This window comes from Pedobacter sp. SYP-B3415, from assembly GCF_004138205.1.
In the GTDB taxonomy this organism is placed as follows: domain Bacteria; phylum Bacteroidota; class Bacteroidia; order Sphingobacteriales; family Sphingobacteriaceae; genus Pedobacter.
On sequence record NZ_RXNQ01000002.1, the window covers coordinates 1 to 182,529 of the forward strand.

General features: G+C 46.6%; 160 protein-coding genes, 5 tRNA genes and 1 pseudogene. 76 read left to right on the plus strand and 90 right to left on the minus strand.

All coding sequences use genetic code 11. The annotated features are described in order from the left end of the window. Positions 1-166: 166 nt before the first annotated feature. The gene (locus EJV45_RS01000; protein ID WP_129713762.1) at positions 167-1,972 is read right to left on the minus strand and encodes a glycoside hydrolase family 15 protein; all 1,806 of its coding nucleotides are present in this window, start codon (positions 1,970-1,972) and stop codon (positions 167-169) included. 192 nt (positions 1,973-2,164) lie between these two features. Here EJV45_RS01000 and EJV45_RS01005 point away from each other — a divergent pair, with 192 nt between their 5' ends. From EJV45_RS01005 to EJV45_RS01020, 4 genes are all read left to right on the plus strand, one after another. Next, complete coding sequence (locus EJV45_RS01005; RefSeq protein ID WP_129713763.1) at positions 2,165-3,016, plus strand: NmrA family transcriptional regulator; 852 nt, start codon at positions 2,165-2,167, stop codon at positions 3,014-3,016. Positions 3,017-3,239: 223 nt separating this feature from the next. Beyond that, on the plus strand, positions 3,240-4,601 hold the full coding sequence (locus EJV45_RS01010; RefSeq protein WP_240755153.1) for a YihY/virulence factor BrkB family protein: 1,362 nt from the start codon (positions 3,240-3,242) through the stop codon (positions 4,599-4,601). 134 nt (positions 4,602-4,735) lie between these two features. Next, positions 4,736-5,962: a multidrug effflux MFS transporter gene (locus EJV45_RS01015; protein WP_129713764.1), complete on the plus strand. Its 1,227-nt coding sequence runs from the start codon at positions 4,736-4,738 to the stop codon at positions 5,960-5,962. 242 nt (positions 5,963-6,204) lie between these two features. Next, positions 6,205-7,008, plus strand: coding sequence for a helix-turn-helix domain-containing protein (locus EJV45_RS01020; RefSeq protein WP_129713765.1), 804 nt, complete (start codon positions 6,205-6,207; stop codon positions 7,006-7,008). Between the two features lie 3 nt (positions 7,009-7,011). Here EJV45_RS01020 and EJV45_RS01025 read toward each other — a convergent pair whose 3' ends face one another. From EJV45_RS01025 to EJV45_RS01035, 3 genes are all read right to left on the minus strand, one after another. Beyond that, complete coding sequence (locus EJV45_RS01025; RefSeq protein WP_129713766.1) at positions 7,012-7,713, minus strand: hypothetical protein; 702 nt, start codon at positions 7,711-7,713, stop codon at positions 7,012-7,014. Positions 7,714-7,913: 200 nt separating this feature from the next. Next, entirely contained in the window at positions 7,914-8,231 is a 318-nt protein-coding gene (locus EJV45_RS01030) for a hypothetical protein (RefSeq protein WP_129713767.1), read from the minus strand. Between the two features lie 63 nt (positions 8,232-8,294). After that, on the minus strand, positions 8,295-8,672 hold the full coding sequence (locus tag EJV45_RS01035) for a hypothetical protein (RefSeq protein ID WP_129713768.1): 378 nt from the start codon (positions 8,670-8,672) through the stop codon (positions 8,295-8,297). A 413-nt stretch (positions 8,673-9,085) separates the two neighbouring features. Between EJV45_RS01035 and EJV45_RS01040 the strand changes: the two genes are divergently transcribed. Continuing rightward, positions 9,086-11,779, plus strand: a complete 2,694-nt coding sequence (locus EJV45_RS01040) for a carboxypeptidase-like regulatory domain-containing protein (protein ID WP_129713769.1) — start codon at positions 9,086-9,088, stop codon at positions 11,777-11,779. A 272-nt stretch (positions 11,780-12,051) separates the two neighbouring features. Here EJV45_RS01040 and EJV45_RS01045 read toward each other — a convergent pair whose 3' ends face one another. Both EJV45_RS01045 and EJV45_RS01050 read right to left on the minus strand, forming a co-directional pair. After that, on the minus strand, positions 12,052-13,509 hold the full coding sequence (locus EJV45_RS01045) for a SusD/RagB family nutrient-binding outer membrane lipoprotein (protein ID WP_129713770.1): 1,458 nt from the start codon (positions 13,507-13,509) through the stop codon (positions 12,052-12,054). 10 nt (positions 13,510-13,519) lie between these two features. Further along, positions 13,520-16,756, minus strand: a complete 3,237-nt coding sequence (locus EJV45_RS01050) for a SusC/RagA family TonB-linked outer membrane protein (RefSeq protein WP_129713771.1) — start codon at positions 16,754-16,756, stop codon at positions 13,520-13,522. A gap of 346 nt (positions 16,757-17,102) precedes the next feature. On the opposite strand from EJV45_RS01050, the gene EJV45_RS01055 reads away from it, so the two are divergent. Then, positions 17,103-17,504 carry a LytTR family DNA-binding domain-containing protein gene (locus EJV45_RS01055; protein WP_165304952.1) on the plus strand — a complete coding sequence of 134 codons (402 nt, stop codon included), beginning with the start codon at positions 17,103-17,105 and terminating at the stop codon, positions 17,502-17,504. 1,098 nt (positions 17,505-18,602) lie between these two features. Here the strand turns inward: EJV45_RS01055 and EJV45_RS19385 are convergent. The 4 genes from EJV45_RS19385 to EJV45_RS01065 all read right to left on the minus strand — a co-directional run bounded on the left by EJV45_RS19385 (position 18,603) and on the right by EJV45_RS01065 (position 20,134). After that, a tRNA-Ile gene (locus EJV45_RS19385) sits at positions 18,603-18,675 on the minus strand. Between the two features lie 12 nt (positions 18,676-18,687). Further along, complete coding sequence (locus tag EJV45_RS19390; protein ID WP_165304953.1) at positions 18,688-18,861, minus strand: hypothetical protein; 174 nt, start codon at positions 18,859-18,861, stop codon at positions 18,688-18,690. 197 nt (positions 18,862-19,058) lie between these two features. Continuing rightward, positions 19,059-19,571 (minus strand): hypothetical protein, encoded by a 513-nt coding sequence (locus tag EJV45_RS01060; RefSeq protein WP_129713773.1) that lies wholly within the window; start codon positions 19,569-19,571, stop codon positions 19,059-19,061. Positions 19,572-19,681: 110 nt separating this feature from the next. Continuing rightward, entirely contained in the window at positions 19,682-20,134 is a 453-nt protein-coding gene (locus EJV45_RS01065; RefSeq protein ID WP_129713774.1) for a PA2169 family four-helix-bundle protein, read from the minus strand. Between the two features lie 120 nt (positions 20,135-20,254). Between EJV45_RS01065 and EJV45_RS01070 the strand changes: the two genes are divergently transcribed. The 4 genes from EJV45_RS01070 (at position 20,255) to EJV45_RS01085 (ending at position 22,151) form a co-directional block, all read left to right on the plus strand. Further along, positions 20,255-21,043, plus strand: coding sequence for a HipA family kinase (locus EJV45_RS01070; RefSeq protein WP_129713775.1), 789 nt, complete (start codon positions 20,255-20,257; stop codon positions 21,041-21,043). Further along, positions 21,021-21,404 carry a DUF3037 domain-containing protein gene (locus EJV45_RS01075; RefSeq protein WP_129713776.1) on the plus strand — a complete coding sequence of 128 codons (384 nt, stop codon included), beginning with the start codon at positions 21,021-21,023 and terminating at the stop codon, positions 21,402-21,404. Before EJV45_RS01070 ends, EJV45_RS01075 begins: the two co-directional genes overlap by 23 nt. Before the next feature lie 163 nt (positions 21,405-21,567). Beyond that, positions 21,568-21,777: a DUF3037 domain-containing protein gene (locus EJV45_RS01080; RefSeq protein WP_240755155.1), complete on the plus strand. Its 210-nt coding sequence runs from the start codon at positions 21,568-21,570 to the stop codon at positions 21,775-21,777. A 164-nt stretch (positions 21,778-21,941) separates the two neighbouring features. Beyond that, the gene (locus tag EJV45_RS01085; RefSeq protein WP_240755156.1) at positions 21,942-22,151 is read left to right on the plus strand and encodes a DUF3037 domain-containing protein; all 210 of its coding nucleotides are present in this window, start codon (positions 21,942-21,944) and stop codon (positions 22,149-22,151) included. A 224-nt stretch (positions 22,152-22,375) separates the two neighbouring features. Here the strand turns inward: EJV45_RS01085 and EJV45_RS01090 are convergent, their stop codons facing one another. Together EJV45_RS01090 and EJV45_RS01095 are read right to left on the minus strand one after the other, a co-directional pair. Beyond that, a complete protein-coding gene (locus EJV45_RS01090; protein ID WP_129713777.1) occupies positions 22,376-22,834 on the minus strand; it encodes an NUDIX domain-containing protein in 459 nt (152 codons plus the stop codon). 92 nt (positions 22,835-22,926) lie between these two features. Beyond that, positions 22,927-25,743, minus strand: a complete 2,817-nt coding sequence (locus EJV45_RS01095) for a S8/S53 family peptidase (protein WP_129713778.1) — start codon at positions 25,741-25,743, stop codon at positions 22,927-22,929. 383 nt (positions 25,744-26,126) lie between these two features. On the opposite strand from EJV45_RS01095, the gene EJV45_RS01100 reads away from it, so the two are divergent. Both EJV45_RS01100 and EJV45_RS01105 read left to right on the plus strand, forming a co-directional pair. Next, positions 26,127-28,865: an alpha-L-rhamnosidase gene (locus EJV45_RS01100; RefSeq protein ID WP_129713779.1), complete on the plus strand. Its 2,739-nt coding sequence runs from the start codon at positions 26,127-26,129 to the stop codon at positions 28,863-28,865. Then, positions 28,865-31,885, plus strand: coding sequence for a glycosyl hydrolase (locus EJV45_RS01105; protein WP_129713780.1), 3,021 nt, complete (start codon positions 28,865-28,867; stop codon positions 31,883-31,885). Before EJV45_RS01100 ends, EJV45_RS01105 begins: the two co-directional genes overlap by 1 nt. A gap of 43 nt (positions 31,886-31,928) precedes the next feature. On the opposite strand, the gene EJV45_RS01110 is transcribed toward EJV45_RS01105, so the two are convergent. Genes EJV45_RS01110 through EJV45_RS01120 form a run of 3 tightly spaced genes read right to left on the minus strand, consistent with a single transcriptional unit; the run spans position 31,929 to position 38,520 of the window. Beyond that, positions 31,929-33,926 (minus strand): OmpA family protein, encoded by a 1,998-nt coding sequence (locus EJV45_RS01110; protein WP_129713781.1) that lies wholly within the window; start codon positions 33,924-33,926, stop codon positions 31,929-31,931. A gap of 11 nt (positions 33,927-33,937) precedes the next feature. Then, positions 33,938-34,855: a type IX secretion system membrane protein PorP/SprF gene (locus EJV45_RS01115; RefSeq protein WP_129713782.1), complete on the minus strand. Its 918-nt coding sequence runs from the start codon at positions 34,853-34,855 to the stop codon at positions 33,938-33,940. 2 nt (positions 34,856-34,857) lie between these two features. Continuing rightward, positions 34,858-38,520: a gliding motility-associated C-terminal domain-containing protein gene (locus EJV45_RS01120; RefSeq protein ID WP_129713783.1), complete on the minus strand. Its 3,663-nt coding sequence runs from the start codon at positions 38,518-38,520 to the stop codon at positions 34,858-34,860. A gap of 699 nt (positions 38,521-39,219) precedes the next feature. Between EJV45_RS01120 and EJV45_RS01125 the strand changes: the two genes are divergently transcribed. The 6 genes from EJV45_RS01125 (at position 39,220) to EJV45_RS01150 (ending at position 47,525) form a co-directional block, all read left to right on the plus strand. Continuing rightward, positions 39,220-39,939, plus strand: a complete 720-nt coding sequence (locus EJV45_RS01125) for a TolC family protein (protein ID WP_129713784.1) — start codon at positions 39,220-39,222, stop codon at positions 39,937-39,939. Position 39,940: 1 nt separating this feature from the next. Beyond that, entirely contained in the window at positions 39,941-42,109 is a 2,169-nt protein-coding gene (locus EJV45_RS01130) for a lipopolysaccharide biosynthesis protein (protein WP_129713785.1), read from the plus strand. Between the two features lie 12 nt (positions 42,110-42,121). Next, positions 42,122-43,273 (plus strand): glycosyltransferase, encoded by a 1,152-nt coding sequence (locus EJV45_RS01135; protein WP_129713787.1) that lies wholly within the window; start codon positions 42,122-42,124, stop codon positions 43,271-43,273. 174 nt (positions 43,274-43,447) lie between these two features. Next, entirely contained in the window at positions 43,448-44,878 is a 1,431-nt protein-coding gene (locus EJV45_RS01140) for an O-antigen ligase (protein ID WP_129713789.1), read from the plus strand. Positions 44,879-44,888: 10 nt separating this feature from the next. Next, positions 44,889-46,100 carry a glycosyltransferase gene (locus EJV45_RS01145; protein WP_129713791.1) on the plus strand — a complete coding sequence of 404 codons (1,212 nt, stop codon included), beginning with the start codon at positions 44,889-44,891 and terminating at the stop codon, positions 46,098-46,100. A gap of 78 nt (positions 46,101-46,178) precedes the next feature. Further along, positions 46,179-47,525: a flippase gene (locus EJV45_RS01150; protein WP_129713792.1), complete on the plus strand. Its 1,347-nt coding sequence runs from the start codon at positions 46,179-46,181 to the stop codon at positions 47,523-47,525. Here EJV45_RS01150 and EJV45_RS01155 read toward each other — a convergent pair. The 13 genes from EJV45_RS01155 to EJV45_RS01215 all read right to left on the minus strand — a co-directional run bounded on the left by EJV45_RS01155 (position 47,522) and on the right by EJV45_RS01215 (position 59,554). Next, positions 47,522-48,442 (minus strand): glycosyltransferase family 8 protein, encoded by a 921-nt coding sequence (locus tag EJV45_RS01155; RefSeq protein ID WP_129713794.1) that lies wholly within the window; start codon positions 48,440-48,442, stop codon positions 47,522-47,524. The genes EJV45_RS01150 and EJV45_RS01155 overlap by 4 nt on opposite strands. Before the next feature lie 3 nt (positions 48,443-48,445). Beyond that, positions 48,446-49,288, minus strand: coding sequence for an alpha-1,2-fucosyltransferase (locus tag EJV45_RS01160; RefSeq protein ID WP_129713796.1), 843 nt, complete (start codon positions 49,286-49,288; stop codon positions 48,446-48,448). Positions 49,289-49,302: 14 nt separating this feature from the next. Beyond that, positions 49,303-50,247, minus strand: coding sequence for a hypothetical protein (locus EJV45_RS01165; RefSeq protein ID WP_129713797.1), 945 nt, complete (start codon positions 50,245-50,247; stop codon positions 49,303-49,305). A 1-nt stretch (position 50,248) separates the two neighbouring features. Next, on the minus strand, positions 50,249-51,121 hold the full coding sequence (locus EJV45_RS01170; RefSeq protein ID WP_129713799.1) for a glycosyltransferase family A protein: 873 nt from the start codon (positions 51,119-51,121) through the stop codon (positions 50,249-50,251). After that, positions 51,121-51,900: a glycosyltransferase gene (locus tag EJV45_RS01175; RefSeq protein ID WP_129713801.1), complete on the minus strand. Its 780-nt coding sequence runs from the start codon at positions 51,898-51,900 to the stop codon at positions 51,121-51,123. The genes EJV45_RS01170 and EJV45_RS01175 overlap by 1 nt, the downstream gene beginning before the upstream one ends. Before the next feature lie 63 nt (positions 51,901-51,963). Continuing rightward, the gene (locus EJV45_RS01180; protein WP_129713802.1) at positions 51,964-52,740 is read right to left on the minus strand and encodes a glycosyltransferase; all 777 of its coding nucleotides are present in this window, start codon (positions 52,738-52,740) and stop codon (positions 51,964-51,966) included. Positions 52,741-52,757: 17 nt separating this feature from the next. Further along, entirely contained in the window at positions 52,758-53,648 is an 891-nt protein-coding gene (locus EJV45_RS01185; RefSeq protein WP_129713803.1) for a glycosyltransferase family 8 protein, read from the minus strand. Between the two features lie 34 nt (positions 53,649-53,682). Continuing rightward, complete coding sequence (locus EJV45_RS01190; RefSeq protein WP_129713805.1) at positions 53,683-54,588, minus strand: glycosyltransferase family 8 protein; 906 nt, start codon at positions 54,586-54,588, stop codon at positions 53,683-53,685. Between the two features lie 152 nt (positions 54,589-54,740). Next, complete coding sequence (locus EJV45_RS01195) at positions 54,741-56,795, minus strand: LruC domain-containing protein (protein ID WP_129713806.1); 2,055 nt, start codon at positions 56,793-56,795, stop codon at positions 54,741-54,743. A gap of 232 nt (positions 56,796-57,027) precedes the next feature. Continuing rightward, positions 57,028-57,561, minus strand: a complete 534-nt coding sequence (locus EJV45_RS01200; protein ID WP_129713808.1) for a hypothetical protein — start codon at positions 57,559-57,561, stop codon at positions 57,028-57,030. Continuing rightward, on the minus strand, positions 57,561-57,896 hold the full coding sequence (locus EJV45_RS01205) for an STAS domain-containing protein (protein ID WP_129713810.1): 336 nt from the start codon (positions 57,894-57,896) through the stop codon (positions 57,561-57,563). The genes EJV45_RS01200 and EJV45_RS01205 overlap by 1 nt, the downstream gene beginning before the upstream one ends. Before the next feature lies 1 nt (position 57,897). Further along, positions 57,898-59,022 carry a fused response regulator/phosphatase gene (locus EJV45_RS01210; RefSeq protein WP_129713812.1) on the minus strand — a complete coding sequence of 375 codons (1,125 nt, stop codon included), beginning with the start codon at positions 59,020-59,022 and terminating at the stop codon, positions 57,898-57,900. Then, positions 59,015-59,554, minus strand: coding sequence for a hypothetical protein (locus EJV45_RS01215; protein ID WP_129713813.1), 540 nt, complete (start codon positions 59,552-59,554; stop codon positions 59,015-59,017). The genes EJV45_RS01210 and EJV45_RS01215 overlap by 8 nt, the downstream gene beginning before the upstream one ends. A gap of 39 nt (positions 59,555-59,593) precedes the next feature. On the opposite strand from EJV45_RS01215, the gene EJV45_RS01220 reads away from it, so the two are divergent. Together EJV45_RS01220 and EJV45_RS01225 are read left to right on the plus strand one after the other, a co-directional pair. Beyond that, positions 59,594-60,508: a glycosyltransferase family 2 protein gene (locus EJV45_RS01220; protein WP_129713815.1), complete on the plus strand. Its 915-nt coding sequence runs from the start codon at positions 59,594-59,596 to the stop codon at positions 60,506-60,508. A gap of 6 nt (positions 60,509-60,514) precedes the next feature. Next, a complete protein-coding gene (locus tag EJV45_RS01225) occupies positions 60,515-61,687 on the plus strand; it encodes a glycosyltransferase family 2 protein (protein WP_129713816.1) in 1,173 nt (390 codons plus the stop codon). A 35-nt stretch (positions 61,688-61,722) separates the two neighbouring features. Here EJV45_RS01225 and EJV45_RS01230 read toward each other — a convergent pair whose 3' ends face one another. Both EJV45_RS01230 and EJV45_RS01235 read right to left on the minus strand, forming a co-directional pair. Beyond that, positions 61,723-63,846, minus strand: coding sequence for an LruC domain-containing protein (locus EJV45_RS01230; protein WP_129713818.1), 2,124 nt, complete (start codon positions 63,844-63,846; stop codon positions 61,723-61,725). 184 nt (positions 63,847-64,030) lie between these two features. After that, positions 64,031-64,726, minus strand: a complete 696-nt coding sequence (locus EJV45_RS01235) for a 4'-phosphopantetheinyl transferase superfamily protein (protein WP_129713820.1) — start codon at positions 64,724-64,726, stop codon at positions 64,031-64,033. Between the two features lie 577 nt (positions 64,727-65,303). Between EJV45_RS01235 and EJV45_RS01240 the strand changes: the two genes are divergently transcribed. Together EJV45_RS01240 and EJV45_RS01245 are read left to right on the plus strand one after the other, a co-directional pair. Beyond that, on the plus strand, positions 65,304-66,221 hold the full coding sequence (locus EJV45_RS01240) for an SDR family NAD(P)-dependent oxidoreductase (RefSeq protein WP_129713822.1): 918 nt from the start codon (positions 65,304-65,306) through the stop codon (positions 66,219-66,221). Between the two features lie 29 nt (positions 66,222-66,250). Then, the gene (locus tag EJV45_RS01245; RefSeq protein ID WP_129713823.1) at positions 66,251-66,787 is read left to right on the plus strand and encodes an STM3941 family protein; all 537 of its coding nucleotides are present in this window, start codon (positions 66,251-66,253) and stop codon (positions 66,785-66,787) included. An 87-nt stretch (positions 66,788-66,874) separates the two neighbouring features. On the opposite strand, the gene EJV45_RS01250 is transcribed toward EJV45_RS01245, so the two are convergent. After that, positions 66,875-67,597, minus strand: a complete 723-nt coding sequence (locus EJV45_RS01250; protein WP_129713825.1) for a hypothetical protein — start codon at positions 67,595-67,597, stop codon at positions 66,875-66,877. A gap of 232 nt (positions 67,598-67,829) precedes the next feature. Between EJV45_RS01250 and EJV45_RS01255 the strand changes: the two genes are divergently transcribed. The 4 genes from EJV45_RS01255 to EJV45_RS01270 all read left to right on the plus strand — a co-directional run bounded on the left by EJV45_RS01255 (position 67,830) and on the right by EJV45_RS01270 (position 70,487). Beyond that, positions 67,830-68,612, plus strand: coding sequence for an SDR family oxidoreductase (locus EJV45_RS01255; RefSeq protein WP_129713827.1), 783 nt, complete (start codon positions 67,830-67,832; stop codon positions 68,610-68,612). A gap of 13 nt (positions 68,613-68,625) precedes the next feature. Beyond that, positions 68,626-69,060 carry a DUF2147 domain-containing protein gene (locus tag EJV45_RS01260; protein ID WP_129713829.1) on the plus strand — a complete coding sequence of 145 codons (435 nt, stop codon included), beginning with the start codon at positions 68,626-68,628 and terminating at the stop codon, positions 69,058-69,060. 153 nt (positions 69,061-69,213) lie between these two features. Beyond that, a complete protein-coding gene (locus EJV45_RS01265; protein ID WP_129713831.1) occupies positions 69,214-69,570 on the plus strand; it encodes a hypothetical protein in 357 nt (118 codons plus the stop codon). 8 nt (positions 69,571-69,578) lie between these two features. Next, positions 69,579-70,487, plus strand: a complete 909-nt coding sequence (locus tag EJV45_RS01270; RefSeq protein ID WP_129713832.1) for an AraC family transcriptional regulator — start codon at positions 69,579-69,581, stop codon at positions 70,485-70,487. 161 nt (positions 70,488-70,648) lie between these two features. Here EJV45_RS01270 and EJV45_RS01275 read toward each other — a convergent pair whose 3' ends face one another. From EJV45_RS01275 to EJV45_RS01325, 11 genes are all read right to left on the minus strand, one after another. Continuing rightward, positions 70,649-71,560, minus strand: coding sequence for an AraC family transcriptional regulator (locus EJV45_RS01275; RefSeq protein WP_240755157.1), 912 nt, complete (start codon positions 71,558-71,560; stop codon positions 70,649-70,651). A gap of 26 nt (positions 71,561-71,586) precedes the next feature. Beyond that, positions 71,587-72,327: an SDR family oxidoreductase gene (locus EJV45_RS01280; protein ID WP_129713833.1), complete on the minus strand. Its 741-nt coding sequence runs from the start codon at positions 72,325-72,327 to the stop codon at positions 71,587-71,589. Positions 72,328-72,637: 310 nt separating this feature from the next. Continuing rightward, positions 72,638-72,711 (minus strand) — tRNA-Arg (locus tag EJV45_RS01285). Positions 72,712-72,830: 119 nt separating this feature from the next. Continuing rightward, positions 72,831-73,283, minus strand: coding sequence for a Fur family transcriptional regulator (locus tag EJV45_RS01290; RefSeq protein ID WP_129713834.1), 453 nt, complete (start codon positions 73,281-73,283; stop codon positions 72,831-72,833). Between the two features lie 52 nt (positions 73,284-73,335). Beyond that, entirely contained in the window at positions 73,336-73,779 is a 444-nt protein-coding gene (locus EJV45_RS01295; RefSeq protein ID WP_129713835.1) for a hypothetical protein, read from the minus strand. A gap of 1 nt (position 73,780) precedes the next feature. Next, a complete protein-coding gene (locus EJV45_RS01300) occupies positions 73,781-75,001 on the minus strand; it encodes an ABC transporter permease (RefSeq protein WP_129713836.1) in 1,221 nt (406 codons plus the stop codon). Next, entirely contained in the window at positions 75,001-75,627 is a 627-nt protein-coding gene (locus EJV45_RS01305) for an ABC transporter ATP-binding protein (RefSeq protein WP_129713837.1), read from the minus strand. The genes EJV45_RS01300 and EJV45_RS01305 overlap by 1 nt, the downstream gene beginning before the upstream one ends. Before the next feature lie 58 nt (positions 75,628-75,685). Next, entirely contained in the window at positions 75,686-76,084 is a 399-nt protein-coding gene (locus EJV45_RS01310) for a MerC domain-containing protein (RefSeq protein WP_129713838.1), read from the minus strand. A gap of 109 nt (positions 76,085-76,193) precedes the next feature. Next, the gene (locus EJV45_RS01315) at positions 76,194-77,435 is read right to left on the minus strand and encodes a PepSY domain-containing protein (protein ID WP_129713839.1); all 1,242 of its coding nucleotides are present in this window, start codon (positions 77,433-77,435) and stop codon (positions 76,194-76,196) included. A gap of 2 nt (positions 77,436-77,437) precedes the next feature. Then, the gene (locus EJV45_RS01320; RefSeq protein WP_129713840.1) at positions 77,438-78,139 is read right to left on the minus strand and encodes a DUF4198 domain-containing protein; all 702 of its coding nucleotides are present in this window, start codon (positions 78,137-78,139) and stop codon (positions 77,438-77,440) included. A gap of 108 nt (positions 78,140-78,247) precedes the next feature. Further along, positions 78,248-78,649, minus strand: coding sequence for an OsmC family protein (locus tag EJV45_RS01325; protein WP_129713841.1), 402 nt, complete (start codon positions 78,647-78,649; stop codon positions 78,248-78,250). Positions 78,650-79,007: 358 nt separating this feature from the next. Between EJV45_RS01325 and EJV45_RS01330 the strand changes: the two genes are divergently transcribed. Continuing rightward, positions 79,008-79,199, plus strand: coding sequence for a hypothetical protein (locus EJV45_RS01330; RefSeq protein WP_129713842.1), 192 nt, complete (start codon positions 79,008-79,010; stop codon positions 79,197-79,199). Between the two features lie 215 nt (positions 79,200-79,414). Here the strand turns inward: EJV45_RS01330 and EJV45_RS01335 are convergent, their stop codons facing one another. From EJV45_RS01335 to trpS, 9 genes are all read right to left on the minus strand, one after another. After that, positions 79,415-80,686: a nucleoside recognition domain-containing protein gene (locus tag EJV45_RS01335; RefSeq protein WP_129713844.1), complete on the minus strand. Its 1,272-nt coding sequence runs from the start codon at positions 80,684-80,686 to the stop codon at positions 79,415-79,417. Positions 80,687-80,703: 17 nt separating this feature from the next. Continuing rightward, entirely contained in the window at positions 80,704-81,876 is a 1,173-nt protein-coding gene (locus tag EJV45_RS01340) for a M14 family zinc carboxypeptidase (RefSeq protein ID WP_129713846.1), read from the minus strand. A gap of 39 nt (positions 81,877-81,915) precedes the next feature. Next, positions 81,916-84,753 (minus strand): prolyl oligopeptidase family serine peptidase, encoded by a 2,838-nt coding sequence (locus tag EJV45_RS01345; protein WP_129713848.1) that lies wholly within the window; start codon positions 84,751-84,753, stop codon positions 81,916-81,918. Between the two features lie 141 nt (positions 84,754-84,894). Further along, positions 84,895-86,688: a membrane protein insertase YidC gene (gene yidC, locus EJV45_RS01350; RefSeq protein ID WP_129713850.1), complete on the minus strand. Its 1,794-nt coding sequence runs from the start codon at positions 86,686-86,688 to the stop codon at positions 84,895-84,897. Positions 86,689-86,707: 19 nt separating this feature from the next. Next, positions 86,708-88,324, minus strand: a complete 1,617-nt coding sequence (locus EJV45_RS01355) for a CTP synthase (protein ID WP_129713851.1) — start codon at positions 88,322-88,324, stop codon at positions 86,708-86,710. 483 nt (positions 88,325-88,807) lie between these two features. After that, entirely contained in the window at positions 88,808-89,359 is a 552-nt protein-coding gene (locus tag EJV45_RS01360; protein WP_129713853.1) for a hypothetical protein, read from the minus strand. Positions 89,360-89,394: 35 nt separating this feature from the next. Then, positions 89,395-90,132 (minus strand): 3-deoxy-manno-octulosonate cytidylyltransferase, encoded by a 738-nt coding sequence (gene kdsB / locus EJV45_RS01365; protein WP_129713855.1) that lies wholly within the window; start codon positions 90,130-90,132, stop codon positions 89,395-89,397. A 10-nt stretch (positions 90,133-90,142) separates the two neighbouring features. Further along, positions 90,143-90,757, minus strand: a complete 615-nt coding sequence (locus tag EJV45_RS01370; protein ID WP_129713857.1) for a deoxynucleoside kinase — start codon at positions 90,755-90,757, stop codon at positions 90,143-90,145. Positions 90,758-90,841: 84 nt separating this feature from the next. Continuing rightward, on the minus strand, positions 90,842-91,840 hold the full coding sequence (gene trpS, locus EJV45_RS01375) for a tryptophan--tRNA ligase (RefSeq protein WP_129713859.1): 999 nt from the start codon (positions 91,838-91,840) through the stop codon (positions 90,842-90,844). A gap of 94 nt (positions 91,841-91,934) precedes the next feature. Here trpS and EJV45_RS01380 point away from each other — a divergent pair, with 94 nt between their 5' ends. The 6 genes from EJV45_RS01380 to EJV45_RS01405 all read left to right on the plus strand — a co-directional run bounded on the left by EJV45_RS01380 (position 91,935) and on the right by EJV45_RS01405 (position 95,022). Further along, positions 91,935-92,663, plus strand: coding sequence for a 1-acyl-sn-glycerol-3-phosphate acyltransferase (locus tag EJV45_RS01380; protein ID WP_129713861.1), 729 nt, complete (start codon positions 91,935-91,937; stop codon positions 92,661-92,663). Continuing rightward, complete coding sequence (gene gatC, locus EJV45_RS01385; RefSeq protein ID WP_129713862.1) at positions 92,660-92,950, plus strand: Asp-tRNA(Asn)/Glu-tRNA(Gln) amidotransferase subunit GatC; 291 nt, start codon at positions 92,660-92,662, stop codon at positions 92,948-92,950. Before EJV45_RS01380 ends, gatC begins: the two co-directional genes overlap by 4 nt. Positions 92,951-93,001: 51 nt before the next feature. Next, positions 93,002-93,766: an ABC transporter ATP-binding protein gene (locus EJV45_RS01390; protein WP_129713863.1), complete on the plus strand. Its 765-nt coding sequence runs from the start codon at positions 93,002-93,004 to the stop codon at positions 93,764-93,766. Positions 93,767-93,826: 60 nt separating this feature from the next. Further along, positions 93,827-94,375: a cob(I)yrinic acid a,c-diamide adenosyltransferase gene (locus EJV45_RS01395; protein ID WP_129713864.1), complete on the plus strand. Its 549-nt coding sequence runs from the start codon at positions 93,827-93,829 to the stop codon at positions 94,373-94,375. Between the two features lie 89 nt (positions 94,376-94,464). Beyond that, entirely contained in the window at positions 94,465-94,686 is a 222-nt protein-coding gene (locus EJV45_RS01400; RefSeq protein ID WP_107215591.1) for a DUF2795 domain-containing protein, read from the plus strand. A gap of 177 nt (positions 94,687-94,863) precedes the next feature. After that, the gene (locus EJV45_RS01405) at positions 94,864-95,022 is read left to right on the plus strand and encodes a lmo0937 family membrane protein (RefSeq protein WP_107215590.1); all 159 of its coding nucleotides are present in this window, start codon (positions 94,864-94,866) and stop codon (positions 95,020-95,022) included. 46 nt (positions 95,023-95,068) lie between these two features. Here EJV45_RS01405 and EJV45_RS01410 read toward each other — a convergent pair whose 3' ends face one another. After that, positions 95,069-95,740: a 2-C-methyl-D-erythritol 4-phosphate cytidylyltransferase gene (locus tag EJV45_RS01410; RefSeq protein WP_129713865.1), complete on the minus strand. Its 672-nt coding sequence runs from the start codon at positions 95,738-95,740 to the stop codon at positions 95,069-95,071. Between the two features lie 16 nt (positions 95,741-95,756). Continuing rightward, the gene (gene queA, locus EJV45_RS01415; protein WP_129713866.1) at positions 95,757-96,806 is read right to left on the minus strand and encodes a tRNA preQ1(34) S-adenosylmethionine ribosyltransferase-isomerase QueA; all 1,050 of its coding nucleotides are present in this window, start codon (positions 96,804-96,806) and stop codon (positions 95,757-95,759) included. Positions 96,807-97,006: 200 nt separating this feature from the next. Here queA and EJV45_RS01420 point away from each other — a divergent pair, with 200 nt between their 5' ends. Further along, a complete protein-coding gene (locus EJV45_RS01420) occupies positions 97,007-98,251 on the plus strand; it encodes an ABC transporter permease (protein WP_129713867.1) in 1,245 nt (414 codons plus the stop codon). An 81-nt stretch (positions 98,252-98,332) separates the two neighbouring features. On the opposite strand, the gene EJV45_RS01425 is transcribed toward EJV45_RS01420, so the two are convergent. Continuing rightward, complete coding sequence (locus tag EJV45_RS01425) at positions 98,333-99,526, minus strand: pyridoxal phosphate-dependent aminotransferase (protein ID WP_205942305.1); 1,194 nt, start codon at positions 99,524-99,526, stop codon at positions 98,333-98,335. A 111-nt stretch (positions 99,527-99,637) separates the two neighbouring features. Here EJV45_RS01425 and EJV45_RS01430 point away from each other — a divergent pair, with 111 nt between their 5' ends. Genes EJV45_RS01430 through EJV45_RS01445 form a run of 4 tightly spaced genes read left to right on the plus strand, consistent with a single transcriptional unit; the run spans position 99,638 to position 102,946 of the window. After that, complete coding sequence (locus EJV45_RS01430; protein WP_129713868.1) at positions 99,638-100,624, plus strand: cation diffusion facilitator family transporter; 987 nt, start codon at positions 99,638-99,640, stop codon at positions 100,622-100,624. Beyond that, on the plus strand, positions 100,611-101,066 hold the full coding sequence (locus EJV45_RS01435) for an NUDIX domain-containing protein (protein ID WP_129713869.1): 456 nt from the start codon (positions 100,611-100,613) through the stop codon (positions 101,064-101,066). Before EJV45_RS01430 ends, EJV45_RS01435 begins: the two co-directional genes overlap by 14 nt. Then, positions 101,053-102,321 (plus strand): adenosylmethionine--8-amino-7-oxononanoate transaminase, encoded by a 1,269-nt coding sequence (gene bioA, locus EJV45_RS01440; protein ID WP_129713870.1) that lies wholly within the window; start codon positions 101,053-101,055, stop codon positions 102,319-102,321. Before EJV45_RS01435 ends, bioA begins: the two co-directional genes overlap by 14 nt. Before the next feature lies 1 nt (position 102,322). Beyond that, positions 102,323-102,946 (plus strand): hypothetical protein, encoded by a 624-nt coding sequence (locus EJV45_RS01445; RefSeq protein ID WP_129713871.1) that lies wholly within the window; start codon positions 102,323-102,325, stop codon positions 102,944-102,946. Here the strand turns inward: EJV45_RS01445 and pdeM are convergent. The 4 genes from pdeM to EJV45_RS01465 form a co-directional block, all read right to left on the minus strand. Further along, positions 102,943-103,581 carry a ligase-associated DNA damage response endonuclease PdeM gene (gene pdeM / locus EJV45_RS01450; RefSeq protein WP_129713872.1) on the minus strand — a complete coding sequence of 213 codons (639 nt, stop codon included), beginning with the start codon at positions 103,579-103,581 and terminating at the stop codon, positions 102,943-102,945. The two genes, EJV45_RS01445 and pdeM, sit on opposite strands and share 4 nt — an antisense overlap. Continuing rightward, entirely contained in the window at positions 103,572-106,055 is a 2,484-nt protein-coding gene (locus tag EJV45_RS01455; RefSeq protein ID WP_129713873.1) for a ligase-associated DNA damage response DEXH box helicase, read from the minus strand. The genes pdeM and EJV45_RS01455 overlap by 10 nt, the downstream gene beginning before the upstream one ends. A gap of 76 nt (positions 106,056-106,131) precedes the next feature. Further along, complete coding sequence (locus EJV45_RS01460) at positions 106,132-107,754, minus strand: ATP-dependent DNA ligase (RefSeq protein WP_129713874.1); 1,623 nt, start codon at positions 107,752-107,754, stop codon at positions 106,132-106,134. Then, positions 107,751-108,767 carry a ligase-associated DNA damage response exonuclease gene (locus EJV45_RS01465; protein ID WP_129713875.1) on the minus strand — a complete coding sequence of 339 codons (1,017 nt, stop codon included), beginning with the start codon at positions 108,765-108,767 and terminating at the stop codon, positions 107,751-107,753. The genes EJV45_RS01460 and EJV45_RS01465 overlap by 4 nt, the downstream gene beginning before the upstream one ends. Positions 108,768-108,959: 192 nt before the next feature. Here EJV45_RS01465 and EJV45_RS01470 point away from each other — a divergent pair, with 192 nt between their 5' ends. Together EJV45_RS01470 and EJV45_RS01475 are read left to right on the plus strand one after the other, a co-directional pair. Beyond that, on the plus strand, positions 108,960-109,583 hold the full coding sequence (locus EJV45_RS01470) for a transcriptional regulator (protein WP_129713876.1): 624 nt from the start codon (positions 108,960-108,962) through the stop codon (positions 109,581-109,583). Then, the gene (locus EJV45_RS01475) at positions 109,568-110,287 is read left to right on the plus strand and encodes a DUF3307 domain-containing protein (protein ID WP_129713877.1); all 720 of its coding nucleotides are present in this window, start codon (positions 109,568-109,570) and stop codon (positions 110,285-110,287) included. The genes EJV45_RS01470 and EJV45_RS01475 overlap by 16 nt, the downstream gene beginning before the upstream one ends. Before the next feature lie 42 nt (positions 110,288-110,329). Here EJV45_RS01475 and EJV45_RS01480 read toward each other — a convergent pair whose 3' ends face one another. From EJV45_RS01480 to EJV45_RS01510, 7 genes are all read right to left on the minus strand, one after another. Next, positions 110,330-112,492, minus strand: coding sequence for a DPP IV N-terminal domain-containing protein (locus EJV45_RS01480; protein WP_129713878.1), 2,163 nt, complete (start codon positions 112,490-112,492; stop codon positions 110,330-110,332). Between the two features lie 91 nt (positions 112,493-112,583). Then, on the minus strand, positions 112,584-113,261 hold the full coding sequence (locus tag EJV45_RS01485; RefSeq protein ID WP_129713879.1) for a DUF4412 domain-containing protein: 678 nt from the start codon (positions 113,259-113,261) through the stop codon (positions 112,584-112,586). Positions 113,262-113,279: 18 nt separating this feature from the next. Then, positions 113,280-114,056, minus strand: coding sequence for an enoyl-CoA hydratase/isomerase family protein (locus EJV45_RS01490; RefSeq protein ID WP_129713880.1), 777 nt, complete (start codon positions 114,054-114,056; stop codon positions 113,280-113,282). 23 nt (positions 114,057-114,079) lie between these two features. Beyond that, positions 114,080-116,155 carry a ComEC/Rec2 family competence protein gene (locus EJV45_RS01495; RefSeq protein ID WP_129713881.1) on the minus strand — a complete coding sequence of 692 codons (2,076 nt, stop codon included), beginning with the start codon at positions 116,153-116,155 and terminating at the stop codon, positions 114,080-114,082. A gap of 19 nt (positions 116,156-116,174) precedes the next feature. After that, entirely contained in the window at positions 116,175-118,172 is a 1,998-nt protein-coding gene (locus tag EJV45_RS01500; protein WP_129713882.1) for a helix-hairpin-helix domain-containing protein, read from the minus strand. Next, entirely contained in the window at positions 118,162-118,935 is a 774-nt protein-coding gene (locus tag EJV45_RS01505) for a hypothetical protein (RefSeq protein WP_129713883.1), read from the minus strand. The genes EJV45_RS01500 and EJV45_RS01505 overlap by 11 nt, the downstream gene beginning before the upstream one ends. Positions 118,936-118,991: 56 nt before the next feature. Next, complete coding sequence (locus EJV45_RS01510) at positions 118,992-119,327, minus strand: MerR family transcriptional regulator (RefSeq protein WP_129713884.1); 336 nt, start codon at positions 119,325-119,327, stop codon at positions 118,992-118,994. Positions 119,328-119,441: 114 nt separating this feature from the next. On the opposite strand from EJV45_RS01510, the gene alaS reads away from it, so the two are divergent. After that, on the plus strand, positions 119,442-122,057 hold the full coding sequence (alaS, locus tag EJV45_RS01515) for an alanine--tRNA ligase (protein WP_129713885.1): 2,616 nt from the start codon (positions 119,442-119,444) through the stop codon (positions 122,055-122,057). Positions 122,058-122,100: 43 nt separating this feature from the next. Here the strand turns inward: alaS and EJV45_RS01520 are convergent, their stop codons facing one another. Further along, complete coding sequence (locus tag EJV45_RS01520) at positions 122,101-122,592, minus strand: hypothetical protein (RefSeq protein ID WP_129713886.1); 492 nt, start codon at positions 122,590-122,592, stop codon at positions 122,101-122,103. Between the two features lie 142 nt (positions 122,593-122,734). Between EJV45_RS01520 and gatB the strand changes: the two genes are divergently transcribed. The 5 genes from gatB (at position 122,735) to EJV45_RS01545 (ending at position 128,788) form a co-directional block, all read left to right on the plus strand. Next, positions 122,735-124,192: an Asp-tRNA(Asn)/Glu-tRNA(Gln) amidotransferase subunit GatB gene (gene gatB, locus EJV45_RS01525; protein WP_129713887.1), complete on the plus strand. Its 1,458-nt coding sequence runs from the start codon at positions 122,735-122,737 to the stop codon at positions 124,190-124,192. A 6-nt stretch (positions 124,193-124,198) separates the two neighbouring features. Beyond that, positions 124,199-125,308: a TlpA disulfide reductase family protein gene (locus EJV45_RS01530; RefSeq protein ID WP_129713888.1), complete on the plus strand. Its 1,110-nt coding sequence runs from the start codon at positions 124,199-124,201 to the stop codon at positions 125,306-125,308. A gap of 102 nt (positions 125,309-125,410) precedes the next feature. Beyond that, positions 125,411-126,100: a response regulator transcription factor gene (locus EJV45_RS01535; RefSeq protein WP_129713889.1), complete on the plus strand. Its 690-nt coding sequence runs from the start codon at positions 125,411-125,413 to the stop codon at positions 126,098-126,100. Positions 126,101-126,196: 96 nt separating this feature from the next. Beyond that, positions 126,197-126,919 carry an RluA family pseudouridine synthase gene (locus tag EJV45_RS01540; protein ID WP_129713890.1) on the plus strand — a complete coding sequence of 241 codons (723 nt, stop codon included), beginning with the start codon at positions 126,197-126,199 and terminating at the stop codon, positions 126,917-126,919. Between the two features lie 75 nt (positions 126,920-126,994). Further along, positions 126,995-128,788 carry a chloride channel protein gene (locus tag EJV45_RS01545; protein ID WP_129713891.1) on the plus strand — a complete coding sequence of 598 codons (1,794 nt, stop codon included), beginning with the start codon at positions 126,995-126,997 and terminating at the stop codon, positions 128,786-128,788. Here the strand turns inward: EJV45_RS01545 and EJV45_RS01550 are convergent. From EJV45_RS01550 to EJV45_RS01565, 4 genes are all read right to left on the minus strand, one after another. Further along, on the minus strand, positions 128,785-129,966 hold the full coding sequence (locus EJV45_RS01550) for a class I SAM-dependent methyltransferase (protein WP_129713892.1): 1,182 nt from the start codon (positions 129,964-129,966) through the stop codon (positions 128,785-128,787). The genes EJV45_RS01545 and EJV45_RS01550 overlap by 4 nt on opposite strands. After that, positions 129,963-131,231: an aspartate kinase gene (locus tag EJV45_RS01555; protein ID WP_129713893.1), complete on the minus strand. Its 1,269-nt coding sequence runs from the start codon at positions 131,229-131,231 to the stop codon at positions 129,963-129,965. Before EJV45_RS01555 ends, EJV45_RS01550 begins: the two co-directional genes overlap by 4 nt. 75 nt (positions 131,232-131,306) lie before the next feature. After that, positions 131,307-131,786, minus strand: a complete 480-nt coding sequence (locus tag EJV45_RS01560; RefSeq protein ID WP_129713894.1) for a GNAT family N-acetyltransferase — start codon at positions 131,784-131,786, stop codon at positions 131,307-131,309. Further along, a complete protein-coding gene (locus EJV45_RS01565) occupies positions 131,786-132,487 on the minus strand; it encodes a YggS family pyridoxal phosphate-dependent enzyme (RefSeq protein WP_129713895.1) in 702 nt (233 codons plus the stop codon). Before EJV45_RS01565 ends, EJV45_RS01560 begins: the two co-directional genes overlap by 1 nt. A gap of 62 nt (positions 132,488-132,549) precedes the next feature. On the opposite strand from EJV45_RS01565, the gene EJV45_RS01570 reads away from it, so the two are divergent. From EJV45_RS01570 to EJV45_RS01595, 6 genes are all read left to right on the plus strand, one after another. Then, complete coding sequence (locus EJV45_RS01570; RefSeq protein WP_129713896.1) at positions 132,550-133,068, plus strand: DUF4296 domain-containing protein; 519 nt, start codon at positions 132,550-132,552, stop codon at positions 133,066-133,068. Beyond that, positions 133,052-135,421 (plus strand): endonuclease MutS2, encoded by a 2,370-nt coding sequence (locus EJV45_RS01575; protein WP_129713897.1) that lies wholly within the window; start codon positions 133,052-133,054, stop codon positions 135,419-135,421. Before EJV45_RS01570 ends, EJV45_RS01575 begins: the two co-directional genes overlap by 17 nt. A gap of 69 nt (positions 135,422-135,490) precedes the next feature. After that, the gene (locus tag EJV45_RS01580) at positions 135,491-136,573 is read left to right on the plus strand and encodes a sorbosone dehydrogenase family protein (protein WP_129713898.1); all 1,083 of its coding nucleotides are present in this window, start codon (positions 135,491-135,493) and stop codon (positions 136,571-136,573) included. Between the two features lie 284 nt (positions 136,574-136,857). Next, positions 136,858-137,565 carry a CoA transferase subunit A gene (locus tag EJV45_RS01585; protein WP_129713899.1) on the plus strand — a complete coding sequence of 236 codons (708 nt, stop codon included), beginning with the start codon at positions 136,858-136,860 and terminating at the stop codon, positions 137,563-137,565. Further along, a complete protein-coding gene (locus EJV45_RS01590; protein ID WP_129713900.1) occupies positions 137,562-137,918 on the plus strand; it encodes a DUF4260 domain-containing protein in 357 nt (118 codons plus the stop codon). The genes EJV45_RS01585 and EJV45_RS01590 overlap by 4 nt, the downstream gene beginning before the upstream one ends. Positions 137,919-137,920: 2 nt before the next feature. After that, positions 137,921-138,580: a CoA transferase subunit B gene (locus EJV45_RS01595; RefSeq protein WP_129713901.1), complete on the plus strand. Its 660-nt coding sequence runs from the start codon at positions 137,921-137,923 to the stop codon at positions 138,578-138,580. A 147-nt stretch (positions 138,581-138,727) separates the two neighbouring features. Here EJV45_RS01595 and EJV45_RS01600 read toward each other — a convergent pair whose 3' ends face one another. Then, positions 138,728-139,378: a uridine kinase gene (locus EJV45_RS01600; protein WP_129713902.1), complete on the minus strand. Its 651-nt coding sequence runs from the start codon at positions 139,376-139,378 to the stop codon at positions 138,728-138,730. Then, complete coding sequence (locus EJV45_RS01605) at positions 139,368-140,627, minus strand: LysM peptidoglycan-binding domain-containing protein (protein ID WP_129713903.1); 1,260 nt, start codon at positions 140,625-140,627, stop codon at positions 139,368-139,370. Before EJV45_RS01605 ends, EJV45_RS01600 begins: the two co-directional genes overlap by 11 nt. Positions 140,628-140,800: 173 nt before the next feature. On the opposite strand from EJV45_RS01605, the gene EJV45_RS01610 reads away from it, so the two are divergent. Both EJV45_RS01610 and EJV45_RS01615 read left to right on the plus strand, forming a co-directional pair. Further along, the gene (locus tag EJV45_RS01610) at positions 140,801-141,280 is read left to right on the plus strand and encodes a Dps family protein (RefSeq protein WP_129713904.1); all 480 of its coding nucleotides are present in this window, start codon (positions 140,801-140,803) and stop codon (positions 141,278-141,280) included. Positions 141,281-141,384: 104 nt separating this feature from the next. Further along, entirely contained in the window at positions 141,385-143,214 is a 1,830-nt protein-coding gene (locus EJV45_RS01615) for a UbiD family decarboxylase (RefSeq protein ID WP_129713905.1), read from the plus strand. Positions 143,215-143,333: 119 nt separating this feature from the next. Here the strand turns inward: EJV45_RS01615 and EJV45_RS01620 are convergent, their stop codons facing one another. Both EJV45_RS01620 and EJV45_RS01625 read right to left on the minus strand, forming a co-directional pair. After that, positions 143,334-144,854: an OmpP1/FadL family transporter gene (locus tag EJV45_RS01620; protein WP_129713906.1), complete on the minus strand. Its 1,521-nt coding sequence runs from the start codon at positions 144,852-144,854 to the stop codon at positions 143,334-143,336. Between the two features lie 23 nt (positions 144,855-144,877). Then, positions 144,878-145,831, minus strand: a complete 954-nt coding sequence (locus EJV45_RS01625; RefSeq protein WP_129713907.1) for a hypothetical protein — start codon at positions 145,829-145,831, stop codon at positions 144,878-144,880. A 103-nt stretch (positions 145,832-145,934) separates the two neighbouring features. On the opposite strand from EJV45_RS01625, the gene proS reads away from it, so the two are divergent. The 5 genes from proS to EJV45_RS01650 are packed head-to-tail and all read left to right on the plus strand — an operon-like array spanning position 145,935 to position 150,711. Further along, positions 145,935-147,407, plus strand: a complete 1,473-nt coding sequence (gene proS / locus EJV45_RS01630) for a proline--tRNA ligase (RefSeq protein ID WP_129713908.1) — start codon at positions 145,935-145,937, stop codon at positions 147,405-147,407. A gap of 32 nt (positions 147,408-147,439) precedes the next feature. Next, positions 147,440-148,141, plus strand: a complete 702-nt coding sequence (locus tag EJV45_RS01635) for a hypothetical protein (RefSeq protein ID WP_129713909.1) — start codon at positions 147,440-147,442, stop codon at positions 148,139-148,141. Beyond that, entirely contained in the window at positions 148,138-149,277 is a 1,140-nt protein-coding gene (locus EJV45_RS01640) for a cystathionine gamma-synthase (protein WP_129713910.1), read from the plus strand. Before EJV45_RS01635 ends, EJV45_RS01640 begins: the two co-directional genes overlap by 4 nt. Positions 149,278-149,285: 8 nt before the next feature. Further along, entirely contained in the window at positions 149,286-150,149 is an 864-nt protein-coding gene (locus EJV45_RS01645; protein WP_129713911.1) for a TIGR02757 family protein, read from the plus strand. Positions 150,150-150,171: 22 nt separating this feature from the next. After that, on the plus strand, positions 150,172-150,711 hold the full coding sequence (locus EJV45_RS01650; protein WP_240755158.1) for a YdeI/OmpD-associated family protein: 540 nt from the start codon (positions 150,172-150,174) through the stop codon (positions 150,709-150,711). Position 150,712: 1 nt separating this feature from the next. Here EJV45_RS01650 and EJV45_RS01655 read toward each other — a convergent pair whose 3' ends face one another. The 8 genes from EJV45_RS01655 to EJV45_RS19585 form a co-directional block, all read right to left on the minus strand. Continuing rightward, positions 150,713-151,498, minus strand: a complete 786-nt coding sequence (locus tag EJV45_RS01655; RefSeq protein ID WP_129713938.1) for a polyprenol monophosphomannose synthase — start codon at positions 151,496-151,498, stop codon at positions 150,713-150,715. 113 nt (positions 151,499-151,611) lie between these two features. After that, a complete protein-coding gene (locus EJV45_RS01660) occupies positions 151,612-153,156 on the minus strand; it encodes a peptide MFS transporter (protein ID WP_129713913.1) in 1,545 nt (514 codons plus the stop codon). Between the two features lie 28 nt (positions 153,157-153,184). Continuing rightward, positions 153,185-154,825 (minus strand): peptide MFS transporter, encoded by a 1,641-nt coding sequence (locus tag EJV45_RS01665; RefSeq protein ID WP_129713914.1) that lies wholly within the window; start codon positions 154,823-154,825, stop codon positions 153,185-153,187. Between the two features lie 96 nt (positions 154,826-154,921). Further along, on the minus strand, positions 154,922-156,094 hold the full coding sequence (locus tag EJV45_RS01670; protein WP_129713915.1) for an acetyl-CoA C-acyltransferase: 1,173 nt from the start codon (positions 156,092-156,094) through the stop codon (positions 154,922-154,924). A gap of 84 nt (positions 156,095-156,178) precedes the next feature. After that, positions 156,179-156,352, minus strand: coding sequence for an Arc family DNA binding domain-containing protein (locus tag EJV45_RS01675; protein ID WP_129713916.1), 174 nt, complete (start codon positions 156,350-156,352; stop codon positions 156,179-156,181). Further along, positions 156,342-156,893, minus strand: coding sequence for a hypothetical protein (locus tag EJV45_RS01680; protein ID WP_129713917.1), 552 nt, complete (start codon positions 156,891-156,893; stop codon positions 156,342-156,344). The genes EJV45_RS01675 and EJV45_RS01680 overlap by 11 nt, the downstream gene beginning before the upstream one ends. A gap of 2 nt (positions 156,894-156,895) precedes the next feature. Continuing rightward, on the minus strand, positions 156,896-157,567 hold the full coding sequence (locus tag EJV45_RS01685) for an SPFH domain-containing protein (RefSeq protein ID WP_240755159.1): 672 nt from the start codon (positions 157,565-157,567) through the stop codon (positions 156,896-156,898). Next, on the minus strand, positions 157,561-157,752 hold the full coding sequence (locus EJV45_RS19585; RefSeq protein WP_240755160.1) for a hypothetical protein: 192 nt from the start codon (positions 157,750-157,752) through the stop codon (positions 157,561-157,563). Before EJV45_RS19585 ends, EJV45_RS01685 begins: the two co-directional genes overlap by 7 nt. A gap of 193 nt (positions 157,753-157,945) precedes the next feature. Here EJV45_RS19585 and EJV45_RS01690 point away from each other — a divergent pair, with 193 nt between their 5' ends. The 3 genes from EJV45_RS01690 to EJV45_RS01700 all read left to right on the plus strand — a co-directional run bounded on the left by EJV45_RS01690 (position 157,946) and on the right by EJV45_RS01700 (position 160,205). Then, positions 157,946-159,952 (plus strand): HD family phosphohydrolase, encoded by a 2,007-nt coding sequence (locus tag EJV45_RS01690; RefSeq protein WP_129713939.1) that lies wholly within the window; start codon positions 157,946-157,948, stop codon positions 159,950-159,952. 76 nt (positions 159,953-160,028) lie between these two features. After that, positions 160,029-160,115: transfer RNA gene (locus EJV45_RS01695), tRNA-Ser, on the plus strand. A 16-nt stretch (positions 160,116-160,131) separates the two neighbouring features. Then, positions 160,132-160,205, plus strand: a tRNA-Pro gene (locus EJV45_RS01700). Positions 160,206-161,001: 796 nt separating this feature from the next. Here the strand turns inward: EJV45_RS01700 and EJV45_RS01705 are convergent. Then, complete coding sequence (locus EJV45_RS01705; protein WP_165304954.1) at positions 161,002-161,541, minus strand: TlpA disulfide reductase family protein; 540 nt, start codon at positions 161,539-161,541, stop codon at positions 161,002-161,004. A 1,090-nt stretch (positions 161,542-162,631) separates the two neighbouring features. On the opposite strand from EJV45_RS01705, the gene EJV45_RS01710 reads away from it, so the two are divergent. The 11 genes from EJV45_RS01710 (at position 162,632) to EJV45_RS01755 (ending at position 169,357) form a co-directional block, all read left to right on the plus strand. Then, positions 162,632-163,570 (plus strand): DUF4625 domain-containing protein, encoded by a 939-nt coding sequence (locus EJV45_RS01710; protein ID WP_129713919.1) that lies wholly within the window; start codon positions 162,632-162,634, stop codon positions 163,568-163,570. A gap of 59 nt (positions 163,571-163,629) precedes the next feature. Then, positions 163,630-164,319, plus strand: a complete 690-nt coding sequence (locus EJV45_RS01715) for a hypothetical protein (protein WP_129713920.1) — start codon at positions 163,630-163,632, stop codon at positions 164,317-164,319. Positions 164,320-164,328: 9 nt separating this feature from the next. Then, complete coding sequence (locus EJV45_RS01720) at positions 164,329-165,042, plus strand: DUF4625 domain-containing protein (RefSeq protein WP_129713921.1); 714 nt, start codon at positions 164,329-164,331, stop codon at positions 165,040-165,042. Between the two features lie 262 nt (positions 165,043-165,304). Further along, complete coding sequence (locus EJV45_RS01725; protein ID WP_129713922.1) at positions 165,305-165,616, plus strand: helix-turn-helix transcriptional regulator; 312 nt, start codon at positions 165,305-165,307, stop codon at positions 165,614-165,616. Between the two features lie 3 nt (positions 165,617-165,619). After that, on the plus strand, positions 165,620-165,865 hold the full coding sequence (locus EJV45_RS19590) for an SRPBCC domain-containing protein (protein ID WP_240755161.1): 246 nt from the start codon (positions 165,620-165,622) through the stop codon (positions 165,863-165,865). Then, on the plus strand, positions 165,855-166,112 hold the full coding sequence (locus tag EJV45_RS19595) for a hypothetical protein (RefSeq protein WP_240755162.1): 258 nt from the start codon (positions 165,855-165,857) through the stop codon (positions 166,110-166,112). Before EJV45_RS19590 ends, EJV45_RS19595 begins: the two co-directional genes overlap by 11 nt. Before the next feature lie 127 nt (positions 166,113-166,239). Beyond that, positions 166,240-167,031: a M48 family metalloprotease gene (locus tag EJV45_RS01735; RefSeq protein WP_129713923.1), complete on the plus strand. Its 792-nt coding sequence runs from the start codon at positions 166,240-166,242 to the stop codon at positions 167,029-167,031. A 220-nt stretch (positions 167,032-167,251) separates the two neighbouring features. Continuing rightward, positions 167,252-167,701: a GNAT family N-acetyltransferase gene (locus EJV45_RS01740; protein WP_129713924.1), complete on the plus strand. Its 450-nt coding sequence runs from the start codon at positions 167,252-167,254 to the stop codon at positions 167,699-167,701. Positions 167,702-167,802: 101 nt separating this feature from the next. After that, positions 167,803-168,345: a GNAT family N-acetyltransferase gene (locus EJV45_RS01745; RefSeq protein WP_129713925.1), complete on the plus strand. Its 543-nt coding sequence runs from the start codon at positions 167,803-167,805 to the stop codon at positions 168,343-168,345. Between the two features lie 16 nt (positions 168,346-168,361). Continuing rightward, positions 168,362-169,096 carry an SDR family NAD(P)-dependent oxidoreductase gene (locus tag EJV45_RS01750; RefSeq protein WP_129713926.1) on the plus strand — a complete coding sequence of 245 codons (735 nt, stop codon included), beginning with the start codon at positions 168,362-168,364 and terminating at the stop codon, positions 169,094-169,096. Between the two features lie 187 nt (positions 169,097-169,283). Beyond that, a tRNA-Pro gene (locus EJV45_RS01755) sits at positions 169,284-169,357 on the plus strand. Between the two features lie 2,205 nt (positions 169,358-171,562). On the opposite strand, the pseudogene EJV45_RS19715 reads toward EJV45_RS01755, so the two are convergent. From EJV45_RS19715 to EJV45_RS01775, 4 genes and pseudogenes are all read right to left on the minus strand, one after another. Beyond that, positions 171,563-171,700, minus strand: a pseudogene (locus EJV45_RS19715) (helix-turn-helix domain-containing protein); the annotation flags it as partial. 318 nt (positions 171,701-172,018) lie between these two features. After that, on the minus strand, positions 172,019-172,699 hold the full coding sequence (locus tag EJV45_RS01765; RefSeq protein WP_129713927.1) for a hypothetical protein: 681 nt from the start codon (positions 172,697-172,699) through the stop codon (positions 172,019-172,021). Positions 172,700-172,993: 294 nt separating this feature from the next. After that, on the minus strand, positions 172,994-173,614 hold the full coding sequence (locus EJV45_RS01770; protein ID WP_129713928.1) for a hypothetical protein: 621 nt from the start codon (positions 173,612-173,614) through the stop codon (positions 172,994-172,996). A gap of 632 nt (positions 173,615-174,246) precedes the next feature. Further along, the gene (locus EJV45_RS01775) at positions 174,247-174,930 is read right to left on the minus strand and encodes an RHS repeat-associated core domain-containing protein (protein ID WP_129713929.1); all 684 of its coding nucleotides are present in this window, start codon (positions 174,928-174,930) and stop codon (positions 174,247-174,249) included. Between the two features lie 923 nt (positions 174,931-175,853). Here EJV45_RS01775 and EJV45_RS01785 point away from each other — a divergent pair. Next, on the plus strand, positions 175,854-176,069 hold the full coding sequence (locus EJV45_RS01785; RefSeq protein WP_205942306.1) for a helix-turn-helix domain-containing protein: 216 nt from the start codon (positions 175,854-175,856) through the stop codon (positions 176,067-176,069). Positions 176,070-176,210: 141 nt separating this feature from the next. Here EJV45_RS01785 and EJV45_RS01790 read toward each other — a convergent pair whose 3' ends face one another. Both EJV45_RS01790 and EJV45_RS19720 read right to left on the minus strand, forming a co-directional pair. Beyond that, complete coding sequence (locus EJV45_RS01790) at positions 176,211-176,633, minus strand: hypothetical protein (RefSeq protein ID WP_129713930.1); 423 nt, start codon at positions 176,631-176,633, stop codon at positions 176,211-176,213. Between the two features lie 17 nt (positions 176,634-176,650). Beyond that, positions 176,651-177,745 (minus strand): RHS repeat-associated core domain-containing protein, encoded by a 1,095-nt coding sequence (locus tag EJV45_RS19720; RefSeq protein WP_129713931.1) that lies wholly within the window; start codon positions 177,743-177,745, stop codon positions 176,651-176,653. Between the two features lie 352 nt (positions 177,746-178,097). On the opposite strand from EJV45_RS19720, the gene EJV45_RS01800 reads away from it, so the two are divergent. Further along, positions 178,098-179,018, plus strand: coding sequence for an endonuclease/exonuclease/phosphatase family protein (locus EJV45_RS01800; RefSeq protein ID WP_205942307.1), 921 nt, complete (start codon positions 178,098-178,100; stop codon positions 179,016-179,018). 525 nt (positions 179,019-179,543) lie between these two features. On the opposite strand, the gene EJV45_RS01805 is transcribed toward EJV45_RS01800, so the two are convergent. Then, entirely contained in the window at positions 179,544-180,899 is a 1,356-nt protein-coding gene (locus EJV45_RS01805) for a recombinase family protein (RefSeq protein WP_240755163.1), read from the minus strand. Between the two features lie 479 nt (positions 180,900-181,378). Here EJV45_RS01805 and EJV45_RS01810 point away from each other — a divergent pair, with 479 nt between their 5' ends. Beyond that, a complete protein-coding gene (locus EJV45_RS01810; protein WP_129713932.1) occupies positions 181,379-181,897 on the plus strand; it encodes a hypothetical protein in 519 nt (172 codons plus the stop codon). Positions 181,898-182,529 lie beyond the last annotated feature (632 nt).

The following is a 182,529-nucleotide window of genomic DNA, read 5'->3' on the forward strand; positions in this document are numbered from 1 at the left end:
GCTCGATCTCTTTTACTACTTTCTGCTTGAAGCTAATACTGTACCGAATCACTTTACGATTACTTTTTGTCATGATAATCCTTGTTTTAAGTTGATTAATGTGTCAACCTATTTCAGGACAAGACACTTATAACTTACCACTTAAAACTTACCACTTAAAACTTTCTCACTCCCTGCTCAACTGCTTATTCAACTCATATGCAGCGCTGATCAGGGCCAGATGCGTAAAGGCCTGAGGAAAATTGCCAAGGTGCTCGCCACGTTTGCCTAATTCTTCAGCAAACAGTCCGAGGTGATTAGCATAACCGATCATTTTTTCGAAATTCTCAACCGCCCGTTCCAACTGCCCGCCCTTTGCAAGTGCTTCAATATACCAGAAAGAGCACATGTTAAACGTTCCTTCTTCGCCATCCAGACCATCCAGCTTGTCCATTCCGTTCCGGTAGCGGTATACCAATACATCCTGCAGCAGTTCGCGATCAATCGCTTCCATCGTTTTGATCCACCGGGGTTCCATTGGCGAGATAAAATGTGTAAGCGGCATCAGCAATGCGCTCGCATCGACATGACTCGCGCCCTTATACTGCACCCATGCCTGCACCTCCTCGTTCCAGAAATTCTCATAGATATCGGTATAGATTTCGCTTCGCACGGCGTGCCACTCATTTTCCGGATAAGGGAAGGAGCGGTGTTCTGCGATTTTGATAGCCCGGTCCATAGCTACCCAACACATTAGCCTGGTATGCAAAAATTCCTTTTCCGCGCTGCGGATCTCCCAGATTCCGTGATCCGGTTTTTTCCAGTTTTCAATGACACAGCGCACCTGTTTCTCAATCAGCTGCCAGAACTCAAAGGTGATCGGTTTGTAAGATTTATTGTATATATAAATGGTGTCTATCAGTTCACCATATATGTCGAGCTGGAGCTGGCTTGTAGCGCCATTTCCAACCCTTACAGGTCTGGAATTGCGGTAGCCGCCAAAATGTTCGAGTTCCTTTTCGTCAGGGCCTGGTTTCCCGTCAATCGTGTAAACGAGCTGCAGATCGGTGCTTTTACACAGGCTGAAGATCCAATCGATAAAAGCGGTTGCTTCGTCATAGAATCCAAGACGAAGAAAAGCGTACATAGTAAAGGCCGCGTCCCTGATCCAGGTAAACCGGTAGTCCCAGTTGCGCGTTCCGCCTACGATCTCTGGGAGACTGAATGTTGGTGCGGCCACAACGGAACCGAACTCTGCCGATGTAAGCAATTTCAAGGTTATGACCGAGCGATGGATCAACTCGCTGAAACGGCCTTCGTAACTGCTTTTATTCAACCACTGGCGCCAATAGTCGACCGTTTCACGATAGGCATCACCTTTATAGGTGTCGAATGGACAGTGCGGTCCGTCTTTCTCGGGCATTTCAAGTATGACGTATGCGGTTTCGGCCTCCGAAAGCGTAAACTGCGCATAACCGCTGCCGTTCCGGCGGGTAAGCGGAAAATCGGCCATGAGACGTAATTCCCGGCTTTCTTCGTTTGTACTGAAAACCAAAGCATCGCCGTCTTTTTCGCAACTGTGCTCATGTTCTGCATAACCGAAGCGTGGCACACAGCGCATCTTAAATGTGATCGAACCCCGGATGGTCGTAATTTTTCGCACAATTGCGGTCGGACGGCGTCCATGCCCATTTTCGACCGGCATATAATCCGTCAATTCGGCGATTCCTTCGTCAGAGAAAAACCTTGTAAGCAAAACCGCCGTTCCGGGTAAATATAGCTGGCGTGCGGAGTATTCATCCATTTCCGGCTCGATCGAAAAATAGCCGCCGCTTTCTGCATCAAGCATTGAAGCAAAGACTGTCGGCGAATCGAAACGCGGCAAACACATAAAATCGATCGAGCCCTGAAGGGATACCAAAGCCACGGTCCGCAGGTTGCCGATAATACCATAGTTTTCAATAGGCTGAAATGGTCGTGCTGTGTGTTTCATGTTCCTCTTTAAGGATTTGAAGGGCTGAATTGTTTGAGGCAGGCCGATGTTGTTAACAGGTATATTTCAGATGGTACCTTATTTTAAAGACAAATCCGCCCGGTCCGGCATCGATTGGCGGCTTTGTTCTATTCCGAGTATAAGGCGCGGGGTACTTTTGAACCGAAATCATTTAAAAGCAACATAATGAACATGGAAACGACAAAAGACATTAAAAAAGAAATTCTGGTAATCGGAGCTACGGGAAAAACGGGCTCTAGGATAACCGCAAGGTTACATGCCGCCGGCTACCCGGTACGCGAAGGCTCCAGGCGTGCGGCAATTCCTTTCGACTGGCAACAGAAAGGTGGATGGGAAGCTGCCCTGGGCGGGACCGCGTCGGCTTATATCAGCTATTATCCTGATCTGGCGGTGCCCGGTTCAGTAGACGACATCCGGCTGCTTGCGGATATGGCGGCTTCTCTCGGCCTGCAAAAACTTGTATTGCTTTCCGGAAGGGGAGAGGCGGCAGCACAGGCTGCCGAACAGGTGATAATAGGTTCAGGCATTGCATATACCATTATCCGGGCAAGCTGGTTTAACCAGAATTTTAACGAAAGTTATTTCCTGGAGCCGCTTCAGGATGGAGTGCTTGCTTTGCCTGCGGCGGATATTCCGGTCCCGTTTGTCGATGCCGACGACATTGCTGACATCGCCTTTGCTGCGTTGACTGAAACTGGGCACGATGAACAGATTTACGAAGTCTCAGGCCCGGAGGCGCTGACATTTGCTGAGGCAACCGCAATAATCGCCCGGGCGTCCGGACGCCAGATCAGCTTTTTACCGCTTAGCACCGAACAATACGCAAGGGCGCTGAGGGAGGCGGCCGTGCCGGAAGACGCAATCTCGCTGATCAATTACCTGTTCGAAGAGGTACTGACAGTTGAAAACGCCCTGATTACCCATGACGTCTATCGTGCACTGGGCAGGCCGGCCCGGAACTTCAGCACATATGCAGCCGAGGTCGCAGCTACAGGTGCCTGGGACGCGGCTCTGCGTGCCTGATCATCCAAATCCGGTGCCCGTATTTTCACGGGCTCCTCAGCCTCGAATTGTACATGCTGAGCAGGGACACTTGTTATAGGTAGTCGTTAGTGTACTTCACACTCAAATTCAGAGTACAGTTCTTATCTGCTTGTCTAATTGAGGTTTACGGCGGTACTGAAACAATTTTTGCACATTTCGGTTGTATCACAAGCCGGTTATTTATCAGCCGGCTGGCGGGAAAATGCAAACACACAAAGAGAAATCGTTTCGTCTGATCCTTGAAGAGTACCTCGGAAACTGGAACAGTTATCTCCGGCTTAAGGTCGTTGCACGCGTTTCTGCACTTGCAGCTGACCTGATAACAAATAGCGTGGCTGTAATCTGTTTCTCCATCTTCGCAGTGTTTGCTATGATAACGCTTGCTTTTTTTCTCGGTTGGACAACAAACAGTTATACAACCGGCTTCGGACTGGTCACCATCTTGCTGCTGATCACAGCAGGTCTGATAATCTGGAAAAGCAATAAGCTTGAAAACGCCATCGGCGGGATGGCAGCACGACGCTATTTCAGCAAACATCACGAAAACCGCCCTGATCACGATACGCAAACCACTAAGCAGCATACATCTAACATGAAAACAAACGCAGACACGGCTAAAAAGAAAAAGATCACATTTAAAGGAATATTTGAGGTTTTTAAATCGGCATTTGCCGGCTTTGGGGAGCATAAGGTTACAAAAATGAGTGGCTCCCTGGCTTATTACACGGTATTTTCTATGGCCCCTTTGCTGGTAGTTATTATTTCCCTTTGCGGTATATTTCTGGGGCAGGAAGCGGCAGAGGGGAAAATATATGCCCAGCTCGATGGTTTTATGGGTAAGGACACCGCACTGCAGCTGCAGGATATTGTACGGAAAGCCTCTTTAGGCGATAAGGGCACTGTTGCGTTCATCATCGGTATCGTAACCCTGCTTATCGGTTCGACGACAATTTTCGGCGACATTCAGGATTCGATCAATACCATCTGGGGACTTAAACCAAAACCAAAACGCGGCTGGCTTAAAATGCTGCAAAACAGGTTTCTTTCGTTCTCAGTTATCATCAGTCTTGGTTTTGTTCTGCTCGTTTCGTTGGCGGTAACAGCCGTGCTAGACGGCCTGAGCGAAGCCCTGCGCGCCAGGTACGAAGATGTATCTGTAGTCGTCTTTTATGTCTTAAACCAGATTCTGACACTGGTGATCATCTCATTGATATTTGGAGTTATTTTCAAAGTGCTGCCAGACGGTATAATCAAGTGGCGGGACGTCATACTTGGTTCGGTCGTAACGGCGCTGCTGTTCATGTTGGGTAAGTTCGCCATTTCTATTTACATCGGGCAGAGTGATGTCGGCAGTACCTATGGAGCGGCCGGGTCGCTTGTAATTGTTCTGTTATGGACATATTACTCGTCTATCATCCTTTATTTTGGCGCCGAGTTTACAAAGGCCTACGCCATTGCCTATGGTTCAGAAATACACCCTGCGCACTATGCAGTGACCACCAAGGAGGTCGAGATCGAGACCGAAGGACAGTCAGTGCAGGAAACAGAAGCCCAGAAAAAATAGGCGCTGAAGTAGCCGCATAATTTCGAAGCCTGAATGTGCATGGCACAGCAACTGATATTTGACATAAAGCAGACCGGTCATTCATGGCCGGTCTGATATTTTCTGGCCATCTTTGCGGCTCGCATAAATAACCCATGAAACGTCCCGGCCACTTTGTTCTGATTCTCATCCTCGGAAGCCTCGCTGCGCTAAGCCCATTTTCAATTGATATGTATTTGCCCGGCTTCGATGCAATTGCCGAAGACCTGCATACCAGCGTGCCATCGGTTTCCTTGTCGTTGTCCGGCTTTTTCATCGGTATTTCTGCCGGACAGTTATTGTACGGGCCGTTGCTTGATAAATTCGGACGGAAAAAGCCGCTCTATTTTGGCATGATCGTTTACATTCTTGCTTCGGTCGGGTGTCTGGCTGTTCATAATATTGATCAGTTGATCGTGCTTCGTTTTATCCAGGCTATCGGCAGTTGTGCGGCATCAGTTGCGGCCATGGCGATGGTTCGTGACTTGTATACCGTTGCAGAAAGTCCGAAGATATTTGCTTCGCTGATGCTTGTCATCGCGGTTTCGCCTATGCTGGCACCAACGGCCGGCGGTTACCTGATCGAAGCCTTTGGCTGGCAATGGGTTTTTGTTTTCCTGGCTGTTATGGCTGTACTTATTCTTTTTGCAGTCATCTTCCTCCTGCCTGAAAGTTATGAACCTGACCCTGTATACTCACTAAAGCCGCGCCCAATCTTACGCAGTATGTTTGCTGTAGCAACAGATGCACAGTTTTATACGTACGCGCTGGTAAATGCACTAACATTTGCAGGTCTTTTTGCATATGTGGCCGCTTCGCCCATCGTCTTTATGTCGTCATATGGTGTTACCAAAACCGGTTACGGGTGGATTTTTGCCCTGTTATCGGTTGCTTTTATAGGCTTAAGCCAGGTTAACAGTTTGTTATTATGCTGGTTTAGCAGTAAAACGCTGATTGGTTATGCACTCCCTGCGCAGGCGGTCGTTGGCGTTCTGTTCTTGGTTGCAGCTGTAGCCGGCTGGCTGAATCTGTACGTTACCATTGGCTTTATTGCACTATACCTGGGCTGTCTTGGACTCATCAATCCCAACTCGGCGGCACTTACGCTTGCACCATTTACGAAAAACGCCGGCAGCGCGTCTGCATTGATGGGTGCTTTGCAGATGGGATTGGGTGCGCTGGCTTCGGTAATTGTGAGCCTGTTTCCGGAACGGTCAACCTTGCCAATGCCACTTATTATGGCGGCTGTAGCTTTTCTGGCCTGGATCATCCTGCTTGTCGGCAGAACCTTTATTCGCCAGGAAGTTCGGGCCGAGGCAGGGAGCGTCGTAGCCGGTCACTAACAGGTTCTGAAGTGTACTCTTATTAATTTCTAATTTTTCAGATTGCATGTAGCGTTACCCCAACTATTTGCGTAATGCCCTCTGTAAGTCCGTTTCTGTTATCTGTCTACTAAATGTTTCATTGTCAGTTTAAACTCACAAGTGCAAACATTCAGAACTGTGCTGCCCGGGCTTAGTCTATATTTGATACCGGTACCGCTGACCCCGATACCAATCCTGAACAACCTGAACGATACCGATAAATGGGTAATGTAGAGATATTTGCGCCACCTGAAATTCTTCAGAAATATGTCCGTTATATCTGGGCGTTAAACATAAATGATGATGCCACGAACAAAAAAATTCTGCATATTTTCGCTGACAAATATCCGCGCCTGATTTTTCAGGACCTGGATACAAAAGAGGCAATCAAACAGATGGACGGTTCTGCACTGGCGCCAACATTCCTCGCGGGAATTGTAAATAAATATAAGAATTATATTATAGAGGGCTCTTACGCCCATGTGGGAGTCAGTTTTTTCCCAGGGGCTATAAAAAAGTTATTTGGTATAGATGCCTTTGAATTGGTAAATCTGGTGCCTGATATTCGCGATATCTATCGGTTTGAGCTAAACGAGCGTTTGACAGAATGTAAGAACAATGCAGAAAAGGTCAAACTGATTTCCGAATACCTGGTCAGCTGTTATCATCGTCAGTATGGAGATGACTTTATCGTCGCAGACTTTCTTCGGAATCACCAGCAACTTAGTTACAAGGAGGTCCTGAAAAAGTATTCCATCTCAGAAAGACAGTTCCAGCGCAGGTTTTACCAGTATGTAGGCATCAGCCCGATCATGTATAAACGTATTACCCGATTTGAAAACGCCCTCACCATGCTGCGAAGCAACGAACACCGCAACACCTCCGATATTGCTTATGAGCTTAATTATACAGACCACTCACATTTTATCAGAGAATTCAAGGAGTTTGCAGGCTTGACGCCCGGTAGTTTTTTAAAACATCCGAAAATTGTTGAAGAAAGCAGTTCGTTTCTCAGCCAGGTATAGTGGTCATTGATAAATCGTCCCGCTGATCTTAGTATAATACAGGGTTGTCGTCGCTTCAAATCCCGAATCTGTGCCTATGCAGATCCAGGCTTCCCCTTTACTGTTAGTTACTCCTGTAAAACTGCCATTCCGTTTTACAAGCCGGTACTCTTCCTTATCTATGCCATTAGCGATGTTTCCTATAGGCTGCATGTCTTTACCGCCGGTGCCCTGGTTTCCTTTGTCAATGTTCATTCTGTACATTCGGCCATCTGATTCAGCTGTCCGCGCAGGCTCGGTACTCATTAGACCGGCCTTCACAATGACAGCTTCAGCCGGCGGACCACCCACACCCGCCCGTTTGGCCGGCACACCTGATGCGAACGTAATTTCCAGATCCATCTTATAGCTTGACTGCGGTTTCAAGCCGCTTACCTTTTTCTTCAGGAACATGAAGAGATCGTCGCTATGGTTATTTCCAGATACGCGGATCCCTTTTTTATTGGTGTCTAATGGCGCCGGCAGCTTTTCATGTGTAATACTTAATTTGTATTTTGTCTCTTCGCCAACAGGATAATCGGCGAAATCACCGATCCAGTCTGACATGGACTCGTCGAAAATTTCGTTGAAGTCGAGCCTGGCGGCTCCGGATTGTTGCTTTTCTTTCTGGCAGGATAAAAATGCTTGCAGAAGTATGATCAGGGAGATAAAATAACGTTTGCGCATGGCTGGGATTTTTTAACGCATATACGCGGCGCAGGCCCGATTCGCGACAACCTGTCAAACTACAAGTTTTCAAGCCCATAAGAATACCTTTTGGCCTTTCCCGAGTCAGCAGGTTAGTTAGTTTCCTAATGAGACAGTACTGAAGCAAAAACCATAGTCTCCCCGTCACGGCGGAACGCCCAATACCCCTAAAACGAAATTTATTCAGCAGGATTGCTTGCCGGTTCGCTTCCGGTATGTCCGGTATTTCCTTTTTCAGAGTCGCTGCGGGCTTCTTCCGAACCATAATCCCCGCCCCAGAAGTCATCACCTGAGGTATCTGATTCGTTCGTAACCGTATTTTCAGATTCATTTTCGTTACTGTTGTACACAGGACGCTGGCGATCGGGCATATTTGATGTTTCAGCGTCTTGTTTCACTTCTTTTTTCTTGTCCGTTTGCATATCTATCTTTTCTAAATAAACACGACGTGTATCAATTGGTTTTGTTGAGGTAAGATTACAGTCCCAAATTGTCATTACCCGTTCCGAAAGGCATAAAAAAACCCGCCATGACAGCGGGTCTCCTTATTTCGGTATTGATTAGCGGTCGCAATCAGCCGTCCAGGTCTGGTTACCGCGTTTAACAAGCATGGTAAGCTTACTCTCATTGATCGTAATTCCGGTAACTCCGGAACCGACGCTCACGTAAGTATTATCACCACGTTTTTCAAAATTTACATCCGTTACATCTGGTATACCGTTTCCGAAGAAAAACTTATACGAGGTTGCGCCTACCTTTGTTACCGTAACTTTTCCGTCAGAACTGTTAATGGTCGTTGTGCCGTCGTTGTAACTAACAGTACCACGATAGGTTCCGACAAAAAAGTCGGTTGTTGAAGGATCTTTATCCTTTTTACATGATCCAAACCCTACCAGGGCGATCACCAGTAAACTAAGCAGTTGAATTGTCTTTTTCATATAGGTGTATTTAATTGTATCATTCCTGAGACAAAGCCGATGCCAAAAAAATTGATGAGACCGGTTGGAAGTGTCTGAAAATACTTAGTTATGTTGATGTATATCGGGATTAAATAATTGATATACAGTGTGATATGTTTGGCTTATTTTATATGCACGCCCTGCTTGTTCTTGGTGAGCGGTCGCAGTTACATATGGTTGCCAGGCTGTATAGCGAAGAATACGCTAAGAAATTTTAATATGGTGAAAAAGACTGGTATGCTCAACTACCTTATGGACAGTAAAACAGGTATTTGTGATGTAATTCCTTATGTTTGTGAACCATCGAATTTCGCGCTGCAATGACCAGATATTTTTTGATCACACTCTTCTTGCTGCTGTCAGGCTCTCCGAAATTGTTTTCGCAATCCGCTGTGAAACAGGAGGTCCAGCATTTGATTGACTCTGTGCAGCAGTATGGCAAACAACATGCTCCTGAACGACTGTATATTCATACAGACAGGTCTGAATACCTGGCGGCAGACACTATATGGTTTAAAGCTTATCTTGTAGATGCCGCTTCGCTATTCGCTACGGCAAAAAGTAACATCATGTACGTGGAGCTGATTTCTGACAGCAGCCAGCTTGTCTCGCGGGTCATGATACCGGTAATAAATGGTGTTACAGCAGGGACACTTGTATTGCCCGAGCGGATGATACCGGGCACCTACCTGCTTAGGGCGTATACCAGCTGGATGCGAAACTGGGGAACCACGCATTTTTTTGAAAGCCGGATTTCTATCGGTACACCGGCCAGCGGTGACTGGTTACTGCATTACAAACCAAAATTTACAAGGAAGGCAGGCAATGAACAGGTCGACTTGGATCTAAGCTTCAAACAGTTAGACGAGACCCTTGTCGGACTGAGAGAAATGCGTCTGGAGGTTAGTCAGGGCTCAAAGACATTGATGCGGAGCAGTACCGAGACCGGATTAGACGGCGCGGCCCGTCTCAGTTTTGAAACGACCGCTTCAGATAAGCCTGCCAGGCTCGTGTTATCTGTGCAGGACCGAAGAAAAAGCGGTACCCGCCAAACCATCCGCATCCCGCTTGTTTTTAACCGGCCTGAGCAGCGGGATCTGCAGTTTCTGCCTGAGGGCGGAAACCTTGTTGTCGGTTTAGCATCGACGGTCGCCTTCAAGGCCTTAAATGAAGACGGCAGCGGTGCAGCTGTAAGCGGCACCATCATAGATCAACATGGAGATACCGTTACATCTTTTCGTGCTGCACACCTCGGCATGGGCAGCTTTGTTCTTACTCCGCGCGAAGGGGCGGCATACCGGGCCAGGGTCGTGCTGCCGGCAGGCGGTTACAAGGACTATCCGCTGCCGGTAGCCAAGTCATCGGGCGTGGTACTATCGGTTGCAAATGACCTGAATTCGGACAGTTGCGTTGTACGGATGTTCGCATCAGGAGACTCTGCCCTTCGCAGCAGACGATTTTACCTGCTTGGACATACCCGCGGCAATGTCGCCTTTGCTGCTTCGGTTAATTTAAGCAGGGGGTACAGCATGATTAAGGTGAACAGGAAATTGTTTCCAACGGGGCTTGCCCGGCTTGTATTGTTAGATGCCACCAAACGCCGCGCGGCAGAACGCGTCATCTATATCGACCATCAGGACGGGCTTCAGCTTAGCGTCAGTGCGACAAACAATAGCTACGGATTAAGAGACTCGGTATGGCTGCAGCTAAACGTAAAAAATACTGAAGGAAAGCCGGTTAGAGGTACCTTCTCTGTGGCTGTGACCGATAACGGGCAGGTTAAAAGCGACAGTCTCGCTTCGCAGGATATTCCACTGAATATGAACCTGCATGCCGAATTAAAAGGGCATATCGAGGGACCGGGATACTATAAAGATGCAGCGCGCAGTCCAGATAAATGGCGGGCGCTGGATCTGTTGCTACTCACGCAGGGCTGGGTAGGTTTTGATATCGACTCGGCTTTTCATCCGGCGAAGCCGATTAAGTTTCCGGCCGAACAGGAATTTCTTGTAAAGGGAAAGATCACCAATGCATTTAACAAAATCATTCCCGGCAGTGCAGTCTCACTTTTTTCCAAAAGGCCGTTGGTCGTTATGGATACCGTTTCTGATTTAAACGGCCGTTTCACATTCAGGGGACTCGTTCCGGTAGATACAGCCGTTTATTTTATTCAGGCAAAAAACCGGAGAAACAAAAGCTCTAACGTGGGTCTTGAAGTGGATGAATTTGTTGCTCCGCCATTTCCGGTATCATCACACCGGCAGCTTCCATGGTTTGTAAATGTTGATACCACCGTTGCCATAAAGAACCGTCGGCAGATCGCACTAAAGAGGGAACAGGAAATTGCCACCGGGGGTATCAGGCTTAAAGAGGTGGTGATCAGGGGAAAAAAGTATGTAAAGGATTCAAAAAACATCAACGGGCCCGGTGCAGCCGATGTTATTTTTGATGAAGCAGATCTGATCAAGGCCGGACGCATGACCCTCGGCGACCTCCTTACAAAACAACTGAAAAACTTCGGTGTGCGTACCTCGAAATCCGGGGCGCGTTACCATGCCGTCAATTCGGTTGTTATGCACCTGATCATCGATGGTATGGATGTAGATTTTTTTCTGCCTTCAGGCATTTCACGATTTGACTATTTCACAGACCTGCTGAACTATTTTGGTGCTGAAGATATCAAAGGCATAGAAGTTATGTATTCAGGCAAATACCAGATGGGATATACCAGCAGGTACCTTCATCCGATGGCCGTTTTTTATGAGCATACCTTTATCGAAGTAACGACCAGGTCGGGACACGGGCCTATGATGCGAAAAAGCATCGGTACCCTGGTGTACAGACCAATGCCTTTCAGTTTGCCGCAGTCCTTTTATGTTCCAAAGTATCAGGCAGGCAGCAAGGCAGACGGCTCAGACATCCGCGCGACCATACACTGGGACCCGGCGGTCATTACCAACGCTGACGGTCGGGCAGAAGTACGCTTTTTCACTGCTGATAAACCCGGCATATACACGGTCATCGTGCAGGGAACGGATCTGCTAGGCGGCTTTGGATCATCAAGATCAACGCTGACCGTTCGCTGATGGGTAAAATTCTGAAGCCGGAACCACTCTTTATTGATTGTCTACGGAACGAAGAGAGCAGTATCTGTACGAATTGACCGGCGCTTATGAGCGCGGAGTAATCGTTCCGAATCGGATTGGATGTCTGTTGTTACCCGCCGCTGCAGCCACAGACAGCGTGAGAAACCAAAAAAAGCAAACAGCGGTCAGACTCGCTCTTTCCGCTGTTTCTATCATTAACTAACTTTCTACAAAGTAAGAAAGTGGGGTTGGCCGTGCAGCCCTTGGGAGCGCTAGTTTACGTCCCAGAATATCTTCGACGTAATCGCATCGCCCCCCATAGCCGCTGCTGCGGCTGCCCTGTTTGTACCATTCAGCGTCTGCTCATTGATCGGGTAGATAAAACGGACGGGAATGGTAAGCCCGGGGGCTACTTCCTGTCCGGGAGGCGCGTTGGACGGATTGGGTGGAATCAGCACTGGGTAGTCCAGACGCTTCCATTCAACCCATGAATCATAGCCGCGATTATATAAGGCGATCCATTTTTGTATACCTATTTTTTCTTTGTAATTGGCCGAAGCGGTAGCCCAGGCCACATCCGGCCTGGCCAGATAGCTGGCCGCCTGCGCGGCCGTTCCGCCCCAGTACAGGATCGATGCAGTAATACCGTTGTTGTAATGGGTTTCTGCCGATCCCGGAATGTTGAATCCTCGGGCAGCGGCCTCCGCCAGCGCAAGTTCCACCTCGGGATAATCCAGCAGCAGGGCTTCAAAATCATATGCAGACATCCTCGGTGTCAGGGTAGAGTAGTTGCTGTATGAATTCGTAAAGCCGTAATAGCCGCCGATAAAAATTCCGCCAACTGTCGTGAAGAAGCCCGGTCTGCGCGGATCTTGCAGACTATTCAGCTTATCGATAAAGGGTTTGGCACCTACAAAGTCTTTTCTTGATGTGAGACCCGGATTAGTAGCTGTTGAGATCGGATTATTGTTTGGCGTCGTTTTCAGGTACTTAAACACAAAATTGTCAGCTGCGCTGGTCATGACATTGGGAGCCGCAGCTTCAATGATTGCCCGTGCCTTCGCAGGATCCTTGTCAGCCAGGATCAACCCCAGGCGAAGTTTTAGTGAATTGCCGAATCTGCGCCATTTCGTAATGTCGCCGTTATAGAAGACATCGGCAGAGCCAAAACCTGTAGCACCGCTGTTTAAGCTCAGCAGCGCCGCATCAAGCCTGGTCAGCAGGTCTGCATAAACCGTAGCGGCATCGTCATACCGGGGCTGTGTTTTCGTAATATCAAGCGCTTCAGAATACGGCACATTACCAAAGGTGTTTACCAGCGTCGACCAGGCCATCACCTCCATAATTTCTGTCTGTGCGAGCTGGCTCGCCTTTGTTGGTGCTGCGAGAAATTGATCTGCAGTGATAAGTTTACGGGCTTCGCGCAGGTCCATCAGTACATCGCGGTAGAGTGCCTGCCAGAACGCCTGCGGAATGGGGCGGGCAAGCAAGTTGTACCGTGGTTCATCCAGGTATTCTGTCATAGTCCACTGCTGTACATAGAACCTGAAAGGGTTATTGTTTACACTTGGGGAGGTGATGATATCGGAAAAACTTTTAGAAGCCGCCGTAAAGAGTGGGCCCGCGGTAGCTTCCTGTGGGTTCTTAACATCAATGTTATAATCGGTTTTGTCTTTAGCGCAGGCACTGAACAGCACTGTCGCAACAAATAAATAGGCTATCTTTTTCATGTCTGCTGGTCTAGAGTTTAAATTTCACATTAAAGCCGATCGTGCGCACGGCAGGATAGGAGCCGCTCTGATATCCTGAGAGGTTACCGGAACTGAGCGCGTCTTCAGGGTCGGCGTAGGGTAGATTCTTATGAATGATCCAAAGGTTGCGCCCAATCAGCGAGGCTTCCACGCTTTTGAATGGCTTTATCTTTTCCACAATGCTCGCGGGCAAAGCGTAGGTCAGCGAAAGTTCCCGCAGTTTGATATAACTGCCGTCGTAGACCCGCATAGCCCGCGGGGGATTTCGTGAATAGCCATAAGGCGTATTGCTCGACGTTGAGGCGTCGACCCGGATATTATTCGGTGTGCCATCTTCCTTTACGCCGGGTAAAATAACTCCACCACCGTTCGCCAGCGTGTTTCGGAGTGGATTCCCAAGGTCATTCAGTCCTGCTGTTCCGGGATACAAACCCGTGCCGTTGCCGTACCACTGGTCAAGCGAGAACACATCACCGCCCTGACGCATATCGACAAGAAAGGTAAGCGCCAGATTTTTGTATTTAAAACCATTTTGAACGCCGGCAAGGAAGTCCGGATTTGGATTCCCGATGATATGATTTGACTCCGTCGTTACTTTATAATAGCCGGTAGGAAGCACTACAGGCTGCCCGTTCAGGTACACGAAATTTGTGCCGCGGATTACACCGTAGGGATGGCCTTCAGCGGCGTTGAGGGTAACACCGCCTTGTAACGAGGCAAGTTCAATGTTGCCACCCGCATCAGGATCCAGCTTAAGCACCATATTCCGGTTTCGCGTAAAATTCACGTTGATGTTCCACGAAAAGTTCTGCGATTTTACAGGTGTGCCGTACAGGCTTAGTTCGATGCCCTTATTTTCCACCTCCCCGGCATTTACATACCGAAACGAATAGCCAGTCGAGGAACTGACGGATACCGGCGTGATCTGGTCTACAGATAGCGTGCGGTAGATAGTCAGGTCAAATCCCAGCCGGCTGGAAAAGAACGATGCTTCCAGGCCTGCTTCAACACTCCGTGTCCGCTCCGGACGAAGCGCTGGGTTGTTTTTTGTATTTGATACGGAGAATAGCGGAAGCACATCGTATGATGTCGGTTTGGTATACACGTCATAGACGCTTAACGGCGGCGCATCGTTGCCTACCTGCGCATAGTTGACCCGCAATTTGCCGTAAGACAACCAGCTTTGGCTTTTTAGCAATTCAGAAAACGTAAATCCTGCTGCAACTGATGGATACCAAAATACATTGTTGGTTGTAGGCAGCGTAGATGATACATCTCTTCTGATTGTGGCATCAAGCACCAGAAAGTTCCGGTAACCGAAAGTCGTACTGGCGAAATGGCCATCGACCGCGCGGCGCTGTACAAGTTCAACAGGTGCCTCGATGGGGCTGACTGAATTCAAAAGGGAATACAGATCGGGTGCCACAAGCCCGCCGTTCGTTTGGGCGCGAATCGAATTGACATTGTCCCTGCGCAGGTTGGCGCCAAGTAATCCGCGGAAAGTGAAGGCCTCCGAGAAATCATGTTTAAAGTTTAAAAGGAGATCGTAATTGGTTTCGCTTGCATTGCGGTTTGTGCGGGCATAAGATGAAACGGCATAACTGCCTACGGCCACACGCTCCTCCTGTAGATCACCGGTGCCATCGTAGGTAACCCGGGCAAGCACATCAAACCATTCAGCAAATTTATAGGTGGCATTGATATTACCGAAAAAGTGGTTACGCGAATCATTGACAAAGTTTTTGTAACGTGTAAAGTATGGGTTGTCTGCATATATCGGCCGGGTACCCGTCTGATCTGCCCAGTTCCATGTAACGTTCCTGCGGTTTCTGAAAAACGCCTCCTTCAATTCAACCAGGTCAACATTTGTCTGGTACCACTGCCTGAAATTCTGATTTGGATTCAGGTTGGCATACCCCGTTCCATAACGCCCAAGTCCCTCGATACGCGAATAGTTTGCAGACGCTTCGACACGCAGGTTTTTTGCAAGCTCGCGCGATGCCCCAAAGTTGAACAGGTTTTTGACGATCTTACTGTTCGGCAATACGCCGTTCTCATCATTTCGCGTGTAGCCCAGTTTGTACGTGGTGTTTTCTCCGCCACCGTCAATGGCAATGCTCTGATTTGATACGAGCGCAGTCTCATAAAATTCAGCTGGTCCGTTTGCTGCAGCTACCCAGGCTGTCTTTTGTTTGTACGTAGGTGAAAACGGGTCTAAGGCAGCCCACTGGTAGATAAACAGTTTTGAATCAAACCGTGGACCATATGAGGCATCGGCGCTGAATTGCGGCGTCATTTCCCTGCCGGTTCCAAATACATCCCTGTACCAGAAACCGGGTACAGGCACGGGATTTCCTGCGCCGTCTGTTGCTGGCGTCGTGTAACCCGCGCCGTATTCTTTCTGATATTCCGGAAAAGTTTTTTTGTCAATGTTACCCCATGTCAATCCGCTGTTGACGCTGAAGTTTGTGCTGCCTTTGCGGCCCTTTTTTGTCGTGATGATAATCACGCCGTTTGCTGCACGCGATCCGTACAGGGCGGTTGCAGCTGCGCCTTTCAGGACATTCATGCTCTCTACATCATCCGGGTTGATGTCTGCGGCAGCATTTCCGTAATCAAACCCTGAACGTCCTGTCTGCTGGTTGGTCGTGTTTGTGTTGGCATTGCTTACCGGTACACCATCGATCACAAACAGGGCCTGATTATTTCCGCTGATCGATTTGAAGCCGCGGATCACCACATTTGTGGAGCCACCCATCGCGTTGTTCCGCCTGATATCGAGGCCGGCAACCTTGCCGCCTAAAGAATTAACCAGGTTATTGTCGCGAGTGCGGGTAATATCTTCAGCTTTGACTTCCTGGGCTGCATAAGCCAGTTCGTTCTTTCGTCTTGTTATGCCCAGGGCCGTAACCACCACCTCGCTCAGCTCTTTTGAATCTGAAATAAGTTCAACGTTCATCGTGGCGCTTGTACCCACCTGCTTGGTTACAGGCGTATAGCCTACCGAACTGAAGGTGAGCGAAACGCCGGCAGCGACCTGGATGGTGAAAAAGCCATCTGCATTTGTGGACGTACCCGACTGGCTGCCACTTACCCGGACACTGACACCGGGAATTGGTTGTCCGTCTGCCTGGTCACGGACGGTTCCGCTTACAGTTTTTTGCTGTGCAAGAGCATTCCAGGCAAGCACCAGAATACTCAGCATGCTAAGTAAAGTTTTTTTCATATGAATATTAGGTTTGTTGATTATGTGAATTACCGGGATCGTTTTCATATTGGGCGATCACGCCTGTCCACGAATTCAGCTGAGCAAATTAGCGGTGTTTGCCTAAGGACTTGATTAACTGAGTGACCAAAATGGACGACTCAGAAGCCGATTTGTCCGTTCTGCCTGTCAGCGGTTAAACCTGACGGCATGGCGCCCGAATCATATGGGGAAAACGCTTTGTTGGCCGGAACAGAAGATCGTGGCAGCACGTCGGTTTTATACTATTATTAAGCAACCGGCCCCGCGATATTTGTTATAAATACTACCTATTGTTATGCGAGAATTAAAATTTTACCAAAGTCAAATGAATTTGCAGGATATTGACCCGAAAGAGGGGGGAGATATTCCGGGACCAAAATTCAAACGCCGTTTCCTGGTTACGTACCGCGAAAAGCTGATCCCGCTTGTTGAATCAGAAATTGGCGCCTTTTGTATCGAAGATAAAGCTGTATACATTCACACGATGGCCAACCGGCAATATGTCATTTCTTACACTTTAGAACAGCTGGAAACCCTGCTTGACCCGGCTGTATTCTTCCGTGCCAACCGGCAAAGCCTGATCGCATACCATGCGATACGGGAACTTGAGTATTATGATGAGAGAAAGCTCAAGGTCATTCTAAAATGCAAAGGGCCGGGCGAGGTTGTTGTAAGTAAGGCGAAAGCACAGGAACTGATTGCCTGGCTTGAAAATCAATACAATTGAAATTGAACAATCAATGTTGTCCGGTAAAAATCAGCTGAGTGAAATAAGATTCTTCTAACCAGTCTCAAAACAGTATTTGCCTGAGTCTTCCGAATCAAGCCCCCCTGTATTTTATGTCTGCGGGTTTTACGTACAGGCGGTGGTTTTGATGAGGGTTTTGCCTGATTACTGCCACTGATAGGTGCGGACCAGCCTTGTATCTTCTCGCCGCAGAAAAGTATTAAAAGTCTTGCACTGTTTTAAGGAGGTTGGGAAGAACCAAGGAGGGGAACCAGCCCGGAACAGAATGTCGCATGGGTAATCCGGGCCTTTTCCCGCCGCCGTCGGACTTTTGATACTTTTATGCAAGAAGAGATACACAGCCGGAGCGGTTTGCTTCTTTTCCAAGAAAAAGAAGGAGCCCCCGCGGCGGTGAGCGGTTCGATACCATAGCCTCACATCTATTGTAAACCAAAAAACTATAGGCTTTCGCAAAACTTTCCCCGGATAACAGTGATTGAACAATCAGGAATCGCTGATGCGAGGCTCGGATAATAGAGGTAAATATCAATAGAGGACATCGTGAAGAATCACAGACGTCTACCTTTTAGAATAAGGAGAACGAGCCAGGAATCAGAACCAGGCACAGGGCCCCTTATAGCTTCGTTTGTATTCATTGTAGAGACTATTCGGGAGCATTCCCGTGGCCTTGCAGGTTAAATCTTTCCATTCAAGAAGAGCGACGCAAGCGCAGGGTTGTTTCCGGCTTCTCTACAGTTTGCGAGCCGGCGAATGGTTGTTCTTGCCCTAAATGTTCTTGTGCGCTGCGCCGTATGTCGCACTATTCGCTTCCGGATTCACGTCAGCTTGCTTATTTATCAGTAAAATGAAGGATCTTTGCAGTTGGGCAGCTTTCCAGATCACAGCGAAGCTTTGGTTATATGAAAGAAGAATAAAATCGCCTGATTCTTCGGGGAACAATCTATCAAAACAGCCTGCAGGACTATAAAATCAAAAGGCTGTCCCTCGCGGACAGCCTTCTGCAATTAACAAAACAAATATATGACGAGCAATCATATGTAAAACACGCCTCATGGAAAGAGACGCCGGAAATAAGGGCGGTTTGGGGATGGATTCGAACCATCGTAAAAGGCGTATCAAGCCTCCACCTGTGCCACTCGGTCACCCAACCTTTATAGATTGTTCAGAACACCATGCCAATCATCGTGCTGCCAGTCAGTTCTATGTTAACTACCGCAATTTCGGCCAAAAGAAGCTGCCCGTCATGGTCTTCAATGGATGACTCTTTGCTTACCTCGTCTTCTGCAGGAAAAAGCTGAAAGTCTGTAATGCGCGGATACTCAAAATATACTGACATACGGCGTTGTATTAGTTTTGATCTGCAGGGGAGAGGGTGGATGGTCCCTCTCCCTGGTCTGCTGATGATTTAAAGAACAATTGCAGAGCAAATATAAATATTAAAACTATTTATCCTATAGAATTAGTAGTTTTTATTGAAAAAAATATTTCCGCTTTTGTTAATGCCCCGCCGGGTTACCAGGCGGGGCATGGTTATTACTTGATTTTTTGAAGCTGAGCCTGTTGAAAAGCAGACAGATTATTGTAATCGAGAATTTGCAGGGTCGCGGTCTGAGCCTGTTTTGGCTGCAGGGTTTGATTGATATTTCTTTCCGGCAGCGTGTACATAGCGCCGCTTGCCGGGTCGATGATCAGCATTCCTACAATTCCGCCGATAAGCAGGTTTCCGAAATACCAACCATTCAATTTGCATGTTAATGGGATGACCTGCTCCTCGAAACCGTCTTTGTTGAATTTAAGTTGGTACTCTGCTTTTGAGAAGTAACCTGCGCTCGATTTTAGTTTGAGTGTCGCAGGCGTAACACCGCGATAAATTTCCTTGCCTTTTTTGTCGGTAATGGACAAATTAGACCCAACAGGGTTACTGGATATAGTGACGTCGTAATTTGAACGTCCAAAAATTGTTGCACAGCCAGAACTCGTTAATACTGCTGCACCAAGAAGAGCCGCTGCCAGCGGCTTTGTGAAGAGAGGTAATCTAAATTTCATAAAAGTTTGTTTGCTGATAAAGATAAAAATTAATCGTTTGTTTCGGGTTAACCTACAAAAAAAGCCGGCACCAGGTCTGGTGTCGGCTATCTCCTTACAGGCTTGCTGTATTATTCGCTGTCGCGCAAGGCTTTAATCTTGTCGTGCGCCATTTTCAGGCCAGCCTTCTGTTCAGTGATCATTTCACGCAGGGCAACGGGTAACTCAGTATCTTCGAGTGCCATTTTATAAGCTTTCTGGGCTGCGTCTTCTCCGAATTCGCAGTTTTCAAGAACCGTCTTTCTGTCATGCCCGGTAAAGATCGCTTTGAAGTCCATCCATGCCCGGTAAATTTTGCCCGAGGTGGTCGTGTCACGTTCCATGTCTGCGCCTAAAACCTGCACTTCCTGGCCAAGCGACATCCTGTACTGGCGGCTCTGGTCGATCATCTCGAGAAATAGGGTACGGAGGTCTTCGTTTCCTTCCTTCAATTCTTCAAGCGCCCGTTCATAACCGACAATGCGGTCATTATTGATCTCTACAAGATCATTGAGCATTTCTGCACTTGTTGCTGCTGTTTTCATAGTGATTTAATTTTGTCTCTATCTGCAACATGGATGTAAGGGAAAGGTTTGTCATAAGTTCGAAACGGCAGCCGTGATTGGGGTGCCATTGATTCTGGCTCTTTGATTATATTTGTCGGAATGGATCCCATGAAACTAAGAAGGGTTAAGGTTACCCGGTATGTAACGCCGCTGCGCGAAGGCGGTTCCATGCCGGCCATTGCAGAAGCTGACGACGGTTTTTTATACGTCCTTAAGTTCCGCGGTGCCGGGCAGGGTGAAAATGCACTGATCTCAGAGCTGATCGGCGGCGAGATCGCCAGGAAGATCGGTCTGCGTGTTCCTGAACTGGTATTCGCCGATTTAGACGAAGCCTTTGGCCGTACCGAACCCGATGAAGAGATACAAGACCTGCTTAAGTTCAGTACCGGACTCAATCTGGCACTGCATTACCTGTCTGGCTCCATCACATATGATCCTGCCGTATCAGTTGTTGATGAGGAAACGGCATCAAAAATCGTCTGGATGGACTGTTTATTAACCAATATGGACCGCACCGCACGTAACACCAATATGCTCTGGTGGCACAAGGAACTGTGGTTGATAGACCACGGTGCTTCGTTATATTTTCACCACTCCTGGCAGAACTGGGAAGAGCAGGCAGTGAAACCCTTCTTTTTGGTCAAAGACCACGTACTGCTGAAACGTGCAGCCATGCTTGAGGAAACAGATGCCAGACTGAAACCGCTGCTAGATGCAAGGACCATCACGGATATTGTATCTCTGTTGCCTGACGAATGGCTGCGGGGCGACGTATTTGGCTCACCGCAGGAATACCGGGATGCTTATGTTCAGTTTTTAACCACCAGGCTTGCGCATTCGGCGGCCTTTGTAAATGCTGCTATTGATGCAAGAAGAGCTATTGTTTGAGTATGCAGTAATTAGGTTAGTTCCACGGGTTGAGCGCGAGGAATTTATCAACGTTGGCGTAGTCCTGTACTGCGCCAAGGCGAAGTTCCTCCAAAGTAGAACCAGCCTTCGGGCAGACAAACTGCAAGTTTTGGCGCCTGGCATCGATGTCGCGGAGATCGAAGCGCACCTGGAAACATTTTGCAGGATCAGTCAGGGCATTCCTTGCGGGTCGCCTATCGCTACGCTCGATGCACCATCCCGGTTTCGCTGGCTTACTGCCACCCGGAGCACCATGCTGCAGTGTTCAAAAGTTCATCCAGGTTTTACGCCTTCGCCGGACGCAACATTGGTTAGGTTATTTGAGGAGTTGGTATTGTAATGAAATTTAAGTTTTACGTGCTAAGTTGTAAGTCTAGGCGGGTAATCCCTCGTTAAGATGAAAGAGAAAGGAAAAAGGATGAAAGACCTCGGCGCATACCCCTCGCGCCGCCATAAACGCCTGAGGGGTTTTGCACCCTGTCTAAATACGAACTACGAATACCTTGGAGATCGAAGCGCACCTGGAAACATTCTGCAGGATCAGTCAGGGCATTCCTTGCGGGTCGCCTATCGCTGCGCTCGATGCACCATCCCGGTTTCGTTGGCTTACGGCCGCCCGGAGTACCATGCTGCAGTGTTCAAAAGTTCATCCAGGCTTCACGGCTTCGCCGGATGCAACACAAGTTAGATTGTTTAAGGAGTTGGTATTGTAATGAAAATTATAAGTTTTACGTGCTAAGTTGTAAGCCTGGGCGGGTAATCCCTCGTTAAGATGAAAGAGAAAGAAAAAGGATGAAAGACCTCGGCGCATACCCCTCGCTCCGCCATAAACGCCTGAGAAGTTTTGCACCCTGTCTAAATACAAACTACGAATACCTTGGAGATCGAAGCGCACCTGGAAACATTCTGCAGGATCAGTCAGGGCATTCCTTGCGGGTCGCCTATCGCTGCGCTCGATGCACCATCCCGGTTTCGTTGGCTTACGGCCACCCGGAGTACCATGCTGCAGTGTTCAAAAGTTCATCCAGGCTTCACGGCTTCGCCGGATGCAACACAAGTTAGATTGTTTAAGGAGTTGGTATTGTAATGAATTTATAAGTTCTACGTGCTAAGTTGCAAGTCTGGAGGGGAATCCCTCGTTATGATGAAAGAGAAAGGAAAAAGGATGAAAGACCTCGGCGCATACCCCTCGATCCGCCATAAACGCCTGAGGGGTTTTGCACTGTCTAAATACGAACTACGAATACCTCTATACTATTGAAGCCTAACCCTCGATACGCCAATAACGGCCGGGGGGATTGCAATGGCAACTTAAAACTTATAACTTACAACTTCCTCAATAAAACTCACCTGAGCGGCATTAATCTTCACAGAAGCTTCCGCAACACTGAACCACTCCACCTTGTCGATTTCTTCGAACTCCCGGAAACGTCCCGATCTTGGTGGCCACTCCATACTGAAGACATTACTTTTCATTTCAATGGGTTCAAAATCCCCGGCACAGGCCCAGCAGTGTACCTGCTTGCCGCCTTTCTGTCTGACGGGGCGGAGTTCAAGATAGGGACCGGATGGTGTCCAGCCGGTTTCTTCGGTAAATTCACGGATAGCTGCAGCGAGCAGGTCTTCACCCTCTCCGGGTTCGCCCTTCGGAATTGTCCACCAGCCCTCGTCGCGCCGTGCAAACAACGGACCACCGGGGTGGGCGAGCAGAAACTCGAGACCCGAAGCAGATTGCCGGTAAATCAATAAGCCGGCGCTGATTTTTGCCATAGAACATATTTTTATGCCAACAGCCACCGCTTCGGCTTGTTTGAACATCCGCCGGTTGAGCTTGCTGTTATCGTAATCTTTCGGCCGGTATTTTACGGTACAACGATCATCTTTGCGCTGCGTGAACCTGAGACCGTATTCAGGCGGTACACATAAATGCCCGCCGGCAGGTTTATGGGTTTAAAGTCAAACTGGTGCACACCCGCATCAAGCGTCGCGTCGGCAATAACTGCCACACGTTTACCCTGACTGTCGTAGACTGAGAGGTTAGCCGGACCGGTTTGAGGCAGGTTAAATTCAATCGTCGTAAGCGTGCTGACCGGATTGGGATAATTTTGCCTCAGCACAAGCTCGTTACCTGCTTCGGTATCGCCCGGAACGGGGTAAGCCTCCGCCACGGCGGCGGCGGTCCGGATGATATCTTCTGCATTATCGCCCGCGACAATGGCAAAACTAAAAATCTGTTTGCCGCCTGCCGGAATGGTTACCGGGCCATAACCAGACACAAAACATACATCAGCATTGCCGCTTACATTTTGTCCGATCCCTTCGCTGCTCACGCCCGAACTCAGTAGTTGAAGCTTTTCGGCTGCCGTGAAGCTCTGGTCACTCAGTGCATTGTTCTGCAAGGATGGAGAAAGTGGTGTGTACAGCGCACGAAGCCCTTTGTTAAGCAACTTAACGCCAATCTGAGGCCGGTTACCTGACTTTGCTTCAAAGAAAGCCGTCTTGGTTACCTTGTCATATCTGGTCATTTCGCCCGCGCCATCTCCAAAATCCCAGTCTGTAAAGAGTCCGAGCGACAAGGCTTCTATTGGCGCTGTACCCGGGTTACTCACCTCATAGTTTACAATCACAGCCTTTGACCGCGGTTCATCTTTGAATACAATATGGCGGTTTTCAACCAGGACGCCAGGTCGGTTGGCAGCGTCACGATCATCGAAAGCAGAAACTGCCTCAAATCGCTGTGCATCATTTGCATCAAGTTTTGCAGCCGCTCGTTTTACAAAGTCTTCATCGGCAACAAGATCAGTTGACCGGACATTGTTGGCGAGCTTACCTCCGGCTGTACCGATCATCAATGAAGCTTCAAACAACAGATTCTGATCTTTATACCTGAATCCGTTTCCGATATTTGATGTGTTCTCCCTGAAACCAATACGCCCGTTGCTGGTAATGCTTGTGCCGATCTGGTTAACCTGGTAATTCAGATAGTCAAGCGCAAAGCTGCGTTTAAAGTACTGGTAGTCCTGGTATTGACCGCCATTTGCACTGAAGCTTAACTTAAACTCTACCTCTTCATTGTCGCGAATACCAGGCAAAACCTCGATCCGGAAGGCATCTGTTGCGTTGTAGAATCCTCCTGTAGCCAGCGATCCAATTTGCAATTCAGGATTAAGGATTCGTACTGACGTATTTGGCGTACTCAATCTCACAACAAGGTTGTTTACCGGCGATAAATAGTTCTTGAGGTCTGCAAAAAGCCTGAGTGTTTCACCTGCGGCATAGTTACCGAAGCCGTCGCCCTCTCTTAATCCGGCAATCCGAACGGCAGACGGATTTTCGGTCATAGCGCGATAAACGTTCAATCGCCCATTACCAAGTTTTTCGGCGTAAATGCCGCTTCCCGGCATATTGTCAGAACTCACACGTAATAATTGTCCCACCTGCTGCATGTCCAGCTGCGGCCTGAAGCTTTTGACAAGTGCGGCCGCACTGGAAACGATCGGCGTGGCCATCGATGTGCCGGACAACAGGCCATAACTTTTATCGAACAATGTACTGTATATGGCTGTCCCAGGGGCGGATATACTCAAATAACGTCCATAATTCGAGGTGCCACTTTTCAGATCGGCATTGTTCACATCAGCTACCGCGAGAACGCCATCAAAGGCTGCGGGGTATTCAGGTGTTTCTGAATTATTGTTTCCGGCGGCAGCCACGATAAGACAGCCTTTGGCAAGCGCATAATTTATTACATCGCGCCCGAAGGAACCGCCTACCGGACCCGACCAGGAGCAGTTGATAATCTGGGCACCATGATCTGCAGCATATTTAATACCTTCATAACCTTTCGAGATCAATGTGGTATTGTCATCAGGCCCCGCTTTAACGATCATCAGTTTTGCTGCTCCGGCTATACTGGCTGTTCCCTGTGCATTGTCAGATACAGCCGAGGCAAGTCCGCTGACATGAATGCCATGTTGATTATTCCTGTTTTTTACATTAGGATCGTTATCTGCCACCGGATTATTGGTGGTTGAACCCGCAAAGTCCCAACCAAAATAGTTGTCAACGTAACCGTCGCCGTCATCGTCGCGGCCATTCACAGGGTCGTTCGTATTTAGATAGATATTGGCTGCCAGGTCGGGGTGTGACGTTTCACTACCTGAATCAACAATAGCAATGATGACTGAGCCAGATGCCTGTTTGAGCAGGTCCCAGGACCGGGGCGCCTGGACCTGACCGAGATATGGACTTTGCGCCAGACCTGGATCATTTGGCGTATAGCTTGTCCGGTATATATAACTTGGTTCCGCGTAGACCACATTCGGGTCGGTCAGCAGTTGGTTGATCGAAGCGATCAGGTCAGGTTGACCGGCAAGCTTTAATTCGTAGATTTTATCCAAAGCAGTCTGTTGAAAGGTTGCCGCACCGGAAACTTTTTGCGTGGATGGAAATGCCTGTCTGGCTGACATGACTCTGCCTTTGCCAAGAGAAATATTTCCCTGGACAACTGATACGCCATTCAGCTGCGGCTCGCTGTTGAACCTGACAATAATCGTGTTTGGTAGGTAGTCTTTCGAGGTGACACCTTGCGGAAGACTAAAGCGGCGTTTTTGCGGCGTTCCAATTTGTGCAAAGCTTTGGAAGCTGAAGCACAAAAGTATAAACAGGATTCTTTTCATAAGATGGTCAGGTAGCAGTCACCGGCTAAGGGAGTACCGCATGAAAAATAGCTAAAATCTCCGGATTGAAAAACGTCTTTTTTTCCGGGGAGTCGGGGATATGAAATGGCAGGCCCTGACCTTTAGTTTTGAGTCTTTGCGGCCTTTAAGTCTGGACGTGGCGCCCTTCGTCCGGTACTTTTCACGAAAAATGAGCGGTTTTAGTGCAGAGATTGCTTGGATGGTTATTTCGAATTATTTTGCCAATATATGTTTAGCTTATTATTTTGATGTTTAATTTAACCTATTGAAATGTTTTTAAATGCTTTTGTCATGACAGTACAGGACGGTCATAAAGCGATATTTTAGCAGTTTTATGAAAACCAAATATAATATTGCCTCATATGAAGGATTATCTGTCGAAATTTCTGCGCCAGTATCACTTTTGTTTGCTTTCGTTAGTATTCATAGCAGGCAGCGCCCATGCCCAGCTTCGTATCACTGACTTGCGAACGAATTATCAAAAGAATCCGATCGGTACAGATGTTTTGCACCCTGCCTTCAGCTGGAAGCAACAAAGCGAGGTTCGTAGCAGTATGCAACGGGCCTATGAGCTTCGTGTTACCGAAGACCTGTCAGGAAAGGTAATCTGGAACACTGGTCGGATCAGCTCCGAGCAGAGTGTAAACGTTCGTTACAATGGGCCAGCGCTTTTATCAGGCAGACGGTATTTCTGGCAGGTGCGCACCTGGGATCAAAACGAAAAGTTATCTAAGTGGTCAGAGCGGGCTTTTTGGGAAATGGGGCTGCTCCAGGCTTCAGACTGGAAAGCAAAGTGGATAAGCAGCGAGCAGCAGACAAATGGCGCGGCAGCCCCGGCAGTGGATTTCAGAAAATCATTTCGTGTTAAATCGCACGTGAGGTCTGCCAGGTTATATACCACCGCCCTTGGTCTTTATGAAACCATGCTGAACGGACAAAAGGTGAGCGACCATTACTTTGCACCCGGCTGGACATCCTACAATCACCGCATTCAATATCAGACCTACGATGTGACGAGCCTGCTGAAGACAGGTGAAAACGCAGCGCTGACAACCGTAGGCGACGGCTGGTATCGCGGTAACCTGGGCTATAAGAAAAGCCGGGGTATCTATGGTAAGGAAGCGGGACTGTTGTATCAGCTGGTCATTACTTATCTAGATGGGACACAGGAACTCATCGTCTCTGATGAAAGCTGGAAAAGTTCTTTCGACGGACCCGTACGCGCTTCAGACATCTACAACGGCGAAATCTATGATGCCTCTCGTGCGCATGATGCGTCTTTACCGGGATTTAATATAACTGGCTGGAAAGGTGTGAGGGTCATCGCCTGGCCTGAAGCAAAACTTGTTGCGCAGTTTGGTCCGCCGGTACGGAGTCAGGAAACGCTTAACCCGAAAAAAATCACCAGGCTTGCGGCGGGAGATGTGCTCATAGACTTTGGTCAGAACCTGGTAGGCTGGGCTGTGCTGCGGTTAACGGGCCGGGCTGGCGATTCAGTACAGGTTCAGCATGCCGAGGTACTTGATAAAAATGGTAACTTCTACACAGAAAACCTGCGGGCAGCAGCCCAGCAGAACACCTACATGCTTGATGGTCAGGAGCGTTGGTATAGTCCGCTGTTCAGCTGGCAGGGCTTCAGATACATCCGCATTAAGGGCTATACAGGGCAGCTTGACAGCGTCACAGTGCATGCACGTGCTGTGTATTCTGACATGGACAGACAGGGCACGTTTGAGACTTCGAATGCACTGGTTAATCAGCTGCAGAAAAACATACAATGGGGACAAAAAGGTAATTTCATCGATGTGCCGACAGACTGTCCGCAAAGAGATGAACGGTTGGGATGGACGGGCGATGCGCAGGTGTTTTTCAATACAGCTGCCTTTAATATGGATGTCTCGGGTTTTTTTATCAAATGGCTGCAGGACCTTCGTGCCGATCAGCGGGCAGATGGTATGGTACCAGCGGTAATTCCGGATATCAAAGAGCAGGCAAACTCCGGATCGGCGGGTTGGGGCGATGTATCAACCATTATACCCTGGAACTTTTACCGCACGTATGGAGACCGTGCCTTGCTGGATACGCAGTATAACAGCATGAAAGCCTGGGTGGGTTACATCAAGGGGATCAGTAAGAACAATCTTTGGAACAGCGGCCGGCATTACGGCGACTGGTTATTCTACGAGATCGACGATGACCGCGATGGCAAGTCGGCCATTACCGACAAATATCTTATAGCGCAGGCATTCTGGGCTGCGTCAGTTCAAAACGTGATTAATGCGGCAAGAGTGCTTGGCAGGAAAGAGGATGAAGCCATGTACACCGCCATGCTGGCAGACATTAAACAGGCGTTTATGCGGGAATATGTCACACCATCCGGGCGCATGGTTTCGAGTTCGCAAACTGCTTATGTACTTGCCCTTCAGTTTGATATGTTGCCGGACAGTCTTCGCGCGCAGGCGGCTGAGCGGTTAGTTGACAATATAAAATCTTATAACTACCACCTGACCACCGGTTTCCTGGGCACACCCTATTTGTGCCATGTGCTGAGTCGTTTCGGTTACGCTGATATTGCATACCGGCTGCTGCTGCAGGAAACGTATCCTTCGTGGTTATACCCTGTTAAAAAAGGAGCGACCACAATCTGGGAGCGCTGGGATGGCATTAAGCCAAACGGCACATTCCAAACTCCGAACATGAACTCATTTAATCATTACGCCTACGGGGCGATCGGTGAATGGATGTATCGCAATATGGCAGGAATCGATCAGCAGGAGGGTTCTATCGCTTACCGGGAGTTGCTTATTTCGCCCCGTCCGGGTGGAAACTTTACCAACGTCAGAGCATCGCTTGAAACAGCTTATGGGCAGGTGTATTCCGGCTGGCATATCAACAGCGGACAGTTCAAGTTAGAAGTAAGGGTGCCGGTAAACAGCCGGGCCAGGATCGTTTTGCCTGGCGCTGCAGGGATGAAGGTGTTCGAAAGCGGCAAACCACTGAGCAGCGCTAAAGGTATAACCAATCCGGTCACACATGGAAATGATATCGAACTGGAAGCCGGAAGCGGACATTACATATTTACATATAACCAGACAAAATAATGCCGCTTAAAAGACGGGAGTTTATTAATCTCGGAATGTATGGTGCCGCCGTGCTTGCATTCCCTGGTGCCCTCTTAAAGGCGGCCGGCTCGCAGGCAGGCTCAGACCGCATAAGTTTTGAGTCACTAAAAAGCAGATTCCTGGACCCGCCTGACGAATCAAAATCGTCCTGTTACTGGTGGTGGTTTAATGGGCGGGTAGACAAAGAAGGGATTACGCGAGACCTTGAAGAATTCAAAAATAAGGGCATAGCCGAAGTTTTGCTTGTTAATACGGCCGGCGGACTGGGCGGCGTGCCATATCCCCAGGGGGCAAAGTTTTTATCTGAAGACTGGAAAGCCCTGTACCGGCATGCCATGGCTGAAGCGTTGCGTCTGCAGATCGGAGTGGGTATTAACATGAGCTCCGGCTGGTGTATGGGCGGACCCTGGATCGAGCCTGAGCAGGCAGGCAGGTGGTACCTTCAGGCAGAGATGGAGCTGACAGGTCCGCAGATATTTTCAGGCGCGCTCCCGCTTCCCGCGGCACGCGCCGGATACAAACATGTATTTAATCCGCCCGGTTATAAAGAATATATCGATCTGCCGCTTGAAAAACTCGATTACAGGGATACGGCGGTAGTCGCCATTCCGGTTCATGACCGAAGCCAGGTTCAAGGGAAACGTGCCGCTGTTTTGCCGGCTAAAGCTAACAGGCGTGACGCAAGCAACTGGGCGCGCGCAAGTGATGTATACGGACCGGCTTTGTACCAATGGGACAGGCTGCCTGACGATAACCCGGTACCGGTTGATAAAGTCATCGATCTGAGACAGTATGTGGACGAGAGGGGCCACCTGAATTGGAAAGTTCCGCCGGGACGCTGGAAAATAATCCGCACCGGGCACAGGATGACCGGTTCCCGTCTGATGATTGCACAGCCCGAAGCAGACGGCCTTTCCATCGGTTGGTTTGACAGGCGTGGCGTAGAGATTCAGTTCGAACACCTGGGCAAAATGTTTATTGCAGAGGCTGCAAAGGTTGGTAATAAGCCGCTTTATTTTTGCGATGATAGTTTTGAAGACGGGTTTCCGAACTGGACGCCCGCAATAATCGATAAATTCATCAGGTACCGGGGCTACGACCCGGTACCGTATCTGCCTGTCCTCTCGGGATATATCATCGGCGATGCGGAAATCTCAGACAGGTTTTTGCACGATTACAGGAAGACACTGGCCGATTGTATGGCCGATGAGCATTACGGGCGATTCGCAGCGCTTTGCCATGAGCACGGGATGCGGGTGCAGAACGAGTCGGCAGGGCCAAGCCGTTCAGGAACCATGTGCATGGACGGCATGAAAAATCTGGGCAGAAGTGATTTTCCGATGGGCGAGTTCTGGCTGGGAAATACCCATGAAGACGAATCAAGCCTGACGGCCGACCAGCCATACGGTGTATCGAGGTTAGACAGCGGCCAGAACAAGGTGACGAAGATGGTTGCCTCTGCTGCACATACTTACGGTAAACAAAGCGCCTCTGCCGAAGCCTTTACCAGCATGCGGCACTGGCTCGACTATCCGGGATCGTTAAAACAGTCGCTGGACAGGGCATTTTGCGAAGGCATAAACCGCATCGCTATTCATACAAGCACCGCCTCACGGCCTTCAGACGGGAAACCGGGTTATGAATACGGTGCAGGCACGCACTTCAATCCCAATGTTACCTGGTGGGAACTGTCCGCCCCCTTTTTTAGTTATGTCGCGCGTTCGCAGTACCTCTTAAGAGCCGGACGTTTCGTTGCTGATGTCTTATTTTATACCGGCGATTTCGCTCCCAACCTGGTACCGCAAAAACATGTCCCTCCCGGTCTGGGGATAGGTTATGATTACGACCACTGCAATGAAGAAGTGCTGCTGCAGCGCCTGGATACCAAGAATGGCAAGCTGTTGCTGCCCGATGGAATGACATACAGGCTATTGGTGTTGCCTGACTTAGCACGCATGTCGCTGGAAGCCTTGCAAAAAATTGTCTCGCTCATTGAACGCGGAGCAACAGTTATCGGTGCACCGCCCCGGCAGGTCTCCGGATTGAAAAATTATCCGCAGTGTGACCGCACTTTAAAAGCGCTGTCGGCGAAATTATGGGCCGGACTCGATGGCAAACAATACCGCAAAAAGAAATACGGAAAGGGTCGTCTGATCTGGGGAATGTCAATTCGCGACCTGCTCTTCGCTGACGGGATTTTGCCTGATTTTGATTACCCGGATCGGAAAAGCCATACACTTGACTTTATCCACCGGTCTCTGCCCGAGGCTGAGGTTTATTTTGTTTCAAACACCCGCGGCAAAGATGCTGCTGCCGTCTGTAGCTTTCGCGATGCGCCGGGAGCGGCAGAATTATGGGACCCGGTATCTGGTAAAACCCGACCTGTCAGCTGCCGCCGCCGGTCCGGACGGGCAGATATTTACCTCGAATTTGCTGCCTTCCAATCCTGGTTTGTGGTCTTCCGCAGAAGTAATACATCGACGATAGAGACCGAGAGCCCCACGGCTGTTTTCACACCCATGAGAAGTCAACTCGTCATCGACAAGTCCTGGACAGTGCAGTTTGAAAAGGAGTGGGGCGGCCCTGCTGATGCGGTTCTGTTTGACACGCTATCTGATTGGACCTTGCACAATGACGAGCGCATTCGCTTTTATTCAGGTAAAGCAATTTATCAAACCAGCTTTTCGCTGTCTGCCATACCGGCTTCTTCCGTGTTTTTAGATCTTGGAACCGTAAAGAATATAGCTTCAGTTCGTTTGAACGGGGAGAATATGGGAATTGTATGGACAGCTCCATGGCATTTGGATGTTAGTTCCGGGCTGCGTACCGGCGAAAACAGACTGGAGATTACTGTGATTAACCTTTGGCCAAACCGCCTCATTAAAGATGCTACGCTCCCTAAAGAACAGCGGCTTACAAACACCAATATTCAGCTGAAAAAGGATGCTAAACTCTTGCCATCCGGATTATTAGGTCCTGTAAGGTTGCGGTGGTCATAAAAAAAGCCCGGGATCGACCGGGCTTTTGATTACAGAAGAAGTTTTATTTGTCGCAATCCAACCGGCTCAGGTTTACCCCGTTTATCAGAATTTCGAATTCGGTTCTCCGGTTTCGCTGCTGCATGGCTTCTGAACATGGCTGATCATTACAATTATTCACCAGGCGGCTTTTGCCATAGTACTCAACACGAATCCGGCTTGCACTGATCCCTTTAGAAATGAGATAACTTTTTACTGAGTTGCCCCTGTTTAAAGACAACTTTTTGTTATAAGCTACCGAAGCACGCGTATCTGTGTGACTTGACGTGATCACAGACATTTCAGGATGCGCTTTCATCAAGGCCGCGAGCCTGTTCAGATCTGGCTGTGCATCGCTCCGGATGTTGTATTTATCCAGGTCATAATAAACAGGATTTGCCACAAAAACGCGCTTTAGTGAATCGCAATGATCCAGGACCCATTGCTGATCGGTGGCCGGTTTACGCAGTTCGATCACCACGTTCAGGTTCTGATCTGTTTTGATGCCGGTTGTTGTCAGGAACTTTCCATTATTCAGATAAGCAGCTTTCGAAGCAAGCAAATCATAATCCGTCTCTTTTTCGAGCTCAAGCGCAAATTTGCCGTCGCCATCGGTCTTCACAATTTTCGTTGCACCGTCGGCAGCTATCGCAACCGTACTGTTTGCAAGGCGCTCGCGGGTCAGAGCATCAATAACAAGACCGGTTAACGTTATTTTGAAAACTTTGTGTTCGAAGGCATAGATATCGTCATTCCCGGTGCGGTTGGAACTGAAGAAGCCTTTATCGCGTTCGTCGTTCGTAATAATGCCAAAATCATCCACAGGTGAATTGATCGGGCTGCCAAGGTTGACCGGCGGATAAAGTGGTTTCAGATCACGGAGCGTCGTTTCAAATATATCCAGGCCGCCCAATCCGGGATGACCGGTTGAGGAGAAATACAGTTTGTTGTCTTTGTCCCAATAAGGGAACATCTCATCTCCCTCAGTGTTAATTTTGGGACCCAGGTTAACTGGTTTACCCCAAAGACCTTCAGGGCCGGTTCTGACAGAATAGTAAAGGTCGGTACCACCATAGCCGCCTTTTTTATCGCATACAAAAATCAGCACGTCTCCTTTTGGACTAAGCGCCGGATGACCGACTGAATATTCATCATCATTATAAGGAAATTCTTCAATCTCGTTCCAATCTTTTCCCTTAGCAGTAAAAAGTTTCAGCTTGTTCACACCTGTACTGCTGGTACGGCTGCGGCCCGCATTATAGTTATTCCGGGTAAACATCAGAGATCCCTCAGGGAGTATAATCGCAGAGCCTTCATGATAACTGCTGTTGATGTGGCCGTTCAGCTTCCTGGCAGGCATGAGCGTTTTGTTTTTGAACTCTGCGGTATCAAGCTCCACGCGATCCAGCCTGTCAATATAATACAGGTCTGTGAAGGCCGAACGGTCCCATTGAAAAACATAGGCGCTATTCACCGTCCGGTTGCTGCTGAACATCAGCCCCTCTTTATAATAAATGGGCGAATATTCGGTTGCCGGACTATTGATATTTGTGTAAAAAACCCGCCAGTCGCCCGAATTTTTTGTAAACCTTCTCACATCAGTGCGGGCAAATGCCTGTGCACGTTTGTCAGATGGTACCAAAGTCAGGTACTTCCGGTACCATTGCTCAGACAATTCATATTGCTCACTACTGGCAAGGGCTTCAGCATAGTGGAGCGCCCACTCAGGCTTAACCTTTTCTTCTGTAACAAGCTGTCCGTACCAGTGCAGTGCCCGCTCATAGTTTTTCGTCTGCCGGTAACTGTCAGCAAGCATTTCGGTAGCAGGAACGTAATAAGGGTACTTCTTTTTAAATTCGAGCAGGGTATTGATGGCAACGGTATATTGAAAGGCCTCATACGCTTCGGTTGCTTTTCTCAGCAACTGATCATTTTCCTTTGGCCTTGGCGTACTGAAGTTTTGCGCCAGGGCGCCGAAGGCGACAGTGACCAGAACGCATATAACAAATAGTTTTTTTCTCATGTGCTCGTTAATCAGAAGAACCTTGGAGATAAGATTTTGTTCCTGTCAAAACTGAATTCATACCGGATCATGATCTCATGACTGCCTGAATTGAATCGTTTCAAGGCTGTTGTACTCGCATCGTAGGCATAGCCGAGATAGAACTGCGGACTGATCTGAATGCCCAGTAAGCCGGAAACATCAGCATTTGTACGGTAAAGTCCGCCTATCGAGATAAAGTCCTTGATCCAGAAGGTTGCCTGGATGTCGCCTTCAACAGGGGCACCTTTTACAGCTTTAACCAGGACAGATGGTTTGAATTTGAAATCTTCTCCGACCGGGAAAACGTAACCTGTAGTAAAGAAGAAATGTGGTACCTGGCTGGCGCTCAACTCAGAGTTTTCATTGAGTTTGTTCGGAATGAGATCGAGTGCAGAAATGCCGGCATAGAATTTTTCCGTATGGTAAAATGCACCTGCGCCGGCGTTTATAATTGTCTTGCTTACATTCTGGCTGAACGCCGGATCGAGACCTGAACCGCTGCCCAGGTCGACCGAACCATAATTTGCCTTATACTGCATGGCGCTTCCGTTCAGGCCGAAAGAAAGTTTGGCTTCGTTGTTCAGCGTGAGGTGGTAGGCATAGCTTGCAATGGCGCCTGTTGTACTGGTAATACCGAGGCGGTCATCAAAAACCTGAAGCCCGAGGCCCATCCGTTCGCCATTCAGCGGCGATTGAACACTCACATTTCCGGTTCGCGGTGCACCGTCAATACCCGACCACTGGCTGCGGTAGAACGCTGATGCGGAAATTGCATTCCGGTTTCCGGTATAAGCCGGATTGATGGCCATCATATTAAATACATATTGAGAATACATGGCATCCTGCTGGGCCTGTGCCGTGCTGATCAGTCCAAGTACAAAAAGGAAGATTTTAAAAAAACTGCGCATAATTATCTGTTAATCGTGATATAACCTACGTACTTTTCTGTGTCGTCAAGGATAACAACATAATAATAGGTGCCAGCCGGAACTTCGCTGCCAATGTGAAGGCCAACGTTGCACCTGCCGTCCCAGCTATTATCGTAGGTCGTGTTTTTGTAAACCCGGTTAGCCCACCGGTTAAATACTTCAAGGCTGACCTTGCGGTTACCGGCATTGTTCACAATGAATTTGTCATTGATCCCGTCGCCATTCGGCGAGAAGCCCCCCGATATAAACAGCGGCTGCCGTTTAAGATCTACGGGTGTCGTAGAAGGTTGGTTTGTCTGGCTTGGAGTCAGCGTATTTGATGAAAGTTTAAATGCAATATTCCCATTCAATACAGACGCTCCTTCTACAATTGCCGTGTTTTGGAAGGCTCCCTCACGTTCTGTTGGCAACACGTTCATTTTCAGCTGTATCTGATTCGTAACTCCTACGGCCAGCGTACTTGCCGGGTCAAGCATTTGTTTAACCGTTGTGCCGTTGAAGGCGCTGTTTACCCGCAAGGTTGCACCAGCCAGGGCTGTAAGTTCTGTTACGCGGAAGGTGGTGCCCCTGAATACATCGGCAAGATCATCGATGAGGCTGATTTTTTCGAGATTAACCACCCCGAAATTGGTCACTTTGAAAAGGAAGGTGATGTTATAACTACCATCTGGTGCCTTTACCACCTCGGTTGCTGCTTTTGTAAGCCCTATCTCCGGACGCGGCACAACCAGGTCGACCGGTGTAGCCGATGGCGGAAGGTCAGGCCCCGGACTGAGACTGTTTGCAGAATTGGCGGTGACCGGGGTGTTGTCTAAGGCCGATGCGCCCGTAGCAAATGCAGTATTAAGGAAAGTTCCTTCACGGCTTGTCGGGGTCACGTTCAGCTCGAGATTAATCTGGGCCGTTGCACCAATAGCCAGCGTACTTGCCGGATTTAACAGGTCTTTGCTGGCGTTTCCGTCAAAGTTATTATTAACGGTAAGCGTGCCGTTAGCGGTTTTTGATACAACTGTAAAGTTTGCACCACTGAAGACGGTGGCAAGGTCGTCTGTTACGCTGACATTTTTAAGCGGGGCCTGGCCATAGTTACCCACTGTAAACAGATAGCGAATGGTGTAGCTGCCGTTCAGATTTTTGACAGAGCTTGTCAGTGTTTTCGTGAGACCTATTTTCGCTGGCGGAGCGGGCAGGGGAACCGGGGTCGGCGATGCCGGAAGATCAGGTGCCGGGGTGGCACTGTTTGCTGAAGTTGCCGTCACGGGCGCAGATCCGGGTGCGCCGCGACCTGATGCGATAGCCGTATTCTGATAAGTCCGGTAAACCGATGGCGTGATCCTGAAATCAAGCGTAACTTGTCCGCTTGACCCGATAGCCAGGGTACTGGCCGTCCCGAGCAGCTCTGTGTCGGTCGTGCCGTTGTAAGCGTTATTGATGGTCAGGCCTGAACCCGCCATAACGGCCTTACCTGTAACCGTAAATGTGCTGCCTGCAAATGTTGCAGCCAGATCGTCGCGAAGACTGACCGTCTGCAGGGCAATATTGCCATAATTGGTAAGCGTAAATAAAAATCTGCCGGTGTAGCTGCCATCAGGGTTGTAGTTCAGCGTTTGCAGCACTTTGGTTACACCGATCTTTGGTGATGGTGCAACAAGCTGTACCGGCGTTGGCGAAGGGGTATTGTTCGGGCTTGGGGTCGCACTGTTTGTGGAACTTGCGCTAACCGGGGTGTTGTTGGTTGTCGAAATACCCGAGGCAATCGCTGTATTGTCATAATTCCCATACACGGTCGGGGTAATGCGGACTTCCATGGTAACGGTCCCCGATCCGTTCACCGCAAGCGTACTTTGTGCGCTTAAAAGTTCTGTATTTGTACTGCCATTGTAGGCATTATTTATAACCAGGTTTGTGTTGCTTGTTACCTGTTTGCTGGTCACGGTAAACGCATTTCCGGCAAACGTTGCCGCCAGATCGTCCCGCAGGCTCACATTACGAAGGGGAACATCGCCAAAGTTGTTTAGGGTGAACAGAAAACGTGCGGTGTAAGTTCCGTCTGAGTTAAGAGTAAGGTTTTGCAATACTTTTGTGATACCGATTTTCGGCGTCGATACCTCTGTAACGGTAAGTTTAACCTCATCTACGCCCTGACAGGCACCGCCCCCGGAAACCGTCCACCGGAACGTGTATTCGCCTGCAGACAGGTTTGAAACAGTCGTATTTGCCTGGTTCAGATTGGCAAATACAGGTGCCGTGGTCCCTGGCGGGGTAGACACAATGGTCCAGGTACCTGCCTGACCGGCTGCAGGAGCTACGGCTGCTAATTGTGCGGTTACGCCTGAGGAAGCCGGCTTAATGACATTTTGATCAGGACCCGCATCAGCAGTTAGCTGGTTTGAGATCGTAACCCGGATCTCTGCCGGATTCGAAGCCTTCCCAAGATTATCGCGCAGCGAGTACGAAGCGAAAATTGTTCCGGGAGCAGCTGCAGGATCGGGCGTAAAAATAATATCGCCTGTCTGCTGATTGCTCGTAAACGTTCCCTGGCCGGGTAGGGTAAGGGACGACTGTACACCCGGCAGGTATGGCTCAAAATCTATAGAGGCTGGATTAATTGTACCTGAAACGGTTGATGGTACGGCACTTTGCGTTGCATTGGTCGTTGCGGCAGACCCCTGGCAGGTAACCATGGCAATATCTGCTGCCGAGGCATAGGCTGTGTTATACTCTTCAATACGTACGTTGCGGATCTCATGGAAATTTGTCAGCATACCTGTTGATGCTGCAATACCGTATGCCAGATTTGCGGGTGCCGCCTCTGTATATTGATAGTTCTCTATAATAGTGCGCGTAACCGGGGTGGCGCCGCCTGTAATTACACGCACGGTGATTGAATAACCTACGTTAGCGGGAGCAAGTTCAATAATCACGCGCCTGTAATTGGGATCTGAAGGGTTATTATTCCGGGTATTGGTGTTGGGAATCAGCGCAAACGGCGGACTTGCTTCGTCGCCCGGTGTAAACCGTTTAAGAAATCTGTAGTTCGCCGGATTGTTAAAGTCCATACCATCACCTTTACCCCTTAGGGTTACGGAGCCAGGTCTGAAACCATCGCCGCCCTGCCGGCCCTCGCTGGCGTTTGAAAAGTTTCCGTATTCGTCAATACCGATACCCAGATAACCTTTGCTTACGCCACCTGAAGCGCCCTGGGGAATATTGATCTGTGAGTAACCAAGCGAGCCGCCGAATCCTCCGATTGAAAAATTTGAGGTTGCTGATGCATCAAACAGGAAAAAACAGATGCCGTCTGCGCCTGTACCACCATAGGTATAATACTCGACGTCAATCTTCAATCCATTGACGGATGGAAAAGAAGTAGTGTTATAGATATACCCCTTTTGGTATTCGAGGTTGCTGGTCAGTCGGAGATAGCCGTTTCCTTCCACGTCAGTAAATGTGGTGCCGTTCGGGCCCGCAATCGGGCCTTTTCCGGCGGTCAGGAATGCCGGAGCATCGCCGCCAAAAAACGTGTAAGGGGCAGTCGAGTTCCGAAAGCTGAAGACATACGGAAATGTTGCCTGCTGCGCAGCGAGGTATTGAATACCAACAAGAAAAAAGAGCAACAGAAAAGAGAGTAACTTTTTTACCATAATGATGATCTAGTAGTGTAACGCGGTAACCATACTATACCATCTTATAGTCAAAACCTGAGCCATTGCAATTGGTCTCGATAGAGAACCAACATGCCGCATAGGATAGGAGGGTATGATTACAATGTAAAAGTAGGTATTTCCCACAAAATTTTTAACGTTTAAAACGGTATCGGGGCACGGCGCGTGCCTCAATCCGGTTGGTGCGTTCATCCGGACCGCTTAGAGCAATTAATGTTTATTAAAATTCCGGACTGAAGTTTATAACATAAATGATTACATCATTTACTGATAGCTTGTATAAGCCAATCATATGTGGGGAAATTGTTGCACAATTAATTTCTCGGATGTGTGGAAATCAGGTTACAGGAAGGTATACAGATGTTGTTGGCGCGTATTCTTCTGTGATAGATCCGGCCTCCGGAATTACCTTTCAATATCGGCTGAGGTCCAGCCGCATGAACCACTGCGACTTCTTACAATCTTTTTATCAGTTAACGCCGGCGCCATTCGGCTCTTTTTCGTTACTTTGGCGCTCAGAAAACTGCCGAAAATTGTTATTAAGAGTCAATGCTTTATCCTGTGCATGCATGAACGGTGCCTTTGGCTTGAATGTTGCCTCGTCCCTTGAGTCGATACCCCATGTTTTTCTTTTCGGCGAAAGCTTTTATATTTATGACCGATAATATTCCTTATTGAATGAAATTTACTACCCGAAGCATTGTATTTTTTATGTTTCTTTCGGCATTCTGCCGGCCGGTACGGGCACAGGAAAGCATGATGAGCGAGGTCTCTCTGGTTTACCTGGAAAAGCTGATCGCAACAGCCAAGGAAAACTATCCGCGTATGCGCAATTTTAACGACCAGGTTGCCAGGGCAAAAGTTGACATTGGCAGGCAAAGCGTTTCCTGGTTCGACTTTTTCAATCTGTCTTATGTCAGACAACCGGAAAACAACGTTACCGTAACCAACCCGATAACCGGTGCACCTGAGACAGGAAGCTCGCTGAGCCCGGTACTGCTGAATGGCTTTCAGTTTGGCGTAGGCATTAATCTGGGAACGCTTTTTCAAAAACCGTACAATGTGAGGCAATCAAAGATCGACTACCGCATTGCCCAGACCAATCGCGAAGAGTATGTCCTGACTTTAGAAGCGGAAGTAAAAAGGCGCTATTACCTGTATGTTCAAACGCTGGAGGTACTGAAGCTTCAGACCAAAGGGCTGGTCGACATTCAAAACACATTCAGGGATCTCAGGGCTAAATATGAGAAAGGGGCTGTGACCTTTTCAGAATACAACACAGGGCTCACATCCGTCAGTGCGCAGACACAAAGTAAGATTACCGCAGAAGGAGCCTTCCTGACAGCCAAAGTCGCTTTGGAAGAAATGCTTGGAAAAAGACTGGAGGAAATCAAGTAACATGGAGCTTAAGAAATTTATACGGCTGCTGCTTAGGAACAGATATGTTCTGATTCTGGTACCCATTATTACGGTTGTAATTACCTATTTCCTGACCAGGAAAATGCCCGACATGTACACGTCGCAGGTTCAGATTGCAACCGGGATCGTAGATAATACACAAAGTGTTCCGAGTATTCTTGGCGCTGACGTGCTGCAGGAAAACCGCATTAATCAGGAGTTCAGCAACCTGATTGAAATGATGCGCCTGAAGAAGATCATCGATCTTGTTTCTTACCGTCTAATCCTGAATGACATGGAAGGTACCAGACCTTTCCGTTCAGCGAGTAATATGGTTCAGGGCCTGAGCCCGCAGGCAAAAAAAAGGGCAATCGCCGTATTCAAGGAAAAATATCGCTCCAAGCAGAGCCTGAACCTGACGAATACCGAACAGAAGAATCTGGATGAACTGCTGCATTCCATGCAATATCATGAGTCTGATCTGCGTAACAAACTGAACATATTCAGGCTTGGTTCCAGCGATTTTATTTATGTGCAGTATGAATCTGAAAACCCACAGCTTTCGGCCTATGTAATCAACACCCTTGCCGACGAATTCCTGGATTATTATTCACTCTTGCTTCGCGAAAACCACAACCGGTCGGTTGCTTACCTCGAAGACCTGCTCAAACAAAAGTTTAAGACCATGAACGATAAGATCCTGGCTTTGCAGGATTATAAAATCAAAAATGGCGTATTGAATATCAGCGAACAATCGTCGAGCATATATGGCCAGATGATGGCTTTTGAGGCAAAGAAAAAAGAGGCAGAAAAAGACGTAGCTTCGATAAGCGGTGCTATTCGGAGTATTGATGCTAAATTTGATCCGGATGCCAGGAGATATGTAGAGGCTACACTCATCAGGCCAAATCAGCAAATTACCGAGACACGCGAAAAATTAAGGAATCTCTACGACAAGTATGTGGAGAACGATTTTGATGAGTGGTACCAGCCGCGCATCGATTCTTTGAAAAACGTACTTTCGACCCAGATCAATGCCGTAAATGATAACTATGTAAGTAACCCGCTTACGACAGCACAGAGCCTGCGCACACAGAAAGTAAATCTGGAGATCCAGCTAGACCTGGCGAAGTACAGCGTTGCTTCCTTAAGCAAGTCGATTAACAGCCTGAACAACCAGTTTAGTTCACTTGTGCCAAATGAGGCTGTTGTTCAGTCTTACGACCGGGATATCGAGGTAGCCAGCAAGGAATATCTCGAGATCCTGAACAGATACAACCAGATCAAAATGGAATCAGGATTTTCAGGCAAACTGCGCATTGTGCAGGATGCCATGCCGGGTACACTGGTTCCTTCAAAGAAAATGCTGCTGGTTATTATCAGCGGTGTGATCGGTCTGATATTCTGCCTGGTTGTATTTTTCATTATTTATTATTTCGATAATTCAATCCGCAATTCGAAAGACCTGGCCAATCAAACCGGCCTGCCCGTTCTGAGCGAACTAAACAGAATTGATGTAAGCAGTTTGCAGATGAAGTCACTATGGGAAAGCCGTTCGCTTCCTGCAGACCTGCAGCGCTTCAAAGACCAGATCAGGTCAATCCGTCTGGAAATTGCCAAAGACGTAGGGCTTACGCCCGATGAAAGCAAGGTGCTGATGGTTAACAGCATCAATGACCGCGAAGGTAAATCTTTGCTTACGCTGGGACTTGCATATGCGTTTGCCGTTACCAACCGGCGGGTGCTGCTTATTGATGGTAATTTCCATAACCCAGGCCTTACGAAGATCATGAAACAACCGCTTATGCTCGAGAACTACCTCAATTCGGGTGAAATCGGGGAGGTTCCGGATGATCGTGCGAATGTCTTCGCACTGGGTAACCAGGGCGGGGATAAGTCTTTGCTGGAACTCATCGATGCGCAGACTGTAAGTGAGAGGCTTTCAGCATTAAAAAAACACTTTGATGTCATTCTGGTTGAGACTGCATCACTGGTACACATCGACAAGTCGAGAGAGTGGCTGGATTATGCAGACGGAGTGGTGTCGGTTTTTGAAACTGACCAGTCGCTAACGGACGACAAAAAGGCGCACGTTACATTCCTTGAATCCTTAAAGCCGAAATTCCTTGGCTGGGTACTGAATAAAGCCGGGGCAGATGCAAGCCGGTAAAAAAAACGATGTATGAAGATTTTGTGGATCATCATTCAGGCACTGATCGGGTTTCATCTCGTGTTCCCGCTCTTTTTATACGTTTTTTACGCGTTGAGAAAAACTTTGCAGGGAACGCGGTCATTTACCGCGGCTGCGCAGCCTGCAGACTACGCTGTCATTATTACAGCCTATGAGCAAACGCATCAGCTGCCGGCTGCGATCCGTTCCATGCTGGAACAACGTTATCAAAACTTCATTATCTATGTAGTACTTGATAATTGTGCCCCCGACAGTTTTTCGTTTGTTCATGAGCAGGTGGTGCTGCTTTGGCCTGAAAGCGTGCTGGCGGGCAATGTGCGGTCGCATTTTTATGCTATCAACCGCTTCGTCAGAGCGCATAACCGGATTACCATCATAGACAGCGACAATATTGCCGCCCCCGGATACCTCGATGAGCTGAATGTTTTCTTCGACAGGGGATATGAAGCCGTTCAGGGCGTACGTGAGCCCAAGAACCTGAACACCACACTTGCCTGCCTGGATGCTGCGCGCGATCTTTACTACCATTTCTATGATGGGAAATTACTGTATGGCGCAGGCTCTTCAGCTACGCTGGCCGGTTCGGGCATGGCCTTTACGACAAGGCTTTACAGGGACTGTCTGGAGAACTTCGATATGCAGGGGGCGGGCTTCGACAAAGTGCTGCAAAATAAAATTGTACAGAAAGATAAGCGGATTGCCTTTGCCCAGCAGGCCATTGTGTTCGACGAAAAAACGACCCAGGCATCGCAACTCGTTAACCAGCGTTCCAGATGGATCAATACCTGGTTTTCGTTTTTCTATTTTGGCTTTGGTCTGGCGGGCCGTGGCCTGATGCGTTTCAGTATCAATCAGTTTTTGTTTGGCCTGGTATTACTCAGACCGCCGCTTTTCATCTTCCTGCTATTATCTCTTTGCTGTATGACCGCTAACATTTTTATATCCGGTACAGCTGTACTGCTATGGTTAGCAGGTTTTATATGTTTTATAGCGGGCTTCTTTCTTGCGCTTTTGCAGGGCAGAACAGATCCCAGGATATTCAGAGCGCTGGCGCACGTTCCGAAATTTATCTGGCTGCAGGTACGCGCCCTGCTGTTCGCCGCAAAAGCGAACCAGCGTTCGGTTGCAACAAAACACGACTGAGAACATGAGAACGAACCCCGATAAAAAGCCGGAAAAGACGATCAGACTTGACCCTGTAAAAGAGCTATCTCGTAAGGCAGCTATCATTCTTGCCTTTATCAGTGTTTTTGCATTTTTTGTCAAAATTCTTTTCCTATAGCATCCGGCCTGAAGACCAACCAAAACACGTCGAGAATGAAAAGCGTTGTATCAGATAAAAAAACAGCCCTGTACCTGGTCCTTACGATCGGCGGCCTGCTTTTTTCAGCGCTGATCGGTATGCTGGGCATTGTTGGGGCGGGAGCCATTGGTGCCCTCGTAGCTGGCATCCCGCTGGTTTACCTCGTGGTAACCCGCCCGAAATTTGGGATCATGGTCCTGATACTGATGGCTTTTCTTGTCATGTGGGTTATTCGTATGGGGGTAATCAACTTTCCGCTTGGAACGCTTATGGACGGCATGGAGGCGCTGTTGATCCTCGGCTTCTTTATCAAACAGAAGCAGAGACCTGACTGGAGTTTCATGAACAAGCCCATATCAATCCTGGTATTGATCTGGGTCACCTATAATCTTGTGCAGGTAGCCAATCCGGTAGCTGAGTCGCGTATGGCCTGGTTATATACCATCAGAAGTGTGGCGGCTGTTATGCTCCTCTTTTTTGTGTTCTGTTACCAGTTTGATCGTGTCTGGTTTATCAGGTGGATATTAAAGATGTGGCTGACTTTAAGCTTTTTCGCCGCTCTCTATGCCATTAAACAGGAAGTATTCGGTTTTTCCCAGTTCGAATTGAACTCAATCAGCGATCCGCTCACGACCAATCTCTTATTTATCGACGGCCATTGGCGAAAATTCTCAATCTTCTCAGATCCGGTGGCCTTTTCATACAATATGGTTATCGGTACAATTATCTGTATCGTACTGATCTTCGGCAGGCTACAGATATGGAAAAAGGTCATTCTGGCTGCACTGGCTATCCTGTTTATGGTTGTCATGCTCTTTTCCGGAACGCGGGGCGCATACGTGTTGCTGCCTGCGGCCATGGTGCTGCTGGCGGTGATGAATTATAACCGCAGGGTATTGATCTTTGCCGTGATCGGCGGCATCTTCTTCCTGCTGCTTGTGAGGCTTCCAACATCTAACCCGGCCATCGCGCGCTTTCAATCGGCGTTTACCCCATCTGATGACGCGTCATTTAACCTCCGGAAGATGAACCAGAAACGCATACAGCCTTATATTCTCAGTCACCCGATAGGCGGTGGGCTGGGGGCGACAGGTGTTTGGGGTGTTCGTTTTGCGCCTTACTCATTCCTTGCCAACTTTCCTCCGGATAGTGGGTATGTACGCGTCGCCGTAGAGCTTGGATGGATCGGCCTCGGAATTTTTTGCACCCTGATGTTTGTCATCCTGCGAACAGGCATTAATAACTATTACCTGATACGCGACCCGGAACTTAAAACGTATACGCTTGCCATGGTCCTGGTTATCTTTGCCCTGGGTATAGGAAATTATCCTCAGGAAGCGCTGGTGCAGTTCCCGAACAACATACTTTTTTACTTATCTGCAGCGATGATCGTTGCATGCAAAAAACTTGATGACGAGCAAAACGCTACGTCAATTCTGCAGTAAAGTGCGAAACATGCTCAAAAACAAAACGATCTTTATTCTTAGCCTGATGAAATTCGACGGGCTCGCCTCAACGAATTATACCATCGCCCGCGAACTGGCTAAAAACAACACGGTGTATTATGTCGATAACCCATTTACCACGCGCGATTGCGCGAGACAGAAAGACAGCCTCGAATTTTTAATCCGGAAGCCGCACTTCAGTAGCGGTGCAGCGGGCGTCATGGAAACCGATCTGCCCGGACTTAAGATACTGATCTGTCCGCCGGTTCTAACCATCAACTTCCTGCCTGAAGGCTGGCTCTACCGCACTTTGCTTAAACGTAATGAGCGTCGGATCATTAAGCGTATTAAGAGCGTCATAAAACGAGAGGGAATCAAAGACTATATCTTTATCAATGCTTTCAATTTCCATTATCCCGGCGTTGGAAAGGCTTTAAACCCAGGGCTTAGCGTCTACCATGCGGTAGATCCGATCATTGTGCCATATGACAGGCGGCATGGTCTCCAATCTGAAAGAGAGCTTGTCAAATCCAGTGATCTTGTCATCTGCACAAGTAAAGCGTTGTATGATCAGCACATTGCCCTGAACCCCGAAACCTATTTTGTACCGAATGCAGCTGACTTTGAGCATAGCAGCCGTGCTTCCGAGCCGGGGCTTGCCGTACACGGCTCAGTTGCCGAAATAAAAGGGCCGGTTGTCGGCTATCTGGGTAACATTGAGCGTCGCATGAATTTCTCTTTGCTGCAGCAGGTTGCAAAAAATAATCCTGATCTTTCATTTGTATTTGCAGGGCCGGTTGCCGGCGGGCTTATTCCCGATGGGTTAAACAGCTTGCCTAATGTACATTTTACCGGTCCGGTGAGATATGAGGAGATGCCGGCCGTACTGAAGGGCTTTGACGTCTGCATTATCCCGTTCGCAAAAGATGAAGTAAGCGCAACTATTTTTCCGCTTAAGTTGTTTGAATATCTCGGAGCGGGAAAACCCGTTGTCATGACCGATTTTAATATGGATTTGCGTGCCTTTACAAAAGATACGGTTGCTTTTTGCAGAAACGCCGACGAGTTTGGAACAGCGATAAGAAAAGCCCTTACTGAACAGGGGCCTGTCCATACGGCTCAGAGGCAAGCCGTTGCGAAAGATAATACCTGGGAGCGACGGGGTGAGGAATTTGCGGAGATCCTGGCCTCGGGGCTAACGAAGAAAAACGCCAGTTTTTAACATTTATTATATATATTCGAAGCAGGCGTTTTTACAGGCGTCCCGAATCAGAAAGCGAGCAAAAAACCCTATTTATCAATGAGCAGTGATAAGGATAATTATTGGATCAGGTCCGGCCTGATCAATCTGATTCAAAACTTTTCGGGTACCATCCTGAGCCTGGCAACATTTTTTATCCTTGTTCGGCTTCTGAACAAACACGATTATGGCGTCTGGGGCCTGTATATGCAAACCATTACCATTCTGGAGTTTATACGGAATGGCCTCGTACAAAGCGCGCTGATTAAATTTATGTCAGGCAGTGATGCGAAAGAGCACAATCACATCTTTTCAGCTACACTGACCATCAGCGGTTCGCTGACAGTTGTTTGTATCGTGCTGAATCTGCTTTTTTCAGGCTACCTGGCCGATGCACTTAATGCGCCCGAATTAAAGCCGATGTTTCATCTTTATAACATCGTATTTATTTTTTCCGGCATCATTACACAGATCAACTGTGTAGAACAGGCAAATCTAAAATACGTTGGCGTTTTTGTGAGCAACACAGTAAGACAAATAATTTTGTGCTCGTTTCTGGCCGTAGTGTTTTTTGGCGATCTCCAGACAGATCTTACAACGCTGGTCTGGGTACAGATTTTTTGTTCAATTGTAGGGGTTGTCATCTCCTGGATATACACGCGGAAATTTATCCACTTCAAATACATGTTCGACAAAGGCTGGGCGCTGCGTATCTTCCATTACGGCAAATATGCTTTTGCTACATGGGTCAGTTCGATTCTTGCAGGTACAATTGATCAGTGGATGCTTGCGGGAATTATTTCGCCGGTTGCCTCGGGTGCGTTTAATATTGCAGTGAGGATTGGTAACCTGATCGATATACCCACGAATGCGGTTGCTACGATCGTGTTTCCGCAAAGTGCGAAGCGTATTGAGACAGAAGGTAAAGGCGCAGTGAAATACCTCTATGAGCGTTCTGTCGGTATTATCCTGGCCATGGTTATCCCGGCGGTGATCTTTATCTATATTTTTGACAGCTTTTTTCTGCGGGTGCTTGCAGGCGATCGTTATGCAGATGCCGTGCCTATTTTGAATATCACGTTGCTGTATTGTGTTTTCGGACCATTTGGCCGCCAGTTCGGCGTAATCATGGATTCGATAGGAAAAACTAGAGTTACTTCACTGGTCGTGATTCAAAATGCGGTTGTTGTTTTGGTACTCAATTATTTCCTGATACACCGATACGGCGTTATGGGGGCGGCATACTCCACATTGATCGCAAATGTTTTCGGTTTTATTGTTGCCCAGGTTATACTTCGAAAAGAACTGGGCGTAAATGCATTTAATGCCCTGATCTACGCCTACCGCTTTTATCCCGAATTCTGGAATCGCTATATCAGAAAAAAGATTCCGGAAGCCGGCACCTAAACAGCCTGATTTTTTGGGAATTTACGTAACCAGAACTTCTTAATTTTATTCATAACCTTTTTTACGATGCGTCTGGCCGGCCCACGCGACCTGAACCGGCGCATTTCAGTCTGGCGGAGATATGTAAAGAACAGTTTTCTGAACGACATATTTCCCTTATAATCCCAGTAAATAGGCTTTTTAAGAATGAAGTGAATCAGCTTCGGCAACTCATCGTATGCAAACGGGGCAAAACCATTCCACGAGGGGTCAATAGGCGTCCATTCGTTTGCAAGCGCGACGTTGAGTCCATATTGATCCGGAAATCCGGCGTACCTGCTGTTTTTTTGTATGAGGTTCAGGATCTCTTCGCCGAGATTACGTTTTTTCCACTTCAGCAGATCCAGCACAAGAACGCCGCTGTTGAAGTAAGGCGACTTGCCGGGCAGATCAAGTTCCCTGTAATTTGCTACAGCGAGCGGATGATCAAAAGTTTCAAAAGGATCCAGTACGGCGCCAGCGATTTTTCCCTGGAGATCGACGTTCCATAACTCGCTGATCTCGCCGTTTACCAGGATATCTACATCCAGATAGATCACGCGGTCCAGATCCGGAAGCGTTTCGGCGATGAAAAGTCTGGCATAAATATTTATGGGGTACATACTGAAATCAAGAGGCACTCTTGCCGCTGCCGGCAACGCGGCGTTGAGCGGGATCCAGTTGATTACGAATGCAGGTCCAGCGACAGACCGTTCAATGCGGTCCTTATTCAGATCGCTGATGCGGTCGTCGATGATGTGATATTCAATGGGCTCGCCGGTCCGGTGGTTTTGTTTTATAGACCATAGAAGCGCGCATAACATGACCGCATAATTGTTATCACATATGCTTACGAGCGTTATTTTCTCCGACATATTCATCTTCTCGCTGCTGGACATTGATTAGTTCTTGTTTTCAGGATGCGCATGGTCTTTAACATCCCGCCAGGTAAAACGTTTGGTCATGACCTGTTTGGGGTGTTCTTTCCCAATCCGGAAGCCCATCCAGTTTTTTGGTGCAATAACCTGGCTTTGTTTGCCTGAAAGGTATGCTCCCCACCAAGAGAAGCTGCTGTTTGATATGATTTTGATATCGGCGTTCAAAATGATTTGAAAGTCGATAATTTCATTATTATAAGAATATACGAAATTTGGTTTTTCACCAAAGTAAGCTTTCACGTAGGTAATGTCATCACTAACAAAATAGACCTTATACTGATCCAGATTATCAATAGTTTGGAGCTGCTCATCAAAATATGTGATCGGCAAGGAGATGTCCCGCTTTTTGTAGGTCAGGTAATCCGTTCGCCTGATGTGCACAACAACAGTTTTGTTGTTTTTAAAATCTTCGCCGAACATCCTGTCGAACTGCCTGGTATACTTCGGTTTGATTTTGAAGGCCGGCTTATATGGTTCAGGTGTGCGTTCGTAGTAAAAATCGGTTTGAAAAAAGCCGGTATACAGTGTCCGGTCTATAGGTTCGACCGGCTTTGGAACATAAATATTCTGAATGTAATTCCTTTTAAGCGGGATCATACGGCTTAACGTACGTGCCAAAACTGAATAGATTTTTGAATTTAGGGTCAGGTTATTATAGCCGCCAAGGTCAAAATATCTGCCCAGCGTTGCATGATGCGGATTGATAAAAAAAATGGTCTTGCGCGGTGCCTGCGACTTCAGGTAACAAAAAAATGCAAACTGAAAAAGCTGATTCCCGAGACGGCCGTTAAATTTTACACCAATCATTCGCTGTACATCATTTAGTAGTTACGGATATAGTTTTTCACTTCCTCATCGTTTTTCGCGTGTAGAATGGTGGCTCCTGAGAATTTCGGATAGAGCTTATGGTAACATCCGAAATGATGCTCAGGCCCCTGTTTGCTGAGAATGATGTTTGTTCCGCCGAAATAACTCGCCAATGTGGCCGTTCCGCCGTGAATCGAAAGAAACTTCGCGGCGTTTGCGTAAATCATCAGTTGCAGATGATTGAAATTTCTTGCATTCGCCCGGTTTTCTTTCCATAGGTCTTCAAGCAGAATGACTTCCGGATGGTTCTGTTCAAGCCAACTGTATTCGTCCATATCATAAATATCACTGTTGTCCATGGTGATGTTTTGCGGACGAGGCCTGTTGTAGATTATGGTGTAACGACCCTTTAGTTCAGATATAACATGATCAAGCAGTTCGATACTGAAATAACTGATCGGTGGCCCGTCCCATTCCATATTGTACCGGTTCGCAATGACAAGCACGGGTTTATCGAACCTATAGATTTCATTTGTGTACGTTTGTTTCAGCGGAACCTGTGCCCATTTATTCATATCATAATCATGACTGTATAAAATGCGCGGCATCTCAAAGTTGTAATTACCCTCAGGCCTGCGGCTTTCATATTTCTCCTCGTGGTCTGGTGAGAAGAAATAGAGTTCGCGGGTAAATTTTGAGGACTCCGTTTTCTTCAGGGTTCCGTTCTTGAAATGCCAGTAGGCAAAGGGAAGGGCAAACTGCAGTTCGGGCGCAAATTCGCCATCGAACGACGTAACCTTATACCGCGGTTTGAAGACGTAATCTTTCAGCAAATATTTTGCCTGCAGCCAGATGCAGTAATACGTATCGCGGTAGTAATAACGTAGACTCCAATGCATGTTTCCGTAGCGCAGGCGTACATACAGACTGAAAATCTTGTTTAGTGTGTTTCTAAGCATACTATCCCTTCAGGTATTCCTTTGCCCGGCCAAGGTGCAGTTTAAACCGGTTTTTAAACGATTGAATGATTCCGCCCTCAGCTTTCAGCCTGCGGGATGAGGTAAATGCGCGCGTTTTGTCGCCGGTAATCAGGTAAAGTTTTCCCTGAGTCTTCAGGTTAACTGCCATTTTTCCGTCTTCAGCTTCGTCAACGAAGTAGTCGCTGCCCAGCGCATTATCAAACTTCCGTACCTGGCTAACCTGAAAACCGGTGGTCCTCCTGGCTACCTCGGTTACAAAACCCATATTCAGGCCGAGAAAATTGATGTGTTCCCGGTTACGTTTTCTTAGCCGGATTAAAATTCCTGCAATTTTCTCGTAAACGTAATACGGCAGCCGGCTTTGTTCCGGCCCGGGTATAAAGCTGTAGCGACCGTAAACGCCAACAATCTCCTGGCTGGACTCCATTGGCCTGACCATATATTCCATCCAGGTTGGCGGATAAAATGTATCTGAATCGGCGCACAGGTGATACTTGCCCCGTGCAACGTGCAGACCGAGCTGTCTTGCATGCGGTGTTCCTTGTTCAGGCTGCAGCACATTTTTTACGCCGAGGCGGTCCAGCAGTTCCTGCGTTTTATCTGTCGAGTTATTGTTGATGACCACAATTTCAACAGCACGGCCCGTTGTGTTAGCAGCCAGCGATGAAAGCGTACGGAAAATGTTGTTCTGTTCATTCCAGGCCGGTATCATGACAGATATCTCAGGCTCATCAGATTGAAAACCCTTCAACCTGTCGCGCAGGGTGCTAATGTCTGCCTCGGTAAGGCTTTCATACGTCTTTCCTGTATAAAGGTGTGGTCTGATCCAGACCGGCAGTTTGAAAATAGCCATCAGTTCAAAAAATAGTTATAGTTAAACCTCAGGTGCCTGTACAGATGCCGGACGATCCGGATCGGTATATTCGTTGGGTGGCGGCGCCAGTCGCGCTCAAAGGTGCTGGGCTCATCACTCGAATTTTTTTGCTCGAACAGGTCCTCAAACCGTTCATAAAACAGCCCTTTCCCTTTTTTCTGCAGAAAAGACATCATCATGCTGTATTCAGCTTTTTCCACATTCACGCCTTCCTTATAGGTGCCGAATTTTTCGAAGAAATTGCTGCGCCTCAGGTGTGGATGATCGCTGTACATATAAAATTTCTTGTAACTGCCCAGTATATTCAAGGCATTGAATTTCATAACAGAAAAGCCATCTTTAAACGTTTCAAGGTAAGGGAAGCGCTGGTACGCATAATACCGTACCATATCCAGACCCGGGTCAGCCTGCATAAATGCGAGCGATGAAACGAGTTTTTCAGGAAAAGGCGCCAGGGGAACAAAATCTTCCTGCACGTAAAGCGTATAGGGTTTTGACACAGCCCGTTGTCCCTTGTTGATGTTGTTGCCAAGACCTTTGTTAACCGGCGTGGTAACCAGGATAAAACCAAAGCTTTCGGCAAGTTCCTGCACCGCTTTCAGGTTGTCCGGTTTACTGCCGTCATCTGAAACTACAACTTCGCCAAAGCTGCAGGCTAAGGCAGCCCACGTACGAAGCTGACGCTCGAGTGATGCGGGGCGGTTGTAGTGCGTAATCAGCAGGCTGATGTCGGGGAAATGATTTTTTTCTTTCTTCATACCTGAAGTAGGGATTGTTGTTGCCCTTGGCCGGTGACAAGGTGACGTGTAAAACCGGATTGTCTAAAAATAAAGGTCCTTATAACATTTTGCAACTTTATACTGCAGGAATAATTTCCTCAGGCCACGCACAAAGATGTTATTTTTTGTTCGCCAATCCGGTCGGTAAGATGCCGTACTCGGTTCGTCTGCGTTATTCATTTCATCGAACAGCGCATATACGTCATGAAACAGAACAGCTTTACCTTTCCGTTTCAAAAAATCGATAGTCATGGTATACTCCGTGATATTCACGTTTTCACCCTCCCGGTACCTGCCGAATTTTTCAAAGAAGTTGCTTCGGCGCAGGTGGGGGTGATCACTGTAATAATGGAATTTTGGATAACCGGGATAATACCATTTGAATATCAGTTCGTCAAAGCCCCGGCCATAAGGTTTTGTATAGGGGTAGGGGTAATAGGCAAACAGCCGCGCAATATCGATGGCCGGATCTGCTTCCAGAATCGCAACTGCGTCAGAAAAGTGTTCGGCAAAGGCGGGCTTCGGCACAAAGTCTTCCTGGACGTACAAGGTGTAGGGTTTTGTTACGGCATCCTGACCTTTGTTAATATTATTGCCAAGGCCCCTGTTCTGCGGCGTGGTGATGAGCCGGAAATTGAATCGTTCCTGCAAAGCTTTCACCCGGTCAAGGTGTTTCTGCTGACTCCCGTCGTCAGAGACCACGATCTCACCGAAGCTGATGTCAAGCGCTTTCCATGCGTTCAGCTGTCGCTCAAGTGATGCTGACCGGTTGTATATGGTAACAAGGAGCGAGATGTCCGGATAGTGCTGCGCAGGCATAAATAGATTCTGGGATGTTAATCGATGAGTTTTTTTGCTTTTTTCCAGAGCTTCAATTTAACCTTTTCAAGGAAAGCGCGCAAACGTGTACGCGGGGTAAAACCTTTCCATGGCGTTTTATTTAAATAAGCGAAAAACTCTGCTGCATACTTCTTACTGAAATAATAATGCTGATAAATCGGCTTGACCATAATGAAGTGGATCAGCCAGGGGTCATCAATTTCTTCGGTTGCATAAACGTTCCAGCGCGGATCAAGCTTGAACCAGTTGTTTACGAAGACAATATTTAACCCATACTGGTCAGCGTAACTGATGTGTGCAAGGTTTTTCCTCACAATGTCTAACACCTGGTTACGCACATTAATCTCGCGCCAGTAATCAATTTCCATGATAAGCAGGCCACTGTTGAAATAGGGTGTCTCGTGGGCATAACCAAGTTCCTTGTAATTTTTTACTGCCGGCCAGTGCTTGCCGCCAAAGCTTTCCATCGGATCCTGCACGGCCGCACATTTTTTACCCTGAAGGTCTGTATACCATAACTCAGAAACATCTTTCCTGATGATCATATCGACATCGAAATACAGAACACGTTTAACATGTGCCGGCATGAAATCGGGAATAAACAAGCGGGTAAATACCGTTACAGGGTAGATGGTATTGTCGAGCGGAAATTTGAAACCTCTCGGTACGATATCGCTGTTCTGATGCCAGATAATGGTAACTTTTTCCCGGTCAACAGACTGTTCCAACCGGGCAATATTCTTTTTGCTTATTCCGGTGCTGACAATGTGGTAATCTATATGTTCACCGCTATGGTGGTTGTCACTGATTGATCTCAGTAATGCAGCGAGCATAACCGCCAGCTTATTGTCTGATACCGATACGATGGTAATGTTTTCCTGTTTCATGTGCAACTGCTGGTTGGCCCGCTATGTCAGCCCGCTAGGTATGCGTCTTGTTTAATAGTTTGCTGGTTGTTTTGATGAGTTTATAGTAGATTTTTCGCCACAACCGTACATAATTGCTTTTTGGGCTATAGTTGGCCCAGGGGGTCATATTCAGATACTTATAAAAAGTGTCCTGATAAAATTTACTGCCGTTATATGATTTGTAAATCGGCTTGATGTCTATAAAATGCATGATGTAGGGATCGTTGATGTCCAGGATCGCTTTGCAATTCCAGCGCGGGTCAAGTTCAAACCACTTATTTGCAAAGACTACATTAAGCGGGTACTGATCTGCCAGGCTGAGGTATTCTTTATTCTCTTCGCTGCAGCGGATGATCTGTTCAGGGATATTAGCCGCCCGCCAGGCCTTCGCATTAATGTGAAGCAGCCCGCTGTTAAAATACTTCGTATCAGGCGAGAGCCCGAGCTGTGCATAATTTCTGATTCCGGCCCATTCGCAGCTTACAACCGCAGAATGGTCCTGCACACAGCCAACCATGTAATCGCCGATATCCGTATGCCAGAGTTTCGATATATCCGTAACAACGATCATGTCTACGTCCAGGTACAACACTTTTTCGGCTTCCGCCGGAATTATGTACGGAGCAAACATCCGCATATAGGCCACGAAAGGAAGGGCAGATCCGTCAACCGGCAACACCATGTCTTTTGGCAGCACTTTTTTCATATCGCAGAAATGCAAACCATAGGCAGCCGGATCAAGGATAGTTTTAAGCTTCCCGATGTTTTCGGGCGTAATGCCGTTGTCTATAATATAAAACTCGATTCGCTCACCCGACTTGTGGTTTTGCTCTATAGATTTCAATAAAGCCGCCAGAAGGATGGCATAGTGGTTGTCAGTTGCGATGACAATGTATATGGTATCTTGCTGCGTTGACATGCGTGTGGGCTAAGTTACAGATTTACGTTGATTTTTTGACCTCAGATCTTTCAAATTCCCGGTGTTTGCGTTGTAACCCTCTCAGGAGTGAATAGGGGAAAGAAAAAGCGGAACATTTGTTCCGCTTTTGTATTATAGAGGTTAATAAAGGATTATCTCGAATAAATATTTGCATTGTTGCGGTAGCCGCCTACGGTGTTGATATACCAGTCAGCGTACGTGCTTCCGCCAGACTTCGCCCAGGCATCAAAGTGCAGATAAGCTGACGAAATCGATTTCGTTTCAACCGGGTACAAAAACGAACCAAAAATGTCTATTGCAAACGGGCGGTTGTCTGCTGTGATATAAAACCTGCCGGTTGCAGGCACCGATGAGTCACCTTCAGTACCCAGGAAAGAGCCTTTAGCCAGCGCAGTTGGTTTATGATTAACAAGGTGTACCTCACGACCGCGGTCAAGCTCACTGATCATAAATGGATTAAACGGAGCAGAAGCAGTAAACTCGTCATTTAGTCCGGCGCTGAACAAGAATTTAAGTGTTACCGGTGTGCCGGCAATTTTCTGTCCGTCAGGGTTGGTATTAATCATACTGCTGCCTGCGCCGAACAGATTACGGTAATTATCGAATGCAATGGCTACAGCTTCGTTATGCCCTGCTTCAAGACCATTCGCATTTGTGCGGATATATGTTCCTGACGAGAGGCTGCTTCCTGTTACCGAAGTTACCTGTGCGGGCGCAAGTCCGCTAATTGCTATGCCAAAGCCGTTCTGGAAACTTGCACCGGCAGCCAGCGGTTTATACTCAGCCGTCAGATCCTTTACTTTATTCGCGGCGCTGATAGCAAACTTATAGCGGTAGCTGACAACCAGGTCATTCATGTCATAATCGGCAACCTTTGGCCACTGATCCTCAAAAGCTAGCGTTCCCCATACAGACTCGCTTGGGTAAAAGCGGTTGTATGCGCGCTCAGGATCGGTTGGGTAAGCATCGCTTTCATCAGGAATACCATCACCGTCTGTGTCGACGATCTGAGTATCAAGGAAAGGAATACCTTCAGGTGAAATGGCTTCAACCGGATTTGATTGAGCGTAAAACATCAGGTCATTAAAGTCCTGATCGCTTCCGTGTCCGGCGGTACGGTTAATATCTTCAAACCCTACAATAAAGGTTTTTTGATTGTTGTTATTCAGTAAGACGTTATGGCGTTTCAAGTTGCCGCTTTCCGGATTCAGATTCTCGTTTGTATAGAATTTCTGAGCATTGAAATCTACCGAACCGTCATTTCTGTACGCGTTCTGCAGCAACACAAAGCCGATGGATGTACCTGCGCCAAAACGGCCGATCTTAACCTTGTCGCCCTGTATCATACTGCCCTCGCCGCGGCCACCTTTAAGTGAAGCATTCGGAAACACCAGACGGATGGTACCAATCTGATCTGCTGTCTGTGGCTTTTGACCAGTCGGATAGGTGTAGTAACCGAGCGAGTTGCGGTAGTCGGCACCTTCATGAACAAAGGTTACCCATACATCTGCCAGCTTGGTAATCGTCAGATCTGTTGGCGCCTCAGTAGCAATGTATTTGCTTTTCACTACCTGCGATTCAGGAAGGGTGTGGTTAATTTCCTGTAACAGGGCGCTGAAATCGATGTTGTCTACTGCCTCACGCACCAGTGGTCTGCCAAGTGCGTCGAAAGCCGATTTGTCATATATAAAACTTGTTGCCGCTGTCGAGGCGAGGGGAGAAACCAGACTCTCCTTTACAGCGCTCGTTTTTTGAGACACAACGTCGCCTGAGTAACCGTCAGGTCCACCGATTACAGCATTGATTGTCTGGTTGCGGGTAATCTGTACCTGAACAAATCTTGCCAGGCCGATATATACGGGATCTACTACCAGCTGGGTTTCAGACGCAGGGACGTTCAAAGTTGTTTTGATATACCCGTCCTGGTCACTCATAACTTTGGTAAGTTCAGTGCCCTTTTCCTGGGTAGCAGTACCAAATACGGATACAAGGACATGACTGATTGGCTGATTGGTTCTGGTGAGGAGGCGTACGTTGATGCTTACTTTTCTGGTAGTGTTATAGGCAAAACCATCGGGAGCTGCTTTTTCGCTGCCTGGAATTTCCTGATTTGTGCCGGTTTCTTTCTTGCAGGATGAAATTGCAAGAACTGCGAGTACGGGAAGGATCGGTAATAATTTTTTCATTTTAGGGTGCTTGGAACATATTATTCTACACGCACCTGAAAGAAAGAATGATGCCCCGTTCGTGAATATACCAGTTACATTTTATAAGTATCTGACTACCAGTTGCTTGTGTAAATACACCCCATTTTTAAGTCGTAAAGCTGGGGAATTTAATCCCCAATAGCAAATACAGAATTACACGTTTGGGGAATATTTACATCAGACCGGAAGGTTGCCTTCCTGCGCAGTTACCTTAGTCAGAGCTACGCATAACCGCAAGGAATTCGTTTTTCATCTGCCCTGGTTCGTAACTGTAACTAAAACGGTCTGCAGCCAGGGTAATGATAGTGAGGCCATAATTCTCTGCCAGCAAATCGATGTCTGGTCCGGCCTCTACCGGGTGGAGAAAGGTAAAACGATACTGCCCGTCTATGCGAATCTTATGGTCATTATTTTTGCCGAAACTGATACGCATCTCGGCGCCGATGTTATTAAAAGGGAAACAGGCTTCATCACACGTGAATTTGATCGGACTACCGGTATACGTTTTACAGATAATCAACTGACCCGGCTCTATTGTCACAAGCATTGATGCGTTTGCATCAGTTACATGTTTTAGAAAATTCGTCGCCATCTCGATCAAAACCAGCCGCACATTCTTCAGAAACTTTTCGTTACCTACCTTGTGGTTTCGAAGCTTCTGAATCACATTGCTGCTCAGTTCGTATAACTTGTCTGCACTTTCGGGAACACCGAGCGGAATGTAAATAGGGAAGTGTTCACTCATTAAAATTCGGTCATGGCGTTTTCAGAAGAGTTCCTGATCATAAAAACCTTGTCAAGGCGTGTCAGTTCGAAGAGGTTCTGAATGTCGTCGTTCAGGTCTGTAAGCACCAGCTGGCCTTTCAGCGGCAGCAGATTTTTCAAAATGGCGACCAGCGCGCCGAGGAAACTGCTGTCAAGATAGGTTACGTTTTTGAATGAAATGATCAAACGTGTTTCGCCCCCATGTATCTCCTGAAAGACTTCTTCTTTAAATCCCTCGGCTTTAGACAGGTTTGCCTCCCTGTCTTGGATGGTGATTAACAGGACTTCGTTTATTTTTTCTTTTTTTAGGTTCATCTTATTTTCGTTTGATAATGATAATGCTGCAATCGTCTACCTGCGCCTGGTTTTTGTTGAATAGTTGGTCTTTTATCTTTTCGGCAGATGTACCACTGGTTTTCAGGTCGAGCAACTTTTGTTTAAACAGCTCGAGGTCAGATCTCTTATGGCCATCCATTTCGAAATCGATCATCCCGTCTGAGATCAGATAGAGCTCTTCATCGGGCTCAAGACGGATCTGCGTTTCGTCAAATGGAAACTGCTCTGTGAAACCAAGCAGGATACCTGAAGACTGAAAGCTCTGCAGCACCTGTTCATTTTTCTGAAATTTCAGCAGCGGCAGGTCACCGGCTCCGGCGTACGTTACCCGCCCCTCCTCATCATCTAAAAGTACGATGCTGACCGTTGAAAAAATGTCTTCCAGCAACTCATCGGCAAACAATACTTTGTTAAGTTTAGACAGGATATCTGCCAGTCCGTAGGTTTCGTTATAAACGCATAACCGGATGGCAGAACGGATATAACTCAAAAAGCTGAATGAGAAGAACCATGCGCCCCAGCGCTTTCCCATCACATCGCCGAGAATAACGAAGGTATACCGGTCGTTCACGCGGACAAAATCTATAAAATCGCCTCCCGGCTGGTCCTGATAAAACTTGCTGTAGTAATTGATGCTGAAATTACGAAGTTCGGGCGCTCTTCTCGGTATGTTCCTGAGATTCAACTTTTCAGCGATCTCCTTCAGCTCGCTCAACGATCGTTCATAGTGTTCACGAACGGCAAGCATTAGGTTATTGATCTTTGAAAGAATTCGCGCCGGCGGAATGTCTTTGGCCATGTAATCGATCGCTTTCAGGTCGAGCCCCTGCTGGATAAAATGCTCGTCATTGACTGAGGTCAGAAACAGGAAGGGTACATTTCTTAATTGTTTGTTCTGCAACAACCGTTTTCTGAAATCGAAACCGTTTTTGTCTGGCATCTCATAATCTGAAATGATCAGGTCAGGAATCCGGTCAGCAAGAATTTTTTCGGCCTCGTCTACAGACAGGGCTGTCGTACAACTATAGCCATGGTTGGTCAGCAGCCGCTCATACAGCTTGAGCTGAATAATATCGTCGTCTACCAGGAGGATATTCTTATCCATTTGATTTGGTGTTTATCAGTGACTTGATCATTATAAATATACCTGTGGCAACGATTACGAGGCTGATCAGGTCCATCAGCGTAAAACCATCGTCCGCAGTGAAATAAAAAATTGTAAACATCTCGAAATAGGGAGGGGCCGGCATGATGATCATGGCAAAACCCAGCGTGATCAGCAGGATACCGACGAGAAGCCTGAAAACGTTCAGCACCCGGGTATTGATTTTGATCTTTTTTGCCTCACGGGAGTCAAGATGGTGGCTCGTCAATAAAAACTCGAGCTGGTCAAGGTTATCAAGGTTGTCTCCGCCGAGTGCCGATATCTTCTGTATCTCCTTAACAAGATTCTTATTGTTTAATTTGGTTTCAAGGGCCTCATCCAACCTCGTTTTCAGTCTTTTTATATTGTCTGAATCGAGTTCGCTTTTTTCCAGCAGATGGATAAACTCATCCAGTTTACGGTTAACCGCCTGGTCGGCATCCTCCAGCTGCCGGAGTTTGTTTAAATCGTCTGAAAGTTTGTTTTTGTTCACCAAAATGTGCTAATTTCAGGTTTTTATCCGTTGCGTCTCATGCCGCTTTTATCCATCATTACCGTAAATTACAATCAACCCGAAGCTACACTTCAACTGCTGGATTCGATTGCCGCTTACCCGCCCGCCTGCAGTTATGAGGTGATCCTGGTAGATAACGGCAGCCGCCCGGAGAGTGCTGAACAATTTAAGTACTTAAACAAAGATATTCTTTTTATCCAATCAGAGAAGAATCTGGGCTTCGCAGGTGGTAATAATTTGGGAATCGCGCGGGCTTCCGGAGAATACCTGTTCCTGGTTAATAACGATACGGAATTTACGCCGCGGCTCGCCGATACGTTGATCGAAACACTCAGAAGACATCCCCGGGCAGGAATGGTGTCGCCAAAGATACTTTACCATGACGACAAGCATATGCTTCAATACGCCGGCTTCACGCCGATGAACTATTTTACCTGCCGAAATGCCTGTATCGGGCAGTTTGAGCGGGACATGGGGCAGTTTGATAGCATAGAAGCAGCAACAGGCTTTGTGCACGGCGCGGCAATGATGGTTACCCGTCAGGCAATAGAAGTGGCTGGCGTGATGGCAGAAAATTATTTTTTGTACTACGAGGAAATGGACTGGTGTGACCGCATCAGACGGGCGGGTTTTGACATCATGGTAAACACAAACGCCGTAATTTTTCATAAGGAATCTCTGGCCGTTGGTCGTAACAGTGCCCTGAAAGAATATTTTATGAACCGCAACCGGCTGCTTTTTATTCGGAGAAACGCAGACTGGTATCATCGCATCGTTTTCTGGACCTATTTTCTGACTTTTGTGGCTGCCAGGAACATGCTTACTTACATCAAAAATAAAAACCCTTCCTTTATAGGTGTTTTCTGGCGGGCCGTCTGGTGGAATTTTACAAACAAGCCCGACAGTTCCCGTCTCGGATTTTCTCTGAAATAACCTGATATGCAAATACTATTCTGGATCTCCCTGTTTTTAATTGTCTATACGTTTGTAGGTTATGGCTTGCTTCTTTACGTTTTGCTAAAGATAAAGCGCGCGGTATCCGGCCACAAGAAAGTTCCCGATGTGCCGTTCGGCGACTTGCCTGCCTGCACGCTCGTAGTTGCCGCGTACAATGAAGCACCGCTTCTTGAAGAAAAAATAGCCAATACGCTTCAGCTTCATTACCCGCCCGGAAAGCTCCGGTTTATTTTTGTTACAGACGGCTCGACAGATGGCAGTAATGAGGTTGTGAGCGCTTACCCCCAGATCAGACTCCTGCATCAATCTGCAAGAGCGGGTAAAATTGCTGCTGTTCATCGCGCCATGAAAGAAGTTGATACGGAGATTGTAGCCTTTACCGATGCCAATACCTTTTTGAATGCAGATGCGCTTGTCAATATCTGCCGTCACTATGCAGACAGGACGGTGGGGGCGGTGGCCGGGGAGAAGCGTGTAATGATGGAAGCAGAAGACGATGCCAGTGCAGCAGGTGAAGGTTTTTACTGGAAATACGAATCAAAATTGAAAGCCTGGGATTCTGAGTTGTACTCGGTCGTCGGAGCGGCCGGAGAATTATTCAGTGTTCGCCGGGAACTCTACGAGCCCGTTCCTCCCGACACCATACTTGACGACTTCATGATCTCGATGAACATCGCCGGCCAGGGCTACCGGATCATTTACGAGCCGGAAGCCTATGCTATGGAAAGAGCATCTGCAGACGTGGGTGAAGAACTGAAGCGCAAGATCAGAATTGCTGCGGGCGGCATCCAGTCTGTAGTCAGACTTAGCCGGCTTTTGCTGCCCTTCCGCTTCCCTGTATTAACTTTTCAGTACATCAGTCACCGGGTACTGCGCTGGACACTAACGCCCATACTTCTGCTGCTCGTCTTTGTCTTAAACACGGTGTTCATGATTCAAAGGACCGGCCTCCTTTACGATATAATCTTTGCCGGTCAGTTATTCTTTTATGGGCTTGCGCTTATGGGTTTTGTGCTTGAGCGGCGGCAGCTGAAGATAAAGATCGCATTTATTCCTTATTATTTTTGCATGATGAATTATGCCGTGCTGGCAGGTACCCTTCGTTACCTAAAAGGTAATCAAGCCGCAGCCTGGGAAAAGGCTAAACGGAAATAAAAAAGCGCGCCAACCGGCGCGCTCTTTAGCGGTTTTTATCTGTATATATTCCCGGTATTTCTATACCCGGCGCCGGCATTTACATACCAGTCGAGATAGGTTGTACCCCCCGATTTTGCCCAGTCGAGAAATCGAAGATAGGTGTCACTTATTGACTTCGTCTCTGCCGGATAACTAAATGCGTCAGCGAAGTTCAGGGCCCATGGCGAATTGTTTTTGTCCAGGTAGTACCTGCCGCTGGTTACAGAACTGTTGTCTGCCCCGGTCGTAAACAGGGCTTTGTCTGCTTTGTCTGTCGGTACATTGTTCGGCAGGTGAATTTCATATGCCCGTCTGCGGTTGCTGATCAAAAACGGGTTATATGGTGCGGTGCCAAGGGCCGTACTTGCTATTGGCGAGGCAAACCGCACGACCACACTGGCTATACTGCCCGTTGCTTTTGTTTTTGACGGGTCGGTGTTGACCTGCGGACTTCCGTCTGCATTCTTTAACAGGTTTTCATGGCTGTCAAACGGAATAATCACAGCACGCGCCTGTCCGGCTTCAACACCGTTCGCTGCTTGTGTAATATATCCGTTTTGCAGGCTTTGACCGGAAACACTGCTTACAGCATTGGCAGCAACCGGTAGCTGAACGCCAAAGCCATTTTTAAAGTCAGCACCTGCTGCTATGGGCTGAAAGTCACCGGTCATCTCCACAACATTGTTGCTTGCATTACTTACATATTTGTAACGATAGTTAACGACCAGGTCATTCACATCGTAATCTCCCTGATTAGGCCAGTTATCCTCAAAGGCAAGCGTTCCCCATGTATTTGCAGACGGATAGTAACTGGTGTATGCCCTCGATGCATCGTTCGGGAATTCGTCTAACGTGTCTTCTACACCATCGCCATCGCTGTCTACGCGTGTATCGATAAGTGATACGTTCGTGGTCGAAATTCCGGCAGTTGGTGTAGCCGATGCATAGACGACAAGGTCATTAAAATCGTTATCAGAGCTTGAGGTGCGGTTAGTATCTTCGAATCCGAACAAAAAGAGGCTGTGTTGATTATCGTACAACATAACCGAATGTTTGCGCAGCGCAGTTGTACTCTCAGGATTGAAGCGGCTGTCTGAATAGAATTTGGTATTCGTATATGAAACACCATTGCTGTTCGTCCAGGCATCCTGAATCAGGACAAGTGCGATTGTCGTTCCGGCGCTGAATTTGCCGAGACTGACTTTATTTCCTGTTCTTAGACCGCCGGACGAACCATAGGCCGAAGCATTTGGAAAGACATACGTAACCTTATCTATGGCGCCGGTAAGCGAAGACCCTGATGCGGCGGTAGGCGGGTTATTGGTAGGGTAACTATACCACGCCAGTGAATTTCTGTAGCTGGCACCTTCTGATACGAAAGTGATAAAGACCTCGGTATCATTCTGGGTAATGACAATGTTTGACTGAGCCGTGCTGGTCAGGTATTCCGGGTGTGTTTGTGTAAGCGGCAAACCTTCGGGCAGCGATGCATTGATGTAAGAAAGTAAGTTCGCATTTACAACATCTGAGGCGGCTGTCAGGTATTTCGGCCGTCCAAGACTAAAAGGATATTCTGATGTATTGACAATTGCATCGCCGGCGGTATTATAGGGTGAGGGATAAACGTAATCTGTACCGAAGATGCCCTGTGTACTCGGTCCGTTGCCTATTTTCTGCAAACCGGCGCGGGGCGATGCTGATGCGCTTAGCACGACATCTCCACTTAATCCGTTCGCACCGCCGACAACGATGTTCACCGACGACTTTCCCTTAACGACGGATCTCACTTCATCCAAAAGCCCGGTATATTTCGGAAGCACTGCGATTGTGTCCAGGTAAGAGGGTACATTGATAATGCCTTTTATAAAACCCGCACCATCACTGACGCCTTTGAGGAATGTTTTTTCAGGGCTTCCTGCTGCTACAACGGTAACAACTGCGCCAGCAATTGGCTGATTATTGTTACTCAGCAGCTGAATGCTGACATTGACCTGGTTTGTAGTAAGATAACTAAAAGAGGCAGGAATTCCGTTCCCTGTTTCTTCGGGTTCAGCTTCCGGTCCGCTGTCTTTTTTACAAGCGGAAACAAGGGCGAAAAATGCCAGAAGTAATCCGGGTAAAATTTTGAAGTTTTTCATAATACTGGTTGGTGGTGAGTGATTAAGGTAACATGGATTGATAAGCCGCAGGTGTTATCCTGAATCAATTACAGGGGCAGATAAATAGAAGTGGATCATGTTACAGCGAAGCAGATTTGGTGACTTCTGAATACGCAACATACCTTTGCGGCCTTTGTTTATGTGCAGATGTCACATAAACGTGTTACGATATTTTCCAGAACACCGGTGCTTCAGACGGTGTAAAGGCAAGGCTTGCCATGTAATTACGGCTGATCTTAAAGCTTTGGAGGGCATAGGTACCCTCCGGCATGGTGACCGTGCCCGGCAAACTGCAGATCCGGTTCATGTTTTCAATGATCCGCTGTCCCGAGGCTTTTAGGAGGGCTTCCTTACGTGTCCAGATTTCGTAAAAACGCAGTACCTTATCTCTGTGCCCGTTCATATAGATAAGCTCTGCGGGTGAAAAGCTATGTGACGAAATGCTTTCAAAATCAAATGAATGATTGATGAATTCAAGGTCTATGCCGACGCCGCTGCTGCCCAGGGCAATAAGAATCTGGTCTTCCGTATGGCTGATGCTAAACTTTACCTTATTCAATACCGCCCGCTTTCTGAGCGCTGAAGGCTCGAGGTTATATGACCGCAGTACCTCAGACAAAAGTGTGTTCAGATAATATTTGCTGACTATGTAGCGATCGCGCTCTTTCCTGTTAAATAGCCTGCTCACCTTTCCCAACTCGCGCTCAGACAAATAATCAGCGTAATTTCTTTTTATGTCCTTAAAATGAGCGCTTGATTTAATTGAAAAGATATTGATCTTATCTCTTGACAGATCCTGATCTGGCAGATACGGCTTCCATTTTATATCAAATGTATGTATCTCTTCAGAATTGTCCATTTTTATGTCTCTATTTGGGGATATTTGCTGTTAAAAATATGATTTTACCTGATTTATTCGGTATTATAAAAGCTGTTTTTGTCAAATACCGTGTTATTTTACGTGTTTACCGGCTTTAAGTGTCTAAAATGCCTGCTTGGTTGTTTCCTTATTCTGTTAATCACCGCCTCAAATGACTCGACGGGAGTTAATTCAGAATTTCCTTTAATAGTTATTTCAGATTTGTGTAAGCTGATTGAAATGTTCTGAATCAGGAAAAGAAGAATTCTTTGCGTAGCTTTATAATAAACGTTAACCAGGTGTATCATCTCCCTATTGTATTATTTATCTGGGTCAATATCCAATTGCCTGAATGGTGTGTTGTCCGGGTTTCTGCTTTCGACATGTTGGCATTGGTATGGCACATCTGCGGTTTACCGGCCGGAACCGGTTATTGCGCCTTAAGCATAGTCCGCAATTTTAAAATGAGCCCTCCAAATGCAAATACAATCTGTTATCTTGCAAATCAACACCATACTTTTCTGCGTCAGACGGACCTGCTAATTTTTCCGTGGGACTGCAGATTGAAACCTGCTGCATGAAAAGGATCCTCTCTACATACACAGCCGCTACACGTGCAGAAGAAATTGTTCAGGATATGGACCTGAGCGGTAAACGCTGCGTAGTTACGGGTGCCAGCTCCGGAATCGGCATTGAAACTGCCCGGGTGCTGGCTGCAGCCGGCGCCTCGGTTACACTGGCGGTACGTAATATCAGGGCAGGAAATACGGTGGCAGAGAGTATACGTATGCAGACGCGAAATCGTTCTGTACACGCGGCAGAAGTGGATCTGACCAGCCGGAAGTCTGTTCAGGGCTTTTGTAAGAAATGGAAAGGTCCGTTGCACATTTTGATAAATAATGCCGGTATCATGGCATTGCCACACCTGACACTTAGTCCCGAAGGTTGGGAAATGCAATTTGCAACCAATTATCTCGGTCACTTTGCACTTGCCTGGGGTCTACAGGAAGCCTTGGCCGATGCCGGGGCCGCGAGAATCGTAACAGTCAGCTCCAGTGCCAACCTTCTTTCGCCCGTGGTTTTCGATGACCTGCATTTTGCTTTCCGGCCGTATGATCCCTGGCTGGCCTATGCGCAATCGAAAACGGCTAACATCTTGTTTGCTGTGGCTTCATCGATCTGGTGGGAGGGGCTGGGCATCACCTCGAATGCATTGAACCCGGGAGCCATTGCAACCGGGCTGCAGAGACACGTGGGCGGGCAACTGAACACCCCGCCCGAACTCCAGAAGACGGTAGAGCAGGGGGCGGCTACATCCGTATTCCTTTCGGTGTCGCCACTTGTCGAAGGCATTGGCGGGCGGTATTTCGAAAATTGTAACGAGGCGATAACGGTAGCTCAACGGCCTGATAACTATATTGGTGTTGCCCCATATGCGCTCGATCAGCAGAACGCAATGCGACTGTGGGATGAAACACTTTACCTGCTAAAATAGTTATATGGTAAGACCAATGTAACTCTGCCATGCAAACCGCTCAAGAAAAAACTGTATCGTTTTCCAAATTTAGGCTGATTATCCTGCTTTTCATCGCACTTTTTATTGCCTCAACGGCCGCAATTCTTTTAACTGTTATATCTGACGCTGATCAGACACTGCGGCGGGATCCGGTTTTGCTGCGTACGGTCGCGGTGATTTTAATCATTGTATCGGGCATCGCGGCACTTATGATTTTCAGCAAACTTGTTGCGGGCCGGCCCGCACTTGTTATTACGCCCGAAGGCTTTTACAATTCTACGGGGGGGTTGCACTCAGGCTTTATCCATTGGAATACGGTTGAAAAAATTGAGCAGGTACGGTTGGCCGGGCAGGAATTCGTTGTCGTTTTCTTAACCGAACCGCTGGCTTACCTGACCCAGCAAACCACATCCTGGAAACGCCGCGTGCTGGGCTTAAAAAGTGCCGCTTTAGGATCTCCGGTCGTGCTGAGCGCGCAGGGTTTAGATTGTAGTCCGGCCCAGCTCAGGGAGCTCCTTCAAAATTATCACGCGGAGCGAACATAGAAGCTGTTTTCTTTTTTGCATTGTGCAACGAATTCCCGCAGGCAGGCCTTTTAGTACGCCGCATCATCGGTGTGTTTCCACGGTTGGCTATTGCTGAAATGGATTGTGATCCCAAATGTCGAACCGGTTTTCAAAACGGTAAAAGACAACTTTAAAGTAAGGCTCCGGATATTCCGGTGCAGACAGGCCGATTTCATAGGTGTCCTGTTCATTTGCCTCAGTTTTACGGGCACTGAATGACAGCGGCCGAACGCGTGCATCATCAACCACCTTCCGCACCAGGGGGTCCTTGATATTAGCAAGGTAGTATAACAGAGCCTCGCGCATTTGCTCAATCCCGGTATCTGATAAAGTGCTGTCGCCACCGTCAAACCCCAGCTTTAACGGCTTTTCTTTCATGAGCCTGCTTAGCCTACCGGCTGATACCACCCTGAGCGAAGCTACGAAAGGTTTTACTGAGACAGCTTCCGGATCGCCGGCCGGGACAAACCTTTTATCGTTCCACTGAACTGAGATTTTATCTCCCCGGTACAGTTGCGGCAGATCAACCTGGTTACAGATCATATCTAGCGTGTCGCGGCCGCGGATCAGAAACAGGAGGTCATCGTCGCCATTCTGGTCCAATGCCAAAAAGGTAAACTCATCCTGCTCAATTGCGCTCGCAATCTCAGGCTGAAGCGGTACTTCAGCCGGCGTATCGGGTTTTGCAGCAGCGCCATCATCATGCTTACCTGCTTGCCGGTGGCATGCCAGGCAGGTCAGCACACATATACAAAAGAGGAGAGCAGGGCGTTTATGTCGGAAAATCATTCAGGCTTAATTTGAGATCCAAAGATACGGAACTAATGATGTACTGAGCTTCCAGGTTTGATAGATTGCTCATCTTCTAAACAAAGCCGCTCAATCAACTTTAAAGCTTTTGATTTGCATGTCACTGAAAAGCTAAAGTCCTGCGTCTCTTTTTTCACTACAAACTTGCGACATTTGGATACACTCCGTCGGTGCCGTAACAAGACCTTTGGTATATCAAAATATCATTGTTATGGATCTTAAAAACAGTACAATACTCCTTACAGGTGGAACCAGCGGTATCGGTCTGGAATTGGTAAAACAATTAACCGCGCAGGGTGCCACCCTGATCGTTACGGGGCGCAGAGCAGATGCGCTTAACGATACAAAAAAAATGTTCCCTGAGATTCACATTTTTCAAAGTGATGTGAGTAAACCGGATGATATCAAACAACTTTACGAAAGGGTTACCCGGCAATTCCCGGATCTGAATATCCTGATCAATAACGCCGGCGAAATGCGACTGATCGATATGCGGGATAACGCCAATACCCTTGAGGATATCACTCGCGAGATCAATGTTAACCTATCCGGCACCATTCAAATGGTTCAGCAGTTCCTTCAGCATCTTTCGAAAAAGCGTTCTGCCGCTATAGTTAATGTGTCTTCGGCTATTGCCTTTATGGCTTATTCTTCAGCGCCGGTATACAGCGCATCAAAAGCCGGAGCGCACGCTTTTACAAAAGCTTTACGTCTGCAATTAAAGGATACCAGCGTTAAAGTATTGGAACTTATTCCGCCTGGCGTTAAAACGAATCTGCAAAACGATTGGATACTGCAGCCCAACCCCAGACAGATGATGGATGTAGACAAGCTAGTGAAAGTCGCGATTGAAGGATTGAAGGCCGATACAGCGGAGATCCAACCTGCGCTTGTGAAGGTCATTAAAGTACTGAGCCGCCTGATTCCAAATATTCTGATGAATTTCGGCCATAAAGAATTCGAAAAATTCAAGCAACTGAACAATAACAAATAAATTTTATAAGATAATGAGAAAGACAATATTAACAGCCGTGCTAATGGTGTTATCTGCGAGCGCGTTTGCACAAAAATTCCCGACAGACCAGATCGTTGGCATTTGGCAATGCCCTGACTACAAGATAGAATTTTTCAAAACTGGCGCAAAATATTCAGCCAAACTCCTATGGTCAAAAGACATGTTAGAGGCTGATGGTAGAACATCAAAAAAGGACAGCAGGAATCCGGATGAACGTCTGAGAAACCGACCGGTTCGGGGCCTGGTTTACATAACGGCATTGATCTATAAAGATGGTGAATATCTGGACGGTAAACTCTACAGCGTGCAGGATGGCAACACTTATAGCCTGAAGGGCAAACTTAATGGCATTAATGATCTGGAAACACGAGGCTATAAGGGCATACCTATGATGGGCAAAACATTCAAGTGGAAACGCGTTCAGTAAAGTCAACAAATAGCAGTATAAAACATTCCTTTTAGTACAGGTTGTTAAGGTTTGCTTTGCACGCCATGTTATACAGCCGGCAGGACTTTTTCTTTAACGGTGTGCCCATCGCTGTAATGGGCAAATCATTTAAACGCACATTTTAGAACTACTATGTTAAAAAATATCATTGCTGCAATCTTACTGATTGTATCGGTAACCCTTCATTTCAAACATGCCTGGGAAACCGCTCATTACCAAACCAACCCTGCATCGCTTAGAATGATGGCCGATTTGGGGATCGTCCAGGAACTCATACCGTTTCTTGTTGGCATCGCAATAACAATCGGTGTTCTTTTGTTGATTCCCAATACTTTTTTCCTGGGAAATATGCTCAACGCCGTCACCATTGTCGTAATCATTGGATTTTCATTACGAGCCGGCAATTATCGGATGGCGTTGATCGAAATCCCATTCCTGGCCATGCCGTTGATCATGATCTGGTTAAAATACCCTTTCAAAAAAAACTAAATTGCACTATGGCAAATTATAAACCGTACCGGATCAGTTCTATCACGGAAATTCACCGTTTAATGGAACTATCCAGGCCGCAACACCCGCTCATCAGCCTTGTCGACCTGAAAGGCTTTAGGAATCACCATGATATTGACGTGGTAGTACTGGATCTTTACGTTATATCCATGAAAAGAGGTTGCGACAACCTAATCTATGGACAACAGAAATATGATTTTGATGAAGGTTTAATGGGGTTTACGTCGCCTGGGCAAGTCCTCAGAGGAGAGAAGAGCGGAGTTCCACTTCATTTGGAGGGTTGGATGCTGTTTATTCACCCCGACTTTCTCTGGAATACAACGCTGGCAACGAAGATAAAGAGATATGACTATTTCGGCTATGCAACAAACGAAGCACTGTTCCTGTCCGATAAGGAAGAACTGGTTATAGACGATATTGTCAGGAACATCCGGAATGAGTATCATTCCAACATTGATAAGTTCAGCCAAAATATCATCATTTCGCACCTTGAAACCTTGCTGAATTATGCAGAGCGCTTTTACCAGCGACAGTTTATAACCCGTAAGGTAACCAATCACCAGATATTTAGTAAAGCGGAAGAGATTTTAACAGATTACCTTAATAATGAAGCTTTGCTTTCCCAGGGCTTACCCTCTGTACAATACATGGCCGACCGCTTAAATGTCTCAACCAAATACCTGAGTAGTTTGTTGAAGCAACTGGTCGGCCAAACCACCCAGCAACTAATCCACGAAAAATTAATCGACAAGGCCAAAGAAAAGCTTTCTACCACAGAATTTTCAGTAAGCGAGATTGCTTACCAACTCGGCTTTGAGCATTCACAGTCTTTTAATAAATTTTTTAAACAAAAGACCAGGCAAAGCCCCCTGGAATTCCGGCACGCCTTCAACTAAGCGCAGGATTTATCTTCATAAAAAGGCTGAAATGTAATGGCATCATGGGCAAGTCCGCTATATGAAACGACTTATCACGTTGCCCGAAGGTTTGAAGCTCTTAAAAAAGAGATTTACAGCAAAATGATTGATATACCAGGGCCGGACAGAAAGTACCTTCATCAACACATATTCAAATGATAACGCCTGAATTGTAGCGGCGTAAAATGGGTTCGTTGCTTGAACAGCTTGCTGAAAGATTGCGGATGTTCGAAACCTAATTTATAAGCGATTTCTGCGGTGGTCAGATCTGTTTGGTTAAGGAGCGTCTTTGCTTTCTCGATTAGCGCCAGGTGAATGTGCTGTTGCGTGGTTTGACCGGTCAGCGTTCTGAGCATATCCGAGAGGTAACGCTGTGAAACGTTCAAATGACCGGCGATGTCCTGTGGTGATGGTAAGCCGCTGGACATCGCATTGCTATGATCAAAATAGGTATATAACCACTTATTCATCCGGGCGATCAGTTTATGATGCTGGTTTTTCCGCGTCAGAAATTGGCGGTTATAAAAGCGGTTGCTATGGTTCAGGAGCAGTTCGAGTTGTGAGACCAGTATCTGTTCACTGAACTGATCAATTTGGTGTTCCAACTCTGACGAAATTGCTTTGAATAATATTTCAATAGTCTGCTTTTCCTGAACAGAAAGGAACAAAGCTTCAGATACAGCGTAGTCAAAGAACCCATACTGATGGATGGTTTTCGCCAATGGATGCAGCGCCAGCAAAGCTGGGTGAAAGTAGAGGGCATAACCTTCGTGGTCTGCCGAAGCGGCGCTCATTTGTACCGATTGCCCCGGTGCCAGAAAAGCCATGCCACCTTCCTTAAAGTCGTAAGTGCCGGGACCGTATTTGACGCTTCCTTTATAGCCTTTTTTGAGAGTGATCTTGTAAAAATCAAGCGTATACCATTTGCCAGCATCACGCAGATCAATCTTTGCCTGATCATAATTGACCATGCAGATCAACGGATGAGAAGGTGGCTCTACATTCAGCCGTTTCAGCAAATCGGCAATGTTATCAAACTTTAATGTGCTCACAGTAACGATCTGCCAAATATACGGTATTAACGCTGAACAGCCGGACGGATCACAATATCCCCCACATCAACATTGTCCGGCTGCTCAATGGCATAAACAATAGCGTCTGCAATAGTATCCGGCGATATGGCCATATCATCAGCACTTTTCTGCAGGTTCGATCTTATGCCTTCATTTTTTATATGGCTTACGAATTCTGTAGCAACAAAACCTGGCGAGATGCCCGTTACCCGCCAGCGTCCCTCTGATTCCTGGCGCAGTGCTTCGCCAATGGTTCGAACCGCATTCTTTGTGCCAGCGTAAACACCCATAGTAGGCACTATTGAAATTCCAGCCGTAGAAATTACGTTGATAAAATGCCCTGACCCTTGTTTTTGAAAGATCGGCATGGCCGCTGCGATGCCATACAAAGTTCCTTTCAGATTCACATCGATCATCTGTTCCCAACCTTCTACATCCAGTTCCTCCATTTTGTGTAACTGGCTGATACCAGCGTTATTAATGATCACATCGAGCCTGCCAAACTGCTCAACAGCAAAGTCGGCCAGCCTTATAAGATCCTGACGGGAGGTTACGTCGATTTCAAGGAAGACGGCCTTATCGCCATTCTGTTGAATGGCGTCAACAATCGCTGCTAACCGCTCTGTTCTGCGTGCACCCAACACAACTTTTGCGCCCCGGGCTGCTAATCGTTCCGCGGTCGCCTGACCAATGCCGCTGCTGGCACCGGTGATGGCTACTACTTTAGCCTCAATTCTGTTTTTCATGAAGCGAAGTTCTGGCAATGAATCAATTACAGTGTAGCCAAAATGGTATGATATGTAGCCTTTTTGGAGTAAGCGATAACAATTGATTTCGATTCTGTCATCATGATTATTATCAAGCTTATTATCATGGGTCGGATTCTAGAAACACGTTTGTTCGATATCGCATTTAGAAAAAAGAGGAGGGCGCTTATGTCGGAAAGTGATTCAGGCTTAATTTGCGAGCAAAGATACGGAACTAATGTACTGAGCATCCCGGGGTGATAGATTGCTTATCTTCATCAACAACAAAGCCACTCTGTGAGTGGCTTTGTACCCCGGAAGGGATTCGAACCCCTGACCCACGGTTTAGAAAACCGTTGCTCTATCCAACTGAGCTACCGAGGCCTTTTTGCCGGTTGGAAGCGCCGGCTAAAATCGTGCTGCAAATATAGAATTTGACTGTGATTATGGCAAAACTATTTTTAAATCAATGTGATCTGTTTAACTGCCGGATTAACAGTAGATTAGCTCTGTTTTTGTTTTTCTGAACAGGCCGCACACAAGCCCGTTGCTATAAAACTGAGTTGCTGAAGGCTAAATCCCTTAGGCAAATTCAGCTTGAACTGTGGCAGATGTGCGTGTTCTATACAATAGACCTTCTGGCAGTTACTGCAGTTAAAATGAAGGTGTTCATCATGATGCGCATGCTCGCTGCAGTCTTCATGGCAAAAAGCATAATTTGCTGTTCCCTGATTATCAATAATCCGGTGAATAATCCCTTTTTCTTCGAATGTTTTAAGAATGCGATAGAGGGTAACGCGATCAATCTCTTTGCCAACAATATGTTCTATATCAGGTTGCGACGACGCGGCATCGCTGGCAGAAAGAATATCAAGGACACGCAGCCTTGCGCCTGTCTTTTTCAGTCCGTTCTTGACAAGAAGGGTTTCATGTCTTTCAAGCTGATTTGTACTCATTGCCTTGTAGTGAATTTATCATGCAAAGATAGCGCTTTTTCTGTCTGCCGTATTATAGAAGCTCGGCATCAGTCAGCGTAAATGCGGGCTGTCCGTTATCGCTCACGTTAATTAAGAGCCGCCCTCTTAATTTGATCGGATCTGAATCGAAAGGAATCGGTTTCTTCATTTTGACCATGACCATCTCCGGGATGTCGCCCGTACCGCAATAAGGACATTGCGCAATTGGGACGACTGAAAGCAAAAACTCTGAAAACTTCTGGCTTGCTTTGGTAGGATAAATATACCCCGGAAGTTCGATTGTTTTGTTTGATAACGCTTTTAATTCATCCGGAAATACGGAAACCCACTTCAGTTTTCCGACCTGTTTGTCGTGTTTCAAAGCCAGCTTTTTCCAGGTAGGCGTCATTAACTCGGTATGAATCTCCTGCCCGGTTGCAGCTTCAAAAGAAAAGGCAAACAGCATAAAGAGGAAGACTAGTTTTCGGATTTTCATATCAGCTTTTTGATAAGATTTTCGCTACATCTGCCCTGTAGGTTTGAATAGCGGGTAAAATAGAGGCGATCAGTCCGATGCCGATTCCTGCAACAAGCAGCCAGGCTTCACCTGTGCTGAAAAAGAAGGGATCAAGGCGGGCCTGTGATGATTCCTGGTAATGGCCAATCAGATATAACGCGCCATGACCTATAGCCAAACCGGCAACTGAGCCGATCAGCGTAACCAACAGACTTTCAAGGATAACCAGGAAAAATATTTTTGATCGGGAGGCACCCAGGCACCGCATGACTGCCAGGTCATACTTACGCTCTTTCATCGAATTATAAAGACTTATAAATACGCTGAGTGCAGCGATCACCATTATCAGGACGGCAAACCATTGCAGAGTTTCGACGCCTACGCCAATAAGCGAGAACAAACGCGCGCTTTCCATTGCAGGTGAGGCAGCCTGCAGGCTGGTGGACTGGTTAACCATGCGCGGAAACAGGACGACAGACATTGGCGACCTGTATTGAATTAATAGCGCTGTGATTTCTTTACCGGTCCCTTCAGCCTCGTGTGCGGCTTCATCGTGTTCTTCTTCGTGCCCCGCCGCCTCTTCATGCTCATCATGCATTTTATAAATGCTGCCGATGTTCGTGAGCACCAGATTATCCGTTACGTTCCCTGATCTTGCAAGCACGCCGGCAACCGTATAAGCATTGTGGCGATGCGTATCGCCCGCATCACTCAGGCCATGGGCACCATAAAACTTGTCCCCCGGTTTCAAGCCGGTCTCGGCGGCGACCTGGCTGCCGATTGTTGCTTCAAGATCTTCTTTCCAGTAGCGACCCTGCGCGATCTTAAGATTATACAGGCTAATGAATTTGGCGTTGGTACCAACAATCCGGTGACCTGCATAATTGTCGCCCAGCGCAAGAGGCACAGCGGTTTTCACCAGCGGATTATGCGCAAGGGCATCAGCTTCGGCAGCGGGGATATTTCCCGTAGGAAAATCGATATGATAGATGCTGCTTAAAATGAGCTGAAGCGGGCTTCCTTTTGCACCCACTACGAGGTCAATATCTTTTGAATTCTGCTCCAGCTTATCGCTGATCTGCGACGATGCGAGCAGCAGCACGGATAAAATACCAATACCGAACGCTACGAGCACAATGTTCAGGAAAGTATTTAATTTATTTCTTAGCAGGCTCTTGCCCGCAATTTGAACGATATTCATCAGATCTGGTATTCGTTATTCAGGTGATTGCGGACGCGTTTATCATGTGTAGCAATGATCAGTGTAGCTTCATTGGCGCTCGCCTGTTCCCTGAGCAGGGCGATAACTTTTTCGGCGTTTTCATCGTCAAGACTGGATGTAGGCTCATCAGCGATAAGCACCAGCGGTTTGTTCACAAGAGCACGGGCTACAGAAAGTCGCTGCAGCTGGCCCTGACTAAGTTCGTCGGGGTAGCTACCCGATTTTTCTGCCAGTCCGAGATCTGAAAGCAGCTGTCTGTTTCTCTGTCGATCTGCGGGCAACGCCGCCATTGCGCGGGCGAGATCAAGATTTTCGCTCACGGTGAGGCTGCGTACAAGGTGGGGCCGTTGAAAAACGATGCCGATATGTCGCCCTCTGAACCGGTCAAGTTCACGTGCAGTGAAATCATAAAGGGATGTTTGATCCATCATGACCTGTCCCGTTCGCGGACGTAACAAACCGCTTATGATATTGATCAGCGTACTTTTTCCGCTGCCGGAAGCACCGAGCAACAGCCATTGCTCTGCCTGTTGCATGTGCCAGTCAGGAAACCGCAATGCTGGTCCGTTCTTGTAGTGATATGTTAATTCCTTGATGGAAATCATGCTCGCTTTATGTTAGATGTTCAAATATACGCGTCATCTGGCGCGTAACCATGCAACATTATTGTTCAGAGATTAGCTCGCGCCGCATTTTGCAGGACCTGTTCATGCGTAGATTGATCAGGTGAGCGCAGGCAATCACTACGCCGCCCGAGGGAACCAAGATGCTTTCCAGCCATTCAATCTCAACCAGATGGCCTAACAGGATGAATAAAAAGCCGGCCGCCAGTAAAAATAAAGGTCCGAGCCGGCGGTGATGAAAACGATAGGAGTGACCAATGGAACCGAGACCCAGCATGAGGCTGATGATGATCATTGTGCCTTCAAATACCGGATGTGCCAGAAAAGCCAATCCCCAGAATGGAAGTGTACTGACAACAAACGGAAGAACTGCACAATGAATGGCGCAAAGGCCTGAAGCGGTAATGCCCAGCCTGTCGGGATGGAAGATCTTTGTCATAAATCAATGTATTAATACGCGAATATAAACGCAATTATGTTGCAATTGTTTGTTGTTGCTATTAATTGCAACATTATTGCACTTTCGTGATAATGACTGAGCGCGTGTACTAAGGACCCGCTCGTTTCTTCTTCCTTTTCCCCCACCAGATAATGAATCCTGTTATGGGTAGGGAGCCTGCTATGAAACTGGCAAAAAAAGCCAGGATTTTACCTGGAAGGCCCAGGATGGCACCGACATGGATATCATAATTCATAGCGATTAATTTTTCACCGCTATTTTTTTGGCTGTAATTGCGGCGGTCGAGCAGTTTCCCTGTAAACCGATCAAATTGAAGATCATCAGATTTGTAGTATGTTTCCAGTCCTTTGTAACCGTTCGCATAGATGACAGCTTCTTTGCCACCCGCCGCGGGCGATATGCCGATACGGTCGGCATCTGGCATTGCCTTCCGGGCAGCCATAAAAGCTATGTCAAAAGCATTTGTTGACGCAGCTTGCGTGCTGTCTGATGCAACAGCCCTTACCGCCGGCGGCGTAACGCTGCCCGAAGCTACCACATAAACCGCCTGCTGGAACCATTGAAATGCCCATACAAGCCCTGTTAGTGCCAATACCAGGCAAACCAGCATGGCATAAAAGCCCGGCACGTTATGCAGGTCGTAATTAAGCCGCTTGAATCCGGCCTTCCACTTTATTTTGAAACTCTTATCCCGGTTTGTTTTGCTCCATTTTTTCGGCCACCACATGATGAGTCCGGTGATCAGCAACACAACAAAAATCAGGGTAGCTACACCTACAATGATCTGCCCCGGATTGTTATTTAATAACAGGCTCCAGTGAATCATCTTGACGACATTGAAAAATTCGTATTTATAATCAGCTATGTAGGTTACCTTACCGGAATATGGATTGACAGACACAATGTCGTAGTAGTCGAGGGTTCCGAAGTACGTCCACGCATTAGGGTCTCCGGCTGCATAGGTTCCGAAGTGCCATGCGCGGTCTGCATCTCTGAACGTCGTGATAAAGCTGATTTTTTTCTTGCCGCCAAGCGCGGCCTCTGCGTTGCCGGTAAGCATGCTCAAAGGCAAAGGCTGCTGTCCGGAAGCAGGGGCCTCAACGAAAAAAGCCTCAGGGTGAAGCCATTCGTTTATTTCCTGTTGAAATACGAACAGGCATCCGGTCAGAGAAATAATAAAGACGATTATTCCCGATAACAGACCAAGCCACAGGTGCAGCCAGTCGGTAATTTGCCGAAACCTTGACTTTTTTGTTTTTTTCTTCCTGCGCAGCAGATTGCGAAGCGCAAAAACCGGCGATTTCCTTTTCGATTCTGTGGCTACAGACATTATCAGTTAACTTCTGTGAAAAGCGTAACCATGTGCCAGATTTTATTATAAGGTTTGCCAAGATGAGTGCCATCTTTTTTCTCCTCGCGCACCGCTTCAAAAAAATAAGGGCCGGCGGCGGTTGGTTTAAAGTCTGCAGAACCGTTAGCCCCAGTTTTCAACTCTGCAGGCCTAGCTCCGGGCGCTACGACTGTGATTGTCTGCTCAACTGCAGCCTTTTTGTTAAACTGAAGATTCATCGTGCTGACTTGCCCCTGTTTTGCACCGGTGGTGCCGCCGATATGAAAGTAGGTTTCAAACGGGCTCTTTGATCGCGATTTATTTGCTACGCTGACTTCCGCAAGCGCATAGTATTGTAATTTTCCGCCATCGTAAACCTCATCCACTTCATGCATCACGCTTAATAAGTACTGGCCATCTTTTTCAGGGGTAAATGAGGCGCTGAAAAACCCGCTTTCCTGTGTAACCGGCAAGATAACACGTTTCCCATCCGGTCCCGTTAACGCAAGCTGGAAACTGCGCATGTTGCTAAACCATTTGGCAGTTGAGTCCCGTTCGTTTTCGGCATATTCGCCAAAAAAAATTTTCACATCCTGCTTCTGACCTTTTACGCCCCGGCTTTGGGTTTCGATCCAAAGCGCATGCGCGAATGTTTGTACGGTTGTCGCTAGCAGAATAAACACTGCAAATAGTAATTTTTTCATATCCCTGTTCTGAATTAATCTTTATTTAGATTGATTAAAATTAAACAAATGTAATACAGGACCGAGATAAAAAGAAATCTAATTGGCAATTGTTATTTAAAGCATGGCTTAGCCGGCGTCTATATGGATTGGATTGCTGAGAATTTTATGAATCGGGCATTTGTCTGCGATTTGCGTCAGAAGCGTGCGCTGATCTTCACTAAGGTCCCCAAAAAACTCAATTGTACGCCTGATCCGGGTGCCTGCATCCATTTCATTTTCGGCGCATATCTCAAGCGAAAGTTTCATGCTTTCAAGCGGAATGCGCTTGCGGTCAGCATACATACGCACGGTGATGGCAGTGCAGCTGCCGAGGCTTGCCAGAAGGAGTGAGGCGGGGGCCATTCCCTGATCCGTACCGCCAAGCGCCTCCGGTTCGTCTGCATAGATAAGATGTCCGCCCGAAAAGATTTTTGTTTTGTATCTGTTTCTGTCGAGTTCGACGATTGCGGTTACCGGTTGATTGGCCATATGTAATTGTTTTTCTGTAAATATCTGTTAAATGAAACGAAGGCCAAAACAGATTTCCGTTTTACCCGGAGTAAGCAGCGTAGACGGCGCTGCTAATCGATAAATGACCGTTTGGCTATATGTGGTTTCTTCAGACGTATTTACGCGGGTCGTTGATCACACGGCCGGATGCAATGACAGTCTTCGTACAAGCTAATCACTGATTATCAGCTTAATAAAAAATTAATTATCCGGTAATGACAGCGAAACATTTAGCAGGCACTTTTGTTATTATTAAGACCAAATTTCCCTGGCGATGCTGAGCAATTATTTTACACTTCAATTTGACGTAAACGGCAAGCCTTTTAAAGGCTTTTGTATGAAAATTCAGGATGATTTTCATGAGACCTACGCTGTGATCCTGGAAGGATATCATTCTTTTTGTGTATGGATGGATGAAAAGGCTGAAAAGTGGAGATCGTCAAAGTCCATTGGTATTGAAGCAGAGGCAATTGATCAGATCATCGACATCCTGCATAATCCAGCAAACAATAAAAACATTTCCGCATAGGTTCCCGGTGCCTTTTCTGATAGGCACCTATCGGTTAATTCAGGTATTCATTTACAACCAGATGCGCCAGCCGTATTCGTGCACAGGTCATCTTGGAGCAATGCGCGTGATGGTAACATCCGCTATACCCGATCAGCGAAAATCAGCTCGGAACAGGATTCCCTGAAATAAATGATCCAGACGCACGCTGCGGAGGTTATTCAGCCGGCTTCGTGTTAGCCGAAGAAAAAGTAAGCAAGCAGGATACCGGCAATAATACCTACGAGATCGGCTAAGAGCATGGCACCAACAGAATACCTGGTATTGCGAATATTAATCGCACCGTAATAAACCGCGATGATATAAAACGTTGTATCGGTAGAACCCTGTAAGGTTGCTGACAGCCGGCCTGCAAACGAATCTACGCCATGCGTGGTCATCGTATCGATCATCATGCCTCGCGCGCCACTTCCGCTCAAAGGTTTGATGAGGGCTGTAGGTATACCATCTATAAAACGGGTGTCTGATCCAAGTGCTGTGAACACATACTTAAATCCGCTGATAATGATGTCAAACGTTCCACTTGTGCGAAGCAGGCTGATCGCGATAAGCATGCCTACCAGGTAAGGAATGATTTTAACCGAAGTCTCAAAGCCGCCCTTCGCGCCTTCAACAAAAGCTTCAAAAACGTTGATCCGCTTGTACAGCGCACCGAGAACGATCAGAAAAAAGATCAGCAGAATGATGCCGTTGCTCAGAATACCTGAAAAAGACTGAAGGCCGTCGGCTGTTAATGTTCTCAGATACAAAACCAGCAGGGTAATAATTCCCGAAATGCCGAGTACCCAGGCAAGAATGACAGGCTGAAATACCCTGATCTTTTGTTTGTACGAGACGATCAGCATCGCCGCCATCGTGGTAATAAAAGTCCCGATCATGCAGGGTATAAAGATATCTGTAGGGTTTGCTGCATTGAGTGAGGCCCGTACGGCAATAATGCTAACCGGAATAAGCGTAAGCCCCGAGGCATGCAGACACAGAAACATGATCTGTGCGTTTGATGCTGTGCTTTTGTCGCTATTCAGCTCCTGCAGGCTTTCCATAGCTTTCAGCCCGAAGGGGGTCGCAGCATTGTCAAGCCCTAGCAGGTTGGCTGAAAAATTCATCACCATATGACCCGTTGCCGGGTGGCCTTTTGGAATTTCGGGGAACAGTTTGGAAAAAAACGGACTAATAATGCGGGAAAGTAAACGGATTCCGCCTGCCTGCTCGGCGATACTCATAAAACCCATGAAAAGGGCCATAATGCCGATCAGCTTCAGACAGATATTCACAGCCGTCCAGCAGGTTTCAATTACACCGTCCATTTTGAGCGGGTTAGCAGCATCGTCAGCTTTTCCGACTACCATCCAGTTGAAAATGTCTGACTGACCAAAGAAAAAACATTTGATTCCCGCCACAATGATCGCCACAATGATGAATGCCGACCATATCCTGCTTAATGCCATAGAATGTTTGTTTAAAGCTATGAAAGTATGAAATTTTTGTTTCTCAGACCCTTTTGGAAAGACAAAATAATATTGCTGCCATCATACAGATTGAAGTCTGCAGGCGCTTCGAAAGCTACGGGGTTATCTATCGAAAGTTGCTCAGACCGGAACTCTTCATAAGCCTGGTAAACCGAAAGGTCACCAATATCCTTAATAAAATAGTATTCCGTAACGCCATCAGCCTGATCGTTAGGTCTTTCCTCGTAGACAAGTCCAATATCAGTCGTCAGCCCGTTTACCCGTACCTCTCTGATAATGATATGCAGCAATGTGCCTGAGTTTTTTGGTATCGCGAGGTAATCTTCCAGCCGGCCGGCATCAGCTGCGCCCAAAGCAATTGCCTTGAGGCCCGCAAGTATGGAGAGAAAAAAATATCTTCTCAAAACCTGTTTGTCCTTGTCATGCTCAAGGCCGCCGGCTTCGATCAGAATGGTAGAGGTACCGGCTTTTTGAAAATTATCACCAAAGGCCCGCGGTTCATGGCTATCATCAAATAGCCCGATCTGCCCGGGCAGCATCGGCGATACCTGATCGAAGATCTCCGCAATAATGTTCGCTGCCTTTGTGCGGACGGCGCCAAAGCTAAGATCAGCCTGATCGGCGGGGGCGAGATAAGAGAGGCTTGCAGGCTTTCCGAAATCAGCTACGCTCCATAGGGTTGACTGATCATGAAGATTGAATCCAAACGAGGGTTGGAACCTATCGCGAATGTAACGAAGCAGCGCTGCCTCGGGCGTAACTGTCTGCAAAAAATCACGGTTTATATCTATCGCCTGAGCCGATCGTCTTGTGAAACGTTCGGCGCCGTCGGGGTTAACCATTGGGAAGATTACCAGTTTACAGGTACGGCCAATAGCTTGCCATTCATTTTGGAACCGGGCAGACTGCAGGAATCGGAACAAGTCGAATAACACCATCGTGCCGGTTGGCTCATCTCCATGCATCTGGCTCCATAAGAACACGGTAAGAGGACCTGCTCCCCAGATCACGAGGCGCTGCGCGCGGCCTTCAGCCGATTGGCCGATCGTTTCCACCGAAAAGGTTTCGGGCAGGACATCAAGCAGGGGCTGCAGTGCGGAATGTTTGAAAAACCGGTCCTTTATTGCCGGTTCAGCAAACGTATGATAGGTATCGATAATATGTTGCATGGTGAACAAAAAACTCCGGCCTGAAGCCGGAGTTAAATCTTATGGTTTATCGTCGGTAAGTTCAAAACCCCAGCTTTTCCCTTTTTCTATTGCCGGAATCCCGCCGGTCATCCATAGCGGAGCCTTAGCCCCCTTAAGGTAATAGTCGAAAAACTGTTGCTCACGTATCTGTATGTCCTTGCGGTTCTGGCGTTCCACCAGGTTATGGGCTTCGCCATTATAGTTAAGCAGCCAGACCGGTTTGCCCAGTCGTTTCAAACCGGTGAACAGTTCGATACCCTGGTACCAGGGCACTGCGCCGTCGGCATCGTTTGCCATGATCGCAAGCGGGGTGTTCACCTTAGGCAGCATGAAGAGCGGCGAATTTTGAATATACAGCTCCGGTTTTTCCCACAGCGTTGCGCCAATGCGGCTTTGCGTCCGCTCATATTGAAACTGTCTGTTCATGCCGCTTTCCCAGCGAATTCCGCCGTAAGCGGAAGTCATATTGGCCACAGGTGCGCCGGCCCAGGCTGCAGCGTACATATCATTCTGCGTGATGAGGTAAGCAACCTGATAACCGCCCCAGCTTTGTCCCTGAATACCGATCCTGCTGCCGTCGACCCAGCTGTTCTTTTTCAGACTTTCTACTCCGGAGTTGATAAATTCGACAGCTGATGGTCCTGGCTGGCCGATTTCATAACTGATATCAGGCGCAAAGACCAGGTAACCGTTGCTGACAAAAAACGGGATATTCAGCCGCGAAGGCGTGGGCGCAGGCGCCTGATAACTATAAAGCGTTTCAGATAACTTCTCATAGAAATAAACGATCATCGGATATTTTTTCGATGGATCAAAGTTTTCCGGTTTGTACAGGATACCGTCAGACTTAAAGCCTTTCGGGGTGGTCCACCGCACGAGTTCAGCAGTTCCCCAATTGTAATTAGCTTGCTGCGGATTTGTACTACTCAGCTTTATTTCGTTTTTCAGGTCTGAACTGATATAGACATTCGGCGACTCCACGTAATTCCCTTTGTCGAAGACATAGGCTTCAGCGTTCTTTGCCTTCGTTAGCGTAGAATATTTAAACTTGCCCATTACAAGCGGTTCAGGGTTTGCGACGCTCGCGGTATTGATCCGGTAAAACCCGTTTTCCTTATTTGTTTCATTGAAAGCGCTTACAACAATATCCTGTTTAGTCTTTAGAAAGCGATCTTCATTATCGGATGCTCCGAAAGGTAAATTCAGACGGTTAAATCGGGTATTACGGTTTTCATAACGGAACGTTAGTTTGTTTGCCCGGCCATAACCATTCGTCAGGTTGCGTGGTTTACCTTTTCCATCTGGTGCGAACGACCAGATATCATATCTGTCATGGATGAGAATTGCCCTGTCATCCTCAAGCCATGACGCCATGCCATACGCCTGGGCGTCGTCAGGCACGTCATTTAATTCATCGGCAAATTTTTCCTGCATCCCCTGGTTAAGTTGAACAACCTGCCCGCTTTTCACGATGTAACTATACCAGTTCCCTTTTCGACGGTCAAAATATACCACATACTGGCCGTCAGGTGAAACCTCTACATTTCCGCTCAGGTCTTCAATGATTTTTTTCTTTGTCCCGTCTGTGGTACTGACCAGGAAGTAGTCCCGGCTGGTGCCGCCAAGCCATTGCTGCTGCGTGCGCCGGCCGAAATCAGTCGAACCAAGTACGAATGCGGCATTCCCGCGATCTATCAGCTGCACGTCTGGCATACGTTCGTCGGCAAGCCGTACAACTTTTGGATTGCTGTTGAATATATCGATCACGCTCAGGTAGCTTCTTTTACTTTCGCGATCTGCATTTTTCAATTGCATTGGCTGCAGATAATCATCTTTATAGCCCCATATATCCAGTTTGGCTACCTCAGATTCGATGATAGTTGTATCCTTCGGTTTTTTGTCGGGGGCGATACCGAAGAATAATTTCTTGCCATCATTACTGAAACCAATCCTGGCTTCTCCGCTAACCGACCATTTTTGGGGAATTCCCTGCATATCGCCATCAACAAGAACTTGCGCAGTATCTGCGGAAGGGAATGCGAAGTAAATTTTGAAGTCTTTGATTTCCTGTTTCTCAGGGTCAGTTTCCCCCACAAACGCCAGGTTTTCTCCGTCATCGTCAAAAACGAAATTATTAAAATTCCCTTTTCTGCTGACGAGTGCACGCGTCGTATTTTTCTCCAGATTATGCAGATAAACACCGGGTTTTACATCAGGTGTTTTAGCGGAAGACTGACTTGCGTAGACAAGTTGTTTGCCATCTTTGCTAAATGCAAAGACCGAGACATTTTTGATAGTTTTTAAGGCACCGCTTGCCAGGTTTCTTACTATGAGGTCACTAAACTCTCGTGCGTCTTTCTTCTTTGCCTCTTCGGGCGAGGGTTTTTTTGACGTATCTGCTGCGGCTTCGAGCTGGTAGGCAAGGTACGCACCTCCCTGTTCTGCAAACCGGAAGGTTTTTACGCGGGGCACTTTAACTACGGTATTGCTGCCCAATGTCAGAATGCCAAGACTGTCTTTAGGCATGTCAGCAGGTTTTTTCTTTTTGATTTTGGCCAGCCTGATATCTTTAGAGTGAGGCTTTATCAGGAAGGCGGCATACTTGCTGTCGGCACTGAAGTCAGCATCGCTACCGCGCGGAACAGTTAATCTGGAGGTGCCGCGGGCATTGCCAAGGTAGAGGGTCGCATCGCCCTGCTGGCGGTTGATGTTATAAAAATACCATTGCCCGTCACTGGTCAGTTTGCGGTCGCCGGGTGCTTCCCATGAATCGTAGACGGAATGGTCAAGTGGTTTTTTTTGCCCATAGGCAGTGCCAGCCAGGCAGCAGCAAAGCAGCAAAAATATTCTTCGCATTTTTATTTGTTTGGGTTATGAATAATCCTTAAAAATTGCAAATATTTATGGTAGGAGGAAGATCTTGCATTAAATTTTTACATAACGCAGCTTAAAATGGGCGTAAAAACAAAAAGAGGGCTGAAAAGCCCTCTTTTTGTTTTATTTTTTGCCCTTTTGCAAAGCCTGCTGTTGACGCATATAGTCGTCCAGACGCTGCTGGAATTTTGATTTCTTCTTTTTATCTTCTGGTTTGGCCTTGTTTTCCTGGATCATCGCATGAATTTTTTCATCGTCGATCATCCGGCGGATAACGAACTGCAGTGCAAAGGTCATCATGTTTGCCAGGAAGTAATAATAGTTCAGGCCTGAAGGATAGCTGTTCAGTACACCCAGGAAGATAATCGGCATCACATAACCAATGTATTTCATCTGGTTGTTTGCTGCACTGCCCGAGGTCAGGTTATTGTAGTAAGCCTGAAGCAGCTGCGAAGCGGTCATCAACAGACACATCAGACTCAGGTGGTCGCCGATAAAAGGAACGGTGAAACCGAATTTGATAAATTCATCGTAAGTAGAAAGATCTTTCATCCACAGAAAACTTTCGCCGCGTAGTTCGAAAAGGTTCGGGAAGAAAAAGAAGAATGCCATAACGATCGGTAACTGCAGCACCATAGGTAAACACCCACCTAATGGATTAACACCTGCCTTTTTATATAACTTCAGGTATTCCTGCTGAACCAGGGTCGGATTGTCATCGCCTACTTTTGCTTTGATCTCGTCCATCTCCGGCTTCAGTACGCGCATTTTCGCCATTGACAGATAAGATTTATAGGTAAGCGGCATCAGAACAAGCTTCAGGATCACAGTCAGTACCAGAATGATCAGCCCATAACCCCAGTTAAAGCTTTCCAGGAGATTAAATACCGGTAGCACGACAAACCTGTTGATGTATTTCAGTGGCCAGTAACCCATATTTACCTGCTTTTCAAGCTCGTAACCCTGCGCCTTTAAAGCAGAAAATTTATTTGTGCCGAAATAAAACTCCATCCGGTAAGCCTGGCTGGCCTGATGCGTATACGGCAGGTCCATATTTGCGCCGTACCATTTAACCTCACGGTTCCCGGTCGGGATGCGGACCTCAAGATTGCCTTTCTCAAAACCATCCTTGTTGATCAGTACTGCTGAGAAGAAGTGCTGCTTGAAAGAGAACCATTGAATCTTGTCTTCGGTCAGATCTTTTTTATCGTCTTTTGCCTCGCTCAGGTTATCAACACCTTCATTCAGATATTTGTAGTAGGGGGCAGAATAGCGGTGTTCACTTTCAATAGATTTCTCCTGCTGCAGCAAGGTCGACTCCCAGTTTAATGTGAGGCTATTTCCGCTGATGACCTGCTGCATGCCGACTAAATTGATATCAAAGTCAACTTTATTTGATCCCGGTTTCAGGGCGTAACGGTATTCAAGGTACTGACCCGAACCGTAAACCGCACGCATGGTCAGCTCATTGTTGTTTTTTTGCGGCGTAAAGTACAGGTCATTTGTATTGAACACCCGACCTGCAGCATTCAGCTTCAGCCCAAATTTGTTATTCGGGCCATTGAAGAGAATAAGCGGCTGACCGTCAAAAGTCTTAGCTCCCTTTACTTCAGCAGAAAAAATTCTCCCGCCTTTGTTGCTGAATGTCAGCTTCAGGTTTTCATTCTCAAGTACGGTAGTTTGCTCAGTACCGGCCAGGGCTGATCCGAAAGGTCCTCTCAGCGCCGCCGAATCTGGTGTACGGACGGCCGGGGTTGCCGGAGCACCGGCGGGTTTTGCCGCCGATTTGGCAGGAGCCTCCGTTTTTTGCCGCTCCCGTTCTTTCTGGATGTCGGCTTCGCTCGGTTTAAAAAAGTAAAAAGAACCTCCAAGAATGATCAGAATCAGGAAGAGGCCTGTAAATGTATTTCTATCCATTAGTATTGATATGCTGCTTTTAGTTGCTCACTTTTTTGGCGTGTTCTTTTGCAGCGGCGACAAATTTAACAAAAAGTGGGTGAGGATTTGCTACGGTAGATTTTAATTCGGGGTGAAATTGTCCGCCGACGAAAAAAGGATGATTTTTTAATTCAATAATCTCAACCAGTTTACTTTCCGGGTTAATTCCCGATGCAACCATACCTGCGTCTTCGTACTGCTGCAGATAGGCGCTGTTAAACTCATAACGGTGGCGGTGGCGTTCAGTGATGTGTGTGCGCCCATAGATTGCATAGGCTTTTGTTCCTTTTTTAAGATCGCAGGGGTAGGAGCCCAGGCGCATTGTTCCGCCCTTCTCTGTAACCTGTTTCTGTTCTTCCATCATATTGATGACAGGGTGTGCACAATTTTCTTCTATTTCGGTTGTGTGTGCACCCTCAAGTCCGATCACGTTCCGGCCATACTCAATCACGGCACACTGCATGCCCAGGCAGATCCCAAAGAAAGGCACATTATTTTCACGCACATACTTAATCGTGTCAATTTTCCCTTCAATACCCCGGCTGCCAAATCCCGGAGCTACAAGAACGCCGTCAAGGTGCCCGAGTTTTTCATGCGCATTATCTGGATAAATACCTTCAGAGTGAATGTACTCCACCTTAACCTTACACTCGTTCTTTGAACCTGCATGAACAAAACTTTCAATGATCGACTTGTAGGCATCGGGAAGTTCTACATATTTTCCGATCAGCCCGATCCGAACCTCTGAAGTAGGATTCTTTAAACGTCCCAGAAATTCTTTCCAGCTCTCCATATCGGGCTCGTTTTTCTGAGCAAGTTTCAGTTTGCTGAGCACCGTTTTGTCTAACTGCTCTTTCATCATGAGCAGGGGTACGTCATAAATTGTAGATGCATCCCGGGACTCGATTACGGCATTTACGTTTACGTTACAGAACAGCGCGATCTTCTTCCGGATGTCTTGCGAGATCGGGTGCTCTGTACGGCAGACCAGAATATCCGGCTGAATGCCATATTCCAACAGGGCTTTTACAGAGTGCTGTGTTGGTTTTGTTTTCAGCTCGCCTGCAGCTGCAAGAAAGGGGATCAGGGTCAGGTGGATCACGATCGCATTGTTTGCGCCTTCTTCCCACTTAAACTGACGAACGGCTTCGATAAACGGAAGCGATTCAATATCGCCAACTGTTCCGCCGAGTTCGGTAATGACAATATCAAAGTCACCACTGTTGCCCAGCATACGCATGTTGCGCTTAATTTCATCGGTAATATGTGGTACCACCTGAACAGTTTTACCAAGGTATGCGCCCTGGCGCTCTGCGTTGATCACGTTCTGGTAAATGCGCCCGGTGGTGATGTTGTTGGCTTGCGAGGTTGGAACATTTAAGAAACGTTCGTAGTGACCAAGATCAAGATCGGTTTCGGCACCGTCTTCAGTAACGAAGCATTCGCCATGCTCATAAGGGTTTAGCGTTCCCGGATCAATGTTGATATAAGGATCAAATTTTTGGATGGTTACCCGGTAACCCCTCGCTTGCAGGAGTTTGGCTAATGATGCGGAAATGATGCCTTTACCCAGAGAGGATGTGACACCGCCCGTAACAAAAATATACTTCGTCATGATTTGTGAGTTTATTCGGCCGTCCCTGAAAACAGGTCCGGTTTGCATTTTGTACGGGATACAAAGGTAGAAAAATTGCGGGTATTCGGGGTTATTGTTGATAAGATAATTTACAGCCTGACACAAAATAAAAAATGCCCGGGGGAGACCGGGCAGCTCATTATATTTGGTTTGTTAGATTGGGTTCAGGCTGATCTTCTATCTGGTGACATCAAAACAGATGTCTTGTTCTTTACACTAAGATAAAGTTAATTTAAAATTCCTAACCAGCCTTACATTCAGCCCAAAAAAAATAAAAAAACTTGCAAATGCCTGATAGTCAACTATATAAATTTATACAGACGAGATATTAGCCTCAATTCAGCATTATTCTGGTAAATATAACTTCTTAGTGTACTATTGACACTAAGTCTGATCAGAGTTCCGGGAACGTTACCGGAACGAGGCAAAAGCTCAGTAAACAATATTTTGCAGATCAGCCGATCAGCAGCATTTATAGTAAACCTGAACTTTTTGCAGTTGCTCAGACCAGGCGATGTAGAGATTACTTTCTTTACCCAGGCGGTACTTGAAACCGTTCAGCCCGGTTTTTTTCAGTTCATTATAGAAGGCTTTGTCAGGAACGTTAGCGTCTGGCTGCTCGCTTTCGGCAACGGCGGGTTCCAGAAAATTCTCTTCGGCAAAGAAATTTTCCGCTTCTTCATGGAGAAAGGTTACCTGATTCTTTTCTTTACTCAGATCCAATTCGGTGTCATAATTATCAAACAGCGCTTTAGCGGCAATCTGTGTCCGGTAAATTTCTTTACCCGCGGCATTCTTTATGGTGAAGAGGAGTTTGGTTTCCGCAGGTTTTTTGCCGATCAGTTCGAGTTTGAAATGATCTTTACTTAAACTGTCAGAGAAATTTGCCATTGTTTCCTTCACATGTGGCAGGCTGGTAGCGCCGGACTTATTATCTTTTTTTTCGGCAGATTGGCAGGCGAACAAAAAGAAAATGGCCAGCATGCCTGGCAGAAGTTTTTTCAGGTGATACATGATTGCCAAGATAGCTTTTTTTTCTGTCTGACCTTCTAAATCATCCCTGAAACCTTATTCAGATCATCGGGTGTGTCAATTGCAATTGCTTCCATGTTGGTCACCCTTGTTTGAATTTTCATCCCGTGCTCAAGCCAGCGGAGCTGCTCCAGGCTCTCGGCTGTTTCCAGCGGGGATGGGGGTAGCTGCATGATTTGCCGCAGGGCCGCTGCCCGGTAGCCATAAATTCCGATATGTTTGTAGTACTGGTGTTTTTCATGCCAGTTTTCAGCATCATCATTGCGAAAATAAGGGACCGGATGCCTGCTGAAATAAATAGCATCCTGGTATTGATCTATCACGACCTTTGGGATATTTGGATTAAAGAGTTCTTCGGAGCCGCTAACCGGTTTGATCAGCGTAGCGAGCGAGACACGCTCGTCATCAAAGCATCCTGCCAGTAAGCTGATCTGATCGGGGTTTATGAAGGGCTCGTCGCCCTGAATGTTGATCAGCACATCATATCCTGGCAGCACTTCCATGACTTCTGCGCAGCGGTCTGTACCGCTTTGATGCTGATTGCCGGTCATAACAAACCGTCCGCCAAAACTTTCAACTTCCTGCGCTATCCGCTGATCGTCGGTTGCGACAACAACGAGCGACAGTTCGGGACATTTGCAGGCCTGTTCATATACACGCCTGATCATTGTCTTACCGCCGATATCGGTAAGCGGTTTTCCCGGGAATCGCGATGAAGCGTAACGGGCGGGAATAACTCCAAGGATACGGGGCATAGCTGTTCGGTTAAAAAAGACCGTTTATTTCAGCTTCAACAGCCTGGATAACGGCGCTTAAATCTTCAACATTATTACTAAAATCCAGCCGGTCCTTATCAAGGATCAGCAGGCGGCCCAACTGATAATTCTGTATCCAGTTCTCATACTTCTCATTAAGCTTTGAAAGGTAATCGATCCGGATGCTCGCCTCATATTCCCGGCCGCGGCGCTGAATATTATTTACCAGCGTCGGGACCGAAGCCCGGAGATAGATCAGCAGGTCAGGGGGTTTAATAAATGAGGTGATGTTGTCAAAAATCGCCCGGTAATTTTGATAGTCGCGCGTGGTCATCAGACTCATCTCATGCAGGTTTTCCGCGAAAATATGTGCATCCTCATAAATCGTCCGGTCCTGGATAACATTTCGTGCGCTTTTTTCGATATCGACAATCTGCTGGAAGCGGCTGTTCAGAAAATAGATCTGCAGATTGAAACTCCAGCGTTTCATATCACTGTAAAAATCTTCCAGATACGGGTTGTTATCTACCGCTTCATAGAGCGCTTCCCAGCCATAGTTTTTAGCCAGTAAGCCTGTAAGCGTAGTTTTACCCGCGCCGATGTTCCCAACAATTGCAATGTGCATAAATATCGTGTTTCATTGTGCAGATGCGCCTCCGTTTTAATCATCTGTAGGATGTTCTACGGGTAAGCGTTACTGCATTTTTTCTTAAAAACTTTTTATTCCTACCAGTTCGCGAACGTCCCTGATGGTTTTTAATGCGCTTTCGCGTCCTTTTTCGCGCCCGATCCCTGCTACCTTGCTCAGGTAGGCCTCGTCGGCGGCAATAGCTTGAATCCGTTCGCGGATCGGTGCTGTTGCCATGATCATATCTTCGGCAAGCTGCTTTTTAAAATCGCCATACCGAATTGCGCACTGGTTATAAAGCCCTTCGAAATGCGCAAGTGTATCTGGTGCGGATACCACTTTCATAAGATCGAACAGGTTTTGAATGGCCTCGGGTTTTGGCTGATTTTCAACCGTTGGCCCGCCGTCGCTCACGGCACGCATCACTTTTTTCCTGATCACTTCCGGATCATCTGAAAGATTAATCACATTGCCTTCACCCTCAGACTTACCCATTTTTCCTTTACCATCAAGTCCTGGTACCTTCACAAGACTCGTAGCATAACTGAAGGCATAGGGCTCGGGAAAATAATCGTTGTTATAAAGTCTGTTAAAGCGGTTTCCAAACGTACGGGCCATTTCCAGATGCTGTTCCTGGTCTTTACCAACCGGTACCTTTGTTGCCTTATGTATCAGAATGTCGGCAGCCATCAATACCGGATACGTGAGGAGGCCGGCGTTGACGTTATCGGGATTTGCGCGAACCTTATCTTTAAAAGACGCGCTGCGTTCAAGTTCGCCCATGTAGGCGTTCATATTCAGGTACAGATAGAGCTCCGCAACTTCGGGAACGTCAGACTGAATATAGATGGTACTGAGCTCGGGATCTATACCGCAGGCAAGGTATTCTACAAGCACCTGCTTTACATTTCCATGCAGGTCGGAAGGCGTAGGGTGGGTGGTAAGTGAATGAAGATCTGCAATAAAGAAAAAGCAATTGTAGTCGTGCTGCATCTGCACAAAATTCTTCAGTGCACCGTAATAGTTACCAAGATGTAATTTTCCTGTAGAGCGGATGCCGCTCACTACCGTTTCTTTCATCCGGCGAAATTAAGAAAGAATTAAAACATTCAGCAGATCAATTATCAGATCGGCCGACAAATGGTGACATATTTTTCTAATTTTGAATGTATATATGAAAATTCTCAAGCAGCTTCACCGCGTCTGGTTTATGATCGTGGTATTTATCTTTTTTCTGCTGTTTCTTCCATTCTATTACATATGCTCAAGAAATGAGCGATACTACCCGGTTCTAAATTTTTTCCGCCATCTGCATAGCCTGTTTGCAAGCGGACTTGCGGGAATTTTCTATAAATTTGAATTCGAGCAACCGCTCAATGCAGACCAGACCTATGTGTATTGCGCCAACCACAGTTCGAATCTTGATATCATGGTTTTTTGCATCCTTGCCAGAGGCAGTTTTCACTTTATGGGGAAAGAAGAGCTTCTTACAAACCCTGTTCTCCGCATCTTTTTCAAGACGATAGACATCACCGTTAACCGTGAGAGCAAGATTTCTTCTTTCAGGGCTTTCAAAAAAGCGGGCGACAATCTGGATAAAGGGATGAGTCTTGTTATTTTCCCCGAAGGGAAGATAGATGATCATTTTCCGCCCAAACTTCATAGCTTTAAAAATGGCCCGTTCAGGCTCGCGATCGATAAAAAAATTCCGATAGTTCCGGTTTCAATTACCGATATTTGGAAGGTACTATGGGATGATGGAGGCGCACACGGATCAAGACCGGGCATTTGCCGGGTCTTTGTACACGCTCCCTTGTGCACTACAGAAATGTCGCTAAGCGATGATGAAGTACTTCGGGACCGCGTTTTTGAAAAAATTAAAAGCAAACTGATCAGCGAATGAACCTGGATAACGAAAGAATATATAAGATCGCCGACCTGGCCCGTATCCATATTGAAGATAAAGATGTCGACAGTCTCCGCGCGGATATGAACAAGATTCTTACTTTCATGGAAAAGCTGAATGAGCTCGATACCTCGCAGGTGGAGCCGCTGCGTTACATGAACGAGGCTAAGAATACCTGGCGCGAAGATGAAGCGAAGACTGAAATAAGCACCGAAGAAGGGCTGATGAACGCAGCCCTGCGCAATGAACGTTTTTTTCTTGTACCAAAGATTATTGAAAAATAGGCGTGGCTGTAACATTCATTTGTTAGCGGCTGTCTAAAAAATAAAAAACCGATGCAGAACAACACCCCATTGATCATTATAAAAGATATCGGCCGTAAATATGTTATCGGCACTGAGGTTATTCATGCCATTAAATCCGTTTCGCTCGAGATCAGGAAGGGTGAGTTTGTAGCACTTATGGGGCCATCTGGTTCAGGAAAGTCTACCCTGATGAATATTCTCGGCTGCCTGGATACACCGAGCAAAGGTGACTACATTTTGAACGGAACCAATGTTAGCCAGATGTCTGATGATGCACTTGCAGAGGTTAGAAATAAAGAAATCGGATTTGTCTTTCAGACATTCAATCTTTTGCCGCGCTCTACTTCACTCGATAATGTTGCCCTGCCCCTGATTTATGCCGGGGCAAACCGCAAAGAGAGAGAGGCGCGTGCAGCAAAGGCGCTTGAGAATGTCGGATTGGGCAACCGTATGGATCATAAGCCAAATGAACTCTCGGGCGGACAACGCCAACGTGTCGCTGTTGCCAGGGCGCTGATCAACGATCCTTCAATTATCCTCGCCGATGAACCTACCGGAAACCTTGATACAAAAACATCGATCGAGATTATGGGCTTGCTCGAGGAGATCCATAGCAAGGGCAATACGATCATTCTTGTTACCCACGAGGAAGACATTGCCCAGCATGCGCATAGAATTGTCAGGATGCGCGATGGTCTTGTCGAGAATGATTACCTGAATACAGACGTCAAGTCTGTTTCGCCGCGCCTGCAGGCGATCCGGGAGTCCGGCTCAGACTGGGAAAAGATGAATTAAGACTCATACAATACTGAAAGCCTTGTCCAAAGGCTTTTTTTTATAGCTATTTATAGTTGCATGAAGATTTACACAAAAACCGGAGATAAAGGTGAAACTTCGCTAATCGGGGGAACAAGAGTCCTTAAGTCGCATCTCAGGATTGAAACGTATGGTACCGTTGATGAGCTCAATTCCTATATCGGCGTTGTATCCAGCCAAACATCGACAGCAGCAGTTCAAACGGTGCTCAAGGAAATTCAGGATAGGTTGTTTACGGTTGGGTCCTTGCTGGCTGCAGATCCGGAGAAGTCGAGAATGAAGCTTCCCGATCTTCATGAAGCAGATGTTACGCTGCTTGAAGATGAAATTGATCGTATGAATGCTACCCTTCCTGATCTTAAACATTTTATTCTGCCAGGCGGGGGCGGCGCCGCCTCTTTCTGCCATGTTGCCCGGTCAGTTTGTCGTCGCGCCGAGCGGCTCGCTATTTCACTGTCAACAGAAAGTGCTGTAGACCAAATTGTTATCATGTACCTGAACAGGCTAAGCGATTACCTGTTTGTTCTGGCACGGAAACTGTGTATGGACGCGGGAAACGAAGAAAACAAATGGATTCCACGCATCTGAGATGGTGGAAAAAAATGTTTGGATATTAAATTAATTTTAATATACTTTTGCGATTAATTGAAATAACTAAAATTTAAACAACAGGGAATATGTATTGGACACTAGAATTGGCATCGCACCTGGAAGATGCTCCATGGCCTGCAACTAAAGACGAACTAATTGACTACGGTATCCGTTCCGGTGCACCTGTAGAGGTAATAGAAAACCTGCAGGCGCTTGAAGATGATGGTGAGCCCTACGAGAGCATAGAGGAAATCTGGCCGGACTATCCGACCAAAGAAGACTTTTTCTTTAATGAAGACGAATATTAATGTCAGTTTCAAGATACAAAGGCCGGATGTAAATCCGGCCTTTCTTTTTATGCGGATAACTCAAATTCCCCGCTGTTTTGCCTCTGATGTGGTTTTTATCACATGAACCGAAACAATCTCCGGCATCTTCATGTTTACTCTCACAAATAACATACTTAAAAACTAAATTAAGAACCTATGGGAAATTTATTGTATTTGGTTGCCGTTGTATTGGTAATACTTTGGGTAATCGGCTTTTTCTTTAATGGATTTGGTGATGTGGGTGGAATCATTCACGTCCTGCTCGTAATCGCAGTGATCGCTATCCTGCTGAAAGTGATAAACAGGGCGGCCTAAGTGTCGCAAACATAAGAATGAACCCGGTGCAGATGCCCGGGTTTTTTTATGTCTTATCGGCGATAAGCGCTTCTGCAAAAACAAGATCGGTCGGGTAGGTTATTTTAAAATTTCGCCGCTCGCCCGGTTCAAGATATATTTCGGATCCTGCCGCCTGCATAACGCTGGCATCGTCGGTAAAAAGCGGTTGAAATGGCTGGTTATATGCGTCCAGCAGCTCGCTGCTATAAAAAGTCTGGGGTGTCTGAATAATGAATACTTTGTTCCGGTCTATCGCCTGGCTGACGCCGTTTTCCTGTAACCTGATGCTGTCGGTAGCAGGCAGCGCAGCTACGGCATTGCCGTGCCGGAGCGTTCGCTCATAGCAGCGGTCAATAAGATCTGTAGAAATGAGGGGCCGGGCGGCGTCATGAACCGCCACCATTCCACCGGTTTCGACAAGTGTAAGCGCATTTTTAACCGAATGGTATCGTTCTGTTCCCGCGGATGCAATGTGGTGCGAAATGGTACACTTATAGGTTTGGCACAGATCTGCCCAACGTTCCCTTTCATCAGGATGAAGCACAAGAATGATCTCAGGCTTGAAGCGGCTTTGAGAAAAAGCCAGGAGCGAATGCATCAGCAGCGGTTTGCCGGCAAGCGGCAGGAATTGCTTGGGCAGTTCGTTACCCATTCTGTTTCCCCTGCCGCCTGCTACGACAATTGCGTAATGCGTCATGCGAACATCTGCGTTGTTAGATGATCAGCATGGCATCGCCATAACTGTAAAAGCGATATTTCTCTTTAACTGCAATTTCGTAGGCATTCATCACATTATCGTATCCGCCAAACGCTGCAATCATCATCAGCAGAGTTGATTCTGGCGTATGAAAATTGGTTATCATGCAATTCGCGATGCTGAAGTCGTAAGGAGGGAAGATAAACTTACTTGTCCAGTCGCTTGCTGCCTTGAGTGTATGGCTCGCTGAAACCGCAGATTCGATGGCCCGCATGCTCGTCGTTCCGACAGCGCAAATCTTGTTTTTATTTTCAAGGGCCTTATTCACAATGCGCGCATCGCGATCCTCGATAATGAATTGCTCAGAGTCCATCTTGTGTTTGGTGAGGTCTTCAACCTCGACCGGCCGGAATGTCCCAAGCCCAACATGCAGGGTTACTTCTGCAAACTCAATACCTTTAAGCTCGAGCCGTTTCATCAGCTCACGGCTAAAGTGCAGACCTGCGGTAGGGGCAGCAACAGCACCTTCGTGTTTTGCGAAAATAGTCTGATAACGTTCTTTATCCTGAGCAGTGGCTTTACGTTTGATGTATTTTGGTAGCGGCGTTTCGCCAAGGATTTCAACGTTTTTACGGAATTCTTCATCGGTACCGTCAAACAGAAAACGGATTGTGCGGCCGCGTGATGTTGTATTGTCTACTACCTCTGCAACGAGCAGATCATCGTCACCAAAATAAAGTTTATTGCCAACACGGATTTTGCGGGCGGGGTCTACCAGGACGTCCCACAACCTCAACTCTTTGTTAAGCTCGCGGAGCAAAAATACCTCGATAGTAGCGCCGGTTTTTTCCTTGTTCCCGTAAAGGCGCGCAGGAAAAACTTTCGTGTTGTTCAGGATCATGACATCTTTATCGTCAAAATAGTCCAGGACATCTTTGAATATCTTGTGCTCAATTTTTCCACTGTCTTTATGCAACACCATTAAACGGGCTTCGTCACGGTTTTCGGAAGGAGTACTTGCGATGAGCGACTCGGGTAAATTGAACTTGAACTGCGATAGTTTCATAATCTGGCTTGATATTTTAAGGGCGCAAATTTATAAAATTAATTTTGTTTTTGTTGCTTACGCAGACTGCGCCTGATAATTAACCATATAGCTGTTCAATTTGTTGTCAGAAACTCCATTTATCATACAACTTGTGTATCATTTTGAATATTGCGTCAGGCTTGTAACCTTTTTAGCTAATTTTGGTCTAAACGCTAATTATGATCGTTTTCAGACTTATCGGCGAAAGCCTGCGCTTTGCCTTCGATGCCATTCGTCAGAATAAGCTTCGAACCATTCTCTCTTTGCTGGGAATAACCATCGGTATCTTTACGATTATAGCGGTCTTCACCGCGGTTGATACCCTGCGGAACAAACTGCAGGAAAGCGTAGATAAACTCGGGTCGAAAACGATCTTTATCCAGAAATGGCCCTGGGGGGGGTTCGGCGATTATCCATGGTGGAAATATATGAACCGGCCCGAACCATCACCACGCGATTATGAGCAGCTACAGCGGCGCATGGAAAATGCACAGGGTATCACGTATGAGGCTGCCGCACAAAACCGGGTCATCAAATACCGCAGTTCTTCTGTCGAGGGTGCTACGATCTGGGCTGCCTCGTCAGATTTTGATAAAACCTGGAGCTTCGAACTGCAGGAAGGCCGTTACTTCACGGAAAACGAAAGTAAATCCGGTACACCCATCTGTATAATGGGTGCTGAAATAGCCGAAGGGCTTTTTGGCAATAGTCCGGCGGTTGGTAAACAGGTCAAAGTCATGGGGCGGCGCGTTACCGTGGTCGGCGTATTTAAAAAAGAAGGAGAGGACATGCTCGGCATGTCGCAGGATAAAAACGTGTTGATTCCTATCAACTTCGCAAAAGGGCTCTTTGATATTAGAAACGAGCGTTATGATCCCCAGATTACCGTAAGAGGGAATGATAATGTAAGTCTTGAAGAAATTGAAAGTGAGCTGCAGGGCCTTATGCGTTCTATACACCGGTTAAAGCCCGGCCAGGAGGATGATTTCGCGCTCAACAAAACGACTATTCTTTCCAATCAGCTGGATACGATGTTCAGCATGGTCAAGATTGCAGGCTGGGTTATCGGCGGTTTTTCCATTCTGGTTGGTGGTTTTGGTATTGCCAACATCATGTTCGTTTCGGTTAAAGAGCGGACCAATATTATAGGTATCCAAAAATCGCTCGGCGCAAAGAACTATTTCATTTTACTCCAATTCATGTTCGAAGCCATCATCCTTTGCCTGCTCGGCGGATTACTCGGACTGTTGTTTGTGTTTCTTTTCACGCAGGTGTTTACACATTTGCTTGATATCGAAATTATCCTTGATATTGCAAACATCGTTCTCGGAATCGGTATATCGGTAGTCATCGGAAGCCTTTCAGGCTTTTACCCGGCTTTTTCCGCCTCAAGGCTTGATCCGGTAGAAGCCATTCGCTCGTAATCTGCGAACACAAGATATTCGATAATGAAAAAAGCCCCATGCTGATTGCAGCATAGGGCTTTTTTCATTATAGTGACTGGTTTAGTTCAGCTTTGCAAGCGCTGCTTCAATTTGTTTAACAGCCTTTATAAGCTGATCTTCTGCTGCAGCATATGAGATTCTGATACAGTCTGCGTTTCCAAACGCTTCTCCTGTTACAGTAGAAACATGTGCTTCGTTCAGCAGGTAGAGGCTCAGGTCTTCAGCCGTTTCAATGGTCTGGCCGTTGTAGCTTTTTCCAAAGTAACTTTTTACTTCGGGAAAGAAATAAAACGCGCCTTCAGGCAGGTTTACATTTACACCAGGAATTTCTTTCAGAAGGCCATACACAAGGTCTCTCCGTTTCTTAAATTCCTTACGCATATCTTCCACACTATCTAAGCCGGCGTTGTAGGCAGCAAGTGCAGCACGCTGAGAAATCGATGAAGTTCCTGATGTGATCTGTCCCTGCAGCTTATCGCAGGCTTTGGCAATTTCCCGGGTGGATACAGAATAACCAACGCGCCACCCCGTCATCGCATAAGCCTTGGAGAAACCATTGATGATAATAACACGATCCTTCACGCTGTCAAAACTCGCGATAGACGTATGGCCCTCGCCGAAATTGATATGCTCGTAGATCTCATCTGAAATGATGAAGATATCCGGGTGCTTTTCAAACACGCTTACAAGACCGGCCAGTTCATCGCGGGTATATACAGAACCTGTCGGGTTGCAGGGCGAGGAGAACATAAAGAGTTTGGTTTTCGGCGTAATAGCTGCCTCAAGCTCTTCGGGAGTGATTTTAAAATTGTTTTCTACAATGGCGTTAATAAAGACCGATTCGCCTTCTGCCAGCTTGATCATCTCAGAATAAGATACCCAGTAAGGCGTAGGCACAATCACTTCGTCGCCCGGATTAACCAGGCACATGACGACATTTGCCAGACTTTGTTTTGCTCCGGTAGAGACCACAATGTCATCAACCTCATAATCAAGACCGTTCTCGTCTTTAAGCTTCTTTACAATAGCCTTGCGCAGATCAGGATAGCCCGACACAGGGGTATAATAAGAGAAGTTCTCATCGATTGCCTTCTTCGCAGCAGCTTTTACATCTTCAGGAGTGAAAAAATCAGGTTCACCGAAACTCAGGTTGATTACATCAATCCCCTTTGCCGACAGCTCACGGCCCAGTTTAGCCATTTTGATTGTTTGCGATTCAGACAGGTTGTTGATTCTTTTTGATAAATACGTCATGGTCAATTCGTTTGTGCGCAAATATATGAAGCAAATGGTATTGTGACTTAAAAAAGCAACAAATTTCGCAAGTAAGTTAGGTTATAACTGTATTTTTGGCAAAAAAAAGGCATGACGAAAAGGAAGAAGGCAATTGTGGTTTCTTTGGGCATCAGTCTCCTGCTCATGCTGGCAAAATTTACGGCCTACTTTATAACGCGTTCAAACGCAATTCTCACCGATGCGGCAGAAAGTATTGTAAACGTTATTGCGAGCAGCTTTGCTTTTTACAGCGTTTACCTTAGCACCCGTCCCCGCGATGAAAACCACCCATACGGGCATGGCAAGGTAGAATTCTTTTCAGCTTTTGTAGAGGGTACACTGATTCTCATTGCCGGAATCATGATCATCGGCAAATCTGTTTACAGTTTCATCTATCCCGAACCGCTTGAACAGTTGTTTACAGGCACACTGATCATTGCGGGGGCCGGCCTGGTAAATTTACTCACAGGGCTTTTTCTCATCCGCACCGGCAGGCAGGAAAACTCGCTTACCCTGGTTGCAGATGGAAAACACCTGCTGACAGATACCTATACCAGCGCTGCGCTGGTTATCGGGCTGGTTCTGATGCTGCTCACAAATCTTCATTGGTTAGATAGCGTGCTTTCTGTTGCTGCCGGTCTTTATATCGTATTTTCCGGCTATAAGCTTACACGCGAATCGGTCGGTGGCTTGATGGATGAGAGCGATGTTAAACTTGTAACGGCGGTAGTGGGCATCTTACAGGACAACCGCGCAGACCCATGGATCGATGTACACAATCTCAGAACACAGCAGTATGGTCCGGAACTCCATATCGATTGTCACGTTACACTTCCGTACTACTTTGATCTGAACAGGGTACACAAGGAGATATCAGATATAGACAAGCTGATCAATGCGAAAAAATTACGGGAGACCGAGCTTTTTATACATGCCGACCCCTGTTTACCGCAGTGCTGTCACTACTGCCGGATGAAGGACTGCCCCGTCAGGTTTGAGCCTCAGGCCAGGGACTTCGTATGGACACTGGAAAATACAACCCGGAACAAAAAACACTTCGAAAATGAGTTACTTTAACGTTCGCGTTTACGGCCTGCTGATTAATTCTGATTCTGAGGTTTTAGTTAGCGATGAGGAAGAATATGGTGTTCGCTTCAGCAAGTTTCCGGGGGGCGGCCTTGAACTGGGCGAGGGGCTGATCGACGGTTTGAAACGGGAGTTTATGGAAGAATGCGGTGCAGAAATTGATGTTCTGCAACACTTTTATACAACAGATTTCTACGAAAAATCATCGTTCAATGACAGTCAGGTTATCAGTATCTATTATCTTGTCAAAGAGCGGGCGCCGCTTCAACTCGCCTTCAAGAACCGCATTTTTGACTTCGATAATGAAGGCGAACTGAAGCAGGCCTTCAGGTGGGTGCTGATCAGCGATCTTGATGTTGAACAGATCACCTTCAGAACAGATAAAACTGTTGCTGCAATGCTTAAAAAATATATTTCACATGACACTAACTGAACGCGATAAGAAAGTTATCTGGCACCCGTATACCCAGGCAAAAAACGCGATGCCTGTGATCGGAATAACCAGTGCAAGCGGGCCGTACCTTTTCGCAGAAGACGGGAACCGCTATATCGATGCTGTTTCTTCCTGGTGGGTAAACATCCATGGGCATTCTCATCCGTACATAGCAGAAAAAGTGGCGGCTCAGCTTTCAAATCTTGAGCATGTAATTTTTGCGGGTTTTACGCACGAGCCTGCAGTTTTGCTGGCCGAAAGACTTCTGCCCGTTCTGCCCGGAACTCAGGACAAGGTATTTTATAGCGATAATGGTTCTACCGCGGTCGAGGTTGCACTTAAAATGTGCATTCAATTCTGGAGCAACAGTGGTGTTCCCGAAAGAAAAAGAGTTCTGGCGTTCAAAGACTCTTATCACGGTGATACCTTCGGAGCCATGTCTGTTAGTGCCCGGAGTATTTTTACTGATGCTTTTGCTTCCTACCTGTTCGAGGTAGAGTTCATCGATCTCCCGACGGATGAGAATATTGCCGACTTGCGGCAACTAATTGCGAGCCAGGCAGACAACCTGGCATGTTTTATATTCGAGCCGCTGGTATTGGGATCAGGCGGGATGCTCATGTACCGCGCCGAACTGCTAGATCAGCTATTGGAGCTTTGCAGGGACAAAGGAGTATTGTTGATCGCTGACGAGGTGATGACAGGTTTCGGCCGCACTGGTGTACCCTTTGCTACCGCAGGACTCCACAATAAACCTGATATATTTTGTTTAAGCAAGGGCCTGACCGGCGGCACGATGGCCCTGGGAATAACAACGTGCACAGATAAAATCTTCGAAGGATTTTATAGCGACGACAAATTAAAAACGCTTTACCACGGGCACTCATTTACGGCCAACCCCATTGCGTGCACGGCCGCTCTGGCCAGTCTCGATCTTTTCCTCGGCGAAGAAACACAGGCTAACCTTGACCGGATTACCAGGCGCCATGCGAACTTCTCAGCAAAAATATCCGGGCATCCCAGATTGAAAGATATACGCCAGACCGGCACTATTCTGGCGCTCGAGTGGGAAACGGGAACTGATACGTCATATCTGAGCGGTCTTCGGGATCGCATGTATAAGTGGTTCCTGGACCGGGGAATTCTCATGCGGCCGCTTGGCAATATCATTTATTTAATGCCGCCTTATGTGATCTCTGATGAGGACCTTGATTATATTTACAAACAAATAGAAATAGCTTTAGCTGAAATCTGATATGGAATTTAACGAAGTTTTAGGAAAGATAGTAATTGATAACGATTTGCATGCCAGATGGTTAAATACGCTGTCGTATATGGAAAATGCAGGGGCCAGAAAGATATCGGCGTCGGAAAGTAAGGACAAGGTAAATATCATTATTCTGAAGCATGCTGCGGAAGAACACCGGCATGCCTACTATCTTAAAAAACAGATAGGAAAAGTAGATGGGAGCCTGTGCAGGACTTACACAAATGCTGAGTTACTTAGCCCTAACTCAACCAAGTTTTACCTGCAGGCATTGGATATTGCTGTTTGCCGGTATCTGAAAGCACAGTTTAATCTTAAAGGTGAAGACTTAAAATTTGGCGCGTATCTGTTTGTTACGTATGCAATAGAAGTGAGGGCAGACGAGCTTTATCCTGTGTATCAGCAGGTGCTGGATGTGCACAGGAGCAAAGTAAATGTTAAGTCAATCATCCTGGAAGAAGAGGGGCATCTTGAAGAGATGATCGCGCAGCTGGAAACTTTTAGTGCTGACTGGAAGCAACACGCCGCGCATGTGGTAGAAATAGAAAAAGCGCTTTTTAACAGGTGGACAGCCGGACTGGCCAAAGAAGTACAGCCGCTGGAGGCCGTTTAGACCGCTACGACTTTTCCCGGGGTGATCGCATAAGCCCGGTCACCCGTATGTTGGCGGATGGAACTAAGACCGGTAAAAAGGCTGAAAGCAGGTAAGACAGCGAAGTCCGTTCCAAAATAATAACAGGGGAAACGAAGTTTCTGCTTCGCCCGGCCCTGCAGGGTTATACCCGGATGGATATGGCCGCTGATCGGATAGAGCTCTTCTTCTGTACATTTGGGGGCATCATGAATAAAGCAGAAAGGGCCAAGACAAAAGGAGGGAGAATGAACTTCTATATTCATCGCCTCATAGTCAGCCTCAGTAAGCAGGTCGTGGTTTCCTTTGACGAGGATTAACCGGAGTTCGTTATAGGTACGGCGCCAGCTGCTGAAATGGTCAATATCGCTGTTCAGGCTGTGATGAAACATATCTCCGGTAATAAGGAGTGCTTCGGGTTTATGCCGGGCTAACAGACCGCTCAGCCTTGCCAGATCATTCAGGCCTACAGTTGCAGGAACGGGAACACCTGCACGCCTGAAATGGGCCGACTTGCCGAGGTGGAGATCACTAAGCACCAGAAGATCGTGTTCAGGCAAAAATATGGCGCGTTCCTCATCTAAAATTATTCGTTCTCCCTTGCAATTTATCTCCATTGATCTTCCTTTTGCGCTTCGGCCGTCATTCTTGTTACGCGCTGTTCAAGCTCCTCTGAACTCATGTTTTCCCTCAAGCTGTCAACCTTGATCGGGAAAGACAGGGGCGTAAATGACTGCGGCTCGGTAATTATGATGCGGCTGTTCTGTATCCTGTGTAAGGCAGCGGCAAGCCGCGGCTCCTCCAGCTGATCATAAAACACCTCATCGTAAGCCTGTCGCAAAAGTAAGTTATGTTTGTCGTAGTCGCTAAAAACATTAAAAAATAATCCGGCAGAAGATTGTAAATGTTTGTTGGCAACGTGTTTCCCGGGATACCCCTGAAACACCAGTCCCGAAATGCAGGCAATGTCCCGGAACTTTCTTCTGGCCATTTCTGTAGAATTGATACTCTGCGTGATGTCTTCAGAGAGGTTTTTTGGCGAAAACACATCGTAGGCGATTCCTTCATCAAAAGGAATTTCCTGGTCGCTCAGTAATTCGAAGCCGTAATCGTTCATGGCGATCGAAAAACTGATGGGCAGCAGTCTGCTTAGCCTGAACGCAACGAGCGCAGCAAGGACTTCATGTACTAGCCGGCCTTCGAAAGGGTAAGCAAACAGGTGAAAACCTTCCTTATTGCTGATCATTTCTACAAGCAACTCATCATTTTTAGGTACATGCGATGTTCGCTGCTGTCGTAAGAATAGCGGGTATACAAACCGCAGTTCAGGATCCGGGTGATTTTCGTCTAACGCTTCATTATATTTTTTCCGAAGAACCGACCCGAGGTTTGATGACAGGGGAAGGCGGCCTCCGTTCCAACTCGGACTAATTGCTTTTTTCTTTTTGCTTTTACGGACCAGAACGGTCATGTCTTTCACTTGCACAAGTTCGAGAATGCGTCCGGCCAGGGTAAAATGATCGCCCGCATTCAGCTTCGCAATGAAATTCTCCTCGACCATGCCTATATAGCCTCCGCTGATAAACTTTACCTTCAGCATAACGTCGCTTACTATCGTTCCGATATGCAGGCGGTGTCTCATTGCCGTGAGCCTGCTGGTTACTTTCCAGCGGCCATCAGTATCCAGAATCACTTTTTTAAATTCGTCGTACGCGCCCAGGGTTTCACCTCCAGAGGTAATAAATTGCATGATCCAGCGCCATTCTTCGGGAAGAATATCTCTGAAAGCATGCGTACTCCTGACTTCCTCGAAGGTTTCTCGGTCAATAAAGCCATCGCCGACTGCCAGCGTTACCAGGTATTGTGTAAGGGTATCGAAGGCCAGAATCACCGGCTCACGTGGCTCTATATCCTGATTTTTTGCAGCTTCCTTTATCGCTGCCGCTTCAACCAGTTCCAGAGCGTGGGTCGGCATAAAATAAATTACGGATGTCTCAAAAGGAGAGTGCCCGCTGCGGCCCGCGCGTTGAAGAAATCTTGCTACACCTTTGGGCGAGCCAACCTGCACAACTGTGTCGACCGGCTTAAAGTCTACCCCCAGATCGAGCGACGAGGTGCAGATGACTGCCTTGAGGGCTCCCGAGTGCAGCGCATCCTCGATCCAGCCTCTGAGTTCGTTGTCTATTGACCCATGGTGAATGGCCAGCAGGCCGGCAAGGTCGGGATCAACCTGCAACATCCGCTGGTACCACATCTCAGCCTGACCGCGGGTATTTGTAAAAATAAGTGTGGTTCGACTTTTATTTATAATCGGTATTAATTTCTCAGCCATCTTGAGACCGAGATGTCCTGCCCAGGGTAATGTTTCCAGGTTATCAGGAAGAATGGAATGAATTTCAATTTTCTTTTCCAGCTCGGCGCGTACAATCGTTTTGGGCTTATTGACGTCGGGTACCAGAACCTCCAATGCCTGCTCAATGTTTCCAATTGTTGCCGAGATACCCCATACACGTGCTTCAGGCAACATTGCCTTTCGTTTCATGCCGTTTATCCGGCTGATCGCCAACTCGACAAGCACCCCGCGTTTAGAGCCAAGAAGCTCATGCCACTCGTCGGCTACAATACATTGTAGTCCCTCGAAGATTTCTGAACTGCCTTTCTGTGCGAGCAGAAGATGCATGCTTTCTGGCGTGATGATCAAAATTTCAGGCATAGACCTTTTCTGCCTGGCTTTTTCACTGCTCGTTGTGTCTCCATTTCTGATTCCAACTTCCCAGTCCATTTCCAGTTCCAGCAAACTTTCAATCATGGCTCTGCCAATGTCTTTCGCCAGGGCACGCAGAGGTGTGATCCATATCAGTTTAAGCCTGTTTTTGCTGCTGGGTTTTACCGGCTGCTCGTTGCCAAAGGATTCGATCAGTGGTGCCAGGAAAAGGGAAAAGGTCTTCCCAAAACCTGTAGGGGCATTGACAAGCCCATTGAAACCCTGTAAATATTTATCCCAGGCCTCTTCCTGAAAAGGGAAGGGCTTTCGCTTCGCCGAACGAAGCCAGGATTTTATTTTTTTATAACCAGGGTGGGTATTGAGCATGTATTTCTGCCGGTTGACAAGACTTGCAAATAACGTAAAAAATCAACAGAGGTTTTTATAACGTGTATATTTTGGGCTACGATGCTGCTGCAGGTGTTTCCGGCAAACTCAGACTGGCCTGAAGCAACTGCCTCAGATCGTCAAGCGTGTTAATTTCCGCTGCGGTTTTGTCTTTTCGCCAACGCAATATCCGTGGAAACCGCAGTGCCAGTCCTGCCTTATGTCTTTTGCTTTCAGCAATGCCTTCAAATGCGATTTCAAATACCAACTCCGGTTTTACAGTTCTTACAGGGCCAAATTTTTCGATAGAATTGCGTTTTACAAACGAATCTACCTGTCTGATCTCCTGATCTGTCAGTCCCGAATAAGCTTTTGCTACTGTAATCAGATTTTCGCCATCACGTACGGCGAATGTATAATCAGTAAAGAAGTTCGCACGTCTGCCGGCACCTTTCTGGGCATAAATCATCACCGTATCTACAGTATATGGATTTACTTTCCATTTCCACCAGTCGCCCCGCTTGCGGCCGCTGTGGTAGGGAGATGCGAGATTTTTCAGCATCACGCCTTCGCTGTTGTTCTCCCTGCTGCCTTCCCTGATCTGAGCCAGTTCCTTCCAATCGTTATATGTAATAACCGGCGACGCAACAATTCCGGATGATGGAGACAACCGGCTTAAAACATCCTCAAGCCGTCGTCTGCGCTCCTTTAATGGCTGGTCGCGGATATCAGTTCCTCCATGTTCGAGCAAATCGTATACGAAAAGGCCAACAGGAGCTTCCTCGAGCTGTTTTTTGCTAATGGTTTTTCGGTTTAAACGTTGCTGAAGTGTGCTGAAGGATAACACCCGGCCATCTCTTACAGCAAGAATTTCACCGTCGATGACAGTTCCGTTATCCAGTTCATCAGCAAGGATGTGTAGTTCCGGAAATTGATCGGTAACGAGTTCCTCACCCCGCGACCAGATAAAGAGTTCATTGTTGCGTTTAATGACCTGACCCCTGATACCATCCCATTTCCATTCTGCCTGCCAGTTGTCCGGCGATCCAAGTGCTGAGACTTCCTGCTCCATGGCATAGGCAAGGCAAAAAGGATAAGGCCAGGAATTGTCTGTATTTACATGGCTGCCACCAACCAGGTCATCGTAGGCAATTACATATGGGTCCCATTTACCCATAATACTATGCATAATTTTGTTGCTGTCTACCAGTTCTTTCTTGGCCAGTGCATTTACCAGCGTTTTGGCCGACACGCCAATCCGGAAATTCCCTGAAATAAGTTTGTTGAAAATGAACCGTTCTGCAGTTCCCAGATGTTGCCAGGCATTCAAAATAAAGTCTTTCTTTTCCTGTTCGGGAAGCTTTTCAATCGCCTGAAGCCTTGTGATCCATTCATGAAGAGGCAGGTCAAGCAATGCAGTTGCGGGCGGCAGAATAAGCGCAATGGTTTCACTCAGGTCTCCGACATTATGGTAACTCTCGTTAAAGAGCCATTCGGGTGTTTCGCTGAGTTCACATGCCCACGCTTTGAGCAGGCTGGAGTTTACCGGTCGTTTTGGTTTTTTACCTGTAAAAAGGGCTATTACCCACACGCGGTCCTGTTCCGCTGCAGAATCAAAATAGTGAACCAACGCATCGATTTTATCATTGGTCTTGTTGCTGGTTTCCAGCGCCTGTATAAGCTGTGCAAATCGTTTCATGCCGAAATTTCTGTAGCTGCCGGTTCTTCATCTTCTTCTGTGCCGTATTGGGTCTTAACCTCTTCTGAATAGATTCCTGCCTCATTGAGATACCGGCTGAATGCGGCAGTAAATCCGTGTGTTACATAAACCGTTTCGGCGCCGGTTTCTCCTATGGCCTCAATGAGCCCGGGCCAGTCAGCATGGTCGCTAAGGGCAAAACCGGCATCTGCACTCTGCCAGCGCCGGTGTGATCTGACCTGCATCCATCCTGAACATACGCCCGTTACCGGATTAATAAGTGTTTTTATCCACCGGCTTGTACGCATGGCAGGGGGTACGATCATGATGCCTTTTTGAAGTATATCTTTTCCTGTTTCAGGTGTGATTCTTATCGTAGCCGGAAGCGGTACCCCCGATTGCTCAATCGCTTCATTCAGATTAGCAATTGAGCTGTGTACGTATATAGGATATCTGCCTGCCAGAATATTGATCAATCTTTGTGCTTTGCCAAGGCTGTATGCAACCAAAACAGTGCTCTTGCCTTTCTGGATGTTATCCTCTGCCCAGCGTATGATTTCTGCAGCTACCATATCTTGTGGCTGCCATTTGTACACGGGCAGGCCGAAAGTACTTTCACTCACAAAACTATGGCATCTGACCGGCTCAAAAGGGGCGCTAATCCCGTCGTTCTCTGTTTTATAATCACCTGAAACCACGCAGATCTCGCCTTTATATTCTAAGCGTATCTGCGCTGACCCGATAATATGCCCTGCCGGGTGAAGGGAAATTTTTACGCCGTTTTTGGTTATACTTTTTCCGTAATCAAGCGTTTCTATTTTCAGATCTTCGCCGATTCGCCTGTGCAGAATTGGCTTGGTAAGCGTATGGCAAAGGTAATTGGCATTACCCGATTTTACATGGTCGCTGTGCCCATGTGTCGTGACGGCATAATCTACCGGGCGCCAGGGGTCGATATAAAAATCTCCCTGAGAACAATATATTCCCCTGTTGGTGAAGCTGATCAAACTCATTGTCAAGTAACAAACACTGTGTTTTTTAGTTTTACCTATGTAAATTATCGGCGAAAAAGCCGATAATCATCAATTATCGGCAAAAACCCCGATAATCATCAATTATCGGCAAAAACCCCGATAATTAGTAATTATCGGCAAAAACCCCGATAATTGTAATTATCGGCAAAAACCCCGATATTCATATCAGGCATGAAAGCAATCATTACCGGAGACGTCATCAACTCGCGCCAGCTTGAAAAATCCTGGCTAAATGTTTTAAAGTCAGCACTTCGAAATCAGGCAGCATCTGATAAATACTGGGAAATTTTCAGGGGTGATAGTTTTCAGCTGCAGGTAGACGTTGATGAAGCACTATATGCCGCATTCTATATTAAAGCGTCAATGCGCACTATAAAAAATGGTGATATACGAATGGGGATAGGCATAGGCAATGTGAGCAGGCAAACCGCTAAACTGACCGAGGCTATGGGAGAAGCATTTATCAATTCCGGTAAGGCCTTTGATCAGTTGGAAGAACAAAAAAACAGTCTCAGTTTTGTAAGCCCTGATACAGGTTTTGATAAACTTGTTAATCTGATGATTAGCCTCGTTTTAATCGCAGCTGATAACTGGAGCCCTGTGATGGCCGAAACCGTCAAAATCGCAATGGAAAACAAATCCCTTGTACAGGCCGAGTTGGCAACTAAGATGTCTAAATCACAATCTTCTGTAAGTGAAGCTTTAAAGCGCGCTTATTATCAGGAGGTTATGAATGTTGATTATTTTTACCGTGAAGAACTTAACAAAATGTTACCCATATGGAAATCATCCTGATCAAATTATCCATAGCACATCTGTTAGGCGATTTTTTTCTGCAACCTGATAAATGGGTAGAAGAAAAAGAACGCTTGAAACTCAGATCAAGCAAGCTATACATCCATGTTGCCGTACATATAGCACTTACATTGATTGTGCTTTATAGTCTTGATTCGTGGAAAGCAGCCTTATTAATCGGCGTGTTTCACCTTGCCATAGACGCTGCAAAACTTTGGTTTCAAAAACCCCGGACAAAAAGGCTGTGGTTTTTTATAGATCAGATCTTACATTTTCTGACAATTTTTGCTGTAGCCTGGATCTGCACAGGAATGCCAAACATAAGTATTCCGGTAGCAATTCAACCGAACGTCTGGCTGCTGATCTGTTTTGCGCTGTTTCTTACCATGCCTGCGGCGACCATGATCCGTGTAGTTATTGCCCGTTGGATCCCTGACTCATCATTGGGAGCCTCAGGCAGTCAAAAATCATTGCAGGATGCGGGAAAATTCATCGGGATCCTGGAAAGACTTTTGATTTATGTATTCGTGTTAACCAATCATTTTGAAGCGGTGGGATTCCTGCTTGCTGCTAAGTCTATTTTCAGGTTTGGAGATCTGAAAGAGGCTCATGACATAAAGCTCACAGAGTACGTATTGATTGGTACACTGCTAAGTTTTGGTATAGCAATAATTGTAGCACTGGGCACTACCTTTATTATATAAAAATGCCCCCGGAAAACTTCCGGAGGCAAATTTTACGGAGCATTATCTCGCACCCGGCGGACAGTGTTCCTTCAGGAATTTAGTGTACGTTAAACTAAGATGCGCACCGGTTCCTTCGCCCTCAGAGATACTGTGCGTACGGTTTGGATAAGACATCATTTGAAACGTTTTACCATGCTTGATCAGTTCGTTAACAAGCATCTCTGCATTCTGGTAATGTACGTTGTCGTCGCCGGTTCCATGAATATACAACAAGTTTCCCTTCAGATTTTTTGCATACGTTATTGGAGAACCTTTTACATAAGCTTCTGTAGTTTTTAATGGTGATCCCATATAACGTTCCTGATAAATGTTGTCATATGTCAGTTGGTTTCCAACCGCTGCTATAGCAATTCCGGTCTGATAAATTTCCGGATACTGGAAAAGCAGATTCAGCGTTGAAGATCCGCCGCCGCTCCAGCCCCAGACAGCTACGCGATCTGCATCGAGATATTTATGTGTGGAAAGAAGCTTTTTAGCGCCCATTGCCTGGTCGCGAATATTGAGCGTACCAATTTTCTGAAAGATGCTTTTTCGCCATTCCCGGCCTTTAGGGGCTGGCGCACCACGGTTTTCAAGCGAAACGTAAACATAGCCGTCAGCGCTCATATCGCCCGCATACAGAAAATTACGCCCGGCGCCCCATGTATCTGTTACGGTTTGAGAAGCCGGTTCGCCATATACGTAAAAGACAACAGGATATTTTTTTGAAGGATCGAAATTCGACGGTTTTTGCATCCAGCCATCCAGCGTTATCCCGTCTTCAGTTGTGACCTGGAAGAACTCTGCCTTATTTTTAGGCGGGGTCTTTTTTGCAAGCTGATTGGTAAGACTACCATCCATCGATAGCGGAGTTCCGGTACTCATATTCAGCCACTCCTGAATAGGCGATACAGTTGAACTGCTGAAGTTATGTCTGGCGTAGGTGCCTGCCGGTGATATGTCATAATTGTGCGTACCCGGAAAAACGCTTGGGGTTACCTGCTCAAGCTTTCCTTTTCCGTCCAACCTGGTTTTGTAAAGATATTTCTGAGTAGCATTGTTCGGAGAGGCCAAAAAGTATACGTAATTGTTTTTTTCATAGACTAGCTTCAAATCTATGACATCGTAATCACCCTTTGTAATCAGTGAAGATTTTTTTCCGTCACTACTCATCCTGTAGAGATGTTTCCAGCCGTCTTTTTCGCTTTGCCAGATAAACTCTTTGCCGTTATTTATCCAGTTCCATCCCGGTGCCGCGTCTATCCAGGCTTTATCCTTCTCAGAATAGATTTCCTTGGCGTTACCATTAGCAGCATCGCCAATAAATAATCTGCTTTCATTTTGTTCCCTGTTTAACTGTTGCAGAATGACTGTCGCAGTATTTGGAATCCACTCCATACGGGGAATGTAATGCTGTATCTTGTCACCCGGAACATTCAACCAGAGCGTTTTTGCACTTGCTACATTGACTATCCCGATTTTACAGGATGACGGATCCTGGCCAACCTTTGGGTATTCAACCGGAATGGTGTATGAATAGATTGAATCCACATTATCGATCATTAGAAAATTCTTGATCTTACTGGCATCTATCTGCCAGTAAGCGATAGATTTACCATCAGGGCTCCACCTGAAACCGTCTCGGCAATCAAATTCCTCTTCATAGGCCCAGTCGAAAGTGCCATTGATTAACCGACGGGTACCGTCAGTTGTTAATGCTCTGGTTGTTCCGGTCGTCAGATCATCGACATACAGGTTGTGCTCACTAACGTAAGCGACTTCAGCGCCGGACGGCGAGAACTTAGCAAACATCAAAGAAGAAGCAGGCCTGTCCCGGCCAACCTTGGTCAATTTTTGTGATCTTAGATCCAATACCCAATAATCTCCGCGGGTATCATAGCGCCATACGCGCTTGCTGTTAGTGTAAATAAGCGCCTTGGAACCATCAGAAGAAAATGCAAAGTCGCGGATGTTTATCTGCTGTCCGTTATGTTTAAGCTGCGCTGCATTGACAAGTATCTTGCGCTCGTTCTTCGGTAACGTAACAACAATCAGGTTTCCACGTTCAACGGTATAGTAACCGCTTCCATCCGTTGTCCAGCGAATCTGCTGCCCTGAAGCAGGAAGAATTGCGCAAATACAGATAAAGGCTGATAAAATCCACTTAGCCGTTTTTATAATCATAAATCTGTCTGTTAAAAATTGAATAAAAAAAAACTTCCCGACCGCCCTTTTAGCTCAGGAGGATCGGGAAGCTGGTTATCGATTTTTTAAATTATTCGCCGCCGCCCATTTTCATCAAGTCTTCCATCGTCGTTACTTCATAACCACCTGGAACCTCAATTGACAAGGCGCCCACTTTTTCTTCTTTAAGCGCTTTCAGAGTAGCAGTAATTCCCACACCATTCTGAACGATGCTGTATTTCACCGGAAATGCCTTGAGATCAGGGAAATAACTTGCTGCACCTACTTGTGGAAGCTCGACGTCTTTGGTAGCCCAAAGTTCATGAGTTCCGCCTTTGTCATCCTTGTATGTATACTTTTCGGAATTGTATCCGGCAATCGTCTGCTTCTCGCCGGTAGGTTTAAAGTCGCTATATTTTGTAGCGCCAAGTGCCTTTTCAATTTCTGCTTTACTTTGTTTAACAGCATACTGTTTCTGAGCTACAGGTACATCAACGAGCATGATACCGGTTTTTTGCGCGTTGTCTGTAATGATACTGATAAGTGCCGGACCCTGCTCCATATTGATCTTAGTCAGGTTACCATTGAACTTGATTTTTGTTTCATTAGGCAAAGGCATACCCTGCATCATTTGTTTTTGCTCATCGGTAAGCTTGTACTCTACGCCATAAGTAAGCGAACCCTCATTGATCTTTTTCTGAGCCTGAGCGTAGATGGCAGAACTTGCCAAGATAAGAGCAAGTACACCAGTTTTAATTGATTTGAACATATAAGTTTAATTAATATTTTACCAGGTAAGTTTGTTTTTTGATAGAAAGGATCTGATACCTTTTTTGAAATCGTCACTTTCCCTCACTTCTGCATTCAGTTCAACAGCATATTCCAGGTTATCATGTAATGGCCCGTCTGACGTTCTCGAAATTAGTTGTTTTGTAACGGCCAATGAATGTTCAGAGTTGTTGTTGCACAAATTTATAGCAAATTCATTTACCTTTTGATTAATTTCGCTCTTTTTTGTTACGAAATTGATCAGGCCGTAGTTAGCAGCCTCTTCAGCGCTGAACGTTCGCCCTGTAAGAAGTAATTCTCTGGCAATCCCAGGGGGGATTTTTTTAACCAGAAAACATGCAACTATAGCAGGAACAAAACCGATTCTTGTTTCGGTATATCCGAACATCGCATCAGGCACCGCAAAAATGATATCACATACTGCTGCCAGGCCGCATCCGCCAGCAATTGCATGGCCCTCAACCTGCGCGATCACGACCTTTTCCAGATTATAGATCAGCGAGAAAAGCTCCGCCAGATTTTGAGAATCTACCAAATTTTCATCGCGGCTGTTCCGGCTGATTTCTTCAAGATAAGCCAGATCGGCGCCGGCACTGAAACTTACGCCTGAGGCTTTTAAGATGATAACCTTAACGCCAGGATCGTCTGCCGCTTTCCGGAACGCCTCTTTCAATCCTGCAATAAGTGCGGGATTTAAGGCATTCCGTTTTTCAGGCCTGTTCAAAGTGATCGAGGCAATTCGCTGATCTACAGAGTAAAGAATGATTTGTTCCAATTAACGACTTTTTCCAAATATAATCATCGGCGGTAATTCTCTTCCGGCTCTTTTGAAATATCTATAACTAACGCCGGCTCCTGCCTCAAGGAAATAAATTTTATGTTTTTCGTGTTTATCATCTCAGACAAGGAACTGGTAACAGAATAACTGCAGGTTCCATCGGCGATAATGATTCCCTTAAATGTGTTTAATCTCTCCAGATTTTTCTGCGTTTTTATAGCATTCAGCCAGAGAATGCTGGCCGCAGGGGCGTTTAAATGAGTCATTGTTTGGTGGAAAAGCAGGATCTGTTTGTTTCGGAACCGAAGCGCCCGTGTACTGCCAGGTGACGACTGAGTTGTCTTGATCGAAACATCCCGGACCTGAAGACTATCCAGCGATGGTTTGATGTTATTCCTGTAAATTTTACTTTCCGTATCAAGGTCTGTGAATATGGTGGCTCGCCGGCCACTTATAAATGCAGTAGCATAATGATTTCTGATGCTGTAAAAGATAATAAGTTGTCGTTTCGAAATACTGATGTTCTTAAACGCCAGTTGTGTTTCCAGGCTAAGCCAGGCAGCAAGCGCAGCAATAAGCCAAGCGCCCTTTCGCGAATACGCAGCGGCGGTGAATAGTGTTATGGCAAGCACGAGGATTCCAGTTTGGAAAAACGAAAGCCAGATTTGGTCAACGATCGCTCCCGGAAGTTGAGCCATCCACTTAAGGCCGCCATTCATCAGAATAATTAAAAATTCGATTACCGGTCCAAGAAAGGTTAAGCGAAAAACCAATAATGCCATCCCAAGATACATCACCAGCGACACCGGCAGGGTTAAAAAAAGATTTGCAGGCAAAAAAAATGTCGGAAACTGATGAAAGTAATAAATGCTTAGCGGGTAGGTGCTGATTTGCGCAGATAAAGAGGTGGCGCACAATCTCCATGTCTGATCAGCGATGTAGTTGTTGAACGGCATAATTTTATAAATAGGATGTTGAAACGCCAGTAGCCCAAGCACCGACAAAAATGATAACTGGAAGCCAGCATCATTCAATAGAAACGGCTCAATATTCAATAACAGGAATGCAGAAAAGGCCAACGTATTGTATGCATTTGTATTTCGCCCGGATGCCTCTGCAATAATAAATACGCTGATCATAACGGCCGCCCGCAGCACAGAAGGTGAGAAGCCGGTCAATAGTGCGTACATCCAAATGATCATCGCTGAGATGACAGGCTTTAACCAACGGCTAAACCATTTCTTTCTTATTTGTTTTAGTATCTGCTGCAAGACAAGGTAAACAAGGGCCATATGCATACCGGAGACTGATAAGGCATGAATAGTTCCGGTTTGCGCATAGGCGTCCAATACGTCGCTGCTTAATTCGGTCCTCAATCCAAGCAGGAGGGTAGCTGCCACCGCGCGTGCTCCCGTGTCGGCTATAGATTCCGCCAGGATTTCTGCGCAATTTCGCCGCATCAGTAAGGCATATCTCTTCAACAAGTTGCCACCGGCGGAGTCGAGCTTTTTGAAATGACCTGGCGATATGAGGGTAGTATGATATATATTTTTAGTTGCCAACCACTTTTTATAATGGAACTGAGCAGGATTAAGCGGTGGTTTGGTTTCTGTAAAATCTCCTTTGATTAAAATGAGATCGCCGTAAGAGAGGTTTCCAGCCGGTTTTAAGATGTTTAATTGAATATGACCGGTGGCAAAATCTTTCTGGTCTTTCGATACCACTGATTCAACCGCGCCGGTAGCAGTAATTAATTTTCCGGTCGTCCTTGGGTCGTCGGCAATCATGACCTCAAGAAAGTCTGCACGCAACCGGCTGAAATGATTCCTGGCAACTCGTTCATCAGCGGTCTGGAAAGCCCAGAATCCGCCAAAGATAGCGGTGACCATACAAACAAGGCCGGGCAGCAGCTTGTGTCTGTTAAAATGAAGTTTCAAAAAGCAGGCAGTACCTATAGCGCTAAAACACACCATAAGCAGGGCAATTTCTCCTGCAACAGCAAGCTTGATACCGGATGCAGCAATGAGCATCCCCGCTATCCATGCAGAAAGTATCCGCACAAACACAACTTCAGCTGAAAAAACAGGCGCCTTCATAGATCCTTTGCAGCAACGCCTATTTGAACTGAAACCGGAGCTGAACCTTCAGGTCTGATGTTGTATTTGGCATTTCTGAGGATTCTTCACGGTTCTGAAACAGCCATGAAGTTCCCCAGCGAAAGTAAATGTCCGTACTCCCAAATAACTTATACCTGAAGTTCACATAACTTCTTACTCCCTTTCCGCTGAAAATTCCAAAACCGGATCCATATAATACGTCATTTTCATACGCATATATCCGGCTGTTGTATGAAGCCGTTTTAAACCAGGCTATACGCATATTGCCGCTGAGCCGCGCAAATGGCTTAGACCACTGCAGGTCCTGATAGATTAGGATGCCATATTCTGGCTTTGCTGTTTTTCTGTAGCGGGACACATCCACTCTATTGTGAATCCCGATGCTGCGGCCCAATTGCCAGCGGCTTTCAATGCGATAACTGCTGCGTTCGGTATCTTCGCCATAGGCTGTGAATATTGCATCCTGCTCATTTTGAAGCTTTGTCTCCGATTTGATGCGCAGACTTATCTTTGAGACTTTGTCGGGCTGCCAGCTCAGCTCTGCGAAATGTTCATATCCATCAGATGGCATATCAACCCGGTACCGCAGCCACGGAAACGTAAACCAGTCTGAATATGCTGAAACGCTCCATTTGCCAAGATGCAGTTGCAAGCCTGCATATAAGCCACGCTCGTTGACTGTTGATGAGCTTTCAGCAACACCCTGGGCAAAAAAATTCTGATACCTGGTTGCATAGTCGCGGTAGCTGATACCTATTGAAACCTGGCGGGTCAGGCTTACCAATGCGCCATGAATAAATGCTGTTCCACCGCTTTCGTCTGCAGATATCTCTCCCGATATAGAAGCATTCTTTAAGCTATATCCATAAGCAACGCCTCCGTTCAAAAGCCGCCGGCCGGTAAACCGGAACTGATCGTATGAGGATTCTCCCCGGGCGATTTCGCGGTTAAAGATGGTTACGAAACTCACAGCAGTGAGCTCAAAGCGCCCCCGCATGTATTGCAAGGCACCTCCATAGATCATTTGGTTAAGGCTATGGCGGGATTTGAGTTCCGAAGCTGTACGATGCAGGCCTGATTGTAAAATTGAGCCTATCGGTTCCCCCGGCTCATTCGCCCTCGTCGATGCATCCAACGCTCTGCGCGATCCGAATACCGTCAGATCTGCTCCCGGCAAGACCCTTACTTTTACAGCGAGCCCACGTAAGAAGGCATACTCATTTACTGAATAGTAGGGACGTAAACCAGATTCCTTTCTGGCAGTCGTTGTGATATCCGGACTTTTGCCAAAGCTGAAGCCGGTCCACATGGTTAAGCCCTGTCCGAACTGCAGACCGTAGTCGCCCAGCACAACTTGTCTTATCGTACCGCTTCCCCGATAGCTGACGGTCGCCGAAATGAAGTCGGGCAAAAAGCTGTTTTGACCGAAAATCCGCTCGCCGGGATCTTTCTCAACTGTGAAGCCGGCATTCCAGGCGCCGGTCCCCCCCAAGCGGTAACGCAGCAGCATTCGTTCCGGTGATCCCGCATATTTCGCCGCCCCGGCAACGCTATCCTTCAGATTTCTCCCGTAACGCAACAGGATATCGTGCCCGGCATCATGAAATTTAGTAATTGCAGCTCCGTTTCGTTCTACGACAGTCACGAAAGGGGAGATCATGCGTATTACCCGCTCATTGAATCCTGGCACCGTCTGCAATTCCAGAAGATCCAAGATCTTTCCATTTTGACGGATATGGTTAAGCAGGCTGCTTATCTGCAGTGGACTTAAAAAGACAAGTTGTTTTAAATCTTCCGCGGTCACCTTATTAATTTCGATGGGACGCCGCCGCAAATCTTCCAATATACTTGTAACCTCGGTCAGGTCGTAGTTTTCAGGTAAATATTCGGCCATACTTTCTATCATGTCGATAATTTCTTTTTCCTCAGTTGTCTGACGCGCAATCGATGTTTGAACCGCGAACAGAATCAGCAACGTAAGCAGGCTAGAACGCATAACCCAGCGAAAGTTGCGGTGAAAGCCCCAGAACGGGGTGATGGCTGCAGGCAAGATCAAATCGGAGATTGTTCTGGTAGAAGCCCAGGCCGGCAAACTGACTGAAAGGCTTCGACTGAATGCCAGTCCTTAAGGCAAAGACACTGATCAAAAGATATTCGATACCTGTAATAAACCCCAGGCCTGTTGCCGGATCACGAAAAAGTTCGCCTTGCAGCAAGAGCTTGTCTGAGGCGCGCCATCCCAGACCGCAGAAGACAGGTGGCCGGATCTTCGGGTTATTCATATTCAGATCGCGTATCGTAACACCCGCGATCAGCTCCGGGAGAATTGCGAATTGAATACCAGCAGATGTGGAGGGAACGTTAGTTGAGCCATAATTTACAATTCGCTGCTCAGCGTAAGAAAAAGAGACACCTGCAGATATCTTTCGGCCAAACCTTCGACTATAGCTGACTCTTGCGGATGTCAATGCGTATGAATCGAAACTATACCGTTCAAGCGCTGCGCCGAAAACCTGCCGGCCGATCGGTACAACAGCCACGATGCACGAGGTATGAAGATCTGCAGTAAGGAAATGCCGTGTGTGAGTAACGCCGAAATAGAGTCTTTCCTGGCCTGCAGTGCCAGCGGGATTGCCGTTAACCGACCACGGATCATGAAAAGCAGCAATGGATGCCCCCATGCCTGCCGCCCGCCCGCCGGCAGACATCTGGGCAGTAGCGTCAATCGGACTGAATAGAAAAAGGAGAAAAACAAACATAGATCAGGGATTACTTGTCCTAATCTATGAATTAAATTAACTTAAAAGAAAAATATTTAAATTTCGTCGTTTATTTTTAACAGAAATGATTTTATTCGCTCCAGCGAATCTATAATCTTTTGTGTTTCTTTGACATCGCCTTTATTGTTTTTGAGATGTTCTTTTGCACCTTTCAGGGTAAAACCCTTCTCATCTACAAGCGTGAAAATAATTTTCAGATTTTCTATATCCTCTGGGGTGAATAGCCTGTTACCCTTCTTGTTCTTTTTAGGCTGCAGAATGTCAAACTCCTTTTCATAAAACCTTATCTGAGATGCATTAACACCAAACATTTCGGTTACCTCACCCATTGTATAGTACATCTTATTGATTTCTCTTTCTTTGTATGGCATATTTTGATGTTGATTATGAGTGTGTTATGATGTTTAATTAAAGTATTCAAATGTAAACGGATTTTAACTCAAAACCGCAATAAAGTTTTAATTTTGTCGATCAATTCTATTCACATGACAGCAAAAGAGATCAGGCAGGCATTCCTTAATTTTTTCGAACATAAGCAGCACCGTATTGTCCCATCGGCTCCAATCGTTGTAAAAAACGACCCGACGCTTATGTTTACAAATGCGGGAATGAATCAGTTCAAGGAGATCTTTTTAGGTGAAAAGCCTGCACAATATAACCGCGCAGCCGACACGCAGCGGTGTCTGCGGGTGTCTGGGAAACATAATGATCTCGAAGAAGTCGGCATTGATACCTACCATCATACCATGTTCGAGATGTTGGGTAACTGGAGCTTTGGCGACTATTTTAAGAAAGACGCAATTTCATGGAGCTGGGAACTTCTGACAGAGGTTTATCAGATACCGAAAGACAGGCTGTATGTAACGGTTTTTCAGGGCGACGAAAAAGAAGGCCTCCCTCGCGACGAAGAGGCTTATCAGATATGGGCGGGGCTTATCTCTGCTGACCGCATACTGGAAGGCAATAAGAAGGACAATTTCTGGGAAATGGGCGAGACGGGACCTTGCGGGTCCTGCTCGGAGATTCACGTAGATTGCCGGAGCGACGAAGAGCGCGCGGCTGTGCCCGGATCATCACTCGTGAACAATGATCATCCACAGGTTATAGAGATCTGGAATAATGTATTTATGCAGTTTAACCGGTTGAAAGACGGTTCATTACAGGATCTGCCTGCTAAACATGTTGATACAGGCATGGGCTTTGAGAGGTTGGTAAGGGTTCTTCAGCAGAAGACGTCAAATTATGATACTGATGTGTTTCAGCCGCTGATCGGCTTCATCTCCGAACAGGCAGGAATAGCATATGGAGCGGAGGAAAAAACTGACATAGCCATGCGGGTCATGGCAGATCATATCCGCGCGATTTCATTTGTTATTGCAGATGGTCAGCTGCCCTCAAATAATAAGGCGGGATATGTGATCAGACGTATCCTTCGGCGGGCAGTACGGTATGCTTACACCTTTCTTGGTCTGAAAGATCCTTTTCTGAATCAGCTTGTCCCGATACTTGCCGAACAATTCCGGGGCATTTTTGATGAGCTTTACGCTCAGCGCGATTTTGTCCAAAAAGTAATTCTCGAAGAGGAGGTTTCATTTCTTAGAACTCTTGCCACAGGAATTCAGCGTTTTGAAAAGTATACCCCCGATAACGGCTTAATCACGGGAAGCTTCGCCTTCGAACTCTATGATACATTTGGTTTTCCAATTGACCTGACTGAACTCATGGCGCGCGAAAAAGGGCTCGTCGTCGATATGGAAGGGTTTCAGGCAGCGCTAAAGGAGCAAAAAGATCGGTCCCGCGCTGCAACTGCAATTGATGCCGGCGACTGGATCACGCTTTCTCCGCTTGAGGAAAGTACGTTTGTGGGTTATGATGAACTGGAGACGGAGACTGATATTGTCAAGTATCGCCGGGTAAACGCCAAAGGAAAAGATCAATATCATATTGTGCTTCGGGAGACACCTTTTTACGCAGAAAGCGGCGGGCAGGTAGGAGATACCGGAAGACTTGAAGATCATAGCCGGCTCTTCCATGTCGACATTCTCGACACCAGGAAAGAAAACGGCATTACCATACACATCACCGAGACCCTGCCAGAGACAGTGGACGGAAAATTCTGGGCCGTTGTAGACGAATCAAAACGCAGGCTTACAGAAAATAACCATTCGGCAACACATTTATTACACGCAGCGCTGCGGCAGGTCCTGGGGCATCATGTCAATCAGAAAGGATCGCTGGTGAATGCAGACTATCTTCGTTTTGACTTTTCGCATTTCGCTAAAGTTTCAGATGAAGAGCTAAGGCGTATTGAACAGATTGTCAATGAGAAAGTTCGCGAAAACATCGTGCTTTCCGAACAACGCCACATTCCTTATCAGCAAGCCATTGACAGCGGAGTGACTGCACTTTTTGGGGAGAAGTACGGCGATTTCGTTCGTGTTATTACTTTTGATGACCACTTTTCAAAGGAGTTATGCGGAGGTACCCATGTAAAGGCAACCGGTCAGATCGGATTTGTTAAGATCATTTCTGAAAGTGCCGTTGCAGCAGGCGTGCGGCGTATTGAAGCTATAACCGCAGATCGTGCCGAAGAGCTTATCACAAAACAGAGCGCCGAAATTAACAGTCTGAAAAATCTGTTGAAAGGATCGAAAGATCTTCCGGCGGCGGTTCAGACACTTCTTGATGATAACAACCGCTTACGTAAAGAGCTTGAAAAAAATACGCTTGAAAAGGCCGCAGCGATGAAAACCCAGGTAGCTGCAAACGCCCGCGAGGTAAATGGCCTCAATCTGATCGCCATGCAGGTAGACCTTCCGAATATGGATGCGATAAAAACGCTTGCCGCCGCCGTCAAAGACGTGGTTCCGGATCTTGTACTCGTATTAACGAGTCTTGTCGATGGTAAACCGGGAATTACTGTCAGCGTATCAGAAAACCTGGTCAGTTCACGCGGTCTGAATGCTTCTGTACTGGTCCGCGAACTGGCCCGGGAAATTCAGGGTGGCGGCGGTGGTCAGGCAATTTTTGCAACGGCCGGCGGAAAAAACCCTGAAGGCTTACCGGCGGTGCTGGCAAAAGCTGAGCATCTGATTCTTTAATACAAAAAATCCTTTCCAGCTTCCTGGAAAGGATTTTTTGCGTTTACCGGATTATTCTATCCATGTGAGGTCCGCGCTTATAGACCCTTCCATGATCACGTTTACCACCCTGGTAGTACCTTTTTGAACTTCTGTAGTGTTTTTGCGGGCCTCGACCATAATAATGTTTGCGGGCAACGTGGCCGCGTCCGGGATGGCTGTAAGTTTTGTATTTCACCTTATGAGAACGGTAGCTTGTGTACGGACTGCCGTGGAACACGACCTTGCGGCCGCGGTGAAAATTGTAACCGCGATGCCTTGCAGGTACATTATAAGAACGTACCCAGTGGCCACGGTTCATATATACATATTGACGTCTTGGTACATAATAATAAGTATCGATGTCAGGTAGGTAGTAATAATTTACCCGGTTATAACCTGAAGGGAGCCAGGCCGGTGCAGCTCCTATGTTGACATTTACGCTTACCTGAGCGTTTGACTCTTTGCTGAAAATGGATCCTAGTCCGATGAGCAGCACTACCAAAAGTTTTTTCATAATTCAGTGCATTTGTGTTTGTGTCGTATTCCCAAATTCATGCCAAACGGCTTAAATGCGTATATGTGCGGCCTGATCGATGAATTTGGTTATATTTGTAAAAACGGTAATCTGCTGTTTTTAATATAGACATTGCCTGTTAATGCACACAGATCACGAAATTGATACAACGGCGTTTGAACTGGTTTCCGGCCTGGAAATCCATGTTCAGCTCAATACCAACAGCAAGATATTTTGTTCAGACAGCGCTTCATTTGGCGCAGAGCCAAATAGCCACATTTCTCCCGTCTCTGTTGCCCTTCCGGGGGCGCTGCCGAAGCTAAACCGCGAGGTTGTCGGCAAAGCGGTCCGTATGGGGCTGGCGCTTAACTGTGAAATTAATCAGGAAAACTTTTTCGACCGCAAAAATTATTTTTATGCCGATCTTCCGAAAGGATACCAGATTACCCAGGATCGTGTTCCTGTTTGTGGAAAGGGTTATCTGGATGTTACGTTACAGGACGGCAGCATCAGCCGGATCGGAATTAACCGCATCCACCTGGAAGAGGACGCTGGAAAAAGCATTCATGACCAGGACGACAATTATTCATATATTGACTTGAACCGGGCCGGTGTTCCGCTTATCGAAATTGTAACAGAGCCAGACATCCGGTCTCCGGAAGAAGCAGCCGCGCTTTTTGCAGAAATCAGGAAACTTGTAAGGCACCTCGACGTTAGCGATGGCAACATGGAGGAAGGCAGCCTGCGTTGCGATGCAAATATTTCTGTAAGGCAAAAAGGGGATACAGCTTATGGCACCCGATGCGAGGTAAAAAACCTCAACTCCATACGGAATGTAAAAAGGGCGATCCACCATGAGTTTAAACGTCAGGTACAGCTGCTGCATAATGGCGGCGTCGTGGTGCAGAGTACACTGAATTTCGACGCTGAAGCGGGTACAACCTCACCGATGCGCGAAAAAGAGGAGGCAAACGACTACCGGTATTTCGCCGATCCGGATCTTCAGCCTGTTCATATATCTGATGAATGGCTATCGGAAATTAAAGCTGCTATGCCTGCTATGCCGCATGAACTGGCGGCTGAGCTTGAGAAATTATACGCACTGCCAAACTCAGATGCCCTGATTCTGGCCCGCGATATTGAGCAATTCAGGTTTTTTACCGAAGCTGTTGTGCTTGTCTCTAATCCGAAAACGCTGGCGAACTGGATTCTTGGTCCGCTTAGAAATCTCATGAACGAACGTGATTCAACTACGTTACCCATATCAGCACAATCGCTTGCAAGTGTGGTTAAGATGGTTGAGCAAAGGAAGGTTACGCAGAATATCGCTGTACAAAAACTGCTTCCTGCTTTATTCGAAGATCCCGCTGTTAATCCCGAAGACCTCGCCGCCTCGCTGAATGTGTTTATTGTTAATGACAACAATGAACTGGAAGCCTTCGTAACTGCCGTTCTTGAGAAATATCCGGCGCAGGCCGAAGCGTATAAAAAAGGTAAAAAAGGTGTCCTGGGTTTGTTTGTTGGTGAAGTTATGAAACTGGCAAAAGGCAAAGCCGATCCTAAGGCAGTGAACGAAATTATTCTATCAAAACTAAAGTAAGCACACGTGAAAAAAGTATGGTCCTGGCTATTAGCCGCCGCTACGATAACCGCCTGCGGTACATCAGACAGCTTTACCGTAACCGGTAAGTTTGTAAATCCCGGTGATAATAAAAAAGTGTTTTTATATGGCCTTAATGATGGACAGATGATTCCGATCGATTCGACCGTTCTGTCAGCAAGCGGCGAGTTCAAATTTACGCGCAGGGTCACGGGAGCAGATTTTTATCGCGTCGGGGCCGGAAACTCTGAATACATGTTTATCGCTAAAAACGGTGACGACGTCTCGCTTGATGCCGATCTTACCGATCCGCAGCAGAACTACAAAATTGAAGGAGGAGAGGACATTGACAAGCTAACCGAATTTAACAAGCTGCGTGGAGAGTTTGGCAAAAAGCTTGCGGCAATTCAGCAACGCTTCGAGGCTGAAGTCGAAGCAAACCCTGCGCAACGCTCTGTTATTTACCAACGGATACAACCGGAATACAGGTCAATTGAAGCTGCAATGCATGCTGCCGTGCTCAAGTTTGCAAATGATAACAAGGCCAGCCTGGCAGGCTTTTATGCGGCAAACACGCTGAGTCCAATAGAATATGAAAGCGAACTAATCAAGTTTTCGGATGCGATCAAAGGTAAATTTGCAGGGAATGCGGCCGTAGAAAAATTCAACAAACAGATGGATGGGCTGAAGACAGTATCTGTCGGACAGCCTGCACCTGCCTTCACCCTTCCGTCGATAGATAATAAGCCGGTTAGCCTGAGCGATTTTAAAGGAAAATATGTTCTGATTGACTTCTGGGCATCCTGGTGCCAGCCCTGCAGGCAGGAAAATCCAAATATCGTACGCATGTACAATAAGTTTAAAGGAAATAACTTTACCATTTTGGGGATATCACTCGATACCGATGCGGCAGCCTGGAAACAGGCCATTGCTGCTGATGATCTTACATGGACACACGCCGGCGAGTTGAAAGATTTCAATGGGCCTACAGTCGAAAAGTACCGTGTGCAAGCCATTCCAACATCATACCTTGTAGATCCTTCGGGTAAAATCATTGCGAAAAACCTTCGCGCCGAAGCGCTTGATACCTTCTTAACCAAAACGTTACCAAAATAGGTGTGCACTGTTAAGCAGCGATTTCCTCTTAACAATTTATTAACTTTACAGTAACGTTATAATGCAACTCACTGCATACTTTCGTAACAAAGTTTTATAGACATGAGTAATGCCAAGCAAAAGATCCTGGTGGTTGATGACGAACCGGATATTCTGGAGTTAATAGAATATAATTTGAAAAAAGAAGGCTATCAGGTCTTTCTTGCTCCGAACGGCCAGGAGGGAATTTCTGTTGCGAAAAAAGTGCATCCTGACCTCATCATTCTGGATATAATGATGCCCAAAATGGACGGCATCGAGGCGTGCAGGATTATGCGCGGAATTCCTGAATTCAAAAGTACCTTCATGGTTTTTCTTACTGCACGCAGCGAGGAATATTCTGAGATAGCAGGGTTCAATGTTGGCGCTGACGACTACATTGCAAAACCCATCAAGCCGCGCGCACTTGTAAGCCGCATTAATGCTATACTGCGACGCAATGCCAGCAGTGACGAGGTTTCAGAAAACAAGGTCGAGGTTGGAGACCTGGTCATAGACAGGGAATCATACCTGGTTTTCCAGGATAATAAAAAGGTTGTTCTGGCGAAAAAAGAATTTGAGCTTCTGTATCTGCTCGCTTCAAAGCCAGGTAAGGTATACACCCGCGAAGCAATTCTGAAAAATATCTGGGAAGATTCGGTTGTCGTAACAAACCGGACCATCGACGTTCATATCAGGAAACTCCGCGAAAAGCTGGGTGAAAATTATGTATCTACCGTTAAAGGAGTAGGTTACAAATTTGAGCTGAGCTAAAAATAGTTGTATCTGCGCAGGCCATGCATAAATATCCCTGTTTAAGCATGGCCTGTTGTTTTGAAATCGTATTTTTGTGCGTTTTTGAAATTAGCTGTGAAGATACCCGCCTTTAAATCGATGGTTTTGTTTGAGAATGATGATTATGTCGTTGTTAACAAACCGCCCTTTGTTTCCTCGCTCGATGAGCGTAATGCACCCGGCGAACTTAACATGTTACGCCTGGCCAAGCAATACCATCCGGATGCACAGGTTTGCCACCGTCTGGACAAAGAAACTTCGGGATGCCTGCTTATTGCGAAAACGCCCGAAGCATACCGTTCGGCTTCTATGCAATTTGAACGCAGAAAAGTGACTAAAAATTACCATGCTGTTGTGGATGGTCACGTCATCTTTACTGATTTACTTGTAGATCTTCCCATTTTGAATGCGGGCAATAAAAACGTATCAATTGACCGAAAGGATGGCAAACGTGCAGAAACGATTTTCAACTCGCTAACCTATTTCAAACACTATACGCTCGTAAACTGCCAGCCGATTACAGGCCGTATGCACCAGATCCGTATTCACCTGGCCACACAAAAGGCATCAATATGCGGGGATGATCTTTATAAAGGAAAGCCTGTTTTTCTGTCTTCGATCAAACGAGGATTCAGACTGGCGAAGGGTGAGGAAGAACAACCGATTATGAAACGGTTCGCCCTGCATGCGAGATCGCTCGTTTTCAAAGGCGTTGACGATATGGAGATCGCTGTGGAAGCTCCGTACCCTAAAGATTTTGCAGTATTACTTAATTTACTGGAGAAATACGACAGTTAGACCAAGGGGCCTGCGGTTATAATTTTATTTCCGGGGCATAAAGCCTACCTTTGAGCTGCACCAGATGTTGGCTTCATGTATGATAATCTCATCAGGGCGGTAGATAAGATCAATTCGTACCGCAAAACAAAAATTTCCAATCGCAATTTCCTGGTTGTCGCGGCGGTCATTGTGGGCGTTCTTTCCGGACTGGCAGCGGCATTGCTGAAATCATTGACACATCACATTGAAGACTTTTTGCAGACAGGGTTTCAGTGGCGTTATAAATATTATCTCTATTTGCTTTTTCCGCTTGTTGGGATTTTTCTTTCCGTGCTGTATGCGCGCAAGTTCATTGTGAAGGGAAAGTTTGAAACCGGCTTGACTCCGCTCCTTCGCACGATCTCAAAACGGTCCAGCCGTGTCGAGCTTCACAATATCTACTCTCAAATAATTACTGCAGCGGTTACGGTTGGTTTTGGCGGATCTACCGGACTGGAAGCGCCCGTGGTAACCAGCGGTTCATCGATCGGCTCTAACCTGGGCACATTCCTGGGGCTTTCATACCGCGAAGTCACCTTATTGCTTGCCTGTGGTGCCGCGGGGGCAATAGCAGGGGCATTTAATAGTCCCATTGCTGGAATTGTATTTGCCATAGAGATCCTGCTCCCTGAGTTTACCATTCCTGTCTTTATTCCGCTTTTTCTGGCTTCGGCAACCGGAGCAGTCGTAGCACGTTTTTTTTATAATGAGCAGCTTTTTTATATCGTAAGCCAGGGCTGGGAGACCAGGGCGCTCGGCTGGTATATTGTGCTGGCCGGACTAATTGGCTTGTTCGCTATTTATTTTATCAAAGCCAATTACGCGGTTAAATCTTTCTTTTACAAGATCAAGAGTCCGTACCGCAAGGTCCTGGTCGGGGGGCTTGCTCTAGGGGCGCTGGTGTTCCTGTTTCCGACACTGTATGGCGAGGGTTATATTACCATTCGAAAACTATTGCTCGGCGATTATAATTCGGTGATTAACAATAGCATCTTCTCAGGCTACAACGAGTTTCCTTCGGCAATGCTTGTTTTCACATTACTGACCGTCTTTGCAAAATCTGTTGCAACATTGGTTACCCTTGGTGCGGGCGGTAATGGCGGAACTTTTGCACCGAGTCTGATCATCGGCGGACTGATCGGGTTCTGTTTTGCCTACGCCATTAATCTGAGCGGTCTCGCCGAGGTCAATGTGGGTAATTTTATTGTAGCCGGAATGGCAGCTTCGCTGGGCTCAATCATGCATGCACCGCTGACCGGTATTTTTCTGATTGCGGAGATTACAGGCGGTTATATTTTAATGGTGCCATTGATGATTACCACGGCAGTTTCTTACCTGATCAGCCGTGGTTATCAAAAACATTCCATATATACAAAGCCCCTGGCTGACGCGGGAGAGCTTTTGTCTCATGAGGATAAAGACGCAACGGTACTGAATATGATGAAACTCAGGTACGTTATTGAGAAAGACTTTCTCGCGGTTAAAATCAATGATTCTGTGCGCGGACGTTTACATGAAATGCTTAAGTCAAGACATAACCTCTTCCCGGTTCTTGCTGATAACGGAGCATTTCTCGGTTTGCTTTATGCCGAAGATCTTTTTCAGCATGTATTGAACAAACCGGCAGCTGAAGATATCACGGTTAGCGAGCTGATGCAGCCGGCACCTAAAATCGTCAGCATCCATACAGATCTAAAACTGGTTCTTGAGGACATGGAACACGAAAATGTCTGGCTGCTGCCGGTTGTCAACGAAGAGGCGATGTACGTTGGCTTTGTTTCAAAAACCGCGATTTTTAATAAGTACAGAGCGTTGCTTACGCGGCAGGCAGCCTACCTCGATAGCTAATAATACTGAAGAATTTCTGCCGAAATAACGATTTGTTTACCGGTTAAGTTCGTAGTGAAGATCAGAAAATCGGTGTCGGCAGCACCGCGATTGTATTTTTTTGAAAGTTCGGCTGCTTTTAACGGAAAATTGCGCACAATCACGTTTCCAGCAGTTCCTTTTTGTTTTTTGAAGATGGGCCAGTCTGTAACTTCGCGTATAGTAAATACCCGTCCCGGAAATTCCGGTACATGCTGACTTCCGGTGTAGAGATGGCTTTGCGGTGCAATTTTTTTTAGTCCGAAGTCCTGCGCAACCTGATTGAAAGCACCTGACTTCATCACAGCCGCATCGGGCTCAAACAAAAAGCCGTCATGACCCATAGCAGCATATTCAGGTTCAACCATCTCTGCGCCGGGACGTACCCGGTAACATTTGTCTGACGAGTTGAGGCTCGCCGCGATTATTTCTGGTGTAGCCGATCGATTTTCATCAATAACCCATAGCAACTCGCGACATTCATTGCGCACACTTACAATATGTATTTCAGTCACACCGCCCAATTCGCGTATTCCGGCTGTGAGATCAATCAACGGCGAGCTTTTAATAATGAGCCTGCGGCAGTGCGCCATGAGAAAATCCAGGTGTTCAATAACATTTGGCTGGCAGTCTGCAAACAGAAAGACCTTTCCAGTGAGCCCCCGGCGTACCGGGTCAAGATAAATCGTGTCGAAACTCAGTTTTTCCGCGGCTAGCAGATCCAGCCCGTCAGCGTGGGCAAAACGAATGTTTTCCGAACCGAGCAGACGAGCGTTATGCGCTGCGACCTCCGCCAGCGGGCTATTCATTTCGCAATGCAGCACACGCTGGGCCCGGCGGGAGAAGTATAAGCTGTCTACCCCGAAACCACCGGTCAGGTCTGCTACAGATTTACCTGTTACAAGTCCTGCCTTATAGCGGGCCGTAGTTTCAGAAGATGCCTGCTCAATCGATAAAAGGGTAGGGAAGATGATGCCGGGTGTTGCATACCATGTTGGCAGCTTTTTCCGGCTGTTTCTCCTGGCTGTCAGCTGGGTAGCAAGCTCAGCAGCACTGATTTGTTGAAACGGGCTGGATGATAGCGCAATGCGATGCACATCAGCATCAGCATGGTCCCATAACCATTTCTGAACATCCGGCTGCAGCAAGGCATGATTCATTGTCCCTTGTTTTTCATCACCATCTGGCAGGTATGCCGGCTCTTTACCTCGAGAAGAATATCTTTATTTTCGGCCACCCGGTCTATTGTTTCCTGATTATAATACCTGATGGTAACAAGCTCCATATTGGTGTTATACTTCACCCGGAAATCCTTCATCAGACTTTCAAGCAAGGGGTTGAGCTTCCGTTCATCATAGTCGATGCTCACCGAAAAACTTAAGGCCGAATTCAGCATCGTATTTACCTTAACCCGGTGCTGATGAAAAATTCCGAATATGGTACTTAGATTTTCTTCAATAATGAATGAGTAGTCTTTAGGCAATACCGATATCAATACCTGGTTAACTTTGAAAATAAAAGATGGTACAGGCAGCGGATTTGGCTGATTATTTATTTCCGTATGTGCTCCTCCCGGTTGGATAAATGATCGGACGAACAAAGGAATGTTCTTGTTTTGTAGCGGCTTGATGGTTTTGGGATGGATGACCGTAGCCCCGTAGTAGGTCAGCTCAATAGCATCATGATAAGAGAGCTGCGGGATCTTCTCTGTTTTTTCAAACCATTTCGGATCGGCATTAAGCACCCCCGGCACGTCTTTCCAGATGGTGAGCGATGTTGCATCCATGACTGAGGCAAATATTGCTGCAGAATAGTCTGAACCTTCGCGGCCGAGCGTAGTTGTATAATTTTCGCTCGTCCCGCCGATAAATCCCTGAGTCACGACTACATAACCTTTCAATAAAGCAGGAAGGTGGCTCCTTGCCTCGCGTTCGGTTTCGGCCCAGTTTACCTGTCCTTCGCGATATGTATTATCAGTCTTTATGTAATTTCTGGCGTCAGCCCAAATGGCCGTGCAACCCCCGGCGTTCAGGGCGGCGTTCAGTATTTTGCTTGAAACGACTTCACCAATAGAGACGATCTGATCATATAAATAATCGGCATCGTCCTGCGCATCTTCTTCGAGAAGCCACTCGATTTCCACAAAAGTGTTCGCCACTTCATCATAGATCGGATGGCTGTTGTCAGGGAAAAGCTCGTGCAGCACATCAAAATGTGCTTTTTTGATGCCTTCAAAAAGTTGCTGGGAATCCGGTTGAGACGCCAGGAATGCATATGCCAGTTTCTCCAGTTTATCTGTTACCCCATTCAATGCCGAAACAACGACCAGCAATTCACCAGTTTTATGCGCACTGATTATGCTAACAACATTTTTTATTCCCGAGGCATCTTTAACCGATGCTCCGCCAAATTTGTAAACTTCCATTCTATATATATGTTTCTCCATTGCCAGCATGAAAGCGACGCGCTCAGCATGCGTGATTGGGACAGGTTAGCGTGATCAGGAACGGGAATACCCTTTTATGACTTCTTCGGAAAAGGATGCATTCAGCCAGCCAGACTCAATAGTGGCAGCGTATTTACGATAAAAATTCAGTGCGGGCTCATTCCAGTCCAAAACTTGCCAGGTCATACCGTTATAGTTCCGGTCAGCGGCTTCTTTCATGACACGCTCAAAAAGCAAGGTACCAACGCCCCGGCCACGACTGGCATCGGTAACCAAAAAATCTTCCAGGTATAACCGGCGGCCTTTCCAGGTTGAATACCGGGTATAAAAGATCGCCAGACCGATCACTATCCCTTGTTCTTCGGCAACGAACGCTTCCCATACAGGCTTTTCGCCGAAACCAGCATCGATAAATTCCTCCATGCTGACCGTTACTTCTTCGGGTGCCTTTTCATACAGCGCCAGTTCGTTAACCAGCTCCATCATCCTGACGCAATCGCCTGCTACCGCTTTCCTGATCTGAATATCGTGCATTAATCCTCCGTTTGTGATTTTTTTACTTGTTTTGCGGCGCGTTTGCCAAAAATACCGCTACCGATGCGTACCATGGTACTTCCTTCTTCAATAGCTATCTTATAATCATCAGACATACCCATAGATATTTCAGTAAATGAACCATCTGTATTAAAAAAGCTTTCCTTGATCCCTTTAAAAAAAGTGCGCAGCTCATAAAATTCAGCCTTGATCTGCTTTGGGTTTTTGGTATTCGTGGCAATGCCCATCAGACCTGTAATTCTGATATTTTTTAGTTCTTTGAACGATTCAGACCTCAGAAGATCGATAACCTCATCAAAGCCAAGCCCGAATTTCGTCTCTTCATCTGCAATGTAAACCTGCAGCAGGCAATCGATGATCCGGTTATATTTTGCCGCCTGTTTATTAATTTCAATCAGTAGCTTCAGGCTGTCTACGGCATGAATAAGCGTTACAAATGGTGCTAGATATTTAACTTTGTTTGTCTGTAAATGCCCAATCAGGTGCCATTCAATATCTTTTGGCAGTTTTTCATATTTTTCTGCCATTTCCTGAACCAGGTTTTCGCCAAAAATACGCTGACCGGCTGTATATGCCTCTTCAATACTTTCAACCGGCTGCGTTTTTGAAACTGCAACAAGTTCCACATCAATAGCCGAGAGCTCCTTTTTATATTTTAACAAATTGTCTGCTATGCTCATTTATTGGTATTTTTGGGTAAAATTAAGAACCTCGCGACATAATTAAGAGGTTTTAAAAGATAATGAGAAAATTAATTTCAGCACTTTGTCTGGCACTTGCCGTCTCTGCGTGTAAGCCGGGGATTCCGGCAGAGGTTATACAGCCGCGGCAAATGGAAGATATCCTGGTAGATATTCACCTTGTTGACGGTTTTTTGGCTGTTATGCCGGCACAGGATTCCGTCAAACAAATCGGTGCCGCGTATTACCAGGGCGTGTATAAAAAATTCGGAATTGATTCTGCGCGTTACACCCGGAGCCTGGATTATTATTATACAAATCCCGAAGTTTTCAATGGAATCTATACAAAAGTAACCGGCCGGCTCAAAAAGCTCCAGGTTGCCCAGTCAAAAAAAGACTCTCTGGAACTTGTTGAAGCCGGTAAAAGGGCCAGCAAGATCAGCAAACGCGATTCCGTCAAAAAGGCGGATTCGTTGAAGAAAGTTTTTCAGCTTAAGAAAACTGACTCACTGAAGAAAGTGAAAGCAGATTCTGTAAAGCGGAATACAAAACGAAAGATTAAAAATGTTATATCCCGATAATTGCCAGGAAAGGCTGGGTTTCAACGAGATCCGCCTGCTGGTAGCAAAAAATTGCCTCAGCCCAATGGGGCAGGACCTCGTTGCGAAAATGCAGGTCATGAACAGGTATGATCAGATTAATAAGTTTCTGCGCCAGACACATGAATTTAAAAGCATTCTGGAAAACGCCGAACCGCTTCAGATCAATACATTCTTTGATATCAAGGCGTTGATCGAGAAGATCAAAGTTGAGGGCACATTCCTCCTGGAGGAAGAATGGTTCAACCTCTATACCTCGCTGCAGACTGTATTTTCTGTGCTCCGGTTTTTCGACGAGCGAAAAGGTGTTTATCCCAATCTGGAGGCCTTGTTTGAACACCTGCCAATAGAGAAAAACTTACTTCGTGAGATTGATAAGGTGCTCGACGCAAAAGGCAAAATCAAACCGAATGCATCGCGCGAGCTGCAGGATATTACCGCTGCCATCAGCCGCACGGAACAGGATGTCAGGAAGCGTATGGACGCGATCTATAAGCAGGCTACTGCAAGCAACTGGACTGCCGATGGCAGCCTGACTATCAGGGATGGCCGTATGTGCATTCCGCTTCTTGCTGAACACAAACGTAAACTGAAGGGTTTTATTCATGATGAATCTGCATCCGGCCAAACCGTTTATATGGAGCCGGAAGAGGTCTTTACGCTCAACAACAAATTACGCGATCTTGAATTTGACCGGCGCCGGGAAATTATCCGGATTTTAATCGAATTAACCAATGCCGTCAGACCTTACAGCTCACTGCTGCTCAGCTACCACGGTTTTCTTACGAAATTTGACTTTGTGCGCGCCAAATCCCTCTTTGCTATGCAAATCGAGGCAGGAATGCCGGTGCTGGTGAAAGAAGCACGCATGAAACTCGTCAATGCCCGTCACCCTTTGTTGTTCCTTTCCTTCAGGGAGGAGGGTAAACAGGTCGTTCCGCTGAATGTGCATATTGATCAGGCTACCCGCATCGTGCTCGTTTCCGGCCCGAATGCCGGCGGCAAATCGGTTTGTATGAAAACCGTGGGGCTCCTGCAAATGATGTTGCAGTCAGGTTTACTTATCCCGGTCGATGAACAAAGTGAGGTAGGTATATTTGATCAGATTTTTGCAGACATCGGCGATGACCAGTCTATTGAAAGCGATCTCAGCACCTATAGCGCACACCTTAAGAAGATGCGCTATTTTGTTGAACATGCTACACCGAAAACGCTGGTGATGATTGACGAATTCGGAACCGGAACCGATCCGCAGTTTGGCGGACCGATGGCTGAGGCTGTACTTCAGGTTATCAACAGTAAAAAAGCAAGGGGTGTCATTACAACACACTACTCGAACCTGAAGCTGTTTGCCGGAAATACGGAAGGATTGGAAAATGCGTCTATGTTGTTCGACAACCGGAATATGCGACCGCTGTATGTACTTGAAATGGGTAAGCCGGGCAGCTCATACGCTTTCGAAATAGCGCAAAATATTGGTTTGCCAAAGGAAGTTATTGAACTGGCCAAAGAAAAGACCGGAACAAACCAAAACCGTCTCGACAGTCTGTTGGTTGATCTTGAACGTGAGAAAAAAACCATCCATGAGTCGCGGATTGCCCTTGCTAACCAGCAAAACAAGGCTAAAAACCTGGTTGCTGAAAACGAAAAGCTTAAACTTTTCCTGGAAGAGAACCGGAAGACCCTGCTCAAGGAAGCAAAGGCAGAGGCACAGAACATTATCAGAAATGCCAACAAACTCGTAGAAAACACGATATCAGAAATCAGGGAAAAACAGGCTGAAAAAGACGTTACCCGCAGCCTTCGCAAGAATCTTCAAAACGAACTGATACGCCATACCGTACGTGAAGAAACACCGCAGGTACCGCAACCTGTTAGCGGTGCTATCGCCGTAAACGATTGGGTCAAGCTGCTCGACAGCGATACGACCGGTCAGGTTCTTGAGATAAACCGCGACAACTTAGTCCTGGCCATTGGTGACCTTAGGTCGGTTGTGAAGCGGAACAGGGTCCAGAAGATCAGCCACAAACAGCTTAAAAAAGAAATCAGGACCGGTTCATACGGGTCGAAGATGACCGAGGTGGTCGCGTCATTCAGTCCTGAGCTTGATCTGCGCGGCATGCGCGGAGAAGAAGCCCTGCACGAAGTGGAAAAATATCTGGACAAGGCCATTATGATGGGTTTTCCCTCTATTAAACTGATACATGGCCGGGGAGATGGTATTCTACGTAAATTGATAAGGGATTATCTGAAAAAGTATAGCCAGGTGAGCCGCATGGAAGATGAACATGCAGACCGTGGCGGAGACGGGATAACGTATGTTTACCTGAATTAAACACTTCAGCAACAAGGTAAAAACCAATTTGATTCATCATTGTTATTCGGGTATCAAAATACCTGCGCAATGAGACTAATTAAACTCGCCTTCATCATTGTATTGTTTTTCACTACCTGTAAAAAGAACCCGGGTGGTGGTGCCGACCTTCCTGATGCCGAATTAAAGACACGGGTAGTCGCATCGGGGCTTTCGGAGCCATGGGAAATCGCTTTCGGTCCCGCCGGAGAACTGTGGTTCACTGAACGCGGCGGGAAGATCAGCAGGCTTAATATTGCTAACGGACAAGTGAATGCACTGCATACCATCTCAGATGTAGTTGCGAATGGCGAGGGCGGACTGTTAGGCATGGCCTTGCATCCTGATTTTGCAAATAATCCTTATGTATATGTTTCTTACAACTATGGAAATCCCTACCGCCAGAAAGTTGTAAGACTTACCTTTTCGAACAATGCATTAGGAAGCCCGCGGATCCTTCTTGATGGTATTCCGGCTGCAAATATCCACAACGGCTCCAGGTTATTGATCACGTCGGATCAAAAACTACTTATTACAACCGGTGATGCCAATGTGCAGGGCAGTGCCCAAAACACTGCATCACTTTCAGGAAAGTTGCTTCGGATCAATCTTGACGGAACCATACCTGCTGATAATCCTATTGCCGGTAACCCGTTGTGGAGCTTTGGTCACAGAAATGCGCAGGGCCTGGTGCAGGTCGGAAACCGTTTGTATATTTCTGAACACGGACCAAACAGCGATGATGAAATCAATCTGATTGAAAAAAACCGCAACTACGGATGGCCCAATGTGCTCGGTTATTGCAACGAAAACAATGAAAAAACTTTCTGTTCTGCAAATAATGTAGTCGAGCCCCTGGCTGCCTGGACGCCTACTATAGCACCGGCCGGTCTCGCTTATTACAACAATGACTACATTCCGCAATGGCGTAACTCACTTTTGTTAGCCGTCCTCAAAGATAAGCGACTAATTCAACTCAAACTAAGTGAGGATGGAAGCAAAATAGAAAGTCAGCAGCCATTTTTCATTAATACCTTCGGCAGGTTAAGGGCTGTTTTGCCTGCGGCGGATGGAAAGGTCTATCTGGCTACTGATGATGGCAGCAACGATAAGATCATAGAGATCTATAAATAAGATATCCTTATTTCTTTTTATTACCAGGGCACTTCTTACAGCGGTTGCCCTTTTTGTATTTTTTACAACACTTTTTGAATTCCGCGCTGCACGCAAAATATGCGCCTATCCCTTTCATTAATTCCGGATCTGTCGGCAACTGGCTTACAAAACCCTGAATCTCATCTCGTTCAAACATCATTCCTGCAAAACTAGGGTTTATTAAGATCAATTCAAAACTACGGTGTGTTCAAAATGATTTTTGATCTCGCTGCATTTGCTTACTTTAGTAGAAAACCAAATATATGATCAATAAAGTTGTCCCCTCAGCTGTAGCCGCGGTTAGTGATATCTCCGATGGTTCAACCCTGATGCTCGGCGGCTTTGGCCTTTGCGGTATACCTGAAAATTGCATCAATGCATTGGTTCACAAGAATGTGAAAAACCTTACCTGCATTTCCAATAATGCGGGTGTAGACGATTTCGGCATCGGGCTGATGCTTCATAAAAAGCAGGTCAGGAAAATGATCGCGTCTTATGTAGGCGAGAATGCTGAGTTCGAAAGGCAATTGCTTAGCGGAGAGCTGGAGGTTGAGCTGATTCCTCAGGGGACGCTGGCTACGCGCTGTATGGCGGCAGGTTACGGAATGCCGGCAATTTTTACCCCTGCTGGGATTGGTACTGAAGTGGCAGATGGAAAGGAAATCAGAAATTTCAACGGCAAGGACTACCTCATGGAGCTTGCCTTTGAAGCGGATTTTGCTATTGTAAAAGCATGGAAGGGCGATACAGCCGGCAATCTTGTTTTTCGTGCCACAAGCAGAAACTTTAATCCGGTAATGGCTATGGCCGGAAAAATCACCATAGCAGAAGTAGAAGAGCTGGTTGAACCGGGCCAGCTCGATCCGGATCATATTCACACGCCGGGTATCTATGTGCATCGCATTTTCCAGGGTTCAGCGTATGAGAAACGCATCGAGCAAAGAACGGTTAGACAAAAAACGTCGTCATGAAAAGAATTATTGCACTCGAAGAAGCGGGAATGTTTCTCGCGTGTATGCTTTTGTTTAGCAGGCTTGAATACAATTGGTGGCTTTTTCCTGCCTGCCTGTTGTTACCTGACCTGAGCATGGTCGCATACGCCTTTGGCCCGCGTAGTGGCGCCTGGATTTATAACCTTTTTCATCACAAACTTGTGGCTATTTTCCTCGGCTGTCTTGGATGGTATACTGACATCGGGCTTTTGAAGTTTGCAGGTATCCTGTTATTTGCTCATAGCTCTATGGACCGGATGCTTGGCTATGGATTGAAATACAATGACTCATTTTTGAACACGCACCTCGGACTGATAGGGCAAAAAAAGTAAATATGCTTACAAAAGAACAGATTGCACAACGCATTGCCAAAGAAATACAGGACGGCTATTACGTTAATTTGGGCATTGGAATTCCCACACTGGTAGCCAATTATATTCCCGAAGAGGTACATGTCGTGCTCCAGTCTGAAAATGGACTTCTTGGCATGGGACCCTTTCCTTTTGAAGGGGATGAAGATCCTGACCTGATCAATGCCGGCAAACAAACAATAACCACACTGCCCGGCAGTTCAATATTTGATTCGGCTATGAGCTTCGGAATGATCCGTGCACAAAAGGTAGATCTTACCATTTTGGGGGCCATGGAGGTCTCTGAGAACGGTGATATTGCCAACTGGAAAATACCAGGTAAGATGGTAAAAGGCATGGGAGGCGCCATGGACCTTGTTGCTTCGGCAAAAAACATTATCGTGGCCATGCAACACGTGAATAAAGCCGGCGAGAGCAAACTGCTGCCTGAATGCACCCTCCCGTTGACAGGTGTAAGGTGCATCCGTAAAGTTGTTACCGAACTTGCCGTGCTGGATATCCTGCCGGAAGGCGGATTTCTGCTGCTGGAGCGTGCTCCCGATGTTTCGGTCGACTACATCAGGCAGGCCACTCGTGGCCGGCTGACAATACCCGGGCATGTTCCCACAATGGCACTGACCTAACCGGCGGCTAAAGTATCATTATCGGCGTGTGGATGATCTGGCAGCTGGCTAAAGGAAGTCGATTTGTGTATCGACATTCAATAACAGCCCCAGGTTTATTCGGACCGGATAAGGCGACAAATGTGCGAAGATTGTACGGCGGAATTATCAACTGCCGGCCTGGTGCTGCCTGAGCCGTTCTTTTACTTCCAGCGAAATCAGCTCAGTTGCGCGGATAAGTTCGTCGGGCTCGTTGCTGTTGTTTTCCACGATTTTATGACAATGCTCACGGTAGGGCAGCAGAAATTCACGATAGGATGGCATTACGTGATTTTCCCACTTGTATCGCACGTCGTCTTCCGGATAGCCGCGTTCCATACCGTCACGTTTAATCCGCCGGTTTAAAGCAACCGTTTCAGTTGCTTCCACAAAAATACGCATGTCCAGCAGCGCATCAATCGCCTGAAAATGTAAGATGAACAAACCTTCAACGATCAGGATGGGGGCAGGCTTGATTTCCAGAATTTTAACCACGGCAAGCGGATTGTTGAAGCTGTATTCCTTTTTGTAGACGGCTTCGCCGCTTATCAACCTGCGAATGTCTCCCAGAAACTGGGCATCGTCTATTGTAGAAGGCAAATCAAAATTATACAGCTTATTCTCTTCCTGGGTCATTTCGCCTGCAGGAATATAATAGTCATCCTGAGACACAAGCGTCACTTCATCCTGCGCAAAGTGATGCAGAAAAGAATTTAGAAAAAAAGTTTTACCGGAACCGCTTCCCCCCGCGATACCAATGATAAAAGGTTTATTGTTCATTTTCCTGAAGACCGTATGAGAGGTTGCAGAAGAAACGTTTATCGAGCGCACCCAAAGAATCGGCTACGGCTTTGGTCATGACAATTATAACGTCTTTTGTCGTTTCGTTTTCCGTAAATTTTCCAACAACCTTTGCAAACGTAGTGCGGTGAGTCATCGGGTTTGTCACTTTGATCACAGTACCGATCGGAGCGGTGCGGTGAAGTACGAGCATTTTGCTGGCGTCGAGATCAGGATCGCTGATTGACACGGCCGTTCCTTTCTCCTCAACCTGGTTAAGCCCGTACCGGCTTGCGGGATAGCGCAAGGAAGGATCTTTGAGTGTATCGCCGTTACCTTGGGCATCTTCCGGCTGTTGAACAGGTTTAGGCGGATATTCCCCTTTAATCAATAATTTCTGGCCAGTGGTGAGCGCGTTGTTTCCCAGGTTATTTTTTCTTTTGATCTCATCCATTGACACACCATACCTGACCGAAATAGAGTAGATGGTTTCGTTCGATGCCACAGTGTGTTCTACAAACGCCGGCGAGCCGGACTTTCCTGAAGCATCGACATTATAGGTTTTACCTGGCGGCGTATTCTGCACAGGTGTATTTCCCGAAGGCTGGCCGCCTTGCGGAAGTAAAACCGGTTTTTCCTGAGCCGCGGGAGGTGCCTGACCAACACGGGCATTCGCAGGAATGGTATTTCCGCTCTGAACGTTTTCTGAGGCGCTGTTCTCGGTGCCCGCGTTCCGCGTAGCCTGAATTTTTAAAACCTGTCCGATACTGAGGTTAATTGTTCGCAGGTTGTTCAGACGCTTGATTTCATTTACTGTGGTACCATATCTTTCAGCAAGAAGGTTCAGATTTTCCTTGCGCTGCACAACGTGTTCGATAATAGCAGGCCCGGCAGATACCGGCGTTTCAGGCTGAACCTGTGCCGTGCTCGTCTGCTGTTTTGCCGATGTTACCGACTCAGGCTGGTATTGCGGGTTTGTTGGCTGCGCAGACGTGAAGTTAATCTGGGTAGGTACCTTGATGATCACGCCGATGCTCAGAAACTTGTTTTTGTTAAAACTCATGATGTCTTTCGGCGCCACATTATACCGCCGGCCGATCGAGTAATAGGTGTCTTTTGCATCAACCCTGTGCACAACGACCCTTTTGCCATTGTTGTTTTCCACGCTGATGGAATCAGGGGCGACGGCCGCGTTGGCCCGGGCTGCAAAAAGCAGCGGGACGGCAATCGTAATTAAAAATTTATACATCTATGATCCTATAAAACTATGAAAACGAGGGTACAATATTACGAATATTATCGAACACCTCGTGATTACTAACGACATCTTAACATTGGTATTGTGAGCCCTAAGACAATAATGGAAGAGCGGAAAACATTTGCCTGTACAAATTGTTTTGAAGCTGTAAACATTCAAATACAATGGACGCAAAAGAAATCAGCTTAGACGAAAAAGAAGTCAGACCTATCGTAGATATGTTGAACGATTATCTGGCGAATTATCATATTCATTATCAGAAGCTTAGAGGTTGTCACTGGAATATTAAGGGACAAAACTTTTTTACGCTTCATGTGAAGTTCGAAGAATTGTATACGGAAGCGCAAACCACCATTGATGAGATTGCTGAGCGTGTGCTTACCCTGGGTAAACCACCCCACAGCCGTTTTGCTGACTACATTCAGGCCTCTGTAATTAAAGAAGCTGATACGATCGGGATGAAAGATCTTGATATGGTTGATGAAGTTCTGGCCGATATGGCTAAACTCATAGAGCTTGAGAGAGAGCTCTTAGATGCAACTGAACAGGCGGGCGATGACGGCACCAATGACATGGTTAACCGCTTTATGCAGTTTAAGGAAAAAACTACCTGGATGCTCCGCTCATTCGCAGGAAAGAAATAGGTTATAAGGGTTACAGTATGCCGCCGCAGGGTCAGTACAAACTGAGCTGCGGCGGTTTTGTTTATTCGTTTCGGCCTTGCCGGATGGATGTTTATCTTTGCTGAATGGGCTATAAAAGTTTGCGTGACTGTATCGCTGATCTTGAAAAACACGGACATTTGATCCGTATCAAAGAAGAAGTTGATCCCTACCTCGAGATGGCGGCCATTCACATGCGTGTTTTCGATGCCGGGGGGCCGGCATTGTTTTTTGAGAATGTGAAGGGAAGTGCATTCCCTGCAGTATCAAACTTATTTGGAACACTGGAGCGGTCAGCATTCATGTTTCGTGATAGCATGAACGCTGTTAAACAGCTGGTTTCACTCCGGTCTGATCCGGTCAAAGCCCTCAAAAATCCGCTTAAATATGCGGGCAGTGCAGCGAATGCGGTCTCAGCCTTGCCGCTCAGGATGCGCTTTTCACGTACACCATTTCGGGAAACAACGGTTTCAGCTCTTCCTCAGATTGTAAACTGGCCTATGGATGGCGGACCTTTCGTAACAATGCCACAAGTTTACACCGAAGATCCAGATCAGCGCGGTATCATGCATGCGAACCTGGGCATGTACCGCATTCAACTTGCGGGTAACAGTTATATACAAGACCGGGAAATTGGCCTGCACTACCAGATTCACCGGGGCATAGGTGTTCACCAGAGTAAAGCTAACGCAAAAGGACAGCCTCTAAAGGTGAGCATATTTGTGGGCGGCCCGCCGTCTCATCCGCTTGCCGCTGTTATGCCGCTGCCTGAAGGGCTGTCTGAGATGACATTTGCCGGGGCACTGGGCAACAGGCGATTCAGGTATTTCTATGATAAAGAAGGCTTTTGCCTGTCGGCGGATGCAGACTTCGTCATCACCGGAACGGTTTATCCTGGCGATACGAAACCTGAAGGACCATTTGGAGACCATCTTGGTTATTACAGCCTGGTACATCCTTTTCCACTGATGAAAGTGCATAAAGTGTATCACCGGAAAGACGCCGTTTGGTCCTTTACCGTGGTTGGCAGGCCGCCGCAGGAAGATACTGCTTTTGGTGCCCTGATCCACCAGATTACAGGTGCAGCGATGCCGAAAGAAATTAATGGCCTCAAGGAGGTACATGCAGTCGACGCCGCTGGTGTGCATCCGCTGCTGTTTGCAATTGGCAGCGAGCGTTATACACCCTACCTGGATGAAAGAAAGCCTCAGGAAATCCTGACGATTTCGAATCATATCTTAGGTAAGAATCAGCTCAGTTTGGCTAAATATCTGTTTATTGCTGCCCGTGAAGACGATGAAACGCTGTCAACACATCATATTGAACAATTCTTATCTCACGTTTTTGAGCGTCTTGACCTCTCGCGCGATCTGCACTTCCACACCAACACAACGATAGACACCTTAGATTATACAGGCACAGGACTTAACAGCGGTTCAAAACTGGTACTGGCTGCCGCCGGAAGACCTAAGCGCCAACTCGCAACAGAGGTCCCGGCAGGTTTGACCGGCGCAATGGCCAACGTAAAGCTTGCCTTGCCAGGTGTACTGGCGGTTCAGGCCCCGGCTTATTCGGGTTCGGAAACTACCGAAGATTATGTAAATGCACTTGATCGCGATTTTCCGGAACGTTTACGGGATGGGGTCGTACTGCTCGTGCTTTGTGATGATGCTGATTTTACAGCAGCAAATACGGCTAACTTTGTCTGGATCACATTTACCCGAAGCAACCCGGCAGCTGATGTGCATGGCATCGGTGCCGTTACGCGGAATAAACACTGGGGGTGCACCGGTCCGCTCATTATCGATGCGCGCAGGAAACCGCATCACGCGCCGGAACTGATCAAAGATCCTAAGATCGAGGCAAGGGTTGATAACCTTGGCGCAAAAGGCAAATCCTTATACGGAATTATTTAAAAGATAATTTAGCTCATTGCCGTGGGATCGTAGTTTGAAAGTTTGTGACATTGCATACGAAAAAAGGCTGTCCGGAATTTTCGGACAGCCTTTTTTGCTTATTTTCATTATGCTTATCGTCAGAAACGCAGGCCAACGGTCAGAAACACGTTGTTTTTGCCTGTCTTCACATCAGCGACCGGCTCCGAACCATCTGACAGCGCGTAGGCGGTGAAACTATTACGGAAATCATTGTATTGGTACGCGAGGTCGATCGAATAGTTTTTTACCCGGTAACCCAGGCCACCGCTATATGTTTTGGTATCGAAGGTACCATTATCATCACCCTGGAACGGACTTCCACTTACACCATAACCGGCGCGCAGACTGATCAGATCAATTTTATACTCTGCACCAAAACGGTAGTTTACAGCTTCTTTATAGAGGTTTTTAACGCCAGTGTTGTTTCGCGCTATTGTTCCCGGTTCTGCATTGTTATTCGTATTAAAAACCATGCTGGCATAGTCGACATAATCAATGTCTGCACTGATCAATGCGGTACCTGCAATAATATAACTGGCGCCCAATGATCCTTTTAACGGAGTACGAAGGTTATAGGTAAACGGGAACTCATCCGGTGTATTGGTATAGTTCCTGCTGAACCCCTGTTTTGTTAGCCGGTTATCAACTGTCTCAGAAAAGATATCCTCTACAGTAAACCATGTTGGTGTCTGCAAAGTTGCGCCGATACGGAAATCGCTGGTAGGGCGGAAGATCATACCGATCCGGGCATTGATACCCGAACCTTTAGACTCCTGTGAGGTACGGTAGCTCAAATCATAGTTGTGTATGCTCGGATTGCTTACCGTTGTAGTTTCATTCGGATCTACGTTTACGGTTCCTGTTTCCATATAGTTCAGCGTACGCATGTACCTGGTATTGACCAGGCCAAGACTGCCGCCGATATAAAACTGATTTGAAAAATTCAGGGCAACATTGAAGTTCAACTCAGAAACCGAGCCCGTTCTGGTGTCATTGATCCGGTTTGAATTGGCCGGAGATGTACCAATGTTATACGCGCCGCCGCCATAATTGATCAGAAAGCTATCATAGGCAATAGCCGGAAGCCCCGCGAAATTATTGCTTGTGGGGATGTTTCCATTTTCGTTTGCCAGTTCGGCAAAGAAATTCCGCACAGATGGTCCTGAGCTGCTGGTGCCGGCGTAATCATAAAACGCACTGAAATCGTTATTCCTGTTGTAGTTGATGCCCAACACGACACTCAGCAGGCCCTTGTCGGTGTTTTCGCCGGTGTTTCTCGTGGTAGGGTTATACCAGGCAACGCCCAGCTGGCTCAGGTTTAACATACCCTTGTTCGACTTTGAGCTTTGCCCGAGATACTGTGCCGAGGCGCCGGTCTGATTGAATTCCGGCGTGAAGGCAAATTCAGAGCGGGTAAATAAACCCATGCCTGCCGGGTTACCGCCCATCGAACTGATATCACCGCCCAGGCCGATCTGTGCGCCGCCAAGGCCCCGTATCCGCGCCGAGGCGCCGTAGTTTGTTTGAGAGAAACGCAATGCATCGCCCTCATATTGTGCATATGCAGAGCTTGCAGCAGCTACTGTAATTGCTGCAAGCATCATAGAAAACTTCTTCATTCGTGTGTTGTTGTGCGTTTAGATTAGCCTCTGCCTCTGGTCGGGCGGCTACCGCCGCCACCGCCGCCCCCTGATGATCCGCTGCCACCGGAATTTGACGGTGGGGGAGTATAGGTAGGTCTGGACTCAGTCCGCGTAGGCGGAGTATATGTCGGACGGCTGTTTTCGCTGTTTCCGCGCGTCGGCCTGCTGTAATCAGTATTCCCGCGTGATGCAGGCGCATTGCCATTTCCGCTTGAACGATCGGGGCGGTACATTTCCGATCTCGAACGACCCGATACCCTGTTGCCATTGGCATCTGTTACCACAGTTCTGGACCGCGGACTCAAACCGCTGTAGGCACCGGCCTCCCCACGGTTCGGGCGGGCGTATTCGCTGCCACGCGAAGGACGCGGACGGTAATCAGGCACGTTCGTTGTACGACCGGTGTACCAGCCGCCGGTTCCGCCCCAGTAGCCACCGCCACCCCAGCCAATACCGCCGCCCCAATAGTTGCCGTAACCCCAGTAGTTATTCATGCCCCAGTAAGGTGACCAATAATTGTTCATGCCCCAGTAAGGTGACCATGCGCTACCCCAGCCCCAGCTGTTCAGGCCCCATCCGCCGTAAGGCGAATTCCAGTAATTGCCATAAAAAGGTCCGCCGAAACCGAAACCTAAAGAGAAATTGTTGCCATAATAGCCATAGTAGGGGTCATAATAGGTGCGCCAGGGGCTTCCGTAGTAAAAACGGTTTATTCTTGATGAGTAATCCATGTCATAGTATGGATCGCTTGTTCCGTAGTACTCATCGTCATAATAACTCTGGTTACCACGCGCGGTTTGCGGAACTGCCTTACGTTCAACAACCCGTGCCTGGGCGTTGGAGTTATACACATCGTCGCTGGCTGTGGTGCTCGCCAGTCGCGAGGTTGAGCAGGATGCCATGAACAAGGCCACGGCGGCTGCTAACGGTAAAAGTCTGTGTACAGGTCTCATATTATTTGGTGTTGTGTGTTGAAATTTTTTTGTAGGTATAAATTTATAAATTTGCAGCCATAGATACTAATAAAATAGCTGCAATTTACGTTCCATTAACATTATGAGCAAAGAAATAACAAGCCGTGTAACAGATTACTCACAGTGGTATAACGATATCGTTGTCAAGGCCGATCTCGCAGAACATTCTGCCGTTCGGGGCTGTATGGTGATCAAACCCCATGGCTATGCCATCTGGGAAAAAATGCAATCGATTTTAGACCGGATGTTCAAAGATACCGGGCACAGCAATGCCTATTTTCCGCTCTTTATTCCCAAATCATACTTTTCAAAAGAGGCCAGTCACGTTGACGGTTTTGCTACAGAATGTGCGGTAGTGACGCACTACCGGCTTAAGAACGATGGGAACGGGAATATCATTGTAGATGAGAACGCTAAACTGGAAGAAGAACTGATTGTCAGACCGACCTCCGAAACGATCATTTGGAATACCTACAAAGGCTGGATAGAGTCTTACCGTGACCTGCCAATCCTGGTTAACCAGTGGGCAAATGTTGTGCGCTGGGAAATGCGTACACGCTTGTTTCTGCGTACCGCCGAATTTTTATGGCAGGAAGGCCACACGGCGCATGCAACGAAAGAAGAAGCAATCGAGGAAAGCGAACGCATGCTGCATGTCTATGCCGACTTTGTTGAGAACTGGATGGCCGTTCCTGTCGTCAGAGGCCGGAAATCGGCGAATGAGCGCTTTGCGGGAGCACTCGAAACCTATTGCATTGAGGCACTCATGCAGGATGGAAAAGCGCTTCAGGCGGGCACGTCCCACTTTCTGGGTCAAAATTTCGCAAAGGCATTTGATGTGAAATTTACCGGCCGCGATGGTAAGCTTGAACACGTTTGGGCTACATCCTGGGGTGTTTCCACCCGGTTAATCGGTGCGCTGATCATGGCGCACAGCGATGATTCAGGTTTAGTTATCCCGCCAAAACTTGCACCGATTCAGGTAGTTATCGTGCCTATATATAAAGGAACAGAAGAACTGGAAGTGATCAGTAGTTTTGTTACCGAGCTGATCGTAAAGCTCAAGGCTAAAGGAATAGCGGTTAAATATGATGACCGGGATACACAGAGACCCGGCTTCAAATTTGCCGAGTACGAAATGAAAGGTGTTCCTGTTCGCATCGCCATCGGCAAGCGGGATATGGAAAATGGTACGGTCGAGGTAGCCCGCCGTGATACTAAAACAAAATTAACCGTCATGCAGGATGGCCTGGAGATTTACCTGCAGCAACTGCTCGAGGAGATTCAGCAGAATTTGTTCGACCGGGCGCTTAATTTCCGCGATTCGCACATTACAAAAGCAGATTCTTATGAGCAGTTCAAAACCCTGCTTGACGAGAAGGGCGGTTTTATATCAGCACACTGGGACGGAACACCTGAGACTGAGCAGCGCATTAAAGAAGAAACAAAAGCTACGATCCGCTGTATTCCTTTAGATAATCCGCAGGAAGACGGCGTTTGTATTCTGACAGGAAAACCATCTGTACAAAGGGTCTTGTTTGCACGCGCTTATTAAGAAATATTAGCTCATACCCGTAGCAACCACGCATGAATACCGCAGACACTTACCAGCAGATCCTGACTGAACTGAAAAACCGCGCGTCAGTAAAACAATCCACTTACCGGAGCACGAAGGCTGTCTTTGATGACCTGAAGTCGGTGCTTTCCCGTATCGGTGCAGAACTGCAGCGCGATTACCATGCAAAAGATCCTTCTGTTGAATTGTCTTACAGGGAAAATAACCAGTTCGAAGCGCAGCTTAAATTTTCAGGTGATATGCTCGTTGCCTCTATGCACAGCAATATTTTCCAGTTTCCGGCCGAGCACCGCATCAGGCAGTCGCCGGCTGTGGCGCTTGACCCTACACTGGCTTACTGCGGAGTCATTTATATTCATAATTTCCTGGCAGATTCAATCAAATATAACAGGCTGGCTGACGTCGGTTATCTTGTAGCCAGGATCTTCGTTAACCGGAACAAACAATTTCTTGTGGAAGGTGAGGGGCAGCTCGGATTTTTATGGACTGATTTTTCAACACAGCTTGCAGACTGGGATAAACTTAACGACATTGCCCAGCAGGCTATTCTGCAATGTATCCAGTCTGACCTTATTGCGCAGCCATTTGCTGCTGAGAAGGCCCTGACTCTTGATCAGAAACAATCGATGATCGCAAACAGCGGTTATCCGACAGGTAAACATATCGGCTACCGTTTCGCGGCGGAGCTCGAGAAAGAAAATAATCCATCATGAAATTTGCAACAAAAGCCATACACGCGGGGCAGGAGCCAGATCCCAGCACGGGAGCGGTCATGACACCCATCTATCAGACGTCTACATACTGGCAGCGGTCGCCGGGCGACAATCAGGGATATGAATATTCCCGCGGTACGAACCCGACCAGAAAAGCGCTGGAGGACTGTCTCGCGGCCCTTGAGAACGGGAAATACGGGCTGGCATTTTCAAGCGGCATGGGTGCAACCGATGCGGTGATGAAACTGCTTAACCCCGGCGATGAGGTCATTACCGGCAACGACCTTTATGGGGGGTCTTACCGGATATTTACAAAGATATTCAGTAAGTACGGGATTAAATTTCATTTTCTGGACCTGAGCAAACCTGACCAGATTGTTCCGTATATCAACGAAAAAACAAAGCTGATCTGGATCGAAACACCGACAAACCCGACGATGCAGATCATTGATATCGAGGCGGTAGCGAAGGTAGCCAGGAAACATGATCTGCTGCTAACGGTAGATAACACATTTGCATCACCATACCTGCAGAACCCGATCGACCTGGGCGCTGACATTGTGATGCATTCGGTAACCAAATACATTGGCGGCCACTCTGATGTTGTGATGGGCGCGCTGATTACCAACAACGAGCAGTTATACAAAGACCTGTGGTTTATATACAACGCATGCGGCGCCACGCCAGGGCCACAGGATGCATTCCTCGTTCTTCGCGGCATAAAGACACTCCATCTGCGCATGCGGGCGCATTGCGAAAATGGTGAGCAGGTTGCGAGGTATCTCAGAAACCATCCCCGGGTAGACAAAATATTCTGGCCGGGCTTTGAAGATCATCCGGGTTATGAAGTAGCAAAAAAACAAATGCGCGGTTTTGGCGGCATGATCTCGATCACGCTTAAGGATGCCGACCTGCAGGAAACGTTCCGTATTGCGTCGAACTTCAAGGTTTTTACCCTTGCCGAGTCGCTTGGAGGTGTGGAATCGCTCATTAATCATCCGGTTAGTATGACGCATGGGTCTATTCCAAAAGCTGAACGCGATAAGGCAGGTGTAACTGATAACCTGTTGCGGTTAAGCGTTGGTGTGGAAGACATTGAAGACCTGCTGGCCGATCTGGCGCAGGCTTTGGCATAGATGCGACGATGAGAGATGGCCTGAAAGATTTCCTTGAAGCCAAAGCAGATTTTTATAACCGGCGGGACTTCATTGAACCGGATCCGGTTAGTATCCCGCATTTATTCAGTAAAAAACAGGATATTGAAATTGCCGGCTTTTTCGCGGCAGTTCTTGCCTGGGGCCAGAGAAAAACGATTCTGAATAAATGCCATGAGCTAATGGCGCGTATGGACCATGCGCCTTTCGATTTTATAAAGGGACATACCGATACAGACCTGAAGCAACTGCTTGGTTTTAAACACCGCACCTTCAATGATACCGATCTGCTCTATTTCGTAGCTTTTTTCAGGCATCATTACGAAATGCATGATAGCCTGGAGGCAGCATTTATACCCAAACGCGGAGAATTTAATGCGGATTATCTGGCTATCGAAGCCACAGTTAGCGAAGATATCGACAGGTTGAGTTCGCTGGTGTGTATGCAGGCTGAACTTAGTTTTGATCTGAAAGACGCACTCAACAATTTCAGACAGGTTTTTTTCTCGCTGCCGGACTTCCCGGAACGTACCAAAAAACATATCTCTTCACCAAACCAGAATTCGACCTGCAAGCGCCTTTGTATGTTTCTGCGCTGGATGGTCCGTTCAGATGACCGTGGTGTAGACTTTGGTATATGGAAGACTTTACTGCCCGCACAACTCATTTGTCCCTGCGATGTGCACGTTGACCGCGTGGCGCGTAGCCTGGGGCTGATTCAACGCAAACAAACCGACTGGATCACCGCCGTTGAGCTGACAGAACAGTTAAGAAAGTTTGATCCGCTTGACCCGGTTAAATACGACTTCGCGCTTTTCGGGCTTGGGGTCGAACGAGCCTTGCTTCCGGAGTAATAATGAGCTAAATTTGATGACCGTGGAAACACCGCAAATACAATTACAAGCTGAAATTGAACGTTTTGGTTCTCAGGAAGGTGAAAAATCCGGCTGGAGTTATGTTTTCATTCCTTCGGCGCTTGCTGAAAAATTGAAACCCGGTCACAGGCAGAGTTTTCGTGTGAAAGGGCTGATTGACCAGGTTGTTGTAAACGGCATGTCGCTCGTACCCATGTGCGGCGGCGATTTTATTCTTGCCATCAACGGTTCACTCAGGAAAAAGCTGAGAAAAGAAGCCGGCAATACCATAACATTGTTGCTAGAGGAAGACAAAGATTTTAAGATTGAGCTTCCCGAAGACCTGGAGATGTGCCTGCTCGATGAGCCGGGTGCATTTGAAAGTTTTATGGCGCAGCCAAAATCGCACAGAAATTATTTTATTAACTGGATCAATCAGGCAAAGACGCTGCCGACAAGAGAAAAGCGCCTGGTAATGACGGTCGATGCGATGCAGCAGGGACTTGATTTTGGCGGCATGATACGTGCCGGACAGGCACGAAGAAAAGAGTCAGGTCGTTAATCTACCCTGCCTCTGCAGCTACCTCGGGGCGACCCGCCCTGGGCTGGCCTTTTCTACGATAACTCCTGAACCAGCTGTTTATTTTCATTTGAATTACACCGAAAAACGCTTCTCTGAAAATCCTGGTGCTCATTTTCGACACGCCTTCAGTACGATCAGTAAAGATGATCGGCACCTCCACAACCTTGAAACCGAACTTAATTGCAGTAAATTTCATTTCGATCTGGAAGGCATACCCGACAAAACGGATCCTGTCAAGGTCAATGGTCTCGAGAACCTCGCGTCTGAAACATTTGAAGCCAGCGGTAGCATCCTGAATTGTAATACGTGTAATAAAACGTACGTACATTGATGCGAAATAAGACATCAGAACGCGTCCCATTGGCCAGTTCACGACGTTTACACCTTTTACATAACGCGAACCAACGGCTACGTCAGCATCGCCGCCGGTGGGCAGACAGGCCTGGCGAAGCCTGGGCAGATCTTCGGGGTTATGCGAAAAGTCGGCATCCATCTCGAAAATATAGGCGTAACCATGGTTAAGCGCCCATTTAAAGCCGTGTATGTATGCAGTGCCCAGACCGAGTTTGCCCTTTCGCTCTTCGATAAAAAGATGACCGGCATACTGTATCTGGAGCGCCTTAACAATATCGGCCGTTCCATCGGGCGAACCGTCGTCTATAATCAGCACATGAAAAGGTTCTGCAAGCGAAAAGACTTTATGAATGATCTTCTCAATATTTTCCTTCTCATTATATGTTGGAATGATGACGAGGCTGTCTGACACGGTACTGTTTTGCAATTTTGCTGGTCTGAATTAATCTGCGGTAAAACTACGTATAAAAATATAAAACCCGCAGAACAGGAGCTGTCCGGCGGGTTAAAATCTGTTAAATGCAATTAGTCTTTTGCAGCCATCAGCTTCTGAAGCCATTTTGTCATCAGGAACAGGATGCCCGATGCAACGCCCGCCATCACGACGAAGAGCATAAAAAATTCATGCAGATTGCTCATCTCGTAACCGAGAAACGATGTCGTTTTTCCCGCTTCGGGGTACAGGGAACTCAGTTTGCCCGCGAGTACGTTGGCAATAGCATTGGCCGTAAACCAAACGGCCATAAGCAGGGAAGCGAATTTAAAAGGAGCCAGTTTGTTGACAAGTGAGAGTCCGATTGGAGACAGACAAAGTTCGCCCCAGGTATGGAAGGCATACATACCGATCAGCCAGATCATGCTGACTTTAATGCCGGGACCCACATCTTTCACACCGGTGGCAATCCAGAAATAACCCAAAGCAAGGAAGAGGAGGCCTAAGGCCATTTTAGTTGGTGCTGAGGGCTCACGTTTACCCAGTTTCATCCAGATAATGGCGAATACAAAAGAAAAGATTACTACAAATGTAGAATTGAGCGACTGGAACCAGCTGGCGGGAACTGTGAAAAAGCCAAGGTTACGCTGGGTCTGCTCCTCGGCAAAAAAGGTAAGTGACGCGCCGGCCTGCTCAAATGCACTCCAGAAGAAGATCACGAAGAAGGAAACGATGAAGATAACGAGAACTTTCTTTTTCTCTGCGCCGCTTAGTTTTGGATCAAGAAAGATCATTGCCGCTATGATGATGATGGCCGCAAGCATGAGGTAACTCAAAAAGCTGAACTTTTCAGCGTCAATATACAGCAGGCCAACACATACAGCCGAATAGCCCAACAGGCCGAGGTAGACCAGGGCCGGATGCGGCCGTCTGCCTTTTTCAAGACCGCGCTCAGGTGCAACGCCCAGTGGCAAACCCTGCGGGTCGCGGACATGTTTGTCGCGGAAAATAAGGAAAACAACAACCGCCAGCAACATGGCTATGGCGCCGGCAAGAAAGGCCCATTTAAAATCTGCCGGATCGCCGGTATCGCCTACCAAACCGCAGATAAATGGCCCGAAAGCACCCCCAATGTTAATACCCATATAAAATATGGTGTAAGCAGCATCTTTACGCCGGTCGCCTTCAGGATATAACTGGCCGACCATGATTGAAATATTCGGCTTGAAAAAACCGTTTCCGGAGATCATAAATCCAAGTCCCGAGAAGAAGAGAAATGTGCTCAGATCGGGAGCCGACTGGTAAACAGATGCACAGGCAAAGAGGATTAACTCACCAAGAGCCATCAGCAAACCGCCGGTTACGATTGATTTGCGGTTTCCCCAATACCGGTCTGCAACAAAGCCGCCAATAAGCGGGGTGAGATAAACCAGTCCTGTGTAACTGCCGTAGAGGTTAGAAGAGAAAACCTTGTCGAGCAGCAGGGCCTTGGTCATAAAAAGGATGAGGACAGCACGCATGCCGTAATAATTGAAGCGCTCCCACATTTCGGTCGCAAACAGCACGTACAGCCCTTTCGGGTGACCCTTCGGCGTGCTGTCGAGCTTTTCAGGCTTCAAAATCTCTGATTGATCCATGAATTTGTATGTAGTTAATAATTAGTGTCTATGTGTGTTTTTGAATGATTGACCGCAGCCATTTGATCATCAGGAAGATTACGGAACCTGCCAGCATGCAGGCAACGAAGTTAACCCAGAAAAAGTTGGCCTTGTCATTATAACTGTCCCACAGGGAAGCGAGCACCCCACTTAGTTTATTGCCGATGGAGGTCGCCAGGAACCAGCCGCCCATCAGCAGAGACGTTAGCCTTGGGGGAGCGACTTTGGATACCAGCGAGAGGCCAATGGGTGACAGGAATAACTCGCCGATCGTAATGACGCCATATGAAGCGATCAGCCACCATGCGGATGACTTAGTTACGGTAATATCGGTTGTATAAATGGCCATAGCCATGATCGACGTCGACAGCCCGGTAATAAGCAAACCCCAGCCTATTTTGGCCGGTGTAGAGGGTTCTGCTTTTCTCCTCCGGAGGAAGGAAAAAAATGAGATGACAAGGGGTGTAAGGATGATAATGAAGAAGGGATTTATGGACTGGAAGATCTCCGTAGATACAAGCTGGATCTTTCCTGAATCTTCCGGCCATTTTTCGCGTGGGAGGTTCTGGAAATAGGGGTGTGGTGATACGGTCATGAGCTTTTCGCCGTCAGCGCTCTTTAGCTGTCTGAAGTACGGATCGTGGGCGGGGAAGGAATCCGGCCGGGCCGACAGCTCCTGTACCATGCCAAAGGGACGAACTACATCGGCTGCCGCCGGACTGATCTGTCTGTCGGTATAGGTCTCGGCAAAGTTTGTAAGTGCGGATGAGTTCTGTTTAAAAACAGCCCAGAAAACAATGACCACGGCAAAAATAGATAACAAGGCGGCAATCCTTGATTTGTCTTCCTGGTTCGATTTAATCAAAAGGTGAACATAGAAACCGATCACGGGGATGCAGGCGATAATAAAAGCGTCGGTCGAGTCTGACCCAAATATACTGCCCGGAATAAACCAGCCGAGTGCCCCGGCGGCAAGCATAGGTAAAATAACCAGCCAGACAACCTTTTTTACCGGCATATCTTCAGGGTTTGCCGGTTTCATGACGTCAGCGTGCCTGATATGGCGGTCGCCGGCCATAAACCAGATGGTGCCGATCAGCATGCCGATGCCGGCGGCGCCAAACGCATAACCCCAGCCATAAGCATTGCGCATGTAGGCTGCCACGAAGTTGCAGATAAACGCACCAACGTTAATGCTCATGTAAAAGATGTTATAACCATTGTCTTTCAGGCTCCGGTTGGCCGGCGAATCATACAAATTGCCAAGTAGGGTTGAAATGTTCGGTTTAAAAAAGCCATTACCTAATACAAGGAAAAGCACCGCCGGCCAGAACGCTTCAGTACGCGGAACGGCCAGCAGAAAATAGCCGGCTGCCATCATAAAGCCCCCCAGGATGACAGACTTCCGGTAGCCCAGAACCTTGTCGGCTATGAGGCCGCCTATAAAAGGGGTTAGGTAAACCAAACCAAGGTAGGTACCAACGATGTCGGATGCCTCGCGGTTATCAAAACCGAAACCGCCTTTGGGATCCTTCAGATACAGGAGTAAGATGCCAAGCATCAGGTAATAGCCGAAGCGTTCCCACATTTCGGTAAAAAACAAAACAGAAAGCCCCCTCGGGTGGCGGGGCTTGACAACTTCAGACATTGTGTGTTTGGATATATGATTGCTCAATCGGCGCAAGATAGAAACTGCAGGTCAAAACGCCAAACGTCTGCCTGCAGTTGCGCTGCCACAATTAATTTATAATGCTTCCAGAACCACTGCGCTTGCACCGCCGCCTCCGTTACATATGCCTGCAACACCAATTTTACCATTGGCCTGGCGCAGCGTATGCACGAGTGTAACAAGAATTCGAGCGCCCGAAGCGCCAAGCGGATGGCCCAGCGAGACGGCGCCGCCGCGAATGTTCACTTTTGATCCGTCTAATCCGAGCGCCTGGTTGTTGGCAAGCGAAACGACTGAAAACGCTTCATTGATTTCAAAGAGGTCAACCTGGTCAATAGTGATGCCGGCAGCATCAAGCGCGCGGGGAATAGCTTTTGCCGGAGCGGTTGTAAACCATTCCGGGGCCTGCTGGGCGTCGGCGTACCCTTTTATTTTCGCCAGGGGTTTGAGTCCCAGCTGCCCTGCCTTTTCAGCGCTCATAAGCACCAACGCAGCCGCGCCGTCGTTCAGCGTAGAAGCGTTCGCGGCTGTTACTGTACCATCCTTCTTAAATACAGGTTTCAGGCCGGGAATTTTTTCAAATTTAACCGCAGCCGGTTCTTCGTCAGTACTAATTACGCTTTCACCTTTGCGGTCACTGACGGTAACCGGAACGATCTCTTCGTTGAACAGGCCGTTCTCCTGAGCATGCTGAGCGCGTTTATATGATTCGATTGCAAATGCATCCTGATCCTCCCGGCTGATGCTGCACTCGCTTGCACAAAGCTCGGCAGCCGAGCCCATGTGGTAGTCGTTATAGACGTCCCAGAGACCGTCTTTAATTAAACCATCTGTGAGCTGCCCGTGGCCCAGCCGGTAGCCATTTCTTGCTTTGTCCAGGTAAAATGGTACGTTACTCATGCTTTCCATGCCACCGGCGATAATCACTTCCTGCTGACCAAGCGCAATACTCTGCGCAGCCAGCATCACGGCCTTCATGCCCGAAGCACAAACTTTATTTATAGTGGTAGCAGGCAGATCATGCAGGCCGGCAAATTTTGCGGCCTGTGTTGCCGGTGCCTGACCCAGGTTGGCAGACAATACATTGCCCATGTAGACTTCACCGATTTCTGCCGGATCAATGCCGGCTTTTTCAATGGCGGCTTTGATTACAATCCCGCCAAGCTGGCTGGCTGACAAAGAAGACAGGCTACCTCCGAAACTACCTATGGGCGTTCGCAGGGCTGCAACGATTACGACATCTTTCATTCTGTTGTTTTTTATGAATCTGGTTAGTGCTGCTAAGATAGGGCTTTCGCCGGAATGCACAAGGAGGGGCCGGTAAACAGCCTTTTAGTCAGGTTTATCGCCCCCCCGTCTCTTTCGCCGGTTTTTGATGGCCTGGCTAAGCAGATACTCGATCTGACCGTTGGTGCTGCGAAATTCTTCCGCAGCCCACTGTTCAAGTTCCTGCATCATGGCCGGACTTACCCGCAGCACAAACGCTTTTTTCTCTTTATCGGGCATCGGTACGTTGTTTATCCGGAAATGCAAAAATTTCCGGATGATTATTATTCAGCTGTTCAATAAATAATTCCAGTTCAAGCGGGCGCACGCTTCCAAACAGTAGTTTCCTGCCATTTTTAAGTTCAAGTTGCAGGCCCCGGTCATGGCCCTCGAAAATAAAAGCTTTGTCTTTCATTTTAAACCAGAGGCGGTACCTGACACCCCAGCCGCCATACTCGCCAAGCGCATCAAAAGAACGCACCCAGGCCCGGCTTATGGCTGACCAGGGCAGTGTTCTTTTTTGCCAGAACAAAAGCCTGGAGCGGTAATGAATGCCTGAAGCACTTAGCGAAAATTCGAACCGGAAAGAGCGCATGAACAGGAGCAAGAGCCAGGGTAAGAATAATACAAGCACCGGCAGGAAGGCATCAGCTTCGAGCCGGCTCCAGCTTAGAGGCTCCGGTCCGAAAAATAAGATACTTCCGGTAATGATAGTTTCAAAGATCAAAAACAGCGGCAGCCACCAGAGTGCCAACCGCTGTGTTTCTGTATACTCGCGCATTATTAAGGATATAGTGTGCCAGCATTTACAACCGGCGATACATTTCTTTCACCGCAAAGCACGACCAACAGGTTGCTGACCATCGCAGCTTTCCTTTCTTCGTCGAGCTCAACAATTCCTTTTTCAGACAAACGCGCCAGCGCCATTTCAACCATGCCCACAGCACCTTCAACAATTTGTTTACGTGCGGCAACAACCGCTGTTGCCTGCTGCCGCTGCAGCATAGCGCCGGCAATTTCGGGTGCGTAAGCCAGGTGTGAAAGACGGGCTTCCAGCACATCGATTCCTGCGCGTTCCAGCCGTTCTGCCAGCTCGCTCTCCAGCAAAGCACTTACCTTTTCTGCACCGTCTTTTAAGGTGATTGTGGCTTCCTCGTCCTCAAAATTATCATAAGGGAAAAGGTTGGCAAGATGTCTGACGGCCGCTTCGCTCTGAATGGCCACATACTGCATATAATTTTCGACCGCAAATGTAGCTTTGGCAGTGTCTTTTACCTGCCACACAACAACAGCGGCGATCTCGATCGGATTGCCGAGCTTGTCGTTTACCTTGATCTGCTGACCGTTTAAATTGTTTGCCCGCATGGATACGCGCTTTTTTACGGTGAAGGGATTCACGCAGAAAAAGCCATCGCTTTTTACCGTGCCGACATATTTACCAAAAAGTGTTAACACTTGGCTTCATTCGGGTCGATGATGATCAGCCCGGGCAGCACCAAAATCAGATCGGCCAGCAGCACCAGGGAGCCTGTTACCCAGAACTTGCCTATGAGCGCAAAGATGCCGGCCGCCAGGCCGATTAAAAATAGAAATAGAATGAGATAGCCTGAGGGTGGAGTGATAATTTTTTCCTGATACATTTTGATATTGTTTTGATATCATAAATATAAGTGGATCCACACCACAATTGCAAGTCCGGCGGCCAAAACTTATTATTAAAATTTATGTTTATTTTTGAGCGTACTTAATACGATCCACATTTTGGCCAAGATCAAAAGAAATTCCCACAGGCTTTTGTACCGTAAATACTCATCGAACATCAAATATATCATGATGGTTGTGTCGGTACTTGTCATCACGCTATACCTTCCGAAGCAGCCTCGTTTCAGGTATGAGTTTGAGAAAGGCAAAAGCTGGATGAACCGGGACCTGGTGGCACCATTCAGTTTTGCGATCCTGAAGACGCCGGGACAGATCCTGGCCGACCGCAATGATGCATTGAAAAACGTGCTTCCTGTTTATCAGCTTAACAAGCAGCTTGAAGGAATTGAAACCGAGAGTTTCTCGGGCGAATTTGATGTAAAGTGGGGCACTGCCGCACCGGGTGAGCGGGAGCGTGAAGTAATCAAAGCGCGCGCGCTTGCTTTGTTGGCTGTTATTTACAAAAAAGGTGTGGTGGGTGTAAATAATACACACCTGGCTGGAAAAAGCAGCTACGATTTTTCGCTGCTGACCGATAATGTTTCGAAACGGACGAGTACGCAGGACGTTTTTACAACCGAATCTGCGGTAAATTATTTCAGAACAAACTTTAAATCGACCAGTGTAAAGGTAAACCAGATGGTGACTGAACTGGCTGAAGACCACATCAGGCCGAACATTTCGTTTGATGAGCGGCTTACCGCAGTGGTGCAGCAAAATACGGTTGAGAACATTTCCTCTACGCGGGGAATGGTGCAAAAGGGAGAGCTGATCGTATCCCGCAATGCGGTTATAGATGATGAAATTTATCAAAAGCTTGAATCGTTCAGGACCACCTATGATGCGCAGACCAAAAGCATAGGCAGCAGCACGCAGGTTTACCTGGGGCAGGTCCTGCTGGTAGGTTTTACCATCGCTTTGCTGATGATCTTCCTTGCCATGTTCAGGAAGGACATATTTGCTGACAACCGGCAGCTATCGCTCATTCTCATCGTGGTTACAGGGATGCTGCTGGCACTGACCTGGGCAATCAAGATGAATTTACCGAGTTTGTATTACATTCCGTTCTGTATCGTACCGATTATTATCAGGATCTTGTTTGATACCCGGTTGGCGCTTTACCTGCATTTGCTGGTAATCCTGGTGGCCGGTTTTTTTGTTGGTAATGCGTTTGAGTTTGTCTTTTACCAGGTAACGGCCGGTATGGTGGCCATTTACAGCATAAAAAACTTCATCAAGCGGGCAAGATTTTTGCTGTCTGCGTTTTATATTCTGCTTGCTTACCTGATATCGTTTCTGGGTATTGCGCTGTTGCGCGAAGGCTCGTTTTCGGAGATCGAGTGGCTGAATTTTGCGCCTTTTGTATTCAGTGTATTGTTATCGCTGCTGGCCTATCCGCTTATCTATGCTTTTGAGCGGGTATTTGGTATTACGTCTGATGTGGCGCTGATCGAGCTAACAAATACAAATAACAAGCTGCTGCGCGATCTGGCGTTCAAGGCGCCGGGAACTTTTCAGCATTCGCTGCAGGTAGCAAACCTGGCCGAGGCGGCGATCTTTAAGATCGGGGGCAATGCGCTGCTGGTGCGGGCGGGGGCCCTGTATCATGATATTGGTAAGATGGAGAATCCCCAGTATTTTATAGAGAACCAGAATACGGCGCAGAGTCCGCACGACAAGCTGCCATATGAGCAGAGTGCGCAGATCATCATTCAGCATGTGCATAAAGGGATTGAGATTACAAGGAAACACCAGCTTCCCGAAGCGGTGATCGACTTTATACGCACGCATCACGGCAACACGCGGGTGGATTATTTTTACCAGTCATTTTTAAAAAATTCGCCTGAAAAGTTCGTTGATGAGAATACCTTCCGTTACCCTGGACCGATTCCCTTTTCGAAAGAAACCGGTGTGCTGATGCTTGCCGATTCGGTCGAGGCGGCCTCCCGAAGTCTGAAAAATCCGGACATGGAGAGCATCAATGATCTGGTTGAGCGGATTATAAATTACAAACTCGAGCAGGATCAGCTTGATAATTGCGATCTGACGTTAAAAGATATCGAGACTATTAAGCTGATATTCAAGACAATGTTAATGAGCATTTATCACGTGCGGATAGATTATCAACAACATGCATAATTTTTTTTTGCAGAATACACTGAATTACTATATTTGCAGACCTTAAAACAGCGGCAGGAGTGCTGCAAAGAGGATTGGTGAGGTGCCTGAGAGGCCGAAAGGAACAGTTTGCTAAACTGTCGTACGGGCAACCGTACCGCGGGTTCGAATCCCGCCCTCACCGCTGACTCAGGTCAGCTCGGGGTGTAGCGTAGCCCGGTATCGCGCCACATTTGGGATGTGGAGGTCGTAGGTTCGAATCCTGCCACCCCGACACACGAAACAGAAGCCTCCGCGTAGCGGGGGCTTTGCTGTTTCCGCCCCGACCGAAGCCGCAGGCTTCGGGGAGGGAAGGAACAGCAAAGCCCCAGAAAACCCCCCGGGTTTTCGGCTTCTGTTTCGTATGTCGTCACCCCCCTCACGGGATCGCGCGAGGAACGAGCGCAATCCTGCCCGAAGATTTGATTGGTTATTTGCCCGAAGCCGCAGGCTTCAGGGAGGGAGGGAACAGCAAAGCCCCAGAAAACCCCCGGGTTTTCGGCTTCTGTTTCGTGCGTCGTTACCCCCCTTCAAGGATCGCGCGAGGAACGAGCGCAATCCTGCCGGAAGATTTGATGTGTTATTTACGATGTAGCTGCAAGGCTCTCATTACCGATTTTTCGGCTTCTGTTTCGTGCGTCATCACCCCCCCCCGTCACAGGATCGCGCGAGGAACGAGCGCAATCCAGCCCGAAGATTTGATTCTTCATTTGCCCGAGCCGCAGGCTTCAGGGAACGGGAACTGATAGATGTGCCGGGGTTAGCTTGTACCGTGTGCTTTGATATTTGTTATAGCGAGAGGAATGGGGGTAAATCTGCCAGCCATTTGATTTGTTCGTCGAACGGACCCACCCAACCTAAAGGTAAAAAGACTGAGCCGGGCTGTATCTTAATTTTTGACGACTTTAAGGCATTAATCGCACGCCCTTCCAACTCACATAAGTCATAAATCACCGATCTCATGAGTGAAAATGGCTAGAATTTGAAACCCGAAAATCATCAATATTAAAACCACAGGACGTAAAGGTAGATCAATTACTATTCAAGCACTCTTTTATAACAGGAACCAGCTTCGCCTGAAACTCTTTGTGTACGGCCTCTTCGGTTATTTTGCCGCCCAGGGAATAGTATCTGATTTTGCCGTATTTGTCAATTACAATAGTCGTTGGATAGCCGAATACATGGAAGGTCTTTCCCGAAAGCGCTGTTTCCGGATCTGCGATCGTTTGAAATAAAAACTTCGTCGATTGCAGATGTGTTTTGAGCGCCTCCTCATTTTCGCGGGCGATAGATACAAAGAGCACATCTTCGTTTTGAAACCGCTCAACCAATGCGTTTAAGGCAGGTATCTCCACGCGACAAGGCGCACAGGCAATAAACCAGAAATTCAGCACAACGACCTTTCCCTGCAGCTTCGACAAATCGATCTGTTTGCCTGCAATAGTTTTCGCACTGAATACCGGAGCTGCAACACCATCCATAGCCCCCGGCTTTTCTATATCATACTTTTTTGCCCCGGTAAATTTCGCCAGGGCCTGCTCATATTCATTGGTCTGAGATTTTGCTGTCATCGGTTTTGCCAGCAATAATAGTGTGATCGACAACAGGCTGATCCATATGCAGACCGGCTTAGATTTTAATATCACCAGCTTTGTCAACACGGTGCTGGCTATGTCAAGTGCTGAAAGTCTGAGGGTGCAAGTTAATTTCATTGATTACCAGAAGTTTCTTATTGCATCAAAGTTGCATAAAATATTTCGTTCTGAAAAGCTGCAGATGTGATTTTTGTTTAGGAACCGCCCACCTCACGCTTCGCATCCCTGGCCTGTTGACAAACTGCTCTTCGCAGCGGGGTAGGGCCTATAGGCATGTAGGCGAGCCACCAGTCGACTCTAAGGCTCTTTCCATTTTATCCCTGCGACAAAACTCAATGATCGAACTCCGGATTAAAAAAAAATGCAACGTTGTTGCGTATGAACGTTAATTGTTGCAACTTTGCTGCAATAAAGATCTGATGAGGCTTGAAAGAATAAAGCAGTTGAGGCACACGGGCACAGGCTGGTTGCTGCTGGCGATATTTTGCCAGCTGCCGTTTGGCCAGCTGCTGCACGAGCATAAAAGAACTCATCAAACTCATACCGTATCAACCATAGCGGATTCTGCACCAGATTGTATTTTTTGTGATCTTTTAAAACAGCAGCAGGATTGGCTGTTTACTCAGCGCCATGTGCTCTTGTGCCTTAAAGCGGGTGTGATTTGTCTGATATTCCTGTCTGGCGATTCCTTCCTGCGCTTTTCGGCGATCCGGCGCCTCAGGGACCGGGCCCCGCCAACGTTACTGCCGGTTAGACGCTGGTTATGGAATTTGGAAGGGGCAGGGTTGCATTCCGCCGTTAGGCTTTAACTTTTAACGTGGCGCTGAGCGCTTGCCTTGTATGGGTGGCCTGGCGGCTGCAGTGTCTATGGCTGTTTCTGGAAATGATCAGTCTGCAATGGCTGCAATTCACGCGAAGCCGGAAGTCAAACTGCCATTTCCTCACCGAAGTCCGGTGTCTGAAGCGCTTAAAACGTTGGCGTCTTCGCTCAGCTATCAACCTGCCTGAAATCAAACCTTCAATTTAATTAAACTACATCCCTCACCTATAAATCACTATCTGATACATGAAATCGATAAAATCTACAATTTTATTTCTGCTATTTCTGTCGACATTTACAGCTTGTAAAAAAGATGCCGAAGAACAAATACAACCCGAAACGCCCCGGCCAAAAATGGATAACCTGGAACTCGGACTGGGCAATGCAGGCATTGGCGTGACCGGAGAAGACTTTCATTTTGAAGCAGACCTGGTTGCTGTTGAAAAACTCGATAAGGTCGAGGTGAAAATGATCCAGAGACCCGGAGAAACGTATAGCAAAAGCTGGACCCACGAAATCATCTGGACGCAGTACAAGGGTTTGAAGAATACCAATGTCCACAAGCATTTTAAAATCCCCGCCGAGGCTGCGGAAGGAAAATATGATCTGGTCGTTGCTGTTTATGACGAGAACGGATCAAAACTCGAAGTGAAGCGGGACTTTGAGATATTTAGTCGCGCAAATCTTCCGGTCAGGCCGATGTTTACCGGCATTTACGTACACCGGAACTGGACACCCTTTTACGATTCACATGCTGATAAAGACGTATACCCGTCCCAGCGTCTTAAAATGGGAGACACCCTGCAAACTCAGGTTAACGTATCCTTTGTAAAAGGTGATGGCAAATTATACGCGCTCCTGATCAAAAAATCTGCAAACTACAATCCGAAAACAATTGAAGAGGTGGATCTGAGCAAGGCGATCGTTTATGATGTTTTCGAACACAAAAACGAGCCAGCTGTTTATGATTTTTCCAATTCAGTTTTCGATTTCAACACATTTATGCCCGTCCGCCTCATCCCGGATCTGATCATTGGCGCTGCGCGCGATAACAACACCGGCGGAGGTAATCCGATCAATGGAACTAAATCCTGGCAAGCCGGCGATTACAACCTCGTGATCATCTACAAGAACATGACCGCCAATAAGACCATTTACAGATCAATTCCATTTGGTATAGAATAGACGAAGTCTCATCAGAACCAGCAAATCCAAAAATGACAGTCACAACAAACAGACAAACGATGAAAATCAAATTATTTACAATTATACTCGCCGCTTTTACCTTACTGGCCGGAAGCTGTAAAAAAGATGAACAAAATATTCCGGACGAACCAGAGCCCTTTGTAATTACCGACCATTTTGTTGCAGGAACGCTTACACAAAAGAGCGGCACCAGGTACACGAGTGTTTTTTTTATCCGGTTGCTTGAAGACAACAAAGCGTTGTTTATCAATTCGTCTGCTACAAATCTGACCGGAACATATACCCTTAGCGAAACAGAGCTGACTTTTGAAGTAACGGGTGGAAACGCGCGGATCGCCAGGTTTACCCTCGATAAGGATAAAAAGATAACTTCGGCGTATTACAAAGCCCTGAATACCGAATATGACGCAACAGGAGAGATGCTTCCGGTTGGCGAAACCAATCAACTTGCCGGCAAGTCGTTCAGGGGTGAAGAGTTCAAAATGGGCGGTGTGAGCAATAAACCTGTCATGATCTATAGTTTCAATAATGGCGCAACAAATAGTTATGGTTCAGGTTTTGACACAAACGGCATCGACAATACGCTTAATACTTACACACTGATTGGCGGCGCCGGCTTCAAGTACGTGAGTGGTAACAATGTAGAATTAGGTTTTGTCTCCGGCAAACGGCTTACCGTTTTCCGGTCGGCCGGTTTGTATTATTATGGCAAGTACGACCAGCTATAATTAACCGCTATGAATTGTATACAGTTAAGGGCATGGGTAATGGCAATTTTAGCCGTTACCCTGATTTTGTCGTGTAAAAAACACGCAGCAACTGTTCGGGAAAAGCCCGGCATTGAAATAAAAGAGATCGGACTAGATAATTCAGGAATAGCATACACCAACAATGAATTGCATCTTGATGCCAGGCTGACTGCTGCCGGAAGGATAGCTGAAATCAAAGTACAGATCACACTGGCCGAAACGAATTACGGTTGGGATTTTGTAAAAACATATACATCTTACGCTGGCCTGAAAGATGCACATTTCCATGAACACATCGCTGTGCCTGAAAACGCGCGGCCTGGCAAATATTCTTTGCTGATGGTCGTTACCGACCAGGCGGGGGAGAAAACGCAGGTAAAAGCTAACTTCGAGATCGTCAGGGATCTGTCTTTGCCTCGTATAACAAATGCCTTCCTGGATACATCTAACACCTCGATGCTCAGGTTTTCAGGGCTGGTCGAGGCGACGAAAGGGATATCAGGTCTGATTATAGAAGTTCAGTCCAGTGCATGGACCAGAACGGTTACCGATACGAATCCTGCGATGGTTGACCAGACCAGATTTCAGTTAATTAAGGATATTGATCTCAGCACTGCGCCTGGCGGGCACTACCATGTAAACATTTCGGTTATCGATAAAACCGGCAAGCAGGCAGTCTATGCGTATCATTTCGATAAATAGCGCCAAGGTATCATCGAGCAATCTTCGGGGTCAGGAACTTATGAATGGCACATCACTACTTCCGGCGGTAGCCGTCATGTAATGTTAAAATGAGCGGGCATGCACTCTGCGCTTGACAGCGGATAAGAAGAAAGCAAAAGCTATTGGTTATTCCTGCCGGATGCGCCGCTTCGAAGGACTGCAGAAAAAAAAATAAAAGATTTGAGAAACCGATTGGTTGCATATATATTTGCAACCAATCGGTTTCGTTAATTAAGACATTATGCGCAGGGACATTTTTCAGGCGGTTGCAGACCCCACTAGGAGAGCTATTATTGGGTTGATCGCACTACAAGCGATGACACCAAACGCCATAGCTGAAAATTTTAATACTACCCGCCAGGCTGTATCAAAACACCTGCGCATTCTTACCGAATGTGAACTGCTGAAGCAGGAACAACGGGGACGAGAGATCTATTATTCGCTTGAGGTTGAGAAAATGAAAGAAATCGATAAATGGCTGGAGCAGTTCAGGGAGATATGGGAAACTAAATTTAAACAGTTAGATAATCTATTAATAAACATTAAAAAGTGAAAAATGAACGGTTTACAATTTGATTTCATTGCTAACAAACAAAACAATATCCTGACACTCAGGCGGGAGTTCGCAGCTGGACGCCAGTTGGTTTGGGATTGCTTTACCAAGCATGAATTGCTGGATCAGTGGTTTGCGCCGAGATCTTTTACCAATAAAACCAAGTCGATGGATTTCAGGAATGGTGGCCATTGGCATTTTGCAATGATTGATCCGGATAAAAAACTACTGGAACTGGATGGATTATGATCATATCAGACCTATTGATTATTATGAATCTCTTGACGCATTCAGCAATGAAAACGGAGACATTGATGCGTCCATGCCACGAGCAAAATGGCATACAACATTTTCGGATAAAGGGCAACATACAATTGTCGAATCAGTCATTCAATACAAATCGCTTGCGGATCTGGAGGCTGTGCTGAGTATGGGTAAAGAGATGACAACTACGTACGAAGCTTTGGATGAGCTTTTGGTTACACTTAACAAATAGGCATTTTCATTGCCGATCCGAAGCCACGACTTTGGCATGTACGAGCATGAAATACAATCACCATTGCGGCGAAACATTCTGATACGGATGGTTGTTCGAATACAAATTTTATTCACACCATCTTTTTATGAAAAAAACAATTCTACGTTTAACGTTCGTTATGCTTGCTGGCGCTGCTGCCGCTGATGCTTCTGCCCAGATCAAGCTGAATTCGAAAGGTATCGGCGCTATAGGCAAAGGTGTCAAAGCAGCCACGTTCTCAGACGCGGAAGCAGCGAAACTGGCAGCAGAAGCGGTAGCTTATATGGACACGCACAACACGGTCGCAGCAGACAATGATCCGTACACCATCAGACTTAAGAAGCTGTTTGCCAGACATACTGCTGAGGGCGGCCTAAAGCTGAACTTCAAAGTATATAAAGTAACCGATATCAATGCTTTCGCATGCGCAGATGGAAGTGTCAGGGTGTTTTCTGCACTAATGGATATTATGACCGATGACGAGCTTCTTGGTATTATTGGGCACGAAATCGGCCATGTGGCGAATAAGGACACGCGCGACGCCGTCAGAAGCGCTTACAAGCGTGAAGCGTTGATGGATGCAGCGGGATCGCAATCGGGTGTTGTAACTTCGTTAACCGAGAGCCAGTTGGGTAAGTTTGCTAACGCTTTGCTGGACAGCAAATACAGCCGGAAACAGGAGACCGATGCAGATGATTATGCATATCATTTTATGAAACAGCACGGCTACAAGGTTGAGGCGCTGGCTTCGGCATTCAGTAAGTTTGCGGAGATGGAATCTGCTTCAGGAACAAAAAGGACCAAGTCAGAGAAGATGCTGAGTTCACATCCTGACAGCAACGAACGGGCAGCACGTGTGTTGGCCAGAGCGAAAAAGGATGGACTGGTGAAGAGTTAATGTTGTGATTTACGGCCCTGATCTGGTCGATGACAGTTTTTCGTAATAATCAAACCTAATTACGAAGCAAATAAAACAAAAGCCGTGGATGTGCCATGGCTTTTATCGTATTTTGGAGCTGTTTTTTTTGCTTCGCAGGATTCACGTTATCTTTAGGGAGCAGATGGGCATGGATCATTAGCCATCACTACGTGGCATCGGTCTCACAGGATGTATTGTTATGATAGAAAGTTTTGTTGTCAAAACATTTAACGAGTTAAGCACAAGTGAGTTGTATCAGGTGCTTCAATTACGAAATGAGGTCTTCATTGTAGAACAGAATTGTCCCTATCCTGATCTGGACAATAAAGACTTGCAAAGTTATCACCTGCTTTATTATGCAGATGGTCAGTTGGCCGCTTATACGAGGTTGCTGCCTGCCGGTTTGTCTTACCACGAAGTTTCTATTGGCAGGGTAGTTACGGCGCCACTCTACAGGGCGAAGGGGCTGGGGCGAAGGCTTATGGAAGCATCAATATCAGCCTGTTATGAAAAGTTTGGACGTTCGCCTATTCGTATTGGTGCGCAGCTTTATCTGCTCAGGTTTTACCGCTCGCTTGGCTTTGAAGAACAGGGTGAACCATACGACGAAGATGGTATTCCTCATATTGAGATGCTGAAAACCGTTTAAGTCTCAGCACGCCGAACGTGTTATCGGAACAATAGTGGCTAAGTGCTGAACTCGTTTCGATTGAGGAGGTCCTGTCATTGATTTACTGATTAAAAAAAGTAATGGAAGAGGTAAAAATCGAAAAAGCTTCAGCCGCTGATGCTGATGTGCTGCAACAGATAGGCAGGCAAACATTTACGGAGACTTTTGCTGCATCTAATGATGCTGGTAATTTAAGAGAATATCTTGAGGAGGCCTTCTCCCGGGAGAAACTTACGGCTGAACTTGGCAACCCGGATTCCTGTTTCTATTTCGCATTGATTGGAGACAAGGTGGTCGGCTATTTAAAACTCAATACAGGTATTGCGCAAACCGAGCGTCAGGATGAGGAGGCAGTTGAAATTGAACGGATCTACGTGCTGACCGATTACCATGGAAGGAAAGTAGGTCAGTTGCTTCTTAATCAAGCAGTCAGGTTAGCAATCGGTCGCCAATCGCCCTATGTTTGGCTGGGGGTATGGGAGAAGAACCCACGGGCAATCCGCTTCTATCAGAAAAACGGTTTTGTCGCATTTGACAAACACATCTTCCGACTGGGTGCAGAGGTGCAAACCGATATCATGATGAAAAAGGTTCTTCAGGAACCTAAGAAATTGTCAGTATAAACAAAGAGAGATTATCATGGCACGGATATTTATCACAGGATCTGCAGACGGTTTGGGACAAATGGCGGCAACGGCGCTCATCAAAAAGGGTCACGATGTCATTCTTCATGCCCGGAATGAGCGCAGAGCCGAACAGGCGCTTCTGGCAAACCCGGGCGCAGAGACCGTTTTAATCGGGGACTTGTCGAACACCGGGGCCACGATCAGACTGGCAGACTCAGTGAATGGCAGCGGTCAGTTTGATGCAGTTATTCATAATGCGGGCGTCTACCGGGCGCCGGCTGACGAGTTGGTGAACGTAAATACGGTAGCACCATACCTGCTGACCATTTTAATAAAACGGCCTAAGCGTTTGATTTATCTCAGTTCGGGAATGCAGGCCGGCGGAGAGCCAAAACTTGAGGCGCTGCGCAATAATCATCATACAATAAATTACTCAGACACCAAACTGCAGGTGCTGATGTTATGCAAGGCCATTGCCCGCTACTGGCCGGACGTTTATGCAAACGCAGTTGATCCGGGTTGGGTACCAACTAAAATGGGAGGGAAGGGGGCACCCGATAACCTTGATCAGGGATACGAGACACAGGTATGGCTTGCGGACGGAAGGGATCGTGCTTCGGCAGTGAGCGGGAAATACTTCTATCACATGAAAGAAGAAAGCTGCAATCCGCGCGCTGATGACGAAGATCTGCAAGACAAACTGGTTGAGGCGCTGGCGGAACGGACGGGTGTTTCGCTAAAAAGATAAGGTGAGTATGTGGTCTGCGGACCTCGTTTTCTATAAGACTTCACTTAAAATCCGATTACAGACCCACTGCTGCGCATAGCGATTTCAAATTAATAAGCTGACCTGTAGATACATCGAAACAAATTACAAAAAAAGCTCGCCAGAATACATTTTATTTATACCTTTGCAGCCATCAGTTCAACTGATTCGGGGTGTAGCGTAGCCCGGTATCGCGCCACATTTGGGATGTGGAGGTCGTAGGTTCGAATCCTGCCACCCCGACACACGAAACAGAAGCCTCCGCGTAGCGGGGGCTTTGCTGTTTCCGCCCCGACCGAAGCCGCAGGCTTCAGGGAGGGAGGGAACAGCAAAGCCTCAGAAAACCCTCGGGTTTTCGGCTTCTGTTTCGTGTGTCGTCACCCCCCCTCACAGGATCGCGCGAGGAACGAGCGCAATCCTGCCCAAACGTTTGATTTGTTATTTATGATGTAGCCGCAAGGCGCGGATTACCAATTTTTCGGCTTCTGTTTCATGTGTCGTCACCCCCTCACAGGATCGCGCGAGGAACGAGTGCAATCCTGCCCAAACGTTTGATTTGTTATTTATGATGTAGCCGCAAGGCACGGATTATCGGGTTTTCGGCTACAGACGTTTAGAGGGTATTCACGCATGCGACCTGTTCGTCTACAGCAGGTGGACAGTTTGAATTTAAGGAAGGAGGAGGGCTCGCAGATGGCAGCGGGAATTCCATCGATCTAAGTGGAGATGACTTTGTCACCAAGGGCGGAAATCATATTCAAAGAGCGAAAAATGGATATGAACAGGTAGGGTCAGCTTTGCAGATGGCCGGAGATGGCAAAAGCTGTTGAATTTTGCGCTAGAGCCTCGATATATGCAGACAGCGGCGGACAATTCTGGACCGTGCTGATTGCCTATTTTAAAGTCGCTTCATTGGAACCGGTGATTAGCCCAGGTAGAGGCTCGATTCTTTCATGCGTAAAAATGAAAAAATAGATGGGTGGATGACAATGATCATGACTTCATGTCGCGATGCAAAATTCTCGAAATAACAATAGCTTGGGCAGGTACCGTCACGGAATAACAGGAAATATTGCTAATTTGTCCGGTGGATGGTACGCCACATAATGCAGATTCATTCAGAAGAAGAATTTGGCAGCTAATTATTATGCGCTCTGGGTTATCAATTGGACGACGAAATAAAAACTTTATGGAATTTGATTATTAGTTTTAGCGATTAAGACTAACTTGGATAGCGTCGCAGATGCCTTGAACGAATCTGTTGAAGCTGAAATAATTCATTTTTAAATTCAGATTCTTTAACGCGTAAAGCATAAACAAAGCTGTCGATCGTATACTTTCGGTATGGCCTATCTAGGACAGACAGGCTGGAGGAGGAAGTTATTACCATTTCTTAGTCACGAAGAATAATGAGATTTGGATCAAGCTGTCAGAGCTACACTTGGAACAACTCGAATCTCGGGACACGCAGCGATGGAGCTGATGAATGTAATTGAAAGTAATGATAAATAAAGCTTTATACGTCTTGCTAATTGCCGCAAGCTTTCTCAATCCATATTTCGTAAAAGAGTGGTCATTATTATGTGAATTTGAATTCGTAATCTTCCCTCAAATGATGAGTGTAGGTCATTACGATTGGATTTCGATCATGCTTTGGATAATCTTGCTTATTTCGCATATTGGAATAGTATCTCTATTGTTTTTACGACCGGGTTTGGTCAGAAAAAAGATATTGATATGCTGTCCTTTGGTCTTTATACTCATCCACGCTTATTTCCTTGCATTTTGGTTTGGATTTTTCCTCATCCCGTTAATATTCGCCTGGATACTTGCCCTGACATTTGCATATGAGGATTAATCCCATCTCTTTAAATCGCTAAACCTGGTTTTCCAGGGATGCCTGGGAGCACAGCTAATAGATCAAGTGGAAACCGTTCGTTTTACCTTGAACAAAGGCCCCATAAACCTTACAGATGGATCATCATTACACATTGGTCTGAAAACATCGGCGATGGCCGGTACGAATAGATATCTTTATCGCGGGAAGGAGTTTTATGAGTAAAAGAAGAGAAATTTGGAAAATTGTCGATCGTTGACTTATCTACATCTGAGTAAATTTGCACCAAATGATATGTCATTACAAGAAATTGCTTCGCTTGCGAACTTGAGGAAGTTTGGTTATTAACCAATCAAAGATTGAGTCCTTAGACGGTATTGGGCATCTGCAAAAATTAGAGAAACTTGATGTTGGTTATTGTCCTAAACTAATGTCACTGGAAGATCTAAGCGTTTGTAACCAACGGTTAAAAGTCCTGCTTTTTCAAAATTGCAAGTCTATTTCAAATTTTGATGTGTTAGCTAAATTTCCAAAGTTAAAGATCCTTGGATTAACGGCTTGCGGCAAGCTTGATAACATTTACTTTATAAATAATGCATTAATGAGTTTCATCACCAGATAGTTGGGACAGGCCTTAGCAGTTCAGCAACCGTAATATCGAATGCTACAGCAATACGATTCAAAGTTGATATCGTTGGATTTACAGTTCCAGTTTCTACGCCCTCGAGCCGATGCCGATCAATTTTTACCTCGAAAGCTAAACATCCTTAGACATTGCAATACGCTCTTGTAATACAATAAACAGTCGTTTTGAATACTCATCAAGTTATATGTTGAGGCCACTATGTAGATTTTATCATGTATGGTATTTTCATAAGATGAGTTTTAGGCACTCAAAATACGCTTCCCAAACAATTTCAAATCAGTCTAAAGATTCTCAAATTCTATTTTCATTTGCTATTAACTACAAAAACATGAATCGTTTACGAACTTATCAAGTTTTCCTACAACGAATTTCCGGCGTGTCGAATAATTTTTGAAGGTAAGTCAGCTCTGCTGAAAACAGTTCAAGGTCTAACCTGTTCCCTATAGTTCTCTGGTATTTCTTCAAACAGTGGGGTCATCAGCATAGAAGGTAACCAATTGTCTATACCTTGAAGAATCTCCGAGTCGTTTACTTTTTTTGCGGAAGGCTCCGCTTTAAAAACTTTAAAAGCAATTTCCTTAAATTGTGCGTCGGTTAACGAAACTTTTTCGTCTCTAACGTTTCTCTTCAGTAATTCAATTACAATTCTCAATCGAAGTGTCATGTCAGCGTAGACAGAGATCCCTTCCAGATGTTTCACTTTTTCGTATGTGGATCGGATAGCCGAAAAGATATAATAATTGCCATCTTGTACAAAGAACCAATTACCTGTAGGTTCTTCGCTATTGCTGTAATTCAAATGTGGCAGTTCCGTCTTTTTGATTTGTAGATCAGTTTGCTCGAGTTTTACGATTTTGTCCTTCCCTCGTTTAGTAGGCTCTTCCGCTAGAACGCGTCCAAACAATAAGTTGTGATTTTTAACTTTTGCCGGCTCTGGTGGGCTGAAACAATCATAAACACTAAACAGGTTTAAATCCAAACCATGAAATTCGTATAATGAAAAGTAAGAGCAATAAACATATTTATATTGAAAATCTTCCAAAGAAGGAATATCTTGGAATGGTATTGATGTTAGGGGCAACTTAATTAAATGTTCTTTCAACTCTAAATAAATCCCTCCAGTTGGGTTGGTTTTTCTTAAGCCAATTTACCGCTTTTTGAGTATATTATCAGCGCTCAATCCGTCAAAATCGACCATCAACATAGGATTGTTCATTACATAATTGTAGGGCCTTATTTCGTCTGTGCCCTCAGCTAAGGGATCCACGACATTCCCCAACGCTCTATTACAGGATCATAATACCTCGCCCATTAGTCTAGTTGATCTAGACCTAACTCAGCCTGCTGTTCCTTTCCGTTATAAGTGTATCCGTTTACCGGAATTGGGACAGTTATACTAATTTTCTGGTCGTGCTGATTTTTCTTTAGGCCATAACGCTTCTCTAATTCCATCGAAGAAAACTTGCCGTTTAGGGTATTTATGACGCAAGACGTCAATTTCATCGTTGATTAGCTGCTTCGGGTAGATCTCCCTTTTCAGTGTGAACATGTCTAGATATGCCTCCTCGTCGGTAGGGTTAGTTTTTAGATAATCATCAACGGCAGAAATCGCTTTTTTTAAAAAGTATTCAGATGAGTCGACTCTGCTATTGTGCCTATGTTCTTTCGCGCGAAAGTAATTGTAAATCATCTGCTTCTTGTATCTGGGATGAAGCAATTCGCCATTTAGTGTTTCGATATATTTTTGCCCACTGCGATAATCTTCCAATAATGTTAACGCAGTAATTCTTAAATTTGCTGACGTCGCTGTCTCAGGCGAGCACAAAAGAAAACTATCAAGCTCAGCTACTGCGCGATTGAGTGCACTTGTACTGTTCGAATTGTAGAATTGACTTACATATCTCTTTGCATTTGAGAGATGAATTTTGCAATCTGTTTCCAGCGGTTTCTTCTCACTTTTACAGCCAGCAAACAGTAGAGACAACAGGGAAATAAATAGATAGGTGAAATTAATCATAGCGTTAGTTATGTTCGTCTAAGGTACAAATACATGAGAGTAGGTTATAGGCAACTTTATGACCGGTAGCGCTAAAGGGGTCGCCCCACCTTCGGGTCTGTAATTCCACCAGTTGCCTTTCAATTTCACACCTGGAAACGAACCCCCGGATCGAAGTTCTGAAGCAGGTATTAATATACTACCCTGGGATGTTTTATGTGTTTTTGAGTAAATGGAATTTTTAGTATCTGGCTGTTTCATGGTTGCTGAATAATCTTGCCCATTAAAGCTTGTGGACATTCGCCCTCCCGTCACAAGATCGTCTGTGCCAGTGGTTGTACTCGTATTAGTCAAATTTATATTTACGCCGTTAAATGTCTTTAAGATACTTCCATCCTCAGTATTGATCGAGACACTAACGTTCGCGCTAATGCTCAGTCTCGTACTTACGGTCGTTACTACTAAATGAGAAGCTGAATAAGCCATTGCCCCAAAGTCTCCTCCACTTTCATTATCGGCATCGATATGTCCTGAAGTTGTGGTTTTTAAATCAGAATATTTTTTATTTCACCTTAGGTCTTTGATGATATCAACATCTTGTGCTCCCATATAGGAGGCACTGTTACCATGATACATCTTAGCCGATTCTTCATCTACGACATTCTCGTCCCAAATATATTGCCCATCTTTCTTGACCCAATCAAGCTCTGGGCTCCATCTGGATCGATAAATCTAATAGAGTTATTTAAACCATAATTAAAAGGAGAATGCCTACGCATTTTTTCCGCTAAAGGATCAACGCTTGTCCACCTGCCAATAACCGGATCATAGAATCTTGCCCCATAATCATACTGGCCTAACTCCTCCTGCAACTCCTTGCCGTTATAAAGGTACTTATTTGTTCCTGCAGTTGCTGATTTTCTAAGACCAAACGCATAGTAATTGTCAATTTGCAGCGTCTGGATTGCACCTGTAGTAGGGTGTTTGTTGAAAGTATACCTGACATTTCCCAGATGATCTGTTAAATTGTATTCATAACTGGAATTTCCAGTGTTATTCCTTGCCAGTCCTTCTTCAGTTTGTATAAAGTCAATGACATTGTTTCTGTATTGAATGCCATCAACATAGTCCGTTGTGCCTTCAAGATTGCTGGTCTTTCTGAGTTTTTGACCGGTCGCATCATAAAGGTAAGTTAAGCTCAACACCGTCTTTGTTGCGGTTTGAGGTAGGTCAAGGATGTTATAAGTCAGATCGACATTTGTACATCCATCCTTACATGCCTTGCCATTTTCATCGTATCGATAGATAGTTTGCGTGATGAAGAACTTCTCTTGCACGTCGCATCGGCATTAGAAATATCCGCTGACGCAATCCGACAATTCAGTGAAGAATCCTTATTTCAATATTTTAACACTTTTAACGATAATAGTACAGGATTCTCTTATCACTGTACGTTAATCCTCTTGATAAGGTAGTAGAACTGTACGAAAGGTTACTGGCAGCGGAACGAGAGAAACTCGAAATGACAAAAAAGCTTTAGCTAAGCTTCATCTGCTTTATCAAAAAGCAAATAATTTAGAGGTGCGCACCTGTTTTCGGGATTAATAGACTATCATTAATCTAAACGACGTAGAGTGAAGCAAAAGACGGTGTTGGTTTCCGGCTAAACCTTCATAGTTGGGTTCTTATGATCGTGAAAAGGACAGCACACCATTTTGTTACGGTTCGGTTTTGATGCCGTAATGCTCCAGTACCGTTAAAATGCTCAACTAGTCTTTGATTTGTTCGATAATCAAATTTTTGCCTTAAGGTTCTAATGAACCGCAAAGCGGTTTCCGGTATCGTCATTGAGCCAATTTTTTAAGGGTTTGCTTTACTTTCTGCAGGCCGTTTTGTATTCCGGTTCCACTTTCGCTTCGCCTTCCAGCGGCTCGATGATTAACACCTTTTCCCGGGTGGTAATGCTTACCGTATCGCCTGCCCTGAAGCCCAGTTCTTACAGCCATACACCGCTCACGTTCAGCTACGATACTACTTTCGGTCCGCCGGATAACTCCCGGACCTTGGGCTGCAGCTTGATTTGTTTGATTCCTGTCCTCGCAATAGAAAATAGTTTTGAAATTTATAAATCTGAATAATCCTTCACAAAAGGACGGTATCATTCCGAACAAGGCAAGAACTAATCAAATTGTTTCTGAACTTTTATTCTACTATTTTGTCCTGTGGTTGGTTTTTTGCCACTAAAAACTGAACAATATTGATGACGTTTGGACAAAAAGTGAGCTTCTGCCGAAAAAAGAAAAAGCTCTCCCAGGCTGACTTGGAAAAGCTTTCCGGGATCAATGGCGATATAGGAGGCAAGTACGAACGGGACGAGGTTAAGCCTAGCATTCACACCGCCAAAAAACTGGCGGATGCCCTTTCCGTTTCACTGGATCACTTGGTGGGCGATGGGGATTTGAAGGCGTTGGACTAAAAAACGCTCCAACGCCTGTAAGATGTTAAGAAGCTGCCCGAAGCCGATAGGCAAAACGCTTTTTACACGCTCGACAACCTTATCAAGGCGGCCAAGCTCAAGGCCATTCAATAAAAAAGGCCTGACTTGCCGGGCTTTATGCTATTCCAAACTTCCTACCAAAGGGTAGGATTTTAAAATCGTTTTAAGCTCATTTACAAAAATGTGTAAGGATGATAAATCAGTTTGAAGCCTAAAGTCTAAACTGTTTCCTGTATTATTATTTGCTTTTCCTTTACATTCTATAAGACCATTTGCAACTAACTCACAATGTAGGTGTAAACCTTCTTCCATTGTTATAAATTCTGCTTCGTTGATATTTCCGCTCTGTAAACCAGTAAGTTTCTTATAAAATGTTTGCAGGTCGTCAACTCTCAAATTTGTTCCATACAAGGTATTAAAGCCCGGAACATCTATTCTGATTTCTGATTCAAGCCAATTGCCGTCCCAATAGTCATCCGTTTCCGAGTTGCTTCTCTTTAAGACCCTTATTTCTAATTTGCCTATATCCCCTTTAAGTATCATTGTATAAATTCTTTTCGCTACTGAGGAATAACAGTAATGATATCCCCAGCTTTGTTTGTAATAATTTTTAAATTATCTCTTATGAAAACAGTCGTACCTGGTGTATTCCCCGGAAACATCCTGGCAGGGTGCTTAACAACATCAAGTACCGCACTTGGAGAAAGAACACCCCTTGCTTGCATTTGGTCTAGAGCATGACCTGTAAACCTAGTGCCGTTTATAGTAGTTGGTGTATTCTTGGTTACAACCTTCAATACATTTCCACTACGACCTACAGGGGTCTTTGCAAGATTAGCTCCCGCCTTAGCGGCAACAGCTTTCATGTAACTTCCAAAGGTCGATTGAACGCCACCCATTGCAAATTCAGCAGCGGCAAAGGTTGTTACTGCAACCTCTGTCATTCCATCGATCATCTTATTGGTAGCAGCTTGATCCTTTACTTTGGCTCTAACCGATCTCACTTTTTCCGGCACATTTTCCGCGTAACCAGGGTCCTGCTGTTCGGCTACGTTCGCAGCTTTGTCCGCTGCACCCTGGATGGCCCGCTTCAAACCGAAGCCGCCTGTTAGTTTCCGAGCAAAATAAAATGCAATAGTCCAGGGCTGTATGATATTGAATTCGTCATCCTCATCTACCCCTCGCAACATGTCTTTATAGCGTTGAAACGCTTCCTTCGCCGCATCTCCATATAGGGTCTCTCTTCCATCCGGGTCGAGATTGTTGACAGAATTGTTGTCAGTAAAATTGTACGGGTTTAAATGGTGAAATTTTTCAGCGAGCGGATCTAAAACATTCCATCTTCCGATTACAGGATCATAGAACCTTGCCCCATAATCATACTGGCCTAACTCCTCCTGCAACTCCTTGCCGTTATAAAGGTACTTATTTGTTCCTGCAGTTGCTGATTTTCTAAGACCAAATGCATAATAGTTATCAATCTGAAGTGTCTGGATGGCACCAGTAGTAGGGTGTTTGTTGAAGGTATACCTTGCATTTCCTAAATGGTCTGTAATATTATATTCGTAGCTGTAGTTGCCATTATTATTCCTTGCCAGGCCTTCTTCGGTTTGTATAAAGTCGATGTTGCTGTTTTTGCAGTGAATCTCGCCTATATAGTCGGTTGTTCCTTCCGTGTGCCTTTATCCAACCAGAACCTCCTGGGGAATATGTGTTGCTAGTTTTCAATGCTTATCTTAAACTAAGGACCGCCTATTGTTAAAGTATTCAGGTTTACAAGTATTTTGCCATCTCCAATCAGTTATACCACTGATAAAAAGCCATCTAAACCAAAAGATCATGCCTTTTTCCACAACATCAATGCGCATACGCCAAAAGGAAACCGAACATTTTAAATCTTCAAACTCTGCGCGCGCAACTGGCCCAGGAAATTCCTGAAACACAAATGGAGAGCAACCTGCCGCTGGCTACCTGGAACATCAGAGAATTTGGTGGTAGCAAATACGGATGCAGGTAGATGAATCCTATTATTACATTGCCGAAATCATATCAAAGTTTGACCTGATTGCCCTGCAGGAAGTGCGTGACGATTTAAGGGCGCCCAATAAAATATTGGAAATATTGGGTAGTTATTGGTCCTATATGTTCACCGATGTAACCGAAGGACGCCAAGGGGATTCCGAGCGCACCGCTCTCTTGTTTGACACCCGAAAAGTCAGGTTTGGCGGCTTAGCCGGTCAGCTGGTGCTGCCTCCTTTGGAAGAAAAAGACCCCATAAGCGGGCAGACGATCTATCAGCCTGTCAAGCAACTTTGCCGGACCCCTTTCCTTTGCGGGTTTAAGGCTGGCTGGACAAATTTTACATTAACCACGGTTCATATTTTGTATGGCGCCTCAGTAGGCAATGATCCCGATCGGATCAAAGAGATTGAAGACCTCGCCAAGATGATCGCTAACAAAGCTGCTCAAACGTCTGCCTGGTCGCATAACATGATTCTGCTTGGAGACTTCAATATTTTCAAAAAAGAAGACCAGACTTATGAAGCTATCATCAAAGCCGGATTCACCATTCCCGAAGCGCTACAGTCTCTCCCTTCCAACGCACTGAAAAACAAATTTTACGATCAAATCGCCTTTAAAGTTAGACCAGGCCGCTTTGAGGCTACAAAAAAGGCGGATGTTTTTGATTTTTTTGAATCTGTCTTCGTAGCGAACAAGAAAAGCGAAACGGAATATGCCGCTTCCATGGGAAAAGGATACTTGGAGAACTCAAAAGGTGAACTCCGGGACGAAGACGCAAAGACAACATATTACAAAACTCATTGGAGAACGTTCCAAATGTCCGATCATTTGCCCATGTGGGTCGAAGTAGCTATTGATCATACCGACAACTATTTAAGTGAAAAGTTACTTACGGCCCAAGATTGATTCAAAAATCAATTTTCTTGTTGACAAATAGCAAAAAAACGACATTTGCTTTTTCATGGTATTCTAATTACTTCTTCGTATGACTTTGGGACAACACAGTATTTCTTACGCACGAAAAATGAGCTTTCGCAACTAGAATTTGGCTAAACTGGTAAGAACTTCCCGCTATATCGTCGGGCTCTGCAAACGGACGAAGTGAAGCCCCATATTTAATAGTGATCAGATTGATCATTGCCTTGAAAGTGTCTTTAAATCTTCCGATAGACAAGACAAAAGTAGGATTCGACAGCGCCACCATTAACGGTATCAGGAGGTGGCTGAACTTTAGATGGGTTCGATTCTCGTCGGGCCTACTTGACGGGAAAGGTTCAAATTCAATGAACTTTTCCCATTTTTTTGCTCTTTAATTTGCTGTTTATTAGTAAGATAAGACCGAGCGGCTCGCTCAGTCTTGCGGTTCGATGTTCTATTCCGTCAAAGCAGATATTTTCAGGGTACATGGAACCGATGATACGCGGCTTTTCATCAATTTCGGCCATCCCGTACCTTATCGATGTTTGTGTAGCGGTCTACTACGATTTCAAGAAGCCCTTCCAGGGTTTTCATATTTTGACTGGTTGAGGGCAACTCATTAAGCTTTTCTTCTAATTTGCGCAATTCGATATTACATTCCTTTTTAATGATATTGAAGTCCTCCGCCTCAATCTCTTCTTTCATCAGTTTTCGCCTCGCATTCGACAGCATTGCCTCTTGTTCCTCTATCAGTTTGCAGATGTTACGGCGTTCATCAAATTCATCTCGGTTAGACGATTTAAATTCATCCATTACCACCATCTTAAACAGTTCCCCCGCACCTGGAGCAAGCTTATAGTTTAGCAACTCTTTTTCGAAATAGAGATTCACATCTTCTGCTTTGAAACGGCATTTACAATCAACAGAAGAACAGTGGTAATAATATTGTCGACCATTCCTGCCCTTTGAGCCGCTGCCAGTCAACATCCGGTGACATAGTGGACATTTTAAAAAACCACGCAATGGCAACATAGTAACCGAATTTGACTTAGTGGCAATGGCTCTTTGATTGCCGTTTAATATGTCTTGCACCTCATAAAACAGAGTTTTACTGATAATCGGCTCATGCTGTCCCTTAACGAATTCCAGTTCCTCGTTTTCGTGGGGTGGTACCACTATGTAGCCGCAGTAAATAGGGTTACGAATTAACCGCCAAAAATTATTGCGCTCACATTTGAGTCCTTTCTCATTAGCCAGCTTGCGTACCTGTTCAGCAACCAATACTCCCTTAGCTAATTCTTCAATTACCCATTTCATCAGCTCAGCTTCTTTAGACTTTGGCATGATATACTTTTTACCATCAGGTGTAATGCGGTTAATGTAGCCAGTTGGTGCCGACCCCATCCAACGACCTTCTTTCCTTGCCCGGCGCATACCATAGAAAGTATTGAGTGCGCGACGGTCATTTTCTACTTCGGGTATGGTCAGGTAAACAGATAGTATTACCTTACTCTCTGGTATACTAAAGTCAACGGGTTGGTCAATGGCGATTGCATCGGTATTCATAAGACGTAGTGTGCCGATCATTTGATAAGCCGCTTCTACGTTACGGCTGAACCTATCCCATTTGATGAAAAGAACATTATTGCGTTGTTTCTTATTCTTTTGCTTTTTAAGTTCATTCAGTAGTTTGGCCCAAATAGGGCGGTCAAAAGTTTTGGCGGAACAATCCTCACGATAGATGTCCTTAATATCAATATCATTGGTATCACAATAAGAACGTAAGCGCTCTTCCTGCTCTCGAAGGGAATAGCCACGTTTAGCCTGTTCATCCGTGCTTACACGCACGTATAGATATGCAGATTTCATAAAAATAAAATTTTGGAAAAGAGGATGTCAAAAAGAAGAGAGCTTTGTACACGCCTAACCTTTAGGGACTTGTGCTGTCAAAAAAGTATTCTCTAATGGCTAATTTAGCCAAAATATACATGAAATCCAAATTTTACGGGCTTCTTTTTCAGTTACTTCTATTCCATTTTTTCGCAGAATGCGCACCGCCTGATCTGGCCTGACGTTCCTTTTTTCTAAAAATTTAGCTCTCATCTGTATCTCCTTTTGAGATACAATAATTGGTGAAAAAAATGACGGGAAATCCTACGTAGGATAAAATACAAAGGTATCTAATTCTATTAACAATAGGCCTAAACATGAGTCAAGAAACTGTTTATGTTTTGCAACGTTTATCTATTCAATAGAGACATTAAACGTCTTGAAAGCATGAATAATGGTTATAAGCGATGAGCAGATTATAGTTTTTCAAAAGCAGATACTAACATGGTTCAAAGTGCATGGCAGGAATTTCCTGTGGCGTAAGGAAAATGCTACCCCTTTTGAACTTGTTATTGCAGAAATATTGTTACAAAGAACAAAAAAACATTATTCCATCGCATATGCTATATCAATATGAGCTAACCATGAAGCTTCTCGAAACAGCCTTGTTGCTAAAAAATCGAAAACTGGGAAGTACAGGGATTAGTAAGCGAAAACCGGATATAATTAACTGGTTCATTAATCGTGAGCGGAAGCGCTTGCAGTATTATCCTAGTCATCTGGAGCCAAAAGAAATCATTAAACCGGCCCGGGTATTTAAGAGCATATTTGATACTTACGATTTGACTTACTACAATAGAGTTTTTCGCAATTGGCTATATGATGCTTTGAGCGATAAATTTATGGAGAAAAGCTTGACTAAAACCGAAGTATTGTACGTCTATGATCGCCTGGTAAAGCTGTATGAAGTGATGTGGCTAGTTCACAATAGGTCATGCCTGTCTCTGGAGGATGTTTATAAGGCTAAGTCTAAATAGATCATGATAAAATCTCGGTGCTATTCGATTTTGAGCACATATTTTTTCTTTATGATTCCATCGATAGCAAGTGCTGCTATTTTACAATCAGATTCTGAATATTGTTCCTGATATTAGGTTCCAACAGTGGAATTACCTCAAAGAGGTCGGATTATCGTTATCGACAAAATAGACGCCCACTGGCTTAATTTCACCGCTTTCATCGATACCGCTACCAAAAAGATAAAGTTCACAAGTATCCAGTAATTGACATCTGCGTCTATTCCTTTATGTTCTGTATCAGTATTTATGTGTCTTATTCATTGCATTATGGTATTGATAAGCATTCGAAGGAAGCCGTAGATTGGTCCAAACAAATAAGAAATTGTCTTAAGCTATTGACGGCGTAATTCAGTTGACTGAATTTTATTTAAAAAAATGGTGTTAATTGAATGAAATAATTTGCCGCGAAAAATTACTTACCCAAAGAATAGGCGTGAGGAAAAGCAGCGCATTTGCTGTTACAGGGAGTGTAACGCGAACTGTGTCAGTTCTAAATTAACGCCTCTCAGAAGCCTCTGTTCTCCTGAAGAATTCTGTCACCAAATTTAATATAAAGTTGAGAGAATGCCAGTCCCCAGTTATGGATTGGC

What these genes read in the sequence shown, in the direction of transcription:
- EJV45_RS01345 (WP_129713848.1), bottom strand. Translation starts at nt 84,753, where the DNA reads ATGCGAAGAATATTTTTGCTGCTTTGCTGCTGCCTGGCTGGCACTGCC.
- EJV45_RS01125 (WP_129713784.1), top strand. Translation starts at nt 39,220, where the DNA reads ATGAAATTTACTACCCGAAGCATTGTATTTTTTATGTTTCTTTCGGCA.
- EJV45_RS01545 (WP_129713891.1), top strand. Translation starts at nt 126,995, where the DNA reads ATGTATGATAATCTCATCAGGGCGGTAGATAAGATCAATTCGTACCGC.
- EJV45_RS01555 (WP_129713893.1), bottom strand. Translation starts at nt 131,231, where the DNA reads ATGGAAGTTTACAAATTTGGCGGAGCATCGGTTAAAGATGCCTCGGGA.
- EJV45_RS01465 (WP_129713875.1), bottom strand. Translation starts at nt 108,767, where the DNA reads ATGAGTTTGATCAGCTTCACCAACAGGGGAATATATTGTTCTCAGGGA.
- EJV45_RS01010 (WP_240755153.1), top strand. Translation starts at nt 3,240, where the DNA reads ATGCAAACACACAAAGAGAAATCGTTTCGTCTGATCCTTGAAGAGTAC.
- kdsB (WP_129713855.1), bottom strand. Translation starts at nt 90,132, where the DNA reads ATGCCCCGTATCCTTGGAGTTATTCCCGCCCGTTACGCTTCATCGCGA.
- EJV45_RS01645 (WP_129713911.1), top strand. Translation starts at nt 149,286, where the DNA reads ATGAGAGATGGCCTGAAAGATTTCCTTGAAGCCAAAGCAGATTTTTAT.
- EJV45_RS01670 (WP_129713915.1), bottom strand. Translation starts at nt 156,094, where the DNA reads ATGAAAGATGTCGTAATCGTTGCAGCCCTGCGAACGCCCATAGGTAGT.
- EJV45_RS01175 (WP_129713801.1), bottom strand. Translation starts at nt 51,900, where the DNA reads ATGAAGAAAGAAAAAAATCATTTCCCCGACATCAGCCTGCTGATTACG.
- EJV45_RS01425 (WP_205942305.1), bottom strand. Translation starts at nt 99,526, where the DNA reads ATGACGTATTTATCAAAAAGAATCAACAACCTGTCTGAATCGCAAACA.
- EJV45_RS01590 (WP_129713900.1), top strand. Translation starts at nt 137,562, where the DNA reads ATGAAAAGAATTATTGCACTCGAAGAAGCGGGAATGTTTCTCGCGTGT.
- EJV45_RS01720 (WP_129713921.1), top strand. Translation starts at nt 164,329, where the DNA reads ATGAATTGTATACAGTTAAGGGCATGGGTAATGGCAATTTTAGCCGTT.
- EJV45_RS01585 (WP_129713899.1), top strand. Translation starts at nt 136,858, where the DNA reads ATGATCAATAAAGTTGTCCCCTCAGCTGTAGCCGCGGTTAGTGATATC.
- EJV45_RS01455 (WP_129713873.1), bottom strand. Translation starts at nt 106,055, where the DNA reads ATGCTCAATACCCACCCTGGTTATAAAAAAATAAAATCCTGGCTTCGT.
- EJV45_RS01640 (WP_129713910.1), top strand. Translation starts at nt 148,138, where the DNA reads ATGAAATTTGCAACAAAAGCCATACACGCGGGGCAGGAGCCAGATCCC.
- EJV45_RS01360 (WP_129713853.1), bottom strand. Translation starts at nt 89,359, where the DNA reads ATGTATCACCTGAAAAAACTTCTGCCAGGCATGCTGGCCATTTTCTTT.
- EJV45_RS01240 (WP_129713822.1), top strand. Translation starts at nt 65,304, where the DNA reads ATGAAAAGGATCCTCTCTACATACACAGCCGCTACACGTGCAGAAGAA.
- EJV45_RS01265 (WP_129713831.1), top strand. Translation starts at nt 69,214, where the DNA reads ATGTTAAAAAATATCATTGCTGCAATCTTACTGATTGTATCGGTAACC.
- EJV45_RS01255 (WP_129713827.1), top strand. Translation starts at nt 67,830, where the DNA reads ATGGATCTTAAAAACAGTACAATACTCCTTACAGGTGGAACCAGCGGT.
- EJV45_RS01120 (WP_129713783.1), bottom strand. Translation starts at nt 38,520, where the DNA reads ATGGTAAAAAAGTTACTCTCTTTTCTGTTGCTCTTTTTTCTTGTTGGT.
- EJV45_RS01070 (WP_129713775.1), top strand. Translation starts at nt 20,255, where the DNA reads ATGGATCCCATGAAACTAAGAAGGGTTAAGGTTACCCGGTATGTAACG.
- EJV45_RS01335 (WP_129713844.1), bottom strand. Translation starts at nt 80,686, where the DNA reads ATGGCATTAAGCAGGATATGGTCGGCATTCATCATTGTGGCGATCATT.
- EJV45_RS01505 (WP_129713883.1), bottom strand. Translation starts at nt 118,935, where the DNA reads ATGTTTGTTTTTCTCCTTTTTCTATTCAGTCCGATTGACGCTACTGCC.
- EJV45_RS01680 (WP_129713917.1), bottom strand. Translation starts at nt 156,893, where the DNA reads ATGCGCGAGTATACAGAAACACAGCGGTTGGCACTCTGGTGGCTGCCG.
- EJV45_RS01320 (WP_129713840.1), bottom strand. Translation starts at nt 78,139, where the DNA reads ATGAAAAAATTACTATTTGCAGTGTTTATTCTGCTAGCGACAACCGTA.
- trpS (WP_129713859.1), bottom strand. Translation starts at nt 91,840, where the DNA reads ATGAAAGAAACGGTAGTGAGCGGCATCCGCTCTACAGGAAAATTACAT.
- EJV45_RS01745 (WP_129713925.1), top strand. Translation starts at nt 167,803, where the DNA reads ATGGAAGAGGTAAAAATCGAAAAAGCTTCAGCCGCTGATGCTGATGTG.
- EJV45_RS01230 (WP_129713818.1), bottom strand. Translation starts at nt 63,846, where the DNA reads ATGAAAAACTTCAAAATTTTACCCGGATTACTTCTGGCATTTTTCGCC.
- EJV45_RS01075 (WP_129713776.1), top strand. Translation starts at nt 21,021, where the DNA reads ATGCAAGAAGAGCTATTGTTTGAGTATGCAGTAATTAGGTTAGTTCCA.
- alaS (WP_129713885.1), top strand. Translation starts at nt 119,442, where the DNA reads ATGACAGCAAAAGAGATCAGGCAGGCATTCCTTAATTTTTTCGAACAT.
- EJV45_RS01325 (WP_129713841.1), bottom strand. Translation starts at nt 78,649, where the DNA reads ATGGCCAATCAACCGGTAACCGCAATCGTCGAACTCGACAGAAACAGA.
- EJV45_RS01220 (WP_129713815.1), top strand. Translation starts at nt 59,594, where the DNA reads ATGCCGCTTTTATCCATCATTACCGTAAATTACAATCAACCCGAAGCT.
- EJV45_RS01055 (WP_165304952.1), top strand. Translation starts at nt 17,103, where the DNA reads ATGAATTTGCAGGATATTGACCCGAAAGAGGGGGGAGATATTCCGGGA.
- EJV45_RS01575 (WP_129713897.1), top strand. Translation starts at nt 133,052, where the DNA reads ATGTTATATCCCGATAATTGCCAGGAAAGGCTGGGTTTCAACGAGATC.
- EJV45_RS01420 (WP_129713867.1), top strand. Translation starts at nt 97,007, where the DNA reads ATGATCGTTTTCAGACTTATCGGCGAAAGCCTGCGCTTTGCCTTCGAT.
- EJV45_RS01660 (WP_129713913.1), bottom strand. Translation starts at nt 153,156, where the DNA reads ATGGATCAATCAGAGATTTTGAAGCCTGAAAAGCTCGACAGCACGCCG.
- EJV45_RS01380 (WP_129713861.1), top strand. Translation starts at nt 91,935, where the DNA reads ATGAAAATTCTCAAGCAGCTTCACCGCGTCTGGTTTATGATCGTGGTA.
- EJV45_RS01810 (WP_129713932.1), top strand. Translation starts at nt 181,379, where the DNA reads ATGGCAGGAATTTCCTGTGGCGTAAGGAAAATGCTACCCCTTTTGAAC.
- EJV45_RS01715 (WP_129713920.1), top strand. Translation starts at nt 163,630, where the DNA reads ATGAAAATCAAATTATTTACAATTATACTCGCCGCTTTTACCTTACTG.
- EJV45_RS01090 (WP_129713777.1), bottom strand. Translation starts at nt 22,834, where the DNA reads ATGGCAAAAATCAGCGCCGGCTTATTGATTTACCGGCAATCTGCTTCG.
- EJV45_RS01260 (WP_129713829.1), top strand. Translation starts at nt 68,626, where the DNA reads ATGAGAAAGACAATATTAACAGCCGTGCTAATGGTGTTATCTGCGAGC.
- EJV45_RS01710 (WP_129713919.1), top strand. Translation starts at nt 162,632, where the DNA reads ATGAAATCGATAAAATCTACAATTTTATTTCTGCTATTTCTGTCGACA.
- EJV45_RS01770 (WP_129713928.1), bottom strand. Translation starts at nt 173,614, where the DNA reads ATGATTAATTTCACCTATCTATTTATTTCCCTGTTGTCTCTACTGTTT.
- EJV45_RS01390 (WP_129713863.1), top strand. Translation starts at nt 93,002, where the DNA reads ATGCAGAACAACACCCCATTGATCATTATAAAAGATATCGGCCGTAAA.
- EJV45_RS01050 (WP_129713771.1), bottom strand. Translation starts at nt 16,756, where the DNA reads ATGAAAAAAACTTTACTTAGCATGCTGAGTATTCTGGTGCTTGCCTGG.
- EJV45_RS01170 (WP_129713799.1), bottom strand. Translation starts at nt 51,121, where the DNA reads ATGGCTATTTTCAAACTGCCGGTCTGGATCAGACCACACCTTTATACA.
- EJV45_RS01395 (WP_129713864.1), top strand. Translation starts at nt 93,827, where the DNA reads ATGAAGATTTACACAAAAACCGGAGATAAAGGTGAAACTTCGCTAATC.
- EJV45_RS01475 (WP_129713877.1), top strand. Translation starts at nt 109,568, where the DNA reads ATGGAAATCATCCTGATCAAATTATCCATAGCACATCTGTTAGGCGAT.
- gatB (WP_129713887.1), top strand. Translation starts at nt 122,735, where the DNA reads ATGCACACAGATCACGAAATTGATACAACGGCGTTTGAACTGGTTTCC.
- EJV45_RS01270 (WP_129713832.1), top strand. Translation starts at nt 69,579, where the DNA reads ATGGCAAATTATAAACCGTACCGGATCAGTTCTATCACGGAAATTCAC.
- EJV45_RS19595 (WP_240755162.1), top strand. Translation starts at nt 165,855, where the DNA reads ATGGATTATGATCATATCAGACCTATTGATTATTATGAATCTCTTGAC.
- EJV45_RS01480 (WP_129713878.1), bottom strand. Translation starts at nt 112,492, where the DNA reads ATGATTATAAAAACGGCTAAGTGGATTTTATCAGCCTTTATCTGTATT.
- EJV45_RS01020 (WP_129713765.1), top strand. Translation starts at nt 6,205, where the DNA reads ATGGGTAATGTAGAGATATTTGCGCCACCTGAAATTCTTCAGAAATAT.
- EJV45_RS01190 (WP_129713805.1), bottom strand. Translation starts at nt 54,588, where the DNA reads ATGTCAACGCAGCAAGATACCATATACATTGTCATCGCAACTGACAAC.
- EJV45_RS01705 (WP_165304954.1), bottom strand. Translation starts at nt 161,541, where the DNA reads ATGACAGCAAAATCTCAGACCAATGAATATGAGCAGGCCCTGGCGAAA.
- EJV45_RS01015 (WP_129713764.1), top strand. Translation starts at nt 4,736, where the DNA reads ATGAAACGTCCCGGCCACTTTGTTCTGATTCTCATCCTCGGAAGCCTC.
- EJV45_RS01210 (WP_129713812.1), bottom strand. Translation starts at nt 59,022, where the DNA reads ATGGATAAGAATATCCTCCTGGTAGACGACGATATTATTCAGCTCAAG.
- EJV45_RS01400 (WP_107215591.1), top strand. Translation starts at nt 94,465, where the DNA reads ATGTATTGGACACTAGAATTGGCATCGCACCTGGAAGATGCTCCATGG.
- EJV45_RS01160 (WP_129713796.1), bottom strand. Translation starts at nt 49,288, where the DNA reads ATGATTGGTGTAAAATTTAACGGCCGTCTCGGGAATCAGCTTTTTCAG.
- EJV45_RS01030 (WP_129713767.1), bottom strand. Translation starts at nt 8,231, where the DNA reads ATGACAATTTGGGACTGTAATCTTACCTCAACAAAACCAATTGATACA.
- EJV45_RS01035 (WP_129713768.1), bottom strand. Translation starts at nt 8,672, where the DNA reads ATGAAAAAGACAATTCAACTGCTTAGTTTACTGGTGATCGCCCTGGTA.
- EJV45_RS01195 (WP_129713806.1), bottom strand. Translation starts at nt 56,795, where the DNA reads ATGAAAAAATTATTACCGATCCTTCCCGTACTCGCAGTTCTTGCAATT.
- EJV45_RS01130 (WP_129713785.1), top strand. Translation starts at nt 39,941, where the DNA reads ATGGAGCTTAAGAAATTTATACGGCTGCTGCTTAGGAACAGATATGTT.
- EJV45_RS01460 (WP_129713874.1), bottom strand. Translation starts at nt 107,754, where the DNA reads ATGAAACGATTTGCACAGCTTATACAGGCGCTGGAAACCAGCAACAAG.
- EJV45_RS01550 (WP_129713892.1), bottom strand. Translation starts at nt 129,966, where the DNA reads ATGAATCATGCCTTGCTGCAGCCGGATGTTCAGAAATGGTTATGGGAC.
- EJV45_RS01060 (WP_129713773.1), bottom strand. Translation starts at nt 19,571, where the DNA reads ATGAAATTTAGATTACCTCTCTTCACAAAGCCGCTGGCAGCGGCTCTT.
- EJV45_RS01675 (WP_129713916.1), bottom strand. Translation starts at nt 156,352, where the DNA reads ATGCCCGATAAAGAGAAAAAAGCGTTTGTGCTGCGGGTAAGTCCGGCC.
- EJV45_RS01180 (WP_129713802.1), bottom strand. Translation starts at nt 52,740, where the DNA reads ATGCCTGCGCAGCACTATCCGGACATCTCGCTCCTTGTTACCATATAC.
- EJV45_RS01225 (WP_129713816.1), top strand. Translation starts at nt 60,515, where the DNA reads ATGCAAATACTATTCTGGATCTCCCTGTTTTTAATTGTCTATACGTTT.
- EJV45_RS01800 (WP_205942307.1), top strand. Translation starts at nt 178,098, where the DNA reads ATGCAGGTAGATGAATCCTATTATTACATTGCCGAAATCATATCAAAG.
- EJV45_RS01140 (WP_129713789.1), top strand. Translation starts at nt 43,448, where the DNA reads ATGAAAAGCGTTGTATCAGATAAAAAAACAGCCCTGTACCTGGTCCTT.
- EJV45_RS01355 (WP_129713851.1), bottom strand. Translation starts at nt 88,324, where the DNA reads ATGACGAAGTATATTTTTGTTACGGGCGGTGTCACATCCTCTCTGGGT.
- EJV45_RS01315 (WP_129713839.1), bottom strand. Translation starts at nt 77,435, where the DNA reads ATGTCTGTAGCCACAGAATCGAAAAGGAAATCGCCGGTTTTTGCGCTT.
- EJV45_RS01785 (WP_205942306.1), top strand. Translation starts at nt 175,854, where the DNA reads ATGACGTTTGGACAAAAAGTGAGCTTCTGCCGAAAAAAGAAAAAGCTC.
- EJV45_RS01185 (WP_129713803.1), bottom strand. Translation starts at nt 53,648, where the DNA reads ATGAAACAGGAAAACATTACCATCGTATCGGTATCAGACAATAAGCTG.
- EJV45_RS01330 (WP_129713842.1), top strand. Translation starts at nt 79,008, where the DNA reads ATGAAAATTCAGGATGATTTTCATGAGACCTACGCTGTGATCCTGGAA.
- EJV45_RS01625 (WP_129713907.1), bottom strand. Translation starts at nt 145,831, where the DNA reads ATGAGACCTGTACACAGACTTTTACCGTTAGCAGCCGCCGTGGCCTTG.
- EJV45_RS01235 (WP_129713820.1), bottom strand. Translation starts at nt 64,726, where the DNA reads ATGGACAATTCTGAAGAGATACATACATTTGATATAAAATGGAAGCCG.
- EJV45_RS01155 (WP_129713794.1), bottom strand. Translation starts at nt 48,442, where the DNA reads ATGTCCAGCAGCGAGAAGATGAATATGTCGGAGAAAATAACGCTCGTA.
- EJV45_RS01635 (WP_129713909.1), top strand. Translation starts at nt 147,440, where the DNA reads ATGAATACCGCAGACACTTACCAGCAGATCCTGACTGAACTGAAAAAC.
- EJV45_RS01340 (WP_129713846.1), bottom strand. Translation starts at nt 81,876, where the DNA reads ATGCAACATATTATCGATACCTATCATACGTTTGCTGAACCGGCAATA.
- EJV45_RS01735 (WP_129713923.1), top strand. Translation starts at nt 166,240, where the DNA reads ATGAAAAAAACAATTCTACGTTTAACGTTCGTTATGCTTGCTGGCGCT.
- pdeM (WP_129713872.1), bottom strand. Translation starts at nt 103,581, where the DNA reads ATGGAGATAAATTGCAAGGGAGAACGAATAATTTTAGATGAGGAACGC.
- EJV45_RS01105 (WP_129713780.1), top strand. Translation starts at nt 28,865, where the DNA reads ATGCCGCTTAAAAGACGGGAGTTTATTAATCTCGGAATGTATGGTGCC.
- EJV45_RS01605 (WP_129713903.1), bottom strand. Translation starts at nt 140,627, where the DNA reads ATGTATAAATTTTTAATTACGATTGCCGTCCCGCTGCTTTTTGCAGCC.
- EJV45_RS01100 (WP_129713779.1), top strand. Translation starts at nt 26,127, where the DNA reads ATGAAGGATTATCTGTCGAAATTTCTGCGCCAGTATCACTTTTGTTTG.
- EJV45_RS01145 (WP_129713791.1), top strand. Translation starts at nt 44,889, where the DNA reads ATGCTCAAAAACAAAACGATCTTTATTCTTAGCCTGATGAAATTCGAC.
- EJV45_RS01560 (WP_129713894.1), bottom strand. Translation starts at nt 131,786, where the DNA reads ATGCACGATATTCAGATCAGGAAAGCGGTAGCAGGCGATTGCGTCAGG.
- EJV45_RS01535 (WP_129713889.1), top strand. Translation starts at nt 125,411, where the DNA reads ATGAGTAATGCCAAGCAAAAGATCCTGGTGGTTGATGACGAACCGGAT.
- proS (WP_129713908.1), top strand. Translation starts at nt 145,935, where the DNA reads ATGAGCAAAGAAATAACAAGCCGTGTAACAGATTACTCACAGTGGTAT.
- EJV45_RS01095 (WP_129713778.1), bottom strand. Translation starts at nt 25,743, where the DNA reads ATGAAAAGAATCCTGTTTATACTTTTGTGCTTCAGCTTCCAAAGCTTT.
- EJV45_RS01290 (WP_129713834.1), bottom strand. Translation starts at nt 73,283, where the DNA reads ATGAGTACAAATCAGCTTGAAAGACATGAAACCCTTCTTGTCAAGAAC.
- EJV45_RS01245 (WP_129713823.1), top strand. Translation starts at nt 66,251, where the DNA reads ATGCAAACCGCTCAAGAAAAAACTGTATCGTTTTCCAAATTTAGGCTG.
- EJV45_RS01690 (WP_129713939.1), top strand. Translation starts at nt 157,946, where the DNA reads ATGGTTGTGTCGGTACTTGTCATCACGCTATACCTTCCGAAGCAGCCT.
- EJV45_RS01435 (WP_129713869.1), top strand. Translation starts at nt 100,611, where the DNA reads ATGAGTTACTTTAACGTTCGCGTTTACGGCCTGCTGATTAATTCTGAT.
- gatC (WP_129713862.1), top strand. Translation starts at nt 92,660, where the DNA reads ATGAACCTGGATAACGAAAGAATATATAAGATCGCCGACCTGGCCCGT.
- EJV45_RS01790 (WP_129713930.1), bottom strand. Translation starts at nt 176,633, where the DNA reads ATGATACTTAAAGGGGATATAGGCAAATTAGAAATAAGGGTCTTAAAG.
- EJV45_RS01615 (WP_129713905.1), top strand. Translation starts at nt 141,385, where the DNA reads ATGGGCTATAAAAGTTTGCGTGACTGTATCGCTGATCTTGAAAAACAC.
- EJV45_RS01430 (WP_129713868.1), top strand. Translation starts at nt 99,638, where the DNA reads ATGACGAAAAGGAAGAAGGCAATTGTGGTTTCTTTGGGCATCAGTCTC.
- EJV45_RS01620 (WP_129713906.1), bottom strand. Translation starts at nt 144,854, where the DNA reads ATGAAGAAGTTTTCTATGATGCTTGCAGCAATTACAGTAGCTGCTGCA.
- EJV45_RS01295 (WP_129713835.1), bottom strand. Translation starts at nt 73,779, where the DNA reads ATGAAAATCCGAAAACTAGTCTTCCTCTTTATGCTGTTTGCCTTTTCT.
- bioA (WP_129713870.1), top strand. Translation starts at nt 101,053, where the DNA reads ATGACACTAACTGAACGCGATAAGAAAGTTATCTGGCACCCGTATACC.
- EJV45_RS01485 (WP_129713879.1), bottom strand. Translation starts at nt 113,261, where the DNA reads ATGTTCAAATCAATTAAAACTGGTGTACTTGCTCTTATCTTGGCAAGT.
- EJV45_RS01595 (WP_129713901.1), top strand. Translation starts at nt 137,921, where the DNA reads ATGCTTACAAAAGAACAGATTGCACAACGCATTGCCAAAGAAATACAG.
- EJV45_RS01665 (WP_129713914.1), bottom strand. Translation starts at nt 154,825, where the DNA reads ATGTCTGAAGTTGTCAAGCCCCGCCACCCGAGGGGGCTTTCTGTTTTG.
- EJV45_RS01150 (WP_129713792.1), top strand. Translation starts at nt 46,179, where the DNA reads ATGAGCAGTGATAAGGATAATTATTGGATCAGGTCCGGCCTGATCAAT.
- yidC (WP_129713850.1), bottom strand. Translation starts at nt 86,688, where the DNA reads ATGGATAGAAATACATTTACAGGCCTCTTCCTGATTCTGATCATTCTT.
- EJV45_RS01725 (WP_129713922.1), top strand. Translation starts at nt 165,305, where the DNA reads ATGCGCAGGGACATTTTTCAGGCGGTTGCAGACCCCACTAGGAGAGCT.
- EJV45_RS01005 (WP_129713763.1), top strand. Translation starts at nt 2,165, where the DNA reads ATGGAAACGACAAAAGACATTAAAAAAGAAATTCTGGTAATCGGAGCT.
- EJV45_RS01410 (WP_129713865.1), bottom strand. Translation starts at nt 95,740, where the DNA reads ATGACGCATTACGCAATTGTCGTAGCAGGCGGCAGGGGAAACAGAATG.
- EJV45_RS01750 (WP_129713926.1), top strand. Translation starts at nt 168,362, where the DNA reads ATGGCACGGATATTTATCACAGGATCTGCAGACGGTTTGGGACAAATG.
- EJV45_RS01135 (WP_129713787.1), top strand. Translation starts at nt 42,122, where the DNA reads ATGAAGATTTTGTGGATCATCATTCAGGCACTGATCGGGTTTCATCTC.
- queA (WP_129713866.1), bottom strand. Translation starts at nt 96,806, where the DNA reads ATGAAACTATCGCAGTTCAAGTTCAATTTACCCGAGTCGCTCATCGCA.
- EJV45_RS01300 (WP_129713836.1), bottom strand. Translation starts at nt 75,001, where the DNA reads ATGAATATCGTTCAAATTGCGGGCAAGAGCCTGCTAAGAAATAAATTA.
- EJV45_RS01065 (WP_129713774.1), bottom strand. Translation starts at nt 20,134, where the DNA reads ATGAAAACAGCAGCAACAAGTGCAGAAATGCTCAATGATCTTGTAGAG.
- EJV45_RS01470 (WP_129713876.1), top strand. Translation starts at nt 108,960, where the DNA reads ATGAAAGCAATCATTACCGGAGACGTCATCAACTCGCGCCAGCTTGAA.
- EJV45_RS01495 (WP_129713881.1), bottom strand. Translation starts at nt 116,155, where the DNA reads ATGAAGGCGCCTGTTTTTTCAGCTGAAGTTGTGTTTGTGCGGATACTT.
- EJV45_RS01045 (WP_129713770.1), bottom strand. Translation starts at nt 13,509, where the DNA reads ATGAAAAAGATAGCCTATTTATTTGTTGCGACAGTGCTGTTCAGTGCC.
- EJV45_RS01565 (WP_129713895.1), bottom strand. Translation starts at nt 132,487, where the DNA reads ATGAGCATAGCAGACAATTTGTTAAAATATAAAAAGGAGCTCTCGGCT.
- EJV45_RS01805 (WP_240755163.1), bottom strand. Translation starts at nt 180,899, where the DNA reads ATGAAATCTGCATATCTATACGTGCGTGTAAGCACGGATGAACAGGCT.
- EJV45_RS01445 (WP_129713871.1), top strand. Translation starts at nt 102,323, where the DNA reads ATGGAATTTAACGAAGTTTTAGGAAAGATAGTAATTGATAACGATTTG.
- EJV45_RS19590 (WP_240755161.1), top strand. Translation starts at nt 165,620, where the DNA reads ATGAACGGTTTACAATTTGATTTCATTGCTAACAAACAAAACAATATC.
- EJV45_RS01115 (WP_129713782.1), bottom strand. Translation starts at nt 34,855, where the DNA reads ATGCGCAGTTTTTTTAAAATCTTCCTTTTTGTACTTGGACTGATCAGC.
- EJV45_RS01165 (WP_129713797.1), bottom strand. Translation starts at nt 50,247, where the DNA reads ATGCTTAGAAACACACTAAACAAGATTTTCAGTCTGTATGTACGCCTG.
- EJV45_RS01280 (WP_129713833.1), bottom strand. Translation starts at nt 72,327, where the DNA reads ATGAAAAACAGAATTGAGGCTAAAGTAGTAGCCATCACCGGTGCCAGC.
- EJV45_RS01110 (WP_129713781.1), bottom strand. Translation starts at nt 33,926, where the DNA reads ATGAGAAAAAAACTATTTGTTATATGCGTTCTGGTCACTGTCGCCTTC.
- EJV45_RS01740 (WP_129713924.1), top strand. Translation starts at nt 167,252, where the DNA reads ATGATAGAAAGTTTTGTTGTCAAAACATTTAACGAGTTAAGCACAAGT.
- EJV45_RS01305 (WP_129713837.1), bottom strand. Translation starts at nt 75,627, where the DNA reads ATGATTTCCATCAAGGAATTAACATATCACTACAAGAACGGACCAGCA.
- EJV45_RS01610 (WP_129713904.1), top strand. Translation starts at nt 140,801, where the DNA reads ATGGACGCAAAAGAAATCAGCTTAGACGAAAAAGAAGTCAGACCTATC.
- EJV45_RS01600 (WP_129713902.1), bottom strand. Translation starts at nt 139,378, where the DNA reads ATGAACAATAAACCTTTTATCATTGGTATCGCGGGGGGAAGCGGTTCC.
- EJV45_RS01370 (WP_129713857.1), bottom strand. Translation starts at nt 90,757, where the DNA reads ATGCACATTGCAATTGTTGGGAACATCGGCGCGGGTAAAACTACGCTT.
- EJV45_RS01000 (WP_129713762.1), bottom strand. Translation starts at nt 1,972, where the DNA reads ATGAAACACACAGCACGACCATTTCAGCCTATTGAAAACTATGGTATT.
- EJV45_RS19390 (WP_165304953.1), bottom strand. Translation starts at nt 18,861, where the DNA reads ATGTCAGTATATTTTGAGTATCCGCGCATTACAGACTTTCAGCTTTTT.
- EJV45_RS01570 (WP_129713896.1), top strand. Translation starts at nt 132,550, where the DNA reads ATGAGAAAATTAATTTCAGCACTTTGTCTGGCACTTGCCGTCTCTGCG.
- EJV45_RS19585 (WP_240755160.1), bottom strand. Translation starts at nt 157,752, where the DNA reads ATGTATCAGGAAAAAATTATCACTCCACCCTCAGGCTATCTCATTCTA.
- EJV45_RS01205 (WP_129713810.1), bottom strand. Translation starts at nt 57,896, where the DNA reads ATGAACCTAAAAAAAGAAAAAATAAACGAAGTCCTGTTAATCACCATC.
- EJV45_RS01200 (WP_129713808.1), bottom strand. Translation starts at nt 57,561, where the DNA reads ATGAGTGAACACTTCCCTATTTACATTCCGCTCGGTGTTCCCGAAAGT.
- EJV45_RS01580 (WP_129713898.1), top strand. Translation starts at nt 135,491, where the DNA reads ATGAGACTAATTAAACTCGCCTTCATCATTGTATTGTTTTTCACTACC.
- EJV45_RS01025 (WP_129713766.1), bottom strand. Translation starts at nt 7,713, where the DNA reads ATGCGCAAACGTTATTTTATCTCCCTGATCATACTTCTGCAAGCATTT.
- EJV45_RS01310 (WP_129713838.1), bottom strand. Translation starts at nt 76,084, where the DNA reads ATGACAAAGATCTTCCATCCCGACAGGCTGGGCATTACCGCTTCAGGC.
- EJV45_RS01500 (WP_129713882.1), bottom strand. Translation starts at nt 118,172, where the DNA reads ATGCGTTCTAGCCTGCTTACGTTGCTGATTCTGTTCGCGGTTCAAACA.
- EJV45_RS01250 (WP_129713825.1), bottom strand. Translation starts at nt 67,597, where the DNA reads ATGATTTTCCGACATAAACGCCCTGCTCTCCTCTTTTGTATATGTGTG.
- EJV45_RS01405 (WP_107215590.1), top strand. Translation starts at nt 94,864, where the DNA reads ATGGGAAATTTATTGTATTTGGTTGCCGTTGTATTGGTAATACTTTGG.
- EJV45_RS01520 (WP_129713886.1), bottom strand. Translation starts at nt 122,592, where the DNA reads ATGAAAAAACTTTTGGTAGTGCTGCTCATCGGACTAGGATCCATTTTC.
- EJV45_RS01510 (WP_129713884.1), bottom strand. Translation starts at nt 119,327, where the DNA reads ATGCCATACAAAGAAAGAGAAATCAATAAGATGTACTATACAATGGGT.